At 42.2% G+C, this 172599-nt stretch carries 164 protein-coding genes, 1 tRNA gene and 2 rRNA genes; 36 read left to right on the top strand and 131 right to left on the bottom strand.

Annotation, left to right across the window (positions count from 1 at the left end; all coding sequences use genetic code 11):
* Together HMPREF1535_RS13105 and HMPREF1535_RS13100 are read right to left on the bottom strand one after the other, a co-directional pair.
* Positions 1–1515: ribosomal RNA gene (locus HMPREF1535_RS13105) — 16S ribosomal RNA — on the bottom strand; the annotation flags it as partial.
* A 707-nt stretch (positions 1516–2222) separates the two neighbouring features.
* A complete protein-coding gene (locus HMPREF1535_RS13100; RefSeq protein WP_046146337.1) occupies positions 2223–2855 on the bottom strand; it encodes a hypothetical protein in 633 nt (210 codons plus the stop codon).
* Positions 2856–2985: 130 nt separating this feature from the next.
* Here HMPREF1535_RS13100 and HMPREF1535_RS13095 point away from each other — a divergent pair, with 130 nt between their 5' ends.
* Both HMPREF1535_RS13095 and HMPREF1535_RS13090 read left to right on the top strand, forming a co-directional pair.
* Positions 2986–4419: a sensor histidine kinase gene (locus tag HMPREF1535_RS13095; RefSeq protein ID WP_224264373.1), complete on the top strand. Its 1434-nt coding sequence runs from the start codon at positions 2986–2988 to the stop codon at positions 4417–4419.
* Positions 4416–5099, top strand: a complete 684-nt coding sequence (locus tag HMPREF1535_RS13090) for a response regulator transcription factor (protein ID WP_046146335.1) — start codon at positions 4416–4418, stop codon at positions 5097–5099. Before HMPREF1535_RS13095 ends, HMPREF1535_RS13090 begins: the two co-directional genes overlap by 4 nt.
* Before the next feature lie 5 nt (positions 5100–5104).
* On the opposite strand, the gene HMPREF1535_RS13085 is transcribed toward HMPREF1535_RS13090, so the two are convergent.
* The 5 genes from HMPREF1535_RS13085 to mltG all read right to left on the bottom strand — a co-directional run bounded on the left by HMPREF1535_RS13085 (position 5105) and on the right by mltG (position 9714).
* A complete protein-coding gene (locus tag HMPREF1535_RS13085; RefSeq protein WP_046146334.1) occupies positions 5105–5893 on the bottom strand; it encodes a 4Fe-4S binding protein in 789 nt (262 codons plus the stop codon).
* A gap of 5 nt (positions 5894–5898) precedes the next feature.
* The gene (locus HMPREF1535_RS13080; protein WP_009859487.1) at positions 5899–6405 is read right to left on the bottom strand and encodes a peroxiredoxin family protein; all 507 of its coding nucleotides are present in this window, start codon (positions 6403–6405) and stop codon (positions 5899–5901) included.
* Positions 6406–6410: 5 nt separating this feature from the next.
* Positions 6411–6992, bottom strand: coding sequence for an indolepyruvate oxidoreductase subunit beta (locus HMPREF1535_RS13075; protein WP_009859488.1), 582 nt, complete (start codon positions 6990–6992; stop codon positions 6411–6413).
* On the bottom strand, positions 6989–8587 hold the full coding sequence (locus tag HMPREF1535_RS13070) for a thiamine pyrophosphate-dependent enzyme (protein WP_046146333.1): 1599 nt from the start codon (positions 8585–8587) through the stop codon (positions 6989–6991). Before HMPREF1535_RS13070 ends, HMPREF1535_RS13075 begins: the two co-directional genes overlap by 4 nt.
* An 83-nt stretch (positions 8588–8670) precedes the next feature.
* Positions 8671–9714, bottom strand: coding sequence for an endolytic transglycosylase MltG (gene mltG, locus HMPREF1535_RS13065; RefSeq protein ID WP_046146332.1), 1044 nt, complete (start codon positions 9712–9714; stop codon positions 8671–8673).
* Positions 9715–9860: 146 nt separating this feature from the next.
* On the opposite strand from mltG, the gene HMPREF1535_RS13060 reads away from it, so the two are divergent.
* Positions 9861–9947, top strand: a tRNA-Ser gene (locus HMPREF1535_RS13060).
* Positions 9948–10198: 251 nt separating this feature from the next.
* Positions 10199–10507 carry a hypothetical protein gene (locus tag HMPREF1535_RS13050; RefSeq protein WP_010800535.1) on the top strand — a complete coding sequence of 103 codons (309 nt, stop codon included), beginning with the start codon at positions 10199–10201 and terminating at the stop codon, positions 10505–10507.
* 76 nt (positions 10508–10583) lie between these two features.
* On the opposite strand, the gene HMPREF1535_RS13045 is transcribed toward HMPREF1535_RS13050, so the two are convergent.
* From HMPREF1535_RS13045 to HMPREF1535_RS13000, 10 genes are all read right to left on the bottom strand, one after another.
* Positions 10584–10841 carry a hypothetical protein gene (locus HMPREF1535_RS13045; RefSeq protein WP_009859492.1) on the bottom strand — a complete coding sequence of 86 codons (258 nt, stop codon included), beginning with the start codon at positions 10839–10841 and terminating at the stop codon, positions 10584–10586.
* Between the two features lie 96 nt (positions 10842–10937).
* A complete protein-coding gene (locus HMPREF1535_RS13040) occupies positions 10938–11681 on the bottom strand; it encodes an alpha/beta hydrolase (RefSeq protein WP_009859493.1) in 744 nt (247 codons plus the stop codon).
* A gap of 49 nt (positions 11682–11730) precedes the next feature.
* Positions 11731–12588 carry a helix-turn-helix transcriptional regulator gene (locus HMPREF1535_RS13035; protein ID WP_244275611.1) on the bottom strand — a complete coding sequence of 286 codons (858 nt, stop codon included), beginning with the start codon at positions 12586–12588 and terminating at the stop codon, positions 11731–11733.
* 292 nt (positions 12589–12880) lie between these two features.
* Entirely contained in the window at positions 12881–14281 is a 1401-nt protein-coding gene (gene fumC, locus HMPREF1535_RS13030) for a class II fumarate hydratase (protein ID WP_046146329.1), read from the bottom strand.
* A gap of 56 nt (positions 14282–14337) precedes the next feature.
* Complete coding sequence (locus HMPREF1535_RS13025) at positions 14338–15657, bottom strand: MATE family efflux transporter (RefSeq protein WP_046146328.1); 1320 nt, start codon at positions 15655–15657, stop codon at positions 14338–14340.
* 380 nt (positions 15658–16037) lie between these two features.
* Positions 16038–16406: a VOC family protein gene (locus HMPREF1535_RS13020; RefSeq protein ID WP_046146327.1), complete on the bottom strand. Its 369-nt coding sequence runs from the start codon at positions 16404–16406 to the stop codon at positions 16038–16040.
* An 89-nt stretch (positions 16407–16495) separates the two neighbouring features.
* Entirely contained in the window at positions 16496–17317 is an 822-nt protein-coding gene (locus tag HMPREF1535_RS13015; RefSeq protein WP_046146326.1) for an AraC family transcriptional regulator, read from the bottom strand.
* A gap of 225 nt (positions 17318–17542) precedes the next feature.
* Complete coding sequence (locus HMPREF1535_RS13010) at positions 17543–18400, bottom strand: AraC family transcriptional regulator (RefSeq protein WP_044215299.1); 858 nt, start codon at positions 18398–18400, stop codon at positions 17543–17545.
* A gap of 106 nt (positions 18401–18506) precedes the next feature.
* The gene (locus tag HMPREF1535_RS13005; RefSeq protein ID WP_046146545.1) at positions 18507–18878 is read right to left on the bottom strand and encodes a DUF4907 domain-containing protein; all 372 of its coding nucleotides are present in this window, start codon (positions 18876–18878) and stop codon (positions 18507–18509) included.
* Positions 18853–19854 carry a Kelch repeat-containing protein gene (locus HMPREF1535_RS13000; protein ID WP_046146544.1) on the bottom strand — a complete coding sequence of 334 codons (1002 nt, stop codon included), beginning with the start codon at positions 19852–19854 and terminating at the stop codon, positions 18853–18855. Before HMPREF1535_RS13000 ends, HMPREF1535_RS13005 begins: the two co-directional genes overlap by 26 nt.
* Before the next feature lie 264 nt (positions 19855–20118).
* On the opposite strand from HMPREF1535_RS13000, the gene HMPREF1535_RS12995 reads away from it, so the two are divergent.
* Together HMPREF1535_RS12995 and bamG are read left to right on the top strand one after the other, a co-directional pair.
* Positions 20119–21441 carry a DUF4270 family protein gene (locus HMPREF1535_RS12995; protein WP_046146325.1) on the top strand — a complete coding sequence of 441 codons (1323 nt, stop codon included), beginning with the start codon at positions 20119–20121 and terminating at the stop codon, positions 21439–21441.
* Positions 21428–22630, top strand: a complete 1203-nt coding sequence (gene bamG, locus HMPREF1535_RS12990) for a BamG family beta-barrel-assembly machinery protein (RefSeq protein WP_046146324.1) — start codon at positions 21428–21430, stop codon at positions 22628–22630. The genes HMPREF1535_RS12995 and bamG overlap by 14 nt, the downstream gene beginning before the upstream one ends.
* A gap of 11 nt (positions 22631–22641) precedes the next feature.
* On the opposite strand, the gene HMPREF1535_RS12985 is transcribed toward bamG, so the two are convergent.
* From HMPREF1535_RS12985 to HMPREF1535_RS12960, 6 genes are all read right to left on the bottom strand, one after another.
* Positions 22642–23688: a DUF2776 domain-containing protein gene (locus HMPREF1535_RS12985; protein WP_046146323.1), complete on the bottom strand. Its 1047-nt coding sequence runs from the start codon at positions 23686–23688 to the stop codon at positions 22642–22644.
* Positions 23689–23790: 102 nt separating this feature from the next.
* Positions 23791–24228 (bottom strand): LytR/AlgR family response regulator transcription factor, encoded by a 438-nt coding sequence (locus tag HMPREF1535_RS12980; RefSeq protein WP_010800543.1) that lies wholly within the window; start codon positions 24226–24228, stop codon positions 23791–23793.
* A gap of 150 nt (positions 24229–24378) precedes the next feature.
* A complete protein-coding gene (locus tag HMPREF1535_RS12975) occupies positions 24379–25137 on the bottom strand; it encodes a LytR/AlgR family response regulator transcription factor (protein ID WP_046146322.1) in 759 nt (252 codons plus the stop codon).
* A gap of 20 nt (positions 25138–25157) precedes the next feature.
* Entirely contained in the window at positions 25158–26342 is a 1185-nt protein-coding gene (locus HMPREF1535_RS12970) for a sensor histidine kinase (protein WP_046146321.1), read from the bottom strand.
* Positions 26343–26529: 187 nt separating this feature from the next.
* Complete coding sequence (rplS, locus tag HMPREF1535_RS12965) at positions 26530–26877, bottom strand: 50S ribosomal protein L19 (RefSeq protein ID WP_009859510.1); 348 nt, start codon at positions 26875–26877, stop codon at positions 26530–26532.
* A 147-nt stretch (positions 26878–27024) separates the two neighbouring features.
* Entirely contained in the window at positions 27025–28077 is a 1053-nt protein-coding gene (locus HMPREF1535_RS12960; protein ID WP_046146320.1) for a PDDEXK nuclease domain-containing protein, read from the bottom strand.
* 136 nt (positions 28078–28213) lie between these two features.
* On the opposite strand from HMPREF1535_RS12960, the gene HMPREF1535_RS12955 reads away from it, so the two are divergent.
* Entirely contained in the window at positions 28214–31213 is a 3000-nt protein-coding gene (locus HMPREF1535_RS12955) for a serine hydrolase domain-containing protein (RefSeq protein ID WP_046146319.1), read from the top strand.
* A gap of 52 nt (positions 31214–31265) precedes the next feature.
* On the top strand, positions 31266–32294 hold the full coding sequence (locus tag HMPREF1535_RS12950; RefSeq protein WP_009859514.1) for an aminotransferase class I/II-fold pyridoxal phosphate-dependent enzyme: 1029 nt from the start codon (positions 31266–31268) through the stop codon (positions 32292–32294).
* Between the two features lie 422 nt (positions 32295–32716).
* On the opposite strand, the gene eno is transcribed toward HMPREF1535_RS12950, so the two are convergent.
* Positions 32717–34003: a phosphopyruvate hydratase gene (gene eno, locus HMPREF1535_RS12940; protein ID WP_009859515.1), complete on the bottom strand. Its 1287-nt coding sequence runs from the start codon at positions 34001–34003 to the stop codon at positions 32717–32719.
* A gap of 235 nt (positions 34004–34238) precedes the next feature.
* Between eno and HMPREF1535_RS12935 the strand changes: the two genes are divergently transcribed.
* The 7 genes from HMPREF1535_RS12935 (at position 34239) to HMPREF1535_RS12900 (ending at position 40468) form a co-directional block, all read left to right on the top strand.
* Complete coding sequence (locus tag HMPREF1535_RS12935) at positions 34239–34637, top strand: hypothetical protein (protein ID WP_010800547.1); 399 nt, start codon at positions 34239–34241, stop codon at positions 34635–34637.
* A gap of 128 nt (positions 34638–34765) precedes the next feature.
* The gene (locus tag HMPREF1535_RS12930) at positions 34766–35575 is read left to right on the top strand and encodes a MotA/TolQ/ExbB proton channel family protein (protein ID WP_046146317.1); all 810 of its coding nucleotides are present in this window, start codon (positions 34766–34768) and stop codon (positions 35573–35575) included.
* A 5-nt stretch (positions 35576–35580) separates the two neighbouring features.
* The gene (locus HMPREF1535_RS12925) at positions 35581–36189 is read left to right on the top strand and encodes an ExbD/TolR family protein (RefSeq protein ID WP_009859518.1); all 609 of its coding nucleotides are present in this window, start codon (positions 35581–35583) and stop codon (positions 36187–36189) included.
* 12 nt (positions 36190–36201) lie between these two features.
* The gene (locus HMPREF1535_RS12920) at positions 36202–36876 is read left to right on the top strand and encodes an ExbD/TolR family protein (protein ID WP_046146316.1); all 675 of its coding nucleotides are present in this window, start codon (positions 36202–36204) and stop codon (positions 36874–36876) included.
* Between the two features lie 37 nt (positions 36877–36913).
* On the top strand, positions 36914–37729 hold the full coding sequence (locus tag HMPREF1535_RS12915; RefSeq protein ID WP_044215307.1) for an energy transducer TonB: 816 nt from the start codon (positions 36914–36916) through the stop codon (positions 37727–37729).
* A 198-nt stretch (positions 37730–37927) separates the two neighbouring features.
* On the top strand, positions 37928–38866 hold the full coding sequence (locus HMPREF1535_RS12905; RefSeq protein WP_046146315.1) for a PstS family phosphate ABC transporter substrate-binding protein: 939 nt from the start codon (positions 37928–37930) through the stop codon (positions 38864–38866).
* Between the two features lie 21 nt (positions 38867–38887).
* Positions 38888–40468 (top strand): tetratricopeptide repeat protein, encoded by a 1581-nt coding sequence (locus HMPREF1535_RS12900; protein WP_046146314.1) that lies wholly within the window; start codon positions 38888–38890, stop codon positions 40466–40468.
* An 87-nt stretch (positions 40469–40555) separates the two neighbouring features.
* Here HMPREF1535_RS12900 and rplQ read toward each other — a convergent pair whose 3' ends face one another.
* The 35 genes from rplQ to HMPREF1535_RS12730 all read right to left on the bottom strand — a co-directional run bounded on the left by rplQ (position 40556) and on the right by HMPREF1535_RS12730 (position 64393).
* On the bottom strand, positions 40556–41053 hold the full coding sequence (gene rplQ / locus HMPREF1535_RS12895) for a 50S ribosomal protein L17 (protein WP_010800551.1): 498 nt from the start codon (positions 41051–41053) through the stop codon (positions 40556–40558).
* An 8-nt stretch (positions 41054–41061) separates the two neighbouring features.
* Positions 41062–42054, bottom strand: a complete 993-nt coding sequence (locus tag HMPREF1535_RS12890) for a DNA-directed RNA polymerase subunit alpha (protein WP_009859525.1) — start codon at positions 42052–42054, stop codon at positions 41062–41064.
* Positions 42055–42066: 12 nt separating this feature from the next.
* Positions 42067–42672: a 30S ribosomal protein S4 gene (gene rpsD, locus HMPREF1535_RS12885; RefSeq protein WP_009859526.1), complete on the bottom strand. Its 606-nt coding sequence runs from the start codon at positions 42670–42672 to the stop codon at positions 42067–42069.
* A 123-nt stretch (positions 42673–42795) separates the two neighbouring features.
* Positions 42796–43185: a 30S ribosomal protein S11 gene (rpsK, locus tag HMPREF1535_RS12880; RefSeq protein ID WP_005634781.1), complete on the bottom strand. Its 390-nt coding sequence runs from the start codon at positions 43183–43185 to the stop codon at positions 42796–42798.
* 11 nt (positions 43186–43196) lie between these two features.
* The gene (rpsM, locus tag HMPREF1535_RS12875) at positions 43197–43577 is read right to left on the bottom strand and encodes a 30S ribosomal protein S13 (protein ID WP_009859527.1); all 381 of its coding nucleotides are present in this window, start codon (positions 43575–43577) and stop codon (positions 43197–43199) included.
* A 34-nt stretch (positions 43578–43611) separates the two neighbouring features.
* A complete protein-coding gene (gene ykgO, locus HMPREF1535_RS25405) occupies positions 43612–43728 on the bottom strand; it encodes a type B 50S ribosomal protein L36 (protein ID WP_005645768.1) in 117 nt (38 codons plus the stop codon).
* Positions 43729–43740: 12 nt separating this feature from the next.
* On the bottom strand, positions 43741–43959 hold the full coding sequence (gene infA / locus HMPREF1535_RS12870; RefSeq protein WP_009318521.1) for a translation initiation factor IF-1: 219 nt from the start codon (positions 43957–43959) through the stop codon (positions 43741–43743).
* A gap of 10 nt (positions 43960–43969) precedes the next feature.
* On the bottom strand, positions 43970–44755 hold the full coding sequence (gene map / locus HMPREF1535_RS12865) for a type I methionyl aminopeptidase (RefSeq protein ID WP_009859528.1): 786 nt from the start codon (positions 44753–44755) through the stop codon (positions 43970–43972).
* Positions 44756–44759: 4 nt separating this feature from the next.
* Entirely contained in the window at positions 44760–46100 is a 1341-nt protein-coding gene (secY, locus tag HMPREF1535_RS12860) for a preprotein translocase subunit SecY (RefSeq protein ID WP_009859529.1), read from the bottom strand.
* A 3-nt stretch (positions 46101–46103) separates the two neighbouring features.
* Positions 46104–46550, bottom strand: a complete 447-nt coding sequence (rplO, locus tag HMPREF1535_RS12855; protein WP_009859530.1) for a 50S ribosomal protein L15 — start codon at positions 46548–46550, stop codon at positions 46104–46106.
* Positions 46551–46579: 29 nt separating this feature from the next.
* Entirely contained in the window at positions 46580–46756 is a 177-nt protein-coding gene (gene rpmD, locus HMPREF1535_RS12850) for a 50S ribosomal protein L30 (protein WP_046146313.1), read from the bottom strand.
* Between the two features lie 16 nt (positions 46757–46772).
* Positions 46773–47291, bottom strand: coding sequence for a 30S ribosomal protein S5 (gene rpsE, locus HMPREF1535_RS12845; protein WP_009859532.1), 519 nt, complete (start codon positions 47289–47291; stop codon positions 46773–46775).
* A gap of 5 nt (positions 47292–47296) precedes the next feature.
* A complete protein-coding gene (gene rplR / locus HMPREF1535_RS12840; protein ID WP_009859533.1) occupies positions 47297–47641 on the bottom strand; it encodes a 50S ribosomal protein L18 in 345 nt (114 codons plus the stop codon).
* A 21-nt stretch (positions 47642–47662) separates the two neighbouring features.
* Entirely contained in the window at positions 47663–48214 is a 552-nt protein-coding gene (gene rplF / locus HMPREF1535_RS12835) for a 50S ribosomal protein L6 (protein WP_009859534.1), read from the bottom strand.
* Positions 48215–48230: 16 nt separating this feature from the next.
* The gene (gene rpsH / locus HMPREF1535_RS12830) at positions 48231–48626 is read right to left on the bottom strand and encodes a 30S ribosomal protein S8 (protein WP_009859535.1); all 396 of its coding nucleotides are present in this window, start codon (positions 48624–48626) and stop codon (positions 48231–48233) included.
* A 54-nt stretch (positions 48627–48680) separates the two neighbouring features.
* Positions 48681–48950: a 30S ribosomal protein S14 gene (gene rpsN, locus HMPREF1535_RS12825; protein ID WP_009859536.1), complete on the bottom strand. Its 270-nt coding sequence runs from the start codon at positions 48948–48950 to the stop codon at positions 48681–48683.
* A 3-nt stretch (positions 48951–48953) separates the two neighbouring features.
* Entirely contained in the window at positions 48954–49511 is a 558-nt protein-coding gene (gene rplE, locus HMPREF1535_RS12820; protein WP_046146312.1) for a 50S ribosomal protein L5, read from the bottom strand.
* Positions 49511–49831, bottom strand: a complete 321-nt coding sequence (gene rplX, locus HMPREF1535_RS12815) for a 50S ribosomal protein L24 (RefSeq protein ID WP_009859538.1) — start codon at positions 49829–49831, stop codon at positions 49511–49513. Before rplX ends, rplE begins: the two co-directional genes overlap by 1 nt.
* Before the next feature lie 18 nt (positions 49832–49849).
* On the bottom strand, positions 49850–50215 hold the full coding sequence (gene rplN / locus HMPREF1535_RS12810; protein WP_046146311.1) for a 50S ribosomal protein L14: 366 nt from the start codon (positions 50213–50215) through the stop codon (positions 49850–49852).
* 1 nt (position 50216) lies between these two features.
* Positions 50217–50474, bottom strand: a complete 258-nt coding sequence (gene rpsQ / locus HMPREF1535_RS12805) for a 30S ribosomal protein S17 (RefSeq protein ID WP_009859539.1) — start codon at positions 50472–50474, stop codon at positions 50217–50219.
* A gap of 9 nt (positions 50475–50483) precedes the next feature.
* Positions 50484–50681, bottom strand: coding sequence for a 50S ribosomal protein L29 (gene rpmC / locus HMPREF1535_RS12800; protein ID WP_009859540.1), 198 nt, complete (start codon positions 50679–50681; stop codon positions 50484–50486).
* A gap of 5 nt (positions 50682–50686) precedes the next feature.
* Positions 50687–51121, bottom strand: coding sequence for a 50S ribosomal protein L16 (gene rplP / locus HMPREF1535_RS12795; RefSeq protein ID WP_005634742.1), 435 nt, complete (start codon positions 51119–51121; stop codon positions 50687–50689).
* A gap of 19 nt (positions 51122–51140) precedes the next feature.
* Positions 51141–51878: a 30S ribosomal protein S3 gene (gene rpsC / locus HMPREF1535_RS12790; protein ID WP_009859541.1), complete on the bottom strand. Its 738-nt coding sequence runs from the start codon at positions 51876–51878 to the stop codon at positions 51141–51143.
* Between the two features lie 6 nt (positions 51879–51884).
* A complete protein-coding gene (gene rplV, locus HMPREF1535_RS12785) occupies positions 51885–52295 on the bottom strand; it encodes a 50S ribosomal protein L22 (protein ID WP_046146310.1) in 411 nt (136 codons plus the stop codon).
* A gap of 53 nt (positions 52296–52348) precedes the next feature.
* Positions 52349–52618, bottom strand: coding sequence for a 30S ribosomal protein S19 (gene rpsS / locus HMPREF1535_RS12780; protein WP_005634738.1), 270 nt, complete (start codon positions 52616–52618; stop codon positions 52349–52351).
* A 20-nt stretch (positions 52619–52638) separates the two neighbouring features.
* Entirely contained in the window at positions 52639–53463 is an 825-nt protein-coding gene (gene rplB / locus HMPREF1535_RS12775; protein ID WP_009859543.1) for a 50S ribosomal protein L2, read from the bottom strand.
* 8 nt (positions 53464–53471) lie between these two features.
* Complete coding sequence (rplW, locus tag HMPREF1535_RS12770; RefSeq protein ID WP_009859544.1) at positions 53472–53765, bottom strand: 50S ribosomal protein L23; 294 nt, start codon at positions 53763–53765, stop codon at positions 53472–53474.
* Between the two features lie 11 nt (positions 53766–53776).
* Complete coding sequence (gene rplD, locus HMPREF1535_RS12765) at positions 53777–54406, bottom strand: 50S ribosomal protein L4 (protein WP_009859545.1); 630 nt, start codon at positions 54404–54406, stop codon at positions 53777–53779.
* Complete coding sequence (rplC, locus tag HMPREF1535_RS12760) at positions 54406–55023, bottom strand: 50S ribosomal protein L3 (RefSeq protein WP_009859546.1); 618 nt, start codon at positions 55021–55023, stop codon at positions 54406–54408. Before rplC ends, rplD begins: the two co-directional genes overlap by 1 nt.
* Positions 55024–55044: 21 nt before the next feature.
* Complete coding sequence (rpsJ, locus tag HMPREF1535_RS12755) at positions 55045–55350, bottom strand: 30S ribosomal protein S10 (protein ID WP_005634728.1); 306 nt, start codon at positions 55348–55350, stop codon at positions 55045–55047.
* A 21-nt stretch (positions 55351–55371) separates the two neighbouring features.
* Positions 55372–57501: an elongation factor G gene (gene fusA / locus HMPREF1535_RS12750; RefSeq protein WP_046146309.1), complete on the bottom strand. Its 2130-nt coding sequence runs from the start codon at positions 57499–57501 to the stop codon at positions 55372–55374.
* A gap of 29 nt (positions 57502–57530) precedes the next feature.
* Positions 57531–58007 carry a 30S ribosomal protein S7 gene (gene rpsG / locus HMPREF1535_RS12745; RefSeq protein ID WP_009859548.1) on the bottom strand — a complete coding sequence of 159 codons (477 nt, stop codon included), beginning with the start codon at positions 58005–58007 and terminating at the stop codon, positions 57531–57533.
* Positions 58008–58161: 154 nt separating this feature from the next.
* Positions 58162–58563, bottom strand: coding sequence for a 30S ribosomal protein S12 (gene rpsL / locus HMPREF1535_RS12740; protein WP_009859549.1), 402 nt, complete (start codon positions 58561–58563; stop codon positions 58162–58164).
* A gap of 437 nt (positions 58564–59000) precedes the next feature.
* Positions 59001–62483: a DUF6383 domain-containing protein gene (locus tag HMPREF1535_RS12735; protein WP_148499112.1), complete on the bottom strand. Its 3483-nt coding sequence runs from the start codon at positions 62481–62483 to the stop codon at positions 59001–59003.
* A 551-nt stretch (positions 62484–63034) separates the two neighbouring features.
* Complete coding sequence (locus HMPREF1535_RS12730; protein WP_046146307.1) at positions 63035–64393, bottom strand: VapE domain-containing protein; 1359 nt, start codon at positions 64391–64393, stop codon at positions 63035–63037.
* A gap of 296 nt (positions 64394–64689) precedes the next feature.
* Here HMPREF1535_RS12730 and HMPREF1535_RS12725 point away from each other — a divergent pair, with 296 nt between their 5' ends.
* Positions 64690–65301 (top strand): HU family DNA-binding protein, encoded by a 612-nt coding sequence (locus HMPREF1535_RS12725; protein WP_046146306.1) that lies wholly within the window; start codon positions 64690–64692, stop codon positions 65299–65301.
* An 86-nt stretch (positions 65302–65387) separates the two neighbouring features.
* Here the strand turns inward: HMPREF1535_RS12725 and HMPREF1535_RS12720 are convergent, their stop codons facing one another.
* From HMPREF1535_RS12720 to tig, 16 genes are all read right to left on the bottom strand, one after another.
* Positions 65388–67493 (bottom strand): hypothetical protein, encoded by a 2106-nt coding sequence (locus HMPREF1535_RS12720; RefSeq protein ID WP_046146305.1) that lies wholly within the window; start codon positions 67491–67493, stop codon positions 65388–65390.
* Positions 67494–67510: 17 nt separating this feature from the next.
* Positions 67511–69133: a RagB/SusD family nutrient uptake outer membrane protein gene (locus HMPREF1535_RS12715; RefSeq protein WP_009859563.1), complete on the bottom strand. Its 1623-nt coding sequence runs from the start codon at positions 69131–69133 to the stop codon at positions 67511–67513.
* 12 nt (positions 69134–69145) lie between these two features.
* On the bottom strand, positions 69146–72424 hold the full coding sequence (locus HMPREF1535_RS12710; RefSeq protein ID WP_046146304.1) for a SusC/RagA family TonB-linked outer membrane protein: 3279 nt from the start codon (positions 72422–72424) through the stop codon (positions 69146–69148).
* 185 nt (positions 72425–72609) lie between these two features.
* Entirely contained in the window at positions 72610–73617 is a 1008-nt protein-coding gene (locus HMPREF1535_RS12705) for a FecR family protein (protein WP_009859566.1), read from the bottom strand.
* 83 nt (positions 73618–73700) lie between these two features.
* Complete coding sequence (locus HMPREF1535_RS12700; protein ID WP_009859567.1) at positions 73701–74237, bottom strand: RNA polymerase sigma-70 factor; 537 nt, start codon at positions 74235–74237, stop codon at positions 73701–73703.
* A 41-nt stretch (positions 74238–74278) separates the two neighbouring features.
* The gene (gene mutL / locus HMPREF1535_RS12695; protein WP_046146303.1) at positions 74279–76177 is read right to left on the bottom strand and encodes a DNA mismatch repair endonuclease MutL; all 1899 of its coding nucleotides are present in this window, start codon (positions 76175–76177) and stop codon (positions 74279–74281) included.
* Positions 76174–76479, bottom strand: a complete 306-nt coding sequence (locus tag HMPREF1535_RS12690) for a hypothetical protein (protein ID WP_010800559.1) — start codon at positions 76477–76479, stop codon at positions 76174–76176. The genes mutL and HMPREF1535_RS12690 overlap by 4 nt, the downstream gene beginning before the upstream one ends.
* Positions 76480–76504: 25 nt before the next feature.
* Entirely contained in the window at positions 76505–78127 is a 1623-nt protein-coding gene (locus HMPREF1535_RS12685) for an OstA-like protein (RefSeq protein WP_046146302.1), read from the bottom strand.
* On the bottom strand, positions 78124–79488 hold the full coding sequence (locus tag HMPREF1535_RS12680; protein WP_009859571.1) for a peptidylprolyl isomerase: 1365 nt from the start codon (positions 79486–79488) through the stop codon (positions 78124–78126). The genes HMPREF1535_RS12685 and HMPREF1535_RS12680 overlap by 4 nt, the downstream gene beginning before the upstream one ends.
* A 21-nt stretch (positions 79489–79509) precedes the next feature.
* Positions 79510–80364, bottom strand: coding sequence for a hypothetical protein (locus HMPREF1535_RS12675; RefSeq protein ID WP_046146301.1), 855 nt, complete (start codon positions 80362–80364; stop codon positions 79510–79512).
* A gap of 13 nt (positions 80365–80377) precedes the next feature.
* The gene (locus HMPREF1535_RS12670; RefSeq protein ID WP_009859573.1) at positions 80378–81967 is read right to left on the bottom strand and encodes a peptidylprolyl isomerase; all 1590 of its coding nucleotides are present in this window, start codon (positions 81965–81967) and stop codon (positions 80378–80380) included.
* Positions 81968–82076: 109 nt separating this feature from the next.
* Positions 82077–83552: an IMP dehydrogenase gene (gene guaB, locus HMPREF1535_RS12665; RefSeq protein ID WP_009859574.1), complete on the bottom strand. Its 1476-nt coding sequence runs from the start codon at positions 83550–83552 to the stop codon at positions 82077–82079.
* Between the two features lie 138 nt (positions 83553–83690).
* On the bottom strand, positions 83691–85874 hold the full coding sequence (gene recQ / locus HMPREF1535_RS12660; RefSeq protein WP_009859575.1) for a DNA helicase RecQ: 2184 nt from the start codon (positions 85872–85874) through the stop codon (positions 83691–83693).
* Positions 85875–85902: 28 nt separating this feature from the next.
* The gene (clpX, locus tag HMPREF1535_RS12655; protein WP_009859576.1) at positions 85903–87132 is read right to left on the bottom strand and encodes an ATP-dependent Clp protease ATP-binding subunit ClpX; all 1230 of its coding nucleotides are present in this window, start codon (positions 87130–87132) and stop codon (positions 85903–85905) included.
* 62 nt (positions 87133–87194) lie between these two features.
* The gene (gene clpP, locus HMPREF1535_RS12650) at positions 87195–87863 is read right to left on the bottom strand and encodes an ATP-dependent Clp endopeptidase proteolytic subunit ClpP (RefSeq protein ID WP_009859577.1); all 669 of its coding nucleotides are present in this window, start codon (positions 87861–87863) and stop codon (positions 87195–87197) included.
* A 190-nt stretch (positions 87864–88053) separates the two neighbouring features.
* Positions 88054–89406, bottom strand: a complete 1353-nt coding sequence (gene tig, locus HMPREF1535_RS12645; RefSeq protein WP_046146300.1) for a trigger factor — start codon at positions 89404–89406, stop codon at positions 88054–88056.
* 325 nt (positions 89407–89731) lie between these two features.
* On the opposite strand from tig, the gene HMPREF1535_RS12640 reads away from it, so the two are divergent.
* A complete protein-coding gene (locus HMPREF1535_RS12640; RefSeq protein ID WP_009859579.1) occupies positions 89732–89977 on the top strand; it encodes an RNA-binding regulator in 246 nt (81 codons plus the stop codon).
* Between the two features lie 82 nt (positions 89978–90059).
* Positions 90060–90950 (top strand): CPBP family intramembrane glutamic endopeptidase, encoded by an 891-nt coding sequence (locus HMPREF1535_RS12635; RefSeq protein ID WP_046146299.1) that lies wholly within the window; start codon positions 90060–90062, stop codon positions 90948–90950.
* Between the two features lie 12 nt (positions 90951–90962).
* On the opposite strand, the gene lptB is transcribed toward HMPREF1535_RS12635, so the two are convergent.
* The 23 genes from lptB to HMPREF1535_RS12525 form a co-directional block, all read right to left on the bottom strand.
* Entirely contained in the window at positions 90963–91715 is a 753-nt protein-coding gene (gene lptB / locus HMPREF1535_RS12630; protein WP_009859581.1) for an LPS export ABC transporter ATP-binding protein, read from the bottom strand.
* Positions 91716–91843: 128 nt separating this feature from the next.
* Complete coding sequence (locus HMPREF1535_RS12625) at positions 91844–93346, bottom strand: leucine-rich repeat domain-containing protein (protein ID WP_244275609.1); 1503 nt, start codon at positions 93344–93346, stop codon at positions 91844–91846.
* Between the two features lie 232 nt (positions 93347–93578).
* Entirely contained in the window at positions 93579–94022 is a 444-nt protein-coding gene (locus HMPREF1535_RS12620) for a hypothetical protein (protein WP_009859583.1), read from the bottom strand.
* On the bottom strand, positions 94019–94504 hold the full coding sequence (locus HMPREF1535_RS12615; RefSeq protein ID WP_009859584.1) for a D-Ala-D-Ala carboxypeptidase family metallohydrolase: 486 nt from the start codon (positions 94502–94504) through the stop codon (positions 94019–94021). Before HMPREF1535_RS12615 ends, HMPREF1535_RS12620 begins: the two co-directional genes overlap by 4 nt.
* The gene (locus tag HMPREF1535_RS12610) at positions 94501–94695 is read right to left on the bottom strand and encodes a hypothetical protein (protein ID WP_009859585.1); all 195 of its coding nucleotides are present in this window, start codon (positions 94693–94695) and stop codon (positions 94501–94503) included. Before HMPREF1535_RS12610 ends, HMPREF1535_RS12615 begins: the two co-directional genes overlap by 4 nt.
* An 11-nt stretch (positions 94696–94706) precedes the next feature.
* The gene (locus tag HMPREF1535_RS12605; protein ID WP_009859586.1) at positions 94707–95150 is read right to left on the bottom strand and encodes an HU family DNA-binding protein; all 444 of its coding nucleotides are present in this window, start codon (positions 95148–95150) and stop codon (positions 94707–94709) included.
* 210 nt (positions 95151–95360) lie between these two features.
* Positions 95361–95828, bottom strand: a complete 468-nt coding sequence (locus HMPREF1535_RS12600; RefSeq protein ID WP_224264352.1) for a hypothetical protein — start codon at positions 95826–95828, stop codon at positions 95361–95363.
* 78 nt (positions 95829–95906) lie between these two features.
* A complete protein-coding gene (locus HMPREF1535_RS12595; RefSeq protein WP_009859588.1) occupies positions 95907–96848 on the bottom strand; it encodes a beta-barrel domain-containing protein in 942 nt (313 codons plus the stop codon).
* Positions 96849–96863: 15 nt separating this feature from the next.
* Entirely contained in the window at positions 96864–98753 is a 1890-nt protein-coding gene (locus HMPREF1535_RS12590) for a glycosyltransferase (RefSeq protein WP_009859589.1), read from the bottom strand.
* Between the two features lie 11 nt (positions 98754–98764).
* Positions 98765–100960 carry a peptidase domain-containing ABC transporter gene (locus HMPREF1535_RS12585; RefSeq protein ID WP_009859590.1) on the bottom strand — a complete coding sequence of 732 codons (2196 nt, stop codon included), beginning with the start codon at positions 100958–100960 and terminating at the stop codon, positions 98765–98767.
* 6 nt (positions 100961–100966) lie between these two features.
* The gene (locus HMPREF1535_RS12580) at positions 100967–102181 is read right to left on the bottom strand and encodes a glycosyltransferase (protein ID WP_009859591.1); all 1215 of its coding nucleotides are present in this window, start codon (positions 102179–102181) and stop codon (positions 100967–100969) included.
* Positions 102178–102864: a lanthionine synthetase LanC family protein gene (locus HMPREF1535_RS12575; protein WP_009859592.1), complete on the bottom strand. Its 687-nt coding sequence runs from the start codon at positions 102862–102864 to the stop codon at positions 102178–102180. The genes HMPREF1535_RS12580 and HMPREF1535_RS12575 overlap by 4 nt, the downstream gene beginning before the upstream one ends.
* Positions 102865–102872: 8 nt before the next feature.
* Positions 102873–104099 (bottom strand): TIGR04150 pseudo-rSAM protein, encoded by a 1227-nt coding sequence (locus HMPREF1535_RS12570; protein WP_009859593.1) that lies wholly within the window; start codon positions 104097–104099, stop codon positions 102873–102875.
* Positions 104100–104103: 4 nt separating this feature from the next.
* The gene (locus HMPREF1535_RS12565; RefSeq protein WP_009859594.1) at positions 104104–105354 is read right to left on the bottom strand and encodes a radical SAM peptide maturase; all 1251 of its coding nucleotides are present in this window, start codon (positions 105352–105354) and stop codon (positions 104104–104106) included.
* A gap of 25 nt (positions 105355–105379) precedes the next feature.
* On the bottom strand, positions 105380–106693 hold the full coding sequence (locus HMPREF1535_RS12560; RefSeq protein WP_009859595.1) for a 6-bladed beta-propeller: 1314 nt from the start codon (positions 106691–106693) through the stop codon (positions 105380–105382).
* Between the two features lie 161 nt (positions 106694–106854).
* On the bottom strand, positions 106855–107091 hold the full coding sequence (locus HMPREF1535_RS12555; protein ID WP_009859596.1) for a TIGR04149 family rSAM-modified RiPP: 237 nt from the start codon (positions 107089–107091) through the stop codon (positions 106855–106857).
* Between the two features lie 247 nt (positions 107092–107338).
* Positions 107339–107587: a hypothetical protein gene (locus HMPREF1535_RS12550; protein ID WP_010800567.1), complete on the bottom strand. Its 249-nt coding sequence runs from the start codon at positions 107585–107587 to the stop codon at positions 107339–107341.
* Positions 107588–107612: 25 nt separating this feature from the next.
* Complete coding sequence (locus HMPREF1535_RS12545) at positions 107613–108932, bottom strand: 6-bladed beta-propeller (protein ID WP_016213105.1); 1320 nt, start codon at positions 108930–108932, stop codon at positions 107613–107615.
* Between the two features lie 127 nt (positions 108933–109059).
* On the bottom strand, positions 109060–109296 hold the full coding sequence (locus HMPREF1535_RS25400) for a TIGR04149 family rSAM-modified RiPP (RefSeq protein ID WP_009859599.1): 237 nt from the start codon (positions 109294–109296) through the stop codon (positions 109060–109062).
* A 163-nt stretch (positions 109297–109459) separates the two neighbouring features.
* On the bottom strand, positions 109460–109810 hold the full coding sequence (locus tag HMPREF1535_RS12540; RefSeq protein WP_009859600.1) for a LytTR family DNA-binding domain-containing protein: 351 nt from the start codon (positions 109808–109810) through the stop codon (positions 109460–109462).
* A gap of 23 nt (positions 109811–109833) precedes the next feature.
* Complete coding sequence (locus HMPREF1535_RS25085) at positions 109834–111876, bottom strand: glycosyltransferase (RefSeq protein ID WP_009859601.1); 2043 nt, start codon at positions 111874–111876, stop codon at positions 109834–109836.
* Between the two features lie 129 nt (positions 111877–112005).
* Complete coding sequence (locus HMPREF1535_RS12530) at positions 112006–112362, bottom strand: DUF3244 domain-containing protein (RefSeq protein WP_009859602.1); 357 nt, start codon at positions 112360–112362, stop codon at positions 112006–112008.
* Between the two features lie 119 nt (positions 112363–112481).
* Positions 112482–114194, bottom strand: a complete 1713-nt coding sequence (locus HMPREF1535_RS12525) for a tetratricopeptide repeat protein (RefSeq protein ID WP_009859603.1) — start codon at positions 114192–114194, stop codon at positions 112482–112484.
* A gap of 85 nt (positions 114195–114279) precedes the next feature.
* Here HMPREF1535_RS12525 and HMPREF1535_RS12520 point away from each other — a divergent pair, with 85 nt between their 5' ends.
* The gene (locus tag HMPREF1535_RS12520; RefSeq protein WP_010800570.1) at positions 114280–116166 is read left to right on the top strand and encodes a glycosyltransferase family 10 domain-containing protein; all 1887 of its coding nucleotides are present in this window, start codon (positions 114280–114282) and stop codon (positions 116164–116166) included.
* A 220-nt stretch (positions 116167–116386) separates the two neighbouring features.
* Positions 116387–116980 (top strand): HU family DNA-binding protein, encoded by a 594-nt coding sequence (locus HMPREF1535_RS12515; RefSeq protein WP_046146297.1) that lies wholly within the window; start codon positions 116387–116389, stop codon positions 116978–116980.
* A 441-nt stretch (positions 116981–117421) separates the two neighbouring features.
* Here the strand turns inward: HMPREF1535_RS12515 and HMPREF1535_RS12505 are convergent, their stop codons facing one another.
* On the bottom strand, positions 117422–118576 hold the full coding sequence (locus tag HMPREF1535_RS12505; protein ID WP_046146295.1) for an AAA family ATPase: 1155 nt from the start codon (positions 118574–118576) through the stop codon (positions 117422–117424).
* 172 nt (positions 118577–118748) lie between these two features.
* Here HMPREF1535_RS12505 and HMPREF1535_RS12500 point away from each other — a divergent pair, with 172 nt between their 5' ends.
* The 4 genes from HMPREF1535_RS12500 (at position 118749) to HMPREF1535_RS12485 (ending at position 123747) form a co-directional block, all read left to right on the top strand.
* Positions 118749–120059, top strand: a complete 1311-nt coding sequence (locus HMPREF1535_RS12500) for an ATP-binding protein (RefSeq protein WP_009859607.1) — start codon at positions 118749–118751, stop codon at positions 120057–120059.
* Between the two features lie 12 nt (positions 120060–120071).
* Complete coding sequence (locus HMPREF1535_RS12495) at positions 120072–122141, top strand: cation:proton antiporter (RefSeq protein WP_010800571.1); 2070 nt, start codon at positions 120072–120074, stop codon at positions 122139–122141.
* An 82-nt stretch (positions 122142–122223) separates the two neighbouring features.
* A complete protein-coding gene (locus tag HMPREF1535_RS12490) occupies positions 122224–122970 on the top strand; it encodes an MlaE family ABC transporter permease (RefSeq protein WP_044215279.1) in 747 nt (248 codons plus the stop codon).
* Positions 122971–122973: 3 nt separating this feature from the next.
* Positions 122974–123747, top strand: coding sequence for an ABC transporter ATP-binding protein (locus HMPREF1535_RS12485; RefSeq protein WP_009859610.1), 774 nt, complete (start codon positions 122974–122976; stop codon positions 123745–123747).
* A gap of 91 nt (positions 123748–123838) precedes the next feature.
* On the opposite strand, the gene HMPREF1535_RS12480 is transcribed toward HMPREF1535_RS12485, so the two are convergent.
* The 16 genes from HMPREF1535_RS12480 to miaB form a co-directional block, all read right to left on the bottom strand.
* Entirely contained in the window at positions 123839–126751 is a 2913-nt protein-coding gene (locus HMPREF1535_RS12480; RefSeq protein WP_046146294.1) for a M16 family metallopeptidase, read from the bottom strand.
* 148 nt (positions 126752–126899) lie between these two features.
* Positions 126900–128186 carry a methionine adenosyltransferase gene (gene metK, locus HMPREF1535_RS12475; protein ID WP_009859617.1) on the bottom strand — a complete coding sequence of 429 codons (1287 nt, stop codon included), beginning with the start codon at positions 128184–128186 and terminating at the stop codon, positions 126900–126902.
* Positions 128187–128433: 247 nt separating this feature from the next.
* Positions 128434–128625 carry a hypothetical protein gene (locus HMPREF1535_RS12470; protein WP_009859618.1) on the bottom strand — a complete coding sequence of 64 codons (192 nt, stop codon included), beginning with the start codon at positions 128623–128625 and terminating at the stop codon, positions 128434–128436.
* Between the two features lie 55 nt (positions 128626–128680).
* The gene (gene folK, locus HMPREF1535_RS12465; RefSeq protein ID WP_046146293.1) at positions 128681–129130 is read right to left on the bottom strand and encodes a 2-amino-4-hydroxy-6-hydroxymethyldihydropteridine diphosphokinase; all 450 of its coding nucleotides are present in this window, start codon (positions 129128–129130) and stop codon (positions 128681–128683) included.
* A 10-nt stretch (positions 129131–129140) separates the two neighbouring features.
* Positions 129141–130190 carry a tRNA preQ1(34) S-adenosylmethionine ribosyltransferase-isomerase QueA gene (queA, locus tag HMPREF1535_RS12460; RefSeq protein ID WP_046146292.1) on the bottom strand — a complete coding sequence of 350 codons (1050 nt, stop codon included), beginning with the start codon at positions 130188–130190 and terminating at the stop codon, positions 129141–129143.
* 114 nt (positions 130191–130304) lie between these two features.
* Entirely contained in the window at positions 130305–131012 is a 708-nt protein-coding gene (truB, locus tag HMPREF1535_RS12455; protein WP_010800579.1) for a tRNA pseudouridine(55) synthase TruB, read from the bottom strand.
* A gap of 6 nt (positions 131013–131018) precedes the next feature.
* Positions 131019–131819 carry an undecaprenyl-diphosphate phosphatase gene (locus HMPREF1535_RS12450; protein ID WP_009859622.1) on the bottom strand — a complete coding sequence of 267 codons (801 nt, stop codon included), beginning with the start codon at positions 131817–131819 and terminating at the stop codon, positions 131019–131021.
* Complete coding sequence (locus tag HMPREF1535_RS12445) at positions 131816–132058, bottom strand: DUF3098 domain-containing protein (protein WP_009859623.1); 243 nt, start codon at positions 132056–132058, stop codon at positions 131816–131818. The genes HMPREF1535_RS12450 and HMPREF1535_RS12445 overlap by 4 nt, the downstream gene beginning before the upstream one ends.
* Before the next feature lie 13 nt (positions 132059–132071).
* Positions 132072–132950, bottom strand: a complete 879-nt coding sequence (locus HMPREF1535_RS12440; RefSeq protein ID WP_010800580.1) for a cell division protein FtsX — start codon at positions 132948–132950, stop codon at positions 132072–132074.
* Between the two features lie 267 nt (positions 132951–133217).
* Complete coding sequence (locus tag HMPREF1535_RS12435; RefSeq protein WP_046146291.1) at positions 133218–133733, bottom strand: hypothetical protein; 516 nt, start codon at positions 133731–133733, stop codon at positions 133218–133220.
* A 55-nt stretch (positions 133734–133788) separates the two neighbouring features.
* Entirely contained in the window at positions 133789–134274 is a 486-nt protein-coding gene (locus HMPREF1535_RS12430) for a hypothetical protein (protein ID WP_044215287.1), read from the bottom strand.
* A gap of 72 nt (positions 134275–134346) precedes the next feature.
* Positions 134347–134841, bottom strand: a complete 495-nt coding sequence (locus HMPREF1535_RS12425; protein ID WP_010800583.1) for a hypothetical protein — start codon at positions 134839–134841, stop codon at positions 134347–134349.
* Between the two features lie 6 nt (positions 134842–134847).
* A complete protein-coding gene (locus HMPREF1535_RS12420; protein WP_148499111.1) occupies positions 134848–136116 on the bottom strand; it encodes a hypothetical protein in 1269 nt (422 codons plus the stop codon).
* Positions 136117–136350: 234 nt separating this feature from the next.
* A complete protein-coding gene (locus tag HMPREF1535_RS12415; protein WP_046146289.1) occupies positions 136351–137865 on the bottom strand; it encodes a RagB/SusD family nutrient uptake outer membrane protein in 1515 nt (504 codons plus the stop codon).
* A 23-nt stretch (positions 137866–137888) separates the two neighbouring features.
* Positions 137889–140846, bottom strand: coding sequence for a SusC/RagA family TonB-linked outer membrane protein (locus HMPREF1535_RS12410; protein WP_173012309.1), 2958 nt, complete (start codon positions 140844–140846; stop codon positions 137889–137891).
* A 671-nt stretch (positions 140847–141517) separates the two neighbouring features.
* Positions 141518–142888, bottom strand: a complete 1371-nt coding sequence (miaB, locus tag HMPREF1535_RS12405; protein ID WP_046146288.1) for a tRNA (N6-isopentenyl adenosine(37)-C2)-methylthiotransferase MiaB — start codon at positions 142886–142888, stop codon at positions 141518–141520.
* Positions 142889–143139: 251 nt separating this feature from the next.
* Here miaB and HMPREF1535_RS12400 point away from each other — a divergent pair, with 251 nt between their 5' ends.
* Positions 143140–143565, top strand: coding sequence for a hypothetical protein (locus HMPREF1535_RS12400; protein WP_010800594.1), 426 nt, complete (start codon positions 143140–143142; stop codon positions 143563–143565).
* Between the two features lie 79 nt (positions 143566–143644).
* A complete protein-coding gene (locus HMPREF1535_RS12395) occupies positions 143645–145141 on the top strand; it encodes a butyryl-CoA:acetate CoA transferase (RefSeq protein WP_009859642.1) in 1497 nt (498 codons plus the stop codon).
* Between the two features lie 124 nt (positions 145142–145265).
* On the opposite strand, the gene HMPREF1535_RS12390 is transcribed toward HMPREF1535_RS12395, so the two are convergent.
* The 5 genes from HMPREF1535_RS12390 to HMPREF1535_RS12370 form a co-directional block, all read right to left on the bottom strand.
* The gene (locus tag HMPREF1535_RS12390; protein ID WP_046146287.1) at positions 145266–146393 is read right to left on the bottom strand and encodes an AAA family ATPase; all 1128 of its coding nucleotides are present in this window, start codon (positions 146391–146393) and stop codon (positions 145266–145268) included.
* Positions 146394–146569: 176 nt separating this feature from the next.
* The gene (locus tag HMPREF1535_RS12385; protein ID WP_046146286.1) at positions 146570–147361 is read right to left on the bottom strand and encodes a gluconate 5-dehydrogenase; all 792 of its coding nucleotides are present in this window, start codon (positions 147359–147361) and stop codon (positions 146570–146572) included.
* Between the two features lie 124 nt (positions 147362–147485).
* Positions 147486–148328 carry a 5-dehydro-4-deoxy-D-glucuronate isomerase gene (gene kduI, locus HMPREF1535_RS12380; RefSeq protein ID WP_046146285.1) on the bottom strand — a complete coding sequence of 281 codons (843 nt, stop codon included), beginning with the start codon at positions 148326–148328 and terminating at the stop codon, positions 147486–147488.
* A 46-nt stretch (positions 148329–148374) separates the two neighbouring features.
* Entirely contained in the window at positions 148375–149595 is a 1221-nt protein-coding gene (locus HMPREF1535_RS12375; protein ID WP_010800597.1) for a DUF2264 domain-containing protein, read from the bottom strand.
* A gap of 7 nt (positions 149596–149602) precedes the next feature.
* On the bottom strand, positions 149603–150805 hold the full coding sequence (locus HMPREF1535_RS12370; RefSeq protein ID WP_046146284.1) for a glycoside hydrolase family 88 protein: 1203 nt from the start codon (positions 150803–150805) through the stop codon (positions 149603–149605).
* Between the two features lie 327 nt (positions 150806–151132).
* On the opposite strand from HMPREF1535_RS12370, the gene pstC reads away from it, so the two are divergent.
* The 5 genes from pstC (at position 151133) to HMPREF1535_RS12345 (ending at position 156211) form a co-directional block, all read left to right on the top strand.
* Positions 151133–152320, top strand: coding sequence for a phosphate ABC transporter permease subunit PstC (pstC, locus tag HMPREF1535_RS12365; RefSeq protein WP_010800599.1), 1188 nt, complete (start codon positions 151133–151135; stop codon positions 152318–152320).
* A gap of 7 nt (positions 152321–152327) precedes the next feature.
* Positions 152328–153215, top strand: a complete 888-nt coding sequence (gene pstA, locus HMPREF1535_RS12360) for a phosphate ABC transporter permease PstA (RefSeq protein ID WP_009859649.1) — start codon at positions 152328–152330, stop codon at positions 153213–153215.
* A gap of 38 nt (positions 153216–153253) precedes the next feature.
* Entirely contained in the window at positions 153254–154006 is a 753-nt protein-coding gene (gene pstB, locus HMPREF1535_RS12355) for a phosphate ABC transporter ATP-binding protein PstB (protein WP_046146283.1), read from the top strand.
* 35 nt (positions 154007–154041) lie between these two features.
* A complete protein-coding gene (gene phoU / locus HMPREF1535_RS12350) occupies positions 154042–154716 on the top strand; it encodes a phosphate signaling complex protein PhoU (protein WP_010800601.1) in 675 nt (224 codons plus the stop codon).
* 397 nt (positions 154717–155113) lie between these two features.
* Positions 155114–156211 carry a porin gene (locus HMPREF1535_RS12345; protein ID WP_046146282.1) on the top strand — a complete coding sequence of 366 codons (1098 nt, stop codon included), beginning with the start codon at positions 155114–155116 and terminating at the stop codon, positions 156209–156211.
* On the opposite strand, the gene HMPREF1535_RS12340 is transcribed toward HMPREF1535_RS12345, so the two are convergent.
* Positions 156208–158583: a glycoside hydrolase family 95 protein gene (locus HMPREF1535_RS12340; RefSeq protein ID WP_392391964.1), complete on the bottom strand. Its 2376-nt coding sequence runs from the start codon at positions 158581–158583 to the stop codon at positions 156208–156210. The genes HMPREF1535_RS12345 and HMPREF1535_RS12340 overlap by 4 nt on opposite strands.
* 120 nt (positions 158584–158703) lie before the next feature.
* Positions 158704–160551 carry an ABC transporter ATP-binding protein gene (locus HMPREF1535_RS12335; protein ID WP_046146280.1) on the bottom strand — a complete coding sequence of 616 codons (1848 nt, stop codon included), beginning with the start codon at positions 160549–160551 and terminating at the stop codon, positions 158704–158706.
* A gap of 121 nt (positions 160552–160672) precedes the next feature.
* Here HMPREF1535_RS12335 and HMPREF1535_RS12330 point away from each other — a divergent pair, with 121 nt between their 5' ends.
* The 4 genes from HMPREF1535_RS12330 (at position 160673) to HMPREF1535_RS12315 (ending at position 164642) form a co-directional block, all read left to right on the top strand.
* Positions 160673–161161 (top strand): radical SAM-associated putative lipoprotein, encoded by a 489-nt coding sequence (locus HMPREF1535_RS12330; protein ID WP_010800615.1) that lies wholly within the window; start codon positions 160673–160675, stop codon positions 161159–161161.
* Between the two features lie 107 nt (positions 161162–161268).
* A complete protein-coding gene (locus HMPREF1535_RS12325) occupies positions 161269–161751 on the top strand; it encodes a radical SAM-associated putative lipoprotein (protein ID WP_046146279.1) in 483 nt (160 codons plus the stop codon).
* Positions 161751–162821 (top strand): TIGR04133 family radical SAM/SPASM protein, encoded by a 1071-nt coding sequence (locus HMPREF1535_RS12320; protein WP_046146278.1) that lies wholly within the window; start codon positions 161751–161753, stop codon positions 162819–162821. Before HMPREF1535_RS12325 ends, HMPREF1535_RS12320 begins: the two co-directional genes overlap by 1 nt.
* A 66-nt stretch (positions 162822–162887) precedes the next feature.
* Positions 162888–164642: a DUF4091 domain-containing protein gene (locus HMPREF1535_RS12315; protein WP_046146277.1), complete on the top strand. Its 1755-nt coding sequence runs from the start codon at positions 162888–162890 to the stop codon at positions 164640–164642.
* A 60-nt stretch (positions 164643–164702) separates the two neighbouring features.
* Here the strand turns inward: HMPREF1535_RS12315 and HMPREF1535_RS12310 are convergent, their stop codons facing one another.
* The gene (locus HMPREF1535_RS12310) at positions 164703–165272 is read right to left on the bottom strand and encodes a hypothetical protein (RefSeq protein ID WP_052716701.1); all 570 of its coding nucleotides are present in this window, start codon (positions 165270–165272) and stop codon (positions 164703–164705) included.
* An 87-nt stretch (positions 165273–165359) separates the two neighbouring features.
* Positions 165360–165668, bottom strand: coding sequence for a nucleotidyltransferase domain-containing protein (locus HMPREF1535_RS12305; protein ID WP_046146276.1), 309 nt, complete (start codon positions 165666–165668; stop codon positions 165360–165362).
* Positions 165669–166069: 401 nt separating this feature from the next.
* Between HMPREF1535_RS12305 and HMPREF1535_RS12295 the strand changes: the two genes are divergently transcribed.
* Positions 166070–166897 carry a DUF6261 family protein gene (locus HMPREF1535_RS12295; protein ID WP_046146274.1) on the top strand — a complete coding sequence of 276 codons (828 nt, stop codon included), beginning with the start codon at positions 166070–166072 and terminating at the stop codon, positions 166895–166897.
* Between the two features lie 57 nt (positions 166898–166954).
* Here the strand turns inward: HMPREF1535_RS12295 and der are convergent, their stop codons facing one another.
* The 7 genes from der to rrf form a co-directional block, all read right to left on the bottom strand.
* Complete coding sequence (gene der, locus HMPREF1535_RS12290; RefSeq protein ID WP_009859678.1) at positions 166955–168268, bottom strand: ribosome biogenesis GTPase Der; 1314 nt, start codon at positions 168266–168268, stop codon at positions 166955–166957.
* 24 nt (positions 168269–168292) lie between these two features.
* Positions 168293–169183, bottom strand: coding sequence for a GTPase Era (era, locus tag HMPREF1535_RS12285; RefSeq protein WP_046146273.1), 891 nt, complete (start codon positions 169181–169183; stop codon positions 168293–168295).
* The gene (locus HMPREF1535_RS12280) at positions 169167–170171 is read right to left on the bottom strand and encodes a beta-ketoacyl-ACP synthase III (RefSeq protein WP_010800622.1); all 1005 of its coding nucleotides are present in this window, start codon (positions 170169–170171) and stop codon (positions 169167–169169) included. Before HMPREF1535_RS12280 ends, era begins: the two co-directional genes overlap by 17 nt.
* A gap of 106 nt (positions 170172–170277) precedes the next feature.
* On the bottom strand, positions 170278–170463 hold the full coding sequence (gene rpmF, locus HMPREF1535_RS12275; RefSeq protein WP_009859681.1) for a 50S ribosomal protein L32: 186 nt from the start codon (positions 170461–170463) through the stop codon (positions 170278–170280).
* Between the two features lie 12 nt (positions 170464–170475).
* Positions 170476–171060, bottom strand: coding sequence for a YceD family protein (locus HMPREF1535_RS12270; RefSeq protein WP_009859682.1), 585 nt, complete (start codon positions 171058–171060; stop codon positions 170476–170478).
* A gap of 88 nt (positions 171061–171148) precedes the next feature.
* Positions 171149–172306, bottom strand: a complete 1158-nt coding sequence (locus HMPREF1535_RS12265) for a sensor histidine kinase (RefSeq protein WP_010800623.1) — start codon at positions 172304–172306, stop codon at positions 171149–171151.
* A 146-nt stretch (positions 172307–172452) separates the two neighbouring features.
* Positions 172453–172563, bottom strand: a 5S ribosomal RNA gene (gene rrf / locus HMPREF1535_RS12260).
* Positions 172564–172599: the final 36 nt, after the last annotated feature.

The raw sequence follows: 172599 nt of genomic DNA, 5'->3' as shown, positions 1-172599 counted from the left end.
CCAGCCGCACCTTCCGGTACGGCTACCTTGTTACGACTTAGCCCCAGTCATCGGTTTTACCCTAGGCCGATCCTTGCGGTTACGGACTTTAGGTACCCCCAACTCCCATGGCTTGACGGGCGGTGTGTACAAGGCCCGGGAACGTATTCACCGCGCCATGGCTGATGCGCGATTACTAGCGAATCCAGCTTCACGAAGTCGGGTTGCAGACTTCGATCCGAACTGAGATGAGGTTTGGAGATTAGCATCCGCTCACACGGTAGCTGCCCTTTGTCCCCACCATTGTAACACGTGTGTCGCCCCGGATGTAAGGGCCGTGCTGATTTGACGTCATCCCCACCTTCCTCACAGCTTACGCTGGCAGTCTCACTAGAGTCCTCAGCATGACCTGTTAGTAACTAGTGATAAGGGTTGCGCTCGTTATGGCACTTAAGCCGACACCTCACGGCACGAGCTGACGACAACCATGCAGCACCTCGCAAATTGCTATTACTAGAGACTCTGTTTCCAGAGCTGTCAATATGCGTTCAAACCCGGGTAAGGTTCCTCGCGTATCATCGAATTAAACCACATGTTCCTCCGCTTGTGCGGGCCCCCGTCAATTCCTTTGAGTTTCACCGTTGCCGGCGTACTCCCCAGGTGGATTACTTAACGCTTTCGCTGTGCCGCTTACTGTGTATCGCAAACAGCTAGTAATCATCGTTTACTGCGTGGACTACCAGGGTATCTAATCCTGTTTGATCCCCACGCTTTCGTGCTTCAGTGTCAGTTATAGTTTAGTAAGCTGCCTTCGCAATCGGAGTTCTGCGTGATATCTATGCATTTCACCGCTACACCACGCATTCCGCCTACCTCAAATATACTCAAGTCAACCAGTTTCAACGGCAATTTTATGGTTGAGCCACAAACTTTCACCGCTGACTTAATTAACCACCTACGCACCCTTTAAACCCAATAAATCCGGATAACGCTCGCATCCTCCGTATTACCGCGGCTGCTGGCACGGAGTTAGCCGATGCTTATTCATATGGTACATACAAAAAGGAACACGTTCCTCACTTTATTCCCATATAAAAGAAGTTTACAAACCATAGATCCTTCATCCTTCACGCGACTTGGCTGGTTCAGGCTCTCGCCCATTGACCAATATTCCTCACTGCTGCCTCCCGTAGGAGTCTGGTCCGTGTCTCAGTACCAGTGTGGGGGACCTTCCTCTCAGAACCCCTATCCATCGTGGACTTGGTGAGCCGTTACCTCACCAACTATCTAATGGAACGCATGCCCATCTATCAGCGATAATTCTTTAACAAATATTTCCATGTGGAACCCCTGTTTTATGCGGTATTAGTCCGACTTTCGCCGGGTTATTCCCCTCTGATAGGTAGGTTGCATACGCGTTACTCACCCGTGCGCCGGTCGCCACCAATGTATTGCTACATCGTGCTGCCCCTCGACTTGCATGTGTTAAGCCTGTCGCTAGCGTTCATCCTGAGCCAGGATCAAACTCTTCGTTGTTTAAATTGTTTTTATATCTATGCTCAGAATTCGTATTTATTTCAAGTTTTTGACGGTATTAATTTTTAATACTTGTACTACTTGTTGATATGTAAATCTTTCAAAGAACTTTCGCTTTCTTTTCGATTGCGGCTGCAAAGGTAAGGACTTTTTTTTAACTACCAAATTTTTTAGAAGAAAATTTGAAAGGTTTTTTTTGAGTCGCTGTGGCGGTTGGAATTTTGCTTAGAACCTCTAACCTCATCCCCTTTCCTCAGGTTACCTCTTTCATCATGTTGGTGCGCCGTTCTCTCTCGAATGCGGGTGCAAAAGTAGTAGATTACTATATACGATCCAAACTTTTTACCAACTATTTTTCATTTATTTTTTCACGGCAGGCACTGTAATATAATGTACGCACAAAGAAGACTGAAAAAATATTCCTCACTTACCGGTACTACCCGCATCTTTCGATTCGACTATACGGTTACTTTAGGTTTTTGTCAACTTATTTCAGGACACGACTTCCCTTTCTTTTATTCGTTCAATATATATCGAATGAATAATACACTATTATCAAATGAATAAAGCATATATGTCTTCTTTGCGTTTGATATATATCAAACGAATCACTTATACTGTAGCCGGGCTGAGTTATATACAAGTATATACAGAAAACGAAGGAAGGAAAAAGGTATCTATACATAACCTTAAAAAACTCAGGATTACTAAATATTTTTCTTCCCATATTTAAAAATATAACTAAAACCAATCCCTATTTCTATAGGAGTCGATGTTTTCAGTTTCTTATCAAATTCAACAATTCCTGATTTATAATAATCCAACGTGCTATATCCCAACCAAGCGGCTATAGAAAAAGAACGACCTACCGGATACTGATAACCAGCCTTTATTACATATTCGAATTCGTGATGAATAGATTGCCCCTTATTTGACAAACGATCGAAATTCCAATTCAGTCGGTTGTAAGCAAATTTATTTTCAATAAAGATATAATGGGAACGATCAATTTTTTCTTCGTATTTAATTGGCAAATAAAACTTCGGAGAGATATGAAGAGAAAAAAAAGAACCTTTATAGACTAAATTATCCCCTCTTAATCCTCCCAACCCAACTCGCTGTGTAAAACCACCTCCACCAAAACCAGCATTAACCCCAAAGAAAGGGACAAAATCAAATTCATATCCGATATCAGCGGCAATAACTCCAGGATTACCTATTTGGCTCAATGTGTAATGCCAACCGAATAAATATTTGAAACCGGCATTAATCTTCTGTCCTTCCTGAGCATAAGATACGACAACAGGCAATAGCAATAATAAAACCAGTATCTTCTTCATATTATTCTTTCGTTTAAGACAATACAAATATAGAAAGAGCCCCCTAATCAAACCGTTACCACATTGCCATCTACTGTTATTTAGTGTTACCACCGGAATGAACGAAGACAAATCAAGTTATATTTGTAATATGAAATTACAAATGCGTCTTATACTGATCTTCGTTTCCTTATCGGTCCTGGGAATATTCTTTTTCCAGGGATATTGGTTATGGAATAGTTATAACATAGAAAAACAACAAATCAGAAGAATTATCAACGAAACACTTCAGCAAGCAATTAATGAAGATCTGACAGAGCGGATGGAAAAAATGAAAAACGACACGACACCCGGTGCACCTCACGGCCAAGTGGAGTTCAGTTTTTCTATGGACAGTACTTCCCATACAGCCTCCCAACAGACACCCCGGAAATATTATTCCCGTACCCGGCTCCAATTATCCAATGAAACCGACAGCACCGTTTTTCAGGCTTATAAACCGGAAAACACCCCCATGATGAGAATGGCATTCAAAGGAATCTGGCAAGCTATTAACGGGATTTCTCCTGTAAACATTGAAAAAACCGACAGCCTATGGTCAACCTTTCTCAGTGCAGAAGGTATATACAACCGTCATTTTATCGACTTTACACTAGGCACAGACACTCTTCTGGCTTCTTCTTTACCGGACAACCAGAATCCAACCAATTTGCTTGCCACCCAAAAAATAGGCGTTAACAGTGACGATAGTATCGGCATGCAAGGATTTATCATTGCACCCGGAGAGACAGTACTCAAGCGGATGGGGCCATTGTTTCTCGCCTCATTCTTTCTGATTATCATTACGACAACTTGTTATATCTACCTGATACGAACCATTTTACACCAGAAAACGATCGCCCAGATAAAAAATGATTTTGTCAACAACATGACCCATGAACTGAAGACTCCGATCACCATTACTTACTCAGCTATCGACGCTTTGCAAACATTCAATTTCGTCGAACAAAAAGAGACACGGGAGGAATATTTCACACTTTGCCGCCAACAATTAAAGCATCTTTCCGGTCTGGTTGAAAAGATACTTAGCATGGCTGTCGACGAGCGCAAAAACTTCCGGCTGCAAAAAGAGACTTTCCGGATAAAACCGGTCATAGATAATCTGGCACAACAGCTTACGCTAAAAACAGATAAACCTGTTTCTTTTCAGATCGTCTGTGAACCTGAGGAACTGACGATATATGCCGATAAACTGCATTTCACCAATGTAATCAGCAATATGCTCGATAATTCAATCAAGTACTCCGGAAAAAGCGTACTAATCTCCATTCGGATAAACCGAATAGAGAAAGGGACTCAAATCGACCTGACAGATAACGGTATAGGCATCCCTACCGTTCAACTAAACCGCATATTCGAACGTTTCTATCGTGTCCCCAAGGGGAATATACATGACGTGAAAGGTTTCGGACTCGGACTCAGCTATGTCAAAGACATCATAGAGCGGCACAACGGGACTATTACCGTTGAAAGCAAAGAAAAAGAAGGAAGTACATTTACTATTATAATACCGGAAAAGAAATGATACATGTATTATTGGCCGAAGATGAAATAGCATTAGCTAAAATAATCAAAGACAGCTTGGAAAGCCGCCGGAAATTCCAAATTACAATTGCGGCAAACGGCAATGAAGCAATGTCTTTATATCACCGCTCAAAACCGGATATCCTGGTATTGGATGTGATGATGCCTCAAATGGATGGATTCACGCTTGCCAAAATGATCCGTCAAACCGACACACAGACACCGATCTTATTCCTTACCGCACGCTCATCGGTCGATGACCTGGTAACCGGTTTTCACCTGGGAGGAAATGATTATCTGAAAAAGCCGTTCGACATGGAAGAATTGATCGTTCGCATCCTCGCCCTATTGAACCGTCCGATAATCATAGAAGAAGAAAAACGACCGGAAGTTTTCAGCATCGGTCAATATACGTTCGATTACCCCCGTCAGACGTTACAGATAAGCGACCAAACAGAAACATTATCGCATCGGGAAGCCGAGATTCTACGCATGCTCTGCCAACATACGAATGATGTATTGCACCGTAAACCGGTTTTACTGGAGTTATGGGGAGACGATTCCTTTTTCAATGCCCGCAGCATGGATGTTTTTATCACCAAGCTACGTAAAAAATTAAAAGCCGATCCCTCGGTTCAGATTGTGAACATCCGGGGGATCGGCTATAAACTGATCATATAGTAAAATCAAATAAACAATTCAGGTTCGCGACGTGCGCTGAAGTTTTTATGAAGCATAGCCGTATAGGGAGTATCGAAAGTACGGGCCCCTTCCGGACATTCTTTTACGCAGGCACAGCATTTAATACAAAGCGACGGATCACTGAACATACGATCATCGACAATCGATATCGCCGCAACAGGGCATACATCGATGCAATACTCACATTGTGTACACAAATCCTCATCCGTCACAGGAGCCTGTGGAGTGGAAGGACCTTTTACTTTGTACGGGAAATTTCCTTTTACCTCCAACGGCTGTAAATCCGTCAACGTCGATACGTTATCCAGCTTCTTCAGAATTTCGCTACCGAATTCGGATGCTTTCAACAAATCGTCCTTATCCGGCCGACCGGCGGCAATAGGCATATCTTTCCGACTGTATGAATGCTCACCGATAAAGGCACCGGCACTCACCGGCACGAATCCCTGAGCGGAAAGCGCATCGCTTAACTCCTTTAAAGCGTCTTCGTAATCGCGGTTTCCGTAGACTACGACAGGAATAACCGGAGTTGCGTTTCCTTTAAACATACGGATGCGATCCATAGCCGTCTCCGCAACGCGGCCTCCATATACAGGAACCGCAACGATTACCAGTTCATTCCCTCCCATCGAAAGCAGTTCCTTCAATCCTTCATGGGTAATATCCGATTCGGACAAAGTATCCGCTTCCAACGCTTCGGCAATTGCATAAGCTATTTTTGCAGAAGTATGCGTCGGAGAGAAATAAATCAAATGTATATTCTGATATTGCATATCGTTTACTTTAAAGATGCACCAATCTTATCCATCAATCCGGCAAACTCCTCTTCGGTATATCCCTTGCCGGCATACATCACTTTTCCGTCTTTACCTATCAGATAAGTACGGGGAATCAGGTTCTTTGCAAATGCTCCAAAGATGGCACGGTTCTTATCCGGATACAACGGGAAGGTGAAACCTTTTTTCTCATTATACTTTGCCAACTCGGCATCTGTATGTTCACGTCCAATCACCAACATCTGAAAGTTTTTATTATCCTTAAACTTCGGCCACAACTTCTGCTGTACTTCCGCCAGTTCTTTCTGACAGGGAGGACACCAGGTTGCAAAGAAATTTATCAGCACTACTTTCCCTTTCAGGGAAGCAGACGAGATTTGTTTACCATCGTCGGAAACGATCGTGAATGCAGGCATCTGGTCGCCCACTTTTATAATATCACCATCGTTCTGAGCACGGGCTACAAACGCGAAAATTGCAAGCAGGACGGTTAAGAGGTACTTCTTCATAGGCTTTATTTTATTCTTTGGGCAACATCGTAACCGGCTTTCAGGGCTTTCAGGTTCATCTCAACCACTTCTTCCCCTTTACGACCGAAGATACGACGGATACCGTCTTCTATTTTATTATACTCAATTCCAATAAAAGGAGCAGCAGCACCCAACATCACGATATTGGCGGCACGGGCCGTAGCGACTTCCTTAGCTATAGCTTCCACATCCAGGATAACCTTATGCGGCAATTTATCCAGCTCTTCGTTTACTTTCTCCATATCCGGATAATTAGGGATATTGACAAACGGCTGTGAATTAGTCACCAACCAACCATCTTCTTTCAGATAAGGAAGATAACGGAGACTTTCCATCGGTTCCAGGGAAATGATCAGGTCGGCATGTCCCTTCGGAATCAGGTCGGACGCGATCGGCTGGTCAGACAAACGCAGGTTCGACTGTACGTCGCCACCACGCTGGCTCATTCCGTGAACTTCCGCCTGCTTCATATACAAACCTTCTTTCAAAGCGGCTTCTCCAATAACGGCGGCAATAGAGAGGATACCTTGTCCTCCTACACCTGACAATATAATATCTGCTCTCATTTCTTGCTTGCTTTTTTCTTTCTTGTTAATGTCTGGATACATTCACGACGCGGGATCAGGACAGATACGCCTTTGTATTCGATCTCTTCGCGGATGATCTGTTTCATTTCTTCGTAATTCTTCTTCAACGGGATCATAACACGGATATGAGCGGGATCGACACCGATACCTGCACAGATAGCTTCCAGGCGTCCTGTTCCGGCTGAATCCTGTCCGCCGGTCATAGCCGTTGTTTCATTATCGGAAATCACGATTGTGATGTTTGTATCCTCATTGACACAATCCAGCAAACCGGTCATACCGGAATGCGTGAAAGTAGAATCACCAATTACCGATACGGCCGGGAATACACCGGCATCAGAAGCCCCTTTCGCCATTGTAATGGAAGCCCCCATATCGATACAAGAGTCGATTGCACGGAACGGAGGCAAAGCTCCCAATGTGTAACAACCGATATCGCCGAATACTTTCGGGTCTTTATATTCAGCCAGCACCTCATTCAATGCTTCATACACATCGCGGTGACCGCAACCCTGGCATAATGCAGGCGGACGCTGTTCCACCACTTCGGGGATAGCATAGTAACTGGTAATATCTTTGCCTAAAGCCTTGCCTACGGCATCCGGAGTCAACTCGCCGTCACGCTGTAAAGTCCCGTCCAAACGGCCGTGAACAGTTATCCCTTTACCCAGGAACCCTTTCAATTGTTCTTCCACAACCGGATAGCCTTCTTCAAGCACCAGAATTTCCTTACATTCACCGGTAATCTTTTCCACCAACTTACGTGGCAACGGATATTGAGTAATCTTCAATACCGGATATTCGAACCCGTCAGGATAATTCTCCGACAGATAGTTGAATGCAATACCGGTTGTAATGATACCCATCTCTTTGTTGGGAGCATCGAAATACTGGTTATATTTTGAACTTTCAGCCGCTTCGGTAAACCCTTTCTGCGCTTCCAGCAATACTTTGAAACGTTTGCGTGCCAAAGCCGGAAGCAAGATAAAACGCTGACGGCCGTCAGGCGGACAACTCATCGTATTTTCTTCCTTGATCGGACGCGTTACCACACCGGCACGAGAGTGCGCCATACGGGTAGTAATACGCATCAAGATCGGATAACCCAGTTTTTCTGAAAGCTCGAAACCTTCATACACCATATCGTATGCTTCCTGCTGGCTGGATGGTTCCAACATCGGGATCATAGCAAAATTTCCATATACACGGTTATCCTGCTCGTTCTGTGATGAGTGCATGGAAGGGTCGTCGGCCGTAATAATAATCATACCACCGTTGATACCGCTCATTCCGGCATTCATAAAGCAGTCTGCCGCCACATTCAGTCCGACATGTTTCATACAGCAAAGCGAACGCTTTCCGGCATAACTCATACCTAAAGCTGCCTCCATTGCTGTTTTTTCATTCGTACTCCAACGGCTGTGTATCCCCCGTTCTTTCGCTACTGCCGAGCCTTGTATATACTCGGTAATTTCAGTTGAAGGGGTACCCGGATAGGCATAAACACCGGAAATACCGGCATCGATCGCAGCCTGTGCGATAGCCTCATCCCCCAAGAATAGTTGTTTTTCCATGTATATTTGTTTTCTTAAATTGATTTTTATGTTATACCAACAGCCAAAGATACAGCTTTTACCATAAACAAAAAGCAAAAAGCCTACCGAATCTTTCTCCTGTTCAGTTCAGCCCGGTAACGGTTTGCATTGCGATTATGCTCTGCCAGCGTTGCCGCAAAATTATGCCGGCCCGAAAAATCTTCTTTGGCGCACATATAAAGATAATTATGCTTCATATAATTCAAAACGCTGTCCATCCCCTTGATAGTCGGGACACGCAGCGGTCCGGGCGGCAACCCGGCATATTTATATGTATTATATGGAGAATCTATTTCCAGATGTTCGAACAGGATGCGTTGCAAGGTAAAATCACCCACTGCAAATTTGACGGTAGGATCGGCTTGTAACGGTATGCCACGATGCAAACGGTTCAGATACAAACCGGCCACAATCGGATATTCATCTGCCGCAGCCGTTTCTTCCTCTACGATGGAGGCCAGGATGGCGACTTCCGCAGGCGTCAGATCAATCGCTTTTGCCTTCTCCAGACGTGCTTCCGTCCAGAAGACTTTATATTCACGATTCATACGTTGCATCAGTTTTTCAGCGGGAATATTCCAATAGACCTCATAGGTATTCGGAATAAACATGGAAAGAATTGTTTCGGTTGTAAATCCCAGCGAATCGCAATAAGCCGAATCGTTCAGCAAGACCAGTAAGTCCTCTTTATCCAGCATCAACTGTTCGTCCAACCGCTCCACCAGATCATCTTTAAAGCGGATATTATTAAAGGTAAGACGGGTTGCCACCTGATGACCGCGCCGCAGATCGTTCAACAGTTCCAGGTTGCTCATTCCCGGCGATACCGCATATCGGCCGGTCTTCATATTTCCCTGGTATTGCAGGAATCCGGCCAACTGTTTAAAACTTCCGATACGATTGCAGCCGGCCGAATCAATCAACTGACGGCAAAGTTCGCCGAAATCCTTGTCTTTTCCTATATACAGATAAACCGTTTCTTTGGGAGTAAAGTTAGGCGCCCATGCCAGACGGTATCCCCAGAAACCTGTGCCCGCCAGCAAAAAGACTAAAAATACGACAATCCCAATTAGTATATTACGCTTCCCCTGTTTTTTCTTATTCATTTTTTCCTCCAATAAAATACTGATTATCAGAACAGGTCACAAAAGTAATACCTTTTTCCGAAAAAATAGATGCAAAATCCTTTGTTTATTTAAAAACATCCGCCTATCTTTGCAGCGCAATTCTAAGGAAGAAGCACAGAACACATGGAAGTGTGGGTGAGTGGCTGAAACCACCAGTTTGCTAAACTGACGTACTCGTAAGGGTACCGGGGGTTCGAATCCCCCCGCTTCCGCTCCAAAGGCTGTTAGTCGAAAGATTGACAGCCTTTGTTGTTTTACCCCCTAAAACGAACCTGCCATTGAGGAAAATTTCATCACATTTCCCCAATTCCACATCCCCATTCTACAGTCTGGCACAATCACGAATACGCAATACTGTTTGATTATCAACACACAAGCAATCATACCATCCGTTTGGCACACGAATTGAATTACATTAAGCGTATTAGTAATAAAAGATTGTTGAATTAAAAAAATTAAGATCATGAAAAAGGTATTAGTAGTAATGGCAATGGTTATGGGTGTTGGTTGTATGAGTGCTATCGCAGCAGAAACAAGTGTTGATTCAGTAGCTTGCTGTCAGTCTACTCAGGATGAGTACACAAAGGTTGAAGTGGCAGATGTTCCCGAAGTAGTGAAAACAGCAGTTGAAAAAGCCTATGCAGGCCAGACCATCAAAGAAGCCTCTGTAGCAGAAAAAGACGGAGCCAAGACTTATAAACTTGTTATCGCTACAGCCGAAGGTACGGAAAGCACAGTTACCTTCAATGACAAAGGCGAAGAAGTAAAATAAAATTTAATAACAACAGTTATGTCGGTTAAGACAAACGTCCGGATGTCCCCAGGGAAGTCCGGACGTTTTGTTGTTTTTAGCTCTCATGTTTTTCAGCCCATTCAAATATAACCGGACTCTGCACATCCACACCGAACTCCGCCGCTTTTTGCAGGATACGGTAAGCCAGCAACGGCTTCTTATCCTCGGGTGCATATCTGAAATAAGATTCGGCTGCCCTTACATGGGCCGCATCGGGCATAGGAAACTCACGGGTTTCCGGAAGGCCAAAATCAGAGGAAGGAAGTTCCTTGCGTTCTTCTGTCGTCAACTTGTCACTAAACCTGTTTACCATAATCATTTATTTTCGATTGTTCATTATAACCCACTCAACAACCAAAAAGCTCATTTCTATTGCCTGATTTAGCAATTATTCTATTAAAACAGGGAATCAATCCTCTTTCTTCAGCAAGATGATATCCAGAATGGAACTGACTGTATCCGCTTTTTTGACCACCATCAGATGATCGCCTCCCTCAACGGGAAAAACATTTTCAAGCCGGTCATAAGGAAAGATCTGATCGGCCGTGCCATGAATATGATAAAGGTGTTCGCTCTTATTGTCCGGTACCCAGTCAGTGATCTGTTCTACCGCCCATTTGATATATATGGGATCGGTAACAGTCATATACTCTGCCAGGTCGGAATTGGAGGCATTATATACCAGGCGGTTAAAGGCATTGGTAATAAAGTCGGTCGACGAGAAAAGCCGTTTAGGCATAAACTCCATCAGGTTGACTTTCCTGACTGCCTGGAAAAGAATAGGGATTTCCCTTTTGCTTTTAAAGGAAGAAATGATAACGCACTTCTCCGGTTTCAGAAAAAGTGTCATCTCCTGCATGATAACGGCACCAAAAGAATAACCGATCAGGATAAACGGGCGCGAGGTGTCGATCGTCTTTGCCATCTTATGGGCATACTCCGACAATGATTCGTCGGGGCTGGGAATAAACCATTCAATATAGGCTTTTTTATACCCCTTCGGAAGCCGCAGTTTGTCAAAGACCTTACAGTTATAGCACATCCCGGAAATAAAATAGACAGTAATATCCTCCGCCTCCTTTTTCCAAAGCCAGTTTACCAACGATGACAAACGTCTCCACAGTCCGGGTGATTGCACTTTACTTCCTTCCATATATCATTTTTACTTTATAAGCATAAAGATAGTGGTTTTGTTCAAATGATCATCTATCGGCTTTCAGCTGACGTAATAATTCGGAAGGAGTGCAGCCAAACTGCTGCTTGCAGAAACGTGTAAAATGAGTCGCCGAGTTAAACTTATACAACCGCATAACATCACTCAGCGTATTTCCCGGTTCGGCCAGTTTGAAACGCACATGTTTTGCTTTTTGTTTCAATAACCATTGATGGGGAGAGATTCCGAACTCTTCCTTGAACTTATTATTAAAATTCGTACGTCCCATACCGGCTATTTTTGCCAACCCGTCCACCTGGTCCACCTTCAGATAATTTTCAAGTATGAGGGAACGGAAATCCAGCGATTTTCCAACGACAGGATGAAATAAATAAGCCAACTCTTCTTTTCGATAAAATCCCCGAAACAGCAAAAACAGCTCCATCGACTTTATCTCATGCAAATGCTTGCAGTTCATCTTCGACTCCAGGTATTCTATGATAGTCTCCAGGAATAAACGTAAAGGCGGATATATAACAGTCGGCTGATAATCATACTCGATCTCACGACTAAGGGGAGCCAGCGATTGAAGTTCCAGTTTATTGCAAGCACCGGGGAAACGGTCAAACGTAAATATAACAAGGTTGGAATCAGATAATATCTTACAGAAAAAATCAGAGGACTTCGGGATCAATATAAACTCATCCGACCGGATGATTCTGTTTCTTTGCTCATTACAACAAATAACAGCTTCACCTTCCAGGAAAAAGATCAGATGATGGCAATCCTTGTCCTGCTCTTTCAGTTCACTCTCCTCTCTTACTATACGATGTTTAAATCCAACTAAAATATCCGGAGAATAATCTTTACAAGATATATGCTCTTCCAAATAAAGTAACTTTTTCATTACATCCCCCATTTTTAATTCCGACATTAGTGTTTCCTCATATTTACCTTTACAACGGTATCGCATTCAGTCGGTTATTCACTCACTATACAAAAGGCTCATTTCACAATTTGAAACAAATGTATAACTTTTTCCGGTTAAACAACTCACATATCCATCGTTAATGTTTACATATCTGCTACGGAAATACGGCGAGGCTATTATTGTCCGGCGCTTTCCGAAAATAAAAAAGTGCAGTTCCTGCATATACTACAAAAACAGCACTTTATCAATTACTTATCAGAAAATTAAGTTACTCAATCCTGCCTACCATTCCGGAAGGATCCACCCATTCATCGAACTCTTCGGCCGTAAGCAACCCGGAATCAACGGCTGCCTGCTTCAACGATTTGTTTTCACGAAATGCTTTCTGGGCAATCGAAGCTGCTTTATAATAACCGATCTTCGGATTGAGTGCCGTCACCAACATCAAGGAGTCGTCCAGATGTTTCTTTATAGTCTCTTTTACCGGCTGGATACCGACAGCACAATGGTCGTTGAAACTCCGGCAACCATCACCGATCAGCCGCGCGCTGTGCAGAAAATTATAAATAATCATCGGCTTGTACACATTCAACTCAAACTGCCCCGACGCACCGCCTACGGAGATCGCCACATCGTTCCCCATGACCTGCGCTGCAATCATGGTGAGAGCTTCGCACTGGGTCGGGTTCACTTTCCCCGGCATGATAGACGAGCCCGGCTCATTTTCCGGCAAACGGATTTCACCGATCCCCGCACGCGGACCGGAACCCAGCATACGGATATCGTTAGCTATCTTCATCAGGCTGACTGCGACGCCTTTTAACGCACCGTGCGTTTCAACGATCGCATCATGGGTTGCCAGCGCCTCGAATTTATTGGGTGCCGTGACAAACGGCAGACCGGTCAGTTCCGATATTTTCTTTGCCACCTTCTCCCCGTAGTTTTCCAGAGTGTTGATACCGGTACCGACAGCCGTACCTCCCAGCGCCAGTTCCGCCAGATGCGGCAATGTATTCTTTATCGACTGGATGCCGTATTCCAGTTGGGCGGCATACCCGCTGAACTCCTGCCCCAAAGTCAAAGGAGTCGCATCCATAAAATGAGTACGCCCGATCTTGACGATCGGCATGAACTCCCGGCTTTTCATGACGAGGGTACGGTGCAACAACTCCAGAGACGGAATCGTGTTCTCCCGAAGCATCTTATAAGCGGCGATGTGCATAGCCGACGGGAACGTATCATTAGACGACTGCGATTTATTCACATCGTCGTTAGCCATCAGGACCTTTACCTCATCGGTCAGTTTTCCGCCATTCAGGACATGTGCACGGTTGGCAATCACTTCATTCACATTCATATTGGTCTGCGTACCGCTACCAGTCTGCCAGACCACCAGGGGAAACGCCTCATCCAGGCGGCCCGCCAGTATCTCATCGCAGACACGTACTATCAGATCGCACTTTTCCGCCGACAGCACACCTGCATCCTTATTGGCCAGCGCAGCTCCTTTTTTGAGGTAGGCAAAGGCATAAATAATCTCTTTGGGCATACGGTTTATATCTTGTGCAATCTCAAAGTTTTCGATACTACGTTGCGTCTGCGCTCCGTAATAAGCATCCACGGGAACCCTGACGATTCCCATGGTATCTTTTTCTATTCGACATTCCATAACTTCTTCTTATTCGTTTTTCTTATAAAACCATTCAGATTATGAATTGTTTACGATTACAACCGGTATGTCTTTTTATATACACACTTCATGTACCAATAAGATAAGACGAAGAGAGACAGGACATAAATATGTTCCGTCGTCCAATACACAGCGAGAGGGAGATTCGGGGTTGCGGACAATACATACAGGTATATCACATAGAAAACCGTCGTAACCACTTCAAAAAGGAAAGCCGTACGGGTCCTTCCGGTTCCGGTAACGGCATTGCAATAAATATGAGCCGCAACCGAAAAGAGGTAATTAGCCAGCATGACCGTAAAAGGCCAGAAGGCAATCCGGATCAACTCCTCATTCTTCGTATAAACGCCCAACACCGCATCGGAGAAAAAGAAGGTCAGCACAATCAAAGGAAGTCCTACAAAATAACCCAGGCAAACCATTTTACGGCACAAAGGCATCACCTTTGCGTATTCGCCTGCCCCTATCAGATTGCTGACCAACGATCCCGTTGTTGTCGAGAATGAGCAGACGATCACAAAAAAGACCGTCGATATGCTCCGGATGATATTGGCTACAGCCAGTATGTTTTCTCCCAGATGTTCAATCATCACGAAAAAAAAGAACCAGGGAGCCACACTGATAAAAGCATGCATCATACTCCACACGGAGAGATGAAGCAAACGGAGCAACAACCGCCCGTCATACACAGGCCGCAAGCCATACTGACGTTTGTCTACCTCCCGGAAGATATAGACAAGAAAGACGATTAAAAAAGACAATTCAGACAAGGTCGAAGCCAGAGCGGCGCCGGAAATACCCAACCGTGGAAACCCTGCATGACCGAATATCAACAGGTAATTCAGTAGGATATTGGTCGTCACCATAACCACGGCCCCAACAGTCAACACCTTGGTTTTGATAATCCCGACAAAGAAAGAACGGAAAGCCAGTGCCGGGAAAGTAAACAGAAGCCCGAATGTCCGCCAGTCGAGATAATCCATTACGGCACCATAGACCTCATCCGAAGTGACCAATCCGGATAAAATAACCGGTGCAATCCATTTGGATAACAGGAACAGGAAAACCGCCAGCACTACCAGGAAAAACAATCCCTGAAAAAACACCTTTCCTGTTTCATCGTATTTCTGTTCGCCGTTACGGCGTGCCACCATGACCTGCAATCCGAGGCTAAAACCAAAACCCAGCATATAAAGAATCAGGTAATACATGCCGGCCAAGGCGGAAGCACCCAGCTCAACCTCCCCGTAATGCCCCAGAAATATAGCGTCGGTAATATTGATCAGTTGTTCCATTAAAATGCTCATCATCACGGGATAGTTGATGAGCCAGATCTGTTTGTATGTGAAATTCATAATTCAACTTAATATATAGCGTCGGCATACGTTCCCGCCAGAGAACATACCGCGACCATGAATACTAAAAAATAGATAGATTGTACCCTGTATAAAATAGGATAGCGAAAGTCAGGCAAAACAGTTTTTGCCTTATGTCCGGGAGAACGACGCTATATACAGAGTTGCCACTTCATAAGTTGAATAATCGGATTATTTGATTCGGGAACAAATATAGGAGTTTTTTCAGGAAATAACAAGGAGGTGCCCAAAGTCTCTATCCTGTCATCCCGGGCTTGACCCGGGATCGCATACTAAACATTGTAATCAACATAGTATAAGTTGGCGGATCTAGTCCGCCATGACAAAACAGGCTTTTACAGCACCTCCTTCAAGCATGTTTACTTATCAGAATACAATCCCAGCGTATTTCCTTCGCTATCGGAAAACATTGCGAAATAGCCGCGGTCTTCGGATTCGATCTTTGTCTTTTCGCGGACGATGCTGCCACCGTTGGCTTTGATCAGAGCAAGCGTTGCATCCATGTCGTCCACATTCAGATGGACAAGCACGCCGTTCTTTGCCGGAAGGAAGTCGGCCGCCCATGAGATAGCACCCGGAGCCAAGCCGTCCTCGTCGGGGAAGAAAGCCATCTTTTCGGATTCGCATTCCATCACGCTCAAATCCAGGTTCAACACTGTTTCATAAAACTTCACGGCTCTGCCAAAATCTGCCGTAGGGATCTCGAAGAAAGAAACTAACTTTTTCATGTTCACTTTTTTTGTCGTTAAACTATTTCTGCCAATTGACAATGCAAAGGTAGGACACGCCGAAGGGGCAAACTTGGAAAAAAAGGACATTAGTCGTTTTCGGTAGAAAAATAATCGGAATAGGGTGCACAGAGGGACAGGTATTCCTTCGGCGTATAGCCGGAGAATATTTTAAACTCGCTGATAAGATGAGGCTGGTCGTAGAAACCGCATTCGCAGGCCAGCCGCGAAAAGGTCATGCCCGGAACAGACTGCAACATATACAAAGCATGCTGGAAACGGACTATACGCAGGAAATCTTTGGGACTGATCCCTATATGCCCGGTAAACACACGCTGAAACTGCTTGGTACTTAAAAAGACGGAAGATGCCAGGTCGGATACACGTATCTCCCCTTTTTCACGGTCGATCGTCGAGATCACAGAACGCATGCGCTCCAGGTTATACGATTTCAGGGGATTTAACCGGCGAAGGAGGAATTGCTCGACCAGACGGATACAATTCCGGTCTTCTGCTTCGTATAGGAGGCGGTCTTCCAGTTCCAGCAGGTCGCGGTCGCCTGCCTCACCGGCAGTAACCTTCCGGTCACAAAATTCGCTGACCGGTATACGGAAAAACGCATTGGCGGCATAGGTATGGAAAACGACAGCCAATATCTTTATATTTCCGGTATAGCTCAGATCGGAGAAGCCGACGAACTGCCCGCACAGGACGGACTGGCTATCCAACCGGCGGGTATCCTGCCGGGTAGAAAGCGAGACCGGATTTCCGCGGTAGAAAAGCATCTGGATATTACCACACGGAATAATACGCTCGGTGCTCCGGGCAATGCTATCCGTTTCCAGCAACCAGTAATGCCTGATATAAGGAGCAAGTGCCGGCGATGGTAATACGATCTGAAATGATTCCATGGCGGCAAATATACAAATTTATCCGGCCGGGATATAACTATCGAAGTACAAAACTGTCGGAGAGCTACCGACATCATTCCGGCAATCTGCCACCCTTTTTCCGCGGACTAAGGCAGGAATCATCCTACATGATTGCCACAATCATCCCACATGATTACTACAATCATCCGGGATGATTCCTGCTTTAGTCGTATAGGCGACCATGCCGATGTCCGGCAAAGCCGTCTATTCGACCGGGACATAAATCTCGGTCATCAACTCTTCCGGTGCCGTATTGGCCGGATTGTTCAGATACTTTTCATACCCCGGGGAGTCGGCCGGTTTATAGCCGCCTTCCGGTAACAGGTGCGAATAGACCGTATCGTATACGGATTTCAGATGTTCATAAGAACCCTGATAGCGGTAAACAGCATATTTGCCGCCCGGCAACTGTTTTACTCCTATTTCACCCCGCGGTTCCGCCGGTTTGGGGAGGATAAGGCAAACGTCTGTCCGCAACTTATCCGGCTCGGTCACTTTGGGATCGTTATGATAAATACAGATATGCTCGATGCCCTCCGAGAAGAGGTTCTGTTCTTTCACGAATCCCCATAACTTTTGCCAGGCTCCGCAATAATCGAGGTTCATATACGCTCCCGACAGACGCAGGTAAGCGATCTGGCAGGCCGGAAGTTCTTTCACTTCCGCTTCTATTTTCAAATCGTGTCTTATTTCTAATGGTCTCATGATAATGTAATCTTTGTTTTTACGATATCCGTTCGGCGAAATACCATAGAACTGTTTGAACACCTTCGACAGAGAAGAGGGGACATCGTATCCAACGCGCCAGGATATTTCCTGTACCGGCATATCAGAGTGACGCAGTAACCGAGCGGCCGTCTCGACTCGCATCCTGACGATAAAGGCACCTATATTTTCACCAAGGAATGCCTTTACTATCCGATGGAAATGCCAGGGCGAAAAACCGGACATTTCTGCCAGTATATCCAGATCAATTGTTTCGCTCAAATGATTGTTGATATACTCCACGAGGATATTTACTTTACGCTGATACTCTTCCGTTGTTGCAGGTCGTTGTTCCATATTCTTTTGTATTTCGCTACAAAGATAACCTCCGGCCTGAAAACCTACTTGTCCTATCTTGCTAAAAAGAGAAAGGGCGACCATCACTGGCAGCCCCTTCCGACGTTCACGTTGAATTATCGTTTGTTTCTAAATCAGAGAGTGAATGTTTAATATCATCCATTGTTATTGAAAAATTTTCATTGTTGTTGAGCCTTTCCAGGACCAGCGCGCCGATCTTACGGGCACTGGCCTCATCCGGGAAAGACCTTAGCGTGTCAATTGCAGGAATGGTGGGCTGATATATCAACACCTTCTCATTCATCACGATCCGATAGCCCCAGCCATCCTCCAATTGAAACGTTTGCAACTCCGGTTGCCGGCCGTCCGGAGACCCCTTTTCCCCGGGACGGAAATAAATAAGTGAAATAAGTACCGGTAGCAGCACCAAGCCCCAAAGAACTTTTCTACCTTTAATAGTCATCATCATCGTATTCATAAGGGTGAAGTTCCCAAACGTCATCAAAACGGTAAGTGCTACTTTTCCCCGTTGCCACAAATCCCCTCTCACCATTGGAGAAGCCGACCGCAACCGTACGGGGCGTACCTTTAAATTTGGCTACATTCTCCCACAAATCAGTTGCAGGATAATATTTCCAGGTGTCAGAACGTAAGCTCCCGCTTTCACCGCAGGTCAGGTAGACAGCTCCGTCGATCACGAAAGCCACACCATTCATACGTGCTATATTATAATCATCGTCATAATCATCATCCGATGTATCGGCAATGTCGCGTAATTGCGTCCATGATTCCGTCGACGGGTCAAACATCCAGAAATCGTCCACATATTCTCCGTTGTTCACTCCGCAGCAGACATATGCCTTGTTGTCCAAAACAAAACTGGTGGCACCCCAGCGTTTAGTCCCCCCGATACTAACGATCTGCTGCCAGCTGTTGGAAGAAGGATTGAACGCATAGAAATCTTTCAGATAATTTCCGTCGTCACCACAACCGATATAGGCCTTTCCGCTGACACCGAAAGCTACCGCACCGTAACGCGCCGTTCCGGGGAAGTCGGCTTTCTGTGTCCAGGTATTGGTAGCAGGGTCATATTCCCAGAAATCATTCAGACGGTTCACTCTGTCATAGCCGGTTCCGAAATAACCTTTACTATCGACAGTCATGGCCACCGCTGAGTTTCGGGCTGTCCCCGGGAAGTTAGCCTTTTGTGTCCAGGAATCGCGGTCCATATCATACTCCCACAAGTCTGACAGACAGTTTTTACCATCATACCCGCAAACCAGATAGCCTTTATTTCCGATAGAGAACGAAGAGGCATCACTGCGTGCCAGGCCGTCGAAGTCGGATACGCGATACCACTTACCTATCAAATCATCATCATCGTCATCCCCACAGGATACCATTACCAGAGGCAGCAACGCCAGCAGGAATAGAAATAATCTTTTTCGTGTCATCATATAACGTGTTACTGTTTACGGTTGCAAAAGAATAAAGTATCCGAAACACCGGCAAATTAAATCGACAAATGGCGGTTCCTGTCCGACGAATGGGTATTTATGGGAGGTAAAAGGCTTTTTCGGACGTTGTTTCCGGCTTAGCGCCGACTAATCTCCGGAATCAGGCGATTAACAGAGAAATCCGGGGCATTGGCAGGTTATTCTTGCACAGGAAATACCGAATCCGGTTCTTTGTGCGGTCAATAGAATAGTATTATATATATGAAAAGAAGCCTTTTTCTGCTATGGATATGCCTGGCAACAGCCGGTTGCCTCTTCCAATCCTGCTATGACGAGAGTAATAAGTATGGTAACGGATTAGTATCTTCGGCATTCCGCAATATCAGTACCGACACCAGTACGGTGACAGTCGCAGCCATGTTGATCGACTCGCTGGAAACCTCCGGCAAGGAGCTCGTCCTGCTGGGTGAATATACGCATCCGGTATGGGGCAAAATGTCCGCCTCCGGTTATGTATCCTATAACCGTCCTTCCTATAATACCGATATAGACGAGCGCGTCGTACTCGATTCGCTTATGCTCACCTTCAGGTACGGAGGTTATTATATCGGCGACACGCTGAAGGCCCTACGCTTCAACGTACACAGGCTGACCCAGAAACTCAGGCTGGGAGACAACGGTTATCTTTACAACACCTCGTCGTTCACCTATGAAGCCGAACCATTGGCAAGCCATAGCTTTATCCCGCGGCCAAACAGCGGGGAAGAAGTGGAAGTGCGCCTCCCGGACGAAATGGGACAGGATTTCCTGACCCGTTTCCACAGCCGCGACGTACAGGTTAATTCCGATTATTTCGAAGATTATTTCAAAGGGCTGGTCGTTATTCCCGAAGGGGCCGACAACCAGTCGCTCCTCTCCTTCCTGGTGGCCGACAGTTCTGCCGTGCTCGTTCTCCATTACCATATAATAGATGAAAAGGAAAACGAACAGGAACTGACCTTTACGCCCAATACCAGCACCCAGTTCAATCATTACGAGCATGACCGGAGCGGTACGGCGCTGGAACCGTTTCCTCCCGGGCAGAAGGAAATCCCTTCCTCCCAACTGGATAACAGGGGTGTTTTGTTTGGCGGACTGGGATGGTATGCCCGCCTGGAATTTCCTTATATCAATAATATCCTTATGCAGGGAGAGCAGGTGGCGATTGAAAGCGCACTGCTAAAAATTTATCCTGAACCGGGCACGTTTTCGGCAGAGAATGCCCTGCCTGACAGCCTTTATCTTTATATCGCCGACGAGAACAACGTGGTTACCGATGCCGTGACCGACTATCTCGGTGAAGAGGTGCAAAGCGGAACATTGGTAAAAGATGATACGTATGATGAAAATACCTATTATTACTTCGACATTACCAGTTTTATGCAACAGGAACTGGGAGCTTTCGGTATGTATAAGCATAACCTGCAACTGGTATTCAACGAAGATACTTATACAAAGACATTCCGCAACCTGACCTTCAGCGACCAGCAAGGCCGTTCGCCCATTGTTTTACAGCTAATCTACAAAGTATATGAAAGTTATTAAGCATCTGACTCTATTCCTTTTACTGACAGTTACCGTCAACGCACAAAATATAATGACCTCGTCGCCTTACTCGATGTTCGGGATCGGCGAGATCGTAACGGGATTGTATGGTTCCAATTCGGCGATGGGGGGTGTATCGACAGGTATGCGCGGCACCTGGTTGCTCAATACGGAAAATCCGGCTGGCCTGACGGGGCTCGACACGCTCCGGTTGTTTGCCGAGACATCCGCCTTTATGAAAAGCGAGTCGTACCAGTCGAAAAACGGCAACAGCAATGCTTTCACCGGAAATATGTCGGCTTTCACGCTGGCAGGACGTATCATGCCGCACTGGTATATGGCAGCGGGATTGACCCCTTATTCATCGGTCGGCTATTATTTCCAGAGTACGGAACCGCTGGAAGGCTCACCCGGTTCATACTATACAAGTATGTTCGAAGGATATGGCGGACTGTCAAAGGTTTACCTGACTAATGCATTTATGTTGGGCAAGAATCTATCGGCTGGCGTCAACGTCAGTTACATCTTCGGAAACACTAAACTTACGGAAAGCCAGAGCAGCATTTCCGTAGAAAACAGAATGTACACGCATGCGTTCTATGCTGATTTCGGATTGCAATATCACCGCCAGATCGGAAAAGAGACGGTTTTTACAATCGGGGCCGTTTACGGATATAAACAGCGTCTGAGCATTGAAAATTCGATCGCGATCGTTTATAGCAGCAGCGAAACAGAGGAAAGCAAAAGGAATACAACCCAATATCTGCCTCAATTTGCCGGCATAGGCGGCTCGCTGACTTACAAGAAATGTACTTATGCGCTCGACTATGATTTCCACCAGTACAGCAGCCTTTCATCGGGTGACAGCCGGGTAAAATTCAGGGATTCGCATAAGTTGCGGCTGGGGTTCGATTATTCGCCCAACGGTTATTCGTCTTCGAGTTTCTGGAAACGCAGTTCGTATAAGGCCGGGGTAAACCTGTCGACTCCTTACTTGCAGATCAACGGGCAAAAAGGTTACGCTTACCGCTTCAGTGCCGGAATGGGACTTCCGGTAACGAACGGACGGATCAACGTAGCCCTTTATTACGACAAGACCCAACTAAATAATGATGTATACGGACAGAGCACTTTCGGGATGACGGTTACATATACGCTGAGTGAGTTGTTTTATAAGTTGAAATTGTAATCGGGAGCCTTCTATTTCGAAGATGTCCCGCTCTCCAGAATGCTGACAATGGAGAATAAAGTAAAGCAGATGCCACCCAAGCCGGCTAAAACTCTGGCCGGAACAAAATAGTAAGCATGTGCGGAACCCAGTTCGAACAGGAAGGCGGACAGGAACAAACAAGTCAATGCCGTAAATATAGGTATTAACGGAATACGGTTTGATAATTTGAATTCGTGCCGCCATATTTTGGATAGCAGGATCACTTTGCTGGAAATGCTATAGCATACCAATCCCAGTCCGATCATTATATAGCCTGTTGTACCGTTTGCCGGATTGATGGTAGCCAGAATCAGGATAATTCCCCATACAGCACAAATACTTCCCATGACCAATACCATAATAGGCCAGAATTCACGTTCGGTAGGAGAAAATATATTCCTGATCTGCCGGGCAATAGTCGCAACCAGGGCAATCAGACTCGTACAGATACAGGCCAGGCCGATCATCACATGTCCGGCCACAAAATATTTCGAGTCCTCGTCGCTATAGGCTAACAGGCAGAATGCCCATATCCAGGCGGTCAAGGCGATCAGTCCGGCAATAGCAATCAGGGTCAGTCCCTGGGCACGGGTAAAAGCCTCGGGCGGAATATCATGGCCTGTCTTTTTCGAATTGACGGTAATCATGGTGAACCGGGTGGAAGAGGTGGCAGTTGTGGCTACACAAGCGGTAATCAGTCCCACTCCGCAGATTACATGACCGGCTACAAACGATGCCGTATCAGGCGACCGCATAATCCATATCCCTGCAACGACCGTCAGGATAGCCGACAAATATCCCAATGCCGGAAGCGCATACCGGCTGATCTCTCCGAAAGTATTAATGATCTGCCTGATAATGGTTGCCGCCGTTGAGAACAAGGCTATACAAATCATCCCCAAAGAAAATACGACCGGACCAGCCACAAAACGGCTCGGGTCGGTTCCATATTCATACACGAACCAGCCGTAACCGAAACAGAACAGGGCCATCAACAAAGGTATAGCCCTAAAAAGAACACTAATGCCGTAATTCATAGTCTATTTGTTTTTAATTTTCCTCCAAACAGACAGGATTACGGCATTGTTCCTCAAATTACATTTTTATAGAATCTTTTTAGTTATCAGGGACAGGGAGACCTATTCCTGCAAGGCCAACCGCCCCATAAGTGCCGGAAGGTAGGAGTCGCTGATCGGGATCAACTCGTCACCGATGCGGATACGTTTCCGTTCGATATAACTGATGTGGGAAAGAGATACGATATAAGAACGGTGCACACGGCAAAACAAACTGTCGGTGAGGTTTTCTTCAAACCGCTTCAGGCTGACCTGCGAAAGCAGCGGTTTGCCGTTCGTGCGATGAATCTTCACATAATCGCCATAGCCTTCCAGAAAAAGAATCTCTTCTTTACGAAGGCGAATGATCTTACTTCCTTCCCGAACAAAAACAGGTTGTTCAGTCTGTTCTTTGTGCAACACTTCATGCACATCAGCCAATGCTTTATCCAACTTCTCAAAATAGCCCATCAGAGCATTCAACGTAGAAGCATCTCCATCGAAAGTAATACATTTCAACATAGTCGCTTTTCTTTTAAGTTTACACTACAAATAAATAAGAATATTCGGTGAACAAAGGTTAAGAACCGATAAATGGTAGAATTGGGTCGGTGAATCGCCCGGAGGAAGAGGGTGAAAAAAATCACCTCGATGATGCAGTATTTCACCGGATCATTCTTCCATCAATATCCATTTCTTGAATACCGGGGTTTTCGTTTTACTGATAATGATACGTTCCGGAATAGGCAAAGTGAGGTTGACAGACAGGCGGCTGCCGAACCAAAGGTCAATATCCTTAATGGCTTTCCGGGAGATAATGAACTGGCGGTTGGCACGAAAAAAATGCTTTTCATCCAGTTGGTCGCCCAAGGCATCCAGAGTGCGGTCTACCGGATGCAGCTTGCCGTCGGAAGTATAAGCAGTAACCTTTTCATTCATTGTATAAAAATACTGGATATCTTCTACCTGCAACGGGTAAAATTTGTCGGTGAGCATGATCAGAAGGCTCTTTATGACGTGCCGTCCCTGTATGGTATCGTTCGTGCGCCGGATATGGGCCAACCGCTCTTCGGGGCTGAAGAGGCGCAATTTTCCTAATGCCCGTTCAAGGGAAGTCAGTGTGATCGGTTTCAGCAGATAATCGATACTGCTGACCTGGAAGGCTTGCAGGGCATACTCGTCATAGGCCGTTGTAAAAATGACCGGTGCAGCGATTTCCACCTGTTCGAATATTTTGAAGGCTGAGCCGTCAGCCAGGTGGATATCCATAAAGATAATATCCGGCTGGGGATAGTTATGGAAATAAGTAACGCTTTCCTCTATACTCTCCAGTTCGGCCACTACCTCGACAGGCATCATGGTGTTTTGCGAAAGAATTGCTTTCAGGCTACCAACAGCAGCCGTTTCATCCTCGATAATTACAGCGTTCATACAGTTTAATCTTTTAATTGTTATACCCGTCCGGTACCGTTCAGCAAAGGAAGGGTTACCTTAAAATAATCTTTCCGGTTGGAGATATGGATATCCTTTCCGGTAAGCATCCGGTAACGTCCCCAGAGGTTCTTCAACCCAATGCCGCTTCCCGTGCTCTCTTCCACCTTCGGCTGTACCCTGTTGGATACGACCAGTTGGCTCTCTTTAGTAGTATAAACGTCGATTTGCAGCGGATACTGCTTGCTGATCACATTATGTTTAACCGCATTTTCGATCAGCGGCAGAATACTCAGGATGGGCAAATGCCATAATAAAAGTGCCGGAGCCGCTTGAATAGAGAAGAATAGCTTCCCTTCATAACGGACGCCAAGGAGATAAGTATATGCTTTCACAAACTGCAATTCTTCTGCCAGCGTAACCATTTCTTTCTTGTTGCTCTGCAAGATATAACGGAAAACATTCGACAACTCATCCAGATAAGTCAATGTCTGCTCCTTCTCCCCGCTCCTGATCAGGGAGTTCAGCCCATTCAGGGAATTGAAAAAGAAATGAGGGTTGATCTGTCCCATCAAAGCATTGTATGAAGTCTGGAGTTTTTCAGTCTTCAATTGTTCATATTCAAGCATCATCTGTTGTTTACCATTCAGCAGGCGTATCAAAAGGACACTCAGCAAAACGGTTAGCAGTATAAATAGATGTTCCGTCAGAAAGGGTTTCGGGAAATCTGTCGCCCGGCTGAGAACCATAGACATATGCGGATCAGGGGAAGCAGGGGGTGTCGCTTTCTTTCTTGCCGCATCTTCCATTATAACAAAACTATCAGAACGGAACATTTGATCAACTTCCAAAAGGTCGATCATCACAAAACGGTGTATGACCGGATACATGAAAAAGAACGCAATGCCACAGACGATTGTCACACCGACAGACAACAGGATTGTTTTATATTCTTTATTACAAAACAGACGGTCGCCCAACTTATACATTTGAGAATCCAGTATAAACAGCAGAAAGGCATATACGAAAAACCAAAATAAGGAATAATAAAGAAATTCATCTCCGGACGAATAGTTCCCCGGGAAAGGGACTCCCAGCGACTGCATTTTATAAGTATGCATCAACATGGTAAAGTTGACGAATAGGCTTAACAGCACTGACACAATAAAACCAATCAGCAGATTGTTTTTTACGGAATGTTGCATAAGTGTTTTATTTATAGGTGACAAAGATAACCCTATTCCCCTGCCGGAAAAACACAAACCGACGAAACGGCTAAAAACATCGGCGAATCGCCTGTCCCTGCTTATAAAGCATTTATCCCTATCCAACAAAAAAGCCACCCGAAACGAATCGGATGGCTTTTTTGTATGGCAATTAAATCCCGAAGGATTAGAATCTTCTTTCTTTGATTCTTGCTTTCTTACCTGTAAGAGCACGCAGGTAATACAATTTAGCACGGCGTACTTTACCCAGTTTGTTTACAGTGATACTTTCGATGAACGGTGATTCGATCGGGAAAATTCTTTCTACACCAATGTTCTCAGACATCTTACGAACAGTAAAACGTTTTTTGTCACCATGTCCTGAGATACGGATAACAACGCCTCTGTACTGCTGGATACGTTCTTTGTTACCTTCTTTAATACGGTAAGCTACTGTAATAGTGTCACCACTCTTGAATGAAGGATATTCCTTCTTTGTAGCAAACGCTTCTTCTGCAATCTTAATTAAATCCATTGTTTTATAGCTTTTTAATTGTAATTTTAAATGAAACGCAATTTAACGGGCTACTTCTCCCGACAGAGATTGCGCAAAGCGGATGCAAAGTAACGAAAGATTTATTTGATACGCAAATTGTTTACGGAATAATTCATTTGGTATCACTTAATTCTTTTCATCCAAATGATTATTTAATTTCGCTTTCGCCCGCTCTATTGAAAGTCTAAATTTCTCTTCCAGTAGTTTTCTATCCGGTAACTTTGTTAAATAATCAGCTACTCTTATATTACATTTATCCAGTTGCATCAATTCTATATGCTCTTCACTTTTTCCTGCACAAAGAATCAAACCGATGGGCAGATTTTCCCCTTCAACCATTTCGTAACGCTCCAACCATCTCAGATAAAGTTCCATTTGCCCTTTATAAGATGCTTTGAACTGCCCTAACTTCAACTCTACTGCAACAAGACAACGTAACCTTCGGTGGAAAAACAAAATATCTATATAATAATCTTCATTGTCAACGGTGATACGTTTCTGCCTGGCTAGAAATGCAAAATCACTACCCATCTCAACGATAAAACTTTGTAATTCTACAATGATGGCAGATTCCAAATCATTTTCAGAATAAGAATCTTTTAATCCTAGAAAGTCTAGAAAGTAAGGATCCCTAAACACTAGATCGGGAGATAATTTTTCTTCTTCTTTTAGTGCTTGAAGTTCATTGCTGATTGTTTGTTCCGGTTTCTGACTGATAGCAGTACGTTCATACAACATGGAATCAATGCGTTCACGGAGGGTACGCACGCTCCAACGTTCTATTTTACACATTTCAATATAGAACTCCCGCCTTAAATCATCTTCGATAAACATTATCATACGAAGATGTGACCAAGTCAATTGTCTACACAATGTGTATACAATTCGCTCTTCAGGAAATATCTGATAGAAGCGCATACAATGACGCAATTGCTTTTCGCCCCAGCCTTTGCCATATACTAATGTAAGTTCTTGCGACAAAGTAACAACGATCTGTTTGCCATATTCTGCACGTTCATTCTTCAGTACATCTTCACTGATCCGTTTACCAACAAACCAATAAAGCATACTTATTTCTGAATTTACAACGGAAGCAACACGAAGACGGCTTTGTTCGATTAATTGTTTGACATCTGTCAAAAGAGTGGAAGATTTGAATAAACGTTCTTTATTTCCCATTTAGACCTATTATTTCATAGTTAATAATATTATTTCTTTGATCAATCGAATACAAAGATAGGTAAAACATTACTCCACTCATACAAAACTTCAGCTTATTTTCTTATTTTTGGTGGATAATAATGATAACGTGAAGATGAGGAAGATACTTACAATGCTGTTATGTTCTGTGTGTTTACTAACGGCCAAAGCACAGACTATTCCTAATATGTACCGTAACGTCGATCAGGCAAAAATGAATCATTGGGTTGATTCTGTGTTTGATAAGATGAGTTACGATGAACGGATCGGGCAACTCTTTATGGTGATTTCCGAACCGAAATCGGATAACCGTACCATGCAACGGCTTATGCGATACGTCAATGAAATAAAGCTCGGAGGAATCCTCTTTCATAAAGGGAATCCTGTTACCCAGGCTGAAGTAACCAACCGGTTGCAAAAAGCGTCACGTGTCCCGATGTTCGTTTCGCTGGACGGAGAATGGGGCTTGTCTATGCGCCTTAGCGGAACGACCCGTTTCCCTAAAAACATGATGCTGGGAGCTATCGAAGATGATAAACTGATTACCGAATACGGAAAGGAAGTAGCCCGCCAATGCAAAGAGATGGGCATTCAAATCAACTTTGCCCCCGATATAGATGTAAATAGTAATACCGATAACCCGGTAATCGGCCTCCGTTCGTTCGGAGAGAATCCCCGTGCCGTTGCCGATAAAGGAATAGCCTATGCTCGCGGATTGGAAACTGCCGGTATCATCTCTGTAGCTAAACATTTCCCGGGGCATGGCGATACTTCGGATGATTCGCATAATACATTGCCTGCCGTCCATCATGACCGGGCACGCCTGGACAGCGTTGAATTGTATCCTTTCAAACGTTACATCTATGATGGTTATGCCGGAGTTATGACCGGACATCTTTATGTTCCGGCACTGGATAAAACCCGTAATCTCCCTTCCTCCTTTTCCCGTCCGATTGTAACAGGACTGTTGCAGGAAGAACTTGGTTTCAGAGGCCTTTGCTTCACAGACGCGCTGGCCATGAAAGGTGCTACGACTAAAAAATCGGATAATCCGTCAGTAAAAGCATTACTGGCTGGGAATGATATATTGCTGGCCCCGGCTGCCCCGATTAACGATTTCACAGCAGTGAAAGAAGCGATCGACGAAGGTATTTTATCCATAGAGGATATCGAAGCCAAATGTATCAAGATACTCCAATACAAATACATTACCGGACTGGATAAATACCGACCGATTGAAACGAAAGGATTAAGCAAACGGCTGAACTCACCGCATGCTGCCTGGCTGGCCGCCAAACTCAATGCAGAAGCAATTACATTATTAAAGAACGAATCCGACATGGTCCCGCTCAGACAGCTGGATAAAAAGAAGATTGCCGCCTTGTCAATCGGTTCGCCTGCCGGAAATGAATTTCAGGAAATGCTGGGACGTTACGACAGTATTGCCTGCTTCAGCATCAGCCGTAGTTCAACAGCTGCACAAATCCAACATGTTTACAGACAGTTGGAGAAATACGATGTAATCATCTGCGGCGTACACACAGTCCGCATCCCTGAAAGCCTGCAACTTCGCCAGCTGGCGACTAAGAAAGAGCTCGTTTATGCCTTCTTTACCCTACCCTATTTCTGTAAGGAATATAAAAGTTCCATTATGAAAGCGAAGGCGGTAGTGATGGGATACGAAGGAACGCCTCTTGCTCAGGAATATGCCGCCCAGGTTATCTTCGGGGGGATTCCAGCTAAAGGCAAACTACCGGTTACCATCCCAGGCGTATTCCATGCCGGAGCCGGTATCTTCACGGAAAAAACACGGTTAGGTTATCACGAACCGGAGGAAGTCGGAGCCAATCCCATACGCCTCGATGTAATCGGATCCATCGCAGAAGAAGGACTTGAAGAAAAGGCCTATCCGGGTTGCCAGGTGCTGGTTGCCAAAGACGGTATGATTATTTACGACAAGGCCTTTGGTTACTTTGACTACGGCCAAAGCCGGAAGGTACAGGAAAATTCCGTCTACGACCTGGCGTCTGCCTCCAAAGCGGCCGGGACCTTACTTGCCGTAATGAAAGCGTACGATGAAAAGAAATTCACCCTCAATAATAAAATAGCAGACTTTCTCCCCGAACTGAAAGGTTCCAACAAGAAAGACCTGAATATAAAAGAATTGCTTTACCATCAGTCAGGAGTTGTCTCCACAATCAATTTCTATCTGAATGCCATCGATAAGGATAGTTACAAAGGCAGCCTTTACAGCAGTGTAAAGAACGCTACCCATCCGGTACGCTTCGATGCCAAAACATACGTACGCAATGATTTCAACTATCTGCCCGACCTGGTTTCTACTGAGAAGAAACCGGGATTCACCACCGAGGTAGCCCGCAACTTCTACCTGCACGATTCCTTCAAAGACAGTATCATGCAGGAAATAAAAGACTCCCGCCTCGGAACACGCGGCAAATATGTGTATAGCTGCGTCAACTTCATCATGCTGAAAATGATGGTGGAAAACCAGATGAAGCAACCGATGGACCAGCTGTTGCATAACGACTTTTATAGCCGGCTGGGAGCCTGGCACACCACTTATAACCCGCTGAAAAGAATAGACAGCCTTCAGATTGTCCCGACCGAGAACGACCAGTTCGTACGCCGCCAGTTACTTCGTGGCTATGTGCACGACGAAGCTGCCGCTTTCCAGGGGGGCGTCTCCGGCAATGCCGGCCTGTTTTCGAATGCCAATGACCTGGCGAAAGTATTACAGCTTTTCCTTAATCAGGGCACTTATGGCAACGAACAATACTTATCAACAGAAACCTGTCGTCTTTTCACCCAAAGTAAAAGCCCGACAAGCCGCCGCGGACTGGGTTTCGACAAGCCTGCCCCGGGAACACATAAAGGTTCTCCTTGCAGCAGCCTGACGCCACCTTCCGTCTATGGACACACCGGCTTCACCGGGACTTGTTTCTGGGTGGATCCGGACAACCAGTTACTTTATATCTTCCTTTGTAACAGGGTCAATCCGTCGCGTGCCAATAATAAACTCAGCCAGTTGGATATCCGCAAACGAATACAGGATGCAATCTATAAGGCAATTGATAGGAAAAGCCAAAAAGATTAGTATTTTTGCACCACCTTTTAGAACAACATTAATTACATAAAACAAATAAAGTATGCTATTCGGACACGGTGATGACTTTTACAATTCGCAGAACGAAGTAAAGATTAACTTCAGTTCTAACGTATGGCACGGTGCTAACCTCGATAAACTCAAGGAACATCTCAATGAGCATTTCAGTAAACTGACACGTTATCCGGAACCGGATGCTGCTTCACTTAAAAGGTTGCTTGCCCGCCGGTATGAGATAAAAGAAGAAAATGTAGTTGTAACCAATGGTTCGATTACCGCTTTCTATCTGTTGGCACAGGCTTGGAGAGGGGCTAAATCAACGATTGCCGTTCCTTCCTTCTCTGAGTATGAAGATGCCTGCCGCCTACACGAACACGAGATAAATTTCTTCCCAACCTCCGACGACCTTTCGGAACTTTCTCTGGAAGGACAGGATTTCTGCTGGATATGCAATCCTAACAATCCGGATGGTAAATTGATTCATCGTACGGAATTGCTCCGGTTGATTGCAGCCAACCGCAATACAAAATTCATCATCGACCAGGCTTATGTTGCCTTTACCACCGAAGATATGCTAAAGCCTTCAGACGTTAAGAATCACCCAAACCTGATTCTTATCCAGTCTATCTCTAAGGCCTACAACATTCCGGGATTACGTATCGGTTACTTGGTGGCTTCTCCAGAAATAACAGCCGAAGTAAATAAGTATATCATCCCCTGGTCGGTAAACGCTATTGCGCTTGAAGCCAGTAAATATATCCTGATTCATCCGGCCCAGTTTACTTTGCCTATCCGTAAGTGGCAGCGTGAAACAGCCGAATTGATTTATCAGTTAAGCAAATTCGATAACCTGGAAGTCATTCCTACTTCAACAACCTTCTTCCTTGTCCGCCTAAAGAAAGGCACAGCGGCAGAACTAAAGAAATACTTGTGGGAGAAGAATGGAATCCTGATTCGTGATGCCTCCAACTTCCGCGGACTGGATGAAACATACATCCGCCTGTCCACCCAAACAAGTGCTGAAAATCAGATATTGATTGATGCTATCCGTGAATGGTTCGCTCAATTATAATAGTATAAAATAGAATAGCCGGAGTAAAGAGATTGTTTTTGCTCCGGCTATTTCATCTCTCACATGCATTAATTCGAATAAAAACCATTCACCTTTTATCTGCCTGTCATCTATCGCTCCCCCTACTGACTATTCCTGCATAGCATACTGTCTTTTACTATAAAAGATATGACTCATTCTCTTTTCCATCGCCGTCGCAAAGCTTACCGACGGACGTGGATAAGCTTGCTGACGTCTGTCGGTAAGCTTTGCGACGGTCGTGAAAAAGACAAGATATAATATGCTTTCGATTAGAAATAAATAACCTCCGGGGTAGTTGCAACTAGCCTTTCTGATAAAGGTAAGGGACATAAACACAAAAAGGCCGCCTCTTTGGGAGGCAGCCCTTCAGTCTATTACATCTGATTCTGTAAGTGTCAGAATTATTTTTTGTACGTCTTATAGCCATAAACAGCCAGATCGCCCAATTCTTCCTCGATACGAAGCAACTGATTGTACTTAGCCATACGATCCGAACGGCTCAATGAACCGGTTTTGATCTGTCCTGAATTAGTAGCTACGGCGATATCGGCAATTGTTGCATCTTCCGTTTCACCGGAACGGTGCGACGTTACTGAAGTATAGCCGTTACGGTGAGCCATTTCAATAGCATCCAGTGTTTCACTTAATGTTCCGATTTGATTTACTTTAATCAGGATAGAGTTGGCACAGCCTTCTTCGATACCTTTCTTCAGGAATTCAACATTAGTTACGAACAAGTCGTCACCAACCAACTGAACACGGTCACCTAAAGCTTTGGTAAGATGCTTCCATCCTTCCCAGTCGTTTTCGTCCATACCGTCTTCGATAGAGTCGATCGGATATTTGTTAACCAAATCCAACAGGTAAGCCACCTGTTCGGCAGCAGTCCGTTTGGCACCGTGGGCACCTTCAAACTTCGAATAATCGTAGATACCCTTCTTATCGTAAAACTCGGAAGCAGCACAGTCCATAGCGATTGTCACATCTTTACCCGGTTCGTATCCGGCAGCTTTAATAGCGGCCATAATAGAACCCAAAGCATCTTCCGTACCGTTGAGAGCCGGAGCAAAACCACCTTCGTCACCAACTGCCGTACTCAGTCCGCGGTCGTGCAACACCTTCTTCAAGGCATGGAATACTTCTGCTCCCATACGCAAGCCTTCACGGAAACTCTTTGCACCTACCGGGCGAATCATAAATTCCTGAAATGCTATCGGAGCATCACTGTGCGAACCGCCATTGATAATATTCATCATCGGAACAGGCAATACATACGTATTTGTTCCGCCTATATAACGATATAACGGTAAATCGAGATAACTGGCAGCTGCTTTAGCTACGGCCAGCGAAACGCCTAACATGGCATTGGCACCGAGTTTCGACTTTGTCTTTGTTCCGTCCAACTGAAGCAGTTTATGGTCGATTGCACGTTGGTTCAATGCACTCATTCCGATGATAACCGGTGCAATTACATTGTTAACATTATCCACAGCTTTCAGTACACCTTTGCCTCCGTAGCGTTTTTTATCACCGTCACGCAGTTCTATTGCTTCATTTTCACCAGTAGAAGCACCGGATGGAACGGCAGCACGACCAAAAGCGCCGCATTCAAGAAGCACATCTACCTCTACTGTCGGGTTACCACGGGAATCAAGAATCTCTCTACCTATTACTTTTTCAATTTTCATAACCTAAATATTTAGTATTCTGTATTTTTTTCACTCAGTACAAATATAACAAACGGTTCACTAAGATTGTTGCCAAACCCTTATAAAGATTTTCGATGAATAAATAGAGGACTGCCTTTTTGAATACTATACTTTATCTATATTTATCCCCCGAATCAACAGGCATTTTTTCTTAAAAAGTTACAACCTTTTGCATTAACAAAATGTTTTAACATAAAAAGTTTATTGTCGAATCATGAAGAAAGTTCTGTCCATATTAACACTCCTTATCCTGATCTTTACAGGGCAGGAGATTGCGTTTAATATCGACAACGAAGAGATGATTCAACCATGTAACCTTAATGGCGAAGAAAAGAGCCTCTCCTACGATAATAAATTAAAACAGTTTGAATTAGGGAAAATCCCTCTTGAGTCTCTTGATATAACTGCACGTACCAAACCGGCTTTCGATAACTACGAACGGCTATTCAAATTATCGAACAGCAATAAGAGTCTTCTTCTCTTGAAGTTGAAAGAGCAGGCCTCACAATATAAAATATCGGAGACATTATCTATTATCCATACAATAAACTACCTCTCGCTTCGCAAATGCGGAAATCAATGGATCTACGTTTTGCGAAAACTCATTATTTGATATTATTATAAGACATTTATAATTGTTGATTATGCCTTCGAATACGGCATGATTCGGGTGTGCATTTCCTTTTTTGTACACTAAGACTATTATTTTCTGTTTTTTATCTCTTTAATAATATCAAAATTATGAAAACAAATCAATCTGTTATATCGAAAACATCTAATGGCGTTTCAGCCGGCATCGTCATTATCATTTGCTTTATCCTGGCAGTATGCTTCTTTCATTTCGTACTGGGCAATCCTTCCAACTTCATGGATAATAATCCGGATAATCATCCGCTTCCCGGCAACTATGCTGGTACGATTTATAAGGGAGGTTTCATTGTCCCCGTTGTTATCACTCTTTTACTTACTGTAATCACCTTGAGTGTAGAACGTTTTATTGCCATCAACCGGTCTAAAGGGAAAAAAGCCCTGCTAGGATTTGTACGTACTATAAAAAAAGACCTTGAAGACGGGAATCTGGACGCAGCTCAAAAGGCTTGTAAAGAACAGCAGGGTTCTGTGGCCAATGTGGTTAACGCCGCATTGACCCGTTACACTGATGTAGAAAACAGGGCGGATCAGACCAAAGAACAAAAGATGGTCATCATACAGAAAGAGATCGAAGAGAGCACGGCACTGGAATTACCGTCTATGGAACAGAACCTGCCGGTTATTGCTACAATCTCGACATTGGGAACTCTGTTCGGGTTGCTTGGAACCGTACTGGGTATGATCCGTTCGTTTGCCGCCCTGGCCAATGCCGGAGCTCCCGACTCGGTAGCATTGTCGACCGGTATTTCCGAAGCTCTGGTCAATACGACCTTAGGTATCGCCACCGGTGCCATGGCTATTATCTCGTACAACTATTTCACCAGTAAAATAGATAATATCACCTATGCCATCGATGAAATAGGTTTCTCTATCGTACAAACATTTGCGGCTAAACACTGAAACATATGCCTAAGATTATAGTAAAACGAAAAAGCACATTCATCGACATGACGGCGATGAGTGATGTAACGGTGTTACTGCTTACTTTCTTTATGCTGACATCTACCTTCATCCAGAAAGAACCGGTCGTGGTTACTACTCCAGCTTCCGTTTCCGAAATAAAAATACCGGAAACGAATATTCTTTCCATCCTGGTAGATCCGGAAGGGAAAGTATTTATGAGCATGGACAAACAAGAGGATAAGGCAAACGTATTAAAGAAGCTGGGCCAAGACTACGGTATTAACTTCAGCGACAAAGAAATATACGAATTCAGCCTTCTTCCTTCCTTCGGTGTTCCTATCCAGAATATGCAGGAATTTCTGAATCTTCCGTCTTCCGAACAGGACCGTCTGACGCAGAATTACGGAATCCCTGCCGATAGCACGAACAACCAATTCAAAGCCTGGGTACAACATGCCCGCGAAGTGAACCGCGACCTGGTGATCGCCATCAAAGCCGACCAACAGACGCCGTATCCTAAAATCAAAAATATAATGAACACATTGCAGGACCTGAGAGAAAACAGATATAATCTCATAACAACTCTCAAGAATGTGCCCGACAATGTTTAAACAACAAGCAGTATGGCAGAAGTAAATACAGATAAAGGAAAAGGCGACGGCAAGAAAGGCAAACAAAAGAAAGTCAATATCCGTGTCGACTTTACGCCGATGGTGGATATGAATATGTTGCTGATCACGTTCTTCATGCTTTGTACTTCGCTGAGTAAGCCGCAGACCATGGAGATCAGTATGCCGTCGAAAGACCATGTCACGGAAGCCGAACAGACAAAAGTGAAAGCCTCTAAAGCCATCACCCTTATATTGGGTGAAGACAGCAAGGTGTACTACTATTTCGGTGAACCGGATTATGAACATGTAGAATCACTGAAAACAACCGATTTTTCTCCTACCGGATTACGTAACATCCTACTGGAACGCAATTCCGACGCTGTACAACAAATATCGGAGTTGAAAGTGAAAAAGCTAAACAAAGATATATCCGAAGATGAGTTTAAAAAGCAGGCTACAGAGATAAAAGGAGGCAAAGATGCCCCGGTCGTACTGATCAAGGCGACCGACGATGCTTCTTATAAAGACCTGGTAGATGCGCTCGACGAAATGCAGATATGCAATATTGGTAAATATGCAATCGTCGATATAACCGACGGAGATAAATTTCTGGTCGACAACCTGAAAAGCGGCGGAGAACTCGCTAAACAAATAGCAGAGGCTAATGCCGGCCCTAAAAGAAAATAATTCGTATCACCAATAAAAAAGAACGATCATGATTAATATGAACAATATAAATCTGAATTCACCGGAGTGGTGCGAATTGATCTTCAACGGGAAGAATAAAGACTACGGAGCATACGAGTTGCGTAAAAATTCTTCCGGCAGACATATCCGCGCATTGATCATTGTAGCTATCGGAGCTATTCTGGTCATGACAATCCCGGTTTTGATCAAATCGGTTATTCCCCAGCACGCCAAAGAGCAGGTACTGGAAGTAACGACACTTTCCAACCTGCAAATGGAAACGAAGGTACCGGAAGAAAATCAAATCCGTAATTTAGAGGCTCCACCTCCTCCCGTACTGAAAAGTACAATCAAATTTACCCCTCCTGTTATTAAGGCGGATAAAGATGTAAGGGAGGAAGAGGAAATCAAGACACAGGAAGAACTGACAACCTCAAAACTGGCTATCTCAGTGGCAGACGTAAAAGGTTCCGAAAGTGAAGATGCCATCGACATTGCAGACCTGAAAGACAACAAGGAAGTGATTGAAGAAGAAACCGAACCTTATGTTGCCGTTGAACAAATGCCGCAATTCCCCGGTGGAAACGAGGCTTTACTGAAGTTCATTAGTACACATTTGAGATACCCGGTAATCGCTGCCGAAAATGGTATTCAGGGAACAGTTACCCTCCGCTTCGTTGTAAGCCCAACGGGAGAGATCACGAAAGTGGAAGTTCTAAGGCAATTGGATCCGGCTTGCGACAAAGAAGCATTACGCGTTATCAAGTCTCTGCCACAATGGGTTCCGGGGAAACAGAATGGTAAACCGGTACCAGTCTACTTTACAGTTCCGGTACGATTTAAATTACAATAAGATGGAGGTAAAGTGTATAAATATGAAGTTTGTCTGGGGTATATTCATGGTCATGATATACCTCGGAATGACTTTCCTGCTGGTTTTCACTAACTTGTTTAATGAGAATATGTCATTCCCTATGCGAATAACAGTTGGTATTCTGTTCTTCTGCTACACTTTATTCAGAGGTTACAGGCTTATAAAAGACGGCAAACGATGAAAAGTTTATTCTATATAACAGTATGTATAGTTCTGTTGGTTTCTTGCGGAAACAAGAAAACAGAAACTCCGGACGATACTCCGACCAGTGGCGTTATCGCTATAGCTTCCGATGGCTGCTTTGCCCCTGTCGTAGAAGAAGAAATCGCCGTTTTCGAAAGTATTTATAAGGAAGCCGGGATTGTTCCTTACTTTTCCGGTGAAACAGAAACTATCAACAGGTTGCTGCGCGATAGTATCCGTCTGGCCATTACTTCACGCCCGCTAACCAAAGAAGAGACGGAATTTATGAACACTAAAAAATTATTCCCCAGAAACATTCAAATAGCAACAGATGCCATTGCATTGATTGTAAATAAACAAAATACAGATTCTCTGATTGGTATCCCTGCATTGAGAGACATACTGACGGGAAAAATAAAAGAATGGAAAGAACTCAGTTCCGATAACCAATCGGGAAGGATCGAAGTTGTATTCGATAACCCTAATTCCGGAACTGTACGCTATGCTATTGATTCAATCTGTAACGGAAAATCATTTTCCGGGGATTTACATGCAATGAAAGAAAACCGGCAAGTAATAAACTATGTATCCCAAAACCGTGGAGCGTTAGGTATCATCGGAGTAAACTGGATCAGTAATCCGTCCGATACAAGCAACATGAGTTTTTCTGAGAATATAAAAGTAATGGCAGTCAGTCCTTACAGGCATGCCACTGCAACAAATAGTTTTAAACCGTATCAGGCCTATATTGCATTGAAAAAGTATCCGATGAGCAGGCCTGTTTATCTGATATTATCAGAACCCCGCATGGGCCTGGCTTCCGGTTTTACAACTTTCATAGCTAGCGACCGGGGACAGCGGATCATTCTTAAATCAGGTATTCTTCCGGCTACACAACCTGTAAGGTTGGTAAATGTCAGAGACCAGTTATAAACCCTATAAATATTTACAGTCATGAAAAAGAATTTATATATAATCCTTTTAAGTTTTATCGCTATTGCCGTTTACGCAGATAACCGGCAAGGCATTGACTTTTACAAAGCCGGCGAACCAACTATAGCAAGCCGGATTTTTGAGAAACAGCTGAGCAGTTCTCCTGCCGAACAGGCTGAAGCTTTATACTATCTGGGAGAAATTGCTTTTGATGAAAATAAAACTTTCGAAGCTCTGGCTAATTACCAGAAAGGATGGACGACATTTCCTGATTATGCCTATAATAAAGTAGGTGAAGGTAAAGTGCTACTCAAAACAGATAAATCTACTGCGCAAAAAGCATTTGATGCAGCAATCAAAATCAATAAAAAAGATGCTTCTGTTTATGTCGCTATTGCTAAAGCCTACTCAATGAACGGAATGGAGGCAGAAGCCCAGGCGGCTCTCGATAATGCAAAGAAATATAATGCTAACGACCCCGCCATTTATTTGTATGAAGGCGATTTACTTATCAGCAAAGATAAACCAGGAGATGCTGCCGGAAGATATGAACAGGCTATCCACTTCGATCCGGCCTGCAAGGAAGCTTATATCAAATATGCAAACGTATATCAGGGAGTCACTCCAACATTATCAATAGAAATGCTTCAGAAAGTAATTTCAAACTATCCGGATTACTTGCCGGCGTACTGCCATTTGGGAAACATCTATTCATTACAAGGGAATTATCCTAAAGCTGTAGCAGCTTATAAAACCTACATGGCAGGAGGTCTTTACTCAACAGACAATCTGGTTCATTATGCCTCTGCTTTGTTCTTCAATAAACAATACGCTGAATCCGGTAAAATAATCAGTGAAGGACAAGCTATTGACCCTGATAACTTTTTATTGAAACGTCTGGCCATCTATAATGATTACGAAAGCAAAGCCTACGAAAAAGGACTGGAAGAAATAGAGACTTTCTTCAATAATCCGGATGCTAAATATATCTGGCAGGACTATTTATATTACGGTCGCCTGTTGAATAAAGCAAAACAATATGATCAGGCAGCAGATGCATTACAGAAAGCTATAAAAGAAAGTTCTTCGCATACAGAAATCTATAAGGACCTTGCTGAAGTTTATAGTAACAGCGAAAATAATGCTGAGGCCATCAAGGCTTATACACAGTATATAGAGGCACTGGGAGAAGAATCGGAAGCTGCTGATTACTATCAATTAGGTAAATATTACTATACAGCAGCTGCAAAAGATAATATTGCAGCACAAAAGTACTTGTTCAAAGCTGATAGCTTATTTGCTATTGTAAAAGAACGTGTACCGGATAGCCACCTTGGTAGCCTATGGCAGGCACGTACACAATCTCAACTGGACCCCGAGACAGAACAGGGTTTAGCCAAACCCTATTACGAGTCTTGCATTCCCATTCTTGAAAAAAACAAAGAGAAATATAGCAATGAATTAACCGAATGTTACCGTTACCTGGGCTACTATTATTATTTGAAACAAGATATGGATAACTCCAAAATTTACTGGAACAAGATTTTATCAATCGATCCATCTAATGCTACAGCGCAGGAAGCTTTAAAAAATATCAAGTAAGTAAACAAATAAATTAATTTGTTTATATACAAAAACAGCCGGCATAAGAATGTCGGCTGTTTTTGTATCGTATATAAGTTACAGAAATTATTCTGCAGCTTTTTCTTCTGTTGCTTCTGCTGCAGGAGCTTCAGCAACCGGAGCAGCTGTTTCAGCAGCTGTAGATTTCTTACGAGAACGTCTTGTTTTCGTAGTTTTCTTAGCTGTAGTATCCTTCAACATGTTTTCGTTGTAATCAACTAATTCAATGAAGCACATAGCAGCGTTGTCACCTAAACGGTTACCAGTCTTAATAATTCTGGTATAACCACCCGGACGATCACCGATCTTCTGAGCTACTTCCTTAAAAAGTTCTGTTACAGCGTTCTTATCCTGTAAAGTACTAAATACCACACGTCTTGAGTGAGTTGTATCCTCTTTGCACTTTGTGATCAGAGGTTCAACAAACTTACGAAGCGCTTTAGCTTTTGCTGTTGTCGTAAAGATTCTCTTATGCTTGATCAAAGAAGAAGCCATATTAGACAGCATTGCTTCACGGTGAGTATTTGTACGACCTAAATGATTGAATTTCTTATTATGTCTCATCGCTTTACTTACTCTTTATCTAATTTATATTTCGTGATATCCATACCGAATGAAAGGTTCAGGCTTTCAAGCAGTTCATCAAGTTCAGTGAGCGACTTCTTACCGAAGTTACGGAATTTCAACAAATCATTCTTGTTGAATTTAACCAGTTCACCCAATGTTTCAACATCTGCAGCTTTCAAGCAATTCAAAGCACGAACGGAAAGGTCCATATCTGCTAGCTTGCTCTTAAGCAACTGGCGCATGTGAAGTACTTCTTCATCGAATTCTTCATTGCCGTCAGTATCTACTGTCTCGATCGCAATCTTTTCATCTGAGAACAACATGAAATGATGTATCAGAATCTTAGCAGCTTCTTTCAACGCTTCCTTCGGATGAATAGAACCATCTGTGGCTATTTCAAGAACCAACTTTTCGTAGTCCGTCTTTTGCTCAACACGGAAGTTCTCGATTGAATACTTAACATTACGTATAGGAGTATAAATAGAGTCGATGGCAATAACGTGAACGTCTGCATTCGGGTCTCTATTTTCATCAGCGGGAACATATCCGCGTCCTTTATTTATTGTTAATTCAATCTGGAAACCAGCGTTCGGATCCAAACGGCAAATAACCAAGTCTGGATTCAATACTTCGAATCCGGTCAGCTGTTTACCTATATCACCGGCTTTGAACACTTCCGAACCCGAAACAGTAATACTTACTTTCTCATTCTCTATGTCGTCTACAATATGCTTGAACCGTACCTGTTTCAGGTTCAAGATAATGTTTGTTACATCTTCAATAACACCGGGAATTGTACCAAATTCATGGTCAACACCTTCGATCTTAATGGATGTAATAGCAAAACCTTCAAGCGACGACAGGAGAATACGGCGCAGAGCATTACCTATAGTAATACCATAGCCGGGTTCCAACGGACGAAATTCAAACTTTCCGAAGAAATTGTCCGCTTCCAACATTAATACTTTATCGGGTTTTTGAAATGCTAATATCGCCATGGAAATCAATTATTATTTAGAATACAATTCTACGATCAACTGCTCTTTAATGTTTTCAGGAATGTCAGTTCTTTCCGGCAGATGCAGTAATTTTCCGCTTAAAGAAGACTGATCCCACTCAATCCAAGGATATTTACTGTGGTTGAATCCTGATAATGCATCAGCAATCACTTCCAAAGACTTGGATTTCTCTCTAACACCAACGATCTGACCGGCTTTCAAAGAGTAAGAAGGAATGTTTACAACCTTACCATCAACTGTAATGTGACGGTGAGAAACCAACTGACGTGCAGCAGCTCTCGTAGGAGCAATACCCAAACGATAAACTACATTGTCCAAACGACCTTCCAGTAACTGAAGCAGAACTTCACCGGTAATACCTTTTGAACGCTGCGCTTTGTCGAACAGGTTTCTAAATTGTTTTTCCAATACACCATAAGTGTATTTAGCTTTTTGCTTCTCGCGAAGCTGAATTCCGTATTCAGAAGTTTTTCTTTTTCTGGCGTTACCATGTTGTCCGGGAGGATAATTCTTTTTAGAAAGAACTTTATCCGGTCCGAATATAGCCTCACCAAACTTACGGGCAATTCTTGTTTTTGGTCCAGTATATCTTGCCATTTTTTTATTGTTTTAATTTTTCTGTCTGAATCTGGAACCGTGCAGCCGCGATTACAGAGAGGATAAGGTCTTTATGCAATCTATTCACAATTCCGGATTCAATGTTCAAGAAACTATAGTTAATTATACTCTTCTCTTTTTCGGAGGACGACAACCATTGTGAGGCAGCGGAGTAACGTCTACGATTTCAGTTACTTCGATTCCGGCACCGTGGATAGTTCTGATAGCAGACTCACGTCCGTTACCCGGTCCTTTTACGAATACTTTTACTTTTCTCAAACCAAGATCATAAGCTACCTTAGCACAATCTTGTGCTGCCATCTGAGCGGCATACGGAGTGTTCTTTTTAGAACTTCTGAATCCCATCTTACCTGCAGAAGACCAACTGATTACCTGACCTTCACTGTTGGCAAGAGACACAATAATGTTATTGAAAGAAGAATGAATATGAGCTTGACCGTAAGCGTCAACTTTTACGTTTCTCTTCTTTGCTGCGACTGTTTTTTTTGCCATATCAACTCTTATTATTTAGTAGCTTTTTTCTTATTTGCAACAGTTTTCTTCTTACCCTTACGAGTACGAGCATTGTTCTTTGTGCTCTGGCCTCTCAAAGGCAAACCAATACGGTGACGAACACCTCTGTAACATCCGATATCCATCAGACGCTTGATGTTTAGTTGAACTTCAGAACGAAGATCACCTTCTACCTTGTACTCAGCGCCAATGACTTCACGTACTTTTGCAGCTTGATCATCTGTCCAGTCTTTTACTTTGATATCACGATCAACGCCTGCTTTCTCTAAAATAGATTTTGAAGCACTCCGACCGATACCGTAGATATAAGTCAAAGCGATTTCTCCTCTTTTATTTTGTGGCAAGTCTACACCAACTATTCTTATAGCCATATTACTTACTTAATTATTTTGCAAAAATAATAAATTATCCCTGACGTTGTTTATACTTAGGGTTTTTCTTGTTAATTACGTATAAGCGACCCTTTCTTCTTACAATCTTACATTCAGGTGTACGCTTCTTTAAAGATGCTCTTACTTTCATATCTAGTTATTTTTATTTATATCTAAAAGCAATTCTACCTTTTGATAAATCATACGGAGACATTTCTACTCTAACCTTATCACCAGGAAGAATTTTAATATAATGCATACGCATCTTTCCTGATATGTGGGCAGTAATTTCATGTCCGTTCTCTAATTCCACACGAAACATTGCATTTGACAATGCTTCTACTATAACTCCATCTTGTTCAATAGCTGCTTGTTTAGCCATATAAATCAAATTAAATTGCGTTATTTCCTAGAACTTCTTCTACAAATTCAAATGAAGATAAAATCTGAGGACCATCGGGTCTTATCGCTATACAATGCTCAAAATGAGCAGAACATTTTCTGTCTTTTGTACGCACCGTCCAACCGTCCTTTTCAAAAACGACATTTTTGCTTCCCATATTGATCATAGGTTCAATGCAGATGCACATACCACTACGCAATAAAGCTCCGCAACCATATCTTCCATAATTGGGTACTTCAGGTTCTTCATGCATCTTGCGTCCGATACCATGTCCCACCAGTTCCCTTACAACAGAGTAACCTTTCGATTCACAGTATGTCTGCACCGCATGACTAACATCTCCTACTCGTTTTCCTTCTACAGCTTGTTGAATACCTTGATAAAGAGATTCTTTTGTCGTCTTCAACAAATTCTTCACTTCCGGTGCCACTTCACCTACACAAAAAGTATAAGCTGAATCGCCAACAAAGCCATTCAATATGGTACCACAGTCAACTGATATGACATCACCTTCTTTTAAAACTGCTTTTGAGGAAGGAATACCATGCACTACCTGCTCATTTACAGAAGCACATATTGAATTTGGAAAACCACCATACCCTAAAAAAGCTGGGACTGCTCCATTATCCCTAATGAATTCTTCAGCAATCTTATCGAGTTGAAGAGTTGTAACCCCGGGAGCAATATGCTTTGCCAATTCTCCCAGTGTCCGGCCTACCAATTGATTGGCCGAACGCATCAACTCGATTTCTTCATCTGTTTTTAAATAGATCATCCTATTAATAAGCGGCAACTGAGCCTGTACGACCTTTAATTCTTCCTGACTTCAACAAACCGTCATAATGACGCATCAACAAATGACTTTCTACTTGCTGCAATGTATCCAACACTACACCAACCAAAATCAACAAAGATGTTCCTCCAAAGAACTGAGAGAACTCCATACTCACACCAGCGATTCTTGCAAAAGCAGGCATAATAGCTACCAATGCCAAGAAGAATGCACCCGGAAGAGTAATACGATCCATGATTGTATCCAGATAGTCTTTGGTACTTTTTCCAGGTTTAACACCCGGAATAAATCCATTGTTTCTCTTCAAATCATCAGCCATCTGGGTCGGATTGATCGTGATAGCTGTATAGAAATAAGTAAAGAGGATAATCAATACCGCAAATACAAAATTATACCAGAAACCGGTATTATCCATAAATGCAGCCCAAAAACCACTTTGATCACCTGTACTGGAGAATCCTACAATAGAAATAGGAATAAACATAATTGCCTGAGCAAAGATGATAGGCATAACGTTTGCAGCATTTACCTTTAAAGGAATATACTGACGAGCGCCACCATATTGTTTGTTACCTATAATTCTCTTAGCGTACTGTACGGGCACTTTACGAGTTCCCTGAACCAATAAAATTGCACCGGCAATAACAAGTAAAAGAAACAGCATTTCAAACAAGAACATAACCAGACCACCAGTTTTTTCACTTGTTCTTGAAATAAATTCCTGGAACAATGAATGCGGCAGACGGGCTATGATACCAATCAAAATGATAAATGAAATACCATTTCCAACACCTTTATCTGTAATTCTTTCACCTAGCCATAAGATAAACATACTTCCTGCAGCCAGAATAATAGTAGAAGATATAGTAAACAGAATACCCGGAGGTAAAGCTGCACCAGCGGCCTTCAACTGAACACTTAAGTTCACCAGATACGTCGGCCCCTGGAATAACAGGATAGCTACTGTGAGGTAGCGAGTCCATTGATTGATCTTTCTACGACCACTCTCCCCTTCTCTCTGTAATTTCTGGAAAGAAGGAACTGCAATGGCTAACAACTGCATAACAATTGAAGCGGAAATATAAGGCATAATACCCAATGCAAAAATAGAAGCATTAGAGAATGCACCACCTGAAAACATATCCAACAGTGCAAGCAATCCGCCTCTTGTCTGCGCCTGTAAAGCGGTTAACGCTTGAGGATCAATACCAGGAAGTACTACATACGTTCCGAAGCGATATATAGCCACCAATAAAAGAGTGGTGAGGATCCGATTTCTCAGATCCTCAATCTTCCAGATATTTTTTATTGTTTCAACTGCTCTCATGACTTAGAGTTTAACAACAGTTCCACCTACGGCCTGGATAGCTGCTTCTGCACTTTTAGAGAAAGCATGAGCTTCAACATCTAATTTAACAGTCAGGCTACCATTACCAAGAATCTTAACCATTTGAGATGATGAAATAAAACCAGCTTCGATCAATTCGTTAACACCTATTTTAGTTAAGTTCTGAGATTCAGCCATTAACTGTAATGTAGCGATATTGATAGCTTTATATTCAACACGATTAATATTCTTGAAACCAAATTTAGGCAAACGTCTCTGAATAGGCATCTGACCGCCTTCAAATCCGATCTTTTTTGAATAACCAGATCTTGACTTTGCTCCTTTATGACCTCTTGTTGAAGTTCCTCCTAATCCTGAACCCGGACCACGGCCGATTCTTTTTCTGGTCTTAGTAGATCCTTCAGCAGGTTTTAAATTTGATAAGTTCATATCTTATAATTTATTTTTTCAACCAATTATTACTTTTCTACTGAAACCAAATGTTTCACTTTCTCAACCATGCCTAAGATAGCCGGAGTAGCTTCATGCTCTACTACACGGTTCAACTTTGTCAGGCCCAGTGCATCAAGTGTTCTTTTTTGGTCTTTCGGGCACTTAATTCTACTCTTAATTTGTTTAATTTTAATAGTCGCCATAATTTTTCCTCCCTAATTAACCTCTAAACACTTTTTCTACAGATACACCTCTGTTCTGAGCTACAATAAACGGACTTCTCAATTCACCCAGCGCAGCAATAGTAGCTTTTACCAAGTTGTGAGGGTTTGATGATCCTTTTGATTTAGCCAAAACGTCAGTAATACCAACACTCTCCAATACAGCACGCATAGCACCACCGGCTTTTACACCAGTACCATGAGATGCCGGTCTGATCAGCACCTGTGCACCACCGAATTTAGCAAGCTGTTCGTGAGGAATAGTACCTTTATGAACAGGAACCTTGATCAAATTCTTTTTAGCAGCTTCTACACCTTTAGCGATAGCTGTCGTTACTTCACCAGCTTTACCTAAGCCCCAACCGATGATACCGTCTTCGTTTCCTACTACGACAATAGCAGCAAAACTAAAAGTACGTCCACCTTTCGTTACTTTAGTTACGCGGTTGATTGCAACTAATCTGTCCTTCAACTCTAAGTCGTTGGTCGATTTAACTCTATTATTAACTCCTGCCATCTTCATTAAAATTTAAGGCCGCCGTTACGTGCAGCATCTGCTAATTCTTTAATTCTACCGTGATACAGATAACCATTACGATCGAAAACAACAGCCTGAATACCAGCTTCCTGAGCGCCTTTAGCGATCAATTCACCAACCTTGGCAGCGATTTCTTTTTTGGGAGCCTTAACATCTAATTTCAAAGATGAAGCAGCAGCCAAAGTTTTACCTGTAGTATCATCTATAACCTGTGCATAGATCTGCTTGTTGCTTCTAAACACAGTAAGGCGTGGACGTTCAGGTGTTCCTGCAACTTTCCCACGTATTCCTCGTTTTATTTTTAATCTTCTTTCTTCCTTCGTTGTCATGATAATTTCAGTTTACGTAGATTACTTACCTGCTGATTTACCAGACTTTCTGCGAATTTCCTCACCCACAAACTTAATACCCTTACCTTTATACGGTTCCGGCATTCTGAATGAACGAATCTTAGCACAAATCTGACCCAGTAATTGTTTATCAGCTGATTCAAGGATAATAAGAGGATTCTTATTTCTCTCAGTCTTCGTTTCAACCTTCACCTCTTTAGGTAACTGCAAATAGATGTTGTGAGTATAACCTAAAGAAAGATCCAACAGCTGTCCTGTGTTAGTAACACGGTAACCAACACCGACCAGTTCCAGTTCTTTTTTGTATCCTTCAGATACACCGATCACCATATTGTTGATCAGAGAACGATACAAACCATGTAATGCACGATGGTTCTTATCATCTGTCGGTCTTGCTAAATGAATAACTCCATCTTCCAGAGTTACATTAATATCAGGATTAACAGCCTGAGTCATTTCGCCCTTAGGACCTTTTACAGTCACCACGCTATCCTTAATCGTAACCGTTACACCGGCCGGCACATGAATTGGTAATTTTCCTATTCTTGACATTCTTCTTTCCTCCTAATTAATAAACATAACATAATACTTCACCACCGATCTTCAGATCGCGGGCTTCTTTGTCTGTCATCACACCCTTAGAAGTCGAAAGAACGGCAATACCTAAACCATTCAATACTCTCGGCATTTCTTTGTAACCAGTGTACTTACGCAAACCTGGAGTAGAAACTCTCTCAAGTTTCTTGATTGCATTCACTTTGTTTACCAGGTCATACTTCAAGGCAATCTTAATTGTTCCCTGAGGACCTTCTTCTACAAACTTAAAATTAAGAATGTAGCCCTTTTCGAAAAGGATCTTAGTGATCTCTTTCTTTAAATTTGACGCCGGCACTTCAACAACTCTGTGCTTCGCTTTAATTGCATTACGCAATCTTGTCAAATAATCTGCAATAGGATCTGTCATATATAAATGAATTAAATTGATCCGGCCACCCGGACAATATTTAAATAAAAAAACTTACCAACTTGCTTTCTTTACACCCGGGATTAAACCATTGGATGCCATTTCACGGAATTGAATACGTGAAATGCCGAACTGGCGTACATACCCTTTCGGACGACCTGTAATTTTGCAACGGTTGTGCAAACGTACAGGAGAAGCATTTTTAGGTAAAGCCTGCAAAGCTTCGTAGTCACCAGCAGCTTTCAGTTCAGCTCTTTTAGCGGCGTATTTAGCTACTAGTTTTGCTCTTTTAACCTCGCGAGCTTTCATTGATTCCTTAGCCATAACTTAGTCTTTTTTTGCATTTTTAAAAGGCAACCCAAATTCTCTCAACAGAGCATACCCTTCTTCATCTGTTTTCGCAGAGGTCACAAAGGTAATATTCATTCCTAATATTTTAGTAATATTATCGATATTTATTTCAGGAAAAATAATTTGTTCCTGAATACCCAGGGTATAATTACCTCTACCATCTAACTTACTTTCAATACCTTTAAAGTCACGAATACGCGGAAGAGCGATACGAACTAATCTTTCCAAAAATTCGTACATCTGCTCACGACGCAATGTTACCATCACGCCGATAGGCATTTTTTTACGCAACTTAAAGTTTGAGATATCCTTTTTAGATACTGTCGCAACGGCCTTTTGACCAGTAATTGTAGACAATTCGCTGATTGCGATATCGATGATCTTCTTGTCGGCAGCAGCCATACCCAAACCTTGATTGATTACAATCTTCTTCAATACGGGTACCTGCATTACTGATTTATATCCGAACTCTTTTGTCAAAGCAGGAACAATTCTGTCCTGATATTCTTTTTTAAGACTGGCAGTATTGCTCATTACTTAATTTCCTCCCCTGATTTTTTAGAATAACGAACTAAAGCACCTTCAGCATTTTCTTTACGTCCGATACGTGTCGGTTTACCTGATTTCGGGTCAACCACGTTCAGGTTTGAAATATGAATAGGAGCTTCCTTCTTTTCAATTCCTCCTTGCGGATTCTTTGCATTAGGCTTGGTATGCTTTGATACCATATTAACGCCTTCAACAATAGCACGGTTCTCGTCTACGAGCACCTGTAAAACACGACCTGTTTTACCTTTGTCTTCGCCGGCATTAACAAAAACTATATCGCCTTTTTTGATATGTAATTTACTCATTACCTTAAATTTTACGAATTAAAGTACTTCAGGTGCAAGTGAAACAATTTTCATATTTGTTGCACGAAGTTCTCTGGCAACCGGACCGAAGATACGGCTTCCACGAATATCACCACCGGCATTCAACAACACGCAAGCGTTATCATCGAAACGGATGTATGAACCATCCTGGCGACGGATTTCCTTTTTAGTGCGAACAATGATAGCCTTAGAAACAGCACCCTTCTTCACATCACTTGACGGGATTACACTCTTAATTGCAACTACAATTACATCCCCAACAGTGGCATAGCGTTTTCTTGTACCACCTAAAACGCGAATACATAATGCTTCTTTTGCACCACTGTTATCTGCTACTACTAGTCTTGATTCTTGTTGTATCATGTTACTTAGCTCTTTCGATTATTTGAACTAATCTCCATCTCTTTGTTTTGCTCAAAGGACGAGTTTCCATAATTTTTACGGTATCACCGATATTGCACTCATTCTTTTCGTCGTGAGCATGATATTTCTTCGTTTTGTTAACGAACTTACCATAAATGGGGTGTTTTTCCTTCCATTTAATAGCAACAGTGATGCTTTTATCCATCTTGTTGCTAGTAACCACGCCCGTTCTTTCTTTTCTTAAATTTCTAGTTTCCATCAGGCTCAATTATTTGTTGTTAAGTTCTCTCTGGCGCAATTCTGTTCTCATGCGCGCAATCATCCTGCGTTGTTGTTTAATCTGTGCAGGGTTGTCTGTCGGAGAGATAGTGTGGTTAATAACCTTCTGATCGTAGGCAGCAACCTCAGCATCTACTCTTTCAAGCAATTCTTTTGTGCTTAATTCTCTAATTTCTGCAATCTTCATAACAATTACGCATTTTGATTAGCCATATCATAATCACGTCTCACAACAAATTTCGTTGTTACCGGAAGCTTCTGTGCAGCTAAGCGCAAAGCTTCTTTCGCAATATCAAAGGGAACACCTTCAATTTCGAAAATCAGACGACCTGGAGTAACAGGCGCAACAAAGCCTTCCGGGTTACCTTTACCTTTACCCATACGTACTTCGGCCGGTTTCTTTGTAATAGGTTTATCCGGGAAAATCCGAACCCAAACCTGACCCTGACGTTGCATATAACGAGTTACCGCGATACGGGCAGCTTCAATCTGGCGACCGGTAATCCATTTATTCTCTAACGCTTTTATACCGAACGAACCGAATGCCAGCTGGTTGCCACGTTGAGCTTCACCCTTCATGCGACCTTTCTGCTGTCTTCTGAACTTGGTTTTCTTTGGTTGTAACATCTCTTCTTAATTCTAACGTTTAACGATTAGCTTTTTTTCTCTTGAAGTTCTTATCTCCTCTGTTGCCACCGGCATTGTCATTTCTGCGGCCTGAATCTTTAGAGGCTGTGAATGAAGGAGCAAGATCTCTCTTACCATAAACTTCACCACGGCAGATCCATACCTTGATACCCAGCAAGCCAACTTTCGTCAACGCTTCAGCCAAAGCGTAATCGATATCTGCTCTCAGAGTGTGTAACGGAGTTCTTCCTTCTTTGTACATTTCAGAACGAGCCATTTCAGCACCGTTCAAACGACCAGATACTTGCACTTTAATACCTTCTGCACCCATTCTCATGGTAGAGGCGATAGCCATCTTAATAGCACGACGGTAAGCAATTTTTCCTTCAAGTTGACGAGCAATATTGTTTGCAACAATGACTGCGTCTAATTCGGGTCTTTTTACCTCAAAGATGTTGATCTGAACTTCTTTGTCGGTAATTTTTTTCAACTCTTCTTTCAATTTATCAACTTCCTGACCACCTTTACCGATGATGATGCCCGGACGTGATGTGCAAACTGTTATTGTGATCAACTTAAGCGTACGTTCAATAACGATACGAGATACACTAGCTTTAGCAAGACGAGCATTCAAGTATTTACGGATTTTGCTATCTTCCAGCAAAGTATCTCCGTAATTTTTGCCGCCATACCAATTGGAATCCCAACCACGGATGATTCCTAAACGATTACTAACCGGATTAACTTTTTGTCCCATCTACAATTAATTTTGACTATCGTTTTTACTAAGTGTATCAACAAACAAGGTTACATGGTTCGAACGTTTACGAACTCTGTATCCTCTACCCTGGGGAGCCGGACGCATTCTCTTCAATGTTGTAGCGCAATCTACGCTGATTGAAGAAACAAACAACTCACCAGTTTCTGCTTTACGTTCATTTTTCTGCTCCCAATTGGCAATTGCTGAACGGAGCAATTTTTCTACTCTTGCTGCAGCTTCCTTGTTAGAAAACTTCAAAACACCAAGTGCACGGAATACTTCCATACCACGGATCATGTCTACAACGAGACGCATCTTACGCGGAGAAGTAGGTACGTTACGCAACTTTGCGAAGTACATGGTCTTTTGGGCTTCTTTTCTTGCTTCAGCTGATATTCTTTTTCTAGCACCCATTTTTATTGATTCTTTTTATTTTCAGATTCCTGAATTCCTGTTACTACCGATAATTATTTTTTCTTGTTACCGGCGTGACCACGGAATGTACGAGTTGGTGAAAATTCTCCCAACTTGTGACCTACCATATTTTCGGTTACAAAAACAGGAATAAATTTATTTCCATTATGAACTGCAATAGTATGGCCTACAAAGTCAGGCGAAATCATTGAAGCTCTTGCCCATGTCTTAACTACGGCTTTCTTTCCTGACTCATTCATAGCCAAGACTTTCTTTTCCAGCTTTACGTTAATATACGGGCCTTTTTTTAGTGAACGACTCATAGTTTACTTAATTAATCAGATTATTTCTTTCTTCTTTCAATAATATACTTTGAAGAATGCTTCTTCGGAGCTCTTGTCTTCAAGCCCTTAGCATACAAGCCTGTACGAGATCTTGGATGACCTCCGGAAGCACGACCTTCACCACCACCCATTGGGTGATCAACCGGGTTCATAACAACACCACGGTTGTGAGGACGACGACCTAACCATCTAGAGCGACCGGCTTTACCTGATTTTTCAAGACCATGGTCTGAATTACCTACACTACCAATTGTAGCCTTACATGCAGCAAGAATCTTTCTGGTTTCGCCAGAAGGCATCTTAATAATTGCATAAGCACCTTCTTTAGAAGTCAACTGAGCAAAAGCACCAGCAGAACGTACCATTTTGGCACCCTGTCCGGGACGAAGCTCAATATTATGAATAATAGTACCAACGGGAATATTTGCCATAGGCAAAGTATTACCTACCTCAGGAGCGGCATCGCTACCTGAAACCACTGTCTGGCCAACTTCCAAGCCGTTCGGAGCGATAATATAGCTCTTTGCTCCGTCAGCATAATACAATAAAGCGATACGAGAAGTACGGTTTGGATCGTACTCGATAGACTTTACTGTTGCAGGAATGCCATCTTTATTTCTCTTGAAGTCGATAATTCTGTACTTTTGTTTGTGACCGCCACCAAGATAACGCATTGTCATCTTACCTGTGTTGTTACGACCACCAGTACTGCTCTTACCTACCACAAGAGACTTCTCTGGTGTACTTGCAGTGATTTTATCAAATGCACCAATAACTTTGTGTCTCTGCCCCGGTGTTGTGGGCTTTAATTTACGTATTCCCATTTCTTTTTTTAGATATTACTAAAGAAATCAATTGTTTCTCCTTCTTTCAACGTTACGATTGCCTTCTTAAAAGCTGCCTGTTTACCATTGATAATACCTGATTTTGTATAACGGCTTTTCTGCTTGCCGGAGTAGTTGATGGTGTTAACATCAACTACAGTTACATTATACATATCCTGTACAGCTTTTTTGATCTCCAACTTGTTGGCATCAGGAGAAACACGAAAACCATAGCGATTAGCCATTTTTTCAGTAATCGCTGTTTGCTTCTCTGTTACTATAGGTTTAATAATAATTCCCATTTCCTTACTCCTTATGCATTAAAAAGTTTTTCTATAACAGCAACAGAACTTTCAGTCAAAACCAAATTAGCTGCATCAAGCACTTTGTATGTGTTTAATTCAGAGGCTGTTATAACATTTGTCTTTTCTAAATTACGAGCCGACAAATATACAAAATTATTTTTCTCCGGTAAAACCATAAGTAACTTTTTATCAGCCACTTTCAGGTTTTTAGCAATTGTTACAAATTCTTTAGTCTTCGGAGCTTCCAGAGCGAAATCTTCTACAACTACAATTGCATTATTTTTAGCTTTATAAGCCAAAGCAGACTTACGAGCCAGACCCTTTACCTTCTTGTTCAATTTGAACTCATAATCTCTCGGTTTCGGACCGAAAACGCGAGCACCACCAACCAATACAGGAGAGTTGATATCACCACGACGGGCTCCACCACCACCTTTCTGACGGATCAGTTTGCGTGTACTACCAGAGATCTCACTTCTTTCTTTCGATTTGTGAGTACCCTGACGCTGGTTTGCCAAATACTGCTTTACATCCAGGTAAATGGCATGATCATTGGGTTCAATGCCGAAGATAGCATCGTTTAAAGTTACCTTTCTTCCGGTATCTTCACCTTTAATATTAAATACGCTCAGTTCCATTACTTTTCAATTAATACGATTGAACCTTTTGCTCCTGGAACAGATCCTTTAACCAATAAAAGATTATGTTCCGGCATTACCTTGATCACTTCCAGGTTCTGAACTGTTACACGTTCATTACCCATCTGTCCGGCCATACGCATGCCCTTGAATACCTTTGCAGGGTATGAACAAGCACCGATACCACCGGGAGCACGCAAACGGTTATGCTGACCGTGAGTAGTCTGACCTACACCACCGAAACCATGACGTTTTACTACACCCTGGAAACCTTTACCTTTTGATGTACCAACTACATCAACGAAACCTGCATTTTCCAGATAATCCACAGTGATCACATCACCCAGATTGTATGCAGTTTCAAAATTCTTGAACTCGGCCAAGTATCTCTTGGGAGTTACACCGGCTTTCTTGAAGTGGCCCATTTCCGGCTGAGTTGTATGTTTCTCTTTTTTGTCTTCGAAACCCAACTGTACAGCTTCATAGCCATCTTTTTCCAAAGTCTTAATCTGTGTAACAACACAAGGACCCACTTCGATAACAGTGCATGGAAGATTTTTTCCCTCGGCACTGAAAACGGATGTCATTCCGATTTTTTTTCCTAATAATCCTGGCATTTCACTTAATTTTTAAATAACTCACACTTTAATTTCTACTTCAACACCGCTGGGTAATTCCAGCTTCATCAAGGCGTCAACTGTTTTTGCAGTTGAGCTGTAAATGTCTATCAATCTTTTGTAAGATGACAGTTCGAACTGCTCACGAGATTTCTTATTAACGAAAGTAGAGCGGTTCACAGTAAAGATACGTTTGTGTGTAGGCAGAGGAATCGGTCCGCTAACAACAGCACCTGTAGCCTTTACCGTCTTCACGATCTTCTCGGCAGACTTGTCTACCAGAGAATAATCGTAAGACTTTAATTTAATTCTGATCTTTTGGCTCATATTGTTATATATGTTTCTAAATTATTTGATCAAATCAGCACGACCCTGTACTTCTGTCAGTACCTGCTTAGCAATAGAAGAGGATACCTGAGCATAGTGAGAGAACTGCATTGAAGATGTTGCACGACCTGAAGTGATAGTACGCAGTGCAGTAACATAACCGAATGTTTCAGCCAAAGGCACTTTCGCTTTTACAACACGTGCACCAGTACGGCTTGTTTCCATACCTTCTACCTGTCCACGACGTTTGTTCAAGTCACCGATAACATCACCCATGCTTTCTTCCGGAGTAACAACTTCCATCTGCATGATCGGCTCCATCAAAGCAGGACCTGCCTTTTCTGATGCGCTCTTGAATGCCTGGATAGCACAGATTTCGAATGACAACTGGTCAGAGTCAACCGGGTGGAATGAACCATCGATCAATGTAACTTTCAGCTTATCCAACGGATAACCGGCAAGAATACCGTTCTTCATTGCTTTTTCGAAACCTTTCTGTACTGAAGGAATAAATTCCTTAGGAATGTTACCACCCTTTACTTCATCAATAAACTGAAGTGTTCCTTCGAAGTCGGCAGCAGCCGGTTCGATACGAACGATGATATCAGCAAACTTACCACGACCACCAGACTGTTTCTTATAAACTTCGCGAAGTTCAACAGATTTAGTGATAGCTTCTTTATAAGTAACCTGAGGTTTACCCTGATTACATTCAACCTTGAATTCACGACGCAGACGATCAACGATGATATCCAAGTGAAGCTCACCCATACCGCTAATTACAGTCTGACCTGTTTCTTCGTTAGTCTGAACACGGAAAGTAGGATCTTCTTCAGCCAGCTTAGCCAATCCCATACCCAGTTTATCCAGGTCTTTCTGAGTCTTAGGCTCTACTGCGATACCGATAACCGGGTCCGGGAATTCCATAGATTCCAGTGTAATCGGATGTGCTTCGTCACAAAGAGTATCACCAGTACGGATATCTTTGAAACCAACACCAGCACCGATATCACCACAACCGATAGCTTCCATCGGGTTCTGCTTGTTTGAATGCATCTGGAACAGACGAGAAATACGTTCTTTCTTGCCTGAACGAGTGTTGTATACATAAGAACCAGCCAATAAAGAACCTGAATATACACGGAAGAAACACAAGCGGCCTACATACGGGTCGGTTGCAATCTTAAATGCCAATGCAGTCAACGGCTCTTCGAACAACGGTTTACGCACGACTACAGTATCAGGATCACGTGGGTCTGTACCTTCGATAGCTTCTGCATCAGCAGGGCTAGGCAGGTAAGCACAAACAGCATTCAATAAAGTTTGAACACCTTTGTTCTTGAAAGAAGAACCACAGATCATCGGATTGATCTGCATAGCGATAGTACCTTTACGGATAGCAACTCTGATTTCATCTTCTGTAATAGTTGCAGGATCATCAAAGTATTTTTCCATCAAAGCATCGTCGCATTCAGCCAGAACTTCCAACATCTTATCTCTCCATTCTTCAGCTTCATCCTTCAGGTCTGCCGGAATTTCTTCAACAGAATATTCAGCACCCATAGTTTCGTCATGCCAAAGGATAGCCTTCATTGTTACCAGGTCGACTACACCTTTGAAAGTTTCTTCTGCACCGATAGGTATCTGAATAGGACAAGGATTAGCACCCAATACATCCTTCACCTGACGAACTACTTCAAAGAAGTTTGCGCCGGAACGGTCCATTTTATTTACATAACCAATTCTGGGTACATTATATTTATCAGCCTGACGCCATACTGTTTCAGACTGAGGTTCTACACCTCCAACCGCACAGAATGCAGCAACTGCACCATCCAGAATACGCAGTGAACGTTCTACTTCAACAGTAAAGTCCACGTGTCCCGGGGTGTCAATCAAGTTGATTTTATATTTGTCATTAGCGTAATTCCAGAAAGTAGTAGTCGCAGCAGAAGTGATAGTGATACCACGTTCCTGCTCCTGCTCCATCCAGTCCATTGTTGCAGCACCGTCGTGAACCTCACCAATTTTGTGAGTCAGACCTGTGTAGAAAAGGATACGCTCAGAAGTCGTAGTCTTTCCTGCATCAATGTGCGCCATGATACCGATGTTTCTGGTATATTTTAATTGTTCGTCAGCTTTTGTTGCCATCTTTCTTTTATTCTCCTAAATTTGCTAAATTAAAATCTGAAGTGTGCGAATGCACGGTTAGCTTCAGCCATACGGTGCATATCTTCTTTTCTTTTGAATGCGCCACCCTGGTTGTTGTAAGCATCTACAATCTCTGCAGACAACTTATCAGACATAGTCTTACCACCTCTCTTGCGTGAGAAGATAATAAGGTTCTTCATAGAAATTGATTCTTTACGATCGGGGCGAATTTCAGTAGGTACCTGGAAAGTAGCACCACCAACACGGCGTGACTTCACTTCGACTTGGGGGGTAATATTGTCGAGTGCAGCTTTCCAAATTTCGAGAGCAGACTTTTCCTCGTTAGGCAATTTAGCCTTAACGTTTTCCAGAGCGGAATAGAAAATTTCGAAGGCAGTATTTTTCTTGCCATCATACATTAAATGGTTTACGAATCTCGTAACCTTTACATCACCGAAAACAGGATCCGGGAGGATCTGTCTTTTCTTTGGTTTTGCTTTTCTCATTTTGTTTTCAAAAATTTCGTTTTTGTCTTTGGTTGCCTTTTAATTTTGTCTTCAACGGTTCCGCTGAACCATTTACTCAACCTTGTAGCCTATCCAAATAACTCAAACCAGCTTTAATACTTAAATTTAAATTCTCAGTTTGAAAGGGTGATTTTTACTTCTTTCCTTTTGCTGGAGCAGCACCCGCTTTTGGACGTTTTGCACCGTATTTAGAACGACGCTGAGTACGACCATTAACGCCAGCTGTATCCAAGGTACCACGTACAATGTGATAACGTACACCAGGAAGATCCTTTACACGACCACCACGTACTAATACGATTGAGTGTTCCTGCAAGTTGTGTCCTTCTCCCGGAATGTAAGAGTTTACTTCTTTACCATTTGTCAAACGAACTCTCGCTACTTTACGCATTGCAGAGTTAGGCTTTTTCGGGGTTGTAGTATAAACACGTACACAAACGCCACGTCTCTGAGGACAAGCATCCAATGCAGGTGATTTACCTTTTACCACCAAAGTTTCCCTTCCTTTTCTAACTAATTGCTGAATTGTAGGCATTTCTTTTCTTTTTTAAACTTTGAATGTGTTATAATTTTATTTATCTCTTTTTTCTATTTCAGGCTGCAAAGATACGCATTATTTCCGTATAACCAACGAGTTACATCTGTTTTTCTGCATAATCTGCGCTAAAAACGGTGCAAAGTTACATAATAGTTCCCGTTTGTTTCTGTTCTACAACATGTGAATTCAAACTATTTATTATTATTTAACACGAAGCCCCGCCGGCTTAAAACCAACGGGGCTTGTCTTGTGTCTGTTTTCTCTCTTCACAAAGGTACTGACAGAAGAACTTTATTTTATTACTTTAGTATTAAAAACTACTTGTTCACCTCTCACAGGCTACTTAGTCCAGCTGTGTATTATAACTCATATAACCAAACTACGTAGTTCTAATTATTTGATTGTTTAAAGAAGGAAGAATCCTTCTCTAATTCTTATTTTACGATTGCTTTTACTGCTGTTTCACCTTCAATAGCTACTACAACAATACCAGCAGGAGCATTTACCTCAACATCATTAGATGTAGCGATTGTTTCAGCGATTGCCTGTCCCAACAAGTTGGTAATCTTAACAGACTTACCAGCTGCATTCAATACCCTAACAGAACCTTTAGCTGCAATTATGCTAATTTCAGATGTTGAAGAAATAGATTCGTTATCTGTTGCTATTTCACCTTCAGCATCTTTCAGACTAAATACCTGAGCCTGCTTAACAAGTTCCTCTACCTTAGCTTCATCACCATCATGGCTACCGCCAACTTCTTGTGTAGATTTCGCCAATACAGGAACACCATTTTCAATCTTCACCCAAGCACCCTTGAATGAACCGATACCAGATACACCTGCCAAATTAGTTTCAAGTAAGAAGTCTTCACCATCATCTGTAATCTTACGCAAAGAGAACAAGCAATTTGCATGAACATCTTTAGTCAGAGTTGTCGGTACAAGTTTTGTATTATCACTGAAATCAGCTGGAGCTATTACGCCATATTCCTTGCTTAAAGAAGCTAATGTATAACCCTTTCCGGCATTTACCTGATAGAATACGCCATCTTTGATAACACCTTCCATAAAGGCCAAACGAGTATATACATTATTATACATATAAGCATTGTCAGTTGAATCATTCAGATTAACCAAGAAACGTCCATACAAATATCCCTTATAATCAACCGGTTCAAAATGTTCACCTGAACAAGTAGGATTGTATCCGTGTTTATCACACCATTTACCATTCTTTACAGTATCAACAGCAACACCTAACATATATTGCGGCATATGTTCACCACCTATTGCATGCAAATACAGAGCTGTTGTGTAATTTTCACCCGGTTTAAAGTCTGTTCCAGTACCTATTCCTAAGAAGTTGAAACCATTCGTTGAATTTTCATACAAACATTCGGTAGAATTACCTTGTCTTTCACGATAAATCTTAACAGTTTTACCGCTCAAATCATCAACATTTTGATACAAATCACGAGAAGCATCAACCAATGCGAAAGCATCGATATCATCAGTTACATAGTTTCTCAAATTGATAGAAGTCATGTGCTGAACACCATCACCCAAAGCAACACGAGTAGCATTGTTCAATACCAATGTTCCAGTCGTAAATGTGCTGCCAACCGTATCTATCAATGTGTAATATTCATTATCAGCATCTTTCTGATCGCTCTTCAAATAGAAGATAGCATCTTTTGCATTGTTTGCAGCTGCCTGTTCTTTTGTATAAGCTTTGTAATATGTGCGTTTTGTACCATCAGCCTGAGTGATTTCTGCTAAATACACATAGCAACTATCATTATCGATCAAGTTTGCATCTCTAACTTTCAACTTATAAACATATTTCTTCAAATCACCATTAGTACCAAAAGTCACCGGACTCGCACCAACCTGTTCTACCTGGAAGTAAGTAGAAGAACCATCAGCTGTAGCAATAAAGTTCAAATCACTATTTACAGCTACAAAAACATCCTTACCTCCGGTAATATTGTTTGAAGCATTGTATTTCAGTTTGAACTCGCTAAATTTCTGATCGTCTGCCGTTACATATTTATAACCATGATACGGATTGGCGATAATATCAGCAGCAGCAGCACCATCTTTTGCTACAACAGTTGTGATATCAAAGGCATCTTTGTTGTACAGTGGTTTAGTCGATGCATTATCGATAGAAACATTATATTTGTTGTCAATGATAAATATCTTACCATTAGCATCTTTATAAAGCTGACCGGCAAATACTTCATTTGTAAACTCACGGTTAGCGATCTTTACAGGAGAAGTAGCATCACCTTCGCAACCGATCTTCTCAACATCCCACATAGTAGCAGGCAGATAAGTAAATTTCTGAGCTTCTGTCGGAACATCATACTGAGTCCAATCAACGAAGTTAGCAACAACATACTTACCGTTAGTCATGATATAATTCAAACCTTCGGTCAAAGTTACACGCTGTAACCATTTAGAAGACAAGTCTCTGCCATCAAAGTTAAATTTCGGAGTTGTTACAGATGTACCATCATTGTTATAAGCAGTTAAAGCTGTCGTATTACCTAACTCTACTAAAGTTACAACAACACTATCCTGAGCGGCATCACGTAAAGCCGTAGTAGGCTGATTATCTGCTGCCAAGAATGCTCTTCTGTTATTATAATAAGAGTTGTAGGCAATGCCTTTATTTCTCCATTCATAATTACCACTTACAGAAGCCATAGGCAGAGCATTCAACGGTTCGATAACCAAGCTATCAGTTGATGCATAATAAGTAAACTTATACAAGAAACGTGTAGCAAGAATTGTATCACTCAAAGAAGATGCAGCTTTATCATAAGCACTAAACTTGAACGGTACATAATCGTTGTATCCTGCTGCAGGAACAGAGTCAACCATCATATACTTAGTTGCATCAGCTTTGCTCTGAAGCGCTACATACAGATTCAAACTGTCAGCACTGTTCAAACCTAATGTATCCTGAGCAAACTGATCAGAAACAGCTGATACTCCAGCAGAAAAATTAACAGGAGCTTTCAAGAATGCATCTGCTGAAACAGCCTTAAATTCACCACTGATAAATTCAGAGGCAATTGTAGGATCTGCAGAAGATTTCAATTTAAATGTACCCTCTGCATTAAAATCAACCAACGTGTTTAAAGCCAAAGGATCCAATACAAGCGGAGAAGCCAGTCTCGGACGTAATTTCAAGGCATCAGTAATAGCACTTACACCAGTTGCACCAACTACTGTTCTCGGATATTTAACAGCTACTACCTGATCTTTGTCATTCAGCTGCATTACCATAACAGAGTCATTGCTTGCACCAAAATAAGCAAACACTGCTGTCGGAGTAGAAATAGCAGCACCATTATTAGTTGCACTGTTATACCACTGCCATTTGTTCTGGCAACCATTCAAAATAGTTGAGTCTGCATTTGCCACACTCAGATTAGCTGTTGCAGAAGCTAATACATTACTGTTAGTTGTCTGATCATCAAAAATCAGGTCAACACCTGTTTCAGCATTTGTAAAAGTAAATTTAGCACCGCTAACGCCATCGGCTGCGTCTACTTTTACTCTCCATAAAGAGTAGTTCAGAGGAGCTTTGCTGATAGAATCCATTTTCAGGTAAAGAGCACCTGTTTCTTTATCGCGCAATTGCACCAATACACTGTCACCTGCAGCATTTGATAATTGATACAAAATGTTACCGGCCGTATAATCTTTAATCTCGGTAACATCAAAAGGGTAAGTTGGAGCTTTGTGCAAAGTATCTGCCATCACAAAATGTGAAAGGGTCTTCCAATCATAACCAAAATTGTCCGGCACATTGGCTGAAACTGAATTTTGAATCTGAGCAGAAGCACCAACTGCTGAACACAACATTGCGCCAACTACTAACGTAGAAAACTTTTTGTTCATAATCCTAAATTTAATATTAATACTAATGTTCTTAAAAGTCTAACTCGAGAACGTCTTCAAATGTTAATGACTAGCTAAAACGTTCCTTTTTTCTAGTCATCTTTTTATGGTTTGTGAGAAATAAAAGGCATTTCGTACAAACTTTGCTATTCGGTTGATAAGAAAGGATATAGGAAATAAAAAAAATAGCAAAAAAGGATTGCGCTTTCAAAAGTTATAATTAATTTTGTTGACTAGAAAAAAGGAACGTTTAAATTAGTCATTCATTTCGAGGCATTAGAGTGCACTATATTACTATATATCAAATATTTACATTGTATATATTTATAATATAGCCAAATGTTAATTCAGCATTTAATAATATATTAATGTACGTGTACATATATAATACAACAAATCACCTTTCAGGTTTCAGCCGATATATCACACTGATTATCAAGCCAAAACAATGAAAGATGATTTATCAAGAATCTTTCTCTTATCCAACCTCATTTTCCCCATTTTTCAGAGTCAAATGTTAATTGGCCCTTTTTACACCTTAAAAGACCATTTTACACCAGTGCTACCACCCTATAATAATTACCGGATTCGGTATGTTTCCGTTCAATCCCCAGGGAAGAAAGGAACTTTCCGAAATTACCTGCCGATACCGAGCGCATAGCTGCCGGATTATGCTTTTTCAACCGCTGGAAAATCTCCGCAGCAGAAAGCATCAATGCCTTCTCTCCATATTCGGCCGGACGAAAACAACTCCTGAACACATCTTCTTCAACAGGATGCTTGTAATACGATTCGTTGGCCGCCATGATCTCCGCTTCCTCTTCAGAAGTGAACCAATACCGTTCGCCGGCCAGTAATTCGGCTTTCAGCTGAGCATAAAGCTGACGATAATCAAGCGGAGAACAATCTATTTTATTTTCTATTTCAACACACAGGAACCGACGACTTCCAGTTGGATCGGTCAGCAACTCCTTCTGATTAGACGTTGCGATGAAAGAAGCGACACGGGGTAACGGACGATAATTTTTCTGGTGTGCTTTGCGAACACATGGATTGACAACCTGCATCAGGTTCTTCAACAATGCCATCTTGCGAGGAGTAAATTTATCAAATTCATCCATATTGATCAAGCCGAATTCCGTCAGCTTACATTCTGCCGCCGATTGGGCGGACAGATCGTAGCTGTCCGTATAATACCGCTGCAACTCACGGGGAAGCAATAATTTACAAAACGTAGACTTCTGTTTTCCCTGTGTACGACTGACTAATACCGGTGATACACTGTTTGCATGCAGCCGGTCTGTCTCCAACCATTGTGCCGCCATCCCCAACAACCAGCGATGAAAACATTTTACCCACAACGGAACAGAAGAAACCCTGCGTGCCAGGCTATCGATCCGGTCGATCCCATCCCAGTCCGGTAACTCATCCATATAAAGGCGGAACGGATGATATTCAGGAATGCTATCGGAAAACACATAACGCGACACATCCCTGTCCCAACAATCTATCCCTTGCTTTCGCGCTTCTATACAAAAACTGTTCAACTCGCGCTGCCCCACAGGCTGGAAGCAGGCTCCGGAAAGATTCCGCTTCCTGAATTCCGTCTCCGATGTCAGCTTGTTGAAACGGAGATCGTACTGTTCACCCAGAAACTGCTCCATTGCCATCATCGCCCGGGTCGCTTTTTGCAAAGGGGTATCCGTTGCTGCAAGGGGCACAACATTACCTGCATTATTCACACCCGACACTTCCTGCATCATTGTCGGGTGTTTTTCCGGTAGCTCTTCTGTTGCCACTACCGGCATCACCTCCGATACTGCATTTGTTATCACTTCCGTTTCATCCGAAAACCGTCCGTGCATCACCAGGTCACACAGCTTTTCAATAAGATTTTTAATCGCATTCATATTCGTTTTTTTTAGTTATTTTCAGCGAATATAATACCGTATATCAAGGTTTTACAAATTAACAGACTACTATTTTCCAACAATCGCATCTACCGGAAAAGTAGGCAAAAGGTATTGCTTAAGTCATATACATCTATTACCTTTGTAGTCATTCAATAATCACTCCACAGTTGTAGGGCGTAAGAACCACCGCTGTTAAACAATAGCCTTACACTTGTGAGTCTTACGCCCTACAATTGTCAAGCGATGAATAGACAAGCATTTAAACAGGAGTTATTCATTAAACAAGCAAGAATATGTCAGCAGAATACGACTTCTATAAAAACCCTATACCGAAAGGGAGTAACCGCAAACCACGCCTGCATGCTCGAATTGTGCCGCGAGGAGTTATCACCACCGAAATGCTCTCAGAAGAGATACACGATGCCAGCAGCCTGACAACCGGTGATGTAGAAGCAACTATAACCATGCTAAGCAAAGCGATCATCCGTAATCTGAAACAAGGAAAAAGAATACATATCAAAGGATTGGGTTATTTGGAAATGACACTGCAATGTCCTCCTATAAAAGACCCGAAAGAGATACGGGCCGAATCCATCCAGTTCAAGTCGGTGGCGTTTCGTCCGGAAATAGCGTTAAAAAAGGAATTGAGTACCACCCGGTTTGTCAGGGCAGCACATAAAAATCATTCGAAAAGTCGCTCGGAAACAGAAATTGACAACTTATTAACCATCTATTTCTCAACCCATGAATATATCACCCGCCAGGAGTTCCAGCAAGTTTGCAGATTTACGAAAGGGACAGCCAATCGTCGTCTGACAGAAATGGTAAAAGCCGGGAAATTAAAGAAAGAAGGATTAGATAGATTCCCGATTTATGTACCTGTGCCCGGGAACTACAAAAAATAAGACAAATCAGCCACCCTTCATCCCTACATGTTGTTTTACAAGGCTGAAAGGTGGCTGAAAGCTGAAAGGATAAACACCGTATCTACTTACAGTGATTTATTAAAACCTTCATATTTTACAGTCCACGAACCATCTTTGGGAAAACCCGGAGCGTTAATAGCCGGACAACCGTCCCATCCCCCTGCCATCATGGCAACAGCCGTGAGTAATCCACCGTTACCGGGAAAATAAGGGAAAGGAGCCCTTCCTCCTCCAACAAGACCATGTTCGTCGAAGTCGAAGGCCGGATAATTTAACAAATAGTCGACAGCCTTATCCGGATGGGATAAACGGGCCGCACACATGGCAAGCATAGGAAAATCCCATCCCCATGTATCATTCAACTTCCAGGTATTATGAACTTTGGATAATGTTTTATCCATAACAGAAATATCGACTCCGTCTCCCGGTAACATGCCATAGGTTCCGATCAAAGCCGGATGTTCAAAAGCATACTTGGTCCACATATCCCGAATACCTTCATGAGTCACATATACACCGTCTTCAACCGGCAGCGGAGACAATTTTTCTTCAACAAGCTTCCAGTTTTCCTCTACCGGAAGTGAAAGACGTTTACGCCATTCGTTGGCTACCCGTAAACCGAATTTCCAATAACTCAGTTCAAAGGCCGGATTCATCGTTTCTTCCGGCTTTGTATTTTCAGAAACGATAAATACAGGAGGACCTAAGACATACTGATCCCTATCTTTCACATAGAAAGCATAATCGGTCATAAAATCAGCCGTACCGAAAATAACCTGTTTCCATTTCTCCAGGGTTTCCCGGGTAGGATGCAATCTATAATCCAACTCTGCAAAATAAATCGGATGGGGTTGTTGCCAGATCAGTGTCGCATGTATCAGGTTAGGCCATTCACGATCAAAATCAGCCGTACATTTCGGCCAACGGGCACCCTGGTACCCCTGTCTTTTAGCCCTCTCTATGGAAGTCGGCAAATAATCACGGTAAACGGAAAGCGATTTATCCAGCAAGTTCCAACGGTTCCATAACGCATAATGAACACCATGCCACCAGATCATTTCAAAATGAAAACGTCCGTACCAGCCATTATTGACCAGTCCGCTTTCCTGAGGAGGAAGCGAACCTGCCTCATTTATCTTCATTACGAACTGGGACAATACGATCCTTCTCTCCAATTCTTTCCAGCGAAGATCTTTACTGGCAGACAGGTCGATTGCCGCTCCCGATTCCCAGAAAGATTTCCAACCAGCGGAACTTTCCCTGAATATCTGGTCCGCTACCAACCCTCCATTGGTTTCCTCACGGGAATAAAGGCAGGAGAATTCAAGCCGATCGGTATTTTCAGGACAGAGTTCAAAATGATGGGGACTATCCCCGGCTGCCTGTTCAAGGCGTGCCGGAGATGTCCATCTCAATGCTGTATAGTAATGTATATCGTCCATGTTTCTGGCGATCAGTACCCGGTCTTTCTCTTGCTTTTTAAGAACGGACTGATGGGCACCTGGTTGGTCATAGGTTCCCAGACAGTCCTGAAACTGATCATCTTTAGGATAAGGAAAATCCAGAAATACCGATAATTGCCCTTTACGAATCAAAGGACTTTCCACGGAAACTGCAACTGCATCTGATGTAGGGTGACAAGCTGTTTTCACCGATACGGGGATACCATCCAGTTTAAACTGACTGTAAATAATGCCTGTCCACAAATCAACCTCCTGTCGGGTATCCGACAAATCGGTTTCAGTCACCGGAGTACCATCCGGCTTCGTCAACTTAAATCCGATACGTCCCAGGTTAAAACGGTGCGGATTTCCTGCCAGCCACGCCGAAAGTTCCGGTTGTTCGGGATTTGGAAGCTCATAAGGAACATCCCTTCCATGCGTATCCATCGTAAGTCTTTTAAAATCCTCCACCTTACAACCCTCCGGCAAAGGAAAACTATGCCAACTCCACTGTGACATCGTATTGAAAGAAACAAAAGTCTGTAACCCGGTAATATCCACAGAAAAGGCAAACTCTCCGTTACCTACCTGAGCCGGACTCCGGGGATTGGTCTTCGTTGTCACGATACGATGCCTGTCAACAACAGCTTTGCGGTCGATCTTCGCCTGACCGCTTATGCCTACACTTGCAAACAAAACAGAAATAAGAACACTAATCAGTTTTTTCATTGAGAATCAATTTATTATTAATAACCTGGATTTTGCACCAGCGAACCTTCACTCTTATCTATCTCCGTACGAGGAATAGGAACCAGTTTATGTTGCTCTAAAAACGACCGCTTCAATAACATTGTAACTTCATATGTTTTAGTACCATCTGCCTGCTTTTGAATATTCATTGCCAATAGGTCCCTATTCTCTGTTTCATCAGCGATACACCATCTTCTTACATCAAAAAAACGATGCCCTTCAAAAGCAAGCTCCACACGACGTTCATTCCGTATCTTATCTCTCAGCTTTTCGCCGGAAGCGGTAACAGGCGGCATATTCACACTTTGACGGGCACGTACCTTATTAACATATTCACGGGCTTGTTCCTCATTGCCCAACTCATACATGATCTCTGCATAATTCAGATAAAATTCTGCTAACCGGAAGAATATCCAGGGATTTTCAGGTTTTACGGATGACCCTGAGGGCGGAATGGATTCGACCATGAACTTTTTAAACGCATAAGCCGTCTTCGAGGCATTCCATGAACCGATGCTACTCTCCGGTGAATCAAGTCCGCCGTGCCAGGTTTCTGTCTCCCGTCCGGCCCACATAGAACCATCATGCAGGATCGAAGCATCCAGACGCGGATCACGTCCGGCATATGGATTCGACTCATCATAGCCGGAAGCCGGATTTATCTTCAACGGCAATTCCTCATTCAGATATGGTAATTCACCATTTGTCATCTCATAAGCATTCACCAGATTCTGCGTCGGGTTCTCTCCGGTCCATCCATTTGAACCATTCCGACCGTTAAACAGCATAAAGTCGGTAGAATTGGCCTGCGTAAAGTAACGCGCAAAGATTATTTCATCATTATCTTCCAGGAAGACAGACTGATAATCATTACCCAAACTATATCCAGCATCCAATACGGCCTTTGTCGCTTCTGCCGCTGCTTCCCATTTTTCTTTTGAATGGGAAGGATTATTCTGCTCGCTGGCAGCATATAATAGAACTCTCGCTTTTAAAGCCTTACAAGCATCCCCTGTAGCACGTCCCAACGTTTCACTACTCGATTTTGCAGGTAACCAAGTCATCGCTTCATCCAGTTCTTTTGTAATGAAATCCACACAATCGCTATAAGAATCACGTTTCACCTTATAATCCTGATTCAACTCGAACAAGTCTGTGATCAGGGGAACATCGCCATAACGCCAAATCAGATTCGCATAGATCCAGGCACGGATAAATTTCATCTCGCCTTTCATTCTGTTTTTTAGATCTGTCTCAACCGGAGCATCATCAATCCGGTCAAAGAAAACATTGATCGTACGGATGTTACTATATGCAGACTTCCAATAATTAATCTTCTCTGAAATACCCGTTACGTTATCAGAAGTCATTTCTCCTTTTTGAATCACCCAGAAATTAGCCCAATTATGAATACAATAAGTTTCGTCACTCGCATCACTTAACATATGCTGACTAAATTCATGATTGATAGAATTATAAGAAGCATTCACATAAAGTTCTATCAATGCACTGTCTTCCCATACATCAGCATCCGAAACTTTATCCAGAGGTTTCATGTCCAGCACATCACATGAGTTCAAAGCTAAAATAGCCACTAATATATAAATTATCTTTTTCATATCAAATAGTATTTAGAATGTTACATTTACGCCAAAGTTATAGGTACGCTGTTGCGGGTAATACCAAAAGTCTGTTGTTTCCGGATCAAATCCCAATTCCTTCATATGATCGTAAATAATAAAGAGATTATTGGCACTAAAAGAAACGCGCAGATTCTTTACCCATAACTTCTCACAGATAGAAGCAGGTAGCGTATAACCGAATTCCAGATTTTTCAAACGAAGAAAACCGGCATTCAACAGCCATTGGGTCGAAGCTTCCGTATTATTATTCCACATACTCGAACTACCTCTCGGCATAGAAGCCTTTGTATTTTCTGGTGCCCACCTATCCTTGGCACGCCATTCCATAAAGTTTCCCAATGAATAACTCATTACCGGAAAATAACTTCCGAAATATTGTTTTGCATTCTCCTGTCCCTGGAACAGCAACGAGAGGTCGAATCCCTTATATTCGAAATTCGCATTAAAAGAATAAACTATTTCAGGAGTATTAGTCTGGTTCACACGGATACGGTCCCTTGAATCAATCTGACCATCTTTGTTGACATCTTCATAAATGATATCTCCCGGTTGTGTATTCAATAAATGAGGCAATGACTCTATCTGCTCTTCCGACTCAAAAATACCAATTGCATTATAGTACAATCCCGATCCGATCGGGCGACCGGTTGCATACTGATAGGGCTCAGCCGCAGGTTGCTCATCACTGAAAACAACTTTATTACGAGCAAAAGACACATTAGCAGACAACCGATATTTCAGAGGATTTGAATAGTTCTCATGGGAAACGATCATTTCAAAACCTTTATTATCTACTATACCGATATTCTCATCCGGCAACTTCAATCCTGTATAATCCGGAATAATAGCAGAACGCTTCGTCAATATATTGGAACGTCTGGTTTTAAAATAATCAAACTCAATTCCTAACAGACCATTCCATAAACGAGAATCAAAACCAATATTGGTTGTCTTGGCAACTTCCCAGGTGATATTAGGATTGGGTACACCGTTTTGAACTAACCCGGTTACATCATTCTTCCCTATTACATAGTTGCTACCATAACTATAAGTCGTCAGATACTGATAAGCCCCAACCTGATCGTTCCCCATTTTGCCATAAGAGCCGCGTATCTTCAGGTTATCCAGGAAAAGCAAATTCTTCATAAACGGTTCTTCCGAGATTCTCCACCCTAAAGAAAAGCCAGGGAAGAATCCATATCGTTTGTTTTCCGGAAAATTAGGAGATCCATCCCGACGGAAAGTGAACTGGGCCAAATATTTCCCAGCGTAATCATAAGACAAACGTCCGAAAATATTTTGCCTCGCCGTTTGTGACGAACTCCCATCATTACTTTGTTTGTTTTTATCACTGCTTCCGGCAAAGATCTCCGGTATTGAAATGGAAACATAATCCCCTCTATAGGCCTGAAGATAATTTCCTTTTGTTTCACTTTGTTCATAACCGACCATGGCACCAACATGATGAACACCAAAGGTATGATCATAGTTCAACTTTGCAGTCATGTACAAATTAGTCGGATTCTCATACTTCTCAGAAAGATTGGCCTTATCGCTTCCCATACCGGAACGTCCTTTATACAGTTCACCTGTCTTTTCATCCTTATAATAAACATAATCAGGTGTCTGAAAATCTTTGGTAAAGACATAACCTGCATCATAACTGGCACTACCGTCCAGCCACAAACCTTTCACCCAAGGGATATCCAGTTTAAAAGAAACCGTACTCTGAAGAGCTGTAGTCTTTATATCCCGTGTTCCACCAGCGTCGCTTACCATATTCATGATATTTTCACTTCCCCGGTTTGGCATTAACTTGTCCGTCCCGGGCCAATAAGGCTGCCAACTGGGCAAATATAAAAAGATATGACTATATGTCTCATTCGTCGAGAAATACGGATAATGATTATCATCGACCTTTCCTGCCAGGTTCATTCCTACCTGAAGATATTTAGTAACCTGAACATCAATATTGGAACGTAAATTATATAATCTGACATCTGTTGTCCCATTTTTATAATGTCCGCTCTGATGTGACTCACCCAACGATAAATAATATTTCAAACGTTCATTACCACCTGATACTGACAAATTTACACGATGTTGCGGAGTTAACTTCTTGGTGATAAAGCCATACCAGTCCGTATTCGGATAATCTGGATCCGAACCGTTTCTGTATTTTTCCAGTTCTTCTGCAGTATATCTCGGAGCACGTCCTTCTCCTTCCTCTATTTCATTATATACTTTAGCATAAGTATAAGAGTCTGCCATCTTTGGTGTACGCGTCGATTCCGAAAATCCCTGATTATAAGAGAAACTTACAGAGGGTTTCATGGTGTTCCCACGTTTCGTAGTCACCAGTAAAACACCATTGGCAGCTCTTGCTCCATAAATCGCAGCAGAGGCATCTTTCAACACTGAAATATTTTCGATATCATTGGGATTTATTTCGCCTAAACCTCCACGTTCCACACCATCGATCAGGACTAAAGGAGAAGAGTCGCCCGTCGTACTTTTACCACGGATAAAAATGGACGGATCGTCTCTGCCAGGCTCTCCTGAACGGTTATTTATAATAACACCAGGTAAACGTCCGATCAAAGAATTGGCTACATTAATCGACGGACTTTTCATTACCTCGTCCCCCTTCAATGAAACAACAGATCCGGTAACAGATATCTTTTTCTGTGTACCATATCCTATAACGACAATCTCTTCTATTTGTTTTGAATCTTCTTCTAATTGAATAGCTACCGGCTGCCGGGAACTTGCAGAAACTTCTTTCGGGTTATAACCAATATATGTAACCTGTAAAACAGCATCAGCAGCAACTGAGAATTCAAAATATCCGTTCATATCCGTAACCGTACCATTGGTCGTTCCCTTCTCTACTACATTCGCACCAATAATCCCCTCTCCACTATCGTCTTTGACAAATCCACTTACCTTTTTCAGAGTTCGTTCCATTGCTTTTTTCAGGATCAAATGATTCCCTGAAACTTCAAAAGAGATTTTAAGCGGAGGCAGAACTTTATCCAATACAGATTTCAGAGCCTCATTATTAGATGTAACAGAGACAGGTAGATCCGAATTGATCTCATTATAAAAAACAAATGTATAGTTTGTTTGTTTTTCAACGGAAGAGACAAGCTCTTTCAAGGTACTATTCTTTAGCGACAACGTCACTTTCACGGATTGGGCAAATCCTACATTGGTAAAAATTATTGATAATAACGTAACAATTAACGTTTTTCTTATCTTAAACATCTTCTTAAAATTTAAGGTTATAATAAAAATCGTATCTTTGCCCTTGAATATAAGCTCCCTATTCTATTCATTACGATGAATAGAATCTTCGAACAAGAGTTATATTGAAGGTCGCAGGCATTATGAATAGCGGTTCATAATGCCTCTTCTTTACTACACCAATAGAAAAGTAAAGGGGGAATCTGTTATTTATATCTTATGGTCACCTCCTCTCCGTTTATTTTATAGTCTATAGGAGTTATCTGGTTGATCAGATTCAACATCTCAGTCAATGATTCCGTTTTCAAAGTAAACCAATAAGAATAAGACGGATTTTCATTTTCCAACCTGATCTTAACCCCATACCAACGCTCTATTTTTCTAAAGACATCGTAAAGGGATTCTCCTTTAAACTGTAATTTATTCAACATCCAGATATTATAAGCCTCTGCATCAAAAGCGGAAACATTCCAGCTAATATCCGATTTAGCGATCAGCAATTTCTGTCCCGGCACCAATCTGGTCAGTAAATCATGCTCCCGACTGGTTTCTACCGAGACACTCCCCTTTTCCAGAGCCACTGAAATAAAAGAATCGGTAGGATAATCAGTCACTGAAAAACTTGTACCGTGCACCAGTACATTGACCGTACCGGTATTCACAATAAATTTATTATTCTCATCATGTACGACATCAAAATAAGCTTCACCTTCCAATTTTACCAATCGGCGTTTTTTAGAAAAGTCTACCGGGTAAGTCAATTTTGAATCGGAATTCATCCAAACTTTCGTTCCATCAGGCAATATAAGCTGGGATTTTTGTCCGGAAGGAACAATAAATACAGCCTCCGCAGCCAAATAATTTCCATCCGAACGGTAATAAGCAGAAAGCCAGACAGAGAAAGAAAGTCCAACCAATAAAGCAATTGAAGCTGCAACAGCAATGGCTTTATAAAGTTTCTTCTTAGTATATAATATTGTTTTAACAGGTTCATTGATCCGGGACAATATGTTTCCCCACATCTTATCACTATCTGGTAGCACGAACCGGGAAAAATCAGCATGTGCAATTTCCCATTCATGTAGATATTCCTGGTACAATTTTTCATTCTCAGGTGATTGGGCACGCCACCTCCTCACTTCCTCTGATTCTTCTACGGAAGTTTGGTTTACGAAGTGTTTCGCCAATAATGTATGAGGTATTTTCTGATCCATCTTTTTATATTTCTATATAATAGACACATCCCATCAAAGAATACCCTTAAAACAAAATAATATTTTTTCTGATTTTCGAATAATTATAGCAGAGTTAGCAAAAAAACGAAGATATCCCCTCCTTCTTTATAAGATGAAAGCATCTTTTCTCTTATTCTTTTTAATGCGATTCCCATCTGGGCTTCAACAGTTTTGACTGAAATACCTTTCTCTTCCGCAATTTCTTTATAAGTTTTTCGCTCATCGCGGCTCATCAAAAAAATTTCCCGACATTTTGGAGGTAGAGCTTCGATCGTATCCTGTAATAATAAAAAAAACTCCGCCCGGTCAATGCAATCCTGCGCTTGTCTTTCCTCCAATTCCATTTGAGCCCATCGCTCCAATATGATCGTCCGCGTATGTTCATTCCGTAGATAATTCAACATCCTATTCCGGGCACTGCTATACAGATAGGTTTTGAGATAAGTTATATTCAAATTGTCAGATTCTTTCCAGAGGTATACAAAAACATCTTGTACAACTTCCTCAATAGCTTGCTCATCGTGAGTATAGTAATTGAGAAAATAGCATAGTTTTTTATGATACTGCTTGTATATGCTGCGGAACTCCTGCTCACTCATCTCCTTAGTTATTAGACGAGCAAATATACTATATTATTTACTTATCTGAACCGTTTCTCCAGTTCTTCGTCAGTCAGCATGGAAATGATCGTCTTTCCGTCGGGAGTCAGGTTGGAATCCGGGCAGGAGAACAAGGTTGCGATCAGGTGATCCATCTCGTCGGCAGACAATGTTTTACCCGGACGGATGGCTGCAGCTTTTGCCAGAGACAAAGCGATTGCTTCACAGATCTCTTCATGTACTTCACATCCTGTCTCGATAGCACGGTTGACAATATCCTTTATCAGAACCAGCTGGTCAACATTCTCAAGTCCGGCAGGCAGGCCGTTGATCGCATAACTGTTATTTCCCAGATTCGACAAGTCGAAACCGATAAAACGCATATCTTCCAACAGAACAGGCAAGACAGCTGCTTCTGCTGCCGTGAACTCAATGATTTCGGGGAAAAGAACCTGCTGCGATGCACCTTTCTGCTGTCGCATATTATTCAGATACTGGTCGAACAAGATACGTACATGAGCCCTGTACTGGTCGATCAGGGCCAGGCCGGACTTCAATGAAGTAACGATATAACGACCTTTGTACTGATAGCATGGAGTAGTCGTTTCGGCAAACAAGGCTTCGCCTCCAACAACAGAAGCTATCGGTTCCGGCTTCTCATCAGCATCCGTCTCAATCACCTCTCCCATCATTTCCAAATCTTTACGCACGGCATCGCGGTCGCTTTCAAACCCCTGATAGAGTTGTGACCAGTCGAACTCCGACTTCCCGGAAGACGAAGGAGATGGCGAAGACGGAGAATAAGAAGACGGGGTAGAAGATGCCTTGAATGGATTATAACCCGAATCAAGCTGCACGGTCGGTGCTCTAAATCCGTCCGGTTCTTTGACCGGGTTGTAAACCGGGATGTCTATCGCATCTTCCACATCAAAATCAATGGTAGGGATAGCACTCGACTTTGCCAGCGCCTCACGGGTTGCCGCCATCAGTATCTGCCAGATAGGCTGCTCGTTCTCAAACTTAATCTCGGTCTTAGTCGGGTGGATATTTACATCGATCGTAGAAGGATCAAGCGTGAAATAGATAAAATAATTGGGTTGTTCGCCGGGAGGGATCAACTGTTCATAAGCCTGCATAACGGCCTTATGAAAATAGGGATGCTTCATGAAACGTCCGTTCACGAAGAAATATTGCAGTGCACCACGCTTCTTGGCAGAGTCGGGGCGACCTACAAAACCGGAAATAGTGACCAGCGAGCTTTGTGCATCCACAGAAAGCAACTTCTGGTTCAGGTTCTTGCCATATACATTTATAATACGCTGGCGGAGACCTGACTCCGGTAAATTAAATATCTCGGTATCATTGTGGTTCAACACCAGGGCTACCTGCGGGTTGACCAGGGCGATACGTTCAAATTCATTGATTATATTACGGAACTCCGTTTCATTCGATTTCAGGAATTTACGGCGCGCGGGTACATTAAAGAATAGGTTCTTGATCGAAAAAATACTTCCCTCTGTACAAGCATCGGGGCTAATATCTTCCAATGTGGAACCGGCGATGGATAGCTTCGTACCCAACTCAGTTCCTCTCAAACGGGTACGCAGTTCCACATGGGCTACCGCAGCGATAGAAGCCAGCGCCTCTCCGCGAAATCCCATCGTATGGAGGGAAAACAGATCTTCAGCCGAAGAGATCTTGGAAGTAGCATGCCGTTCAAATGCCATACGGGCATCTGTCTCAGACATACCTTTCCCGTCATCGACCACCTGGATCAATGCACGGCCGGCATCCTTAATGTTCACCTGGATATGTGCGGCTCCGGCATCGATCGCATTTTCAACCAGTTCCTTTACAACGGAAGCAGGCCGTTGAATGACTTCACCGGCCGCTATCTGATTGGCTATACTATCGGGTAATAAATGAATTATATCGCTCATGACCAAAACAAAAACCAGAGTAAAGCACCCAGGACTGCAATCCCCACGATCAGTTTTGCGCTCTTATATTTACGGCTACGCGCATCGTCGCCTCTGTCAAGGCTTTTCTTCAGATGCGAAGTACCCTCAATAAAAGTTCCTTTGATCTGCGGCTTGTAATCTTCCAACGATTCTTCCATGCCCATCTCGCGTTTCATTTTACGCACACGTTCTTCCATCGCCTCTTTATGGGGATCCCAATAAATAGGTTTATGATTGAACTGCCGGGGTTTACGTACATTATAAAATGAGAAAAGTGCCATAACTCAACAAATTTAATAATAAATGCTATTGCTCGTGCTTAAACTTATTGCTTCGAACCGGTGCGTCTTCGACTCTCCTCTTCACTACCTGATAAATATCATCTTTATTTTTCGGACGCAAGTAATCAAACCAATAAAAATCTTTCAGTGTTTTCTGTTCCGGCTTGAGATCGGGTATGGGGGTAAGACTTCCCTGCGGACTGGGCCATATCTTCAGCCGTTCCAACGCATTGTCTTTCACCCAAATTGTCAGGAATCCGCTCTTGGTTTCATTCAAACCGATCATCGCACCGTTATCCAACGGATAGAAGATGGATTCCGCATTCCCTTCGACATCGATCTGCCGGACAGCCTGACCTTCAAAATATGCTTTCAGGTCATTCCCTTTCAATTGATTATAATAAGTCGAATCGAGATGCTGCACTGCAAATGCATATTGTATCACATGTGCATAATCGATCGTACTGTCATTCATATAGATAACTATCGTATCACCGGATATCTGGTACTGCTCATTCCACAGAATCGGATCCCTATACATATATAATATGGAATCACGCGTATTAAACTGCATGGAATCACAAACACCCTGCATATCGGTGCGATAGAAACGCACACCATAAAATGCCTTTATTTCGCGGGCCGTCGAATCGATCGACATCATTTCCAGCGTATCGGCATGCAGATATAACGTGTCGCCCTGCGAATATTCAAGGAAACGGGCACTGTCGGTTGCAAACGCATATTCCGTCCGCTCATTATAGAAACCGTACTGTCCCTCCAGCATTACTTTCTGAGCCGTATCCTGCAAACACATATTCCCGAAGGCTTCACCGAAACCGGCATTCTGGTCATATGATATAGAATCGCCGATCAGGACCCTGTTGCCCGAATAAACTTCGGAACGGTCTAGCAACAGCGAAGTGTTAGCTTCCGTATTGTACCATCCGCGGGAAGAATGGATCGTCCCGCTGTCTGAAACAATGATGGAAGGTCCCAGTATTGTTGCAATCTTCGATTCGGTATCGTAATGAAGCGTATCCGAATAGAGTGTAAAATTCGGATTCTCCAGACGCACACTATCATTAAATATAGCCAGTTTCGTGCTCGGAGAATATTGACCGTAGAAAGAGGACAACTGATTCAGCGAGTCAACGATCAAACCGCCGTCAAAATAATAACCGATATCGGGAATACGCTCATAGTTCAAACTATCGGTAAAAAGCGTTACCTGCCCGTTCTCCATACGGACATTTTCACGCAGGTAAGCAATCTGGGTATCCCCGTCATAAAACAAGTAATTGCCGTATACAAACAAAGTATCTCCTTGTTCCATACGGACATTACTGAAAGCCTCCAGCGAATTAGTCGCCTCAAAAAAGTATGCACTGTCGCAATACATATACGAACTATCGTGCCGGAAACTGACATTTCCCTCCAGAAACTGTGCATCAGCCTTCATCACTTCCTTATCATAGGATACAGTATCGGCATGCAGCAGATAAACCAGTGTCTTTTTAGTTGTGACCGTATCGGCTGTAGGAGTCTCTCCCTGCTTGACGGATATGGAATCCTGCGTTTGTGCAAAAACACAAACAGCCAGCAGACAAAGCAGTCCTGTAAGAAAAAACTTTTTTACAATCTTCATTCTTTAACCCAACCCGGATATTTGAAATCGCAGTTACGCCATCCTTCGGCAATACGGACATACGTAGTTTTTTGCTTTTTCTTGATCCACTCATCCAACAATTCTTCTCTTTTCTGTTGTTCCACCATATTCTTCATTGCCTGGAAGTCATCAGAAAGATTTGCCTTATGTTGTTCTGTACGGGATTTCAATTTAACGATGGCAACCACTTCCTTCTGTTTGTTGGAAATCATAGTAAACGGTTTGGAGATTTCACCCACCTGCATGTTGTATACCACTTTACCGACTTCCTGGGGAAGTTCCTGCATTTCAAACTTCGGAGTACCGAAATTGTTTCCTTCATGATTCTGGTTAACCATCAACCCTTTGTTGTTACGGGTATCCTTATCGTATGAAACGAATGTTGCAGCTTCCTCAAACGAGAATTTGTTTGCCTGCAAGTCCGCATATAATGAGTCCATGCGGGCAGTCGCTTCCGTCAATTCCTTTTCTGACACTTTCGGTCTTAACAGGATATGACGGCAGTTGATACGGTTACCGCGTTTCTCGATCAGCTGGATGATATGATATCCGTATTCTGTCTGTACAACCTGAGATACACGTTTCGGATCAGAAAGGTTGAATGCCACATTGGCAAACTCCGGCACCAGGTCAGTCTTGCTCATAAATCCCATCTCACCGCCACGGGCTGCAGAAGCAGGATCTTCGGAATACAGGCGGGCCAACGTAGAGAACTCCATCTTACCGCTGTTGATCTGTTCCGTAAAATCACGCAGTCGTGCTTTGATAGCATCCGTCACATCAAACGGAATCTTCGGTTCGAAAGTAATGATCTGGACTTCCACTGTTGTCGGGATAGTCGGCAGGCTGTCCTTCGACAACTGATTATAAAACTTACGAATTTCAGAAGGAGTCATCTTGATCTCCCCGATCAACTTGCGTTGCATTTCTGAAACGATCTGCTGTTCACGGAACTTTTCCTTCTGTTCATCCCTGATCTGTGAGATTTTCTTTCCGAAATATTCCTCTACTTTTTCCCTTGATCCGATCTGGTTGATTGCCCAGGTTATCCACTGGTCAGCCTGCTGTATCACCTGGCTTTCGCTGGCCTCGATACTGTCTATCTTCGCCTGGTTCAGGTACAGTTTCTGTATCGCTATCCGTTCCGGAATCACACAATAAGGATCACCATCCAGACGTTCGCCTTCGTTTTGCATATACAAACGCTGCGTTTCTACGTCCGAACGTAAAATAGCATCATCTCCTACCACCCACACAATCTCATCAATCACATTATCCTGTGCCATTGCCGCACAAGATAAGCAGGCAAGAAAGAATACAGTTAAAATCTTTTTCATCATTTCTACTTTATAAGTTACAAATTACGGTTCAGTAAAAAACTTTACATCACCTCCTCTGATTCCATCTTTATATAATTCTTCTTCAAACGTCTTCAAAAAATCTACTTTCCGCTGATTGATCAGCATCTCCGTGATTTGCGAACTCGCATAATCATAAGGCGCCACGCTTCCCTCCGGTAGATACTCTTTGATATTCAGCAGATAGCAATAACTACTATCGGCTACTTCCACAAACTTATTCGCCTTCAGATAAGCTGTTGAGTTGAATACATGGACAGGTATATTATCCATCACCTCGTCAAAATCCACCCATTTGTCGTAAAAGTAGTCATAAATAGTGGCATTTTGCACACTATACTTCTCAATTTTTTCTAAAGAGGCTTCAGAAGTCGATTTGTACCACCCTTTTACCTCCGACAAACCGGGGGCATCCACCGGTATTTTCAGGAAAAGTCCCTTGATCAGGGCTTTATCGAGTGTAAACTTTTTCTGATTCTCCTCATAATAGTTCAGCTTATCGCTTTCGCGGATATCAGCCGACAATTTCTCTTTGATCAGGCGCTCCTGATAACGGTAACGAATCAGCGAGTGGCGGTATTCTTCTACCAGCTTGTCGACCTCTTCCTTTTCGTCCCCCAGGTTTCGCTGGGCAACTTCGTAAACCAGGGCATCCTTTACCCATTTCTTTACAAAGCTTTCGGCTAACAACAAACTATCCGCAGAGGACGTCCCCCGCGGAATCAGACTAACCACTTCCGAACGTTTCAACGTCCGGTCCTTCACTCTTACCAGCACATCCGCATCGTCGGTTTGCTGGGTTCGCTTACAAGAACACAGCAAAGATACGAATGCTATAAAAATGAAGCAATACTTCATAACCTTCTCTTTCTTATTTCTTTAGTTTTTTCAACAATTTCCAGTTAATCGTAACAGGATATTCCTTATTCAGCTCCTGCAACCAGGCTTTTTCCAACTCCGGCTGTTCAGCAGCAGGCTTGCTCCACACTTTCTGATTACTGATATTGAACAACAGGATACCATCCCGATATTCCTGCATCAGATGTGTAAATTCAGGATGCTTAGTTTCCAGATTCTTGCGCTCTGTTGTTGTCACAATATCACGAATGAACAGATCGAACACTTCCTGCATAAAATCACCGGCATACGTTTTTGTCGAGAACGGACAACGCTGGATATAATAAGCGAATTCGCTCTGCGGGAAATCCGTATCCACCAGATGGATCAATGTCTTATTCATATCCTTGGCCTTTTCGTAGAAGTCCTTGTCGGAAGGAAAATGATCATTGCACAAAGCGACCAGTTCGGCATAAGCCTCCGGATAGAACACATACCCATACTCTTTTTTCAGACGTTCATCGAACGCCTTATAATATTCGAAATTACGTTCACCCTGTGCCATCACACGGGACCATGATTTCTTCTTTTCTTCAAAAGATGGGATGCCTCCCTTGTCGAGCAATTTAATAATATGATAACCGAACCGTGTTTTAACAGGTTTAGACACTTCTCCCGGAGTATTTAAAGCAAATGCACCTTTTTCAAAAGGTTCCACCATTTCTCCGACACCGAACCAGGGAAGCACTCCCCCTTTGCGTGCCGAAGCGGCATCCGAAGAATTTTCTTCTGCTAACTGTCCGAAGTCTGCTCCGCCTTGTATTTTCTGATAAACCTCTTCAGCCAAAGCCAACGTTTCACTATCACTGCGAGTTACCGAATCTTTCTGGAAAGGGATCAGAATATGGGCAACACGGCGCATCCCCGGATTGGGTTTGCGGCTATGTAGTTTAATAATATGATATCCCAGCGTAGTACGTACCGGCATGGATAATTCACCCGGTTTCATAGAATAAGCATAATTCTCGAACGCTTTGATCGTCTGCATAGGCAACAGACAACGTGCATATTCATATCCGGTCTGTTTGGTAGAGTCCTGCTTTGCCAGCTCCTGACCAACGGTTGCCATGTCTTCCCCGTTTTTTATACGTTCATAGACTTTCATCGCCTTTTCATAAACAGCGAGCGTATCCCTTGAAAGAGTCTTTCCCGGCAGACGGAATAAAATATGACTCAATTCCAGCACTTCGCCCAAACGGTCATATTCCACACGGAGAGCTGCTTCTTCCCCGTCTCTGTCAGATAAGTAACTTGATGTCAGCTGAGCGCGGTATCCTTCCAGTTCATCGGTAAAATCTTTTGTCTTGTCGAGACCGGCGGTTTCTGCATCGACAACTTTCAACTTAAAGTTTTTATACAGTTCCACATAATTTTCCAATGACTTACGATCAGATAAATTAACTTCACCATTCTTTCTGGCCATAAAAACAAATTCATCCAGAGATACCTGTTTTCCGGCCACAGTCATCACTACAGAATCAGCCTTATTAGCGGCTTCTCCGGTTAAACAAGCGAATACTAAAGATAATACAAGCAACTTTTTCATCAAAATTCCGTTTATCATACTACGTACACATTACAAAAATAACACTAATCTAACGGATAGCATCCCCAAAAAGTATGCTATCCGATTAAATTAGTGTTTTTTATATAACGGGATTTATGCACATTTATTATTCGCCACGACTATAATTGGGCGCTTCCTGTGTAATTGCCACGTCATGCGGATGACTTTCCTGTACACCGGCATTGGTAATGCGGGTGAATTTAGCCTGATGCAGTTCTTCAATATTATGCGCTCCGCAATATCCCATACCGGCACGCAACCCGCCAACCATCTGGTAGATCACTTCGAATAAAGAACCTTTATAAGGAACACGCGCGGCAATACCTTCCGGCACAAGTTTCTTCACATCATCTTCCACATCCTGGAAATAACGGTCTTTCGATCCTTTCTGCATCGCTTCCAGCGATCCCATACCACGATAGGATTTAAACTTACGTCCGTTGAAAATGATCGTTTCACCCGGCGATTCTTCCACACCTGCCAGCAATGAACCCATCATCACGGATGATCCGCCGGCAGCAATCGCCTTCACGATATCACCGGAATAACGCAATCCGCCATCGGCAATCAGAGGAATACCTGTACCCTTCAATGCTTTTGCAACATCATAGATTGCAGACAACTGGGGAACACCGACTCCGGCAATAACACGGGTCGTACAGATAGACCCCGGTCCGATTCCTACCTTAACGGCATCTGCTCCGGCATCTGCCAGATATCTGGCAGCATCGCCCGTAGCAATATTACCAACCACGCAATCGATACCCGGATACTGTGCTTTAATTTGTTTCAACACATCGACCACACCTTTGGAATGTCCGTGAGCCGTGTCGATAACCAAGGCATCGGCACCAGCCTCTACCAATGCAGCCACACGTTCAAATGTATTGAATGTCACACCCACACCGGCTGCCACACGCAAACGGCCTTTGGCATCTTTGCAGGCAGAAGGTTTATCTTTTGCTTTAGTGATATCTTTATAGGTAACAAGTCCGATCAGCTTATTATGGCTGTCCACCACCGGCAGCTTTTCAATCTTGTGCTGCTGAAGGATCTGGGCTGCTGCTTCCAGGTCTGTAGACTGATCTGTTACGACCAGGTTTTCCTTCGTCATCACCTCGTCGATCGAACGGTTCATGTCTCTTTCAAAACGAAGGTCACGGTTGGTAACGATTCCGACCAGATAACCGCCTTCATCCACAACAGGTATACCGCCGATCTTATATTCTGCCATCATAGCCAACGCATCGGCCACACGTTTTCCCTTCGTGATTGTTACGGGATCATAGATCATTCCGTTTTCAGCACGCTTAACGCTTTGAACCTGCTTAGCCTGTTCTGCGATCGTCATGTTCTTATGAATAACACCGATACCACCTTCGCGGGCAATAGCGATTGCCATCTTTGCCTCGGTAACCGTATCCATAGCGGCCGATACCATCGGGATATTCAATGTAATGTTTCGTGAAAACTTTGTCGTAAGGTCGACATTTCGGGGAAGAACTTCTGAGTAAGCGGGGATCAACAATACATCATCGAATGTTAATCCGTCCATAACTAACCTGTCTGCAATAAATGACATAAAACGTATGCTTTAAAAATTATTGCGCGCAAATATACGAATAATATGCCAATAAAACAATATGCCAATGTGCCAATAAAAAACAACGATATATTATCTCTATTGGCATATTGGCATATTAATCCTATCGGCATATTATTAATTTGCCATTTCCGATAAGAATTTTATGCGTACCAGACGGATCTCTTCTTCTGTATAATCACCGCCCAACTCTTCGATCGCATCTTCCAGATCATCCGTTTCGGAATCTTTGAAATATTCATAGATATCTTCCACATGATCTTCGTCCATCACATCGTTTACAAAGTAATCGATATTGATACGTGTTCCCGAATAAACGATCGCTTCGATCTCATCCAGCAGTTCGTTGAATTCAAGACCGTTTGTCAACGCTATCTCATCCAGGGCGACTTTGCGGTCGATACGCTGGATAATGGAGACTTTCAGTTTCGACTTGTTTGCAACCGTACGAACACGCAAGTCTTCCGGACGTTCGATCTCATTTTCTTCTACGTGTTTTTTGATCAGTGTAATGAATTCCTGTCCGTAACGTTTTGCCTTACCGGCACCGACACCGGGAATATTCTGCAACTCATCCAGAGTCACCGGATAAGTGGTAGCCATCGCCTCAAGCGACGGATCCTGGAAAATCACAAAAGGAGGAACTTCCAATCGCTTGGACAGCTTCTTACGCAAATCCTTCATCATAGAATAAAGGACCGGGTCAACCGCACAGGTTGCTCCGCCACGTACAGGCACTTCAGATTCTTCCTCTTCCTCAAACTCGTTATCCTTTGTTATTTTGAAAGACACCGGCTTCTTCATGAAATCTTTTCCCTTCGGAGAGATTTTCAGCAGGCCATAGTTTTCGATATCCTTTGTCAGATAACCGGCAATCAGCGCCTGACGGATCACTGCGTTCCAGGTCTTGTCGTCTTCGTCCGTTCCCGAACCGAAGACTTCCAGTTCATTGTGTTTGTAAGATTGAATTTCGGAGGTCTCGTTACCGACCAACATGTTGACAATATAATCTGCCTTAAATTTTTCTTTCAAAGTACTTATCACTTCAAGTACCGCACTCAATAATTCTTTCGCTTCCACTTGCTTTTTGGGGTTCAAACAATTATCACAATTTCCACAATTTTCTTCCAGGTATTCCTCACCGAAATAATGCAACAAGACTTTGCGACGGCATACGGAAGTTTCGGCATAAGCCGCTGTTTCAAGCAACAGTTGCTTACCGATTTCCTGTTCCGCTACAGGCTTTCCCTGCATGAATTTCTCCAGCTTCTGCAAATCTTTGTATGCATAAAAGGCAATACACTGGCCTTCGCCACCATCACGGCCGGCACGACCTGTTTCCTGGTAATAACCTTCGAGGCTCTTCGGGATATCATAATGAATGACATAACGTACGTCCGGCTTATCGATACCCATACCGAATGCGATAGTAGCCACGATAACGTCGGCTTTTTCCAACAGGAATGCATCCTGATTGGCCGACCGTTGCCCTGAATCCATTCCGGCATGATACGCAAGCGCTTTGATACCGTTCGCTTTCAGAATATCGGCAAACTCTTCCACCTTCTTGCGGCTCAGACAATAAACAATACCCGATTTACCTTCGTTGGCCTTAATATATTTAATGATCTCGCGGTCTACATTTTCATCCTTCGGACGAACTTCGTAATATAAATTAGAACGGTTAAAGGAGGATTTGAAAACTGAGGCATCAATCATACCCAGGTTTTTCTGGATATCGTGCTGAACTTTCGGAGTGGCCGTTGCCGTCAGCGCAATCAGCGGACGCTTGCCTATTTCATTGATGATAGGACGTATCCGGCGATATTCCGGACGGAAATCATGTCCCCATTCTGAAATACAATGCGCCTCATCTACTGCATAAAACGAAATATTCACATTACGCAAAAATTCGACATTCTCCTCTTTAGTCAGCGACTCGGGAGCAACATACAATAATTTCGTGCGGCCAGCCATTATATCAGCCTTCACCTGGTCGATCGCCGACTTATTCAGTGAAGAGTTAATAAAATGAGCGACTCCGTCTTCTTCACTAAAATTACGCATGGCATCCACCTGGTTCTTCATCAAAGCAATCAGGGGAGATATAACGATCGCAGTACCTTCCATCATTATAGAAGGCAACTGGTAACAGAGGGACTTGCCCCCGCCGGTGGGCATCAACACAAAGGTATCATTCCCGGCCAGCACATTTTCAATGATTGCTTTCTGATTCCCTTTAAAGGTATCAAAACCAAAATGAGTCTTTAAATGCTCAGTTAAACTATCCTTCTTCGCCATACTTATTATATTTTACAAACCGCAGGCATTACGCTATCTGCAAACGGTTTACATCTGATTTTTCAAACTTCTCCTTCGCATACTCCAATGTTACATGGAGTTTCTTCTTCTTCTCAGACGGCATGCTGAACATAGCATCCATCATGATAGCCTCTACGATCGAACGCAGGCCACGGGCTCCCAGCTTAAATTCCAAAGCTTTATCTACAATATATTCGTAAACGTCTTCATCAAACGTCAGTTTAATGGAATCCATCTCAAACAATTTGACATACTGCTTGATGATCGAATTCTTCGGCTCTGTCAGAATGCTGCGAAGCGTGCTCCGGTCAAGCGGGTTCAGATAAGTCAGAATAGGCAGACGGCCGATGATCTCCGGAATCAGCCCGAACGACTTCAGGTCGGTTGGCGTAATGTATTTCAGGAAGTTATTCCTGTCCACCTGAGCAGTATCCTTGCTGGCAGAATATCCCACAACACGAGTGTTCAGACGTTGTGCAATTTTCTTCTCGATACCGTCAAACGCTCCGCCACAGACAAAAAGAATATTTTTAGTATCTACCGCTATCATTTTCTGTTCCGGATGCTTTCTTCCGCCCTGGGGAGGTACGTTCACGATCGAACCTTCCAGTAGCTTCAGCAAACCCTGCTGTACTCCTTCTCCACTTACATCACGGGTTATAGACGGATTGTCACTTTTACGCGCGATCTTATCTATCTCATCAATAAATACAATTCCCCGTTGGGCTGCATCCACGTCATAATCGGCAGCCTGCAACAGACGGGTCAGAATACTTTCAATATCTTCTCCCACATAACCGGCTTCGGTCAGTACCGTAGCATCCACGATAGCAAACGGCACATGCAGTAATTTTGCGATCGTACGAGCCAGCAGGGTTTTTCCCGTACCGGTTGCGCCGACCATAATAATATTAGATTTCTCGATCTCCACGTCATCCGAAGTGACTTTCTGGAGTAATCGTTTGTAATGGTTATACACCGAAACAGAAAGGTAACGCTTGGCGTCATCCTGTCCGATCACATATTGATCCAGAAAGTTTTTTATATCCTCCGGTTTCGGCAGTTCCGCCTGGTCAAGTCCCAGAGAACTTTTCCTGGCAGGCTGTTGTTCTTTTACAATTTCATACGCTTGCTGTGCGCATTCATCACAGATGGCACCGGATATCCCATTTATCAGCATATTAACGTCCCGACTGCTTCTCCCACAAAACGTACAAACGTCGCCTGTTTTGGCCATAGATATTTTGTTTATTTATTTGTCGAAAAAGACAAGGCGCAAAGGCCTTGTCTCTATGTTTGTTATTTACTATTACGGACCAGGATCTCGTCTACCATTCCATAAGCTTTCGCTTCTTCGGCAGTCATCCAGTAGTCGCGATCGCTATCGCGTTCTACCTCTTCATAAGGTTTTCCTGAGTGAGTTGAAATAATAGTATACAGTTCTTTCTTTACCTTCAGGATTTCACGAGCAGTAATCTCGATATCCGAAGCTTGTCCCTGTACACCGCCCAGAGGTTGGTGGATCATCACGCGAGAATGCGGCAAAGCCATACGTTTGCCCTTCGTTCCGGCTACCAGCAATACGGCGGCAAAAGAAGCGGCCATACCTGTACAGATAGTAGAAACATCACATCCGATAAACTGCATGGTATCATAAATACCATAACCTGCATATACCGAACCGCCCGGCGAATTAATATAAATAGATATATCTTTGCCGGGATCGCTGGAATCCAGATATAATAATTGCGCCTGAATCACATTGGCCGAATAATCGTCGACCTGTGTTCCCAGGAAGATAATACGATCCATCATCAAACGGGAAAACACGTCCATCTGCGCAACATTCAGCTGGCGCTCTTCAATAATTGTCGGAGAAATATAACTGCTGGTGATATTCATATAACTATCCAGCGCGTTACTGTTCATCCGCAAATGCTTTGTTGCATACTTTCTAAAATCGTCCATAGTTTACTGTTTATTGTATAACCGAAAGTCATAAAAAAAGGGATTTCCCTCTGACTTATCGGAATAACAAAGTTATAAATAAATTTCTGAAAGAAACAACTTATTTGCTATCCGCTAAGATATTTTTTAGAGAGGAACCCCTTTTTCTTGCTGAAACCTTAGTAAATACTACGATTTCTGAAGAATAATATTATTCAAAGAGTTTGTTGAACTCTTCTGCTGAAACTTCTTTTACGTCCAGTTCTACCTGTTCTTTCAACCAGGCAGCCAGTTTTTCTTCTACTGCACGGTCGATAACATTCTGTAAAGTCTGTTTGTTTTTCAACATATCTTTTGCATAGTTGGCCAATACATCTTCAGGAACAGAAAGCATGCCGTACTGTGCAAACTGAGCTTTTGCCACACGTTTTGCAAAGTTTTCAATATCTGCATCTTCTACCTTCAGGTTATTGCCTTTCACCAGGTTTTCTTTGATCAACTGATATTTCAGGTCTTCGATAATCTTCGGATACTCTTCATCCAGTTTTTCAGCCGTATTCTTTTCATTTGCAGCCAGCAACCAACGTTTCAACAGGTCGTCGGCAAACTTCAGTTCGCCTGCTTTCTGTACCAACACTTCACGGGCATCCAACAGGAACTTAAAGTCGCTCTGAGGAGTGAACTGTTCTGCCAATGCATCCTTAATCTTATTCTTGAATTCTTCTTCGCTGGAAACAACGCCTTCACCGAATACTTTGTCGAACAATTCCTGGTTCAGTTCTGCCTTTTTGTGACGTGTGATTTCTTTAATCTCGAAGCTGAAATCTCCGGTAAGACCGGCAACAGCTTCTTTGTCAACCTTCAGCAAAGAAGCGATCTCTGCTTCAGCGCCTTCGTAAGCCTTATTCGGGTTGAACACGATTACAGTGTTAGCTTTTGCACCGATGAATTTAGCTTTTTCAGCTTCATCCTTCAGATAAGAAGGCATCAGTACTGCATCTTCCACAACGATACCACCTTCTTTCGGAGAACCGTTTTCAAGTTCTGCAATAGTACCTTTAACCAGGTCTTTTTCTTCTACTTCTTCAGCAGTGTCATAAGATCCGAAGTTTGCAGTATAAGCGTCAACCTGCTGGTTCAACATCTCTTCGTCGATAGCAACCTGATAATAAGGAAGCTTGTCGCCCTTACCCAGTTCGATTTTGATTTCCGGAGCCAAAGCTACGTCAAAACAAAATTCAAAATCTTCCTGTGTATCGAAATTAATAGGCTGTTGTTCTGTTTCGTTAGGCATCGGTTCGCCTAAAACGTTCAACTTATTCTCGTTGATATATTTGAACAGATTTTCGGAAACCAACTTGTTGACTTCTTCAACCAGTACATGTTTTCCATACATCTTCTTCACCATACCCATCGGTACCATTCCCTTACGGAAACCCGGTACATTTGCTTTCTGACGGAAGTTGCGCAGGCTCTTTTCAACCTGTTCAGCATAGTCAGCCTTCACTATTTCTAATTTCACAATACCGCTAACGGCATCAATGTTCTTAAGCGAAACGTTCATTCTGAATGATTTATTTAATTAATAGTCGTATCGAATTTTAGGCTGCAAAATTAGAGTTATTCTTTTAATCTCGCAAATTGTTTACTTAATTTGTTATAAGTAAGCCAAAATTAGACACATATTAATTTTTTCAATCCAAAATCTTGTATTTCTAAAATAAATGTATTCCTTTGTAATGTGAAAGGGGATTTACCTTGAACGTAAATAACATTGTTTTTTATTTCTTCATTTACTTGTTACTTGTCGATTTATCTATCACTGTTACGAAATTCCGGTTTATTACTTTCATCAGTAACAATTTTATTTTTTAATTATTTCTATTTTTATGAACATTTACATTGGCAACCTGAACTATCGTGTTCGGGAAGAAGATCTGAAACAAGTAATGGAAGAATACGGAGTGGTAGATTCTGTAAAGATCATCAAAGACCGTGAAACAGGTAAATCAAAAGGCTTTGCTTTTGTTGAAATGCCTGATGATGCAGCAGCTAAAAAAGCTATTGGAGAATTGAACGAGGCTGAATTCGAAGGTCGTCAGATGGTTGTAAAAGAAGCCAGACCAAAAATGTAATTCATTCTTTCCTGAAGAAATAAAAACTTCTACCTATATTTGGGCAGAAGTTTTTTTATGTCCGTACATTAATATTATAGATATGGTATTAAAAGGTATATATGCCGGTAAGCCGGCCATGTTCCAGTTATGGCTCCTGCTGGTCAGTCTTTTGTTCGGAGCAGTCCTGTCATCCCTGATCGGAACGGGATTCTTTGTTTTGTCACACGGTGTATCCGTCAATATAACGCAATACCCCGATATGATGCGAATGATGCAGTTGTTGTCAGCCATCGGGACTTTCCTGTTCCCGGCACTGGCAGTAGCCTGGCTGTGCAGTGCGGACCCGGCCGCCTACCTTTGTATAAAGCGTAAAGTGGATACCAAAATCCTGCTGCTAGCACTGGTCAGCATGTTCCTGATGTCCCCTGCGATCACACTGACAGCTTTGCTGAACAAGCAAATGATACTGCCGGAGTTCATGGCCCCGGTCGAAAGCTGGATGAAAGCGCAGGAAGCCCTTGCCGAACAAATTACCAATACGCTTTTAGCCGGCGACGGTATGCTTACATTCCTGTCGAATCTGTTTGTCATCGCTATAATGGCCGGTATTACAGAAGAATTTCTGTTCCGTGGTGCCCTGCAACGGATTATAGGTCAATGGACATCCAATCATCATATAGTCATCTGGTCTGCCGCTATTCTATTCAGCGCATTCCATTTGCAATTCTACGGGTTCCTTCCCCGTATGTTATTGGGAGCATATTTCGGTTATTTGTTATATTGGAGCAGAAACATCTGGATTCCGGTCTTCGCCCATTTCGTCAATAACGCTTTTGCCGTTATCAGCATGTCGGATATCCATCTGCGGGAGAATGAATTTATCACCGGAGATATATCCAACGCGAACCTGTTGCCTTACTCTGCATTAGCAGTAGTGACATTAGTCCTGTTCTTCTTATGCACCCGGCACATCAGGAGACTTTTGCAATAAAATAAGTTGAATTTATAAATCTTTTTTCCGCAGCACGAAGTCTTTCCCCAAATATTTTTCGCGTACGATCTCGTTTTCTGCCAATTGCTCTGCTGTTCCCTGGAAAAGCACTTTTCCTTCGAACAGCAAATAAGCACGGTCGCAAATGCTCAATGTTTCGTACACATTATGGTCGGTAATCAGGATACCGATATTCTTATGCTTTAACTTGGCTACAATCGTCTGAATATCCTGCACGGCAATCGGGTCGACTCCGGCAAACGGTTCGTCCAGCATAATAAACTTAGGGTCGATCGCCAGACAGCGGGCAATCTCGGCACGACGGCGTTCACCACCAGACAACTGGTCTCCCAGGTTCTTTCTAACCTTGTTCAATCCAAACTCAGCGATCAGGCTTTCCAGTTTTTCTTTCTGATATTCGGGAGTAGTTTCCGTCATTTCCAAAACAGAACGGATATTATCCTCAACCGTCATTTTACGGAAGATAGAAGCCTCCTGCGCCAGATAACCGATCCCGTTACGGGCACGTTTGTAAACCGGGAATTTCGTAATTTCCATATCATTCAGGAATATCTTTCCCTCATTAGGAGTCACCAACCCCACAGTCATATAGAATGTCGTCGTCTTTCCCGCCCCATTCGGACCGAGCAATCCAACAATCTCCCCTTGTTTCACATTAATAGAAACATGGTTCACCACCGTTCGCGTTCTATATTTTTTCACCAGGTCCTCCGTCCGGAGCACCATCTGTTGTTCGTCTGCCATATCCTAATAATTTACGGGTACAAAGAAACGCAATTAATTAGTTTTCCACAAGACTATTATCATTTCTTACAATTCCATTACCACCAACTACCCAACCAACCGCTTTCATGACCACTTCTCCTATTTTATTAACCTAAAAATATTTTTTTCAACACACTGATTATAGCAAACAAACCGAAGATCAGAGGATTAAAGACACCCCAGCCACCCATTTCGCCAAAAGAAAACAGATTATATAAAGCCGTTAACGAACCGGAAGAAACGAACATGATTTTACGCTTTATCAGATCTTCATATTTAACCCAATTTTCTCCCGAATAACCGGAACTTCCTTCCGGGACATAAATAGCTTCCAATGAAAAACAATTCTCAAATACATTCTCTCCAAAACGGGCAGGTGCCATTGATGAGAGAAAAGTAACATCTGTCAATTCGGAACAACATTGAAACACCTCTTTCCCAATCGCTTTCACAGAAGATGGGATTATAACTGAGGTAAGATATGTTTGGGAAAAAGCAGCACGTTCAATATCCGTGACAGATGCCGGAATTACAACAGATTTAAGAGCGGAATGGGAAAAAGAACCTGCACCAATCGTTTTCACGGAAAATGGAAGTTCTACGGAGGACAAAGCCGTTCCGTAAAAACCACCTGCTCCGATCTTCTCTAATTCCGATTTTTCGGCAAATGTCACTGACGATAATTTTCTACAATCAGTAAAGGCAGCCCCTCCGATTGCCGTTACGGAAGACGGAACCATTACCGACTCAAGAGGTGTTTTAGCAAAAGCACCCGCTCCAATCGTAGTAACCGAAGAAGGTATTGAGAATGAAGCCAGTGCTGTTTCTGAAAAAGCCCACTCACCGATCGCTTTTAAATTATCGCCACCAAACGTCACCAACGTCAATCTCCTGCAATACCTGAAAGCCCCCTCCCCAATCGTTGCAACAGAAGATGGAATCATAACTGAATGAAGCCTCGTCCCGGAAAAAGCCCCAGCACCAATCGTCCTCAAATTCATGTCTCCCGTAAAAGTTACAGACGAAAGTCTCTTACACTCCGTAAAGGCAGCCTTTCCTATAGTAGTTACGGAAGCCGGGATTACAACCGATTCCAAAGACGTCTCACAAAAAGCCCATTCACCAATTTCCTTTAGCTTCTGGTTTCCGGCAAATATAACCGACGACAGATTATAGCAATATCTGAAAGCAGCCTTTCTGATCGCGGTAACAGACGCCGGTATTACAACAGACTCCAGGGCTGTTTCATAAAAAGCATACTTACCGAGCGTTCTCAACTCCGAATCTTTAGCAAACACTACAGATGACAAATTGCTACATCCCGCAAAGGCTGCCCCACCTATCATCGTCACCGAAGCAGGAATCGTTACCGACCCGACACGCGGCAAATCTTTAAATATCAAACTCGGAATAACGGGAACACCCTCTTCTATATAAATTTCAGTCACTGCCCTTTTATCATTTTCACTGGCATTCTTCTTCCAATCGGCATAACCGCCATACATCAGAATAGTCAGCTTCCCATCCTGCAACTCATAACCGAAATCTTCCGCTGACAGGCTCCCCATCGAAAGCAACAACAAAGCAAATATCCAGATACAGTGTCTCATAATCATTTCTTTTCTGGTTAACAATTTATCATTTTTGCAAGATACACACTTATACGAACAATCCGTGATCCAAAGGATTAAAGTTATTTAAATCCGTTAGGATTTCCGTAACAGGCAAACAGAACATTTCCCATGCTAATTACTAATAACTCATTCCAAGAAGTTATAACATCATAATTTACCATCGTCTGATTAAAAATGCACTCTCATAGTGCAATACAAACAAAAGTATCTATTTTATCCGTCGCAATTTTCGTAGCAGACAGATTAAAATGATCAAACCAGGAATTAATATCCACCAGACAATCCGGCTCGTTTTTCTTCTGGTCACTTCCTGCTCGACGGAGACGGATGAAGTAACACCCTGCTCATTAACCGTATTGGCAGACACAGACACCAATTCTGTCGAATCTGCCATTCCCCATTCTTCAGTAGCATATACAATACGTTCTACATACTGTTTACCGGCACTGTCGGGTACGGAAAGGGAGACCTCCTTCAAACGAGACCAGCCCCGCAACAGCATCCCACGATTATAATGCAGGCAAGAAGTGTCCAACCGTGTATACGATATCGAATCCCTGAACGAACGAAGTTCTCTCCTGCTTCCGGGATTACGCGATGCACAGCCGGACAATCCTGCTATAAGTAATAAAAAACAAATACCACCTCTCATTTGATAATCACCTGGCGACGGTTCTTCCCCGTCAATTTCAATGACAAATGAATAAAACCACGGCGACGGTAATAAATCGCCTGATCAAAATTCAACCGGCTTTGCTGTAAAGCCTCCAGCAAACGACAACTGCCGAACGTATAAATATCCGCCGCCTCCCCTTTCAGATGCTGGGAATCGGCGACACCACCCACCAGATGATTCAATTCTTCACAACGATACCCACTGGAGATATGCATCCCCATAGGACAATCCGCATACTCCCGAAGCGGCTCCAATAATTTTCTAACCAGATTTCTGATTGCACGCTGCGCTTCCGGTGGCGGCGTATTGTCCAGGCCCTTCTCCACAGCAACCGCACTGTAGATAAACTCCCCCATGTAAAAATGATCACTGATCCAATCCGGATGATTTCTTCTCCACTTCATTTGTTCCGACGTCAAAGGTTCCTCTATTGCATATTGACAAAATTTCGTTTTCATTCTTTTCTTATTTTATATGAATAATCCACTCCAAACAAGGCTCCGGCAAACGTACTGATCTCCCCGAAAGCGACTAAAACGCTATTATGTATTTCCCCTGTCGGAGCCACCCAAAAACCGGAAAAGATCAGGATAAGACCGGCTGCACAAAGCAGCACGGCCATTACCAATTGAACATTCATTCTTTTCATCCATCATCGAATTACTCGATTTCCGGACGATCCTCACCACCTCCGGGATTCTCCGTTTTTTCAACTTCCGGAGTAATCAAAGAATAACCCATCGTTTTCTTAGTCTCACGCAAATCAAACCCGGGAGTGAAAACAATCTTCGGAGCACGAATCATACTTGCAGAGAACTTCTTTTTATCCTCCACGCCCTCGCTTCCGACCGTAATACGGAAATTACCGAATTCCCCCAACTGAACAATACGACCATCCTGCAATTCCAGATCCAGAATATAATTCAGATTATCCAGTACCGCTTTCACATCCGCACTCGATACCGTACTTCTAGCAGCAACCAACTTGCATAAACGTCTGATATCCGTAAATCCCGTACTTTTAGATACCGCATAATACAACTTCTTGGAACCTTTGACTCCCGGTTCCGACGGGCGCAGAACCAACTTGTAACCTTGTGCCATAATTAAAAATGTTTTTAGTGAATAATTAAGTACAACACAAAGATACGGCGGTAAAAAAGAGGCAATAAGCAATAAGAAGAGGAAGCTAAAACAATATAATCACATAAGAATCAAGTTGTTGATCTTTTAAACGATCAAGAAAGAGATTATAATCCCGGTTCTTACTGCTTTTCTGAAACGCCCATATTTTATATTCTTTAAATATAAACTTCAGCTTAACTTTACTTTCTCAATCAACTCAAACAACTCAACCAGATCATCCGTATCCACCTTGGCGTACCTGATTTTGTCAGATAATCCCTTGACTTCCAAGTCCATCTTAAACCCTAGCAAAAAAGAAAAAGCCAACTTGGAATAAGAAATCTTATGCTTTTTAGACGGTCGCTCAAACAGATTTAATATTTTCACAAACAACTCTTTATCTTTCAGATCGTACAGGAATTCCCCCAGAACCGTATCCTTGCGAACAAACTCCACAAACTGCTGTCGTTTACTCTTTATCAATGCGACCAAAAACTCACGGTAAGCAACATTCAGGTTTCCCCACTCAGAGAAAGCCAACCCGAAAGTACCTTTCACAAAACCGGCTTTTTCATTCTCCGGAAGATTTATCACTATTTCATTAAAATGCTGGACGGTAGGCTCGGCACCCAGCTGTGCCATCAGTAACTTTTTCATACGAATCCGGGAAGGGGATTGTTCATCCTTCCCGGCTCGAAAGCCACTAAACGAGACAAAAGAGACAACAAAAAAACTTCAGAACCCTTCTTTCAGTATCTTTTTCAGTGGCTGGAAGAAACGTTCTATCAAACGTACATCATCAGTTACAATTTCGGCTGTGGCTTTCATTTCATAAGAAACAGGCAGATTCTTCCTATAATTGGTGGTCAGTCCGTCCGGGAAGGCAATCTCCACCATATAATTGTCTTCCGAAGGCACCAGCGAAACTGACGACAAACGCCCGTTCACGATACCGAATTCCTGATCCGGGAAATTCGTAAACCGCACAATCACTCGCTGTCCGGCCTTCACCTTTCCGGACCGCTGAATCGGCAGTAAGGCCCGCCCGATCCAGGTCTCCCCGCCCTCAGGCACCATACGGGCAAAAATATCTCCCGCCGACAAATACAGGTTCGGAGCCCCTTGCACAAGCAACTGAACCTTTCCATCCGACGGCGCCACCAGGCAGTAAGACATCTCCCAGACACGGATCGCCGCCAGTAACTGTCCGACCGAAGCCCGGTAATCGCGGGCAGAAATATCTTTCGATGCCAGACTCATATAAGCCGGCTGAATATCCCCCAGCAGCCACACATCCTGCAACAGATAATAGCTCAGACGTTCCGGCTGCTCCTGATAACGTGCCAACAACTTCTTCAGCCGGAACACATCCTCCGTCCTGGCCGGGTTCTCAACCACCGCCAACGGAGCACCCATCTTTACCTCCTGTCCGTTAAACACATAAAGCTCATTTATCTTTCCCGACGAGCGGGCCACCACCTCCGCCACCGGATGCCGGCTTGTCAATGTCATCTCCGTCGTGATCACATCCGGATATCTAAAGAAATAGCTACCCACCAAAAGCGCCAGCACCACGATAAACAAGATCGTAATCCCCCACCGCACAATCCAGGCCGGGATCTGCCCCATCACCTCCTGAACCTCTTCGCTGCGTAATTCTATTTCTTTTCCTTCCATTGTTTCGATTATTAATTACCCAAGAACAGTATAAATCTGATCCATTATTGTAGATTCATTAAACAATTCAGCCCTTTCCAATGCCTTGTTTCGTAAATCATCCCTTAATGCCACATTTTCTATTACAGCTTTTAAAGCCTTATACAACAGAAACTCATCTTGTTCTGTTAGCAAACCATATTTTCCCTTGCCTAATATTTCTTCCGAGCCAGCATTCTTCGTTGCAACAACCGGTAACCCCAGACATAAAGCCTCACAAATTACAAGGGGAAAACCTTCAGACAAAGAAGAGGAAACAAAAACATCTGCTTCTTTCAAAAAAGGTATCGGATTTTTATGATACCCTCGCAAGAAAACAATATCATCTAATGAAAACTCTTTGATCAGTTCTTCCAACTTTACCCTTTGTTCACCTTCTCCAACAATCCATAAATCAAAATCTAATCCATCCTCAACTAAACGTCGAACAGCTTGTATCAATAACAAATACCCCTTTACCGGAGTCAATCTTCCAATACTACATAATGTAAATTTCCTTTTCGTTATACCCACACAATCCCATTTGCTCAAGAGTTCCGACCGATCAATAAGATTATAAATTACTAATAATTCAGATTTAGCATCTCCAAACAACTTAATATACTGCTCCTTTACATTATCACTCACAAAAACGATTTTATCCATTCTTTGAAAAATGCTATATTCATGTTCATCATTTTCATAATATCGCTTTGTCCAATGATAATTACACAAATCTGCATGAACCCAAGCTACCTTAACAGCAACGCTACCCCTTTCTGCAATATATTTTACCGCCAGTCCTTCCAAAAAAGCAATCTCTATGTCATAAAATCGGTTTTTAACTTTTTCACTGCCCGGAAAGAACCACGAAACCTCCTCCGGTATATCTGCAAAATAAATTCCTTCTTCAAATAGGACTAAAAGGTCAACGGCATATTTCTCATAATCAAATCTTTTCAATATATCGATCAATAATTTTTCAGCACCGCCACCTCCTAATGTATCGATACAAAACAATATCCTGATTTTACCATCCTTCAAATGTATCTCTTCTTTTTCTCTAATATGACTATATACATTTCGAACAAGTCCTTTACACTCCTCAAAAGTCAATTTATTACTATTCTGTAATTCAACTGCACTATTCAAAAAATCAAAATAAGCAGGATCAAGCTCAATGATCTTATTCATTAAATAATCCAGATAACAACACTGGACATATCTTAGATCTACCCGCCGTAAACTCGGATCAGCAAATAAAGACACATTTTCCCCTGTTCGAATATCCAACAACACCTCCGGAATATTGGCAAAAAGATATCCCTTCATTATTAAATCAGTCCATATCTCATAATATTCCACACATTCATGTCTCTGTATTTTCCCTAAACACGTTTTTAGAAACTCTCCAAAAACAGACTTGCGCATTATCACCGACTGAGTATATATAGCTTTAGAAAACAACATCTCAATGACAATATCATTATGCCGTACCTGATAAAAATAATTTACTCCGGAATTTCCATTTTCCGTAACCCAGGTACCACAAACATCAACATCTCTATGGTCCTCCATAAAAGAAAATTGGGTATGAAGTTTCCTGGGAACCATTAAATGACCAGCATCCATTAAAACAACATATTTCCCCTTTATGCTTTCCATTACCTGCCCCCATACTCCCGGTTCTTCAAATGATACAACATTCAAAATTCTCAAACGCATATCGATTGTATCCATACCATCCAGAGTATCCTCGTAATTAGCCCCTTCCTTCAACACAAGAAGTTCAAAATCTGAAAACGATTGCATAAAGACATTATTCACAGCTTCCTGCAAATACCTATTTCCATCATCTACTTTCAGAATAATACTAATCTCCGGCATATCAATACATTTTACGAACCCAATTCCAATTGATTCTTTACCAACTTATAATATACACCCCGTCGTGCCGTCAGTTCCTCATGCGTCCCTTCCTCCACGACCTGTCCTTTATCCAGTACCACTATATTATCCGCATCCCGCACCGTACTCAGCCGGTGAGCCACAACAACCACCGTCCTTCCTTTATAGAACTGATGCAGATGTTCCATAATCTCACGCTCATTATTGGCGTCTAATGCATTCGTTGCTTCATCCAAAAAGATAAATTCAGGATTCTTATATACAGCACGTGCAATCAGGATACGTTGCCGCTGTCCCTGGCTTACACCATTTCCTTCCATACCTATTTTTGTGTTATAGCCCAATGGTAGCGAATCAATAAAATCCCGGATATTAGCTACAGTCACAGCATGCAACAACCGTTCTTTATCGATCACTTCCGCACCTATAGCGATATTCTTCGCTATCGAATCCGAAAAAATAAACCCATCCTGCATCACACATCCCGTACGGGCACGCCATACATGCGGATTCATATTCTTCAATGACAGATCACCTATTTTGATATTTCCCTTGTTCGGCTCGTAAAACCCAAGCAACAACTTTATTAATGTCGTCTTTCCGCTTCCGCTGGCCCCGACAATAGCCGTCACCTTATGCTGTGGGATCGTCAGATTAATATGTTCCAACACATAATCCCGGTCTGCCCCGTCATAACTAAAACTCACATCCTCGATCTGCAAAGCCTTGTTATCCGGTAAAGCATTTACTTTCAATGCTAAGGTCTGTTCTTCATCTTCCCGCTGATGGATCTCTCCTAAACGTTCCAAACTAATCTTTGCATCCTGAAACGAACGGGCAAAACCAATAAACTGTTCGATCGGAGCAGTCAACTGCCCCACAATATAGGTGAGCGACATCATCATACCAAGAGTCATCTCACCGGAAACAACAGCCCGGGCTGCGGTGAAGGAGATCAGGATATTGGTGGTTTGGTTAAAAAACACCGACCCGAGCTGTTGATATTGCCCTAAAGCTAACCCTTTAATACTTATTTTAAATAATTTCACTTGAATACGTTCCCATTCCCAGCGCTTTTCAGTCTCACAGTTATTCAGCTTGATTTCCTGCATGCCGGTTACCAATTGAAACAAATTACTCTGCTCACCGGCTGCTTGTGCAAAACGTTTGATATCCAATTCTCGCCTATATCTCATAAAAGCTAATACCCAAGCAACATACAAGCCATTCCCAAACAAGAACAATCCTAATATAGTAAGATCATAATATGCCAGCACAAAGCCGAATACAATAAAATTGACAAAAGAGAATAATGCACTAATAGACGAACCCGTCATAAACGATTCTATTCTGTTATGGTCTCCGATACGCTGCATAATATCCCCCACCATCTTCGTATCGAAGAAATGAAGGGGTAAGCGCATGAGTTTTGCCAAAAAATCAGAAATTAAAGCGATATTAATCCGGGTATTCATATGCAATAAAATCCAACTACGGATAAAGCCAACTGATAATTGCGCAACAAAAATTACTACCTGCGCAATCAGTATCAGGGTAATAAAACTTAGATTACTATCCCGTATTCCTGTATCCACCAGGCTTTGAGTAAGAAAAGGCATGATAAGCTGTAAGATACTACCTGTTAGCATTCCCAATATTAATTGGAAAAGCTCCCTCTTATAGGGAGTGAGATAACGAAAAAAGAAGGATAACTCTCTTTTCTTATCTTTTACATCTTCCTCTCGATCGTAAAATTCTGGTCCAGGCTCTAGTAATAGAGCCGTACCCGTATCTTTTCCCTCTACTTGTGTACTAAACCAACAATGCTCAAATTCTTCCTTCTCATAAACTAACCGTTTACTGGCTGGATCAGCAATATAATATTTACCGTTCTTTATTTTGTAGCAAACAACGAAATGACGTTGATTCCAATGAAGAATACAAGGTAAAGGTAATTCCGTATTCAATTGTTCCAACGTAACCCGAACTCCCATTGTACGAAATCCTATTTGTTCAGCCGCATCACTGATCCCCAACATCGATACCCCTTCTCTTGTTATGAATGCATGCTCACGCAGATATTGTAAAGAATAACTACGACCATAAAACTTTGTAATCATACGGAGACAAGTAGGACCACAATCCATAGAGTCCAGCTGAATATAATGAGGAAATTGACTTAGCATAAACAATTACAATTTTCTATAAACTTCGAGCATTTTTTGTTTGAATAATCCGATTTGAAAATTATTTATATACCGTTCATAAGCATTAATAGAATAAAATCTCCGTTTTTCATCATCTGTCAATAACTCAGTTATAGCAGCTCTCAACAAGTCTATCGACTTTTCACTGTCATTCTCAAAATATAAATCCAATAATATACCAGAAATACCATTTTCTATTATTTCGGCCATCCCGGTTGTATTATTTGCGATGACAGGTAAACCATGCATCATCATTTCAACCAACACATAGCCGAATTCTTCATAAATAGATGGAATTACTCCTATATCTGCAATTTCATATAAAGAATTAAGTTCCTCCTGATCTATAAATCCGGTAAATATAATATTTCGATTATTGGGATATGCATAATAAAGAGGCAGATCATAATTTCCTTTTCCTACAACCATCAAACAGACTTTCTCATTATTCTGAAATACTTTATTAAAAGCTCTTACAAGTAAAGACAAATTTTTATTATCGTCTAATCTCCCAACAAAGAGAATAATTTTTTCATCAGAGGAGATATGCATTCTTTGCTTTATGGATAACTTGTCAAGTTTTCGTATGCAGTGATCTGGTAGTGCATTATAGACTAGAGAAATCCTATCCGATGAGAAATTGAGATATTTACATAAAAAGGTTGAAGCATGATTAGCTACCACTACTAAATGATCACAATACTTACTCAATATTTCTATTTCTTCTTTCAATATATCGGAATAGACAAGTTCCTTTTCCGATAAGGAAATATTATTAGTAATATTATCCATTACCCTCTCTATTTCTTCCGGAGAGAAATAATCAATCCAACTGGCATAATGCCATGTCAATATAAATTTAAAATGAAAATATTCTTTTAACATCAAAAATAATTCAGTCCCTTTGCGATAATTCATATGAAGAATATTTTCATCATTGGGATCAATATAAGGATAAAGTATATAAAACACATTCCGATAATAATAATTAGATTTCTGATTTGCGCGAACAGCTGGTATATGAATATAACGAATATTGTTTTCAGAAACAATCTCAACACTCTCTTTCCGATTAAATAATGTAACCATTGTCACCAATATTGGTTCATCCTTCAATATACGAATAAGATTCTTCAAATAAGTACCAACACCAAAAACCGTACCATTAAAATTATTATCAAGTATATAAATGTGTTTCATATATTCATCAAATTTAAGCCATATCCGGCAAGCCCATTTTTTAACCCCAAAGACATACGATAAATACTATCAGTTATCTTAATTTCTTTTCCTTTTAGAAAATCAGGCAATGAACATATGCAATCTTTCATAGGTTTATCCGAAAGAAAATCAATATATTGGAAGAATACATCTTTTACAGAAAGATTATGCCAGGCATTGTAATTATTTTTTATCACATATAATAAATCTGATAAGAACAAAGAATCAAATGGTCTCTGATCACCTTGTTGTATCATTAATCGTGAATTTACATAATACACAAGTCCGCCCAAACCTCTATCGAAATCAAAGTCATTTATCCTACGGACATCATATCTCATTAAGTTTTGATCCAAATCGAATAATACGTCATTTACGTCACCGGATAAAAAATGGTGACACAACAAATAATTCACTCCCCAGCCAATTCCGCTTAATCCAATTTCGAAATTAGAAGAAAAAGAATTATCCAAATCTTCAAAAATCTCTTTTATCAAAGAATGTACTAAATCCAAATATACATCTTGATTACTATAACGAGCATAATGCGCAAGAAAAATAGAGACACCCATTTTCCCTCCGTATAAACCCACATCAGACAAACTGCTTGTATTTAGAATCAGCACATTTCTTATTTCTTCTAATCCCTGTTCTTTCTGCATCTCGGGAACTATTCTTTATAACACAAATTTTGCTTATTCAATACCAACTCGTAATTTGAAGGAGATGGGCATAACCACTGATACTTACAATCAGAGCAAGGTTGTTCCGAACGGGTTCTGAACCATAGATCACCGTTTACCAATTCGTATCGAATCAATGAATGGATAGAATCCGTAGCTATTTTTCCGCAAGAAGGGAAATTTATATTCACAAAAACAGATCCTTGAGGAGAAACAGTAAACTTTCCAAAATCATTTGCATTTATAAGTTGATTTGCAAATATCTGACGTTTATTCAGACTAGTATTTCTAATATCTTCCTCTGTCAGAAAAACAAATTCAGAAAAGAAATCTAAATTATCTCCTGTAAAAACAGGCTTCACACTATATTTGTCCAAATGATACCGTTCTATTTGTTCCTGAACTATATAATATTCATCTTTTGAAGCAACATAAAAATTCCATTTAACATGTAATTGCTTTTCAAGCACATTAGTTACAACCGATTCCTTTAACGGATGTTCCCGATCTACTATAATTACATATTCAAATTGTTCTGCTAAAGCAACTCTATATCTATCCTGAAAATCTTCCAGCTGGGAGCAAGAGACATAAAGACTTTTCATTGCATGAATTCGATCTAATGCATCCAACAGTTTATTCCATTGGGGATATTGAAAAATATTATATCCGCATATATGTATATTAGAAATGGAAGAATTAGCAATATACTTTAAAAAAACACTTAATGTCGTATAGTCTAATTCCTCACCTTTATCCAAAAAATAAGGAAATTGTTTAGCATACAGATTATCACATAAACCTGTTCCATTCACATAAATAGTCAGTTCATGTAAATAAACCATATAATTTTCAAAAGCAACCATTTCCGGTCTTTTCCTGAACTTTTCTTTTGAGCGTTGAACTCCAGGAAAAGGACAAAAAGAAACAGGAGGCTCTGAATTTTCATTTTGAGATATCAAATCAACGCATTCGGCTTCTAGCAAAATATTTACAACACTACATAAATTATTGCTATTCATATCCTCCTCTGTCAATTCAACCACATACAAATTTTCCGGATTCACCAATAATTCATATAGTTTATCAAACTGCTCAAAAGTCTCAAACTCCCTGATTTCAAAATTATCAGAATTATAAACGAAGACAGAAGTTCCTTTTTTCCATATAAAGACATCAGGATTAACAACTAGCCAATATTTTTTCATTTCCATATCCTTAATAAATTGATAATTCTTCCATAATTCGCCGATACAATTGAGGATTTTTTCGCAAATATCTCTTTTGACTCAATACAAATTGATCAAACTCTTCCTTATTCATAAATCCATGACAAACTCCCCCTTCTTCCAGATCAGAGATATAGAACATACACTGTTGACAAAATTTATTTCTATAACATTTATTACATTGCTTCTCTATCTTTTCAAAGACAGTATTGTAGAATAATGCAATCTTATCAAAATCTAATACCACTTTTTCTTCATCAACCATTCCTAACACATACTTCTGATCAATACGTTCACACGGTAATATTTTACCATTAACAGTCAAAAATATTTTTTTAGAAAATGGCAAACAAGTACCGGTAGGTATATAAGGAATTTGCGATTTATCCACTAACAAATCCGTGTAATATTTATAAAGATTACCACTAAACTGTTCCAAATATAAATAAAGCATCTTTGTATCAGCTACATCATAAAACATTTCATTAATAAGCTGTGGATAATTAGACAATGCGCGATAAAAGTCAAACTGTTTACTTTGAAACACTTTCGAGAATTCATTTCGTTTATCCTCCCTTATTCCACTCGTATTTAATTCTGACAACATGCTGATTTTTCCAAACTCATGCTTCATAAACCGATAAATATCAGTAGTATTATTGCGATCGTGGAGTACTGAGTTAAAATTCACATTCGTTTCAAAGTAGTCCGGATATTTTTCTTGTAACAGTTTCACATTTTTGAATACCCGATCAAATGAATTTGTTCCATGATGATCTACACGATACCCTTGTGACTCCCTATCCCCATCCAAACTAATTAATAAAGAGAACTTATGCTCTACCAAATAATCCATATATCGATCCAAAAGGATCGCATTGGTTGTCATGGAATATTTAATATCCAAATAATCAATATAAGTAGTTTCCAGATATTCTTGAATCTGCTTAATAAAAGAAATATTCAACAAAGGTTCTCCACCATAAAAACTGACAGTCAAAACACGATTATAAAAATCTACATTAGAATCTTTCCACAATGAGAAAAGATAATCAATCAGCAACTTTGCTTTTTCAAACGGCAAATTTTGCTCTTCTCTTTTATCATAGCTGCCATAGAACTCTCCATAACCACAATATTTACATTTCAAGTTACAGCTATCTGTCACTTCAAAAACGATTTGCCGCAAATTTAATAACTGCTGCTTTATCGTATCAGATGTTAGTTTAACAAATTCCATATTTCTAACTATTTTGACTTTGCTTTTATAGTACACTTTTCTTTAATTTCATCAATATCAGTACTTGATCACCATCCTCCTTCATTTCCGGAAGCATCTTTTTCAATTCTTCCTGCTGTTCCAAATTGTGAACATTCTTACGTTTCTCAAAATGCTCTTTACTCAAAAGTTCTTTCATCTGATACGATTCAATATAACTTACCCAATAGTTCCCTTCCGAACTCATTATCATCGGATAAGCATCAACCCCACCATCCAGATCATTGTAAAAACCTAAATTGTTTATTGGAATATTAGGATCTCTATTTTCATCTGCTACATAATCATAAATAACAGAACACGAATTATTTAAATATTTATCATGTATAACTATATACTCAACTCCTTTTTTACGTAATTTTATAATAAAATATCGCAATGTCTCATAAGCAGGATTCATTATGAATATAGAATGATACATTACATACTCACGCTCTTCTCCATATGACCATAGTTTTGATAAATCCGGTTTATCATCTCCATAATCCAACAAATATCTAGGCTTCACCTTATTATCAATCTCAGTAAATATTGTATCCGCCAAGCCACTAGGCACTAAAAGATTACTACCTTTAAACCGAGTCATCTGATAATTAAACATCAGTCCAGCATATTTATCCTTTTTCGTGTCCAGTTGAGTATGTTGAGAAGGCGTATGATCAAGCATCCTCCCTAGCGTATCTAAAACACCATAGCCGTATAAACGATCTTTTAGAGGCTCCATTTTATAGGTATACGTTTCTGATATAGATACAAAATCATCATTATTATAAAACATATATGCTGCCCTATATTTATCTGTATCGGTTAAAATACTAAACATTTTTTTTAAGAATTTTCCCTCATAATCAAAACGGAACATAGCTCCCATTTGAGCAGAATACAAATAAACATATTTATTTTTTTTATCTATTGATACATTCGAAATATTTGCCAGTTCTCCAGGACCTCCTCCAATTCTTCCTATAGTACGTAAAAACTCGCCTTTTTTATTAATTACAAGCACCCTGTTATAATCACCTATAAAAAACAAACCACTTTCTTCATCATAATCATAAATTTGAAAAAATTTAATACCGTATTTATTCGGAAGTTTCAAAGGTATATATTCTATACTATCAACAAATGAACTTAAAGTAATTGTATTATCTACATTTTTAATTGCCTCTTGCAATGAAACTTTTACAGGATAACTAACGTTTCTGTTCAAAGAGTCAACCTTTACTTCTTCTTGAGGTGAGCTTGTTTTAGAAGTACAACCTATTAAAACAACTAATAAGATTATTACAGATTTCTTCATTTTGAATTATTATAAACAATTTAAATTCAAGCTAAAGCCAAAGCAAAAATATACATATTTTTACTTTGGCTTCAAATAAGGACTAATTCAGTTCATAGTAAGAAAAATCTTACTACTTTTAGAAGCAAATTACAAGGATAATACATTATAAAAACAATTTACTAATGTGTTGGCTTAGTAGCAGGAACACCATCACCACATGCTACATTCCCCCCACCAGATTCAGTATAACCATTTGACACATTAGCATTATAATTCTCGCCTATACTTGATCCTTGTGCGTCTACGTAATTACATCCGCATCCACATTTGTACCCACCTCGCAAAGCATTCATTTGCCTTTGCTCCAACTCCCCAGCATTTAGCTGATTCAATTTTAAACGACTCAGTGTTTTCATTTTACTTAAATCTATATGTTAAACAATTCAGAAAGAAGACCTTTTGAATAAGCCTAAAAAGCATCTCAAGTCAACATTACAATATTAACCATTCCCATCCAATCTATCAAACAAATTTCAGTTCAAGTTCCCGAACGCATGATTTATGGTGCTGAACGCATTCTTTATACCGCAGACAAAAAAACGCAGCTCGAACAGCCTTTTCTCGACGTACACTAACTTTATATTCCGAACCTTTTGTCGACAGTCAAAGCACGGCACGATTATAAAAATCCACTTTAGAATCTTTCCACAATGAGAAAAGATAATCAATCAGCAACTTTGCTTTTTCAAACGGCAAATTTTGCTCTTCTCTTTTATCATAGCTGCCATAGAACTCTCCATAACCACAATATTTACATTTCAAGTTACAGCTATCTGTCACTTCAAAAACAATTTGCCGCAAATTTAATAGCTGCTGCTTTATCGTATCAGATGTTAGTTTAACAAATTCCATATTTCTAACTATTTTGACTTTGCTTTTATAGTACACTTTTCTTTAATTTCATCAATATCAGTACTTGATCACCATCCTCCTTCATTTCCGGAAGCATCTTTTTCAATTCTTCCTGCTGTTCCAAATTGTGAACATTTTTACGTTTCTCAAAATGCTCTTTACTCAAAAGTTCTTTCATCTGATACGATTCAACATAACTTACCCAATAGTTCCCTTCCGAACTCATTATCATCGGATAAGCATCAACCCCACCATCCAAATCATTATAAAAACCTAAATTCTTTATTGAAAGAGCAGAATTATATCCTTCACCTAACATGCTATAATCATAAAGAACAGAATATGATTTATTTAAATATTTATCATGTATAGCAATGTATTCAATCCCTGATTTACGAAATTTTGTAATAAAGTATCGTGCTGTCTCGTATGCCGGATTCATTATAAATATTGAATTATAAATAGCAGACTGACGCAACTGTTCATCAGATGACCATATTTCCGATAAATCTGGTTTTTCATCTCCGTAATCCAACAAATACCTAGGTTTCACTTTATTTTCAACCACTGTAAATATTGTGTCCGACAAACCACTAGATACCAAAAGATTACCACCTATAAAACGAGTCATCTGACCATTAAACATCAGTCCAATATATCTCTCTTTCTCCACATCCAGTTGAGTATATTGAGGAGGCGTACAATCGAGCATCTTCCCTAGCGTATCTAAAACACCATAGCCGTATAAACGATCTTTTATAGACTCTAATCCATAATGATAAATTTCCGATATAGAAACAAAGTTATCATTATTATAAAAAGTATGTGCTGTAAAATATTTTTCATTATCAGCTAAAGCACTAAACATTTTTTTCAAAAAATTCCCTTCATAGTCAAAACGAAACATAGATCTCATCGTAGATGAATACAGGTAAACATATTTATTTCTTTTATCTATTGATACATCCGTAATACATGCTAGTTCTCCAGGACCTCCTCCAATTCTTCCTATAGTATGTAAAAATTCACCTTTTTTATTAACAACAAGTACCCTGTTATAATCACCTATAAAAAACAAACCAATGTCCTCATCATAATCATACATTTGAAATCTACTTATGGCATATTTATTCGGAAGTTTCAAAGGTATATATTCTATGCTATCAACAAATGAACTTAAAGTAATTGTATTATTTACATTTTTCATTGCCTCTTGCAATGAAATTTTTACAGGATAACTAACGTTCTTGTTCAAAGAGTCAACCTTTACTTCTTCTTGAGGTGAGCTTGTTTTGGTTGTACAGCCTATTAAAACGACTAATAATATTATTACGGATTCCTTCATTTTAATCTATTATTAACAATTCAAGTTATAACCCAAATCCAAAACAAAAATATAATACATCTCTGCTTTGGCTTTAAATAAGGATTAATTCAACCCTTGGGAAAATAAACTTTACAGTTACCCGTTCTTAATGCGTTGAAGCAGTTGTGGGAACAGCATCACCACATGCCTTATTTCCCCCATAGGATTGACTATAACCATGTGACACATTAGAATTATAATTTTGTTCTACTGTAATCCCATTGGTTTCCCAATAATTGCATCCACATCCGCAATTATACCCACCCCGCAAGGCATTCATTTGCCTTTGTTCCAATTCATCAGCATTCAACTGATTCAATTTTAAACGACTTAATGTTTTCATTTCACTTAAACTTATATGTTAAACAACTCAGAAAGCCTCCCGCTGAATAAGACTTAAAAGCATTTCAAGCCAACATTACAATGTTAAGCATTCCCATTCAATCCATCAAACAAATTTCAATTCAAGTTCCCGAACGCATGATTTATGGCGCTGAACGCATTCTTTATACTGTATACAAAAAAAATGCAGCTCGAACAGCCTTTTCTCGACGTTCACTAACTTTATATTCCGCACCTTTTGTCAAGAGTAACCAATATGAACCATTTTTAAAAAGAAGTTCAGACACATGATGCATATTGACAATAACTTGTCGACTTACTCTTATAAAGTAATTTTGCAACTGAGTTTCTACTGCGGTCAGACTTGCACGAACTAATACTTTTTCATTATTAAAAACTAACCAAATAAACGGTTTATCACATTCAATCGCAACCAAATCACGACAAAAGGCTGTTTTTAACCCTCCTTTATAAGAATAAACGAATGAATTATCTTTAATTTTTATCGTATCCATATAATTTAATTCTTTTATTTCCTTTATGACACAGGTTTACCAACTGAAGTTTCAAACATCCTCCAAGTCCGCACATACTGCATTAATGGTTCTTTATACATGCCACAGATTTTGAGAAATTCTTTACGGTTCTCTTCTTCCTGCTTAAAACTATTAAAACGGGAATTTTCATAGCGATAATGAAACAAGTGATATAAAGCTCCGACTGCACGCGAAACCGGTAATCCCACTATTTCCATTCGCTTGACACGCTCCATATCTTCCATTCCCCAACCGCAAAAATGTTCATTTTCTCCTCCTGCCTCCAAATAATAATCCTTATGTACAAGAAATGCACCACCGACAGAATGAATAAAACAATTTAAATGTTCTTTTTCTTTCAGAAATTCAATCAAACGGTTGTCACGAAAAACACAACTATCCTCCATTGAACAAAAATTGAAACGTCCGTCATAAGGAAAACTCATTACTGATTTCCCATTCCGAATATCGGCTATAGAAGAATCAATTTGATCGTCCGGCACTATCACATCAGTATCCCATATACCGACAATCGAAGTATCTGTTTCGTACAACAACTCATTCAGATATTTCGTCCGATAAAAAATGGGGTTATCATCTTTCACAAAGCGGTATGTCACATTCAGACAATTTCCAGGCACTCTATATTTGGAATCGTTATCAGCTTCCAATACTATTATTTTGCTCCGCTTACGTTTCGATAACTGATCTAAAACGACATCCAGGTTTTCCCGTCGTTCAGACGAATCGATACGGACCGGGATTACAAACGTAACAATATCATCTAACGGTTTATCTACATTATATATATGGACAATCTCTTTCTCACCCAATAAGCGCTTTGTCCTCTTCGGGAAGATTCCTAAAGCATCTATTTTTCGGATATCCTTCAATAAATAGTCATCGACTATTTCAATATCTCCCAGGCGATCCAGGAATTGGATCAGGTTTTGTTTATTAATAAGAGTAGCCGTGCCCTCTTCCGGAACATCTATCCGAAGTGTCAAATAATGTATCCAACCATATAAAGACTCTTTTTGCTCTTTATTCCAATTTATACTGAGAGCAGACAAACGCGTATCCAACTCCATCAGTATTTCATTTTCTTCACCTTCAGCAAATCCGTTACGCAAAATGTATATAAACCCGCATCCCAAACTACAAAAACTAGATTCCTGCCCTAAAGACGGAACAATTTCTATATCATTTCCCAATAATTGCTCTAATAACTCATCCGCTTGTTTTTCATAAATTACATCTCCGGTATAACTCGCATAAGTATACAATGCTATAATTCGTCCAATCTCCGGAATACCGACAGTCCATTCGTCCGGCGTTTGCTGATTGGCGTTCCTATAACGGTTTATAAATTCAATCTGATATTTTCGGCGTATATCATACGCATATGTTTTCTGTTCATCTCGATGTAATTGGGATATCTGAGACGCATGCCAACGATACATCATTAATACCTCTGGTAAGTTTTCTACTTTTCCTGCTAAAGAAAACCGTGACATCAAATCGTAATCAGAAGAATACACATATTTTTCATCATATCCTCCATACTTCCTCATCACATCAGTTCGAATCATCAGAGACGAATGCAAAGATACATTATCCTGTAGTAAGCCTATCATCAACTGCTCATGCGAAGATGGCAAAGTCCATTTCATTCCCGGAATAGAAAAATCAAGTCTTGTACCTAATATCCAAAGATCCGGACAAGCTTCCAAATATTGATATTGAAGTTCCAATCTTTGAGGATAAGCGACATCATCTGCATCCATGACACAAATATATTTCCCAACAGCAATTTCCAGTCCTTTATTCCGGGAAGGATAGTTCCCGACATTATATTCATTACAAATCAGAACAATACGTTCATCTGCATATGATTGAATAATAGCCAATGAATTATCTGTAGAGGCATCATCTATAATAATAAACTCAAAACGGTCAAAGGTCTGATGTAGTATACTATCTATCGCTTCATGAAGATATTTCTCTTCATTAAAAACAGGCATTATGACGGATATGTCGATCATGGTATTCTTTAGATTAGGCAGTTATTTTTAATATCCGATAATAAATCTGTTAAATCATGAGGGTGTGTTATAGTGAGACTTTTGCAACACCCTCATCAGAACAGGACTCGTTCATAAATTACGTGTTCACTACAGAATAAAATCACCCTGCAAATAACCGTATTTGTGACTCAAACGAACCTGATACATCCCGGTTATCTCACCCAACGTAAAATGAACTGTTTCTCCGGAAGATATGGTTATACATTCTTCAAGGATAACTTTCCCCTCGGCGTCTACCACTGTAATCGTTAAATCAGATAAGGAATCTGCACTATATATAGATAAAACAGATCCGTCTATGGATACCTCCGGTACTTTGGGAAAGATTGTTCGGATTCTATCATCCCCCCATTTTCCTTTTACATGAACATTGTCGCTAAAGGCTGTTTGCGGGAAGACTCCCGTTACCAAAATAGCCAAAATTAAAATCCAATAGTTTTTCATGGTAATAACTTTTTTAAATGTTACACAAAAGTAGAAGTGGCCAAAGATATTACCTAGTATTTTTGGTAACAAAGACGTAACAGCCTACAAAAAAGTCCTCATGAGCAACAATAAAGTAATCAAAATGACAAAATGAGAGTATCAAAATCCTGGGCCGTCCCCTGTTTGCCTGTCATTTTTTTATACAAGCGTTTTCTTCCGAGAGATATTGCCTGACTGGTCTTCGCCAATAATACAGCCATACGACTTACCGGAATTTCCAACTTAGTCAAACAGCATATCTGCAAATCCTGTTCTGAAATTTGGGGATACATCATTTTTATCTTATAGGTAAAATTCAAATACAATATGTGATCAATCCACTTAACCACTTCCAACCACTGTTCAGAATCCAACTTATCCCATTTTGAACGCAACCCTCTATACAAATCGGAAGTAAGAAAGATTTTATATTGTTCCTCCTTTGTAATCGGGAAATCAGTCTGATCAACGGTCTGTTCATTCTTTATACCTTTCATTATATCCAATTCCATTTTCAACCCATTCGCCAGTCTCGTTTTTTGTTCCAACTCTAAAATTGTGGCATTCCGTTCAGCTTGATATTGCTTGCTTTCTCGGGCCTGCTGTTCCTGAAGGCGTAAATATTGTTTTTTTTGTTCTTTCTTTTTCTCCTTTATACTAAAAACTAGAATAACCGCTACCAATAGAAATAAAATTGTTCCTCCTAAAAACGAATACATATAAATCGTTTTACGGTCTGCCTCCTTTCTGTAATATTCTTTTTCTCTTTCAACAAGCAGGTAATCATACATACTTTGCAGTCGGGTTAAAGTTTCCTTATAGGTCAATCTGTCTGTCGAATCACGAAACGCCTCATATTGTTCCTGAAAAACGACATAAGCGTCCAGATTTCTTCTGGCTTTTTCCAACTGTGATAACCAATAGTAAGTATCCTTCAATGTATAAATATCAGTACTTTTCCGACAAAAAGACAAATAATGGTAAGCAGAGTCCATCTTCCCTGATTTCAAATACAAATCACCTAAAGTTAAATTTACCAGACAGGAATCATCGGCTATCTCTATTTGCGAATAAGCTTTCCAGGCATAAGTCAAACCGGTCTCAGTATCTCCAACTCGCCCATACGCATCTGCCAATTCATTAAGCATATAAAATTCATGTGAACCTGAAGTATACAACAAGGCTTTCGAATAATAGACTATCGCACTATCCAATCGGCTCTCGCACACATGAATACGAGCAATATTCCGGAAAGTCACAGATAAGCTGACCGTGTCTTCATCTCTTAAAAAACAATCAACAGCCTCTTTTTGAAAAGCCATCGCTGGTTGATAAAGCTCCTGATAAGTATATAAAGTTCCTAGATTGGCACACAATCTTCCTAACAAATAAGGATTATTCAATTTCTTTCCTACTTCATAGGCTTTCAAGTAATATTCCTGTGCTTGAAGAGCATCATTCAAATCATAGAATACATTTCCACAATAATAATAAGCCTGCATCTTCCGAGCCTTGAAGTTTGTCTTTTCATAATATTTGACTGCAATTTGTATCAAAGAGTCGGATGTATGTTCTATTCGTTTTTTATCTTGTGCTTGCGTATACAACAAACACCAAAGCGCATTTTGCGCCTCTGACATATCTTCCCGATATGTTGTTATACTATCTAAAAGTAATAACGCGCTATCCGGCTTTTCATTCATATATTCCTCTGCCTTTTTCAATAAAGGAGAGACATTGGTACTTCTACTACAAGCTACCAGACAGAAAAGTAGCAAAAGATTTAGTATTAGCTTAAGTCCTTTTGACATATGCAACTGTTTTATAGGACGCAATATAGAACTTTATTTTCAAAAGATCACAAAAAAATCAATACATTTACAAAAAAATTATACAATGAGTACTTCATGTCCTTTTTTATCTATAATAGTTCCGATATATAATGTCGAAACGTATCTGGAAGAGTGTTTGAACTCCTTGATCAACATACGGATAATTTCAAAGGAGATTATTTTGATCAATGATGGCTCTACTGATCGGTCCGGTGAAATTGCAGAGAAGTTCGCTTCTTCTCATTCCTGTATTAAGCTCTTTCATCAACCGAATCAGGGATTGTCGGCAGCACGTAATAAAGGATTGTCTGAAGTGCAAGGGGAATATATAATGTTTATCGACAGCGACGATTGGATAATAGAAGGACAGACCGAAAAAATGTTCTCGGAAGCTATCGGTTTTCACCCCGACATAATAATGGGAAATTCCGTTTGCTATTATCCTGACGGACAAACCGGGACCTTATTTAATCCAATCCCATCCCATTTATGCCATACCTGCCTGACAGGAAAAGAGTGTTTTTCAGAATTAATGAAACACGGGGCTTTTCCTCCGATGGTTTCTAATTACCTATACAAAAAGGACTGGCTAAACAAGCAAACATTGTATTTTGAGAATGTTGTCCATGAAGACGAACTCTGGACTCCCCAAGCTCTTTGCCTTGCAAAAAGCATTTACATCACCAACATTGATTTTTACGGATACCGGCAACGGGAAGGTTCTATCATGAGGACATTGGTCACGTCCAAACGCGTACGAGACCTGATCTATATAGCTAATCGTTTGATTCGTTTTGCATCGGGATACCGTTTCAATGGCCCGGACCGGGAAATGAAAAGCGAACTATACGCAAAAGCTTATATGTTATATAATTTAGCTTTCTTATCACTGGCCAAAATCAAAAATGGTAATTTCACTTTACCGTCACATGCATTGTATACCATTTTTAAAATATACCACCATCTCTCACCACTCTCAAAAAAGAGGATTTACCGCTATTACAAAAATGCCCAGAATAATTTGAAGAGTTATTTAAAATGGAAGATATCTTACTGGGCGGAAAAATTATCTCCTGAAATAATAAAAAACAAACATATTATATTGATATATAATACGATGTGGGATACTCCTCTAAACATTCCCGTTGAGCAGATACCGGAAGACTATAGATTCACGACTGACAGGCAGTATTATTCTCAGGCACAAACAGTTATTTTCCACTTACCGACATTAATCAATGAATTAGAAAACGACCTGGAAAAACCTGAAGGACAAATATGGGTTGCCTGGACATTGGAATGCGAAGAAAACTACCCGTTCTTCAAAGATCCGGAATTCACGGAGCTTTTTGACTACCGGATTTCTTATCATCAAACGGCAGACGTCATACAATCGTATTTGCATGACAATTTTATTCCTTTGATGAAACAACCAGTCGACACAAAGGAGAGAGCTAACAATATCTGTATGCTTATATCCAGCCCGATCAACCAAAGTTCGAGACAGGAATACCTGAAAGAACTTATGCGGGAAATACCTATAGATTCCTATGGAAAACTATTCAATAATAAGAAAATGGATCAGGATAACGGAAGGGAGTCCAAAATCAATTTATATAAACAGTACAAATTTGTTATTGCTTTTGAAAATGCCTGTGCAACCGATTATGTAACGGAGAAATTCTTTGATCCGTTGATCGCCGGAGCGGTTCCCATCTATTTAGGTGCCCCTAACATCAACGAGTTCGCACCTGGGGAACATTGTTTTATCCATGCAAATGACTTTAAATCCCCTAAAGAGTTAGCCGATTATATAGAAGAATGTTACAATAATGAACAGGAATATCAATCTTTTTTCCAATGGAAACAAAAAGACCTCCGTCCTCAATTCATAGAGAAAGCCCAATTACAAAAAACAGCTCCCTTCATCCGCTTATGTGAACTTATTTGAAAGAATATCATTAATATATGCTATCTCCGGTACAATTCCTTCCATTCAGTATTATATTTGTATTCGTACGTTTTTACGTTTGATATATATCAAACGAATAAAACACATATATGCTTCTTTCGTTTGATGATTGATTTCCTTTCGTTCAATGATTATTGAATGAATGGTTGTACGGGATGAAAATTTGTTTTGGCTGGTATTAATTTAAAACAAGATAGTAATGAGTTTAAAATTCGGATGGTACAAGACACCGGTCCCGGGAGACAGGGAAGACAAAAAGATTCCGCATGCACGGATCATTTCACAAGGTACGCTCGACACGAAGTATATGTGCAAGATGATCTCGATGTCGAGCACGATCTCATCGGCAGACGTAAAAGGGGTATTGGAAGCACTTAACTTCTGGATGGGGTTTCACCTGGCGGAAGGGAATAGCATCGAGCTGGACGGACTGGGGTATTTCACACCCACGCTGAAAAGCCGGACAGTAACGGATGAAAACGGTAAAACCAAAGTCATCGCAGAAGCCGACACCGTCAGTTTCCGCTGTGCAACCTCCCTGAAAGAACAAGTCAGGGAAGCCGGACTGGAACAGGTGAAAAAGGCGAAAACAGAAAAACTCACACAGGAACAACGGCTGGAGAATATTATGAAAGAGGTGAATAAAAACAGATGTATCAACACCAGTACCTGCGTGCAGATAAATCATTACAGCCGGTTTATGGCCCTGAACGACCTGAAGTTACTGATAGACAGCAATAAGCTGGTTCAGATCGGCAGAGGGAAACAAACAATGTATATACGGTCATTTTAGCAGGGGTGAAATTTGTCATTTTGCGTTCTGTCTTTTATCTTTGTTCGAAATTTCGCGGCGGTTATTTTCGCCGCCGCGAAATTTCAGATTAATTCCGGTAATATGAAATTTTACCGATCCTTTCTAAAGAAGCAACGCAAACTGTCGGGTATGACATTGGAGATGTATTTCAGGGAAAAGCTGAAAGAACAGTAACTAACAACCTCAACATAACTCTGCAATATTGCGTCATAAACGATAAAATAAGGTCATTATGAATAATAGAAGAATTGCTTCTGGTGCCAGAGTGACCCAGTACAAATATACGGCATTTATCTCTAAGTGCCGTACATTTGTACATATTTTCTTTCCCTACCTCGCTAAAAAATATGTTTTATAACTATTTGATTTTTAGTATGGTCGCGTTGTTTTTGTGCACCTTTTTGAAATACTAAGTTTCGCCTATAAAAAAATGGATTTATTACCGTAAATTTGATTTATCCACATGGAAAACAGCTTATCGGTCACGGAAAACACTTTATTGATTTCAGTAATAATATCTTTTTCCAGCAGTTTTTTTACGGCTGACTGTACTGAACTTGCAGATGTCAGGCTATGTCGTTTTATAAACGATCCGGATGTAATACGCTCTGCTTCGCCGTCTTTGGCAATAGCATAGAGTAATTCTTTCTGTTTTTCAGGGATATTTGATAATATTTCACGGAAAATCGTATCATTCGCCGCAATCATGTTGTTGATAGCTGCCCGTATCATTTCCAGTGTACATATTTCCCCTTCCGGGGTATCGGCAAAAGCTTCGTTAAAAGTTTTCTGAATGTAGAACGTATGCCCTTTAAACAGGGTATAAACCCGTTCTACATCTGCAACCTCGATTTGGCGGTTCCGCTTCAGGAAATGTCCGACAATGAACGGGATATATATATCCGGAGCAATTGCGGTCAACTCAAGCATATCCGCACTATGATAAAAAGGGCGGGCGGCAGACAGGAACATCTCTTGCATCATATGCCGTTCGCTACCGGCAAAAATGAAATGGCTATTCCTTATTTTCTGAATGTGAGTACGCAACAAGGCTTCAATATTCTTTTCCGGATATTTGGCGATCTGCTGAAACTCGTCGATCGCCACGATACAGGGTTTGTCAGCCGCTTCCAGATAACGAAAAATCTCATCCAACGTATACTCGGGACGATCTATATCACCTAACTCTATATTAAATGTCGGTGTACCGGAAAGCGGATCAAATCCAAATTTTCCACTGATGGATTTCAGGGTTTGAATGAAAAGGTTTGTCATTTTCCGGCTGCGGGGCAACAAGGTTTCGTAAATCTCACGCCCTAACAAATAAGTAAATTCACGTAGCCCCGATGTATGCAGAATATCAATGAAAAAAGTGTAATATTCCTCCCTGATCTCCGGCTTCTCATAACAGAATTGAATCAGTCCCGTTTTACCCATACGGCGGGGAGATATAATAACCATATTGTTTCCGTTCGTGACAGACTTTATCAGGCGAGCCGATTCCTGTATACGATCACAAAAATATTCCGGTTCAATTTTACCGGTTACGATAAAGGGATTTATAACTTTTGCCATATACTCGATCTTTTCAGCAAATATAATTATTTAATTCGAATTATTCAAATCGAATAATTTCATCAACCATTAATAATGGTTTTCATTTGCATTATAAAAGAACAATAGTTACCTTTGTAATAGTCATTAATGTAACAGCCATTAAATTAATGACCATTAAAACAGTAAAGTCATGAAGTTTTACGATCGTACACAAGAGTTGGATTTACTCCGGGATATCAATAAACAATCACGAAACACTGCTTGTTTCACGGTGATGGTGGGACGCAGGCGCATCGGTAAAACCTCTTTATTGCTCGAGAGCATGAAAGGTGAAAAGTTTCTCTATCTCTTTGTTTCACGTAAAAGCGAAGTCCTTCTGTGTGAACAATTCCAGCAGGAAATAAAAGACAGTCTGGAACTGGAGATTTTCGGAAATGTGACTGAGTTTCGTATTTTATTCGAACAACTGATGATATATGCCACTCAAACACATTTCACACTGATCATCGATGAATTTCAGGAGTTTGACAATATTAACAGTTCCATTTTCAGTGATATTCAAAATATCTGGGATAGATACAAGGAGCAGGCAAAAATAAATTTTATCGCTTGCGGTTCGATATATTCCATGATGAAAAAAATTTTTGAAAATAACAAAGAACCTCTATTCGGGCGCCTTACTTCAAAAATCATTTTAAAGCCTTTCAGCGTTTCAACAATTAAAGAAATTTTGAAAGACTATAACCCGAAATATACCCCGGAAGATCTTCTGGCCTTTTATCTTATAACAGGCGGTGTTGCTAAATATGTAGCTTTACTAATGGAAGCCGGAGCTGTCACTTTCAATCAAATGATCCGCTATACCATTCGACCGGATTCTCCTTTTTTATCGGAAGGACGTGATTTGCTGATATCAGAGTTCGGACGCGAATATGCTACTTATTTTTCCATTTTACAATTAATAGCTTCCGGAAAGACCAGCCAAAGTGAAATAGATTCGATCATTGGAAAAAATACGGGCGCCTATCTGGCTAATCTCGAAAAAGAATATTCCCTGATCAACAGAAACAAACCGATGTTTTCAAAACCGGAAAGCCGCAACAGTCGCTGGTGCCTGAATGATAATTACCTGATGTTCTGGTTCCGTTTCATATTCCCGAATCTGTCAATGATTGAACTGGGAAAAAACAATATGCTGGAACAATTCATCTTAAAAAATTACGAACAATACAGCGGGCGCATCCTGGAACGCTATTTCAGGGATATGATAGCTGAAAGTGAAGACATCACGGATATCGGAAATTACTGGGACAACAAAGGTGAGAATGAAATAGACCTTATCGCCCTCAACCGATTCGAGAACAAGGCGTTAATAGCAGAAGTCAAACGAAATTTTCACAAGGTAAATATAGCCCGTCTATACGAAAAGGTTGCAACAATAAAAAAACAGTTGGCACATTATACGCTGGATATAAAAGGATTATCAATGCAAGATATGTAAATATTTATAGATATGATATTACTCTCAAACATAGATTTCACCCTCCCGCTGGCTGATCCGGTATTGAAGTTCTTACTGATACTGCTGATCATCCTGGCCGCCCCGCTCCTGTTGAATAAACTCAGGGTTCCGCACCTGCTGGGACTGATCATTGCCGGAGCCATTATCGGGCCGAACGGTTTTAACCTTGTCCTGCGCGACAGCAGTATCATTCTTTCGGGGACGGCAGGGTTACTTTATATCATGTTCCTGGCCGGGCTGGAAATAGACATGGGGGATTTTAAGAAGAATAGCGGGAAAAGTCTTGTATTCGGGATGTATACGTTCCTGATCCCTATGATACTGGGGACGGTCGTTGGATTATGGGTGCTTGATTTCAGCATGGAGACGTCCGTACTGCTCGCCAGTATGTTCGCATCCCATACACTGATCGCTTATCCGATCATCAGCAAGCTGGGGATCAGCAAAAACAATGCTGTCAGCATTACCGTCGGCGGGACCATGATCACGGATACGCTGGCTTTACTGGTGCTGACAATTATTGTCGGGATGGCGACAGGAAATGCCGACAACGCTTTCTGGATACGCCTGGGCGTTTCCATCGTTATTTTTGCCTTGATTGTGTTACTGGTGTTTCCCTTTATCGGACGATGGTTCTTCAAACGGGTACACGATAATATTTCGCAATATATATTCGTGCTGTCGATGGTGTTCTTCGGTGCATTCCTTGCCCAGTTAGCGGGGATGGAAGCGATCATCGGCTCTTTCCTTGCCGGACTGGCCCTGAACAGGCTGATCCCGCAGAGTTCGCCGCTGATGAACCGTGTAGAGTTTGTCGGGAACGCGATCTTTATCCCCTTCTTCTTGCTGAGTGTGGGGATGCTGATCGATTACCGGGCTTTCTTTACCAGCTTCGAAACGATCAAGGTCGGTATGGTTATGATCATCGTGGCTACGGCGGCAAAATATGCGGCAGCCTGGCTGACACAAAAGACCTTCCGCCTGTCGGTCGACCAGCGGAGTGTTATTTTCGGACTGAGCAACGCCCAGGCGGCAGCTACACTGGCAGCCGTCATGGTCGGGTATAACGTGATCCTGGGAACCGACGCCAACGGTGCTCCCATACGGCTCCTGAATGAAAGCGTACTGAACGGTACGATCCTGATGATCCTGGTGACCTGCGCCATCGCCTCCTTCTCCGCCCAGAAAGGAGCGCATAATATAGCGATGAAGGAATCCGGTGAGGAGACAGAAGACAAAGATACGAAGGACGAACATATCCTGATCCCCGTCAGCAATGAGGAAACGGTTGAAGAACTGGTCAACCTCAGCCTTGCCATAAAATCAAAAACGAATACCAGCGGGTTATATGCCCTCAAAGTGATAGACAACCAGAATTCGGACGACAAGACGCTGAAGTCCTCCAAACGGGTATTACAGACCGCCGTCGATACCGCCGCGGCCACCGACACCCGGCTGAAAGGTTTGCTCCGCTACGACCTGAGCATCTCCAACGCCATTACCAGCGTCGTGAAGGAACGGGAGATAACCGACCTGGTCCTCGGATTGCATAAGGAAAAGGACATACCGGCAGCATTCCTGGGAAATATTGTTGAAAACGTATTACAGCACAGCAGCGTAACGACCTTCATCTACAAACCGGTACAACCGCTGGCCACTATCAAACGCCACCTGATTATCCTGCCGGACCGGGCGGAAAAAGAAATCGGCTTCATACCGGTCATGAACCGGGTATGGAACGTGTTGCAGAATACCGGGGCAAAAGTCGTGTTCTACGGTTCGGAGGATACGCTGAAAGCCATCAAAAAACTCTTCGCCAAAAGAGCGGGAGAAATATCATATGTAAACTTCAGCGACTGGGATGATTTCCTGATCGTGTTCCGGGATGTGAAAGCGGACGACAGCATGTGGGTGATCTTCAGCCGGAAAGAAGGCTATTCCTACGACCCCGTAATGCCACGTATCCCCGGCTATCTGAACAAGTATTTCCAGAGTAACAGCTTCATCCTCTCCTACCCGATCCAGGCTAGTATGGACGAAGGGACACGGTACCTGACGTGAAAACAAATCATAAACAGTGAACAGTAGTTGACATATTTCAGTTATATTTGCAGACTGGAACAGATAAGTAATCAAGAAAATAATGAATAAAGCGTTACATAGAATGGGAGAATATGTCATGTTGATGGGGAAATCCATATCAATACCTGACAGATGGAGCATGTTCTTCAAACAATTGATAAAAGAGATATATAAGCTGGGTGTCGACTCTCTCTGGATCGTGGTTATCATTTCGGTATTTATCGGTACGGTTATCGCCATCCAGATATCATTGAATATCAGTTCACCGCTGATCCCTAAATTTACGATCGGGTATACGACCCGCGAAATTATCCTGCTGGAGTTTTCATCCTCCATCATGGCACTGATCCTTGCTGGTAAAGTAGGTAGCAACATTGCCTCCGAAATAGGAACCATGCGTGTAACGGAGCAGATCGATGCGATGGAGATCATGGGAGTCAATTCGGCAAACTTCCTGATTATGCCGAAAATTGCCGGACTGATGATCTTTATTCCGGTACTGGTTATTTTCAGTATGTTTACAGGAATTATGGGAGGTATAGCCGCCAGCCATTCGACAGGAACAGGTATGACGCCGGCCTCTTTCGAATACGGGTTGCAGTTTTATTTCAATGAATTCTATATCTGGTATTCTATTATAAAATCTGTCGTTTACGCCTTTATAATCTCATCGATAGCCGCTTATTTCGGTTATTATGTGAAAGGAGGGGCACTCGAAGTCGGTAAAGCGAGTACGAATGCTGTTGTAATGAGCAGTATCATGATCCTGCTGGCAGACGTAATAATGACCCATTTAATGCTTACGTAAGAAATGATAGAAGTAAAAAACATAACGAAATCATTTGAAGGCCGCACAGTGCTGAATGATATCAGCGCCGTTTTTGAAACAGGGAAGACCAATCTGATCATCGGACGAAGCGGTTCCGGGAAAACGGTCCTGATCAAAAATATCATCGGCCTGATGAAACCGGATTCGGGTGAGATCCTGTATGACGGGCGCGACCTTACCTCCATGGATAAACTGGAATTGAACATGCTTCGCAGGGAAATGGGCATGCTGTTCCAGGGGTCTGCCTTGTTCGACAGCATGACGGTTCTTGAAAATGTGATGTTCCCGCTCAATATGTTCTCTAATGATTCTTATAAAGAAAGAGAAAAAAGAGCCATGTTCTGCCTGGAACGCGTGAATCTTTCGGAAGCGGAACATCTGTATCCGTCAGAGATCAGCGGTGGTATGATGAAACGTGCCGCTATTGCCCGTGCGATCGCATTGAACCCTAAATATCTTTTTTGCGACGAACCCAACTCCGGACTGGACCCTAAAACGTCCCTGCTGATAGACGACCTGATCCACGATATTACAACGGAATATAAGATGACCACGGTTATCAACACCCATGACATGAACTCCGTAATGAATATCGGGGAAAACATCATCTTCATCAAAGAAGGTGTTAAAGAATGGCAGGGAACAAAAGACCAGGTCATCACCTCCAACAACAAAGCCCTCAACGACTTCATCTTCGCATCCGACCTGTTCCGGAAAGTCAAGGAGGTGGAGATGCATCAGGATGATGGAATTTGAGAATTGAAAATTACTTGATTGGAAAAGAAAGACGGTTGTTAAATACTCATTTGATTTAACAACCGTCTTTTTAATTTCTAATTTTCAATTCTCAATATCCAAATATATCTTCTTTACTCAGTTTCGTTACCGGTCCGTACTGTTCCAAAGACTTCAGATCCAGATCCTTTTCATCTCCCAGTACACAATAGGTATAGGTACGTCCTTTCACCCATTTCTCCTGGAAGGCTTTGATATCGGCAAGGGTCATGGAAGGTACTTTTTCAAACAGTTCCTTCCTGCTGTCGGTATTCAGTCCCAAATCCTGTGCATTCAGATACGACCATAAGACTCCGGATTTTGTGATACGTTCCGTACGCATACGGGTTATCAAAGCTTCTTTTGCCAGATTGAACGCTTTTTCCGACTCCGGCATATTGTTGATAATATCATCAAAGGCTTTCATTGCGTCGATCATTTTATCATTCTGTGTAGCAATAAACGTACGGTATACATACGGATATTTCAATTTCGAAGGAGTGATAAGATATGCCCCTGCAGAATAAGCCAGTCCGCGGGCTTCACGCATTTCCTGAAATACGATCGCATTCATTCCGCCACCGAAATATTCATTGTACATGTTCAATGTCGGCTCGATCGACGGATCGAATTTCTCGCCACGGTTGGATACGGCTGAGAAATAAATCTGTTTGGCATCATATTGTGCCAGCAAAACTTTATTTTTCGGTGTTTCCTGTTGCTTGAACTCTGTAGCGGCCGGAACAGGAACAAGTTTTTCCGGAACATTATGATACTGTTTAACGATATCCAGTAAAGCCTGCGGTTTTTCAGGCCCGTAATACAGTATCTTATGTTCATAGGTATTTATCTTATGGATACGGTCGACCAATTCCTGAGGATCCATCTGTTGTAATTCAGCTGTAGAAAGGACATGTGTAGCCGGAGATTGCGGTCCCCAGATAGCATATTGAATCAGTTTATTGAAATTCTGTCCCTGGTTCAATTTGGCATCCGTCCGTTTTTTCAGAATATCGTCAGCCAGATTACCGTAAGTATCCTTGTCCACTTGGGCATCAGCCAGAATCTCCTCAAAGAGAGCCATTGCTTTCGGCATATTTTCCTTCAGGCCTTCCAGCATGACATACGTGCGATCCGCTCCCGGGAAAACATTGAAGTAGCATGCCAAACGATAAAATTCTTCATTGATCTCTTTCAGGCTTTTCTTTGAAGTACCGAGATATTTCATATATTCGAAAGCCGTACCCATCGCCTTATCATTGTTCGTTCCCATCTCAAAGACATACATCAGAGAGAAAACATCGTTCGTCATATTCTGTTTGTAAAGAACAGGAATATCCGACTTTGCTGTCAGCTTCTGCAAATCCTTGTCATAATCGAGAAATACAGGTTCTATCGGAGCGACCTCTACTGCCTGTATTTCCTTAAGGAACACGCTTGAGCTGTCGCGGTTCATTACGATAGGAGTAATTTTAGGTTTGTCGATTTTCTTCTCATTCGGATCCTTGCCCTCTCTTTTGTAGATCAAAGCATAATTATCTCCGAAATACTTATTGGCAAAGTCGACGATCTGTTGTTTGGTCACTTTACTTAAACGCTCCAACTGAGCTACCTCGTCTTTCCAGTCAACACCATTTATAAAAGCAGAAACAAACATATCTGCCCGGCTGCTGTTATTATCCAGGCGATACATTTGCATCAGTTTATAATTATTGATCGCAGCCTCCAGCAAACCTTCATCGAAATCTCCCTTTTTCAGTTTTTCTATCTCTGCAAGGAAAAGATTTTTCACATCATCCAGCGTTTGCCCTTGTTTCGGACGGCCACTCATTACAAATGCATTATAATCGGCCATACCATAAGTGCCTGCATAACAACTCAGTACTTTCTGCTGTTGAACCAGATCCACATCCAGCAAACCGGCTTTGCCGTTATTTACGATTTCGCCGGTGAGGTTCAGCAAATCTTCTTCCGGAGACGATGCGCCCGGGAAACGCCATCCCAAAGTCACATTTTCCGCATCCACGCCTAATACCTCTTTCACAACCGGAGCCTTGATAGGTGATTCATGGGTTACCGGCAACTTCGGTAAATTCGGGTTCGGTTGCAGATGACCGAAATATTTATTGATAACCTCAATTGTTTTATCCGGGTCAAAGTCGCCCGACATACAAATTGCCATATTATTCGGCACATACCAGGTATTATGATAGTTCTTTATATTGGTAATCGAAGGATTCTTGAGGTTTTCCTGAGTACCCAGTACTGTCTGGGTTCCATAAGGATGATCCGGGAAAAGAGCGCTCAAAACGGCCTCATATACTTTACGACCATCGCTGGTTAAAGACATGTTCTTTTCTTCATAAACGGTTTCCAGTTCCGTATGGAAACCACGGATTACATTGTTTTCAAAGCGGTCCGCCTGGATTTTAGCCCAGTTGTCGATCTGATTGGAAGGAATATCTTCCGTATAGACAGTCATATCAAATCCCGTATAAGCATTGGTGCCATTGGCTCCGATAGCAGCCATCAGCTTATCGTACTCATTGGGAATAGCATATTTGGACGCTTCATACGAAATACTGTCGATCTGATGATAGATTTCTTTCCTTTCGGCCTCATCGGTAGTCTTCCGGTAAACTTCAAACAGTTGTTCGATTTGATCGAGCAGCGGCTTTTCCATTTCATAATTCTGAGTACCAAACTTTTGTGTACCCTTAAACATCAGATGTTCAAAGTAATGCGCTAACCCGGTTGTTTCAGCCGGGTCGTTTTTTCCACCAACTTTGACTGCGATATAAGTCTGGATACGCGGTGTCTCTTTGTTCACTGTCAAATAGACTTTCAAGCCGTTGTCCAACGTGTAGATACGTGCTTTCATAGGATCGTTAGGGACTGACTCGTACTTAAACGGGGAGGTCTCCTTACATGCTGCCGCCAGTAATATAATCACGGCCAGCGAAAGAAACGAAATAATTTTACGCATAAGATTTAGATTTAGGAATTCTATGGCGCCAAATATAGGAAAATATACTCTAAAAAATCCTGTAAGTGATAAAATACTTAAGGTCTATATAAAAAAACCGGTTATGGCATTGTTCCATAACCGGTTTTACATTTTATATCTTCAGAAATCAGATTCCGAATGCTTCTTTCACTTTATCTACATAATCCAACTTTTCCCAGGTAAACAACTCTACTTCGCAGACTGTCGGCTGTGGGTTATAGCGGGATATAAACGTTTTGGTAACCGTTTCCGGCTTACGTCCCATATGACCGTAAGAGGCTGTTTCCAGATAGATCGGGTTACGCAGTTTCAGGCGTTCTTCAATGGCTTTCGGGCGCATATCGAAAAGATCCCAGATCTTTTCAGCGATTTCGCCGTCTGTCATTTTTACATTTGCACGGCCGAAGGTATTCACGAAGATGTTCATCGGTTTGGCGACACCGATTGCGTAAGATACCTGTACCAGCATTTCATCAGCCACACCGGCAGCCACCAGGTTTTTGGCGATATGACGGGCAGCATAAGCGGCAGAACGGTCAACCTTCGAAGGGTCTTTACCGGAGAATGCTCCACCACCGTGAGCACCTTTTCCACCGTATGTATCCACAATGATCTTACGTCCGGTCAATCCGGTATCACCATGAGGGCCACCGATCACGAACTTGCCGGTCGGATTCACATGGTAAATGATATCATCATTGAACAAAGCCTGTACATGAGCCGGATACTGGGCTTTTACGCGCGGTACCAGGATACTCTTTACATCGGCTGCAATCTTCTTCTGCATAGCGATATCGGCTTCTTCCTGGCTAATGCCTTTCGGACCGATAAACTCGTCATGCTGAGTCGATACAACGATCGTATCGATGCGCAACGGCTTGCCGTTGTCATCATATTCAATAGTGACCTGGCTCTTTGCATCCGGACGGAGATAAGGCATCAGGTCGTTTTCGTTCTTGCGGATCTTAGCCAGTTCCCATAACAGGCTGTGTGAGAGATCGAGAGCCAGAGGCATGTAATTCTCTGTTTCATTGGTCGCATAGCCGAACATCATACCCTGGTCGCCGGCACCCTGGTTATAAGGGTCTTCGCGTTCCACACCACGATTGATATCGCCACTCTGTTCATGGATAGAAGAGAATACGCCACATGATTTTGCTTCAAACTGGTATTCACTCTTGGTGTAACCAATTTTTTCGATCACGCTGCGTGCAACATCCTGCACATCTACATAAGCACTTGATTTAACTTCTCCAGCCAAGACAACCTGTCCGGTTGTAACAAGGGTTTCGCAAGCAACTTTCGAGCTCTTGTCATACGCAAGAAACTCATCCAGCAAAGCATCCGATATCTGATCGGCTACTTTATCGGGGTGCCCTTCGGACACCGATTCGGAGGTGAATAAATAACTCATTACTTTTTAATTGAAAATTGAAAATTGAAAATTGAAAATTAGTAGGGACTAAAGAACGATGTTCAATTAACAACGGGTTATTAATTAATAATGAATTGATAACGGAAGGACCATATATGCCGAACGGCTAAGAAAAGTATCTTGTTTTTAGCATTTTTTCCTGTGGTTGCAAGCAATACAAATCTATCCACATCAATTCGGATGCAAAGATAAGAATAATTGACAATTCAAAATTGAAAATTGAAAATTATTTTTTCTTTTTGGTATTCCGAAGTGCTTTCTTGTACTTATACTCGGCTTTCATTTTGGCAGAGCCTGATTTATGGGTACCTCTCAGAAAGTCAGAATATTTGATTTTCTTGTCGCCGGTATTTTCGTCGCTGGCTTTTTTCTTGAAAACCATTCCTCCACCGGTCAGGATTTTTTCTATATCGTTCATTGCTTTATCTTTTATATTTATGTGAAAACAGTGCGAAGTTACAAAATGTTGCCTTTTATAACAGAGATATAACAGGCTTTTTAAATACGGGATGAATTACATTCGGGGCAATTTCGGCCAAAGGTTCCATCACGAACAGACGCTCATGCATCAGCGGATGCGGCAAAGTCAGCTCCGGAGTTTGCAGGACCAGGTCTTCATACAGCAGAATATCGATATCGATGATACGGTCATGATAGGCACCGTTACTTTTCTGCGTACGCCCCATCTCTATCTCGATCTCCTGGGTCGCTTTTAAAAGTTCAAGCGGAGACAGGGATGTATCAAGCTGTAAAGCTGCATTCAGGAACGTATTTTCGGACTGAAACCCCCAGGGTTCGGTTTCATAAAAACCGGAAAGGGCGAGAACGTCTCCCACCCTTTCAGCTAACAGCGCTGCGGCCGTTATCATATTCCGTCTTTTATTCCCTATGTTCGTACCTAAAGCCAGGTATGCGATAGCCATAAACCGTGTCTTAGATAATCAACATTGCATCACCATAAGCACCGAAACGGTATCCTTCTTTCAGGGCTACCTCATAGGCATCCATAATCAGATCGTATCCTCCGAATGAAGCAGTCATCATCAGAAGAGTAGACAGCGGCATATGGAAGTTGGTGATCATGCTGGTAGCCACACTGAAATCGTAAGGAGGGAAAATGAACTTATTGGTCCATCCTTCGAATTCTTTCAGATGTCCGTCGGTACTTACTGCCGTTTCAATCGCACGCATCACGGAAGTTCCGACAGCACAGATCTGGCGACCGTCGTCCTTACCCTCGTTCACAATACTCACAACATCTCCGTTCACGACCATCTGTTCGGAATCCATCTTATGCTTTGTCAAATCTTCCACGTCGATTTCACGGAAGTTTCCTAATCCGGAATGAACGGTCAGGAAAGCAAAACGGCAATCCTTAATCTCCAGACGTTTCATCAATTCGCGGCTGAAATGCAGACCGGCTGCCGGAGCAACCACCGCACCTTCTTCCGTAGCGAAAATGTTCTGGTAGCGGTCTTCATCATCGGCTTCCACCGGACGGTCGATATATTTAGGTAGCGGGGTTTCACCCAACGCATACAATGCTTTTTTAAATTCATCATGATTACCGTCATACAAGAAACGCAGAGTACGGCCACGGGAGGTTGTATTGTCAATCACTTCGGCAACCATCGAATCGTCTTCTCCGAAATAAAGTTTATTACCGATACGGATCTTACGGGCCGGATCGACCAACACGTCCCAAAGACGAAGATCTTCGTTCAGTTCACGCAACAAAAACACTTCAATACGTGCACCGGTCTTTTCTTTGTTACCATATAAACGGGCTGGGAAAACTTTTGTGTTGTTGAAGATAAATACATCTTTTTCTCCAAAATATTCCAACAGGTCTTTAAATATTTTGTGTTCGATCTCCCCGGTGTTGCGGTGTACAACCATCAAACGGGACTCATCCCTGTTCTTTGCGGGATGAAGAGCGATCAGTTCCTGCGGCAAGTTAAATTTGAATTTAGATAGCTTCATAATGTTACTTTATTTATTTTCTTTTTATTCTTATCATTTATCAGACTAATTCCCGTGCCCGACACGGGATCGCATTGGAACAGACCATATCGCTTGTTCCTTTGCGGCCTCGCATCAAGTGCGGGGACAAGCCTCTTCTACCGCTTCATCCAGAAAAGCATCGATATCTTCCGGATTCATGCACTTATCCAATGTTATATCTCCGATCCGGGTACGTTCCAATCCGATCAGATGGGCACCCGAATTCAGGGCTACACCGATATCGCGCGCCAAAGCACGGATATAAGTACCTTTACTACACACCACACGGATCTTAATGACCGGCAGGTTGCATTCCAGCAACTCCATCTCATCGATCACCAGTGTCTTCGACTTCAACTCCACTTCTTCACCTTTACGCGCCAGTTCATAGGCACGTTTCCCATCCACTTTGCAGGCCGAAAAGACCGGCGGAATCTGCTGTATCGTTCCTACAAACGAATTCAGTACCTCTTCCACCCTCTCCCGGGTTATATGTTCCGTCGGATATACGGCGTCTATCTCCTTTTCCAGGTCAAAAGAAGGGGTCGTTTCTCCCAGCTTCAGGGTAGCGACATATTCTTTCGTCTGATACTGGAATTCGTCGATCCTTTTGGTTGCCCTGCCGGTACAAACGATCATCACTCCGGTAGCCAGCGGATCAAGTGTTCCGGCATGTCCGACTTTTATTTTTTTTACTTTCAGCTTCCGCGATAATTTATAGCGGAACTTGTTCACCAGATCGAACGAAGTCCACGTCAGCGGCTTGTTAAAATATAATACCTCTCCTGCAATAAAATCCATTCTAATTTACTTCATCAATGTGCATGCAATAGTAACCAGACCGGCTATTGCACAATAAATAGCAAAGTAGATCAACTTTCCTTTCTTCACGATATTGATCATCCACTTACAAGCCAGACAACCGGACAGGAAAGCCGCTACAAAACCGACAACCAGCGAAAGCGTCGGGATATCCCCGGCGATATCTTCACCTTTTACCAGCTTCAATACATCCAGCAGGGCTTCTCCCAAAATCGGAGGAATCACCATCAGGAAGGAGAACTGAGCCAGTTTCGCCTTATTATTGCCCAGTAACAAACCTGTGGCAATCGTTGTTCCGGAACGTGAAAGTCCGGGCAAGACGGCACAAGCCTGAGACAAGCCGATAATAAAAGCATCTTTCATCGAAATACTTTCTTTCTGCCGGGGTTTTGCATAATAAGAAAAGGCCAGCAACGCCGCTGTCACCAACAACATGCAACCGACTATCAGCAAACCCGATCCGAAAATAGATTCGACCGTATCTTTGAAAAACACTCCGACAATACCGATCGGTATCATGGAGATCAGGATATTGATCGCATAACGTGTCTCACTGTTCATCTGAAATTTGAACAAGCCGCGAAATATCCATTCGATCTCTTTCCAGAGTATAACTAATGTACTAAATACCGTAGCCACATGGACTACGATTGTAAATGCCAGATTCTCTTCTCCTTCAATTCCGAACAGCGCCGATCCGATAGCCAGATGTCCGCTGCTGCTTACGGGAAGATACTCCGTCAGTCCCTGTACAATCCCCAGCACCAAGGCTTCCAACCAACTCATTCTGCGATTTCTTTACCTTTGCTGTTTTTCAGGATTCCTACAATCATCAGGCCGAACCCGATCACAGTTACTACCGGAGCAACAACGATACGACGTGTACTGAATATTTCCGGGTTAAAACTGGTCGTATCACCAGAACCGCCGCCACTCATCAACATAAAACCCACAATGATCACCGCCACTGCAACCGCGATCAGAATAAAATTTTCTTTTCCGAAAGCAAAATCTCTCTTAGCCATCTCTCTTTGTTTATTATATATAATACAACTTATCAACACCCATACGGAGGTACTTGTTTACAGCAAATACGGTAGCCGTTACCGACAACAGGATTCCCAGCAGGAACACCGCCGCATATACAACCAGTAAAGCCTTCACATCCAATAGCTGGATAAAACCGTCCAATTCGTGTTGTAAATAATATAACGAACCGGTCAGCATTAATATTGCCAGGATGGATGCAAAAATACCGCTTACCACATTATAGCGCACAAAAGGGCGCCGGATAAACCCGGAAGTAGCTCCCACCAATTTCATTGTATGGATCAAAAAACGTTTGGAATAAATCAGCAAACGGATCGTATTGCTGATCAGGACAAACGATATAGCCATCAGCATAACAGCCAATGTGAGCAGGATAATGCTCAGGCGTTTCATATTATCGTTCACCATCTGCATCATATCCTTCCGGTAAAGCAGGTCGGATACAGAGGTATATGTTTTGATTTTCTTTTCGATATGCTGCAGGCTGTCCGGGTTTGCATATTCGGAATGCAGCTTCACTTCGATAGATGCCTGCAACGGATTAAAGCCGAGGAAAGTTTCCGGATTCTCACCCAATTCTTCTTCCAGTTCCTTCGCAGCCTGTTCTTTCGATATATATTCGGTAGATTTGATAAAAGGAAGCGCGTCCAGGCTCTTCTGCATCCTCTTGATATCAGCTTCTTTCTGATTGTCTTTCAATACAATAGAAAATGATATATTTTCCCTGACATAAACCGACAACTGGTTTCCAAGCAACCCCATCAACAAAATCAACCCGAGCAGGAAAAGCACCAGGGCGATACTTATGATGGAAGTAAGACGAGAATTAAAGAAAGAAACCGAGTTAACCTTATTATTTTCAGCCATCAGACGTAACCTTATTATTATTCAATAAATTGGGGAGATACGCACAGGGTGCATACCTCCCAATTTTTCTGCAAAGAAAAAAAGAATTTATGGAACAGCCTCTGGTTTATAATTATTTAACCAATTAAAGACAATTACCAAAAGAATTCCAAATGATTCTAGGCATGCAAACCTACCGATTAAAAGCATATAGAAACTTGAAAAAACGGGAAATGGCGAGATTCACATCTGACCATTCCCTTATCAGTGTGTTTATAAAAATGTATGTCACTTTCTTTCCCTGTATCGTATAGCAACCCAGACATGCACTGCTCCCCAGGTAAAAGTCTCCTTATCTTTTTCCTCTATTTCAAAATAAGGGCGAAGATCCATTTTCATCAATTCCTCCCCAAAACCTTTAAGATACTCTTCAGACATTTGTGTAAATACCTCCGGCTTTAACATAATGCTATACGCAAATATCTTCATGTTCTTATCGAAATAAATTGAATAAGATGGTCCATATTTCTTTAACCAATCTCTTTTATCACTCCAATCCCGATCCGTGAAATAAGATTCCAGCATTGAATGCATTTTCTTGCCAAACAACCCATGAATGTCAGATTCAGGTGTGCTACGAAAACTTCCGGAATTACCTTCCGGTTTTGGAAAAGACGGAACGCGTAGAACAATACGTTTTTCAAACTTCTTAGATACCTCAAAATATCTCAAATCAGGAATATTCTGAGCATTCATACTACATATTCCGATCAAACAAATTAATATAAGATTAAGTCTCTTCATATTTATATGTTTTTAAAATTGTACATAATGGATGACGTAAATTTATTATGCAACACTAATAATCAAACCTTTTTTCATCGATTACATGAGCATAAACAACCAATATCTTACCTTGTTTATCTTCTATGGCATAAAGAAATCTGCCCCAAAGGTATATCTGCCTAGTTGTTGGTTTTAGGTATTTTTCACAATAATAATTTATAATCAAACTACTGTCAGGATTTACCCAAACAAAACGTGCTGTATCAGATAAGCCTAAAGAATATGGATAGGTTTCTTCTTTTCCTTCTTCTGTAATATAATTCAACAAAAAAAGAGGTGAAGAATATGGATTACTAAGCATTATCTTATAATTAAACTCATTTTTGATTTCGAGAGTCAAAAGCTTATTTTTTTTATCGAAGAACTGATTCACCGTTAAAGAACCTTTTATCTCTAGATCTTTATTTCCCATTACTATAGTGTCTTGTGCATTAACTATATGTAGCCAAAACAAACCTGCTACCATAATAAATATTGTACATATAAGTTTTCTTTTCATTTCACTAAAACCAAAAAAATGTAAATATAAAATATGAGAATAATGAGAATTGAAAAAACTAATAACGTTCATTTACCGATAATCAAAATACTTTTCTTCTATATATTGAAGAAAAATGCCTTGTGAGTGATCATTTTCGTCAAATACAGAATAAACTAATTTTCCCCAAAGAGATATTTGTTTTGTATTTGACTTCAAATAATGATCCCATTTATAATTAACAACCCAAGAACTATCTGACTTTAACCAAATAACACGTGCTGTATCAGATAAGCCTAAAGGGTGTGGGAAGGATTCTTTTTTTCCTTCCTCTGTAATATAATTCAATAAAAAAGGCAGAGATGTATGAGGATTACTAAGCATTACTTTATTATCAAATCCATTTTTGATTTCGAGAGTCAGAACCTTCCTTTCTCGGTCAAAGGATTGATTTACTATTAACGAGTCTTTCACTTCAAAACCTTTTTCTTTTCTCACGACAGACACTTGTGCATAAAGGGTAGCCGTATGTATCATAAATAATACTGCTAGTATAAACAGTAAAGTATGTATAAATTTCTTTTTCATATTACTTTATTTTTGATGATTATACATTGTTGATGATTTATTTCCAAGAATACTATTCTTCCAAAACATATATTCTCTTTCCTGATTATATTTAGCCGAAACATTCGGCATAGTAATTCTCTCTGATTTATAAGCATTTATTTCATTTTCATAATATTCTGGACAATTTAAATATTCTATTTTTTTATCCCAAGAATCAATATATCCTTGCTTTTCATTAGGAAGGATAAGATCGTATACATAATCTCTCAAATAATTCATGTGTACCTCTGGTATTTCAATTATAAGAGGAGGATCTAAAGACATTCGTTCCTTATTAGACCAAGGTCTATCATGAGTACAATGATAAGACTCATGGTAGAGGATAGAAATCTGATCTTTATATTCATAATCGAAAAATTTGTTACATATTTCTATCGTTTTTGCCCCGTTTTTTTCATCCACACTAACTCGCGCATTGGAACCACACTCTATTCCCAATTTAATTGTTACATCATCAATATCACATCCCAACTCTTTCATCATCTTCTTTATTTCTGCGACCGATGTCATCAGATTATTTGATGTCAGTTTTTTCTCTTCATCCGGGGAAGGGGAAGGTGTACCTCCACCGCCACCTATTGGTGTTTCACCGCCGATAATCGGGTTGTTATCAGTAACACCTGTGACTGTTTCCTGTTTCCATACGAATCGTTCCTTACAATACAACTCTTTATGCACCTCGACTTCTCCCCATTGAATAATTCCATAATGGCAATCGTAATACTCTTTCACCCAACTACGGGTCTGAGGAGATGCCTCAAATTTTATCTTTGCCGTAGATTCATCCCCGAATATATTACAACTTAACTCATCAAATACAAAATCTTGCCGATAATAGCAAATAGAGTCATTATCGCGGGTGATTGTTTTGTAACGAAGAGTATCTCCTACCAAATCGAAAAACCAGATAGTATTGATGATCCTTTTCGTATTATCCTTATATATCGGGACAAAGAAAGAGATATCCCTCTCGTCTTCTTCCCCCATTGGAATAGCATACTGCCATAATGGATTACCATACAACTCCTTAAACCGATTGAAAAAAGGAATGGCACTATCCACTTTTTGCACAGTAGCCTGGATTTGTAATATATTCTCGTCTAGCGTAATCGAAGATTTTGTCGATAAGGACATAAACTCATTCTCCTCCGGGAAAAGTGGAATATCGTCTTCGCAAGAGCATAACACCAGAAAGAACAACATTAATGCGTAATATAATTGTGTTTGTTTCATACTATATTTCTTAAGGTTAGGAAATTATATATTCCGAGCATTCAGAAACGACCTCCGCCGGGTCTGTTGAGAAGATTGATCGTTTTGGTAAACTATCAATTAGGTTCAATAATTCTTTTAAAATCGGGAATGGCACAATTCCCATTGGACCATTCCCTCTATTTTTTTAAGTGTGTTATGTAAGGTTTGGAATTATATTAAAATTTCATTTCGTGTAAAATATTGCCAGGGTTATCAATACCCAGCATTCTGCTGCCCTTTGATCTGCGGATTCGCATCGATCTCATCTTTAGGGATCGGCCATACCCACATATGATCGTCGGCAGACTTTACCATATCCGTACCTAAAGCAGGCAGGTAAGAAATATCCTGAGCTTCGCTTGAAGAACGATTCAGCCCTTTCTTCCAACGTTTCAGGTCAAAGAAATAAGGCTGTTCACCGAATAATTCGCGTACATACTCATCCTGAATTTCTTTTATCAAAGCATCCCCTTTATAAGATTTATCGCTCCATCCTTTCACACGGGCAGTCTTCAGTTTATTCAACATCGCGGAAGCGTTCGTTTCATCTCCCGACATCGCATAAGCCTCAGCCGCAATCAGATACATTTCAGAAATACGGAAAGCCTTGGTCTTATTTATGTTATTGCTCTTTCCTTCATATAATTCAGGGTTACCCGGCCATTTCTTACAATAAGTAATCATAAAATCCGGAACAGTCTGGGCATCGATTGAATCATACGTAAAATAAGCGTTATAACGAATATCATTGTCTTTATCATACAAATTCAATACTGTGTTAGTCGGCAAATAAGAAGGGCGGGGTAATTTATCGATAATACCGCTGAATGCGCTACCCAGGGCGTTCGGTCCTGTTTCCTTGGCTTTCACCATGGCAAACTGCCAGATGGCTTCCGTTCCGTTGTCATGCAACCACATATCGGCATAAGCATCTCCATCCGTCATCAATGGATAGGTTCCACTGTTTATCAGCGCGGTAGCTGTAGATATAGCAGTTTGGTAGTCTTCTTTTTCCAAAGCAATTCTGGCTTTCAATGCTTTTACCACATCAGCCGTGATATAAGCGGAGTTTATCTCTCCTGCTGTCGTTACATATTCTTCTGCTTTTGCCAAATCGCTGTCGATCTGTTTATAAGTCTCCTCCAACGTGCTACGCCCCGGATATGTTCCGGCAATAGATGGTGTCGAATTATATTCTTCAACAAGAGGAATACCATATTCGTTAGCAGCGGTGGACGGATCATAATTCTTACAGAAATGGAGAGCCAACTCAAAATAAGCATATGCTCTTGTAAAATAAGCATGCCCCATATAAAGCCGGATTTCTTTCTGATCGTCATCCGATAACGAATTATCAACTAATAAAGCTTCTGCCCCCTTCAACAGGACGTTAGCGTTTGCTATAAAATTATAATTATCGCTCCAGCAACCGGAAAAAGCTCCGTCTGTAATGGTATAGTCCCAGCGGTAAAAAGCACCATACGTATTTCCGTAATCAGCCGTAGCCGTTATCAGTCCGGACTGTACCAACGCATCCATAGTATAGCTATTTTGCACATAGCCACGCCATTCCGCATGAAACAAATTACTATATTTTCCACAGTCCTGGACAGACTGAACAGACTGATTGGTAGGTATGCTTGTTTCCGAAGCCAAATCCATATCGCAAGCTGTAAAAGCAGCAAAACAACAGGTAGCAACTGACAATATAATAGATTTTTTCTTCATGATTTTCTTCTTTTTACAAATTATTAGAACGTAAATTCAGCACCAAATGAGAACTGGCGGGTATTCGGATATTTACCCAACTGCAAGTTAGAATCCACTTCCGGGTCTGCTCCCTGATATTTTGTAACAGTCAATAAGTTACGACCTACAGCAAATACCCTGACACCACGGATAAAACCTGTTTTTCTCAACAAATTATCCGGCAAGTTATAACCGATCGTTAAATTCTTCAAACGCATAAACGACGCATTCTCAATCAGATGAGTATCAAATTGAATGGCAGAATTCGCAGCCGGAATATCCGTTATCTGCCCTGGTGTTGTCCACATATTTTCCATTACGACAGCCTGGTTTAACTGTCCGACGAAATTCGGATTTTCAACGAAGTACCGGTTATTGTCGATCATATATTTACCCAGCATGAAAGAAAAGTCCGCATTCAGCGTGAAGCCCTTCCAGGAAAACTGAGTATTGAAACCACCTACCCAAGGAGCAAACTGATTTTTACCGGTAAACACGGCATTATCCTCGGAGTAGGTTTTTGTTTCATTCCCGTCTTTGTCCAGCCATATTTGCTGTCCGTCCTGCGGATCAACGCCTTTCCATCTCACATAATAGAAATCGCCATACGTTTTGCCCACTTCATATTTAACACCGGTATTGGCTACAACATATTCATCACGTCCGCCAAACAATTCTGTAATCTGGTTCTTGTTATAGTTTATATTGGCCGAAACACTCCAGAAGAGATCCTTATTGGAGATTATATCATAAGATGCGGTAAGTTCGATACCACGGTTGAACATACTGCCAATATTTCCCCATCCTGAGCCATGTCCGGTTGTATAAGAGAACGGGATCGTCATCAACATATCCGTCGTCACCTTATTATAGAAGTCAAAGTCGACGCTCAGGCGATTAAAGAAACGCGAATTGAAACCGATATTCAGTGTTTTTTGTTTTTCCCAGGTCAGATCGTCATTTTGCACGGAAGAAACTCCGAAACTCTGGTTTCCGTTGTAAAGACCTGTACCGATCAATCCTAAAGACGGGTAATACGGGTCACCATCAAATGCAGAGTTACCGGTTGTACCATAACTGGCTTTCACTCGCAATTCGTCCAGCCATTCTACATCCGCCAGGAACTGTTCTTCCTTCATATTCCACATAGCCCCTACAGAAAAGAAGGAAGCCCAACGTTTGTTTACTCCAAATAAAGAAGAACCATCCGTACGGTAAGAGGCATCCAGATAATATTTTTCATTGAAATTATATTCTGCGCGTGCAAAGAAAGAGTTCATCGTTTTCTTTTTCAGACTGGCACTCGGCGCTTTGTAAGTGGTACCATGACTTACCATCGACAAACGAGAATCCGTTATACCGTCTACACTGGTTCCGAAAGAACTGCCATCGTATATGATCGATTCCTGTCCGACCAAAGCTGTAATATTATGCAACTTATTGATATCGAACTTATATTCAGCCGTATTAGTCAACGTAAAAGAAGAATACCGCTGGAAAGTTTCGGCAGCGCTACCCGAATAATTATTATATCTGGCCGGCAAACTTTTATAGCGATACCTGTAATCAAACGCATCCATAGCTTGAGCGGCACGAATTGTCAAGCCCTTAACCGGAGTCAGTTCTTCGAACATATTTCCATAAAGACGAATTTTATTCTTTTCGGTCGGTTGATTTTCCAATAAATAATAGGGATTCCAAAGTCCCAGCACATCCAGTAAATCTTTTCGTTTACCATAAGAAATGCTGCCGTCGGCATTTTCAATAATTTCATAAGGAGTTTCATAAGGGACAGCCCAACGGCTCAAAGTACCCACATTATACCAGCTATTACCGGTACTGGCAAATCCGTTTGTTTCAAAATCTTCATAAGACAAACCTAAATTCAGCCCTACCCGCAGCCAGCTGAACACTTTTGAGTCGATATTACTACGCAAAGTTTCACGACGCATACCGGAAGCCGGTTCCACACCATCTGCATCATAATGACTGGCCGAAATAAAATAATTTGTATTATTTGCTACCCCTGTGATACTTGCATCCAATTGCCATGTCGGGGCATTATCATTCAGGAAATAATCAGCCCAATCGGTAGAAATCCCCATATTCATGTATTTTTCAACCGTAGAAAGATTTGCTCCGGGTTTAATTGTTTTCCATAAATTATAATACTGTGTCGTATTCATCATTTCCGTAGTAGGCAATGCCGGCTGTGAAAAGCCATACTGTCCTTTAACACTAACGGTAGGTTTTGAACCTTTACCACGCTTTGTTGTAATTATCACGACACCGTTTGCCGCACGTGACCCGTAAATGGATGTTGACGATGCATCCTTCAAAACAGTGACATTTTCGATATCACTCGGGTTCAAAGCAGTAAAAACACCGCTGGAAATCGGGGAACCGTCCAAAACGAATAAAGGCTCCGTAGAAGAATTGATAGAACCGACACCACGCAAACGCATTGAAACATTTTCGCTCGGTTCGCCGGAAGAGGTATATACCTGTAAACCGGCAACCTGTCCTTGCAAAGCGTCAGCAAAGTTCGCACTCGGACGGTTAGAAATCTTTTCTGATTTAACAGCTGCAACAGAGCCGACCATTGAACCTAATTTCTTTGCCGAACCATAGGTTCCTGTAACCAGCACTTCATCCAGCATCTCTGAAGAGTTTTTCATCCGGATTGTCAGATTCGGAGCGATTTTAACGGTCATCGTTTCCATTCCGACGAACGAGATTTCCAGAACCTTAGCCGAATTCGGGACATTACTCAAATTGAAAAAACCATCAGCATCAGTTACAGTACCGATAGTTGTCCCTTTCACCATCACAGTCGCTCCAATAATCGCTTCTCCATCCTCGTCGGAAAGAACTTTACCGGTTACCTTAGACGACTGAGCCATCACCAAACCTACACCCATTATACAACAGGTAAGCAATAACATCATTCTTCTTCTCATAATTTTACATTTAGATTGTAGTATTAAGTCTATAATACTAAGTTCTCGTAGGACTTATGTAAATTGTCAGGGAGATTTAATGTGTCAATTGTATATAATGCGTTATGAAATAGGATTTTATGGTTTTTGATTTAAGATAAAGGAAATAATCTCTAATCAATCAATTTAGCATATTTTATTCAATAAGTTTTAATTATAATAGATAGGACTAGGATGATGAATATGCAGAAACTTGAACTAGAACTATATATCAAACAAACAGCGAATCAACAAAGTCGTTTAAAGTAAGGCTCACACAATAATATAGTTTATAAAAAAGAATATATGTTATACGACAGTTTTACTATATTTTTCCTATATTATTTAATTCATATAAATAAATATATGTATAAATTTGCATTCACTAAGAACGTAGTCCTACGAGAACTATGTTAATTTTTTCTTCTACCTTTGAATATCATTCAGACTAGACAGATTGTCTCTTTTAAGAATTCAAGACTTATTCTACCCTGTAAATCAGAGTAATAACATACAAATAGAGATCTAAACATTTTTTCACTTCCAGATGAGTTTCCATGAACATGTCGCCTGAATATATACAAAAAAGGTACTGCTTTTATCAGAATCTGACATAAAGCAGTACCTTTTTATCTACTCACTATATAATTCAATCAGTCTATCGTTTCACCAAATAACGTTGCTGAAGACGCACGATTGATCCGTACTTTCACAAACTGACCGACTTTATAATTCTTCTTATCAAAAATAACCACCTTGTTCTGGCTGGTACGGCCAAATAACTGTTCACGCGAACGCTTGGAAAATCCTTCGATCAGCACTTCAAACTCTTTACCGATATCACGCAGGTTGCTTTCCTCGGATAACTGATTCTGCAAATCGATCATCCCCTGTAAACGGCGTACTTTCTCTTCTTCCGAAACGGTATCCGGGAGATGTTTGGCGGCATAGGTTCCGGGACGTTCCGAATATTTGAACAGGAAAGCGGCATCATACCTCACTTCACGCATCAGCGAAAGTGTTTCCTGATAGTCTTCTTCCGTCTCCGAATGGAAACCACAGAACAGATCGGTAGCAATAGATGCTTCCGGCACGATGCGACGGATAGCAGCAATACGGTCCAGATACCATTCACGGGTATATTTACGGTTCATCACTTTCAGAATCTTCGAACTGCCGGATTGGGCAGGAAGATGGATATACTTACATATATTATTATGGGCGGCAATCACACGAAGCGTATCGTCGCTCATATCTTTCGGATGGGAGGTCACAAAACGGATACGCATATTCGGAGCTTCCAGCGCAACCCGCTCTAGTAACATCGGGAATGTTACAGTTTCACCATCTTTTTCAAAAGCATATGAGTTGACATTCTGCCCCAGCAGGGTGGCTTCTTTAAAACCTTTATCGCGCATATCCCGGATCTCATTCAGGATACTTTCCACATCCCGGCTACGTTCCCGGCCACGGGTATAGGGCACGATGCAATAGGTACAGAAATTATTACATCCGCGCATGATCGACACAAAACCAGAGATATGCACGCCACCCAGCTTCAGCGGCATCACATCTTTGTAGGTCTCCTGTGTGGATAGTTCCACATTGATCGCCTTTTCCCCATGCTCGACAGCCCCGACCAGATTCGGCAGATCCATATAAGAATCCGGCCCGACCACGAGGTCTGCATGATGCACATTGATCAACTCTTCTTTCACCCGTTCGGCCATACATCCCAGTACGCCGACGATCAGCGATTTCTTTTTGCGTTTCAGCGACTGGAAATACTGTAATCGCCCGTAAACCTTCTGTTCCGCATTATCACGCACAGAACAGGTATTTACGAAGACAGCATCAGCATCTTCAATCTTGTCAGTCAGGGTGTATCCGTCCATTTTCATAATGGAGGCGACCACCTCACTGTCCGCTACATTCATCTGGCACCCGTAGGTCTCGATGAACAACTTTTTTTCCTCATTTGCGGCTGTAGATTTTAAGTCTACGCCATTTTCCTGATTCGTCATTTCGTTCTCGTTAATAAAATTTAAAATCTTGTATTCTATAAAAATAAACCTCCAAAGGTTTGCACAGTTCAATTCCGAGCACTATATTTGCATACGAAAAACGTAAATTTTTTCATAGTTAAGGTTTTGGTTAAATCGAATAAGGGTGGCTGTGAAGTTACCCTTATTTACTTTTATACCCTTTATAATTCTTACCTCTTTCACTATTCAATAATTCTTCGTACATTTGGAGTGCAAAAATAATCAAAGTTATGGATAACGTAGGCGATTGGATCTATATTGTTTTTCTGATAGTTGCAGCAATAAGCGGTTTATTCAGTTCAAAAAACAAAAAAAAGCGCCCGACACAAGTCCTCGGACAGCCCGGTCACGACTCATACCCGGAGGAAAATACCTCTTCGGGAAAAGGTTTTTGGGAAATTCTGGAGGAGGCAACTACCCCTCAAAAGCCGGAAGCACCAACTGCACCGATCCATAAAAAGAAAAAAAAGACACCTGCCTCAAAACCATTTTTATCCACCGAGCAGGAAATCCAAAAGTCAAAAGTCAGTTCATCCCAACCTATGAACTTCCCCGCCGAAGAGGAACATTCCATGCTGGAAGATATAGAGTTCAATAACGCCGAAGAGTTAAGAAAAGCTGTTATTTATTCAGAAATACTCAACCGCAAGTACTGATCTACATTCTTTTTTAATACCTTTGCAGCCGTTTAGCTGACTAACAAGTATTTATCTAATATAAAAACAGTATAATATCATGGCTTTAAAATTCATTACAGCTGAAGAAGCTGCTTCGTTCGTACATCACGACGATAACGTAGGATTCAGTGGTTTTACCCCTGCCGGATGTCCGAAAGTTGTTCCGGGAGCCATTGCTAAAAAAGCAATGGAGGAACATGAAAAAGGCAATCCTTTCCAGATCGGTATGTTTACCGGTGCTTCTACCGGAGACAAGCTGGACGGTGAACTGGCTCGTGCCAATGCAATCAAATTCCGTACTCCATACCAGTCAAATAAGGATCTGCGCGCTTTACTGAATTCTCACGGGGCACAATATTTCGATATGCACCTGTCTGAACTTGCACAAGACCTGCGTTACGGCTTCCTGGGAAAAATCGACGTTGCCATCGTTGAAGCTGCTGATGTAACCGAAGACGGTGAAATCGTTCCGACGAGCGGTGTCGGTATCCTTCCGACTATCTGCCGGATGGCTGACCGCATCATCATTGAATTGAACAGCCGCCACCCGAAAGAAATACGCGGTATGCATGATATTTATGAACCGGCTGATCCTCCTTACCGTCGTGAAATTCCTGTTTATACTCCTTCCGACCGTATCGGTACTCCTTATGTGAAGGTTGATCCGGCTAAGATCGTCGGTATCGTTAAGACAGAAGAGCCGAACGAAGGTGGTAAATTCTCTCCGCTGGACGATGTCACAATGGCAATCGGTAAAAATGTTGCCGACTTCCTGGTAAGTGAAATCGAAGCCGGCCGTCTGCCGAAAGAATTCGTTCCGTTACAGAGTGGTGTAGGTAATGTTGCCAACGCTGTTTTGGGCTGTATGGGAGCCAACAAGAATATTCCTGCGTTCAATGTATATACTGAAGTTATCCAGGATGCGGTAATCAGTCTGATGAAAGAAGGCCGCGTTAAATTTGCCAGCGGTTGCTCATTATCTGTAAGTAATGAAGTAATTCGCGAAATCTATGCAAATCTTGATTTCTTCAAGGACAAGATCCTTCTTCGTCCGCAGGAAATTTCCAACAATCCGGAAGTAGCCCGCCGCTTAGGCCTGATCGCTATCAACACAGCATTGGAAGCTGACATCTTCGGAAATATCAATTCTACTCATGTATCAGGAACAAGAATGATGAACGGTATTGGTGGTTCGGGCGACTTTACCCGTTCAGCGATGTTGTCTATCTTCACTACTCCTTCTACAGCGAAAGAGGGAAAGATCAGCGCTTTCGTTCCGATGGTATCTCACCTGGATCACAGCGAACACTCAGTGAAGATCATCATCACCGAATACGGTGTAGCCGACCTGCGCGGTAAATCTCCGATCGAACGTGCCAACTGTATCATCGACAATTGCGTTCACCCGGATTACAAACCTCTGTTAAGAGAATATCTGGCAATGGGCGTAAAAGGCCATACCCCGCAAAACCTGAAATGTTGCTTCGCATTCCACGAAGAACTGGCTGCTAGCGGCGATATGCACAATGTAGACTGGAGCAAGTATAATAAGTAATTGCGACTTTTTATATCATATGAAGTCCCGAAGTGTTTTGGCACTTCGGGACTTTTTTGTTCAAATCGATGAGAGACTCAAATCTCGTTTTAAACGAGTTTTTAAGGATTGTAACTGCAATATATTACATACGTCTCAGCCACAAAGAGAAGAAACGGTCATAAACCATATAAAAAGCCCCTTCTTTGGTTACAAAATCCTTTTCCAACAGGCCTTTTAAAGCAGATTGAACCGAACTGCTCGATGGTAAACTGTATTTATGGATAAATTTCCCGGAAGTCAATGCGGTCGCTTTTCCCTCCTTACAGATTGCAATCAGTAATTCTTTTTGCTTTTCCGGTAACTGATAGAGCAATTCCGAATAGGTAAACGAATAAGAATCCAGGATAAAATGTATGGCTTGCTCAATCATCTCTTTATTACAAACCTCACCGGGGGGAGTTACAGCAAAAAGGATATTCAATATTTTCTGAAGATACCAGGTAATTCCTTCAAAACGATCATACAAAGAAGCTACAACCTCCTCATCTATATCCTTTTGAGCCATTCTGAAATGATGCCGGGCAAATTCGATATATTTTTGCCTATCAATAGCTGCCAAATGAAGAATCGACACACTCTGATAAAAAGGACGGGGCGGGCTGATAAACATCTCTCCCATCAGATGACGCTGAGAACCGGCAAACACAAAGCGGGCATTAGGACAATGCTGAATATAGGTACGGAGCAATGCTTCCGTATTTTTTTCCGGATATTGAGCGACTTGCTGAAACTCATCAATTGCAACAATACAAGGTTTGTCTGATAAGGAAAGATAATGAAATATCTCATCCAGCGTCGTCTCCGGCGATTTGACATCTCCCAACTCTATATTCCATTGAGGCATACCGGACATATCAAAGGTGAATCCAGCCTTCAACGATGTCAGACTATTAATGAACAATTCCCACGTCTTCCGTCCCTTAGGCTTTAAAGCAGTAAGAATAGCTTTTCCCAATTGAAAAACAAACTCGCGAAGCGTCTTCGTTGCATAGATGTCGATAAGAAAAGTATAATAATGATCTTTCACCTCTGCCAATTGAAAACAATGCTGAATCAATCCGGTCTTTCCCATACGGCGGGTAGAAATGACAGCCACATTATTCTCATTCAACAGCCAGCGAAGCAACTCTTCCGTTTCCTTTTCACGGTCACAGAAATATTCGGGGGCAATATAGCCGCTTGTTACAAATGGATTATTTATCAGAAGCATACAACAACCTTTTTATGCAAAGATAATTATTATCTTACAATAATCATACTTACGTAATCAGTAATTCTTTTTACTCCATCCGGGTGAAAATAAAATTCCTTCCGAAAGAAAACCGAATTTCTCTCGGAAGGAATCTTTTATATCAGTAAGACAAACGAGTCTTTATCCGGTATTTATCAGGGTTGTTTTCCGATATAAGCCAGGATACCGCCGTCTACATATAATACATGTCCGTTTACGAAATCGGAAGCATCGGAAGCCAGGAACACAGCCGGTCCCATTAAATCTTCCGGAGTTCCCCAACGGGCTGCCGGAGTCTTCGCGATAATGAAAGAATCGAACGGATGACGTGAGCCGTCCGGCTGAGTTTCACGAAGCGGGGCCGTTTGCGGGGTTGCGATATAACCCGGGCCGATACCGTTACACTGGATGTTATATTGACCGTATTCGGATGCGATATTACGTGTCAGCATCTTCAAGCCGCCTTTTGCAGCCGCATAAGCAGAAACTGTTTCACGTCCCAGTTCGCTCATCATCGAACAGATATTGATGATTTTTCCGTGACCTTTCTTTATCATAGAAGGGATAACGGCTTTAGAAACGATAAACGGAGCGTTCAGGTCCACATCGATTACCTGACGGAATTCGGCAGCACTCATTTCGTGCATCGGAATACGTTTGATGATACCGGCATTGTTTACCAGGATGTCGATAACGCCTACTTCTTTCTCGATCTGGGCAACCATTGCATTTACCTGCTCTTCGCTAGTCACGTCGCAAACATACCCTTTTGCTTCGATTCCTTCCGCCTTATAAGCAGCTATACCTTTATCCACCAGTTCCTGTTTGATATCGTTGAAAACGATCTTTGCACCAGCCTGAGCAAAAGCACTAGCCAACGCAAAACCAATTCCGTAAGAAGCACCTGTTACAAGGGCTACTTTACCTTCTAATGAAAAATTTACCATAATAATTAATGTGTTAATGTGCCAATATGCCAATGTGCCAATAAACGCACAAGCAGTTAACACTGATTTTTTTATTTATAGCAACGGGGAATTGGCACATTGGCACATTTTCCCCATTGGCATATTATTTTAAGTCCGTAATTTTAGAGAAATCCTGATCGCCATAGTCCAGATTTTCGCCGCCCATACCCCAGATAAAAGTATAGTTGTGCGTAGCTGCTGCACTGTGGATAGACCATTCGGGAGACAAAACAGCCTGGTCGCCCTTCATCCAGATATGGCGGGTTTCATCCACCTCACCCATAAAATGGCAAATGGCCTGGTCTTCCGGAATATCGAAATAGAAATATGCTTCCATACGACGGCTGTGAACATGAGCCGGCATCGTATTCCACACGCTACCCGGTTTCAGTTCGGTCATACCCATCTGCAACTGGCAGGTAGGCAATACCTGATTCACGATCATCTTATTGATGTTACGGTCGTTCGACATTTCCAGTGAACCCATAGCTGCAACAACGGCATCCGCTTTCGTCACTTTCTTATCCGGATAATTACGATGAGCCGTAGTCGAGTTGAAATAGAACTTAGCCGGATTCTTTGCATCCTTGCTTTCAAAAGTCACTTCACGATCTCCCGAACCCAGGTAAAGAGCTTCCTTAAAATCGAGCTCGAAAGTGGCATCGCCGGCTTTTACAATACCGGGACCACCCACGTTGAAAATACCCATTTCACGGCGTGTCAGGAAATAAGGAGCTTTCAACGGATCAATCGCTTCCAGTTGCAACACTTCGCCGGCAGGCATGGCGCCGCCAACAATCATACGGTCGTACATGGAATAAACCATGTTCACTTCATTCGGCGCGAAAACAGTTTCGATCAGGAAATCCCGACGAATACGTTTCGTATCATATTGCCTGGCATCTTCCGGATGCGCAGCATAACGCAATTCATAATTTGTTTTCATATTCTTATCTGTATTTAATTCTCAATTTTCAATTCTTCATTTTCAATTACTTAAGCGCATGATCTGCCTTTACATCGCTTTCGCCCTTCCAGGCACGCAAATTCGTCCATTCGGTGTAAGGGGCCGACCAATATTCGTCGGTAGCCGGCAATCCTAAAGACAGCAAACCTACGGCACACAGATAAACACTCCCTGTGTTAATATAAGACTCTGACATATCGATTTGTTCACCGGTGAAACCAACACGCAGCCAACCGTTTGCATCAAAGTTCTTCGGCGATTTCATCTGGTTACGGATAACAGCCGTCATAGCACAGCGTACCTGGGCCGGTTTCACCCTTTCCGGAAGCACGTGCATCAAACTGGCTTGTGCCAATGCATGAAACGCGCCAAAACGATACACGATAGAACGGCCTACTACCGGGAAGGTTCCTTCCGGCGAGATAAAACGTTCCAACTGTTCGGCATAACGGGTTAAACGCGGCAATTGCACATCGAGAAAATCCGCCCCTTCCAGGTTATGCTTTTTCATCGTCAGCAAAACATCTGTCAGCATCGGATGGATAACAAAACTGTTATAATAATCCATGTGGAAAGCAGGACCGTCACCATACAGCGCATCTCCTTTATACCATTCGTCACGGAACTTCTTGACACCATACGTCAGGCGGTCCATATCGCATTCGCCGGTAAATTCCAGCAAAGCGGCCTCGACCATAGAAGCAAACAACAGCCAGTTGTTTTCCCAAGGCTTGATGGCACGACTACGTTTAAATTCCGTAATCATCCACTCCTTAGCCTGCGGGTCCAGGTTATCCCACAGCTGGGTTCTGGCACGCAACAATCCCTGAGCCAGGAAAGCGGCATCCACCAACGGCTGATACGGTTTTCCAAAGACCAGATAATCGGGAGAATCCGGGTTTACGGCATTCTTCAGGCCTTTCACTGTCAGTTTGATATATTTATCACGCAGTTGTCCTTCGGGCGTATTGTCCGGTCCCAGTTCCAACCAGGGGGCAATACCGCATACCAGACGGCCTACCGCTTCCAGATGCGAGAAGTCACTTCTGTCTTTCGATAAAGACTCGTAAGGCATATTCTTTTTCAACGTATTGTTGCTCAGGTTTGTCAATACCGGGTCAGCGATACGTGTCAATGTTTCTACCCAGAAGGCACGGTCCTGGGTACCGTTTTGCTGCGCTTTTCCTGCGAAAGAGATGCAGAGGCAGCAAACCAAAATAGCGGTTGTTTTCAGAAGATTTGTCATAATAGCATTATTTTTCAGTCAGTTTCTTTAAACGCATCAATGCTTCCACATAATAATAGTCAGCATAACTCAACGGAACATCCACTTCGCTGTTTCCGGGGAAATGGCCGGTGGAATGCATCAAAGCAAAATTACAGTTCGTTCCTTTCGCAGCCAGATATTCGGGGGTTGTCAGAGAACGAACCTGCTGTTCTGCAAAATCGAGGTAGCTTTTTGCATCTTCGCTCTTATCCAGTTGGCTCAGTTCAATCAGTGCAGAAGCCATAATAGCCGCGGCAGATGCATCTCTCGGCACATTCGGGATACCCGGAGCATCAAAATCCCAATACGGAACCTTGTCTGCCGGCATATTCGAATTGTTCATGATAAATGCCGCAATATGTTTAGCCTGATTCAGATATTCAGGTTTGCCGGTTTCGCGATACATCATGGTGAAGCCATACAACGCCCAGGCCTGTCCACGGGCCCATGCTGATTCGTCGGCAGCTCCCTGGTGGGTTTGTTTCTTATGAGGAACACCGGTTATCGTATCGTATGAAATCACATGATAACAGCTATAATCGTCACGGAAATGATTATTCATTGTTTTGTCGGCATGAGAAACAGCCATTTTATAAAAACGGTCGTCGCCGGATGCTTTGGAAGCCCAACTGAAAAACTCCAGATTCATCATATTATCAATAATAACCGGGAACTGCCAGATTTTTTTATTGAAGTCCCAGGAACGGATAGCTCCCACCCGCTCGTCAAAACGGGTCGCCAGCGAATTGGCACCGGTCAGCATCACCTCTTTATATTCCGGTTTGCCAGTCAGGCGATAACCGTTTCCATAACTGCAATATAGCATGAAACCGACATCGTGGCTGTAAGTGATATTCTTCACTTCTTCCACACGGTCTGTAAACATTTCGGCATATTTCTTTAATTCCGGAGTCGGATTGTTTTCGTACAGATACCATAATTCGCCGGGGAAGAAACCGCTGCACCACCAACTATAGTCGCTTGTTTCCAGTTTTCCGTCCTTTCCGATTGCTTTGGGAAGACGGCCTTCCTGGCTTTCCAGGTCTTTAGCCATCAAAAGGGCCTGTTCGGTCGATGCTTTCAAACCACGGTCAATCACATCAGCAAGGGGTTCTTGTTTGGGTTGCGAATCACACGAAGACAATAGCACTGTGAACGCAAACACACCATACGAAAGAAATTTGTTCATGATAAAAATAGGTTATTAAGTTTTTAAGTTTGTGGCAAATATACATGTTTATATTCTAAAAAACGACAACATCCATCGAAAAAGCATCTACTTACCGAACTGTTCCCTCTCTACTTACTAACCGGATGCCTTCTTTACTTACTAAGTAAGCCTTCGTCTACTCGATAAGTAGAGTACCCCACTGCTTAGTAAGTAGCCGAATGTCTACTTATTAAGCAGGTCTTGTAATACTTTCGAAACATCAATGTAATATTTACTTCAAAGCGTCTTAACCCGTTCTTAATACATGTTACCTTACTTTGCACTCAGAACAAAGAGGTTAATGACGTGAGAAAGTTTTTTGAAAAAATTGTAGAAGGAGGATTATTAATCAGCGGAGGTGTAACCAGTTTCACGATTCTGCTGATTGTCTTTTTTCTTTTTAAAGAAGCATCCGGCCTTTTCAACAGTCCGGTAGTCGAAGAGGGATACGTGCTTGCCGTGAATAAGAGCAACGATGTGAGTCATCTGTCACCGGAAACAATCATGGATATTTTCGATGCCAAAATAACCAACTGGAAAGAGGTTAACGGCAAGGATGAAGAAATCCTGGTCTTTCGTTTTTCCGACCTGACGCAATATTACAGTGAAGAAGAATTGGGAGATGAGTTTCAGTATGTTCCCGACAAAATCAGCGAACTCGTCAGCAAAGAGCCGGGAATCATCGCATTCTTTCCTCAGCAATATCTGGCGAAAAACTTCAGGGGAACCGTCCTTCCCGAAGAGAAAATATCGCTTTCCGACTTCTTCGCCGGCACCAAATGGTACCCGACCTCTGCGCCTGCCCCTATCTTCGGGTTGATCCCCCTGTTGCTCGGAACATTACTGGTCAGTATCGGCGCCATTGTTCTTTCGCTCCCTTTCGGTATTGCCGTTGCCATCTACCTGGCAGAAATCGCAAATAAACGGACCCGGGAGATACTGAAGCCGGTTATTGAATTGCTGGCAGGGATTCCTTCGGTCGTATACGGTTTCTTCGGATTGGTCGTAATCGTTCCGCTCATACAGAAAGGGCTGAACCTTCCGGTTGGAGAAACAGCCTTTGCCGGCAGTGTCGTTCTGGCCATCATGGCGTTGCCGACCATTATTACGGTTGCCGAAGATGCCATGCGCACCACGCCGCGTGCCATGAAAGAAGCGAGTCTGGCCCTGGGAGCAACCCAATGGCAAACAATCTATAAGGTAATCATCCCCTATTCCATATCCGGTATCACATCGGCAATTGTCCTGGGTATCGGGCGGGCAATCGGAGAAACAATGGCCGTCCTGATGGTAACAGGAAATGCGGCCGTTATCCCGACCTCCTTCTTTGAACCCGTACGGACCATTCCGGCAACCATCGCGGCAGAACTGGGAGAAGCACCCGCCGGAGGAGCTCATTACCAGGCATTGTTCCTGTTAGGGGCAGTATTATTTATCATTACACTACTGTTAAGCATTACGGTAGAATACATTTCATCCAAAAGAAAAATGTGATTAAGCTATGGCACCTGTTCAAAAGTTAGGCAATGTTGACACAAAGAAACGGACTTCACAGAAAGTTGCGTTCGGTATATTCACACTTCTCAGTTATCTGGTTGTTGTTATTCTTTTCCTTATTCTCGGTTTTATCATTATCCAGGGAGGAAAAGTAATTAGCTGGGATTTCCTGACGGAAGCGCCGGCCGACGGGATGACTGCCGGAGGTATTTTCCCGGCGATTGTCGGAACACTTTATCTGGTATTAGGTAGTAGCCTGATTAGTTTCCCGATCGGAATCATGAGCGGTATCTATATGAATGAATATGCGACAAACGGAAAAATAATCCGTTTCATCCGGATTATGACCAATAACCTGAGCGGTGTACCGTCGGTTGTATTCGGACTATTCGGAATGTCCCTGTTCGTCGTTACCCTGGGGTGGGGAGACTCCATCATCGCCGGTTCGTTTACCCTGGCACTGATGTCTTTACCACTGATTATCCGTACAACGGAAGAAGCCCTCAAAAGCATCGACGATTCTTTCCGCCACGGCAGTCTGGCACTGGGAGCTACCAAGTTGCAGACCATTCGCAGGGTTGTATTACCGATGGCTTTTCCGAATATCATTACCGGATTAATCCTGTCTATCGGACGTGTATCCGGCGAGACGGCTCCTATCCTGTTTACCGTTGCCGCTTACTTCCTGCCCCAGCTGCCGGGAAGCATCTTCGACCAGTGTATGGCCCTGCCCTATCATCTGTATGTTATTTCCACCAGCGGAACAGACATCGAAGCCTCGCGTGGAATGGCCTACGGAACGGCTCTGGTACTGATTGCAATCGTATTAATCGTAAACTTACTGGCCAATGCGCTGAGAGGCTATTTCGCCAGAAAAGTAAAAATGAACTAATCGCATACACCCAATACAAAGAATAAAACAACAATATTATGATAAAGATTGATGCTCAGAATGTAGATTTCTATTATGGCGATTTTCATGCCTTAAAGAATATATCTATGCAAATTGAAGCAAACACGTCGGTCGCCTTTATCGGACCGTCCGGTTGTGGTAAATCCACCTTCCTGCGCTTATTCAACCGGATGAACGACCTGATACCCGACACGCACATGGACGGAAAAATCGGGATCGACGGAAGAGATATTTACGGTAAAGGAGAAAAGGTCGACCTGCTCCGGAAAAATGTAGGCATGGTATTCCAGAAACCGAATCCTTTCCCGAAAACAATCTTTGAAAACGTTGCCTACGGGCTCCGGGTAAACGGGATAAAGGACAATGCTTATATCGAAGAGACTGTTGTCAAAACCCTCAAACAGGTTGTTCTTTGGGATGAAGTAAAGGATAAACTGAAAGAATCGGCTTTCGCCCTGTCCGGCGGCCAGCAACAACGTCTGTGTATCGCCCGTGCATTAGCCATATCGCCTTCCATTCTTTTAATGGACGAACCGACTTCAGCACTGGACCCTATATCGACCGGTAAGATAGAAGACCTGATACATGAACTAAAAAGCGAATATACTATCGTAATCGTTACCCACAATATGCAACAGGCTGCCCGTGTCAGCGACAAGACCGGGTACTTTTATCTGGGGGAACTGATAGAGTTCGATAATACACGTAAGATATTTACCAATCCGGAAGAGGAATCGACTCAGAATTATATTACGGGACGGTTCGGGTAATTGAAAATTAAGAATTAAAAATTGAACGATTATATATGAAAGTCATAGATCAGGAGATTGCCTCCTTAAAAAACAGCATCAGCGAGATGTGGGCATTGGTCCACCAACAGTTATATAATGCCGGCGAAGCCATGCTAACCGGAGACAAGGAACTGGCCTACAAAGTAATCAGCCGCGAACGCCGAGTAAATGCGTTCGAACTGAAGATAGACAGCGACTGCGAAGATATCATTGCCCTATATGCTCCCGTTGCCGTCGACCTGCGCTTCGTTCTTGCCATGTACAAAATCAACACGAACCTGGAACGCTTGGGAGACTTTGCCGAAAGTATCGCCCGTTTTGCCGGAAACCTGCCGGAAGGTGTTCCCGTCGACCCACAACTGATAAAGGATACCCGGGTGGAAGAAATGTTGCAGGAATTGCTGAGTATGCTTACACTCAGCCAGGAAGCATTCGAAAAAGAAAGTTCTGAAATTGCATCACGCATCTTCCTGAAAGACAACCTGATCGACGAGATCAACCATAACTCGACCAGGATCATTGCCGATTACATAGAAAAGCATCCGGGAAGTGCCCTGGTCGGCCTTTACATGGCCGGAGTCATCCGCAAAATGGAACGCTTCGGCGACCACTGTACCAACATCGCCGAAGAACTGATATTCTATCTGGATGCCAAGGTAATGAAGCATATCGGAAAGACAGAAAATTAAATACAGAAAAACAGACAAGTATTGCATATCACTACTGTCTTCTTTTCATATCACAGTTGGATTCCGTTTGTTTCACATATGGATTTCTTTTGTATCACAGCTGTGATATGAATAGAAGATCAAGGGAAAATCACTCTACCCCGGAACAAAGTCATTGTATGTCCCAGGCAGCCGGCTAGACCCCAAGGGTAATTTTACTTTCCGGCCTTGTTCTTTTGAATAAATGCAGTAGGAATCATTCCGAACTCATTCTTGAAGATACGGGTGAAGTATGACTGGCTCTCGATAATCCCGATCAGGCGACTGATAAAAGACAAATGAGCAAAAACTCTCTTATTGCCATATTACCCGTTTATATATATCTTTGCACCCCAAATCAACAAACAGAAAAAGATTCATGAAACGACTGACTGTATTTTGCCTGTCGGCCTTGCTGACGGGAACTACTTTTACCGCTACTTCGCAGAAGACGTTAATTCCTAACAATACGGAAGTATTCAAACTGTCGCTCGAAACTCATGGTTCTTATAACGAAGCGCTTTCCGGGGAAACCGAACGCGACCGTTTTCTGTTGAATGATTTCAAGGTGGAAGCGACCGGCACCGTCCTCCCCTGGCTTTCCTATGCCTACCGCCAGGTGCTCTGTTACCGGAATGAATGGGTGCGTGCCAACGGATTCGGTTCTTATATCGAGAATGCGTGGGTGAACTTCCAACTCTCCGAAAAATTCTCCGTCACTGCCGGAAAGCAGGATGCTGCCTGGGGTGGTTTCGAATACGACGAATATCCTTATCGGATTTACGATTACAGTGATATGAATGACTGGATGGAATGCTATTTTACAGGAGTCGCCGTCAGCTATGAACCTACCGGAACACAGGAGATCTGTGTACAAGTGACGAACGGCAACGATAACCGCAGCAAATCTCCTTCTTTCTATAACCTGGGATGGAACAGCAGCTATCTGGATGAGATGTTATCTCTTCGTTATTCCGTTACGGCCGGACAACAGGCCAAAGGGAACTGGATGTGGATGGTATGGGGCGGACAGCAGGTGGAAGCCGGAAAATTCCTGGGATATTTCGATGTGATGTACACCCGGGGCAAGATGGACCCGATGGGATTGCTGGCCGAGCAGTTCGAACCCGAAGACGAAGAGAACGAGGCTTCAATAGGAAATACGAGTTATCTATCGCTGGTCGCCCGTTTAAATTATCAGATCCATCCGAAGTGGAACCTGTTTGTAAAAGGGATGTACGAAACTGCATCCGTATACAAGGCTAACGGTCCTTACGAGTCGGGTAAATACCGTACCGCCTGGGGATATCAGGGAGGAGTCGAGTTCTACCCGATGGGAGACGACAACCTGCATCTTTTCATGACAGGTACCGGACGGGCTTACAACCTGACAGAAAAAGCAAAGGCGTTCGATGTCTTTGCAGAGAACACCGGACGCCTTTCCGTAGGGTTTGTTTATAAGATTCCTTTATTTTAAAACTGTAGCAACAACGAATCTCCTGCCTCCATCTCTACTGTCAACATACCGTCGATAACCGGTAAGGAGGCTGGTTTCTGATTCATTTTAATACTCATATTAGAAGATTCGGCAGGCAGTTTGATGCGGAATGTTCCCGGAACAACGGCTTTAAGTCCGGCTTCCGTCATTTTTCCTTCTGCCCATTTAGCTGACACTTCGCCACCACCCTGAACTTTGAGTCCTTTGAAACTACCGGTCTTCCAGGCTGTAGGCAAAGCCGGAAGCAACTCGATATTTCCGGTCTGGCTCTGTACAAGCATTTCGGCAATACCGGCACAACCTCCATAATTGCCATCGATCTGGAACGGCGGATGCGCACAGAACAGATTCGGATAAGAACCGCCTCCATTCACCATATTCGTCGTTTTTTCCACACAGGGACGCAGCAGGTCGACCAACAGTTTATAAGCATGGTCGCCATCATGCAAACGTGCCCAGAAATTGATCTTCCAGGCCATCGACCAACCGGTACTCTTATCACCGCGTGCTTCGAGTGTCTTACGGGCAGCTTCCGCCAGTTCGGGGGTATGCTCCATAGAGATTTCATTTCCCGGATAAAGTCCATACAGGTGGGAAACATGACGATGATGCGGTTCGACTTCTTCATAGGGTTCAAGCCATTCCAGGATACGGCCATCCTTACCGATCGTAGTCGGCATCAGACGGGAACGCTTATCCGCCAGTTCCTGACAAAAAGCAGAATCAATTCCGAGGATATTGGCTGCCGCAATCGTATTGGTAAACAGCTCACGGACAATCTGATTATCCATAGTCGAACCGGCACAGATACTCACAACACGTCCGTTTATACGATAACCATTTTCAGGCGAAGTGGTAGGAGCCGTTACCAAATAATTATTTCGCGGGTCACGAACCAACATATCCGTAAAAAATAAAGCAGCACCTTTCATCACCGGATAGACCTCTTTTAGATATTCTTTATCCAGTGTATATTGATAGTGGGTAAACAGATGCTCACATAACCAGGCGGCAGACGTATTGGTCGCTCCCCAGGAAGGATGTTCGCCTGGAGCGGTAAATTCCCATACATTACCCAGGATATGTGTCACCCAGCCACGTGCATTATAAAAGACTTTGGCTGTACGTTCTCCACTTTCTACCTGCTGTTTCGTCCACTCGATCATCGGGAGATGCAATTCGGAAAGGTTCGTTACTTCTGCGGGCCAGTGATTCATCTGGAAATTGATATTCAGATGATAATCGCCATTCCAGGGAGTATTGATCGTATTACACCATAATCCTTGAAGATTAGGAGGCAATGAACCGGTACGGGTTGACGAAATCAACAGATAACGCCCGAACTGGAAATAAAGGGCCCCCAGCGACGGATCGTTCTGATCCTCCTGGAAAGCATGCAAACGTTCATTGATCGGCATCTCATCCCTTGCGGAACGGCCCAGGTCCAGATCGACCCGGTCGAACAGGGAACGATAGGCATTGACATGCTCCTTTCTCAAAGTGGAATAATCTTTTCTTTCCGACTCGGCCAGCAAAGAGAACAGTTGGTCTTCAAATCCTTCGTTCTTATAATTAGTCGCCATGCTCACCAGCAGGATGGCTTCGGAGGCATTCTGAACGGTCAATGAACTGTCACCGGGAATCAGGGAACCGCCTTTAGGCAGGAGAACCCGTACACGGGCGCCATATTTAATACCTTTCATTTCCAGCGTATCCACGCCGTCCGGCAATTGTCCTTTCATCAGCAAGTCTTTTCCGTCGACCGACAAGGCATAATGTTCGGGACGGTTCATCCCCACCGTAAAGTTAAGCGCCTTATCGGCATCTGCCATCAAATGAACCACACCCAGATCACCGGAGAAAGAGGTAAACGACTCACGGCTGTAATTCACTTTTCCCTTGCGGAAAGAAGTAGAGGCTATCGCATCGTTCAGATTCAACTCACGACGGTAAGCGGCTACGGAATCGGAACCGTCTACATATACATAATCCAGCACCAGATTTCCCAGCAACTGGTAACTACCATAGGGAACATTGGCACCCTGTCCTTGACCGCTACCAGCCCCTTTACAAACAAAGGTGCGATACATCAGGTCCTGTGCTTCGTCGTTTTTCCCTTCAAAAAGCAGACGGCGTATATTTGCCAACGACCAGACGGCCTGCGGGTTATCCGTATCCTGTTTGCTTCCGGACCACATGGAAATTTCATTCAACAGGATGTTTTCCTTATTGATTCCACCGTCGGGCATCATTCCCAGACGACCGTTTCCCAATGGCAGAGTTTCCTCCCAGATGCGGGCAGGTTCATCAAAGTGATAAGCGATCTTATTGGCTGTTTTTACTTCTGCCATATCACAGGAAGCCAGCAATACCAATAAAGCAACAATAGAAGGGCGAATTATTTTCCGTCCTATTTCCTTTAATCGAATCGAATTCATAGTATTATTAATAAAATTATAATTCAAGCGGTATCAGAAACTTTGCATGTCACACAGCCTCTTATAATAGCCTTTCAAATCCAGCAGTTCTTCATGACGGCCACGTTCAACGATCTCACCTTCATGCATCACACAGATCTCGTCTGCATTACGAATCGTGGAAAGACGGTGGGCAATAACAATCGTAGTACGGTTACGCATCAGGTTTTCCAATGCTTCCTGCACCAGGCGTTCCGACTCCGTATCCAATGCGGAGGTTGCCTCGTCGAGGATCAGGATCGGCGGGTTTTTCAGGATAGCGCGGGCGATACTGATACGCTGACGCTGTCCGCCGGAAAGTTTGCCGCCCCGGTCACCGATATTGGTATTATAACCGTCTTCGCTCGCCATGATAAACTCATGCGCATTTGCGATACGCGCGGCTTCCTTCACCTGTTCCAATGTCGCTCCTTCCACTCCGAAAGAGATATTATTGAAGAAGGTATCATTGAAAAGGATCGCTTCCTGATTCACATTCCCCATCAGGCCGCGCAAATCGTAGAGGGAGGCATCGCGGATATCCATTCCGTCAATAGTAATGCTTCCCTTATCCACATCATAAAAACGTGGCAGCAGATCCACCAGCGTACTTTTACCGGAACCGGACTGGCCAACCAATGCAACGGTCTTTCCCTTAGGGATTACCAGGTCTACACCTTTCAACACCCAGTCATGCTGGTATTTAAACCAAATATTGTTATATCGTATTTCCTTATTCAATTCTATCTTCTTAGGATCAGCCGGATCATTGATATTACTTTCAGCTTTCAAGATCTTATCGATACGATCCATAGAAGCCAGCCCTTTCTGGATGGCATAAACAGACTTACTTAAATCTTTCGCCGGATTAATAATACTGTAAAAGATAACCAGGTAATAAATAAATGTGGAGGCATCGATCGTGCTATGGTTACTCAGGATAAGCGTACCTCCATACCAAAGAACGATGGCAATAGTAGCCGTTCCCAGAAACTCACTCATCGGATGCGCCATCTGCTGACGGCGATAGATACGGATGGTGGTCCGACGGAACCGGTCATTACTGCTCTCGAAACGAGCCTGTATTTTCTTCTCGGCATTGAATGCTTTGATAATGCGCAAGCCGCCTAAAGTCTCTTCGATCTGGCTCATCAAGCCGCCCCATTGCTGCTGGCCTTCCAGCGATTTACGTTTCAGTTTCTTCCCTACCTGTCCCATCACATAACCCGCCAAAGGCAACAGTACAAGGACGAAAACAGTCAGCTGCCAACTGATAACGATCATACCGATCAGATAGATAATGATCAGGATCGGATTCTTGAACAACATATCCAGGGAACTCATGATGGAGGTCTCCACTTCATTCACATCGCCGGAGACACGGGCAATGATGTCCCCCTTGCGCTCTTCCGAGAAAAATCCCAGGGGCAGTTCGGTTATTTTCCTGTTGATCTGGTTACGGATATCACGTACAACCCCTGTACGGATAGGGATCATCGTGAAAAAAGCCATGTACATTGTGCCCACTTTCAGAAATGTAGAGATAATAAGGAAAGCACCTAAAACGATCAGTGTAAATGAGCCTCCCTCTTTTTCAATCAGGTCGCTGACAAACCAGAAGAAATTGTTCTTTATCAGTTCGGGAGTACCTTTCCAGCTTTCCCAGGTCCAGGGATCAAACACCCAGGCTTTATAAGAATAAACATCATCATTCAGTTTGAACAATATATTCAATATTGGAATAATCAGGGCAAAAGAGAACAGATTCAGTATGGCGGATAAAATATTGAACACAATGTTCGACACCATATACTTCTTATAAGGAGGCACAAAACGCCGTAATATGCGTATGAAATCTTTCATGTTTATTTAGTTCGATTGGATTTGGCGCGCAAGTTACTCATAAAAAACAGGCGGTGCAACGTTTCGACTTATGTTTGCATCAATTAGATATGGATGTAAATACAATTAAAACCATATGAATATGAACAGAACAAACCATTTCTTCCTGACCTTTACAAATAAAATATTGGCAGGATTATTAAGCCTGTTAGGCTTTTCACTGGCAGCATGCGACAAAATAGGTGCAGACGAATACGGATGTCCCTATGCCGATTATGAAATCAAAGGGAAAGTAGTCGATGAGAACGGGAAAGCCATCAACGGCATACAGGTTATTATTCCCGACCCTTTTGGTAATGAAGAATATACACATCGGGATACGCTGATCACGAACAGTGCTGGAGAGTTCGTCGCACGACCGGTTGTCACCACTTTTGGCACGGATATCACTTTCAAAATCACAACAAAAGATATCGATGGCACCGATAACGGAGGAGCATTTGAAGAAACAATCACGGAAGTAGCTTTCAAAAAAGAAGACCTGACAGGAGGAAACGGCGAATGGAATTATGGTAATGCACAAAAGAACGTAACTATCAAAATGAAGCAGGCTGTGGAAAACAAAGAATAAGTAAAAACAAATATCCAGACTTATACAACCGCCGATGCAGTATTTTTCGTACTTTTGTATTTAATCATATGTAATCTATCAGTTAATAACGAAACAACGCAAGTTATATGAAAAGGTTCTATCCTCATTTTTTGAACAGTATGAACTGGGTATTAGCCGGTTTACTCACCTTACTAGGTTTCTCTTGTTCCGATTCGGATGATGATGGGGGAGGTCAGGTAGAAGAATACGGCTGCCCACATGCTAATTACGAGATCAAAGGGAAAGTGGTAAACAGACAGAACAACCCGATCCTCAATATACAAATCGCCATCAGCGATTCGGTTCCCGACCGTCAAATGCCCAGCGATACCATCTACACCGACGCAAAGGGAGAATTCCTTTGGGAAACCGGAGAATTCCCCGGGGCAACATTCAAACTTATCACGACAGATATTGACAAAGATAAAAACGGCGGTCAATTTGCAGCCGATACCTCTTTTGTTTCCTTTAAAAACGCCGTCTATGAAAATGGCAGCGGTTGGTACGAGGGAAAAGCCAAACAAGAGGTTACAATCACTATGAACGAACAGATTAACACGGAAGAATAATGGATAAACGCCCCGGATTTCGTAAACGCATCGCCCTGGAACTCTTCCGCAGTATCCGAAGAAACAGGGCCAAGCTACACGAACTACGCACACTCTTTTGGGAATGTACGCTTCGTTGCAATGCATCCTGCCGTCATTGCGGCAGCGACTGCCATGTATCGGCTGGCATGAAGGATATGCCGGTGGAAGATTTTCTGAAAGTTATAGACGATATTACTCCCCATGTCAATCCTAATAAAGTATTGGTAATTTTTACCGGAGGAGAGGCTTTGGTGCGCAAAGACATCGAAACCTGCGGAATGGAACTTTACCGCCGGGGATATCCCTGGGGAATCGTTTCCAACGGATTGCTGATGACACGCGAACGGCTGGACGCACTGCTGGCCTCCGGCATGCATTCGGCAACCATCAGCCTCGACGGCTTCGAAGAAGCACATAACTGGTTGCGCCGTCATCCGAAAAGTTTCGAGAATGCAGTCAACGCCATCTGCATGCTGGCGGAAGAGAAAGAGATTGTCTGGGATGTGGTGACTTGCGTAAACCAAAAGAATTTCAAAGACCTGAAACTCTTCAAGGAATTCCTGACGGAAATGGGAGTAAAACGGTGGCGTCTGTTCACCATCTTCCCCGTCGGACGGGCCGCCGAAGAAGCCGACCTGCAACTGACCAACGAACAGTTCACCTGGATGCTCAACTTCATCCGCTACTGCCGGCAGGAAGGAAAGATACACACCAGCTACGGTTGCGAAGGGTTCCTCGGAAACTACGAAGCCGAAGTGCGCGACTCCATTTTCCAGTGCAATGCCGGAATCAGTACGGCTTCGGTGCTGGCAGACGGTTCCATTTCCGGTTGTCCGAGCATTCGTGCCAATTTCCACCAGGGGAATATCTATAAAGATAAATTCATCGACATCTGGAACAACGAATTCAAACCGTACCGCAACCGTGAATGGACACGCAAAGGGCAATGCGCCGACTGCAAAATGTTCCGCTATTGCGAAGGCAACGGCATGCATCTGTACGACGATAACGGCAATCTGTTGTTCTGTCATTATAATCGGATAAAGTAATTGCGTACAATATCCCATCTTTTTCCTATCTTTATCCCCCGAATAAACTTCTAAAAGAATTTATACATGAAAAACTCTCTTATTCTCTGTGCCCTGCTAACGCTAGGCCCGGTTTGTTACGCACAGCAATCGAACATCACCGATTACACCGAACTGACCGACACCAAGCCACACGATAGTGAGGCTGTATGGAATAAAATAACAACGCCTACCCAACTCAGCTGGGCGAGCACGGACGTTCGTTATCCGAAACTCAGTATCCCAACCGTTACAAAAACCTCCCGCTGGCAGACGAAAGCCTGGAAAGGAGAACGCGTAAACGCCCAGGCCGTACTGTGGACAACCAACGACCTGTCGGACGCAACCATCACCGTCAGCGAATTGAAAAACGGTTCATCCGTTATCCCGGCTTCCAACGTCACCACCAATTTCGTGCGTTACGTAATGACCGACGAATTGAACAAAGAACGTACAGGCGGTTGCGGTGTACGTGAAAACAAGGCGGAATGGGATTCTTCCGTTGTTGCCGACGTGTTGGATATCGTAAAGATGCGCGATGTCGCCGCCCGTACGACACAACCTATCTGGATGAATGTATGGGTACCGTCCGACGCACGTCCCGGAAAATATAAAGGAACACTGACCGTTTCAGGCGAAAACTTCCAACCGATGAAGTTACAGGTGGAGATAGACGTACTGAACCGTACCCTGCCGGAACCGAAAGACTGGAAATTCCATCTGGATTTGTGGCAGAACCCGTATTCCGTGGCCCGTTACTACGACGTGCCTCTCTGGAGCAAAGAACATTTCGATGCCATGCGCCCGATCATGAAGATGCTGGCTAACGCCGGACAGCGTGCCATCACCACCAGCATCATGCACAAACCCTGGGCGGGACAGACCGAAGATCATTTCGACAGCATGGTGTTCCGCATGAAGAAACTCGACGGCAGTTGGGAATATGACTACACTGTTTTCGACAAATGGGTAGATTTCATGATGAACGATATTGGCATCAACGACCTGATCAGCTGCTACACCATGATCCCGTGGGCATTGAGTTTCGACTATTACGACCAGGCCACCAACCGCATCCAGTTCATCGAAGCCAAACCGGGCGATGCAGCTTATGCAGACTACTGGGGCAGTTTCCTGAAAGATTTCTCCCGTCACCTGCGTGAAAAAGGTTGGTTCGAAAAGACTGCTATCTCTATGGACGAACGTCCGTTGGAAGCCATGCAAGAGGCTATCAAGGTAATCAAGCAGGCTGACCCGGAATTTAAGATTACGCTGGCCGGTAACTATCATAAAGAGATACAAGGCGACCTGTATTACCTGAGTATTCCGTACGGCCACAAATTCCCGGAAGATGTGAAAGCCGAACGCGACCGCAAAGGCCAGATCAGCACGGTTTATACCTGTTGTTCGGAAGCATTCCCGAACACCTTCACCTTCTCCAACCCGGCAGAAGCCCCCTGGACGATCCTCCACGCCGTTGCCGGTGGTTACGACGGTTACCTGCGTTGGGCAGTCAACAGCTGGACAAAAGATCCGTTGCGCGACTCCCGTTTCCGCACCTGGGCAGCCGGCGATACATACAGTATCTACCCGGGTCCCCGCAGCAGTATCCGTTTCGAACGTCTGGTAGAAGGCCTCCAGGACGCTGAAAAAATCCGCATCCTCCGCGAAGAACTGAAGGGCAGCAAACTGGATAAGCTGAATAAAACGGTTGCCATGTTTACTCCGGAAGGACTGGCTGAGACACAGAAGTCGGCTACCGAGATGGTGAATGAGTTGAATAAAGTGCTGAATTCGTATTGATAAGACAACGGATTATAAGAGCGCAAAGGACTTATCAACGGATAATCCTCTGCGTTCTTATTATTTAATCAATGTTCTAAAAATTCTAGATTTAAATAATTTAGGAACATTTTCCAGAATGAGAGGATAAGACTTCACTTCTATCTGTCCTTTAAATACAGAAAAAGAAGAAACTTCCATATTGTTATCAAGAACAAAACTTCTACTGTTATTCAGTAAATCTTTAGTTATAACTATATTAAATTTACCAGATTCTATATCATAAGAATTATACCACTTTTCATAATCTTCTTCCGGTCTAAAAAAGCCGCTATTATAATAGGAATAATTATTCTCTAATCTTAAATCCGGATTATATTTAAAAGATAGCCCCATTGGAAATCTATAAGATAAAAAACCTTGCATATAACAAACAGTTTGTTGAGAAATTAAATACAAAACTTCAAAAACAGTATCCGTATGAATTCTACAACAAAAGCCTGTACTAACCACATTATCAGCTATCATACAATCACTTACATGCAATCCTGAATTTAATGTTTCACAAATTAATTTATCATCATTACTATACAAATTGTCTATAACCTCTTCAAATCTCATGACACTTTCTCCTATCTTTTCTATTATCACTCTTCTATATTTATGAATAAAAAGCGCTTCTGCTTTATTTTATCAACATGAATCTGATGGAAACAAGTGATTTTCGTTCTTCATCCGTCATAACGCAACTCCTTCTCTCATTACATTTTCAGAAAAAGGCGTCGTCAACTTTTCCCATATCTTTTTACTGAATACACGAGGGCTGATGATCACTCCCGTCTCGAACTCTATGTCATAAAGCGGATAAGCGATCTCCTGTTCCTCTTTCAGGGAAATATCATCTTTGTCAAGCAAGATAAGCAGATCGATATCGCTGTCAGGACGGGCATCGCCACGGGCTTCGCTTCCGTACAGAATCGCCTGTGCGCCGGGAGCAACACGACGGATAACTTCCCGTATACGGTTTACTATTTCAGGACGTCTCATAAGATACTCCTTTCTTCTTTAATTTCTATTTTCACAAAGGTAGCTATAAATCTCAAAATCACAAGAAAGAGGGTTGTTTCGTCAAGATAAAGACAAAAGAAGGCTCCGACAAGTGAAAGTGACCTTCCGGAAATCCGGGAAGCATTTTTAAACGGTGCAAAACGGTTTCCGGAAACCCGGGAATGAACTTTCACCATTCAAAAGGCATTTCCGGAAATCCGGAAAGTCACTTTCAACAGTCGAAAATCGTTTCCGGAAATCCGGAAGGTATTTTTCAACATTTAAACGAGGTTTCCGGACTTCCGGGAACTTTTTTTTAATATAATCACAGAAAAACTCTTTTTACCGGAATTATTTGTCTACATTGCCGAATGTTTAATTCACTATAAATCTTAAATATCATGGGCAGTTACACAAAAATCAAGCACATAACGCTTTATGATCTCAACAACGCCGAATACCTGGCCTTCCTCAACTCCGTGCTGAACCTCGTCCCCGCTCCGACCGGCGGCGGCGACCGTCCCGAAATCGAATCACTCGATGCCGACGTACGGACAAACGGCTCGCCCGATATCGGACTGTCGGCACAGTTTGTGCAAAAAATGGAAAACGACGTCATGCTCCTGGCCGACACGGTCGACGAAAGCCGCATCGCACAGGAAACGGAACAGGCCGCCGTTCACGAAGCCAACCGCGACAACCTGGTCATCTACATCACCACCCGCATTTCGCGCGCCGGTACCCTGCCGCTCGAAGCCGAACGTGATGCCGGAAAGTTTCTCTATAAGGTGATCAAACCGTACATCGGCATCGCCCGCCTGCCGGTAGCACAGGAAACAGCCAAAATACAAGGCCTGCTGATCGACCTGCGGAAGGACGAAAACGCGTCCTACGTCACCACCCTCGGACTGGAAGCCTACCTGGCCGAACTCGACAAGGAAAACAACGCCTACATCGTACTCACCTCGGCGAGAACACAGAGCCGCGCCGCCAATAAAAAGGACAACAGCGCAACAATCCGTCAGCGTCTCGACAGCCAGTACGACGACCTGGTGATGCTGGCACAGTCGTTCAGCGTAGCACAGCCGTCCGAAGAGGCAACGACATTTGTCAGCAACCTGAACCAGTTGATCTCAGAAACCGTCACCGCTTTCAACCAGCGAAAGAAAGGTTCCGGCCCGACAGGTGAAGGCGGAGGCGGAAGTAGCGACCGCCCGATAATAGAATAGGTCTATTAGGGACAGACATAAAAAAAGAGATGCTGTAATAGCATCTCTTTTTTTATCTTATTTCTCGCGAATAAATACATTAATCGGTGTCCCTGTGAAATCCCAGTTTTCTCGGATCTTATTTTCCAGGAAACGTTTGTAAGGATCTTTGATCCACTGCGGCAGGTTGGCAAAGAAAACGAAGGAAGGAACAGAGCCTGCGGGCAGCTGGGTGATGTATTTGATCTTGATATACTTTCCTTTCCATGCGGGAGGCGGATAGTTCTCGATGATCGGCAACATGATCTCGTTCAGCTTGGCTGTCGGGATGCGTTTCTTACGGTTGTCGTATACTTCTTTGGCTGTTTCGAGCACTTTCAGGATACGCTGCTTGGTCAATGCCGAAATGAACAGGATAGGGAAATCTGTAAACGGCGCCAGACGTTCGCGGATCGCATTCGTATAGCTGTCGATCACTTTCTGGCCTTTATCTTCTACCAAATCCCATTTGTTCACACAAACGACCAGCCCCTTCTTATTCTTCTGCACCAAAGAGAAAATATTCAAATCCTGGCTTTCAATACCGCGGGTAGCATCTACCATCAGTACACAGACATCGGAATTCTCAATTGCACGAATCGAACGGATCACCGAATAATATTCCAGGTCTTCGTTCACCTTTCCCTTCTTACGGATACCGGCTGTATCCACCAGATAGAAATTCAGGCCGAATTTATTGTATTTGGTATAGATAGAATCGCGGGTAGTTCCGGCAATATCCGTTACGATATGACGGTCTTCACCGATAAACGCATTGATCAAAGACGATTTTCCGGCATTCGGACGACCGATAACGGCAATACGGGGCAACTCTTCTTCCAATTCTTCATTTTTTTCTTCCGGAAGGATCTCGATGATCTTATCCAGCAAATCACCGGAATTGGAACCGTTGATAGCCGACACACAGAAAGGATCGCCCAAACCGAACGAATAGAATTCGGCAGCCTCGGCATGCATCTCAAAGTTATCCGCTTTGTTTGCCACCACGATAACCGGCTTTTTATTACGGCGCAGTATCTTGGCCACTTCGATGTCCAGGTCCGTGATACCGTTCAATACATCCACCACAAACAAGATCACGTCTGCTTCATCCAAAGCGACCTGTACCTGCTTATTTATCTCTTCTTCGAAAACATCATCCGAATTAATTACCCATCCGCCGGTGTCGACCAGCGAAAACTCTTTACCGGTCCAGTCCACTTTACCGTACTGACGGTCGCGGGTAGTCCCTGCTTCCTCGTTCACGATGGCCTGACGCGATTGGGTCAGACGGTTGAACAGGGTGGACTTTCCTACGTTGGGCCTACCAACAATTGCTACAATATTTCCCATAAATTTCTTTTCTGTGCGCTGTTTTTAATCCAGCTGATAACCAAAATTCTTCAACAGGTTATCCCGGTTACGCCAGTCTTTTTCAACCTTGACGAACATTTCCAGGAATACCTTCTTCTCAAAGAAGCGTTCAATATCCTTACGGGCCATCGCACCGACTTTCTTCAGTGCCTGTCCCCTATGCCCGATGATAATCCCTTTCTGGGAATCCCGTTCCACAATAATGAGCGCCTTGATGTGAATCATTTCTTCTTCTTCCTTAAACAGCTCAACAACGACTTCCACCGCATACGGTATCTCCTTCTGATAATACAGGAGTATCTTCTCACGAATAATCTCCGTAACGAAGAAGCGGGCCGGCTTATCGGTAAGCGCGTCTTTTTCAAAATAAGGGGGAGACTCGGGCATCAAATCCTCCACCCTATGCTTCACATAATCAATATTAAAGTTCGAAAGCGCGGAAATCGGAATGATCTCGGCCTTCGGAAGAACCTCTTTCCAATGGGCTACCATCTTTTCCAGTTCGGCCTGATTACTGGTATCGATCTTGTTGATCAGCAGCAGGACCGGGCATTCCACCGATTGGACCCGTTGGAGGAATTCTTCATTTTTATCGATTGTCTCAACGACATCGGTCACATAGAGTAACACGTCGGCATCACCTAAAGCCGACTCCGAAAAATTCAGCATAGACTCCTGCAACTTGTAATTCGGATGCAGGACTCCCGGCGTGTCTGAATACACGATCTGCATATCGTCGGTATTCACAATCCCCATGATACGATGACGGGTAGTCTGCGCTTTCGACGTGATGATGGAGATACGTTCCCCCACCAGACGGTTCATCAGCGTGGACTTCCCCACATTAGGATTACCGACAATATTAACAAAGCCGGACTTATGCTTGTTTTCCATTATAACCCCATTTAAGATAAATTGCACCCCAGGTAAAGCCTGCACCGAATGCTGCCAGAATCAGGTTATCCCCTTTCTTCAGCTTGTCTTCCCACTCCCAAAGGCAGATAGGAATAGTACCGGCACTGGTATTACCATATTTCTGGATATTGATCATTACCTTCTCCATATCCACACCCAGACGTTTAGCCGTCGCATCGATAATACGCAGATTAGCCTGGTGAGGCACGATCCATGTAATATCGTCGTGGGTCAGTTTATTTCGTTCCGCTATTTCGGCAGCCACATCGGCCATATACGAAACAGCATACTTAAAGACATATTTGCCATCCTGCAAAACAAAATGTTCCCGTTTATCCACGGTCTCATGACTGGAAGGATAAGCCGAACCACCTGACTTCATAATCAGATGAGAATAGCCTACACCGTCAGTACGTAGAATCGTGTCGAGAACGCCGACTTCTTCCGTAGTCGGTTCCAGTAAAACCGCACCGCAGGCATCCCCGAACAAAGGACAGGTAGAACGATCCTGATAATCGGTAATCGAGGTCATCTTATCACCGGCAACAACAATCACTTTCTTATAGCGTCCCGAACGAATATAATTCGCACCTGTTTCCAACCCATATAAGAATCCGGCACAAGCTCCCTGCAAATCGAAAGTCATTGCATTCTTACAGCCGGTATGATAGGCGATGATTGAAGACATGGTTGGAAAGTGATGGTCTGCCGTTGTAGTAGCCGACAGAATCACTTCGATCTCTTCCGGATTTACTTGTGTTTTTTCGAGCAACTGCTTCACAGCACGTATACCCATGTAAGAGGTACCTACCCCTTCACCTTTCAAAATTCTGCGTTCTTTGATGCCAACACGTGTCATGATCCATTCGTCAGTCGTATCGACCAATTTGGAGATATCCTCATTTGTCAACACGTCTTCCGGAACGTATCCGCCTACACCTGTTATAACCGCATTTAATTTATCCATAATTAAAAAAATAAAGAGACTCTATATCCCAATTAAAAAATTAGCCCTAAAAATATTTTTAGGGCTATTTCTTTCGTTTATCAGACTCAATATGATCGTGACAAACTTACACAGCTGCTTCTTTTACGATAGCTAATTTACCTCTGTAGTAGCCGCATTCGCCGCATACAGTGTGATAAATATGCCATGCGCCGCAGTTCGGGCAAATAGCCATTGTTGGAGCGACAGCCTTGTCATGAGTTCTTCTCTTGGCTGTTCTTGTCTTACCTTGTCTTCTTTTAGGATGTGCCATGTTTTAATTTATTTAATTGTTATCATTCTCTATTAAACCTTTCAGGGCATCCCAGCGAGGATCAGAATTACCGCTTACGTCATCATCCATGGATATATCTTCCACTTCGTCTTCTTCGTAATCATCATCTCCGTCATCTGTACTTTTAGCAGTGTGCTTCTTCAGCTTCGTCGACATCGCTTTATTACATTTTCCCGGAGCATGTACATGCTTCATCGGTACTGCCAATGCAATAAACTCATAAAGGAACCATGCCAAATTAATCGCACCTTCCTCTTCTGGTATTACTACCACCTCGTCGCTCTCTTCGGCATATTCTTTACCGAATTTCACTACCAAGCGATTATGTGTATCAACCGGAATCTCCATATCGTCCAGACATCTGTCGCACGGAACGATCGCTACACCTTCAATCTGAAAGTTCATTTCAAAAGCCACTGACGTACGCTTCACTGTCAGGTGAACCTTGACTTTGCCCTTCTGGACTTCGTCTCCGTCAATGTCCACAAAAAACTTGTTCTCCAGTAAATACTCGAATTCGTGCACTCCTGGAGCGAGATTTTTCAAATCTACGTTATATAATTTAAATTTTCCCAAAGCCTTTTAGTGTAAAAACCTTGCAAAGGTACGAAAAAACTAAACACAAATGCAATACCTATGCAGTTATTTTTTATTATTGAATTATTTAGCCTCTATATTTACGAAGCTCTATACGGAATGTCGTGCCTTTTCCGACCTCCGAGTTCTTTACGAATATCTTGCCGCCATGGTAGGACTCTATGATACGTTTGACCAGAGATAGTCCGAGTCCCCATCCGCGCTTCTTAGTCGTATAGCCGGGATTGAAGACGGTCTTATATTTTGATTTGGGAATTCCCTTTCCTGAATCCGTAATATCTATCCGCACAGTCTTGTCACGTTCTTCCACCTGGAACGTTATTTCACCCTGGCCTTCCATAGCATCCACAGCATTTTTTGTCAGGTTTTCAATAACCCAGGCAAACAGTGAATCATTCATTAAAACCAATACGGGATTATCCGGAAGATGAGTATATATCTTCACCTTGGCAGAAATGCGTGTTTCCATATAATTTAAGGCCGTACGAATCGAATTGCTGATATTTACCGGTGTCGGATCGGGATTTGATCCAATCTTCGAGAAACGTTCCGCAATCATCTCCAAACGCTTCACATCTTTTTCCATTTCACCCAGGAGGGACGGATCGATTTCTTTTGTACGAAGATATTCCACCCAGGCGATCAAAGAAGAGATAGGAGTTCCTAGCTGATGGGCTGTCTCCTTCGATAATCCGACCCATACTTTATTCTGTTCTGCCTTCTTCGTACTGGCAAGAGCCAGGAAGGCGATCAGGATAAATATGAAAACGACTGTCAACTGGGCATAAGGATAGATAAGCAGCCTTTTCAGGATAATAGAATCGTCGTAGTATAAATACTGGAAGGTTCCATCCTGCATGTCGATCAGTATAGGAGGATTCTTGCTTTTTAATTCCCGTACTTTATTTTTCAGAAACAGGTCTGAATCCTTTTCCGGAAGGTCGATATTCTTCTCTGCAATTACACTATCCTTCTCATTACACCATAAAACGGGTATCGTGGTGTTACTCTCCAGAATCTTCAGAATAAGAGCCATATTTGAACCATTGGTTTCGGTAGCAATCATACGTTGCGCTTCCGCCCAGATCTCGACCTTCTGGCGTTCTTCCTGCGCTAAACTCTTTACAAGCTTATCAGAGACAAACACAGAAACGATCGCAATCAATGTGGCTATTAAAATGAAAAGATATTTCAGCCGTTGCCGGGAATCATATATACTGCTCATAATCTAAAATTCATACTCAATGTATATTAGAACGGAAAAGAAGATACATTATTATAAGAGAGATGTTAAATCAGGAAGAATAAAAACGAAAAGAAGCTATAAACGCAAAAAGGAGTCCACTCTATCGAATGAACTCCTTTTATCTAAAACGGCGGCTATCTACTCTCCCACTTTTACGCAGTACCATCGACGTGGTTGGGCTTAACTTCTCTGTTCGGAATGGGAAGAGGTGGATCCCCAACGCTATAACCACCTTAATACCTTTTAAGATGTTTGACCTGGACAACGCTACT

The sequence above is a fragment of the Parabacteroides goldsteinii DSM 19448 = WAL 12034 genome (assembly GCF_000969835.1).
Classification (GTDB): Bacteria; Bacteroidota; Bacteroidia; order Bacteroidales; family Tannerellaceae; genus Parabacteroides; species Parabacteroides goldsteinii.
The sequence above is the reverse complement of the archived record's forward strand: the minus strand, read 5'-3'. Positions and strand labels throughout refer to the sequence as shown.

Bases quoted from the DNA above. Each gene is read 5' to 3' on its own strand.
- HMPREF1535_RS13100 (WP_046146337.1), bottom strand. From the start codon at position 2,855: ATGAAGAAGATACTGGTTTTATTATTGCTATTGCCTGTTGTCGTATCT.
- HMPREF1535_RS13095 (WP_224264373.1), top strand. From the start codon at position 2,986: ATGAAATTACAAATGCGTCTTATACTGATCTTCGTTTCCTTATCGGTC.
- HMPREF1535_RS13090 (WP_046146335.1), top strand. From the start codon at position 4,416: ATGATACATGTATTATTGGCCGAAGATGAAATAGCATTAGCTAAAATA.
- HMPREF1535_RS13085 (WP_046146334.1), bottom strand. From the start codon at position 5,893: ATGCAATATCAGAATATACATTTGATTTATTTCTCTCCGACGCATACT.
- HMPREF1535_RS13080 (WP_009859487.1), bottom strand. From the start codon at position 6,405: ATGAAGAAGTACCTCTTAACCGTCCTGCTTGCAATTTTCGCGTTTGTA.
- HMPREF1535_RS13075 (WP_009859488.1), bottom strand. From the start codon at position 6,992: ATGAGAGCAGATATTATATTGTCAGGTGTAGGAGGACAAGGTATCCTC.
- HMPREF1535_RS13070 (WP_046146333.1), bottom strand. From the start codon at position 8,587: ATGGAAAAACAACTATTCTTGGGGGATGAGGCTATCGCACAGGCTGCG.
- mltG (WP_046146332.1), bottom strand. From the start codon at position 9,714: ATGAATAAGAAAAAACAGGGGAAGCGTAATATACTAATTGGGATTGTC.
- HMPREF1535_RS13050 (WP_010800535.1), top strand. From the start codon at position 10,199: ATGAAAAAGGTATTAGTAGTAATGGCAATGGTTATGGGTGTTGGTTGT.
- HMPREF1535_RS13045 (WP_009859492.1), bottom strand. From the start codon at position 10,841: ATGGTAAACAGGTTTAGTGACAAGTTGACGACAGAAGAACGCAAGGAA.
- HMPREF1535_RS13040 (WP_009859493.1), bottom strand. From the start codon at position 11,681: ATGGAAGGAAGTAAAGTGCAATCACCCGGACTGTGGAGACGTTTGTCA.
- HMPREF1535_RS13035 (WP_244275611.1), bottom strand. From the start codon at position 12,588: ATGAAAAAGTTACTTTATTTGGAAGAGCATATATCTTGTAAAGATTAT.
- fumC (WP_046146329.1), bottom strand. From the start codon at position 14,281: ATGGAATGTCGAATAGAAAAAGATACCATGGGAATCGTCAGGGTTCCC.
- HMPREF1535_RS13025 (WP_046146328.1), bottom strand. From the start codon at position 15,657: ATGAATTTCACATACAAACAGATCTGGCTCATCAACTATCCCGTGATG.
- HMPREF1535_RS13020 (WP_046146327.1), bottom strand. From the start codon at position 16,406: ATGAAAAAGTTAGTTTCTTTCTTCGAGATCCCTACGGCAGATTTTGGC.
- HMPREF1535_RS13015 (WP_046146326.1), bottom strand. From the start codon at position 17,317: ATGGAATCATTTCAGATCGTATTACCATCGCCGGCACTTGCTCCTTAT.
- HMPREF1535_RS13010 (WP_044215299.1), bottom strand. From the start codon at position 18,400: ATGGAACAACGACCTGCAACAACGGAAGAGTATCAGCGTAAAGTAAAT.
- HMPREF1535_RS13005 (WP_046146545.1), bottom strand. From the start codon at position 18,878: ATGAATACGATGATGATGACTATTAAAGGTAGAAAAGTTCTTTGGGGC.
- HMPREF1535_RS13000 (WP_046146544.1), bottom strand. From the start codon at position 19,854: ATGACACGAAAAAGATTATTTCTATTCCTGCTGGCGTTGCTGCCTCTG.
- HMPREF1535_RS12995 (WP_046146325.1), top strand. From the start codon at position 20,119: ATGAAAAGAAGCCTTTTTCTGCTATGGATATGCCTGGCAACAGCCGGT.
- bamG (WP_046146324.1), top strand. From the start codon at position 21,428: ATGAAAGTTATTAAGCATCTGACTCTATTCCTTTTACTGACAGTTACC.
- HMPREF1535_RS12985 (WP_046146323.1), bottom strand. From the start codon at position 23,688: ATGAATTACGGCATTAGTGTTCTTTTTAGGGCTATACCTTTGTTGATG.
- HMPREF1535_RS12980 (WP_010800543.1), bottom strand. From the start codon at position 24,228: ATGTTGAAATGTATTACTTTCGATGGAGATGCTTCTACGTTGAATGCT.
- HMPREF1535_RS12975 (WP_046146322.1), bottom strand. From the start codon at position 25,137: ATGAACGCTGTAATTATCGAGGATGAAACGGCTGCTGTTGGTAGCCTG.
- HMPREF1535_RS12970 (WP_046146321.1), bottom strand. From the start codon at position 26,342: ATGCAACATTCCGTAAAAAACAATCTGCTGATTGGTTTTATTGTGTCA.
- rplS (WP_009859510.1), bottom strand. From the start codon at position 26,877: ATGGATTTAATTAAGATTGCAGAAGAAGCGTTTGCTACAAAGAAGGAA.
- HMPREF1535_RS12960 (WP_046146320.1), bottom strand. From the start codon at position 28,077: ATGGGAAATAAAGAACGTTTATTCAAATCTTCCACTCTTTTGACAGAT.
- HMPREF1535_RS12955 (WP_046146319.1), top strand. From the start codon at position 28,214: ATGAGGAAGATACTTACAATGCTGTTATGTTCTGTGTGTTTACTAACG.
- HMPREF1535_RS12950 (WP_009859514.1), top strand. From the start codon at position 31,266: ATGCTATTCGGACACGGTGATGACTTTTACAATTCGCAGAACGAAGTA.
- eno (WP_009859515.1), bottom strand. From the start codon at position 34,003: ATGAAAATTGAAAAAGTAATAGGTAGAGAGATTCTTGATTCCCGTGGT.
- HMPREF1535_RS12935 (WP_010800547.1), top strand. From the start codon at position 34,239: ATGAAGAAAGTTCTGTCCATATTAACACTCCTTATCCTGATCTTTACA.
- HMPREF1535_RS12930 (WP_046146317.1), top strand. From the start codon at position 34,766: ATGAAAACAAATCAATCTGTTATATCGAAAACATCTAATGGCGTTTCA.
- HMPREF1535_RS12925 (WP_009859518.1), top strand. From the start codon at position 35,581: ATGCCTAAGATTATAGTAAAACGAAAAAGCACATTCATCGACATGACG.
- HMPREF1535_RS12920 (WP_046146316.1), top strand. From the start codon at position 36,202: ATGGCAGAAGTAAATACAGATAAAGGAAAAGGCGACGGCAAGAAAGGC.
- HMPREF1535_RS12915 (WP_044215307.1), top strand. From the start codon at position 36,914: ATGAACAATATAAATCTGAATTCACCGGAGTGGTGCGAATTGATCTTC.
- HMPREF1535_RS12905 (WP_046146315.1), top strand. From the start codon at position 37,928: ATGAAAAGTTTATTCTATATAACAGTATGTATAGTTCTGTTGGTTTCT.
- HMPREF1535_RS12900 (WP_046146314.1), top strand. From the start codon at position 38,888: ATGAAAAAGAATTTATATATAATCCTTTTAAGTTTTATCGCTATTGCC.
- rplQ (WP_010800551.1), bottom strand. From the start codon at position 41,053: ATGAGACATAATAAGAAATTCAATCATTTAGGTCGTACAAATACTCAC.
- HMPREF1535_RS12890 (WP_009859525.1), bottom strand. From the start codon at position 42,054: ATGGCGATATTAGCATTTCAAAAACCCGATAAAGTATTAATGTTGGAA.
- rpsD (WP_009859526.1), bottom strand. From the start codon at position 42,672: ATGGCAAGATATACTGGACCAAAAACAAGAATTGCCCGTAAGTTTGGT.
- rpsK (WP_005634781.1), bottom strand. From the start codon at position 43,185: ATGGCAAAAAAAACAGTCGCAGCAAAGAAGAGAAACGTAAAAGTTGAC.
- rpsM (WP_009859527.1), bottom strand. From the start codon at position 43,577: ATGGCTATAAGAATAGTTGGTGTAGACTTGCCACAAAATAAAAGAGGA.
- ykgO (WP_005645768.1), bottom strand. From the start codon at position 43,728: ATGAAAGTAAGAGCATCTTTAAAGAAGCGTACACCTGAATGTAAGATT.
- infA (WP_009318521.1), bottom strand. From the start codon at position 43,959: ATGGCTAAACAAGCAGCTATTGAACAAGATGGAGTTATAGTAGAAGCA.
- map (WP_009859528.1), bottom strand. From the start codon at position 44,755: ATGATCTATTTAAAAACAGATGAAGAAATCGAGTTGATGCGTTCGGCC.
- secY (WP_009859529.1), bottom strand. From the start codon at position 46,100: ATGAGAGCAGTTGAAACAATAAAAAATATCTGGAAGATTGAGGATCTG.
- rplO (WP_009859530.1), bottom strand. From the start codon at position 46,550: ATGAACTTATCAAATTTAAAACCTGCTGAAGGATCTACTAAGACCAGA.
- rpmD (WP_046146313.1), bottom strand. From the start codon at position 46,756: ATGGCGACTATTAAAATTAAACAAATTAAGAGTAGAATTAAGTGCCCG.
- rpsE (WP_009859532.1), bottom strand. From the start codon at position 47,291: ATGGCAGGAGTTAATAATAGAGTTAAATCGACCAACGACTTAGAGTTG.
- rplR (WP_009859533.1), bottom strand. From the start codon at position 47,641: ATGACAACGAAGGAAGAAAGAAGATTAAAAATAAAACGAGGAATACGT.
- rplF (WP_009859534.1), bottom strand. From the start codon at position 48,214: ATGTCAAGAATAGGAAAATTACCAATTCATGTGCCGGCCGGTGTAACG.
- rpsH (WP_009859535.1), bottom strand. From the start codon at position 48,626: ATGACAGATCCTATTGCAGATTATTTGACAAGATTGCGTAATGCAATT.
- rpsN (WP_009859536.1), bottom strand. From the start codon at position 48,950: ATGGCTAAGGAATCAATGAAAGCTCGCGAGGTTAAAAGAGCAAAACTA.
- rplE (WP_046146312.1), bottom strand. From the start codon at position 49,511: ATGAGCAATACTGCCAGTCTTAAAAAAGAATATCAGGACAGAATTGTT.
- rplX (WP_009859538.1), bottom strand. From the start codon at position 49,831: ATGAGTAAATTACATATCAAAAAAGGCGATATAGTTTTTGTTAATGCC.
- rplN (WP_046146311.1), bottom strand. From the start codon at position 50,215: ATGATACAACAAGAATCAAGACTAGTAGTAGCAGATAACAGTGGTGCA.
- rpsQ (WP_009859539.1), bottom strand. From the start codon at position 50,474: ATGGAAACTAGAAATTTAAGAAAAGAAAGAACGGGCGTGGTTACTAGC.
- rpmC (WP_009859540.1), bottom strand. From the start codon at position 50,681: ATGAAGATTGCAGAAATTAGAGAATTAAGCACAAAAGAATTGCTTGAA.
- rplP (WP_005634742.1), bottom strand. From the start codon at position 51,121: ATGTTACAACCAAAGAAAACCAAGTTCAGAAGACAGCAGAAAGGTCGC.
- rpsC (WP_009859541.1), bottom strand. From the start codon at position 51,878: ATGGGACAAAAAGTTAATCCGGTTAGTAATCGTTTAGGAATCATCCGT.
- rplV (WP_046146310.1), bottom strand. From the start codon at position 52,295: ATGGGTGCTAGAAAAAGAATATCAGCTGAAGCAAGAAAAGAAGCCCAA.
- rpsS (WP_005634738.1), bottom strand. From the start codon at position 52,618: ATGAGTCGTTCACTAAAAAAAGGCCCGTATATTAACGTAAAGCTGGAA.
- rplB (WP_009859543.1), bottom strand. From the start codon at position 53,463: ATGGGAATACGTAAATTAAAGCCCACAACACCGGGGCAGAGACACAAA.
- rplW (WP_009859544.1), bottom strand. From the start codon at position 53,765: ATGGGAATTATTATTAAACCTATAGTAACAGAGAAGCAAACAGCGATT.
- rplD (WP_009859545.1), bottom strand. From the start codon at position 54,406: ATGGAACTGAGCGTATTTAATATTAAAGGTGAAGATACCGGAAGAAAG.
- rplC (WP_009859546.1), bottom strand. From the start codon at position 55,023: ATGCCAGGATTATTAGGAAAAAAAATCGGAATGACATCCGTTTTCAGT.
- rpsJ (WP_005634728.1), bottom strand. From the start codon at position 55,350: ATGAGCCAAAAGATCAGAATTAAATTAAAGTCTTACGATTATTCTCTG.
- fusA (WP_046146309.1), bottom strand. From the start codon at position 57,501: ATGGCAACAAAAGCTGACGAACAATTAAAATATACCAGAAACATCGGT.
- rpsG (WP_009859548.1), bottom strand. From the start codon at position 58,007: ATGAGAAAAGCAAAACCAAAGAAAAGACAGATCCTCCCGGATCCTGTT.
- rpsL (WP_009859549.1), bottom strand. From the start codon at position 58,563: ATGCCTACAATTCAGCAATTAGTTAGAAAAGGAAGGGAAACTTTGGTG.
- HMPREF1535_RS12735 (WP_148499112.1), bottom strand. From the start codon at position 62,483: ATGAACAAAAAGTTTTCTACGTTAGTAGTTGGCGCAATGTTGTGTTCA.
- HMPREF1535_RS12730 (WP_046146307.1), bottom strand. From the start codon at position 64,393: ATGAATGCGATTAAAAATCTTATTGAAAAGCTGTGTGACCTGGTGATG.
- HMPREF1535_RS12725 (WP_046146306.1), top strand. From the start codon at position 64,690: ATGTCAGCAGAATACGACTTCTATAAAAACCCTATACCGAAAGGGAGT.
- HMPREF1535_RS12720 (WP_046146305.1), bottom strand. From the start codon at position 67,493: ATGAAAAAACTGATTAGTGTTCTTATTTCTGTTTTGTTTGCAAGTGTA.
- HMPREF1535_RS12715 (WP_009859563.1), bottom strand. From the start codon at position 69,133: ATGAAAAAGATAATTTATATATTAGTGGCTATTTTAGCTTTGAACTCA.
- HMPREF1535_RS12710 (WP_046146304.1), bottom strand. From the start codon at position 72,424: ATGTTTAAGATAAGAAAAACGTTAATTGTTACGTTATTATCAATAATT.
- HMPREF1535_RS12705 (WP_009859566.1), bottom strand. From the start codon at position 73,617: ATGGATCAGAAAATACCTCATACATTATTGGCGAAACACTTCGTAAAC.
- HMPREF1535_RS12700 (WP_009859567.1), bottom strand. From the start codon at position 74,237: ATGAGTGAGCAGGAGTTCCGCAGCATATACAAGCAGTATCATAAAAAA.
- mutL (WP_046146303.1), bottom strand. From the start codon at position 76,177: ATGAGCGATATAATTCATTTATTACCCGATAGTATAGCCAATCAGATA.
- HMPREF1535_RS12690 (WP_010800559.1), bottom strand. From the start codon at position 76,479: ATGGCACTTTTCTCATTTTATAATGTACGTAAACCCCGGCAGTTCAAT.
- HMPREF1535_RS12685 (WP_046146302.1), bottom strand. From the start codon at position 78,127: ATGAAGATTGTAAAAAAGTTTTTTCTTACAGGACTGCTTTGTCTGCTG.
- HMPREF1535_RS12680 (WP_009859571.1), bottom strand. From the start codon at position 79,488: ATGATGAAAAAGATTTTAACTGTATTCTTTCTTGCCTGCTTATCTTGT.
- HMPREF1535_RS12675 (WP_046146301.1), bottom strand. From the start codon at position 80,364: ATGAAGTATTGCTTCATTTTTATAGCATTCGTATCTTTGCTGTGTTCT.
- HMPREF1535_RS12670 (WP_009859573.1), bottom strand. From the start codon at position 81,967: ATGATAAACGGAATTTTGATGAAAAAGTTGCTTGTATTATCTTTAGTA.
- guaB (WP_009859574.1), bottom strand. From the start codon at position 83,552: ATGTCATTTATTGCAGACAGGTTAGTTATGGACGGATTAACATTCGAT.
- recQ (WP_009859575.1), bottom strand. From the start codon at position 85,874: ATGGCGAAGAAGGATAGTTTAACTGAGCATTTAAAGACTCATTTTGGT.
- clpX (WP_009859576.1), bottom strand. From the start codon at position 87,132: ATGGCCAAAACAGGCGACGTTTGTACGTTTTGTGGGAGAAGCAGTCGG.
- clpP (WP_009859577.1), bottom strand. From the start codon at position 87,863: ATGGACGATTTTAGAAAGTATGCAACAAAGCATTTGCGGATGAACAGT.
- tig (WP_046146300.1), bottom strand. From the start codon at position 89,406: ATGAACGTTTCGCTTAAGAACATTGATGCCGTTAGCGGTATTGTGAAA.
- HMPREF1535_RS12640 (WP_009859579.1), top strand. From the start codon at position 89,732: ATGAACATTTACATTGGCAACCTGAACTATCGTGTTCGGGAAGAAGAT.
- HMPREF1535_RS12635 (WP_046146299.1), top strand. From the start codon at position 90,060: ATGGTATTAAAAGGTATATATGCCGGTAAGCCGGCCATGTTCCAGTTA.
- lptB (WP_009859581.1), bottom strand. From the start codon at position 91,715: ATGGCAGACGAACAACAGATGGTGCTCCGGACGGAGGACCTGGTGAAA.
- HMPREF1535_RS12625 (WP_244275609.1), bottom strand. From the start codon at position 93,346: ATGAGACACTGTATCTGGATATTTGCTTTGTTGTTGCTTTCGATGGGG.
- HMPREF1535_RS12620 (WP_009859583.1), bottom strand. From the start codon at position 94,022: ATGAGAGGTGGTATTTGTTTTTTATTACTTATAGCAGGATTGTCCGGC.
- HMPREF1535_RS12615 (WP_009859584.1), bottom strand. From the start codon at position 94,504: ATGAAAACGAAATTTTGTCAATATGCAATAGAGGAACCTTTGACGTCG.
- HMPREF1535_RS12610 (WP_009859585.1), bottom strand. From the start codon at position 94,695: ATGAAAAGAATGAATGTTCAATTGGTAATGGCCGTGCTGCTTTGTGCA.
- HMPREF1535_RS12605 (WP_009859586.1), bottom strand. From the start codon at position 95,150: ATGGCACAAGGTTACAAGTTGGTTCTGCGCCCGTCGGAACCGGGAGTC.
- HMPREF1535_RS12600 (WP_224264352.1), bottom strand. From the start codon at position 95,828: ATGAAAAAGTTACTGATGGCACAGCTGGGTGCCGAGCCTACCGTCCAG.
- HMPREF1535_RS12595 (WP_009859588.1), bottom strand. From the start codon at position 96,848: ATGGAAGGAAAAGAAATAGAATTACGCAGCGAAGAGGTTCAGGAGGTG.
- HMPREF1535_RS12590 (WP_009859589.1), bottom strand. From the start codon at position 98,753: ATGCCGGAGATTAGTATTATTCTGAAAGTAGATGATGGAAATAGGTAT.
- HMPREF1535_RS12585 (WP_009859590.1), bottom strand. From the start codon at position 100,960: ATGCTAAGTCAATTTCCTCATTATATTCAGCTGGACTCTATGGATTGT.
- HMPREF1535_RS12580 (WP_009859591.1), bottom strand. From the start codon at position 102,181: ATGAAACACATTTATATACTTGATAATAATTTTAATGGTACGGTTTTT.
- HMPREF1535_RS12575 (WP_009859592.1), bottom strand. From the start codon at position 102,864: ATGCAGAAAGAACAGGGATTAGAAGAAATAAGAAATGTGCTGATTCTA.
- HMPREF1535_RS12570 (WP_009859593.1), bottom strand. From the start codon at position 104,099: ATGGAAATGAAAAAATATTGGCTAGTTGTTAATCCTGATGTCTTTATA.
- HMPREF1535_RS12565 (WP_009859594.1), bottom strand. From the start codon at position 105,354: ATGGAATTTGTTAAACTAACATCTGATACGATAAAGCAGCAGTTATTA.
- HMPREF1535_RS12560 (WP_009859595.1), bottom strand. From the start codon at position 106,693: ATGAAGAAATCTGTAATAATCTTATTAGTTGTTTTAATAGGTTGTACT.
- HMPREF1535_RS12555 (WP_009859596.1), bottom strand. From the start codon at position 107,091: ATGAAAACACTGAGTCGTTTAAAATTGAATCAGCTAAATGCTGGGGAG.
- HMPREF1535_RS12550 (WP_010800567.1), bottom strand. From the start codon at position 107,587: ATGGAATTTGTTAAACTAACATCTGATACGATAAAGCAGCAGCTATTA.
- HMPREF1535_RS12545 (WP_016213105.1), bottom strand. From the start codon at position 108,932: ATGAAGGAATCCGTAATAATATTATTAGTCGTTTTAATAGGCTGTACA.
- HMPREF1535_RS25400 (WP_009859599.1), bottom strand. From the start codon at position 109,296: ATGAAAACATTAAGTCGTTTAAAATTGAATCAGTTGAATGCTGATGAA.
- HMPREF1535_RS12540 (WP_009859600.1), bottom strand. From the start codon at position 109,810: ATGGATACGATAAAAATTAAAGATAATTCATTCGTTTATTCTTATAAA.
- HMPREF1535_RS25085 (WP_009859601.1), bottom strand. From the start codon at position 111,876: ATGATCGACATATCCGTCATAATGCCTGTTTTTAATGAAGAGAAATAT.
- HMPREF1535_RS12530 (WP_009859602.1), bottom strand. From the start codon at position 112,362: ATGAAAAACTATTGGATTTTAATTTTGGCTATTTTGGTAACGGGAGTC.
- HMPREF1535_RS12525 (WP_009859603.1), bottom strand. From the start codon at position 114,194: ATGTCAAAAGGACTTAAGCTAATACTAAATCTTTTGCTACTTTTCTGT.
- HMPREF1535_RS12520 (WP_010800570.1), top strand. From the start codon at position 114,280: ATGAGTACTTCATGTCCTTTTTTATCTATAATAGTTCCGATATATAAT.
- HMPREF1535_RS12515 (WP_046146297.1), top strand. From the start codon at position 116,387: ATGAGTTTAAAATTCGGATGGTACAAGACACCGGTCCCGGGAGACAGG.
- HMPREF1535_RS12505 (WP_046146295.1), bottom strand. From the start codon at position 118,576: ATGGCAAAAGTTATAAATCCCTTTATCGTAACCGGTAAAATTGAACCG.
- HMPREF1535_RS12500 (WP_009859607.1), top strand. From the start codon at position 118,749: ATGAAGTTTTACGATCGTACACAAGAGTTGGATTTACTCCGGGATATC.
- HMPREF1535_RS12495 (WP_010800571.1), top strand. From the start codon at position 120,072: ATGATATTACTCTCAAACATAGATTTCACCCTCCCGCTGGCTGATCCG.
- HMPREF1535_RS12490 (WP_044215279.1), top strand. From the start codon at position 122,224: ATGAATAAAGCGTTACATAGAATGGGAGAATATGTCATGTTGATGGGG.
- HMPREF1535_RS12485 (WP_009859610.1), top strand. From the start codon at position 122,974: ATGATAGAAGTAAAAAACATAACGAAATCATTTGAAGGCCGCACAGTG.
- HMPREF1535_RS12480 (WP_046146294.1), bottom strand. From the start codon at position 126,751: ATGCGTAAAATTATTTCGTTTCTTTCGCTGGCCGTGATTATATTACTG.
- metK (WP_009859617.1), bottom strand. From the start codon at position 128,186: ATGAGTTATTTATTCACCTCCGAATCGGTGTCCGAAGGGCACCCCGAT.
- HMPREF1535_RS12470 (WP_009859618.1), bottom strand. From the start codon at position 128,625: ATGAACGATATAGAAAAAATCCTGACCGGTGGAGGAATGGTTTTCAAG.
- folK (WP_046146293.1), bottom strand. From the start codon at position 129,130: ATGGCTATCGCATACCTGGCTTTAGGTACGAACATAGGGAATAAAAGA.
- queA (WP_046146292.1), bottom strand. From the start codon at position 130,190: ATGAAGCTATCTAAATTCAAATTTAACTTGCCGCAGGAACTGATCGCT.
- truB (WP_010800579.1), bottom strand. From the start codon at position 131,012: ATGGATTTTATTGCAGGAGAGGTATTATATTTTAACAAGCCGCTGACG.
- HMPREF1535_RS12450 (WP_009859622.1), bottom strand. From the start codon at position 131,819: ATGAGTTGGTTGGAAGCCTTGGTGCTGGGGATTGTACAGGGACTGACG.
- HMPREF1535_RS12445 (WP_009859623.1), bottom strand. From the start codon at position 132,058: ATGGCTAAGAGAGATTTTGCTTTCGGAAAAGAAAATTTTATTCTGATC.
- HMPREF1535_RS12440 (WP_010800580.1), bottom strand. From the start codon at position 132,950: ATGGCTGAAAATAATAAGGTTAACTCGGTTTCTTTCTTTAATTCTCGT.
- HMPREF1535_RS12435 (WP_046146291.1), bottom strand. From the start codon at position 133,733: ATGAAGAGACTTAATCTTATATTAATTTGTTTGATCGGAATATGTAGT.
- HMPREF1535_RS12430 (WP_044215287.1), bottom strand. From the start codon at position 134,274: ATGAAAAGAAAACTTATATGTACAATATTTATTATGGTAGCAGGTTTG.
- HMPREF1535_RS12425 (WP_010800583.1), bottom strand. From the start codon at position 134,841: ATGAAAAAGAAATTTATACATACTTTACTGTTTATACTAGCAGTATTA.
- HMPREF1535_RS12420 (WP_148499111.1), bottom strand. From the start codon at position 136,116: ATGAAACAAACACAATTATATTACGCATTAATGTTGTTCTTTCTGGTG.
- HMPREF1535_RS12415 (WP_046146289.1), bottom strand. From the start codon at position 137,865: ATGAAGAAAAAATCTATTATATTGTCAGTTGCTACCTGTTGTTTTGCT.
- HMPREF1535_RS12410 (WP_173012309.1), bottom strand. From the start codon at position 140,846: ATGAGAAGAAGAATGATGTTATTGCTTACCTGTTGTATAATGGGTGTA.
- miaB (WP_046146288.1), bottom strand. From the start codon at position 142,888: ATGACGAATCAGGAAAATGGCGTAGACTTAAAATCTACAGCCGCAAAT.
- HMPREF1535_RS12400 (WP_010800594.1), top strand. From the start codon at position 143,140: ATGGATAACGTAGGCGATTGGATCTATATTGTTTTTCTGATAGTTGCA.
- HMPREF1535_RS12395 (WP_009859642.1), top strand. From the start codon at position 143,645: ATGGCTTTAAAATTCATTACAGCTGAAGAAGCTGCTTCGTTCGTACAT.
- HMPREF1535_RS12390 (WP_046146287.1), bottom strand. From the start codon at position 146,393: ATGCTTCTGATAAATAATCCATTTGTAACAAGCGGCTATATTGCCCCC.
- HMPREF1535_RS12385 (WP_046146286.1), bottom strand. From the start codon at position 147,361: ATGGTAAATTTTTCATTAGAAGGTAAAGTAGCCCTTGTAACAGGTGCT.
- kduI (WP_046146285.1), bottom strand. From the start codon at position 148,328: ATGAAAACAAATTATGAATTGCGTTATGCTGCGCATCCGGAAGATGCC.
- HMPREF1535_RS12375 (WP_010800597.1), bottom strand. From the start codon at position 149,595: ATGACAAATCTTCTGAAAACAACCGCTATTTTGGTTTGCTGCCTCTGC.
- HMPREF1535_RS12370 (WP_046146284.1), bottom strand. From the start codon at position 150,805: ATGAACAAATTTCTTTCGTATGGTGTGTTTGCGTTCACAGTGCTATTG.
- pstA (WP_009859649.1), top strand. From the start codon at position 152,328: ATGGCACCTGTTCAAAAGTTAGGCAATGTTGACACAAAGAAACGGACT.
- pstB (WP_046146283.1), top strand. From the start codon at position 153,254: ATGATAAAGATTGATGCTCAGAATGTAGATTTCTATTATGGCGATTTT.
- phoU (WP_010800601.1), top strand. From the start codon at position 154,042: ATGAAAGTCATAGATCAGGAGATTGCCTCCTTAAAAAACAGCATCAGC.
- HMPREF1535_RS12345 (WP_046146282.1), top strand. From the start codon at position 155,114: ATGAAACGACTGACTGTATTTTGCCTGTCGGCCTTGCTGACGGGAACT.
- HMPREF1535_RS12340 (WP_392391964.1), bottom strand. From the start codon at position 158,583: ATGGCAGAAGTAAAAACAGCCAATAAGATCGCTTATCACTTTGATGAA.
- HMPREF1535_RS12335 (WP_046146280.1), bottom strand. From the start codon at position 160,551: ATGAAAGATTTCATACGCATATTACGGCGTTTTGTGCCTCCTTATAAG.
- HMPREF1535_RS12330 (WP_010800615.1), top strand. From the start codon at position 160,673: ATGAACAGAACAAACCATTTCTTCCTGACCTTTACAAATAAAATATTG.
- HMPREF1535_RS12325 (WP_046146279.1), top strand. From the start codon at position 161,269: ATGAAAAGGTTCTATCCTCATTTTTTGAACAGTATGAACTGGGTATTA.
- HMPREF1535_RS12320 (WP_046146278.1), top strand. From the start codon at position 161,751: ATGGATAAACGCCCCGGATTTCGTAAACGCATCGCCCTGGAACTCTTC.
- HMPREF1535_RS12315 (WP_046146277.1), top strand. From the start codon at position 162,888: ATGAAAAACTCTCTTATTCTCTGTGCCCTGCTAACGCTAGGCCCGGTT.
- HMPREF1535_RS12305 (WP_046146276.1), bottom strand. From the start codon at position 165,668: ATGAGACGTCCTGAAATAGTAAACCGTATACGGGAAGTTATCCGTCGT.
- HMPREF1535_RS12295 (WP_046146274.1), top strand. From the start codon at position 166,070: ATGGGCAGTTACACAAAAATCAAGCACATAACGCTTTATGATCTCAAC.
- der (WP_009859678.1), bottom strand. From the start codon at position 168,268: ATGGGAAATATTGTAGCAATTGTTGGTAGGCCCAACGTAGGAAAGTCC.
- era (WP_046146273.1), bottom strand. From the start codon at position 169,183: ATGGAAAACAAGCATAAGTCCGGCTTTGTTAATATTGTCGGTAATCCT.
- HMPREF1535_RS12280 (WP_010800622.1), bottom strand. From the start codon at position 170,171: ATGGATAAATTAAATGCGGTTATAACAGGTGTAGGCGGATACGTTCCG.
- rpmF (WP_009859681.1), bottom strand. From the start codon at position 170,463: ATGGCACATCCTAAAAGAAGACAAGGTAAGACAAGAACAGCCAAGAGA.
- HMPREF1535_RS12265 (WP_010800623.1), bottom strand. From the start codon at position 172,306: ATGAGCAGTATATATGATTCCCGGCAACGGCTGAAATATCTTTTCATT.